Below are 184055 nucleotides of genomic sequence, written 5' to 3'. Positions count from 1 at the left end.
TCTCTTGAAGTTCCTGTTATTATCCAATCTGATTCTTCAATAACTTCCCAACCTTTAATTTCATCTTTTTTACTAATATAAACTGTATCTGGAACATTGTATTTCAAAGTTATATTATTATCCAGTAAGCTTATATTTACTGCACTATAACCTTTTGGAGTAGCTTTTTGTTCAAATTTTAAAATTAAATCTTCACACAATTTATCAATATCTTTTTTATCTTTTAAAGATGAATCATGAAAAAAATAATCTTTTCCATCTTCACCTTTAATAAAGCCATAGTTTTTTTCAGCCAAATAAGATGTTACTGTACCTATCATCTTTTACCTTCTAATAAACCATAACTTTGTATTAAATCTCTTAGTTTTTTTATTCTCATTTATCTTAAAGCTTCAACTAATTTTTTAAGTTGTTTTCTAATTTTTATGAACAAGCTGTAAATAAAAGTGTTACAGCAAAAAGTATTAAAATTCCGAATTTCTGCATTTTATGTTTCCTTATTGAACTTAAATTATTTAAGCTCACCTTTTTTAATTTTATGTTTTCTTCCAAAAATTAGATATAAAATCCATCCAATAGGATATAAAACCAAAATTACTATTATCCAAATAAGTTTATTTGTACTATCTTTAAATTCACTAGCAATTACATTAATTAGAATAACTATTGGCATAATCATAAAAATCACCATAATCAGCAAATCAATTCCAGAAGGCATTCCCATATTTTTCCTTATTTAATATTTTTTAATTAAGACTTGATTAGCCACCACATTTTATACCAGTAGCATTCCACTGTTTGTCTATTTCAATCATAGGCATTTCACAAATCATTCCTTTAATTTGTAAAATATATACTATTTTTCCATCTTTTTCAAAAGATTTAACAATTTTTATATCAGATTCTTGTGCCGATGTAATATTATATTGAACTGCAATGTTTTTTACAGTTTTTTCATCTGGTGTAGAAGAGCAGCCAATAAAAGCTGCTCCTACTAATATTGTTGATACTAATATTTTTATATTTTTCATAATAATCTACTTATTTAATAAAGTTGCAAAATCTTTATGATTTACAATATCGCTAATTAGTTGTTTAATTGTTGGTGCAAAAGATGTTCCCATATTATTACAAGCTGTATAAGCTACAAATGCTGATGGATAATCTCTTTTTGTATTTACTGTTAATGATTTACCATTTGATGAAGTAATAGTTACATTTACCTCCCAGTAAGCATTTCCAATTGTTGAACTTCCATAGATTTCATTTAAGTTCCCACTTATTTTTAAATCTGAGTTTGCATCATAATTTCCAGCCATTTTAAGTTCACTAATCAAAGCATCTTTTATATATTCTGAAAATGGTTCACCTTTTGGAGTTGTTATTGTTTCAGCCAATCGGCACATAACGCTACTTTCACCTTGATTTTTTGCTGTAAACTCTGAAACACCAAGTTTTACATCTTGATAATTTCTTAATGTTTGAACATTATCTGCTGAAACATTATATTCTGTTGTTTTTATTCCACAACCTGTAAAAAGTAATGTTGCCAATGCAACGCTTGAACTTAATAATAAAACTTTCTTCATTTTATCCCTTATAATCAAATTTATAACAAAATAATCTGTTATTACAGGTTATTATATAAAATTAAATCTTATATTAACCCGTAATTACGGATTGATAAAAAGATTTTAATAAATTATTATCACTCTGTAATAATAGAGAGTAATAAAATAATGAAAGAATTTAAAAATATAGAAGATTTCACAGAAGAACAAAAAGAAAACTTCTATAAAAATATTGGAAAAAATGTTGCTAAAATGAGAAAGAAACATAAACTTTCTCAACTCAAGCTAAGCCAATTAATGGGACATAAATCTACTTCACTTTTAAGTGGTGCAGAAATTTACTACAAAAAACAGCATTTTTCATTAGAACATTTAGCAAGTATATCTTATGTTTTAGATGAAAATATAGAAGAATTTTTTAAATAAAAATATTTACAATTAAAAAAAATCATTTATAAACTTCATCACTCTTTCATCTTTATCTTTTCTGTAAAATAAAAATATTAAACCTACTCCTGAAATAAATAAAAATATTGCAGCTTCTCTTACATCTTTTATATTACTATTACTAACAAATAGTATTATTGATGGAAGTATTGTAAAAAGTATGATTATTAAATAGTTTTTCAAATTTTATCCTTCGTATAATAAATTTATCAATCAAATTTTGAGATTATTATTTTAGTTTTTTTCATTTTTACTCCTATTGGCTCTTTTTCTTTTTAGCACTAAATATTTTTTATATCTATATAGCTCTTTATTTAAATTATCTTTCATAAAAATTTGAATAGCTACTAAAAGTAGAAATATAATTATAAAATTCATAAAAAATGTTCCATCATTAACTTTAAAATAAACTGCAGTTGTTACATAAAATATAAATATCCATAATATTAATTTACCATGTAAAAAGTATATAAGAAATAAAAACATATATTTATAGAAAAATCCTCTTGGTATCATATTTCTACTCCTTTGTTTCACATCTTGAGATTACTAGCTCTGTTGGTCCTTTAACAAAGTTATAGCTATTATCAATAGACCAATTATCAGACTTTGAAACTTCTATTTTTACATGGCTTACATTACAAACTAAAGTTTTATTACTATTAAAATCATTTATAAGATCATTTCTAATTTGTTCAAGATAAAGGACTGCTAGTATTGGAAATGAAATTAAAAATAAAATAAATAGTGTCCAAGCAATAACCTTTCCATTTGTATTTTCATATAGCTCTAATCTATTTTCATTCATCAGCAATACTCATATCTTTTTTATTATCTTTAAATTTAAATACACTATTAGGGGCTTTAGATGCCATTTTTTCACCAGACACAAGCAATACACCCCAAAATGCAATATATGATAGAACAATATTAATATTTACATACAAATCATCAGGAGCAAAAAACATAGCATAAAATAAGCTAAATATAAAAGAGCCTATTAGAACTAATATAGATACAACTACTAAAGTAACACCTAAGCTTCCAAAAAAGTGATTCATATTTTTATAAAAATTACACATAGGACTTCCTTTTATTTTTTACTCTATTTAACCATACAGTTATATATAATAAATGTATTTTTACCATCACTAACTCTATCTTTACCTTTTTTATCAAGTTTAAATCCTAAATTTTTAGAAACTATAAAATTATTACAAATAAGTTCATCTCCTTTTTCAAAAGCACTATAAAGCTCTTTTTTATTCTTTTTATCATAATAAAGAACTGCTACTATAAACAGACAAAAGATAACAAAAATAACTAAAACTTTAATATTAGAATTAAATAGTTCTTTATCTTTTTTACATTCATCTGATAAAACTTTTTGCTTATCCATACATTACTCCTTGTTGATTATTTATCTAAAATAGATATTATTTAAGCAATTATAAACTAATTTAGTTATAAAATCAATAGCTATCTTCTATAATAGTTACTAATATGCTATAATATTTACTAAATTAGAAGATAAAGAGAATAACAAATGACAAAAGAAGAGTTTTGTGTTAGATTAAAGGAATTAAATCTTACACAAAAAGATTTTGCAGAGATTGCACACGTACCTTACTCAACATTAAATAATTGGGGTTGTATGGCTAATGGTAAAATAATACAAGTTCCAAGTTGGGTAAGACCTTTTTTAGAACATTATGATAAGTCTATGCGCTTTGATATTTTAAGACACCAAATTTTTAAAGCAATATCAGTAGAACATATAAAAAAATAATAGTACTATTTTAGATCAAATAGTACTAAATAAATTAATAAAAGGATTAAAAAATGTTAGAAGTAATTGCAATTACAGTTTTAGTATTAGGAACAATATTAGCTATTGGAAAATATGATTATGAAAGAAGTTTGAAAAATAAACAGAATATTTGAAAGAATATATAAAAATTAAGTTTTAAAAATTTATATTTAGATACATAAATTTTATAAATGTTCATATTGGAGTATAAATTAATATTTAATTTATACTCTTTAAAGTTTAAGCAATAATTTATTAAAAATATTTAGCTCTTCTAGTAAAAGGATCTTTAGTTCGGAAGTATTAGAAATTATCTCAAAAATAGAAGGATCATCTAATTCTTCTTTAATCCATTCTATCAATCTTTTTTTATCTTCATCTTTTATTTCAAAAGAAACAATTTTATCTTTTTTAGATAACTTAAATTTCTCTAACTCAGTAATAAAAGAATTTTTAATGTTTAAAAAATCAAAATCTTTTTGAGATTCTTCAATATAAATAATAAAATAATATAGAAGCTTTATAATTCTTTCACCTCTATTCGAAAATTCTTGAATAATCTTTTGGAAAAAATTTTGTCCTTTTATTTTTTCAATTTTTGATTTTATGACATTTATTAAATTATATTTTCTTATAAATTCATTCATTGGTGAGATTAACTCATTTTTATTATCTTCATTTAGGTACTTATTAGCCTCTGAAAATAATTTATAAGTTTCATCAAAGGGATTCTTTGAATTTGAAAAAAGAAATAAGGGTGAGACTCCTAAATCTATTAATTTCTGAATTGTATTTATATCAGGATTTCTTTTTCCTAGCAAATAATGCGAGATTGCATTTTGTGAAACTCCTAACTTATTGGCAAAATCTTTTTGTGATAACCCCATTTTATCTATTATTATCTGTATTTTATTGTTGTAACTCATGTTAATTCCTTGACAAATATTTACATTTGTAATATAATACACAAATGTTCATTATTAATGAATATATAAATTATATCACAATTAATATAAAAAGGAGAAAAATGAATTCGAAACAAATAGCTGTTGAATATCTTGCGTCAAAGATTAGCAATCCTGCAATGATATTTAAAGATACAAATATTTTTAAATCAATTCTACCTTTCGCACGAGATAGTGCTAAGGAGTTTTTTGAGACGCAAACATCAAAAATGTTTTTAACTTCATATGTTGACGACGTAGGTCATGTAGTTGATGAATATATGTTGACTAGAAAAGAAAAGATGTATAAAAAGGCATTAATAACAAAAAACAAACTTTTTAGCAATCTTTGTTCAAGTCAAAAAACAGTTTCTTGGTTGATAGACAGGTGGATTAATACTTTTATCAATCTGACTTCAAATCCAGCCTATAAAGAGTATATAGATATTTCAAAAATCAAAATCGCTTTCAATGATGAGATTAGTACTACTCATAGCAACATAGAAGATATTTTGGAGTTTGAAAAACTACAAAAACTTCCAAAAGAGCAAATCATAAAAGCTTTGAAATTTATCTGGGAAGATGGATATTTTGATAATTCACTTGATAAAGAGGATATCGAAGAGCTTTGTAAAAAGTTTGATTTGAGTATCAAAGATGTTTTTGGAACCGATGATTTAGTAAAGCTAAATTTGAAAAAAGAACAAACTGAAAGCGGCAACTCTCAGCTTGTTTTTATATTTTGATAACTAACTAGGAAACCAAAATGAATAAAATAATAACAAAAATAGAAGAAAAAATCAAAAAACAGTTAAATATAGTTGAATATAAATTAATTTTATGTTTTAGGAATATAAATGAACGAAAATTTTAACTATATTAAAAAAAAGACAAAATTCACACAAATTAGTAATATTTGTTTATATGATGACAGATTGAGTTTAGATTCTAGAGGTTTAATGTGTATATTATTATCCTACCCTGATTCTTGGAAATTTTACAACATAAATGTAGCTAAAATTTGTGATATTGGAATAGATAAACTAAATAAATTATATAGGCAACTCGAGAAATATGGTTATTTAAAAAGAACTAAAAAAAGAGATGATAAGGGAAAATTTAGAGGTTTTGAATTTGAAATTTGCGATGAAGGAACCTTAAGTATGGAAATTTCATTAGAATCCACAGCGTTAAAAACACCGTTACGGCAAAAATCCGTTACGGTTAAATCAGTATCTACTAATACTAATATAACTAATACTAATAATATAGTTGATTTCGCTGATGATTATAAAGAAAAAATGAATGAATTGAATCAAAAACTCTTACAAAAACAGTTAAATAAAGATATGAAAATTCATAAGCTAGAAAATCTTGCTATTTCAAGACAAAATCGAATAGATTTTTAATAAGAGGACAAATAATGGAAAATTTTAATCAACAATTATTTAATACTATGCTTAATACACTTATTCTAAAATTTGGACTTTTTGTCAATACAAAAGATTGCGCTGCCATCCTTGGCATTAGCAGTAGAACACTCGACGAAAGAAGAAAATCTGGTCTCAATTGTCCTGAATATATAGAAGAAAAAAAATGTATAATGTATCCTGTTCAAAAAATAGTTGAATATCAACTAAAAAAAACGGAAAATTCAATTAAAACTATGTAAAACCACAAAATTGTGGTTTTACATCTAATCTTTTTTAATTCTCAACCTCTTTTGTGTTCTCAAAATTATTAAATAGTTTTTTCTCTCTGTCTTTTTAAATATATAAATATACTTTTTCTTCTAATTTTAAACTAGAAATAGGCTAGAAAAATATGGAAATTTATTCTTCTTTTAAACCTCTTCTCATAGCTTCAATTACCATATTATCGGCCTTTGTGTTTGTGAAAAGTTCGAAGGCAAGGACACCTTGATATAAAAGCATATCTTCTCCATCTTTTATCTCATTATCTAAACTTTTTGCTAAATCTAAGAATGGTGTGATTTTCCCATAAATACAATCAAAAGCAAAAGAGCTATTTTTTAAAACTTCATCTAAAATCTCTTTTGGAGCTGGTAAAAAATCATCTTTTAAACCTGCACTTGTAGAGTTTACAACTAAATCAAAATTATTTATTTTAAAATCTTCAAAAGAGAAAGCTTTTATATTAGTATTTTTAAAGAACTCTAATTTCTCTTTACTTCTATTTAGCACAGTTACATCTATATTTTTTTCAGCTAAAGCTAAAGCAATAGCCTTTGCTGTTCCACCAGCTCCCAAAAGTAGCACATTTTTTATGTTCCCAAAACTCTCAATTGCTTTTAAAAACCCAGGGGCATCTGTATTGTAAGCTATGACTTTATTATCTTCTAAAATATAGGTATTTACAGCTTCAATTTTTTGTGCAATTCCTTTTACTATATCTGCATTTTTAAAGGCAAACTCTTTATGTGGTACAGTTATATTTGCTCCTGAAAATCTATTTTTTAAAAATTCATCTTTTATTGTTTCACCGTTTTCTAAATGAAATTTTTCATAGTTTGCATCAAAATTTAAGTGTTTAAAACCAGCATTTTGCATTTGTGGAGATTTTGAGTGAACTACTGGGTTTCCAAATATTACAAATTTTTTCATATTTAAGCCTTTTTTGCATAGAAATTAAATAAAGGAAAATCACCATAATCTCTTTTAAAAACAAAAACTCTCTCATAAATAAAATCTCTAAATCCAAGTTTAGAACAGATATTTTCTAGCTCTTCTTTTGAAAATCCAAAGTGATAAACTCCCACATTATTGTGTTTTTTATGAAAAGTTCCATCCTCTTTTTCTAAATCATTTATACAAATAATTCCACCACTTCTTAATGCTTCATATGATTTCTTAAAAAATACATCAAGGTTTTCAATATGGTGCAGTGACATTGAAAGTACTATAAAATCAAAACTATCTTGAGGTAAATCTTGGTTTAAAATATCGTGTTTATAAGCTTTTATATTTGATAAATTTTTATCATTTGCTTTTTTATTAAACTCTTCTACCATTCCAGATGAGCTATCAAGTCCCAAAACTTCATTGTTAGAGTTTACAAGACAAAATGCTACAAGACCAGTTCCACAACCATAATCAAGAATATTTTTAACTTTACTTAAATCTACATTTTTTTTAATATTTTCTATACAAGCTTCCGTTTTATCGTGGCTTGTTTGCTTTTTATCCCAATCTTTTGCTCTTTCATCAAATCTACTCAAAATTTATCCTTAAACCGTTTTTAGGCAAGATTATAGCTAAAAATTAATAAGAGTAAAAAACGAGTATAAAATGAGTATAAAATATTTTTTTAGTGACGAAAACGACGGAAATTTAGCTTTTCATACAGGTGATATTAAAGAAAATGTAGAAAAAAATAGAAAAAATCTAGCTATAAAATATGGATATGAAAATGAAGATTTGGTCTATATGAATCAAATTCACACAAATAATATTGTAATTGTAGATAAAAATAGCCCAAAATTAATAGACAATTGCGATGCAATTATCACAAAAGAGAAGAACTTGCCACTTATGGTTATGGTAGCTGATTGTATTCCTATTTTACTATTTGATGAAAAAAAAGGAGTAATAGCAGCCATTCATGCAGGAAGAAACTCAACTTTTTTAAAAATAGCTCAAATTACAGCTTTAAAAATGATAGAAGATTTTTTTTGTGAAGCAAAAGATATAAAAGTAGTTTTAGGAGCTAGTATTCAAAAATGTTGCTATGAAGTAAGCCCACAAATGGCAAAAATAGTAAAAACCTCTTTTGGAAAGGAGTTTGTAAACAATAGAAATATAGATTTGCAAGGAATAAATAAAAAACTTTTAAGTGAAATTGGAGTTACAAATATAGAAATTTCTCCTATTTGCACAAAATGTGGAGATAAACCATATTTTTCTTATAGAAAAGATAAAAGTATAGGAAGATTTGCAGGGGTTATTTTTATTGAATCTGCAGTTTGATTTTGTTTTTTAGCTTCAAAAAAATCTAAAAGTCTCTAAAATTTATCTATAAATATTATAAAGTCCAATTTATAAGCCCTACTTAGATAAAATAGCCAGATTTTATAAAAATTACTTATAATAAAATTTAAACAAGGATGTATCTAAAATGATTTTTAAGGTTACAAAAGAGTTGGCTCTTGATTATCACAAAAACCCAAAAGCAGGGAAGCTTAGTGTTGTTACAACAAAAAGTTTTAAAAATAAAAATGATTTAAGTCTAGCATATACACCTGGGGTTGCTTTTGCTTGTGAAGAGATAAAAAATAATCCACAAGATGCTTTTTTATACACAACAAAAAGAAATCTTGTAGCAGTTATATCAAATGGAACGGCAGTTTTAGGGCTTGGAAATATTGGAGCATTGGCAAGTAAACCTGTAATGGAAGGAAAAGCCGTACTTTTTAAAGAGTTTGCAAAAGTAGATTCTTTTGATATTGAAGTAGATGAAAAAGATATTGATAGATTTTGTGATATTGTAAAAGCTATTAGTCCTACTTTTGGTGGAATAAACCTTGAAGATATAAAAGCTCCTGAGTGTTTTACTATTGAAGAAAGATTGGTTGAGGAGCTTGATATTCCTGTTATGCATGATGATCAGCACGGAACAGCTATTATTACAACAGCTGCAATTTTAAATGCAAGTGAACTTTTAAATAAAAAAATAGAGGATTTAAAAGTGGTTGTTATAGGTGCTGGAGCAGCTGCAATTGCTTGTTCAAAAATGTATAAAGAATTAGGTATTAAAAACCTTATAATGTGCGATTCAAAAGGAGTAATAAATGGCAAAAGAGATGATTTAAACTCATATAAAAAAGAGTTTATAAGTGAATTTGAAACTTTAGAAGATGCTTTTAAAGATGCTGATATGGTTTTAGGACTTTCACGACCAAAAACATTTACTTTAAAACATATAGAGCTAATGTGTGAAGAGCCAATAGTATTTACTCTTGCAAACCCAACTCCAGAGCTTTTTCCTGAAGATGTAAAAAGTGTACGACCAAAAGCTATTATTGGAACTGGAAGATCAGATTATCCAAATCAAGTAAATAATGTTTTGGGGTTTCCTTTTATCTTTAGAGGTGCTTTAGATGTTCAAGCTAGAAAGATTACAATGAGTATGAAATTAGAAGCTGCAAAAGCAATTGCTGCACTTGCAAAAGAGCCAATTACAGCTCCAGTTAAAGAGCTTTTTGGAGATTTAAGCTTTGGGAAAGAGTATATTATTCCAACTCCTTTTGATAAAAGACTTCTAGTAGAAGTTTCAAGTGCAGTTGCTGCTGAGGCTTTTAAATTAGGAATTACAAGAGTAAAAGAGTTTGATTTAGAAAAATATAAAAAAGAGCTTGAAGAGTTAAAATAGTTTAGGAAAAAGATGGAACAATATATTTTAAAAATAGCAACAAATGATGCAAAAGGGCTTATATACAATATTTCAAAAGTTCTTTTTGCAAATAATTTAAACATAGATACAAATGCTGAGTATGTGGATGAAGAGACAAAAGAGTTCTTTATGAGAAGTTTAATCTCTGGAAAAGTTATGCAAAATATTCTTTTAAAAGAGTTAAAAGAGGTGTTACCTGAGGGTGCAAAAATAAGTTTGAATAAGAAAGAAAAAAAAGATGTAGTTCTCCTTGCAACAAAAGAGAGCCATGTTTTGGGTGATTTACTTATTCGTTATGTTTCAAATGAGTTAAATGCAAATATAAAAGCAGTTATTGCAAATCATGAAGATTTAAGAAGCTTAGTTGAAAAATTTGATATTCCATTTTTTTGTATAAGTGCGAATAATATATCAAAAGATGAACATGAAAAATTAATTTCGCAAAAAATTGATGAATTTAACCCAGAATTAATAGTTTTAGCAAAATATATGAGAATACTTTCAAGTAATTTTGTAGCAAACTATACTGGAAAAGTTTTAAACATTCACCACTCATTTTTACCAGCATTTATTGGTGCAAATCCATATAAACAAGCTCATGAAAGAGGTGTTAAAATTATTGGAGCAACGGCTCATTATGTTACAAATGATTTGGATGAAGGTCCTATTATTTACCAAGATGTTGTAAGAGTTGATCATAGTTACTCTTGGGAAGATATGAGAAATGCTGGAAGAAATGTAGAAAAAGTTGTTTTATCAAATGCCTTTGAGTTACTCTTAAATGATAGAGTGTTTATCCATAGAAATAAAACGGTGATTTTATAATGTTTAATATTGTACTTCACGAACCACGAATTCCAGGAAATGTAGGAACTATTGGAAGACTTGCTTTTGCACTAAATTCTAAACTTCATTTAATCAAGCCTTACGGTTTTGGTGAAATTACTGAAAAAGAAGTAAGAAGAGCAGGGCTTGATTATTGGTATAATTTAGAGGTTTTTGAATATGAAAATATAGAGGAATTTTGGAAGTTGAATCCTTTAAATGATAGACATTTTTTTGCTACAACAAAGACAAAAAATCTATATTTTGATAAAGGTTTTAAAGAGAATGACTATTTTTATTTTGGAAGAGAAGATGCTGGGCTTCCAGAAAATATTTTAGAAAAAAGTCCAAATACAAATATTACAATTCCTATGACAAATAGTGCAAGAAGTTTAAATATGGCAAACTCAGTTTCTATTATCTGCTATGAAGCTTTAAGACAGAATATAGGAAGTTTTAAATTTTAAAATCCAAAGATTAATCTTTGGATTTTATTAAAATTCTACTTTTTTTAAGAAGTTTGTTTATAGCTTCTACTTTTTTTTGAATAGCTATTCTCTCTTCGATTTTTGCTTTTTTAAGTTCTTTTAACTCTTCTCTTAATTTTGTTCTTTTCTCTTTTAAATCTTCGATTAAAATTAAAAGTTTTTTCTCTTTAGACTCTTTTAAACTATCTTGTTTTAAGTATTTTTTGATTTTATCTATGATTTTATTTAATTTCATTTTTTACCTCTTCTAACTCTTTATTTAAATCACTATTTACAAAAATAATATTTGCAACTTCAACAAGTTTTTTCTGAATAGAGTAACCTGTTGCACTATCATTTATAAAAGAAGTTGCCATTGTTGCTTTTATTTTATCTTCTCTAATTAGTGCATCAATATCTTCACTACTTGCCATATCATTTTGTGCTAATTCAGTTTTTATTACTTCAAGTTGTGTTAGTTGTTCTGCATCACTTTGTAAAGTCGAAAGAGTGTTTATATCTATTAAAATTTCAGCAAGTTCCTTTCTTAGGATGTTGTACTCATCTTTAATAAATTCATTTCTACTTTTTAAGTAATAGTTTAAATTTTTTTGAATATCTCTTGTATCTTTTAAAACTTCAACTATTAGGGCTGCTGCTCTTTTTAATTCACCAGCTTCTTTATGTTGGAAATCAAACATATTTTCTTGAGCAAAAGATGAGAATTTTATAATATCACTATAAAGAGATTTTAGATTTTTTTGATAAATTTCATCAATATTTGTATCTATAATAGCTACTTCTTTTGATAATTGAACTTTTAAATTCTCTTTTGTAAGCCCTGTTGTATGAAGATTTAAAGCATGTAGAATAGCTTTTTGACAATTTTCATATAAGTTTATAATCTCTTTTCTAATAGCTACAAGTGCAGCATCTGGGTTACTTAAAACAACATTTGATAGATATTTTGGTTTTGATGCTGAAGAGATTTTTTGAGGGATTATTTTCTCTAAAAATATTGCAATCATAGAAATAAAAGGAAATAAAACCAAAATTCCAAGCAAACTAAATAGAGTGTGAAATAGTGCTAGTTTCATACCATTGTTTGTTTCGCTAATTCCTAAATATGGAGCTAGAAAATCAACTAAATCTTTAAATTGATAGATAAAAATTGTAATTAAAGTAGCACTAATAACATTGAAAACAACATGCGAACCAGCAACTCTTTTTGCATCTTGTGTTGATGTAAGTGAAGCTAAAACTGCTGTTAAAACTGTTCCAACATTTGCACCAATTGCAAGAGCTAAAGCATTTATATAAGTAATACTTTCAACATTTAAAGCTGTAATAATAATAGCTAAAGTTGCGGCACTTGATTGAATAACAATAGTAATAATAAGTCCTATTAAAATATATAGTAAAATTCCAGCATAACCGTCCATAGCATAACTTGCTAAATCAATTTGGTCTTTTATTACATCAAAACCATCTTTCATATAAGCAATTCCAAGGAAAATAAAACCAAGACCTAAAAGTACATTTCCACTTCCTTTCATAGTATTTGTTTTGAAAAATCTTAAGATTACTCCAAAAACAAGCATAGGAAAGGCATAAGTTGAAATTTTTACATCAATTCCAAGACTTGAAACTATCCAAGCAGTTGTTGTACTTCCTAAGTTTGAACCAAAAATAACTCCAATTCCTTGAACTAAAGTAATAAGCTCTGCTCCCACAAATGAAATAGTTAGTAAAGTTGTAATTGTAGAACTTTGAACTACTGATGTTGCTACAAAACCAGTAGCAATAGCATAAAAACTATTATGTGTAAACTTTTGTAAAAGTTTTTCTAAAAGCCCACCAGATAGTTGTTTGAAACCATCTTGCATAAAAAACATACCAATTATAAAAATAGCAATTCCACTTAAAATAACAGTGAAGCTTTGGTACTTTACTACTATAAATGCCAAAATAGATAAGCAAAGAAAAATAATAATATTTTTTTGCATTACAATTCACCCCTCCAAATTACAATATAATTTTTGATTATAACTAATATTTATTTAATAAGTAGTTTTTCGCTAATATCACACCTAACACTTTTATAGGAGAGTTTTTTGTACAAGATTTTACTTTTGGAAGATGATAAGCTTTTTGCTTCAACTTTAGAAGATTTTTTAAGTAGTGAAAGTTTTTTACTTGATATTGCAAAAGATGGTGAAGAGGCTTTAAATTTAAACTATGAAAACAACTATGATTTATATATCTTTGATATAAATGTTCCAAAAATAAATGGCCTAGAACTTCTAAAACTTCTTAGAGAAAATAAAGATGAAACACCTACAATTTTTTTAACTTCATATAAAGATAAAGATATTTTAAAAGATGCTTATTTAAAAGGTTGTGATGATTATATAAAAAAGCCTGTTGATTTAGATGAACTTATTTTACGAATAAAAGCTGTATTAAAAAGAAATAATAAAGAGTTTAGCCCTATAAATTTAGATGAAAATACTACTTTTAATCCTATTTCAAAACGGGTTTTACAAAATGGAATTGATATAAATTTACCAATAAAAGTTGTGGAACTTTTGGAACTATTTTTAGAAAAAAAAGATGAGATTGTCTCAAAAGAGATGATTATAAGAAAGCTTTGGAGTGCAAATCAAGATTATAGTGAAGGCTCAATTAGAGTCTATATAAATCAGTTAAAGAAAATATTTAAAAATAAAAACTGTATAAAAAATATAAAGGGAATAGGGTATAAATTTGAACTCTAAAAAGATAAATCTACTTATATCTATTTGTATAATCTTTATTTTTTCGGTTTCTACTGCTTTTTATATAAACTATATTTTTATTTTAAAATTTGAGTCTTTTCAAGAGTTTTATTTTATATTTTTAGCTATTTTACTATTTTTTTCTCTTTGTATTTTTTTACTTTTTTCAAACTCTATTTTAAAAGAGGCATTTAAAAGTGATGAGAAGATAGAAAAAGAGATAAAAAATACTCTTCATGAGCTAAATATTCCTGCAAGTACAATAAAAATGAATGTTCAGCTTTTGAAAAAAAGTTTAAAAGATGAAAGAGATTTGCAAAGATTAGAAAGAATAAATAAGGCAAATGAAAATCTTTTGAAGTTGTATGAAAATTTGGAATATGAGTTTAAAAAAGAGATTGATAAAATCGAACTTGAAGAGTTTTATTTAAAAGATATTTTGGATATATCACTAAATAAATTTGAAGATATAAAAAATGACACAAAAATAGATATAAATATAGAAAACTCTCTTCTAAAAAGTGATTTCAACGGCTTTTTAATAGTTTTAGATAATCTAATCTCAAATGCCATAAAATATAATAACAAAGAAAATCCTTATATAAAAATAGAGTCTAAAGATAGTATTTTTTCTATTTTTAATAAGGGAGAAAAAATTGATACAAAAAATATCATTCAAGTTTTTGATAGATATTTTCAAGAAAATCCACTAAATAGTGGCTTTGGCTTAGGTTTAGCGATTATAAAAGAGTTTTGTGATAAAAATAAAATATCAATAGATATAGAGAATTTAGAAGATGGAACAAAAATAAATTTAAATTTAAAAAATATAGTTAAAATATAGCCTTAAAAGCTATATTTTAAATTTACATATCCATATCGACCTGGGTCATTAAATAGAATTTGGTCTTGGTTTGTTCCTGTTTTTACATAGTTTACATCTTGATAAGTATTTGTAGAGTTATAAACTTTATCAAACAAGTTATCAACTCCTAAAGTTAATTCAAAATGTTTAAATAACTCTTGAGTATATTTTAAATTTGTAACAGCATATCCAGCAATTTCTTGCTCTTTTGCACTTTCATCAAAATTACTCCATTTATCAACTGCTATAACTTCTGCTTTAAATTTTGCTTGTTTATACTCATAGTTTAAAGCTAAGTTCGCTTTTAATGGTGGAATTTCTGCTAAATCTTTATCATTTCCAGTATAATTTCCATCTTTTTTACCTTTTAAATATGCAAGACCAAAATCAAATGAAAAATCATCTGTAAAGTAGTAATATCCACTAATATCAGCTCCATATATTTTTGCATCAATATTCTCAAATTTGCTACTATTATATATATAATCTTTTAATTTTGAATAGAAAATCTTTGGTTTTATATTTAAGTTTCCTATATTTGCTTCATATCCAAAATCTATTTCATAGTTTTTTGTCTGCTCTAAATTTGGGTTTGAAGATGAAGTTTGTTGATAAAGTTCTCTAGCATCTGGAACTCTTGAAGATTTACCAATACCTGCAAAGATTTTGTTTTGTTCATTTATATTGTAAGTAGTAAAAATATAGCCACTTAATCCTACATATTTTTTATCATCTACATTTGGTCTTACAGTATCTATATCTGTATAATCATATCTAGCTCCTGCTTCTAAATCAAAAGAACCAAAAGATTTTTCAAGTTTTGTAAATATTGCTTTATTTGTAGTATCTGTATCATACATTTTATTCATTGTTGGGTTTGGAGTTTTTCCACCTGTATTTATATTGGTCATATACATTCCACCTTCCCAGTTTCTTTTACTTGTATCAAGTCCAATAGTTAGTAAGCTATCAGCGATTTCTAAAGAGTTTTTAACTGTTGCTCCCCAAATTGAAGTTTTTAAGTGGTTTGTCATATAAGACATTCCATTTCCATTTCTTAATTGTCCACTCATAGGATGATCAACTTTTGAGTAGTAGTAGTCCAAATTTAACTCTTTTGATAAACTTCCTAAATCTCTAATAGTATATCCAACAGTATAAATATCACTATCATCATAATCTGCATCCATAGGACCAGCTGGATATAAAATACCATCACTTCTATTTGCAGTATAAGATAGTCTTAAATCCTGATCATCTGTAATATTAAATTGAAGTTTTGTTAAAACACTCTTTTTCTCAAATGCATCAATATTACTATCTCTATATTGATCTTTAGGAAGAACTCCTCTTTTCTTTTGCTGTTCTAAGAAATTATCTCCATTTCCATCTTTATATGCTTTACTCTCTTCTGTTGAAGCAGAGATTAAGGCTTTAACTTTATCATTTCCACCTTCAATTGTTGCACTTGCTTTTTTATAGTTAAAACTTCCAGCATTTAAATTCAACTCACCATGAAATCCCTCTTTTGGATCTTTTGTTTCAACTTTTACTAAACCACTTAAAGTTCCAAAATTTTCAACATCATAAGGACCTTCAATAATCTTTACACTTTTAATATTATTTGTAACCACATGAGAAGTTGGTGGATCCATTCTATTTGGACAAGCTCCATATATTTTTGCATTATCTATTAAGATATTAATATTGTCTTTTTTTTGTCCTCTTAAAATAATATCATTTGCAATTCCATTTCTTCTTACAACTGAGATATTAGCAGAGTTTTTAGTTAAAGCTTCAGCTAAATCAGCACTTTTTAGCTCTTCACTATTTATATCTTTTATAAGTTTTGAATTTGCCTTTTCAACTATACTTATTTCTTTTAAAGTCGTAGTTTCATTTGCAAGCAAAGAGCTACAAAGTATTAGTGAATAACATATTTTTTGTTTCATCATATTTTCCCTTTTTTTTTGAAATTTGTAAAATTATTTCAAATAAGTGTTAATTATCTGTAAATTTATAATAATAACTATTTTTAATTCTTAGTAAACTATAATACAGATATTTATAAAAAAGGGGCTAAAAATGGAAGAAACAATAGTTTTTGTAGTAGCAATACTATTTTTTGCAGTTGTAATAATTGCAAAAGGTGTAAAAATAGTATCTCAATCAGATTTATATGTGGTTGAAAGATTAGGGAAGTTTCATAAGGTTTTAAATGGTGGTTTTCACCTAATAATTCCAATAATTGACCAAGTAAGAGCAGTTTTAACTTCAAGAGAACAGCTAGTAAATATTGAAAAACAATCAGTTATTACAAAAGATAATGTAAATATCTCAATAGATGGAATAGTTTTTTGTAAAGTTGAAGAAGCAACAATGGCAACTTATAATGTTGTAAATTTCAAACACGCAATTGCAAATCTAGCCATGACAACTCTAAGAGCTGAAATTGGAGCTATGGTTTTAGATGATACTTTATCAAATAGAGAAACATTAAATGCAAAACTTCAAACAGAGCTAGGAAGTGCAGCAACAAACTGGGGAATAAAAGTAACAAGAGTTGAAATAGCTGATATTTCTGTTCCTCCTTCAATAGAAAAAGCTATGAATATGCAAATGGAAGCCGAAAGAGAAAAAAGAGCAATTCAAACTAGAGCTGAAGCACAAAAAGAGGCACAAATACGAGAAGCAGAAGCTTTTAAACAAAGTGAAATTTTAAAAGCAGAAGCAATAGAGCGAATGGCAGATGCAAAAAAATATGAGCAGGAAAAAGTTGCAGCTGGACAACAAGAGGCTATGAATTTAATAAACCTTGCAATGAAAGAAAATGAAAAAGCAGCAGAGTTTTTACTAGCAAAAGATAGAGTTGCAGCATTTAAAGCTTTGGCTGAAAGTGGAAGCACAGATAAGATGATTTTACCTTATGATGTAGCACAGATGATTGGAAGCACTTCAGTTTTAGGAGATGCTTTATTCAAAGGTGCAAGTAACTCTAAACCAAACAATGGATAAAAGATGGATTTTTATACACTTTTTGCACTAGGAGTTGTTTTAATAGCTCTTGAAGTTTTTGTGGCTTCTTTTGTGGTTATTTGGTTTGGACTTGGATTTTTGCTTGTATCTTTTGTTGAACTTGTTTTTCCAATAAATGATATTGTTTGGCAAATTTGTTTTGTAGCTATTTTATCTTTGATTTTTCTATTTTTATTTAGAAAAAAGTTATTAGTTAAGTTCTCAAAATCACAAAGAGAAGTAAAAGATAATTTTTTTAATGAAAAAGGAGTAGGAGAGATAAAAAATTCTAAAGTATTTTATAAAGCAACTTATTGGGAAATTGATTCAAAGCTTGATGAAAAAGAGTTTGTTGAAGGCGAAAAAGTAGAGGTTTTAAAAATTCACGGGAATTTTGCCACTATTTCTAAAAGGCAGATTAGCTAATATTATGAATAAATTTATTAAATCTATATTTTGTGAATTATCATATTTTATAATATTCTCTTTTTTGATATTTGTTTTTTTATTAATAACTAATGAAACAAAATTTTTACCTTTAGGTATTACAATTTTTATGTTTTATTTACCATATTTCTTATATCAACTTATAACAATTATATTTTTCAATAGTAGATATAAATGTGATAATTTTATAAACAAAATAAAATTAAGTTTAATAAATAGATATAAATTAATTGACACTGGTAAAGATGAAAGTTTTCCTTTTTATATAAATAAATTTGATGTTCTATTTTCAAATGCAATTTTTATATCTTTATTAGTTAGTTCATTTATTTTATTCTTCATTATAGATGAAATTACTATTAATTTTATATTATCATTTATATTCTGTTTTTTTATATTAATGTATATATTTTTTCATATAAATAGGAAAATACCAGAATTAGTAATTACAGATAAATATATATTTTTTTATAAAGAGAGGCAAAAAGTATATTGGGAAGATATAGCAGATATATATTTTACATTTAGTAGATATGGAAGATATACTTTTAATATAAAAATAAGAGATATTAAAAAATATGATAATGAAGTTTTTCCATATGCTTTTTGGAGTAATGATTATTTAAGTTATATGGTTGTAAATATTGGAGTTAATCATAAAAAACTAGAAGAAATATTTGCTAAAAAGATAGCAAATAATGAGATTAATGTTGTATATAGTCTTAAGAATTTATAAATAGATAAATTATTTGAAAGGGAATAATAATGTATAGAGGAATATATGATTTTTTTCTACAAGATAATAAAGTTTATAATAATTCAAATAAAGAATGGATGATTGAATTATCTACTTCAACTATTATTTGGTTTGATTTAACTAAAAGTTTTTATGAAGATATTGATTTAAACTCTTGTATATCAAAATATATGTTGGAACATAAGAAAAAAGTAGAAGAGTATTTAGAAAAGCGTTTTATATATTTTATATTTTCAAGAAAAAAAGTTAGATTTAATATTAAAAAGAAACCAAAATATTCTTTCTTTAGTAAAAAATTAAATTTGGAGATTTTGATTGGTAGAGAAAGAAAGATAAAAAAAATAGAATTATTTTCTGATAATACCAAACCTAAGGTTGAAATTACTGAAAAATACATAACATTTATTTATAATGAACATTATAAAGAGACACTTTCTATTCATGATTTTTTAATAAATTATAATATAGATATTGGTGAAGAATCAAAAATACATTATATTGGATATACAAAAAATCCAAATAAACGACCTTTAAATGGGAATCATTCTGGATTAAATGATATTTTATATAATGTATCAAATGAAGATAATGATTTCTTTGTATCTTATAATCTATTTAAAGTAACAAGTAATAGTATAAATAATGAGTTTAATATTATTTTTAGAGTATCAAATCCAATGACTGATGAAGTAGATGTAAATACAGAAGGCTTAATTATTGAAAAATGCTTTATTTTGTATTTTAATGCAATAAATCAATCAAGAAATAAAAATAATGAGCTATCTGAATTAAAAAATACTCTAAAGAAATTATCAATAAAAAATAAAATTAATTCTATTTATATAAATTATGAATTAGAAAATAACAGTGAATATTGGAAATTTTATTCGGAAAATGTAAAGCCTACAGATAAACATAATTTTAAAATATCATTAAATGAAAATAAAGTTTGTTTAGAAGTTTTATAGTTATAGATTTATTATAAAAAATTATTTTTATATAATATGTTATAATTTTGAACGATTTTGTAAAAAGGTAATAAAATGATTTCTATCAAAATAGATAATAAACAAATAGAAAATCGTTTATACAAAGAGTTTCAATTAACTGAAAAGATAAAAGATTTTCTAAATTAATCAAAATAGTGATAAAAAAGATTTTGTACAAGAAGATGAAATATTTAAAATTCTTGATAGTTTAAAATAGATGATTATAAATTTTGAGAAAAGTTTTTCAAAAGATGTAACAAAATCAAATACTAAGAAATGAGTTAATAGCACAATTCATTCTCTCTTTTATATCGCTACTGTCTGTTTTCATATAATCTATTTGTATCTTATATAATAGTTCATTTTTTAATTTAAATTCAAAAACTAAATAACCTGCATAAAGTAGGGCTTCTTTATTTTTTTTACCCTTATCTTCTTTGTCATTTTCATAAATATAGTAAGAAATTAGCAATTTATCATTAGATTTTTTGTCATACTTTTTTAGGTTGTCTAAAATTTCTATTAATAATTTATCACTATTGATAGTTGAAAAACTATCTTTTAGATTACTCTTCATATATTTTGAGTACTCAATTTTTGATTCAATATCAAAATTTGAACTAAAAAGAAGCTCTTTTGCAAAATCTAAATCTTTTGTATATATTTTCTCAAAAGTTGTAACACTATTTTGACAACTTACCCTTTTTGATTTTGGGTTAATATCTTGTTTTGATACAACACCATAAACTATAAATAAAATAAATCCTATTACAAAAGATATATATAATTTTGACATAATTTTATCCTTATTTTTAAAACAGAAGTATCAAAGACCTAAGGTCCTTGATACTTTTTTAGTAGCTTAGAGTTTGGTACTCTTTATCTAATATTTTAGCTGCAACTTCAGCAGGTTTTGCAACACTTACACCTTCTATTAAATCAGCTTCTGTTTTCCCAGAATTTGGTAAGAATAGTGGGCAAACTTCAACTTTTGCACCTTGTTTTATTAAACCTTGAAGTAGCATATTTGGAGATTTCTCTTCGCCCTGCATTTTTATAGTTTTTGCTTCAGAACCTTTTATAGCTAAATTTCCAGCACTTGAACAAAGAGTCATATTTACCTCTTTACCTTGTTTTAAAGTCATTGTTGATAGAACCATACCCATCATTTGAGTTTGAGTATCTTCACTTGTGATTAATACATTTAGACCTTTTGCACTATTTTCACTTGCTATTGCACTTATTGTTAAAACTGTAATAGCACTTAAACTTAATAATATTTTTTTCATAATTATCCTTTTAAATTTATTTTTTTGATTATTTTTATAATCAAAAGTTATGAAGTTTATATAATTTTAACTTATGGTTAGATAAAAAAGAGCAAAGGCTCTTTTTTAAAATGAGAATTTTTTATAAAGTCTAAAAAATAAGATTATAGTTTTAATTTGAATATAGATAAATGGAAGCATAAATAGATAGTAAAAAATTGAGTATTTATCTAAAATATCATTGTGTACAAGTCCAATATTTATAAAAAACATTCCAAAAACAAATAGTGCAACACCTGGGCAAATAAGTGCAAAACTTAAAGCAGATTTTTCACTTCCAGCTATAAATTTTTCAAAATATCCAAGTTTTTTCATAATCATATAACCTAAAATTCCAAATATTATTTGTAAAGATAAAATAGCTGAAGTAAGCACAAACAAAGATGATTTATCATTTGAAGCATTTAAGTTGTGTTCTAGCCCAAAAGTAAGCCTAATAAATGTAATTCCAAGAAGAGTTAAAATTGGTATCATAATCCAAAGTGATGGTGCTGTTTCAATATTTACCCCATGCTCAAACATATTTTTAAATCCTAAAATAATTTTCAAAAATATCAATAATATAGAGATACTTGCAAAAAATATAGCAAAAAATATTCCAATAGAGTTTACTATAATATTATGACTCATAGCTCCAGGAGCTGCAAATCCAACACCTACCATAGATAGAGCAAAAATAGAGATCATTTGAGTTAGGTTATTGTTTTTTGTAAAATCAAAATCACCTTTTATAATCAATCTTGAGAAATATTCAAAAAATATTTTAAGTGCAAAATATCCATTTATAGCAAATCCTAAAAGTGCAAAAGGAAATAGATATTCAACAACACTCCAAAGTCTAGGCACAAAAACAGCTCCTAAAACAAAAGCAACATTTATACTCATTGTATAAGTAAGTGGTAAAGTCATAAGGCTAATTTGCCCATTTGAATTAAGTAAAGATTTGTATGTATCACTTTTTTTAAAAAGTAAAAACTGTTTTGTATTCCAGTAAAGAAGTTTAAAGTGAAGTAGAGCAAAAGCAATAATAAAAACTAAAGAAAAAGCCACAATAAAACTAATATAATCACCTTTTTCCAAAGCTGTAAAAACATATTCAAATGTTGCCATTGGTGTGTTTGGATGTGGAACTAAAAACATCAAATACATAAAAAATGATACACTTAATCCTCCAGCACCCAAAGCACTTAAAAAACAAGTTGGAGAAAATTTATCTCTTAAAACCATTTTAATAATCCTTTTATAAAATTTGAAAAGGATTGTAGATTAAATTATATTAAAAACTTATGAAACTAAAATAAGAAAAAATTATTTATATGCTAAAAACATATCCTATAAATCGGCTTTTTTAGTTTTTATTTAATATTTTGAAATATTCATCTCTACTTATTTCATAAGCTCCTAGACTTTCAAGATGTGGATTATAAACTTGGCAATCTATAAGTTTTATATCACTGTTTTTTGCCCAAAGACAAAGATGATAAAATGCTACTTTTGAAGCATCATTTACAAGAGAAAACATACTTTCTCCACAAAAAATATCACCAATAACCAAGCCATAAAGCCCACCAACAAGCTGATTGTCAAGATAAACTTCAATACTATTTGCAACATCTAGTTCATGAAGTTGTGTATAAGCATAAATAAACTCATCACTTATCCAAGTATCATCTTCATGTTTTCTTTTTACTTTTGAACAATTTTTGATAACTTCAATAAAGTTTGTGTTTGATTTAACTACAAAACCTCTATTATTTATTGACTTTTTAAGGCTTTTTGATATTTTCATCTCTTCTGGTTTTAAAACCATTCTTCTATTTGGGCTATACCAATTTATATATCCATAATCATCTATAAACCAAGGAAAAAGACCATTTTCATATGCATTTACTAATCTTTGTGGATGAAAATCTCCACCAATGGCAACTAAATCATTTTTCATCTGTTTTTTTGTAGGAAAATTAAAATTATCAATATTAAGTAGCCAAATTTTTTCATTTTTATCTAATAGTTTCATATTTGTATTTTATATAAAATAGTGTTAAAATCACGAAAAAATAAAGATTGGAAAACTATTTTGAAAAGATTAGATGCATTTTTATCAAGTTTGGGGTATTGTAGTAGAAGTGAAGCAAAAAGATTTTTAAGACAAAATATTGTTACTATTAAAAATGAGAGAATTTTTAATCCAAGCACAAAAGCAAATCATAGTGATATTATGGTAAATGATGAGCCTTTAGATGATGAAAAATTACTTATAGCTTTAAATAAACCAAAAGGTTATATCTGTTCGCATAGTGATGCAGGAAAGCTTATATATTCGTTACTTCCAGTAAGATACCAAAATAGAAACCCAAAAATTTCAACTATTGGAAGATTGGATATTGACACAAGTGGAATTATACTTTTAACAGATGATGGAGATTTAAATCATAGGCTTACAAGTCCAAAAAAAGATGTAAAAAAAATTTATGAAGTAAGTTTGGAATACCCTTTAAATGGAGATGAAAAAGAGCTTTTTGCTAGTGGAAATATAGTTTTAAATGGCGAAGAAAAGGCTTTGAAACCAGCAAATTTAATAGAAATAACTTCAACTTTGGTTCATCTTGAAATAGTTGAGGGCAAATATCACCAAGTAAAAAGAATGTTTGCTTATACAAAAAACAAGGTGATAAATCTTCATAGATTGGAGTTTGCAGGAGAAAATATTAATGATTTAAAAGAGGGCGAATTTAAACTTTTAAATATATCTTCATTTAAAATATAACAAACTGCAATATTTTTTCAAAAATTTAGAACTTTTGGTTATAATTAAAAAAAATCTTGGGAGAAACTATGCAAAACTTGACAATGTGGCACAATATGGCTTGTTCAAAATCAAATAGTGCAAAATGCTATTTAGATGATAATGGTATTAAAATAAATGTGAGAAACTATTTAGAAAATCCACCGTCAAAAGTTGAGATAAAAGAGCTTTTAAACAAGCTAAATATTGGAGTAAAAGAGCTAATAAGAGATAGTGAAAAAGAGTATTTGGAACTTGATATAAAAAATATAGATGATGAAAACAGACTTTTAGAGATACTTGAACAAAATCCAATATTAATTCAAAGACCAATTATTATAGGAGATACAAAGGCTTTTATAGCTAGACTACCTTTAAAAATTGAAGATATTTTAAATGAGTTTTAATATAAATGAAAAACAGCTTAGAATTCGTTATATAAGAGTTGTTGAAAAATTTTTAACAAGAACTATATCTTTATTAAAACTAGAAGATTTCAATAAAGATATTTTTATAAAAAGAACTTTTAAGAACTATGAAGATATGTGCAAAACTCCAAAAGTAGAGCTTTATTCTGATTATTATTCGCTTTTAAATAGTTTTATAGAAAAAACTATAATTTCTGTGAAAAATCCAAGTGATGATTTTGTAGATGAAAGAGCAATGCTTTTAAAAGAGGCAAATTTGCTTCAAAAAGAGAAAAATAAAAGCACATATAAAAAAGAAAAACATAAAAAAAGTAGATTTGATGACGGAAACTGAGAAAAGCTTTAACTTAACAGGAGTTTTAAAAAAAGTTCTATATAAAAATGATGAGACAAAATATATTATTGCAGTTTTAGAAAATAATCAAAAAATTTGTGGAACATATTTTGATGCAGATATTGAAAAACTTGTTGGTGAAGAGATTATAATGAGTGGAAACTGGACAACTCACAGTAAATATGGGGTTCAGTTTGAGTTTAATACTTTGCAAATAAAAGAGCATGAATTACTTTTTTTTCTTACAAAAATTGTAAAAGGTTTTACAAAAAAAGCTGCAAATGAGATTTTGGACAAATACGGTGAAGCTGGGCTTATTGAACTTTTAGAGAAAAATCCAAATGAGCTTTTAAACTTCAAAGGAATAAAAGAGAAAAAATTAAAAATGATTTTAAACTCTTGGCACTCTTTTAAACATTTACGAGAACTTGGGGCTTTTTTGGGAAAATTTGGAGTAACTTCAAATTTGATTACAAAAATATACTCAACTTTTAGTGAAGTTGAAAACTTAATAGAGAAGATAAAAAATAATCCATATATTTTGATAAATATAAAAGGAATAGGTTTTAAAAGAGCCGATGAAATAGCAAAAGCTTTGGGCATTGATTTAAAATCAGAGTTTAGAATAAGAGCTTGTATAAACTACACTTTAAGAGAATTTTGTGATAACAATGGAAACTCATCTATAGATAAATTTCATCTATATAAACTTCTTGATGATAGTTTGAGATTTTCAAATGAAGAGATGCTTTATGAAAATATTTTGACAAAGATGTTAGCAAAAGAGGAGATTTATAGTACAGCAGAAAATCGTGTAGCTCTATCTATGTTGTATTTTGCAGAGAAGTCTATTTTGGAGTTTTTTAATAGAAGAAAAGATGATAAAAATAGAAAAATTATTGAAAATTTTGATGATTATTTAGAGAAAAAAGAGCAAACTTTAGGTTTTTCTTTGAGTGATGAGCAAAAAAAAGCAGTTGAACTTATAAATTCTGGAGAAAAAACTCTATTTTTAATAGGTTATGCAGGAACAGGAAAATCAACTTCAAGTAGGGCAATTTTAGAACTTCTTGAAGAGATTATGAGCTATGATGATATTATGACAATAGCTTTAAGTGGAATTGCAAGTCAAAGAATAAGTGATACAACAGGCTACAATTCAAGCACTATTCAAAGCTTACTTGTAAAACATAAAGAGAAAGATTTTTTCCCATATAAAGCTATTTTACTAGATGAAGCTTCAATGGTAAATTCTTTAACTTTTTATCAAATTATAAGCAAAATTTCAGATGATACAGTTTTTATAATAGTTGGAGATGATGGGCAACTTCCTGCTATTGGAGCTGGAAATATCTTAGCTGATAGTATAAAGCACAATCTTGCTAGTATTTGTAAACTTACAAAAATTTATAGACAAAATGAAAACCAAGCAATAGCAGTAATTGCAAATGATATAAGAAAAGGGGAGTTGCCAAACTATAAAGAGGATTATGAAGATTTTAAATTTATTGATGTCTCTATTTCAAACTACTATTCACAAAAAAACTCTTTAAGTCAAAATGAATTTCAAAATATAAGAGGTGAAAATAGTGAGTATATTTTGAATAATATTTTAAATATTGCAAGTGATTATATACAAAACTATTATGATTTTATAAAAGAGAAAAAAATAGGAAAGGCTCTTACTCTTTTTCAAGTAATTACTCCTATGAAAGGTGGAATTTTAGGAGTTGAGAACTTAAATATTGAACTTCAAAGACTTTTTAATCATACAAAAAATAAAAGTTTGAAGATAAAAGAGATGGAGTATAAACTAACAGATAAGGTAATTCATATAAAAAATGAGAATATGAAAGCTCAAACTATGAGTATGTACAAAAGTAACTCTAGCGAATTTATGGAAAGAAGAGTTTATAACGGTCAATTGGGGCTTGTTATTAAGCTTGATTTTGATGAACAAAAATGTGTAGTTCTATATCCGAATGATGATATGGTGGTATTCTACGACTTTGATAATATTCATAACCTTTTAAATCTTGCATACTGTTTAACTATTCATAAAACTCAAGGTATGGAGTATGAAAATGCTTTAATTCCTATTACCTTTTCACACTATATAATGCACAATACAAAGCTTTTATATACAGCAATTACAAGAGCAAAAAAGATGTGCTTTATTGTTGGAGAAGAAGAGGCTTTTAAGAGTGCTTGTAAGAAAATAGAGGTAACTATTAGAGAGAGTATTTTAAATGATTTATTAAGTAAAAATGAGAAAATTACTCAAACAAATAGTTTAGCTATATCTATTTAAATAACATAAAAGCAATTTTTTTGTAATATATCCTCTAAAAAAATTTAAGAGGATTTTAATTTATGATAACTTGGATGCAAAGGCATAAAAAATGGCTGGTTATTACTATTTGGATTAGTACAATAGCATTTGTTGGGGCTGGATTTGTTGGTTGGGGGTCTTATGATTATGGTTCTAAAGGCGGAGTTGTTGCTAAGGTTGGTAGTAAAGAAGTAACTGTTGATGAGTATCAGCAAGAGTACTCAAACCTCTATAATGAGTATGCTAGGATGTTTGGTCCTATGTTTTCAAAAGAGTTAGCTGAACAATTAAAATTAAAAGATATAGCTTTTAAAAAAGTTTTAGAAAAAAACCTTATTATGTCTTATGGTGACTCTTTGGGACTTGTTTCTACTGATGAAGAAGTTGCTAAAGAGCTTATAAAATATGAAGTTTTTCAAAAAGATGGAAAATTTGATAAAGAGACATATATAAAAGTTTTAAATCAAAATAAATTAGCTCCAAAAGATTTTGAAGAGAGTTTAAAAAATCAAATTTTACTACAAAAAACTCAAGATTTATTTGTTTTAAATCCGAGTCAAAAAGAGATTGAAAATCTTAGTAAGTTGTTATTTATTGAAGATGATATTACTATTAAAATTTTATCTTTAGATGATGTTAAAGTTGAAGTAAAAGATGAAGAGTTAAAAACTTATCATGAAGCAAACAAAAATAGATATTTAAGTGAAGTTTCTTATGATTTAGAGATGAAAACTATACCTTTGGTACCTTCAAATCCAACTGAAGATGAGATAAAAGCACAATATGATAAATTTAAATCAGATTATAAATTTGAAGATGGAAAGATAAAATCTTTTGAAGAGGCAAAAGGGCAAGTAATTGCTGATTTAGATGAAAAGTTTACGAAAAAAGAGGCTTTATCTTTATATTTAAAACTTAAAAAAGATGAAGAGAAATTTGATAAAAAAGAGAACTTTGTTGAGTCTAAATTGCCATTTTTACCTGAGAACTTAGAAAAAATAAATGAAGTTAAAAATGGAGAGATTGTAAAGCCATTTTTTGAAAACAACAACTACTATATTGTGAAATTAGTAAATAAAAAAGCTTCTACTCCTCTTAGTTTTGAAGAAGCAAAAGAACAAGCTATTTTAGATTTTGAGAAAGAGTTAAAATCTAAAAAATTAGATGAAGTTGCAAACTCTTCTTTAGAAGGATTTACAGGAGATAATATAAATGGAGTTACAAGAGAAACTATCTCTAAAATTCCTGCTCTTGCTCAACAAGAAGCTGCGAATTTTTTAAATCAACTATTTTCTGCTACTAAAAAAGAGGGTGTAATTAGATTAGAGAATAAAGCCATTTTATATAGAATAAATAACTCAAAAATGGCAGCTTATGATAAATCAAAAGATGAATTAGTAAAAAATGCAGTAATGCAAGTTCAAGAGAGTGATTTAATTAATAATCTATTAAAAAAATTAGAAACAATATACACAATAAAAACATCAATACAAACAAAGGAGTAACATTGAATAATATTTTAACAATTGATTTAGGCTCTTCTGCTATTACTACTGTTATTGCAAAACTTGATAATGACAATAATATAAATATTTTAGGTACAGGGATTCAAATAAGTAGTGGAATAGAAAAAGGTTTAATAATCAACATTGAAGATGCTTCAAAATCTATAAAAGATGCTGTTGAAATGGCAAAAAAATCTACAAATGAGCAATTTGATACATCAGTAGTTTCAATTTCTGGAGCTTACTCAAAAAGCCATAGAAGTACAGGTTCAGTAAATGTTCCTAATGGAATAATCTCTGAAACAGAGATTAATCAAGTTATGCAAATGGCTTTATATAATGCTACAATAGTTCCAGATTACGAAGTTGTTCATGTAATTCCTATGTTTTTTAAAGTTGATGATAGTGTAGAAGTAGATAATCCTTTAAATATGAATGGAACGAGACTTGAAGTTTCTGTAAATATAGTAATGTCAAAAAGAACTGCTTTGACAAATATTAAATCTGCTTTAAAATCTTCTGGAATTGATAATATTAGATTTGTTTTAGACTCTTATGCTTCAGCTTTAGCTGTTTTAGATGAACAACAAAAGAAATTTGGTGCTGTTGTTGTGAATTTAGGTTCAACTGCGACTGAATTTGTATATTTTAAAGGGAATTCTATTGTTTATAATGGTTTTATTCCAGTTGGTTCAAACCATATTACAACAGATTTATCTATTATGCTTCATACACCTCCTAGTGCTGCTGAAAATATAAAATTAGAATATGGGTCTTTAATTAAAAACTATTCTGAAAATAATGAACTTGAAGATAGAAAGGTTAAAACTCCAAGAATTGGCGATGAAAATACTACTTCTGAAATTGGACTTGATTCAATTCAAACAATAATTCATGCTAGAGTTGAAGAAGTTTTGAGTTTAGTTAAGAAAAAATTAAAGAAAAATGCACTTTTAGATAGCACAGGTTCAGGAATTGTTTTAACTGGTGGTATGACTTATCTTGATGGAATAAAAGATTTAGCAAGAAAAGTTTTTGAAGGAATTCCTATTAGTATTGCTGCTCCAAAACCAATTATAAATAGCTTTGATGTAAATTTTGATGAAGCTTATATGTCCACTATAGTTGGGCTTTTAGAGTACTCTTTAGGTAAAAATAGAAGCTATCAACTTGATTCTAGTAAAAAACTTGTAAGACCAATTCAAAAAGAGAGAGCTTTGGATATTATAAATATGCAAAATATGGCAAATAAAGTAACAGAACCAAAACAAGACTCTTACTCTATAAAAGATAGTGGCGGAATGGATTTAACTCATCTTGTAAAAGAGAAGAAAAAAGAGGGATTTGGTAAGATATTCAAAAAAGTAACGGAGTGGTTTTAATGGAAAATATTAACTTATTTGGAACAAATGAAATAAAAGTAACAGAGCAGATGCCAACAAGAGTTTTATCAAACAACCAACCAAAAATTGCTGTAATTGGAGTTGGTGGTGGTGGTTGTAATATGGTAAACCATATGATAGAAGAGGGAGCTCATAAAATTGATTTAATAGTTGCAAATACAGATTTACAATCTTTACACTCTTCAAAAGCACCAAAGAAAATCGAGTTAGGTCCAAAATTAACAAAAGGTTTTGGAGCAGGAATGAATCCTGAAATAGGAAGAGATTCAGCAATTGAGAGTTATGAAGAGATTAAATCTGTTTTAGAAGGAACTGAGATAGTTTTTGTTGCTTCTGGATTAGGTGGAGGAACAGGAACAGGGGCAGCAGCAATTATTGCAAAAGCAGCAAAAGATGTTGGAGCTTTGACAGTTTCTGTTGTTACTAAACCTTTTGCTTGGGAAGGTAAAAAAAGAGCTGGATTAGCAAATTTAGGTCTTGAAGAGCTAAAAAAAGTTAGTGATTCATTAATAGTTATACCAAATGAGAAGTTAAATGAGATTGTTGATGTTGGTTTAACTTTTAAAAATTCATTTAAAATAGTTGATAATGTTTTATATCAAGCCGTAGTTGGAATGAGTGAGGTTATTTTAAATCCAGGACATTCAGATATTAATACAGACTTTGCAGATGTTAAAACTATTATGAAACATAAAGGTATTGCCTTAATGGGGATTGGAAAAGGAAAAGGTGAAAATTCAGTTCAAGATGCTCTTGATAATGCAATTAATTCGCCACTTTTAGATAAAGTTCCTCTTGAAGGTGCTAAAGGTATATTAATTCATTTTAGTATGAGCCCAAATATTACACTTTTTGCAATTTCAAGTGTTATGAGTACAATTCACGATAAATTAGATCAAAATGCAGATATTATTTTTGGAACAACTACTGATAAAACTTTAGAAAATGATGAGATTAAAGTAACTATTATTGCTACAGGATTTGATTCAAAAAATGAAGATAGAGAGCAAAATGATACTTCAGGAGATGAAGCAGAACCAAAATCAGTTCCTGTTGATAGCGAAAATTATTTAGATACACCACCTCTTATGAGAGATTATAAAATTCAATATATCTTAAAATAGATATAAAAAGGTTTTAAAACCTTTTTATATTTGAAAATCTATCTCTTTATTTTTCTTATTATCATCTTCCCACTCAAAAATAAAACACATTGCTAATTTATCTCTTTTATGTAGGAATTTTCCTGTAAAGTATCCAGAAACAAAAATAGAAATTATTGCTAAAAATGAGCTAAAAACTAAAGTAGAAAGCCCACTTAATCCTTGACCAACAGTACAACCAATAGCCATAATTCCACCAACACCCATCATTGCACCACCAATCATATTGTATTTTACTTTTTTAATTCCAAGATTTGCTGTACAACCAAAGCTATACTTTTTGTTAAATAGTGTTGAAATATATGTTCCTATCATTGCTCCAATAACTAAACAAACTCCAAAACTAAACTCATTTACTTGATAATATGTAAAAAGTTCTAAAGTTTTTGCACTAGGATATACAAAACTAATAGCTTGAGTTTGTATCTCTTTATCAAAGCTTTCAAGTCCAATATAGCCTGTTACATACCAAGCAAATCCGATTAAAAGTCCAATTATTGCACCATCATAAAGAGAAAAAACTCTTTTTATTTTTTTTGTAAAAAGGTATAAAAGTATTAATAAAACACCTAAAATAAAATAGATATTTAATTGAAAATTCTCCAAAACTTTTGAAGCATCAATTAATATTTGATTATTTATAATTGGGTTTATAAGTTCAAATAAAACACCTTTTGTTGTAGCATATGCAAATATTGCTATAAAAATTAAAGTAACAAGGGCATTTGAATCACCTTGCGCAAATTTAACTATACTTCTACTACTACAACCATCAGCTATCATCATTCCAGCACCAAATAAAAGTCCACCAATAATTATCGCAAAATAGTTTATATCACTTTTGAAATAGGCACTTTGAGTTAAATCTATATCAAAAATATTTGATAAAATTTGAGTTGATAATATTGCTACAATCATCGCCATTATTACACTAGCTGCTCTTTTTGTAGATTTTATTTGTAAGAAATCCTTTATACTTCCACTAAAACAAAACTGTTTTTGTTGTGCAATAAATCCAAAAATAAGTCCTATTAAAATACCAAAAATATTTACTAAACTATAAGTTTCTATTTCAAACATCTATATTTCATCCTCATCTTCTCTCATATCTTCAAGATCTAAAAGAATATTATTTGCCTCTTCTTCACTTAAGCTTCCTTTTTCAATTTGATTTAAAGCTTCATTGTAAAATTTTTTTACATCTTGCATATATTCTAACTCAATTTTTAAATTTTTGTTATTACTATTTTTTTCTAAAAGCTTTTTTATAGCAACTATTTCATCTTCTACTTCTACTAAAACATCAGTTTTTAAAAGTATCTCAAGCTCTTTTATTTTACTCAAAATATATCCTTTATAAAATTTTTATTTATTATATTAAAAATTACTTTTATTTAATAAAATAGTATATAAAATGGATTATTTTTATAAAATAGTGTCACTAAAAGGCTTTTTTATTTTAGTTTAGATAGACTTTAATATTAAAAAATATAAAAATTTTGGAAAATATTTTGAAAATAGAGACGAAAATAGAGAAATTTAATGAACCTTTATATCTTGAAAGTGGAAGATTGCTTGAAGAGTTTGAGATAATTTATGAGACTTATGGAACATTAAATGAAGATAAATCAAATGTTATAGTAATTTGTCATGCTCTTTCAGGTAGCCATCATGCAGCTGGAAGATATGAAAATGAGGCAAAAGCTGGTTGGTGGGATAAGTTTATTGGAGATAAAAAAACTATAGATACAGAAAAATATTTTGTTATTTGTTCAAATAATATTGGAAGTTCTTATGGCTCTACATCTCCATTAAGCATTAATCCAAGTACAAAAAAAGAGTATAGGTTAAAATTTCCAGTTTTAACTATTTCAGATATTGTAAATGCTCAAATGAAGCTTTATAAAAAACTAGGAATTACAAATGCTCTTGCAGTAATTGGTGGAAGTATGGGTGGAATGCAGACTTTATGCTATGCAATAGAACACCCAAATTTTTCAAAGCATTATATAGCACTTGCTTGTACAGCATATACAAGACCTTGGGTAATTGCACTAAATAAAATAGCAATTGAAGCAATAAGACACGATATAAATTTTAAAAATGGAAATTATTTAAAAGATGATTTAAAGGCTAGTGGTTTAGTTGGTTTGGCCGTTGGAAGAATGGCAGGACTCATTGCATATTTAAGCCCTAGCTTATTTAATAAAAAATTTGCAAGAGATTATGTCGAAACAGATGGGCTTTATGAACTTTTTGGAAGATTTGAGATAGAAAAATATCTTGAACACAACTCTTATAGTTTTCCAAAATTTTTTGATCCTTTATCATATTTATATATTTGTAAAACAATAAATATTTTTGATGCAGGAAGAAATAAAGATAAATTAGAAGATAGTTTTCAAAAGATTGCTGGAAAACTTCACTTAATCTCTTTTAAAGATGATATGCTATTTTTTCCTGAAGAGATGAGAGAAATAAGAGATATTATGGAAAAAATTGGAAAAAAAGAGCAAACAACATACTTAGAAGTAGATAGTTCAAGTGGACATGACTCATTTTTGGTTGAAGTTGAAAAATTTGAAGAACATATAAAAGATATTTTAAAGGATTAAAAATGCAAGAAAATATTATAAATAGTGAAGATATTAGTTTTGAAAATAGAGTTTTAAAAGCAAAAGAGATTTTAGAAAAACTTACAAAAAATGATATTACTTTAAGTGATTCATTGAAATTATACAATGATGGAATAAAAGAGCTTGAATTAGCTCAAAAGTTGCTTGAAGAGGCAAAATTGATTTTTACAGCAGAGAATAAAGTATGATAGATATAGCACCTGTAAAAAAGAAAAGTAGGGTAATAGATACCTTTATCTCGAAAGAGGCTCTAAGTGGTATACTTCTTTTATTTGTTACAATTTTTGCTATTTTTATTGCTAATTCAAATATAGGAGCTGAATATTTTGCTTTTTGGGATAAAGATTTTGGATTAACTTTAGGAGACAATACAATAACAATGCCAATTAGACTTTGGATAAATGATGGTCTAATGGCACTATTTTTTTTAATGGTTAGTTTGGAGATTAAAAGAGAAATTTTAATAGGTGAATTAGCAGGTGCTTCAAAAGCCTTTTTTCCTTTTATAGCATCTTTAGGTGGAATGATAGTTCCAGCATTAATTTATATAGCTTTTAATCCTGATAATATGTTAGGTTTTGGTATTCCAATGGGAACAGATACTGCTTTTGCAATAGCTATTTTAATGCTTCTAGGTAAAAGAGTAAATCCTTTGGTTAAACTTTTTTTAGTTGCTCTTGCTGTAATTGATGATTTAGGAGCTATTTTGGTTGTTGCTTTTGTTTATACAAATGAGTTACATTTTATATATTTTATTCATGCAACAGTTATTTATGCTTTAATTTGGTTATTAAACTATTTTGATGTTAAAAAACTTTTACCATATTTGATATTAGGTATTTTTTTATGGATATATATTCACGAAACTGGAGTTCATGCTACAATTGCTGGAGTTTTATTAGCATTTGCTATTCCTATTAGCTCTAAAATGGATGAAAAAGATTTTATTGATACTACTAAATTTAGTCTTCATGAATTTGAAAAACATAAAGATGATAGCCCAATATTAAATAATAGACAAATAAATGCTCTTGAAGGTTTAGCTTATGGATATGATAGAGTTCAAAATCCACTTATTAGGTTAGAACATAATCTTCATGGTTTCTCTGCATTTTTTATTATGCCAATCTTTGCTTTTTCAAATGCTGGAGTTTTATTAGATTTTACAGCAGTTACTGAACATTTAATGATAGTTTTAGGTGTTGCTTTGGGGCTTTTATTAGGAAAACCTTTAGGAATTTTCTCTTTTGTTTATATAGCTACGAAATTAAAAATTATAAAAAAACCTGCAAATATAACTTGGTTTGAGATTTTATCTGTTGGATTTATTGCTGGAATTGGGTTTACAATGTCTATTTTTATAGCAAACCTAGCATTTACAGATGAAGTTGTAATTTCTGCTATTAAAATTGGAATATTCTTAGCATCATTTATTGCAACTGTAATAGGTGTTACACTTATAATTATAAAATATAGATTAAAATATAAAAGCATTTAGCTTTTATATTTTAAAAATTTACTAAACTACACCTTTTATACTACTTTACCTAACAAAATATTAAGTACTTTTTAGATAAACTTGCCAAATTTTAAATCAGCGAAAGGAAAGTTATGCCAAAAAGAGAAGATATAAAAAACATTTTGTTAATTGGTTCAGGACCAATTGTTATAGGACAGGCGTGTGAGTTTGATTACTCAGGAACACAAGCTACTAAAACTTTAAAAGAGCTTGGTTATAGAGTTGTACTTGTAAACTCAAACCCAGCAACAATCATGACAGATCCAGAATTTGCTGATAAGACTTATATAGAACCAATCACTGAAGAGGTTGTTTTAAATATAATTAAAAAGGAGAATATTGATGCGATTTTACCAACAATGGGTGGTCAAACAGCACTAAATATTGCAACTTCTATGTATGAAAAAGGGCTTTTAGAAGGAATTACTTTTTTAGGAGTTCATCCAGAAGCTATCAAAAAAGGTGAAGATAGACATCTTTTTACTGAAAGTATGAAAAAAATAGGACTTGATTTGCCAAGAAGTGAAAATGCTTATAATCTTGAAGAAGCTATTAAAATAGCTAAAGATATTGGTTTTCCAGTTATCTCAAGAGCTTCATTTACACTTGCTGGTGCTGGAAGTGGTGTTGCTTATAATATGGAAGAGTTTAAAGCTCTTGCACAAGCAGGACTTGATGCAAGTCCAATCAATGAAATTGAGATTTTAGAATCAGTTTTAGGTTGGAAAGAGTATGAAATGGAAATTATAAGAGATACAAATGACAACTGTATAGTTGTTTGTTCTATTGAAAATCTTGACCCAATGGGAGTTCATACAGGAGATAGTATCACAATTGCTCCAGCACTAACTCTAACAGATAAAGAGTATGCAAAAATGAGAGAAGCATCTTTTGCGATTTTAAGAGAAGTTGGAGTAAATAGTGGAGGTTCAAATGTGCAGTTTTCTATGTGTCCAAACACTGGAAGAATGCTTGTTATTGAGATGAACCCAAGAGTAAGTAGAAGTTCTGCACTTGCTTCAAAAGCAACAGGTTACCCAATAGCAAAAGTTTCAACTCTTTTAGCAGTTGGATTTACTCTTGATGAGATAGAAAATGATATGACAGGAACATTAGCTAGTTTTGAACCAGCAGTTGATTATATTGTTGCAAAAGTTCCTAGATTTACTTTTGAAAAATTCCCAAAAGCAAACTCTACTTTAACAACTTCTATGAAGAGTGTTGGAGAAGTTATGTCTATTGGAAGAAACTTTAATGAGAGTATTCAAAAAGCTCTTTGCTCACTTGAAACTGGGCTTTGTGGGTTTGATAGTATCTCAACAGATTTAGAGCTAATTAAAAAAGAGATTAGAAGACCAAATGATAAAAGACTTCAATACCTAATGGATGGTATGAGAATGGGATTATCAAATGAAGATATTTTTGAGTTATCAAAAATTGATCCGTGGTTTTTAGCTAAGTTTAGAGAGATGTATGAACTTGAACTTGCTATGACACCAGCTATTTTAGAAGATGTAGAGTTTTTACGAAAAGTAAAATCAAATGGATTTAGTGATAAATTTATTGCACAAAAAATAGCAAAAACAGAAGAAGATGTATATACAGCCCGAAAAAAACTAGATATTGATTTTGAATATAATGAAGTTGATACTTGTGCAGGAGAGTTTAAAGCTTTAAATCAATACCTTTATTCAACTACAAATGTTTCAAAACTTCCAAAAGTAGAAATTCCTAAATCAAACGATAAAAAAGTTATGATTATTGGTGGTGGACCAAATAGAATTGGGCAAGGAATAGAGTTTGATTATTGTTGTGTACATGCAAGTTTCGCACTAGCTGAAATGGGTGTAAAAACGATTATGTATAACTGTAACCCTGAAACAGTTTCAACAGATTATGATACTTCAGATGTTTTATATTTTGAACCAATTGATTTTGAACATGTAAGAAGTGTTGTAGAAAAAGAGCAACCAGATGGTGTAATCGTACACTTTGGTGGGCAAACTCCACTAAAACTTGCACAAGCTTTAACAAAAGCAGGAGCAAAGATAATTGGAACAACAGCAGATGTTATTGATTTAGCTGAAGATAGAAAAAAATTCTCTGCTTTTGTTGAAAAAATTGGGCTTTTACAACCAGAAAATGGAACAGCAGTAAAACTTGATGAGGCTATAAGAATAGCTGAGAAAATAGGCTATCCTGTACTTGTTCGTCCTTCATTCGTTCTTGGTGGAAGAGGTATGAAAATAGTTTATTCAACTGCTGAACTTACACAATATATGGATGAAGCGGTTTCAGTTTCAAATGATGCACCAGTTTTAATTGATAAATTCCTTGATAGAGCAATAGAGCTTGATGTTGATTGTATTTGTGATGGAAAAGAGGCATATATTGGTGGAATTATGCAACATATTGAAGAAGCAGGTATTCACTCAGGAGATAGTGCTTGTTCACTTCCTCCAATAAGTATAGATGATAAATTAATCAAAGAGTTAGAAGTAAAAACAAAAGAGATGGCTTTAGGGCTTGGAGTTGTGGGACTTATGAATGTTCAATATGCTATTCATAAAGGGCAAATTTATCTAATTGAAGTAAACCCAAGAGCTAGTAGAACAGTTCCGTTTGTTAGTAAAGCAACAGGAATACCACTTGCAAAAGTAGCAACTAGAGTTATGTGGGGACATAGTTTAAGAGATGCTTTAAAAGTTTATGATAGAGATATTGTATATGAAGACAACAGTGTTTTAAAACCAAAACTTAAAAATCATGTTGCAGTTAAAGAGTCTGTTTTTCCTTTCAATAAACTTGTAGGTGCAGATTTACTTTTAAGTCCAGAGATGAAAAGTACAGGTGAGGTTATGGGAATTGCTGATAACTTTGCTATGGCATTTGCAAAGAGCCAAAATGCTGCTAAAAACTCTTTACCAAAAACTGGAAAAGTGTTTATTTCGCTTTGTGAATTGGATAAACCATTTGCAAGTAGTATTGCAAAAAGCTTAGTTGAAAGTGGCTTTACTATTTGTGCAACAGGTGGAACAGAAAAAATTATCTCTGAAGCTGGAATAGTTTGTGAAAAAGTTTTAAAAGTTAGTGAAGGAAGACCAAATATTACAGACCTTTTAACAAATGGTGATATTACAATGGCTATAAATACAAGCGGTGAGCAAGAATCTTCAAAAGATGATGGAAAAGAGATAAGAAGAGCAGTTTTAAGAATGAGTGTTCCATATTTTACAACTGTAGCTGCGGCAGAGGCTGCTGCTGATGCTATAAAAGAGTTAAAAACTTCAGATGTTTCAACTCCTAAATCTATTCAAGAGTACTTAAACTACTAAATGAATTCAAATTTAGTATATTTGATACAAACAGATACTACTGTTGGTTTCTCGTCATTTGATGATGAGAAGCTATCAAATATAAAACAAAGACCTGCTAATCAAAAAATTTTAAAAACTGTTGATAGTTTTGAAACTCTAAAAGAGTTTACAAGAGTTCCAAAAAAGTATAGAAAAATGGTTAGAAATAGCCATAAAACTACTTTTATATACCCAAACTTAAGCTCTTTTAGAGTTGTAAATAAAGATAGTAATTTTTTTGATTTTATTAAAAAGTTTAAAGTTTTATCTTCAACTTCAGCAAATAGAACAAAAGAGAGTTTTGATTATGATTTTGCTTTTAAAAATTGTGATGTTGAAGTTATAGAAACTAGAGGATTTTATGAGACAAACTCTTCAAAAATATTTAAATTTTATAAGCAAAGAGTAGAAAGAATAAGGTAAATTAAAGATTATTTTTAAGCAAATTAAAACTCAAACTTAACTATAATCCATATTCTTTTTTATGACCCTGTCGTCTAGTGGCCAAGGACCTTAGGATTTCCTCCTAAAGACGCAAGTTCGAATCTTGCTGGGGTCGCCATATTAAAATTTAAATATTATTTATAGCCTCAAAAACTTTAATCGCTTGAAAATGCTCTTTTACATCATGACATCTAATAATACTTGCACCATTTTTCAAAGACTCTAAATGAATAGCCAAAGTTCCGCTAAGTCTATCTTCTATTTTTGATTCTACTATTTGGTTTATCATAGACTTTCTACTAGCTCCAACTAAAAGTTCATAACCAAAATGTTTGAAATGTTCTAAATTTTTGATTAAAGTAAGATTATGTTCTAAATTTTTACCAAATCCAATTCCAACATCTAAAATAATATCTTCTATTCCAAAACTTTTTGCTTTTTCTATTCTTTGTGCAAAAAAACTATCAATTTCAAGCATAATATCTTCATAACTTGGACTCTCTTGCATATTTTGTGGGTCATTTTGCATATGCATAATTACAGCTTTTGCATTGTAACTAGCTGTAATTTTACAAATTTCATCATTTTGTAAACCTGTAATATCATTTACTATTTTAAATCCATTATCAAGTGAATATTTTACTGTTTGTGGTGAGTATGAATCTATTGAAAATTCTACTTTATCAAAATATCTATTTTTGTAAATTAAATCTATAGTATCTTTTACTCTTTTGAACTCTTCATCATCTCCAATATAAATGCTTCCAGGACGACTTGAAACTCCACCAATATCTATAATATTAGCACCATTTTCTATCATATTTTCAATTTGTTGGCAGATATTTTGACTAGAAAATCTACTTTTTTCAAAAAAAGAGTCACTATTTAGATTTAAAACTCCCATTATTTTTGTTGGGAATTTAATATTTTTTGTGAAATCTTTTAGTTGTTTTGCCAAATCTTTTAATCCAAAAGGTTGAGCCAACTCTTTTTTACTTAGAATTTCAAGATGTTTTGTAGAACCTATAAGCAAAACATTTACATATTTATCTCTTGCAATTATAACACCCTCAGGAACAGCTAAATCAGCCCCAATAGATAAAGCATCTTGTTTTAGTATATTTGCAGCTCCAACATGAAGATTTTTGATAAATAAAGTGTGTATTTTCGCCTTTTTTGACATAATTTTCACACCACTTACATCACAATTTAGATTAGTTAAAAAACTACTTGCATCATTTAAAGAAACTTTATAAATTTGCATTTTAGCTCTTTTTATTAAATATAGTTAAAAGAAGAAGAGTTAAAACATTTATTGGTTTTGAGTTTAAATCCAATAGTTTTATAGCTTTTGAAAAAATTTCTAGCTCTTTCTCTTTTAACTCTATTTTCTCATTTTTTATTTTTATTAAGATAGATTCAACAATATTTTTTGCTTCATCTTTTGATATTTTCTGATTTTCTTTTAAAAAAGAGTAAATATCTTTTAAATCTAACCTTTTTATATCAAGATTTGACTCTTGTTTTTCTTCTATTTTTCTTAAATTTTTATATGCTAATCTTGAGTAAATAGTAGGAAGTAGGGTACTTTTTAGATTTGTCAAGATAATAAAAACAATATTTAAAGGTGGCTCTTCTAAAATTTTTAGTAGAGCATTTTGAGCTTCTATTCTAAAAGTTGCTCCACATAAAAATATATATTTTGTTTCACTTGTAGCAATATATGCCTCTTTTATAGCTAAATTTGCCTGAGCTATTTGGAACTCATCTTTTTCATCATTTTTTATAACTCTTGTTGAGTGTTTTGGATAAAGAGATATTTGTCTCTCTAAAGCTTGTTCAATATCATCTACAAGTAAAATATGAGATTTAAAATAAAACTCTTGCAAGATTAGTTTTCCACATTTATTTGGGCAAAAAGAGCAGCACTTATAGTTTTATTATATAATCTAAACATTTGTAAAAGCTTCATATCAAGAGCTTCATCATTTGATTTTAGGTTAAAGGCATCTTGTTTCTCTTCATCAAATAACCAAAGAAAAGAGTTTTTTGACATTTTTGCTATATTTGCTCTACTGTCTTGAGATTTCCCAATATACCAAAAACTATAACCATTTGGAAATGAGATATTTAGCATATCTTTTATATTTGAAATGTCTTCATCTGATTTTACACCATCTATATATCTGTAAAATGATCTAAAGTCATAGTATGGAAGATATGGTCTATTTAGTTTGTTTGAGTTTATATTTGACAAAATATAGTTTAAAAACCACTCTCTTTCTTTATCTGTTATTACAATAATAGAGAAATTTTTATCCAAAATATTTGTAATATTTCTTGCAACTATTGGTGTCCATTCAAATTTTTTCTCTTCCAACCAAGGAGATATAAGTCTATCTTCCCTGATTGTATCAACTGTCCAGTTTAAAAATTCTTGCAAATTATTTATCCAATTCGTAAGCATCGTGTAAAGCACGAACTGCTAATTCTGCATATTTTTCATCTATAATCATAGATATTTTAATCTCACTTGTAGAGATAATTCTGATATTTATATTTTCATTTGCCATAGCTGTAAATGCTTTTGAAGCAACACCTGTATGAGATTTCATACCAACACCAACTATTGAAACTTTACAAATTGCTTCGTTGTAATCAATATTTTTTGCTTGAGGTCTAAATTGCTCCATAACTTTTTTACAAATTTCTAATTCATTTGTTGGAACTGTAAAATCTAAATCTGTTGTTCCATCAAGTCCTCTTGTTTGAACAATCATATCTACATTTATATTTGCATCAGCAAGTGCTGTAAAAATACCACTTGCAACTCCTGGTCTATCAACTACACCATACATTCCAACTCTAACTTGATTTTTATCTAAAGCTATTCCACTTACTATTGGTTTTTCCATAATTTCCTCTTCATTTGTGATTAATGTACCTTCAACTTCAGGAGTGAAGCTACTTCTTGATACTAAATTTACATTTAATTTTTTTGCCATCTCTACTGATCTATTTTGTAGAACTTTTGCACCAAGACTTGCAAGTTCTAACATCTCATCATAAGAGATTTTCTCTAATTTTTTCGCTTTTGGCTCAATTCGTGGGTCTGTTGTATAAATTCCATCAACATCTGTATAAATCTCACAAACATCTGCATTTATAGCTCCTGCAATTGCAACAGCACTTAAATCACTTCCACCTCGACCCAAAGTTGTAACTCTTGAACCATCAAGTGTAACTCCTTGGAAACCAGCAACTATAATAATATTTCCCTCTTTAATTGCTTGTTTCATTTTGCTTGAATCTATTTCTTCAATTCTAGCTTTTGTATGAGAACCATCTGTTCTAATCCCAGCTTCTCGACCTGTCATAGAGATAGTTTTATATCCCATACTATTTAAAGCAATAGAAAGTAGGGCTGAAGTTACTCTTTCACCCGAACTTAAAAGCATATCAAGCTCTTTTGGTTCTGGAGTTTTTGTGTAAAATTCAGCATACTCAATAAGTTTATTTGTTTCACCACTCATAGCAGAAACAACAGCGATAATATCATCACCTTGATCTCTTAAGTTTTTAATAATATTTGCAACATTTTGGATTCTGTCAAGTGTTCCTACACTTGTTCCACCAAATTTAAGTACTTTTAACATCTAATTCTCTTTCCTTTTTTTAAATATATCCCTCATCTTTAAAATACTTCAAGACCTGTTTATAAACTGTTCTTTTAAAAAATGTTATATGTTCATAAACTTCTTTTGTGCTTACAAATTTATACTCACTAAACTCTGGGATTTCAGTGTTTATATTAATTTTTGCACCCTGTTTTAGTTTTACTAAATAATATTTTTGTTTTTGTCCATCATAAGGGTACATTTTTTGAGCAATTACAGCAGGAAAAAGATAAGAGACCCAAGTTGGATATTCTGCAATAATCTCAACATCTCTAGTTCCTATCTCCTCCTCAAGCTCTCTTAACAAAGCCTCTTTTGTACTTTCACCCTCATCAATTCCACCTTGTGGAAATTGCCAAGCATTTGCAATATCCGATCTTGAAGCTATGAAAATTTCACATTTAGCAGGATATTTAGATGATAATATAATTGCTGCAACATTTGGTCTAAAATTTTTTTTCTCTTTTTTAATAATCTCTTCTTTATCAGTCATAAATATACTTTTCCTTATAATTAGGTGGATATTTTAATAAATATAGGATTAAAAATTGCTTTTATATATACATATACCTTTTTGCGATAGCAAATGCTTCTATTGTGCTTTTAACTCATATACAACAAAATTTAAGTTAAAAGATGACTATATGGAAGCTTTAAAAAAGCAATTAGTTGAAAATTTAGAAAAACATATTATAAATAAAAATAGAAAAATAAAAACTGTTTTTATTGGTGGCGGAACACCATCAACAATAAAAGCTTCAAGTTATAAAGAGATTTTCTCTTTAATAAAACCATTTTTAGAAGAAAATGCAGAAATTACAACAGAAGCAAATCCAAATTCAGCAACTTTTTCTTGGCAAGAAGAGATGTTTTCTTTGGGTGTAAATAGAATTAGTTTTGGAGTTCAAAGTTTTGATGAACAAAAGTTAAAGTTTTTGGGTCGAGCTCATAGTAGTCAAAGTGCCGTTGAAGCAGTAGAAAATGCCAAAAAAGTTGGATTCAAAAAAATCAATTGTGATATTATTTATGGTGTTGTAAATGATAGTTTTGAGAGCTTAAAAAAAGATTTTGATATTGTAAAAAGTTTAGGAATTAATCATATTAGTGCATATTCTTTGATAATTGAAGAGAATACAAAGTTTTTTTTAGATGAAAAATCTCTTCAAAAAAGTAAAAAAAGTTTAAAAATAGATGATGAAGATTTAAGTTATGAAATTTTTGATTATTTAAAAGATTTAGGTTTTAATCAATATGAGATAGCAAACTTTTCTACAAATGAAGAGTTTGAATCAAAACACAACTATGGTTATTGGCAATACAATGAATATATGGGAATAGGTGCTGGTGCAGTTGCTTGTATAGAAAATATTAGAGAATATAGCGAAAAAAATATAGAAAAATATATTGAAAATCCGCTACTTGTTGAAAAAGAGGAACTGAGTTGCGAAGATATAAAGGCTGAAAAAGTTCTGTTAGGTTTTAGATGTAAATTTGGTGTGGAATTAGAGCTTTTAAATCAAAATGAGTTAAAAAAAGTTGATGATTTGGTTTTTGAGAAAAAGCTAGAAAAAAAAGAGAATAAAGTGATTAATAAAAACTACTTACTTGCTGATGAATTGGCACTTTATATATTAGATTAAGGAATAAAATTGACAATAAAAGATTGTGTTAGAAAATATACAAATGATTTAAAAAATATCACTCATATTCCTGCAAAAGAAGTTGAGATTTTGATTATGTTTTTACTTGATAAAAACCCTATTTGGTTGCATTTAAATTATAACAAAGAGTTTGAAAAGGAGAAAGAGTTAGCACTTTTGGTAAAAAAAAGAGCTACAAATTATCCACTTGAATATATTACAAAAAAAGCTTCATTTTATGGAGAACAGTTTATTGTAAATGAGGGAGTTTTAATTCCAAGACCAGAGACTGAACTTTTAGTAGAAAATGCTTTTAATATTTTAAAAGAGCAAAAAGATGAAAAAATAATAGTTGAAATAGGAACGGGAAGTGGAATAATCTCTGTAATGTTGGCACTAATGGTCGAAAATATAAAAATAATTGCTGTTGATATAAATCCTAAAGCTTTGGAGTTGGCAAAGCAAAATGCCGAAAAATTTGGAGTTTTAGAAAAAATTGATTTTAGACTTAGTAATTTATTTGAAAATATTTTAGAAGATAATATTTTTATGGTAGTTTCAAATCCACCATATATTGCAAATAATTATAAACTGCCAAAAAATGTGGAGTTTGAGCCAAGAAATGCACTTTTTGGAGGAGAGATTGGAGATGAGTTATTGAAAAATATTATAAAAATAACAAATGAAAAAAATATTCCATATTTGCTTTGTGAAATGGGCTTTGACCAGAAAAAGCCTTTAGAAGAGTATTTTAAAGAGTTTAATGTAGAATTTCACTCTTTTTACAAAGATTATGAAAATTTTGATAGAGGATTTACTCTAAAATTTAAAAAATAAAAAAGGATTAAAAATGTTTTGTGAATTTAATTTAGAAAATTTAGAAAATTCAAGTGTTGAACTTGAAAATATTTTAAACAATAGTAGAAAAAAAATAGACGAGCTTTTAGCTATAGAAAATAAAACATATAAAAATTTTGTTTCACCATTTCAAGAAATAGGGGAGAGTATAAATGAATTTATAACTCCAATATTTCATATTGACTCAGTTAAGAATTCAGAAATTACTTCAAAAGTTTATGAAGATTGTCTTCCTATTATCTCAAAATATGAGAGTGAAATAAGTCAAAATGAAAATATATATAATACTTTAAGATATATACAGTCTAATGAAAAAGAAACTTTAAATAATATACAAAAAAAAGTTCTTGAAAATGAGATAAGAGATTTTGAACTATCTGGTTGTAATCTTGAAAAAGAGAAAAAACAAAGACTTGAAGAGTTAGATTTAAATTTAAGTGAACTATCTCATAAGTTTTCTCAAAATTTATTAAAAGCTACAAACTCTTACTCTTTAATAGTTGAAAACTTTGAAGATATAAAAGATATTCCACAATCAGATTTAGAACTGGCAAAATTTGAAGAAGATGGGAAAATTAAATATAAATTTACTCTTCAAATGCCATCTTATATACCATTTATGACTTATTGTACAAATAGAGAGTTAAGAGAAGAACTATATAAGGCTTATACAACAAGAGCAGCAGAAAATGGAAAAATTATAGAAGATTTAATAAAATTAAAAGAAGAAAAGGTGAAAATTTTAGGTTTTTCTAACTTTTCACAATACTCACTTGCTACAAAAATGGCAAAAAGCGAAGATGAAGTTATAAGCTTTTTAGAAGAGTTAGGAAATAAAGCTAAACCAAAAGCTATTAAAGAGTTTGAAGAGTTAAAACAGATGGCTTTAGAAGACGGAATTACAGATTTTAGGGCAAGTGATACAAGTTTTTATAGTGAAAAACTTAAAAAAGCTCAATATGATTTAGATGAAGAGTATTATAGACCATATTTTGAAAAAAATTCAGTTCTTAAAGGTTTTTTTGAATTCTTATACAAAATGTTTAATATTGAATTTATAAAAACAGATGCAAAAGCTTGGGATGAAAAAGTAGAAGTTTATAATTTAAGTGAAAATGGAAAAGTTATTGCTAGAATTTATATAGATTTAGAAGCAAGAGCTGACAAAAGAGGTGGTGCTTGGATGAATAATTGGCACTCATATTATAAAACTTCAAATGATGAAATAAAGCTTCCAACAGCTTATATAGTTGGTAACTTCCCACAATCAACAAAAGATATTCCATCACTTTTAAGACATAGTGATGTTGTAACACTTTTCCATGAAATGGGACATGCTTTGCATCATCTATTAAGTAAAGTTGATGAGCCATTTGTTAGTGGAATTGCTGGTGTTGCTTGGGATGTTGTTGAGTTTCCATCTCAATTTTTAGAGTATTTCTCTTATGATAAAGATGTATTAAAACTATTTGCAAAGCATTATAAAACAAAAGAAGTTCTTGATGATGAAGCTATAAATAGACTTATAAAAGCTAGAAATTTTCAATCATCTATGGCAACTGTACGACAAATAGAGTTTGCTTTGTTTGATTTTAAACTATATCAAGAGTTATACAAAAGTGAAGATGAAATTCAAAATTTACTTGATAATGTAAGAGAAAAATTTGCTGTTATTATTCCACCAAAATATAATAAATTCCAAAATGGCTTCTCTCATATCTTTGCTGGTGGTTATAGTGCAGGGTATTACTCTTATAAATGGGCTGAAGTTTTAAGTGCAGATGCTTTTTATATGTTTATAGAAAGTGGAAATATTTTCAATAAAGAGCTTGGATTGAAGTATAAAGAGTCTGTTTTAAGTAAGGGTGGCTCATACAATATGGATAAGCTTTTCTTTGATTTTGCAAAAAGAGATCCAAAAATTGATTCATTATTGAAAATTGATGGAATAATTTAGCAAAAATTTGCCATAATACGATTTTAATATATAACACTTAAGGATTTAATAACTATGACAAATGCAGAAACAATTACAAAATTAAATAATGCTCTACAAACCCTAATTAAAGCATATGAAGAGCTACAAGATAAAAATAATAATCTAAAAGAGAGAGTTGCTGAACTTGAAGATGAAGTTTTAAATTTGGAATTAGTAAAAGAGAGTTTAGAGAAAGATGTTGATAGCTTCAAATCAAATACAGAACAAGATAAAACAAATATTTATTCAATGCTTGGGAAAATTGAAGATATTTTAAATAAAAAAGATACAAGTTTAGATTTTGTATCTCCTGTATCAAGAGTTGAAAAAGTAGAAGAAGAGAAAAATGAAGCAGAGGAAGATAATTCTCAAGAAAATGCAACAAGTGAAAGCGAAAATCTTCTTAGCTCTTTTGAAAATGTATTAAATAAAAAAGAAGAGAATAAAGAGGATAATAAACTTGATCTTTCAAGAATGTCTTCACTTTTAAATGGATTTAACTAAAATTTAAAATGGTTATTTCGCTAGATAAAGAGTATGTTTATAATCTTTTTGGAGCAAATGATTTTTGCTCTTTAGAGAGTATTATAGATAATATTGCACCATCTTTACTTGATTATCATATTAGTGATTTTTGTAATAATTTTGAAGAGATTTTATTTTTTAATAAAAAAGATGTAGAAAATAGCTTTAGTTATGGAAACTATAATCTTTTTATGGATTATAATCAAAATCTCTTCTTAGAGGTAGATAGTACAAAAGTAGATGATTCTACCTCATCTTTTTGGTAGAATATAAAAAAGGAGAAAAGATGATCTTCCCTATTCAAATTTTAGGAATGGGTAAAAGTCTATCAAAAAATATTGTTTTTTCATCAAAAATTGATGAATTATATAATTTAAAACCTGGAACAACAGAAAAAATTACAAGTTTAAAAAAAAGACATTTACTACACAAAAATGAGAGTGTAGATGATTTTTTAAAAATTGCTATAGATGAAGCATTAAAAAAATCAAAGTTAAATATTGATAATATTGATTGCATAATAAGTGCAAGTGCTGTTTCCTATCAAGCTATCCCGTATAATGCTGCATATATACATAAGCTTTTAAAACCTAATAAGCCAATATCAACATTTGATATTAATATGACTTGTTTAGGTATTTTAAGAGCTTTTGATATAGCATCAAAGCTTTTTTATGATTATAAAAATATCTTAATAGTATCTTGCGATTTAGCTAGTTTAGCACTAGACTGGACAAAAATTCAGACAGCTGGAATATTTGCTGATGGAGCAACTGCTATGATTGTTAGCTCAAGCGACAAAGGTGGAATTATTTTATCTTGTTTTGAAACTTATTCTAGTGGTTATGAATATTGTCAAATTAGAGGTGGAGGAACAAGATTAACTCCAAGTAATTATAAGGGTGAATATAAAGAAATTTGTAATTTTGAAATGGATGGTAAAAAACTTTATAAATTAAGTTCACAAATCTTACCAAATTTTATAGAAAAAAGCTTAGCTTCAAAGAATTTAACTTTAGATGATATAGATTGGATTGTTCCACATCAAGCTAGTAAATCAGCACTAAATCATATTGTTAAAATTTTAAATCTAAATAGAGCAAAATTAATTGATATATTTGATACTCATGCAAATCAAGTTGCCTCTTCTATTCCTAGTGCTTTATATACACTTTTATATGAAAAAAATGTAAAAAGTGGACAAAAAGTACTTATAGTTGGAACTTCAGCTGGAATAGGTTTAGGTTTAGTTGTATGGGAAATTCCGTAATGAAAGCTATAGTTACTGGTGCAACTGGTGGCTTAGGAAGAAATCTTGTTGAGTTTTTAAAATCAAAAGATTGGGAAATTATTGCTTTTGGTAGAAATAAGCAAATAGGAAAATCTTTAGATGTAGAGTTCTACTCTTTTGATTTAAGTAATTTTGAAGATACAAAAAAATATTTCCAAAAGGCTGATATTGTTTTTCATTGTGCTGCTTTATCTTCTGCTTGGGGAGAGTATGATGATTTTTATAAAGCTAATATAAAAGCAACCAAAAATGTCTTAGAATCTATGGAGTTGTTTAAAATCCAAAAAATTGTTCATATTTCAACTCCTAGCATATATTTTAATTTTAAAGATGAATTTAATGTAAATGAGAGCTTCTTAGCAAAAAAGTTTGTAAATTTTTATGCACAAACAAAATATGAGGCTGAAAAATTAGTTTTAAATAGTAATCTTAATTCAATTATTATTCGACCAAGAGCAATTTTTGGAGAGTATGATACTGTTTTAGTGCCAAGAATAGAAAAAATTGCAAAAAAAGGTTTCTTACCGCTTATTAAAAATAAAAAAACTATTATTGATGTTACTTATGTTGGAAATGTTGTAAATGCTTTATATTTAGCAGCTATAAAAGATATTCCATCTAAATCTATTTTTAATATAACAAATGATGAATCTATGGATATAAAAGAGATTTTTATCTTAATTACTCAAACTTTAAATATAGATATAAAATTTAAATATATCTCTTATAGCTTTTTATTTTTTATTGCTTTTGTTTTAGAGCTTTTTGCAAAAATTATATTCAAAAAAGAACCATTTTTAACAAAATATGGAGTTGGAGTAATAAGTAAAAGCCAAACATTGGATATTTCAAAAGCAAAAGAGATTTTGGGATACAAACCAATTTATACTATTAAAGAGGGTTTAGAAAGATATGCAAAATATAGAAATCTTTGAGGTTGGGTATTGTGTTCATCCTGAATTTATGGTTTTAAAAGGTGGAAGTTTTAAAACTATCAAATTTCCAGCAATGGTTGCTTTAATAAAACATAAAAATGGAAATTTACTTTTTGACACAGGTTATTCAAAACATTTTTTTGAGGTTACAAAAGAGTTTCCTGAAAAACTATATGCACTTACAACTCCTGTTATGTTGGATAAATCTTTAATTCAAAGGCTTACAAAAAAGATAGATTTTATATTTATATCTCATTTTCATGCTGATCATATATCTGGAATAAAAGATTTTCCAGAAGCTTCAATTTTTTGCTCAAAAGAGGCATATTTATTTGCAATCAATAAAAACTTATCAAGATTTTCAAAGACAAAGAAGGGTGTTTTACCAAAACTTTTAGGAGATGATTTTGAAAAAAGAGTTACATTTATAGAGGATTTACCAAAAGTTGTTTTACCAGATATTTTAAAACCATTTGAAAATGGTTTTTTACTTTTTGATGATATTTATTTAATAGAGTTAAAAGGTCATGCCAAAGGTCAATATGGACTTTTTTATGATAACTATTTTTTTATTTCTGATGCAGTTTGGAATATGCAAACAATCACACATAACAAACGCCCAAATATTTTAACTGCACTTATTATGGAAAACTGGAAAGAGTACAATAAAACTATTGATAAACTTCAAGAATTACACAAAAATTCCCCTCAAATCAAAGTAATTCCAACACATTGTTCTAATACTTTAAAAGAATATATCAATGCTTAAAAAATTAAAAATCTTAATACAGTATATAAAAACAAAGAATTTCTATGATAAAAAAGAGTTAGAAAAGCATCAAAAAAACTCTATAAAAAAACTTTTAGCAAATTTAAACAGTAAGTTTTATCCAAAATCTTTAAACCTAAATGATTTTCCAATAATCAATAAAAAGATATTTATGGATAACTTTGATACTATTAACAGTTTACAAATAAATAAGAGTGAAGCCTTTAATATCGCTTTAAATGCTGAAAAAAATAGAAATTTCTCATCTAAATTAAAAGATATAACAGTTGGTTTATCTTCAGGAACAAGTGGAAATAGGGGGATTTTTTTAGTTAGTGAAAATGAAAGTGCATTATGGGCTGGATATATTTTAAAAAGAATGCTTCCTAAACCAATTTTACAAAGACATAAAATAGCATTTTTCTTAAGATCAAATAGTAATTTATATGAAAGTGTAAATAGTTTTCTCATCTCTTTTTCATTCTATGATTTAATAAATCCTTTGGAAACACATATTGAAAAACTAAACAGAACAAAACCAACTATTTTAATAGCTCCAGCACAAGTTTTAAGGCTACTTGCTTTAAATAAAGATTTAAATATAAAGCCAAAAAAGATAATTTCTGTTGCAGAAGTTTTAGAAGATGATGATAGAAAAATTATAGAAAATCGGTTTTTGCAAAAGGTTCATCAGATTTATCAATGTACTGAAGGTTTTTTGGCACACACTTGTGAAGTTGGAAATTTGCATTTAAATGAAGATATTGTATTTATTGAAAAAGAGTGGATTGATGAAAATAGTGGAAGATTTTCACCTATAATTACAGATTTTAATAGAAAAAGCCAAGCAGTTGTAAGATATAAACTTGATGATATTTTAATACTTAAAAAAGAGCCTTGCCCTTGTGGTTCTGTATTTACTAGTTTGAAAAAAATCGAGGGTCGTTGTGATGATATATTAAAGATGAAAACATTGGACAATAAAGATTATTTACTTTTCCCAGATTTTGTAAGAAATGCCATAATATCAGCAAATACAACTTTAGATGAATATTTAGTGATAAAAGAAAATGATAAATTAAATATATTTCTAAAGCCATTTGAAGCAAAAATAGAGGTGAATAAAGTTTTGTTGGAACTATATAAAGTACACAATTTAAATCCTTTAGAACACAATTTTTTTGAATATAGCTCTTGTTCTTTAGATAAAAAAAGAAGAAGAGTTCAAGAGATATGAAAATAGCAATAACTTGTCCAAGAGCACCTGTTAGTATTGAGTGGATAAAAATAGCAAAAAAATCAAATTATGAGATAGTTTTGCTTGATAGTTTAGATTATCCTATAGGAATATTTTATGATAAGAGTATTTTGTATATTAAAGTTACTTCTCCAAAATTAGATTTCCAAACTTATAAAAAAGATATGGAAAAAGCACTTTTTGATGTAGATATTGTAATACCAAATTGTGAAGATATTTTCTTTTTATCTAAAATAAGAGATAAAATAGATTCAAAAGCTATGTTTTTTATGCCAAATAATGATTTACTATTTGAGTTGCACAATAAATTTAATTTTCAAAAATATCTAAACTCTTATGTTAAGTTTCCAAAAACAATATTTATTGCTAATAAAAATGAAATAAAAGAAGATTTAAATACTATTTTAAAGCCAGTTTTCTCAAGATTTGGAAGAAGTGTTATTAAAGGTGTTACAAAAGAGAAAATAAAAGATATTTATATAAACAAAGATTTTGCATGGGTTCAACAAGAGTATATTAAAGGTTTTGCTTTATGTAATTATGCTATTTGTCAAAATAAAAAAGTAATATCACATATAGTTTATAAACCTAAATATCTTTTAAATGATGCTGCATCTACATATTTTGAATATTATGAAGATGAAAGAGTGAATAATTTCATAAAAGAGTTTGCAAAACATACAAATTATACAGGGCAGGTTGCCTTTGATTTTATAGATAATGGAAGAGATATTTATATTTTAGAGTGCAATCCAAGAGCAACAAGTGGTTTACATTTGATTTCAAAAAATATAGAGATAGATATTAGAAAAAACTTTATGCAAGTTGGAAAAATAGATAAAAGTTCATATAGAGTTGGAATAAGTCTATTTTTGCTATTTGGGTTAAAAGCATTAATAAAAGGTGAATTCAAAAAGCTTTTAAAAGATTATAAAAAAGCAAATGATGTTTTAGAAGGTTTACCATTTTATGCCCAATTTATCTCATTTTATGAGATGATAAAAAGAAAATTTATATATAAAAAGTCTTTGACAAATGCCAGTACATTTGATATAGAATATGATGGAGAAGAAAAATAGTGGAAAAAAAAGATGATTTATCTTCAAATTTATACAAAATATTTGAAAAATATTACTCAAAAAAACTTATGGCAAATGTTGATACTAAAATCATCAAATATAATATTGAAAACCAAGAAATTATTACAACAATTACAGATGATATAAAGAAAAATTGCTATGTTGTATCGATGTATAATCTTATTATTGATTATTCAAAAGATGAGTTATTAAAAATAAATTCTAAAATATTGCTATATTTTTCATATTTTTTGATAAAGATATTTGAAAATATACTAAAAATAGCAAAAATAGATAAGCTTCAAATACTAAATAATTATATGTTATCAACAAACTTTTTTTCAAATAATTTTGAAAATATAGATTTAAAAGTATTAAAGAATAAAGCTTTAAAGAACTATCCAGACCATACTTTGAAAATTAGAAGTGTAAATAAATTTCAAAATCTAAAACTATATGAAAAACTAAAAAAAGATGGTTGGATAGCTTTAGTTTCAAGACAAGTTTATATTTTTGATGATTTTACAGAGTGCAAAAAACATAAAGATTACAAATCGGACAAAAAACTTTTACTAGATGAAAAATATGAGTTTAAAGCTTTAAATATTGAGGATTTCTCACTTTTTCAACAAGCAGAAAATTTATATAATCAGTTGTATTTAGATAAATATTCCAAACATAATGTACAGTTTAAAGCTATATATTTACAAGAATTGGTAAAAAATGGTTTGTTGCATTTAAGACTTTTATTTGATAAAAAAGAGAAAAAATATGTTGCAGTTGTTGGAATAATAGGAGAAAATGGGCTTATTACAGCTCCAATTGTTGGTTATGATTTAAATTATGATATAAAAGAAGCACTATATAGAAGAGTTATTGCATATATTTTAGAATATGCAATAACAAATAATTATTTGCTAAATTTAAGTTCTGGAGCTAGTAATTTTAAGACAAATAGGGGAGCAAAAGCATATTTAGAATATATGTTTGTTTATACAAAACATTTACCTTTTTATAGAAGATTTATTTGGAAAATATTATCTTTTATAGCAAATAGATTTTATGGAAATTTGCTACAAAGGCTGAAGTTGTGAATATAGAAAAGTTAAAAAATGAGTGGTTTCCTATTATGTTTGAAAAGGATTTGAAGAAAAAGCCTATTTCAAAAATATTACTTGGACAAAAAATCGTTATTTTTAGAATAAAAGATGAAATTCTATGTTTTGAAGATAGATGCCCACATAGAAATGTTCCGCTTTCAAATGGAGAAATAATTGGGGACAAAATAAGATGTAACTATCATGGTTGGTGCTTTACAAAAAATGCTGAATATTTATGTAATAAAGATATAAAAATAAAGAAATTTTTTGTAAAAGTTGAAGAAAATTTAATTTGGATAAGTCTAAATAACAATAAAGATTTTACAAATTTATTTAAAATGCCAAAAGAGTTTGAAAGTAAATTTAGTATAAAAATCTTAAAATCTGATTTTATTCATACTATTGAAAACTTTTTAGACCCTCTTCACACACCATATATTCACAAAGGTTTATTAAGAAATATTGGACAACAAAAGATGAAAATATCTCAATTGTTAGATGATTTTTCATTTAAAACTATTTATGATTTAGAAAATAAGCAAAATGGCTTAATTAATAAGCTTTTTGATAATGGAATAGATAAAAATATTGCAACATTTATATATCCAAGCTTTGCCAAAATAGAGTATTTAAAACAAAATAGTTTAATTTTTGATGTTTCTATATTTTTTGTTCCGTTAGAAAAAGGTGAAGTTCAGATGGTTATAAAAGTTAGTTTATTAAAAACAATTATTCCATCTTTCTTGAAGTTCTTAGTTCTTAAACCATTTTTAGAATTAGCTTTTTATCAGGATAAAAAAATATTAGAAATACAGTACAAAAATAGTAAATATTTTAAAGAAGAATCTATAATTGACAATAAAGATTTAGTTATAAATCATCTTTTATACTTTTTAAAAGATAAAGAAAAGCCCCAAAATAAAGAGTTTTTATTGGAGATTTAAAAAATCTCCGTTGTTTTTCTAAGTCTTTCTTTATCAAAGTGAGTATAAATACGGCTTGTATTTATATCTGCATGACCTAAAGCTTCTTGAACTAAGATTAAATCTCTATGTTTTGCATAAAGTAAAGTTGCAAAAGAGTGTCTTAACATATGAGCTCCATTTTTTTCTTTTCTAATACCAGCATTAAGTAAAATATTCTCTACAATACGACTAACATAAGCTTGAGTTAATCGTTCTCCTTTTTGATTACACACCAAAATATCGCTGTTGCAAACTCTTTGAGCTAAATAGTTTTGTAAATCGTGTTCAATTATATCTTTTTTAATCATCACAACTCTTGGTTTGTTTCCTTTCCCTCTTATTTGAAGCATATAGATATCTTTTTCAGGAAAAATCTCTTTTTGTTTAAGATTTAACATCTCACCAACTCTTATTCCTGTATATATGATAATTTTTATAATAAGCCTATTTCTATAAGCTGTATTATCTGTAAACTCGTAATTATCAATAGCTTTTAAGAATTTATTTACTTCTTCTTCATTCATAAAAGAGGGTAGTTTTGAACCACTTTTTCCACTTAATCCTTGCCAATTTTTTAGCTCAATTTTAAACAAATATGAGCTTCCATCTTCATTTTCATTTTGTTTATCTATATATGAGAAGAAAGAAAGCAGGGCAATTCTATGGTTTTTTTTACTTGCATCTGATAATGAACTAGTTTCACTAGCTAAAAAATCACTAAGTAACTCTTCATCTATTTCTTTCATTGAAGCTAAGCCTAAATTATTTGTATACTTGTATAGCTTTAAAAGAGGATTAAAATATGTACTTATTCCAGATAATCCTATATTTCTAGCATCTTTTACTAAAATATCAAGTTCTTCAATAGATTTTGTACCTTTTACTAAACTTTGAATAATAAAAGCCAATTTATCTTTATCGTTTACTTGACGATTTGTGAGGCTTGTAAGTTTATTTCTTACAAATCTATCTAGCCAAAAAAGCATGGTAGCTTCAAAGCTATATTTAAAATCTAAATTGTATCTCATTTTAAGCCTTTTATGTCGTGAATATTTAAAAAAGAGTATAGCAAAAGATATATTAATATTAGTTTGAAAATTATAGTTTTCAATACTAAAATAAATATACATTATAGCTAGTTAGTAAAACTAGCTATAATATTTTATCAATTAAGACTCTATTTGAATCTCTTCAATAATTTCTAAACCAAAACCATTTAATCCAACAAATGAGTGTTTTCCTCCGCTTGTCATTAGTTTTACTTTTTTAATATTTAATGAGTTTAATATCTGAGCACCAATTCCATAATTCTTTTCTAGTTCTTGGTTTTTATTTGAGTTTCCTAAAAATACCAAAACACCACCTTTACTTTGTAGGAAGTTTATTGTTTTTAGCATAGAGTGTAGTTTATGGTCATTTAAAAATATTTTAATATCAGGTCTTATTGTATGAAATTTTACATGAGTTAAATCACTTATTTCACCAAAGATAATAGCAGTATGCATATTATCTAAATGGTCTTTAAACTCTTTTTTTATTACATTTTGTCCAAAAAATTTGCTCTCTTGACTTGAAACTTCACATACAAGTTTTTCATGAGATAATCTATATTCAACCAAATCAGAGATATAAATCTGTTTTAAATTATATTTAGCTGCAAAAATATCTAAATCATCTCTTCTTGCCATTGTTCCATCTTCTTTTAAAATTTCACAAATAACAGCTTCGCCTTTAAGCCCTGCAAGTTTACATAAATCCACACTTCCTTCAGTGTGTCCAGTTCGCACTAATACTCCACCATCTTTTGCGATAAGTGGGAAGATATGTCCAGGTCTTACTAATTCAATAGATTTTGAAATAGGATTTGCCAAAATCTTAATTGTATCATCTCTCTCCCCTGCACTAATTCCAGTTGCTGCACTTGCAGCATCAACAGAAACAGTAAATGCTGTTTCATAAGATGAAGTATTTGATGTAACCATAGGATGTAATTCTAGCCTATTTGCTGTCTCTTTTGGAACACTAACACAAACTAAACCTTTTGCATGAGTTACCATAAAATTAACTAATTCTGGTGTACTTAATGCTGCTGAATATACTAAATCGCCCTCATTTTCTCTATCTTCATCATCAAGCATAATTACCATATTACCTTTTTTAATCTCTTCAATTGCCTCTTTTACTCTTGTTATTGCATTCATATTATCTTCTTTCATAAAATATTTTATATATTAATTAAATTTAAAATCATCACCTAAATAATGCTCTTTTACTTTTGAATCTTCTTTAATCTCTTTTGAAGTTCCACTAGCAAGTAAGCTACCACTTTTCATAACATAAGCACGATGGCAAATTTGTAAAGTCTCTCTTACATTATGGTCAGTTATTAAAACCCCTATTCCAATTTTTATAAGTTCATTTATTAAATCTTGAATATCTTTTACAGCAATAGGATCAACTCCTGCAAAAGGCTCATCAAGAAGCAAAAACTTTGGTTTAGAAACCAAAGCTCTTGCTATTTCTGTTCTTCTTCTTTCACCACCTGAAAGTGAAATTCCTTTTCTTTGTCTTATTGGCTCAATATCAAGAAGTTCCAAAAGCTCTTCAACTCTTCTATTTTGTTCATCTTTATCTTTGATTACAATTTCAGCTGCTAAAAGAAGATTGTCTTCTACACTTAAATCTTTAAAAATAGATGACTCTTGTGGTAAATACCCTATTCCTTTTAAAGCTCTTTTATGAAGTGGTAAAGAAGTGATTTTTTCATCATCAAAAAAAACTTCACCGCTACTTGGCTTTACAAGTCCACAAACTGTATAGAAAGTTGTAGTTTTTCCAGCTCCATTTGGTCCAAGTAAGCCAACTATTTCACCGCTATTAACTTCTAGTGAAATTCCGTGTAAAATCTCTGTTTTTTTAATACTTTTTTTAATATCTACTATTTTTAACTTATGCATCTACTCTATACAACCTTTTGTTATCTTTTTTAAAAATCTCTAAAACAAGTACATCAAATCCATAATCATTTAAGAGATTTTCAAGTTTACTATCGCCCCACTCTACAAAGTGTAAACCACTTTTCTCAAACTCTTCAAGCATTCCTAATGCCATAAAATCCTGTAAAGTTTTATTGTATAAGTCATAATGAAAAATATCTTCTCCATATATAACTTGAAGTGAAAATGTAGGAGAGTTTACAATATCTTCTAAACCTTTTGCTTTTACAAAATGCTTTACAAGTGTAGTTTTTCCACTTGCTAAATCTCCTCTTAAAATCACTATACAATCCCTGTTTTCTAAAATCTCTTTTAGATAAGAAATTAAAATTTCTAGCTCTTTTTCTTCTAGTAAAAACTCTTTCATATTAGCAAGAAAGCCTTTGAGAAAATTTTATTATCTCTTCTAGTTTTCTTTTCGCATTTCCACCATTTATTGCATCTTGAGCCATTTTAATTCCCTCTTTTAAATCCTTTGCTTTTCCATCTACAAGCAAAGCTGCAGCTGCATTTAAAAGTACAATATCAAGTTTTGCACCTTTTTCTCTTCCAGCTAAAATATCTCTTGTAATTTGAGCATTAACTTCTGGACCTTCTCCTACAATATCATCTTTTGATGCAATTTTAAGACCATAATCTTCAGGGTTTATTACTAAATCAGTCTGTTTTCCATTTTCTAAAAGTGTGGCATAAGTAATACTTGAGATTGAAATTTCATCCATTCCATCAAGACTTGATACTATCATAGCTCTTTTACAACCTAGCATATCTAAAGCCGTTGCTATTTTATTTATAAAATCTTTGCTAAAAACTCCTAAAACTATCTTTTCAACACCTGCAGGGTTACATAGAGGTCCAATGATATTCATAATAGTTCTGTGGTCTATTGTTTTTCTTACAGGTGTGATATATTTCATAGCTGGATGATGATTTGCTGCAAACATAAATCCAAAGCCAGTAGTTTCTAGCATTTTAGCCGTATCTTCAAGGCTTAAGTTTAAGTTTATACCCAAAGATTCAAGCATATCAGCACTTCCACTTTTACTTGTAACACTTCTATTTCCATGTTTTGCAACATAGCAACCTAAACTAGCAAGTAGTATTGAAACTGTACTAGAGATATTAAAACTATAACTTTTATCTCCACCAGTTCCAACTATATCTATAGATTTTTTTCTAAGTTCTTCATCTATTGGAAGTGGTATTAAGTACTCTCTCATAGAAGCAGCCGCACCTGCTAGTTCACTTGCTGTCTCTCCTCTTTCATAAAGAGCTAAAAAATAATCTCTTATCTCTTCATGAGATAGTTGATTTTCAAAAATTTCATCAAATTTTGCTTTTGTCTCTAAAAACATCTTTTACCTTATATAATCTAAAAAATTTTCACCTTATTAAAATATGTGATGAATAAATGTCTTAGATTATACAATATGTGAACTAAATTTCACTTAGCTAATAAGAGCTTCCTTTTGAGTAATCTACACTCTCATTTTTAAATCCTATCATAGTTGAAACTAAAGTATCATCTCCAGCTCCACCATATAGAGTTGTATCAGAGTCATCTTTCCCTATTATATTATCATCATATCTACTACCTATTACATTTTCAATACTTACTAATGTATCTGTTATAGTTGAATTTATTGCTTGTGCTGTTGCTAAAGATAGATTTATATTTATACCTTCTTTATTTGAGTTAATCATATGTTTATATGAAACAGTATCTGAACCTTCTCCTCCATCTATATAGTTCGTCCCTGCTCCTGCTATAAAAGTATCATTTCCTCCATTATGGTCTATTAAAATATCATCTGTACTTGTTCCTATTAGAGTATGGTCTAGGTTATTGTTATATAAATTGGCTTCTTTATTTACAAGTATTTTAGTAGGAGTATTAAATTTTATTCTATTTTCATCTATTAACCAAGTATTATTTTCTAAAAGTTCTTTTGTTGTCAAGCCATTATTATTTGCTATTTGAGAAAAAGTATCTCCACTTTTTACTGTATAGATTCCTTTTTCTCCTAAGTCTAATCTTTCATCTACTTTTATTAAAATATTTGAAAGAAGTATATTTACACTATTTATATCTGATAAAAGATTTCTTATTTCTAAAGAACTCAAACTACTTAAATCTTGTTTTACATAAATTGTTTCATCTATAATAGCTTTATCTATATCATTATTTTTTAAAGTCTCTTTTATATAATAATCTTGATTTTCTAATGTTGAGTTTGAAATTATTATTTCATTTGTACTACTATCATATTTTATACTCTCTGCTAATGTTGAACCTGATTTTATATCTACTATTTGTCTATAATTTAAATATTTTGGATAGATATCTTTACAAAAATTTGGGTCATTTGTTACACTTTGAACTATAAATTCTTCTTGTGTTATTTTTCCTGTTACTTCAGGAGACATTAATACAACTTCTGTTTGATGTTCTGCTAATGCTAATCCATCATAAATAAGAGATTGTAATGAACTTCCACCAACTGTAGCCAAAACTGCAATACCACCCAATGTAGCAATACTAATAACAAGAGGAGAAGCTACTATTCCTATTGAAGCCAATGCTGCTCCAATCAAGACTTCAGTTATAGCAGCTTCAGCTAGTAATCCAGCAGCAACATAAGTAATTCCAGTTGCTAAAGTTGTTGAAGCTATAACTTTTCCTGGATTATTTGGGTCTTTAATAAGATTGATTGTAGTTGAAATAACTGTTCCACCTGGAAGTGTAACTTTACCCATTAAATTCCCTGCAAAAGGATCTATTTTACTAACTAAAGATGATGTTGCTCCATAATATACAGATGGTATATCTGAAACATATTGTGTTCCCTCTAAATTTACTGTTTGTGTTCCCATATTTTTACTCCTTTTTTTAATCTATTTATTAATTTTTCATTTTCTTTTTTAAATAATTCATTTGTTTTATAATGAAACAACCACTTACCTTCATATTTAACTACTATAGAAGATATACCAAAAAATTCAAACCAAGGTCTATTCTCAACTACATCTATATCTTCAAGTTTTGTTTTACTTATTATTTTATTTTTCTTTTTTACTATAAAATAATCATCTTCTATACAAATTTCATCATATTTTGTTAATCTGATTATTGTTTTATATAATCCTTCTATAATCGCTAAAGCAGTCAATAGATAAAGTATATAATGCCAAATTTTATTTTCTTGTTGAGCATTATAAGTTAAATATCCAAATACAATTATCAAAGATAATATAAAAATTATCTTCATAACTAAAAAAATGGGGTCATTTGGGTATTTTATACAAAAATTTTCAGCTTTTTCTATATTCCTCATTTTAATCCTTCTATATTAAATAATTTTTTTATCATCTCTAAAATTTACATAACTTAACTCTGCTAAAAGTCCTATTTCTTCTATAAATTGATCACTTCTCATTTTCTTTTCCTTTTATTGTTTTTTCTAATAATCCAAATTCACCTAATTCACTACCACACACTTTTCCCCGAAAACCATAAAAAATATCAAAATTATATTGTTTGGTATCTATTTCTCTTGACCAAGCAATCACATTATTATCTTCATTAATTATCTCAACTTTTGAACACCATAGAAAATTTTCAAATAATTTTGGGATGTTACAAGTAGTTCTTTTAATCATAAAATTACTTTTTCTAATTGTATTTTTATCTACCTCAAATACATTTTCTAACTTAATAGGTTTTATATAATTTTTTGCTCTAAATTCATGTAATATCCCATCTTCAGTTTCTATTTGTATAGCTTTGATATAACCCAAATAAGTTCCAGCTTTACTTACAGCATATTCATATTTAGAAAAAGGTTTTTCTTCTTGATAAAATACAACTTCAGGTATTTCTATCTTTTTATTTATTTTTTCCATTTCAGTAAATTTACAATAATAAAATTGCAGAGCATTTCCTATAATAATGTCATAAGTAGGAAGTAATACAAAAAATATAATTACTATTTTAAGAATAATTTTATTATCAGTTATCTTTTTAAAAATTTTATATATAACTAAAGCTATTAAAACATATATAACTAGAGCTATTAAATATGCTATTCCCATTATGCAACCTTTCTAATTTCATCATTACCATAACCCATAGTTTGATTTACTGAAGTATCTTTTAGTATTGTTTGTAAACTAAACTCTGGGTTTAATTTTTCACCATTTGCTAGTTTTATATTCTCTATTTTTGAGAAGTTATCAAAGTAATTTTGGATAGTTATACTATCTGTAGGAGAGTATTTTATAATTAAAGATTTTAAATCTTCACTTTGAAAAAAAGTTACATCACTTTTTGAAACTGATTCATCAAAGAGTATAGTATCATCTCCTTTTATATCATATACTATATCATTACCATCACCTTTTTTAAACTTATAAGTATCATTCCCTCCACTTACATCTTTTAAGGTATCATCACCTTTATTTGAATTAAAGATATTATTAGTTTGATTCCCTATTAGAGTTTCAGATTCATCTGTTCCATTTATCTGTACAGTTGGTGTTGGGTTTTGATTTTCTGAGTTAGTTAATTTATCTAACATAATTTGAGTTATATTTAATCCTAAACTCATAGGGGAATAATTTTTTATTCTTATTTGTGTTTTATTTACATCAAAGTCTGTTATTATTAAATCATTACCATCTTTTACTATTTTAAATATTGCTTCATAGTTATCTAGTAGCATTCCACTTGAAGAAGTTTGAGAAAAGTTACCAAGGATTGTAGCAAATGCTCCAGAACCATATCCTGCAAATGGGTTTGAGCTAGAGCTAGAGTTTACATATATTGGATTATTTTTTAACAGAAGTATAGTTCCATTTGACAACTCTTTTATCTCTAATGAGCTTAGTTTCCCATATTTTGTTTCAATTTCTCCTTTTCCATCATCATCTTCTATTGTTACATAATCTTTCACAGCATAAGTATCAAATCCTACTCCACCATTTAAGTAAGAGCTTCCTTTTGAGTAATCTACACTCTCATTTTTAAATCCTATCATAGTTGAAACTAAAGTATCATCTCCATCTCCACCATAAAGGTAGTTATTTGCATTTACTCCAGCTATTAAAGTATCATTTCCTATTCCTCCATAAAGGTGATTAGAAACCAATCTATTTGCTTCTAACATTATCTCATCTGTTGTTTTCCCACCTACAATATAATCATCTCCATCATCTCCATAGATTTTATTTGTGCTATTATTTCCACCTCTTAATCTATCATCTCCAGCTCCACCATATAGAGTTGTATCAGAGTCATCTTTCCCTATTATATTATCATCATATCTACTACCTATTACATTTTCAATACTTACTAATGTATCTGTTATAGTTGAATTTATTGCTTGTGCTGTTGCTAAAGATAGATTTATATTTATACCTTCTTTATTTGAGTTAATCATATGTTTATATGAAACAGTATCTGAACCTTCTCCTCCATCTATATAGTTCGTCCCTGCTCCTGCTATAAAAGTATCATTTCCTCCATTATGGTCTATTAAAATATCATCTGTACTTGTTCCTATTAGAGTATGGTCTAGGTTATTTAAGTTCAAATAACTTGTTTCTATTAAAATCTTATCTTGATTAAAAGACAATCTATTATCATCTATAAGCCAAGTATTTATTTTTAAAAGCTCTTGTGTTGTAAAACCATTATTATTTGCTATTTGAGAGAAAGTATCTCCACTTTTTACTGTATAGATTCCTTTTTCTCCTAAGTCTAATCTTTCATCTACTTTTATTGAAATATTTGAAAGTAAAAAAGACACTTCAGGAATAATATCTATTGCATTTCTTATTACTAAATTATCCGTTGTATCTGTAATTGTATATGAAGTATTTGTATTGTCATCAATAATTATAAATTCATCACTACTCTCGATGTACTCTTTTATTCTTTCATTATTTATCAATTCTTGTGGATTCAATGTTGTATTTATTTCAAAAGTATTAGTTTCTTTTATATCTCTAGCTTCTAATTTTTCTCCAAAGAAATAATCCCATGCCATTCCAGCATAATGAGAAGCATAATTACCAACTAAATATGAGGCACCTACAACTGCTGCACCTGCTGCAACTGTTACAGCAACTGGTGCACCTGCAGCTGTAACTGCACCAATACCAACTGTAGCAAGTATTCGTCCTGCCAGTACACTAAGCCCTTCCGCAACTCCAACACTAACAACTGCTCCAGTACCACTTGTAAAAACTGCTTTTAAACTATTTTCTCCATCTTTTGAAACATTAATCCCATAATTAATAATCGTTCCATTAGCAGTAGTAACAGCTATACTTATAGCTTTTCCTTGTGGTGTTGATTGAGCTAATTCCATTAAATTTGCAAATGCACTTGTAGTAGCTCCCAATAAATTTCCTAGATTATTAGTATCTATACTACTATTTGGAAGAGATTTACTGAACTCTTCTTTTATAATATCAACTGTTGTTTGGTTTTTTTGTGCTTCTTTTTCTATATAACTCATATTTAATTCCTTTTATTTATTTTTTATAAAATTTACATTTTTTAATATCCACTCATCTGCTGGATAACCGAAATCTACTTTTTTATTACATTTATCATTAACAATAAAAGCTACAGAATAAGCTCTATATGTATCAAATATAAACTCTTTTACTCTATTCTCTTGAGATTTACTAAGCTTATAAAGTGGACTATTTGGATTTATAAGTTCATCTCTATAGTTCATAAATATATCTATTAAAGGTTCATCACAATTAAAAATATTCTTTGCATATTTTTCTTGCAAAAGTAAAAATTCACTAATATCAATTGGTATTTTTAAATAGATAACTCCTAAAACTGGATATTCATTTTCTATCTCATATTTTAATTTTGGATAATTTTTATATTCATTTTTAAACCTTATTGTCCATTCAAGAAGTGAATATAGCTTTTTTATAAAGACTTCATTTTCTCTTGCAAAATTAAGCTTAGAAGAATCAATATGATTTCCAAAATACCATAATTTAAGATTATCAAAATATTCAGCACTAAGGGCAAAAACTTTATATTTCTCTAAATTTACAATTTTATCTTCGATTGTTTTTGTTGCTAAAGTTTTAGAAATATCAAACATCATATCTAATATATATATTTGTTCCTTCGTACTTGGCTGAATATTTGTTGTTAAATTCTCATTTGGCATATATCCAGAACCTCTTGTATAAAAATATCCATAAAAATAAAACTTCCAATAAGCTATTTCTCCATCTTCACTTTGTAAATAAGTTATTCCTCTTTTATATATTTGGTCTGTCAATAAATTTAGTGGAATAAAAATTGGATTATCTATGTTGAATAAATTATTTAAAACTTTTTTATAAAAATGCAAATCCATATAAGTTGCTAAATACTCTTTCGCATCATGATTTATAGTATTCTTATTTATCCACTTTTCTCTATTTGCTAAGTGCATAGAAAGATTTACCAATATAAAAACTAAAAAAAATATTTTTTTTAGTTTTGTATTTGGTACTATATTGAAAATCTCTTTTCTAATTAATATTTCTTTTTCTTTTACAATTTGCTTAATATATAAATATATAATTTTAATTATATAACCATATAAAAATATAACAAAAGGTATCAGTATAAAATATAAAATATTTTCTAATGTAATCATTTAATTTACCTAACTTATTATGCTATAACAATATCATTTTTATAACTTACTATATTCTCTATTTTAGAGAAGTTAGAAAAGATTGTAGTAAATATTCCAACAAAAACCATTCTTGAGAAAAACTTTTTATTTGTATCTTTTAAAACTAATTTGTATATTGAAAAAGCAACAAATATATATATTAAAACTATTGGAAATATAATTATTCCTGACATTTTCCACTCCCTATAAAATTTATCTTCATTTTTATATCCCCTTATAAATATAATATCTTTTCAAATTTTATTATTCTATCCAAATATTTTAATAATTAATTCTATTTTTATTACTTAAATTTTTTATTTTTTGCTACTTTTTTTGATAAGAAATACTTATATTATTTGAAGTATGTATTTAAGTTATTTGTATTTATAAATCTATAATTATTTATAAAAACTAGAGTGTTGTTTTTGTAGTAAAAAGTACTATATATATTTTTGTAAGTTAAAAATTTATAGTACTATTTTAGATTTTTTGTACATATTCATCTATTTTTGATTTTGGTGTTGATTTTGTCGTTGGAATTTGAAGAATTTTAAATTTTTCACTATTTTCAAGATATTTTATCTCTATAATATCTCCAACCTTTACCTCTTTTGCTTTTTTAACGGCATTTCCATTTAAAAATACAACTTTATGTTCTAGCATATCTTCTGCTATTGCTCTTCTTTTTGTGATATTTACACTGTTTAAAAATTTATCTATTCTCATAAGTTTGATTATATTGAAATAAAAATTAAAAGTGCTTAAATGGTTTTATAGTAAAAATTTGGTATTATCCCGCCTATAAATTACCAAAACTAGGAAAAATAATGAGTAAAAAAGATATAAAAAAAGTTGTACTTGCATATAGTGGAGGCTTAGATACTTCTATTATTTTAAAGTGGCTTCAAGAGGAGTATAGTGCTGAAGTTATTACTTTTACAGCTGATTTAGGACAAGGTGAAGAGGTTGAACCAGCAAGAAAAAAAGCAATTGCTTGTGGAATTAAACCTGAAAATGTTTATATTTTAGATTTAAAAGAGGAGTTTGTAAAAGATTATGTTTTCCCTATGTTTAGAGCAAATGCTATTTACGAAGGTGAGTATCTTTTAGGAACATCAATAGCAAGACCACTGATTGCAAAAAAACTTGTTGAAATTGCAAATGAAAAAGGTGCACAAGCTGTAAGTCACGGAGCAACTGGAAAAGGAAATGACCAAGTTAGATTTGAACTAGGAGCATTAGCACTAAATCCAGATTTAAAAGTAATTGCTCCTTGGAGAGAGTGGGAGTTAAACTCAAGAGAGTCACTACTTGAGTATGCAAAAAAACATGGAATTGAAATTTCACAAAAACATGTTGATGAAAATGGAAACCCAAAAATAAGCCCATATTCAATGGATGCAAACCTTTTACATATATCTTATGAAGGGCTTCATTTAGAGAACCCAGCTGCTGAGCCTGAAGAGTCTATGTGGTTATGGACAACATCTCCTGAAAAAGCTCCAGATAAGCCAGAGTATATTGAAATTGAGTATAAAAATGGAGACCCAATTGCACTAAATGGTGAGAAATTATCTCCTGCTTCTTTACTTGAAGCTTTAAATAAACTTGGAAATAAACATGGTATTGGAAGAGTTGATATTGTTGAAAATAGATATGTTGGTATGAAAGCTCGTGGTTGTTATGAGACTCCAGGTGGAACTATTATGTTAAAAGCTCATAGAGCTATTGAATCTTTAACTTTGGATAGAGAAGCAGCTCATTTAAAAGATGAGTTAATGCCAAGATATGCAAAACTAATTTATCAAGGATATTGGTTCAGTCCAGAGAGAGAAATGCTTCAAGCTGCAATTGATGCAACTCAAAAAAATGTAGAAGGTAAAGTAAGATTAAAACTTTACAAAGGAAATGTTATGGTGATTGGAAGAGAGTCATCAAAATCTTTATATGATGATGCATATTCAACTTTTGAAAAAGATGAGGTTTATAACCAAAAAGATGCAGAAGGATTTATCAGACTTAATGCTTTAAGACTTGTTATTGCAGGTAAAAAACAAAGATAATTTTAATAACTGGGACTTCGGTCCCAGCTAACTAAATATCACTCACTACTTATAGCTTTTTTAGTATCATCATAAATTTCACTTGCTACCTCTTTTGTTCCATTCCAAACTTCTTTTGAAACTTTTTTAGTACTATCCCAAGCCTCTTTACTGTCCTCTTTTACACCTTTGTATGTAGAACTACAACCTGTAAAAATCATAATAAATGATAAAAATATAAGTACTTTTTTCATACTTTTCCTTTAAAATTTGTTTTAATTATAGTAAATTTTAATTTAAATAAAATTAGTTTCTAAACTCCAACTTTAAAAGGTTTTTTTCTATTAAATCTTTGTTTAATACTCTATTTTCCTTTATATTTCCTATATTTGAAGGAGTTTGAAGATAATTTTGAATATAAAAAATATCTTTATATCCTAAATTGCAAGCCTCTTTTATCATAGAGTTTATATCATTTTCTTCTATTAGTGTGCCATTTACTGTAGTTCTTAACTCAAAAGGAAATTTTATATCTATTAGATATTTTAATGTTTGTAAAAAATTATCATAAGAGTTTTTTAGAGTGATTTTCTCAAACTTCTCTTTTGGGGCTTTAAAATCAAGTGAAATAAAGTCTATTAAATTTTTATCTATTAAGTTTTTTACTCTTTTTGTATTTACTCCATTAGAATCTAGCTTTATTTTAAAATTCATTTTTTTAACTCTAGTACAAAATGGCTCTATTTCGTGCATTGTGGCTTCTCCACCACTTAAAACAACGGCTGTAAGAAGATTTTTTCTATTATTTAAAAACTCTAAAATATCATTTTGAGAGTATTTTGCAGTTTTAGCAAAAACAATATTGTCGTTGTAGCAGTAGCTACATAGTAAATTGCAAGAGATATGCCAAACTATACAGGCTAGTTCGCCTGTATAGTCTGTGGTAGTAAATTTGGTAAAATCATAAACAATTTTTTGATTCAATAAACTGTTTTCTTTGTCTATGTTCACCTTTTTTTCCTATATTAAAGCTCTCAACTGGTCTATGGTAACCCATAACTCTAGTATATACTATACATTTACTTCTTTTTTCAATATTCTTTTCAAGCAATTTTATCTTTTCCATCTTTTAACTCCTTTTGTAAAATTTCATCATCACATTTTGGGCAATACTCATGCTCACCCACCAAATAACCGTGAACTGGACACACAGAAAATAACGGTGTAATAGTAATATATGGTAATCTAAAGTTTGAGATTACATTTTTTACCAGTTTTTTACAAGCAATACTACTTGAGATTTTCTCTTTCATATACAAATGAAGCACAGTTCCACCTGTATATTTACACTGTAAATCATCTTGTAGGCTTAATGCTTCAAAAGGATCATCTGTAAAATCAACAGGGATTTGTGATGAATTTGTATAGTAATTATTTTCTTTTGTTCCAGCTTGAATAATATCTGTGTATCTTTTTATATCCTCTTTTGCAAATCTATATGTTGTTCCTTCTGCTGGAGTTGCTTCAAGATTATATAAATTTCCTGTTCTATCTTGATATTCAAGCATTTTTGTTCTCATGAAATCAAGTAAATCAATAGTAAACTCTATTCCAATTTCAGTCGATAAATCAATACTCTCATCTTCAAAGAAGTTTTTTAACATCTCATTCATACCATTTACACCAATAGTTGAAAAGTGGTTATTGAAGTGTGGTAAATATCTTTTTGTATATGGATAAAGCCCTCTATCATACATACTTTGTACAAAAACTCTTTTTCTCTCCAAGCTATCTTTTGCCAAATCCATAAGCTCTTCTACACGATTATATAGTGCTTTTATATCATTTTTATATAGATATCCAAGCCTTGCCATATTAAGTGTAACAACTCCAATACTTCCAGTCATCTCTGCACTTCCAAAAAGTCCACCACCTCTTTTTAAAAGTTCTCTTAAATCTAGTTGAAGTCTGCAACACATACTTCTTACATGCCCTGGTTTATAGGCTTCATCGTTTGGAATTAAGTTTCCTTTTTCATCTTTTTTATATTGACTTCCTACAAAGTTTTGAAAATAAGAACTTCCTATTTTTGCACTGTTTTCAAACAATATATCTGTATTTTCACCATCCCAGTCAAAATCTTCAGTAATATTAACTGTAGGAATTGGGAAAGTAAAAGGTTGCCCTGTTTTATCGCCTTGCGTCATTACTTCATAATAAGCCTTATTTATAGCATTCATCTCTTTTTGAAAGTGCTTATATGTAAGCTCTTCAAAGCTAGTAACTCCCCTACTTCTTGCCTCTTGTAGAAGTTCAACATCATACAAATCTTTCAAAAGATGCTTCTGGTTTCTTGTTGGAATTTGATCTTTTAAATCAACTGGTACTGTCCAATCTATTGTGATATTTGTAAATGGACTTTGTCCCCATCGTGCAGGAACATTTAGGTTGTAAATAAAGCTTCTAATAGCCTTTTTTATCTTTTTAAACTCCAATTTATCTTTAAAAACATAAGGAGCTAAATATGTATCAAAAGAGCTAAAAGCTTGTGCTCCAGCCCATTCACTTTGAAGTATTCCTAAAAAATTTGCCATTTGTCCTAAAGCTTCTCTGAAGTGATTTGGAGCTTTGCTCTCCACTCTTCCACGAACTTCATTAAATCCCTCATCTAGTAGTACTCTTAAACTCCAACCAGCACAATAAGCACTTAAACAATCTAAATCGTGAATATGAATATCTGCATTTCTATGAGCATAGCCTTGCTCTTTTGTGTAAATTTTATCTAGCCAGTAGTTTGCTATTAGTTTTCCAGCACTATTATTTATAAGACCTGCATGAGAATATCCTGTATTTGAGTTTGCTTTAATTCTCCAATCAGTTTTATTTATATACTCTTGTATAGTTTGAGTTGAGTTTACATAGGTTGTATCTTCATTTAAACCTAAAATCTGCTCTCTTTGGATTTTATGAAGATGTCTATAAAGCATAAAACTCTTCATCACAGCAAAATATTCTGCTTTATATAACTCTTTTTCTATGCAATCTTGAATCTCTTCAACTGTTTTTATCTTTTTTGATTTAATTTCAAATAGAACATTAAATAGTATAGTTTTATTATAAGGAGTGTTTTCACTTCTAAATGCCTTTTTTATTGCATCTTCAATTTTAAACTCTTCAAACTTCTCTTTCTTTCCATCTCTTTTTATAATATCTATCATTTATGCACTCCTTTAACAAACAGTGAAAATTTAACCAAGATGTACTTAAGTAGGAATAACTAAAAATGTCACAAAAGTGTCATTTTATAATAGGTTTTAAAAGCTATCTTTAAGTGTTTATAAAGATAAATTAACTAAAATGTTCACTTTTAATATTAAGGAAAATAAAATGAGACACTTCTTAAGTTTAATGGACTTCTCTAAAGAGGAAATTTTAGATATTTTAACTCTTGCAAAAAAAATCAAAGATGATGCAAAAGCAGGAAAACACAAAGATTATATGCCAAAAAAAATTCTAGGAATGATTTTTGAAAAGAGTTCAACAAGAACAAGAGTATCATTTGAAGCTGGAATTTATGAGCTTGGTGGTGTAGGATTATTTTTATCATCAAATGATATTCAACTAGGTCGTGGTGAACCTATGAAAGATACTTCAAGAGTAATTTCAAGAATGGTTGATATGGTAATGATTAGAACTTTTGAGCAAGAAAAACTTGAAGAGTTTGCAAAATATTCTAAAGTTCCTGTAATAAATGGTCTTACAGATAAACTTCACCCAATTCAATTAATGGCTGATTATCTTACAATTATGGAAGAAGGGCTTGATAAAAATCTTGTTGTTGCATATATTGGAGATGGAAATAATATGGCTCACTCTTGGCTAAATCTTGCAGCAAAACTAGGATTTGAGCTTAGAATTGCAACTCCAAAAGCTTATCAAGTAGATAAAGATGTTTTAGCAAAAGCTTTAGCTGAAGCTAAAAAATCTGGTGCAAAAATAACTTTAGGGTTTGATCCAAAAGAAGCAGTTAAAAACGCAACTGTTGTGACAACTGATACTTGGATTTCAATGGGGCAAGAGGCTGAAAAAAATATGAGAATTAAAGAGTTTAATGGTTTTATTGTAGATGACCAATTAATGAGTCTAGCAAATAAAAAAGCTATTTTCCTACATTGTTTACCTGCATACAGAGAGTATGAGGTTAGTGAAGCAGTTCTTGAAGGTTCTCAAAGTAGAGTTTTTGAAGAGGCTGAAAATAGACTTCATGCTCAAAAAGGTATTATGGTTTGGTTAGATCAAAAAAGAGATTGTAAAGCTGAAACAAAAAAAGATAAAGAGAAGAAAAAAGTTAAAAATAAGAAAGATAAAAAATAGATGATAGATTTTGCTAAATTTGTAAAATATTCTAAACCAGGTCCAAGATATACTTCATATCCAACAGCACCTGAGTTTAGTGTGGATTTTACAAAAGATGATTTAATAAATTACTTCAAAAATCAAGATAGTAAAAGAGATTTATCTTTATATTTTCATCTTCCTTTTTGTAGAAGTGCATGTTATTTTTGTGGTTGTAATACAATTTTTACATCAAAAGAAGATAAAAAAGTACGATATATTGAGTATATAAAAAAAGAGCTAGATATTTTAAAAAATTATTTAGATACTTCAAGAGTTGTTAGCCAAATGCACTTTGGTGGTGGAACTCCTACATTTTTTTCACCAGAACAACTGCAAGAGCTAATCTCTAAAATAAAAGAAGTTTTCCCAAATTTTAAAAGTGATGCTGAAATTTCTTGTGAAGTAGATCCTAGATATTTTACAAAAGAGCATATGGATGTACTTAAAGCTGGTGGAGTAAATAGGCTTAGTTTTGGAGTTCAAGATTTAGATGAAACTGTACAAAAAACAATTCATAGGATACAACCTTTTGAGCTGACTCAAAATGTTATAAAAATTGCAAGAGATGCTGGAATTAAATCAATTAACACTGATTTAATTTATGGTTTACCACATCAAACAAAAGAGAGCTTTAAAAATACTTTAGAACAAATGCTTACTTTAAGCCCTGATAGATTTGCAGTTTTTAATTATGCCCATGTTCCTTGGCTTATGAAAACTATGAGAAAGTTTGATGAATCAACATTTCCTAGTCCAAATACAAAACTAGAGATGCTAAAATCAACTATAGATTTCTTTACATCAAATGGTTATAAAATGGTAGGAATGGATCACTTTGCAAAGCCTGATGATGAACTATTTCTTGCTATAGAAAAAGGTGAACTTCATAGAAATTTCCAAGGATATACAACTAAAGGTGGAGCTGATTTAATGGGAATTGGAGTTACATCTATTGGAAATGGTGTTGATTATTATGCACAAAACTTTAAAGATTTAGAAGAGTGGGAGAAAGCTATTGATAAAGGTGAACTTCCTGTATTTAAAGGTTATAAATTAAGTGGAGATGATATTTTAAGACAATATGTAATTATGGAGCTTATGAGTAATTTTTCTTTAAATATTAAAAAGGTAGAAGAGCAATTTAAAATCTCATTTAAAGAGTACTTTAACGATGCCCTAAATGCTTTAAAAGAGTTTGAAGATGCCCAACTTTTAAAAGTTTTTGATGATAGAATTGAAGTTTATCAAACTGGTTCTATGCTTATAAGAAATATTTGTATGCCATTTGATGCATATTTAAACAATATTCCAGAAGAAAAAAGAAGATTTTCTAAGACAATTTAAATCAAAAGTAGCAAATTATAAAATATTTTGCTACTTTTTAAACTCTTTAAACTCAGATATATAATTTTCCAAGCTACTTAAATCTAAATTATCATTAAACTTTATATCCAAATCCATTAGATATAAATCTTTTATATTAAAATCTTTTAGTTTCACATAATCCTTTAGAGTCGTTAAAATAGCATAATCTTTGTATTTCTCTAAAATCTCATTAAGCTCTTGTTTTGTGAAGTTGTGATGATCAGCAAATGCTAAAAGTTTCACATTTTTTGGTACAAATTCAAGCAATCTTTTTGGTTTTGAAATAGCTGTTAAAAGAAGAGTTTTTTCTGGTAGTATTGATTCTTTATCTAATTCAACTTTTTTGATTGTTACAACTCTTTTAAAATCTCTACCCTCTTTTAACTCCAAATCACAAAGTGCATAAAAACTTTTTGGCTCTCTATAAGCTCCACTTGGAAGGCAAAAATCATTTGTTGGCTCTTTTTTTGCTCTTAGTAAAATATCAAACTTTTTTATACTATATTTTGAAAACCCATCATCAAGAAAGATTATTTTACAATTTAACTCTTTTGCTTTTTCTATTGCTTTTGCTCTATTTTCACTTACAATTACAGTTGCATTTTTTAAAGATAGTGCCAAAACCATAGCTTCATCGCCACTTGTTTTTACATCTACTTTTATATCGCCTTTATTGGAAACTACAAAAAGCCCTTTTGATTCTCTTCCATATCCTCTTAAAATAACACAAGCATCATCATATTTTTTTGCTAGTGCAATAGCAATAGGAGTTTTCCCACTTCCACCAACAACAATATTTCCAATAGAGATAATAGGAATTTCAAAATCTATTTTTGAAGTTGATGCTCTTTTTAGCAAGACAATAAACATATAAATAAGAGTAAAAGGAAGAAATAAAAAGGAGATGATTTTTTGAAAAGAGTTTGGAAAGAAGAGATAATCTTCAATCCAAAAAATAAGCTTTTCTTTCAAGCTTATATCCACTCTTTTGCAACTTCAACTACTGTATTACAAATATAATTTACATCTTCATCTGATAAACTAGCATAAATAGGCAAAGATAAAATTTGCTGGTAGTTATTTAAAGCATTTGGAAATGCTGTTATTTTTATAGAATATTTTGATTTATAATAAGATAAAAGATGAAGTGGAATATAGTTTAGGGCTGTAGATACACCTTTTTCTTTTAAAGCTCTAGCAAAGGCATCTCTATTTCTTGAAATTTTTATAATAAATTGAGTGTATATATGTTCACTTTTGTGAGGTAAAATTGTAATATGTTTTACATCTTTTAATTTTTCTTCATAAATCTTTGCAATTTCTTGTCTTCTTTTTATAAAAGAGTCTGTTTTTTTAAGCTGTGCAATTGCATAAGCAGCATCAAGCTCTGATAAATCAAATTTATGACCAATATCATCAACATCATAAACATAATCTAAGTTTCCGTAATTATCATAAGCTGTTGTAATTGCATGAGTTCTTAATAATTTTGCTCTTTTTGCTAACTCTTCATTATTTGTAACTAAAACTCCAGAACGACTTATTGCATATTTTGAAGGAGATGGATTTGTAGAGAAAATTGTCATATCTGCTTTTAAATTTCCTACTTTTTTTCCTTTATAAGTAGTTCCTAAAGCAGCTCTACAATCCTCTATTATTAAGATATTATGTTTTTTAGCAATTTCATAAATTTTATCTAAATCAGGTGCAAGACCTCCAATAAAGGTAATAATTGCAGCTCTTAGTTTTTTTGATTTATTTGCTATTATTGTTTCTTCAAATTTTACAATATCTAAATTCATATCTTCAAGGCTAATATCTACAAAAATAGGTTCTGCATCAAAATGTCTTACAGTTTCAGGAAGATTTACAAAAGAGTTTACACTCATTAAAATTTTATCGCCTCTTTTAAGTTTCATAGAGCTAAGTGCCAAATGAAGTGCAGCAGTTGATGTTGCAGTTGCTATAGAGTATTTACAGCCAATATATTTATTTATAAGCTCTTCAAATTCTAAAACTTTTGATAAATCATTTTTTGCTTCAAGTACTGATCTAATTTGATTTAACTCTTCACTATCTAAAGTTGCTTTATAAATTGCTATATTTTTACTCATTTTTATCCTTAATTAATTTTTGCTATCTTTGGTAATTCTCTTTTAAACTTATTTATTTCAACTCTTCTTGAAATTGTATTAATAAACTCTTCATCAAAGCCAATTTCCAATAGTGTTTCTTTGCTTTTTTTCTCATCTATCATAGCTTTTAAAAGAGTATCTAACTCTTTGTAGCTATAACCTAAATCTGCTTCATCACTTTGACCTTCCCATAAATCAGCACTAGGTTTTTTATCTATAATCTCACTATTTACACCTAAAAATCTAGCAAAATCAAATAAATCACTTTTATATAGATTTCCAATTGGATTTAAAGCACAGGCTAAATCACCAAAAATAGTTCCATATCCTAAAAGTAGTTCACTTTTATTTGAAGTTCCAACAACTAAAGCCCTATTTTTAGCACTAATATCAAATAAAACTGTCATTCTAAGCCTTGAAGATAAATTGCCAACTCTTAGATTATCATTTTTTATATTGTCTATATAAGCATTTAACATAGGTTCAATTGAAATAATTTCGTGCTTTATATCAAATTTTTCACAAAGCTTTAAAGCATCATCAACTGAAGCTTTTGATGAAAATTGAGATGGCATTAAAACACAATGCAAATTATTTGGAAAAGCCTCTTTACATAAAACTGCAACAATAGCTGAATCAAGCCCACCAGAAAGTCCAAGAACAACATTTTTATGCCCTGTCTTTTCTACTTCATCTTTTAAAAAATCAATTAATTTTTGCTTAATTTTTATCCAGTCAATCATTTTTAAATCCTAATTTAAGATTATATATCATCTTTCTTTGTTTTTTGATAAATCTCATCTAAATAAGTAGAGTTTCCATTTTTTTGTTCAACTTTTTTATCAATTAGCCTAAAAACAATATCTTTTAGCTCATCTTCATCAAAATAGTTTAGGTAGTTTGGGTTTATATCAATTTTTTCATCTGTTGAGATTTTAAGTAGCTCTTTTATCTCTTCTATTAACTCTTGTTTTATATCTATCATTTCTCTTCTTTTTCAAATTTTCTTAAAATTTCATCCAAATATAGCTCCATTTTTTTCTCACCTATATCATCTTTTGCACTTCTACAACATCCACAAGAACTTCCTGCATCTGTTAAAGTTGCTAAATCTTGTAAAGTTTTTGCCCCTTTTTCTTTTATTGCAAATATAATCTCGCCTAAACTTACTTGTTTACATTCACAAACTATATATGAGTGATGAAAGTTCCTAGCCATCTTATATTCCCCTACTTTTTTTAATAATTTCATAAGCTTCATTTAGCTCTTGAAGTTTTTTTGTAGCTTCATCTATTTTACTTTGTGTTCCACCTTTTCCAGCGATAATATCAGGGTGATTTTGTTTTACAAGCTCTCTATATTTTTTCTTTATCGTATTGTCATCATCATTTTGTTCTGCATTTAAAATAGTATAAGCTTTTTCAAGACTAAACACTTCTTGCTCTTTTATATTTTTATGGAAATTTTCTAATTTTTCTATTATTGAGAAATAGTCTTTTGAATCTATTTTTAAGGCTTTTGCTATATCTTCAGTTATCTCTTGCTCTTGTTTTGAAAAATCACCATCTATAAATGCAAGATTTAAAATATACTCAAGATATTTAATTCTTATTTCATAATCATTTCTTGTTAAAGAGTATAATCTTTCACAAATAATTAATAAATTTGAGAAGTTATCTTTTTCATTATTATAAAGCTCTTTTAATCGACCTCTTACTTCATCACTATTTTCAAAATGGCTAGAAATATCTGTGAAAGTGTGTTTTATAAGTTCTGCTTCAAGCTCTCCAACCCTTCCATCAGCCTTTGCAACTTTTGCTAAAAGTGCTATTAAAAGCCCTGCTTCGTGATTTAAAATATCTCCTCTAAAAAACTCTTTTCTTTTTAAATTTATATTTTTAAACTCTTCTGTTTTGTAGTTTTTTGCAATAAAATATAAAATAATAACTACAATTGTTAATACAAAAAATTCCATTTTTTATAACCTTTTGTTTAAATTTTATTTGATTTGATTTTATCAAATCTATACTGAGAGTAAAAAATTAAGATTTCCTTTTTTAGTTAAAATAATACTATAATAGCTTCTATTAACGAAACATTAATTTCTAAATAATAGAATTTCGCGAAAAACTAAACTAAAAAGGACTATTTTGAATTTTAAAAATATTTTGTTCTCTTTTAAAACAACACTCGTTTTATTGGCTTTTTTGGCTGCAGGAGCTGGTGTTGCTACTTTTATAGAAAATGATTTTGGTACATCAAGTGCCAGAGTTTTGGTATATAACAATATTTGGTATGAAGTTGTAATGGTTCTTACTGCAATAAATCTTATTGGAATTATATATAGATTTAAAATGTGGAAAAATCTTCCAAGATTTCTTTTTCATTTTGCATTTGTTGTAATTTTAATTGGTTCAATAATAACTAGATATATTGGTTATGAGGGAATTATGCAAATTCCAGAAGGTACAACTACAAATAAGATGATTTCATTAGAGCCTTATTTACAAATTACAGTTAAAGATGGTGATGAGATTATTGTACACGAAGAGCATCAAGAAGAGTTTACATCTTTATTATCTTCATTAAATAATTTTTCATATACAAGTACTTTTGATAATAATATTTTAACTATCTCTTATAAAGATTTTATGTTTGCAAAAAAAGATAGTGCATCTATGGGTCTTTTAACTGTTGAAGCTACATTTAATGATAAAAAAGAAGAGGTAAGACTTCCTGGGCTTAGAGGGCAAATAGGAGTTCCAAGAGAACTTAAATTTGATAGATATACTATTGTTTTAGAGTATGGTTCAAGATATATGGATCTTCCTTTTGCTATTAGATTAAATGAATTTCAACTAGATAGATACCCTGGATCTATGAGTCCATCATCATATGCTTCTGAAATTACAGTTATAAAAGATGATAAAACTTATGATTATAGGATTTTTATGAATAGAACTTTAAGTGAAGGAAACTATCTATTTTTCCAAAGCTCATATTTTCCAGATGAAACAGGAACGGTATTATCTGTAAATAATGACCCTGGAAAATGGCCAACATATCTAGGTTATTTTTTACTAGCTCTTGGTCTATTTCTAAACTTTTTTGATAAAAAATCAAGATTTAGAAAACTTACAAAATATGTAAGTGGCAAAAATTTAGCTATGTTTATTTTAGCCTTTGCACTATTTTCAAATACAAATTTAAGTGCAAATGAGCAAAAAAGCGATGAAAAACAAGTAGATAAAGTTGAACAAATTGTTGATTATTTAAATAAATTAAAAGATGAATCTAAAGTTACTGCTGATAAATTTGGACATTTAATAGTACAAAGTAATGGTGGAAGAATGAAACCACTTGCAACTTTAAATAGAGAAATTATCCAAAAATTAAGTGGTCGTTCGTCATTTTTAGGTATGAATGCAAATCAACTTGTTTTAGGGATGTTATCAAATCCAGATATTTGGAAAGATGTAAAAATTATCAAAATCCAAACTCCAAAATTAAAAAAATTCTTAAATATTCCAGTAGAAGAAAATTATATATCGTTTTCTGAAGCTTTTAATAATAAAGGTGAATATCTTTTAGCTACTGAAACTGAAAAAGCTCTTCAAACTAAGCCAATTGAACGAGGAACTTATGAAAAAGACCTTATTAAAACTGATGAGAAATTAAATATTATTTATTCAGTATTTAATGGTGCTTTATTAAATATTTTTCCAAAAGTATATGATCAAGGAAGTGCAGATGATAACTTCAAATGGTACTCACCTCTTGATGCTATGCAAAACTTTACTGGACAAAATCAGTCAGCAATTCAAAGTGTTGTAAGAGGTTTAATGTCTTCTTTAGCAGAACATAATTGGGAAGCAGCAAACAATTTTATTGATATGACATCTTTATATCAAGATAAAGTTGGAACAAATATCAAACCTAGTAAAGAAAAAATAAATGCAGAGATAATTTTTAATAATTTAGATATTTTCTTTAATCTTACTTTAGCTTATGTTCTTCTAGGCTTTATAATGGTTATTTTAGCGTTGGTTGTGATATTTAAACCAACTTTCAAAGCAGAAAAAACTACAAAAACTGTGTTTACTATTTTAGCTATACTTTTTGCTATACAAACATTTGGAATGGGATATAGATGGTATCTTTCAGGTCATGCACCATGGAGTGATATTTATGAAACTTTGATTTATATCTCTTGGTCTGCTGTTTTTGCTGGAGTTATCTTCTTTAGAAACTCTTTACTAGCTTTAGGAGCTGCTACAATTATTGCTGGAATTTTTATGTTTACAGCTCACTTAACAGATGTTGATCCACAAATTACAAATTTAGTTCCTGTTTTAAAATCTTACTGGCTAACTATTCATGTATCTATTCTAACAGCTTCTTATGGCTTCTTTGGACTTAGTGCAATTCTAGGTTTCTTAACATTAATTATGTTTATTTTTAGAAAAAATAGACCTCACTTAGATGATATTATCAAACATATTGGTGCTATAAATGAGATCTCTTTAATCATTGGTTTGGCATGTATTACAATAGGAAACTTCCTTGGTGGAGTTTGGGCAAATGAGTCTTGGGGAAGATATTGGGGTTGGGATCCAAAAGAGACTTGGGCTTATGTATCAATCGTTGTTTATGCAATAGTTCTTCACCTTAGATTTGTAAAAATTCTAAATACTCCTTATGTATTAGCAACTGCTTCACTTCTAGGATTTAGTTCTATTATGATGACATATTTGGGAGTAAACTTCTATCTATCTGGAATGCACTCATATGCAACAGGTGATCCTGTTCCAATTCCAACTTGGGCTTATGTAACTGTTACAACTGCAATACTAGCAATAGTTTTAGCATATAGAAATAGAGATTTAAAAAATACAGAGCAAGGACTTTAGTCCTTGCAAAAGCTGGGAATAAATTCCCAGTTCCTAAAGGAAAATAAAATGCCAACAGTTTTAGAAATATTCAAAGAGCTTACAAAACTACAAAGATGTAGTGGAAATCACAAAGAATTTATAACTTATATACAAAATTTATCCAAAAAACTTGGATATTTATGTCTAATTGATGAAACAAACAATATCTTATGCAAAAAAGCAAATTCAAATGCAAAAATAGTCTTCCAATCGCACTATGATATTGTCTGTTTAAGTGAAAATTGTGTACCACATCTTATTGAAGAAGATGAGATTTTAAAAGCACAAAACTCAACTTTGGGTGCTGATAATGGCATTGGTTGCTCATATATGATAGCTTTGATGTATGAAAACTTTGATGGTGAATTTTTATTTACAAGTGATGAAGAGATAGGACTTATTGGGGCAAATGCTCTAAATCTTCCTATAAATGCCTCTTTTATGCTAAATCTTGATAGTGAAGAAGAAGGTGAGATTTGCATAGGTTGTGCAGGTGGAGTTGATATAAAGGCAGTTTTTAAAGATAAAAAAATAGTTCCAAATAAGGAAAATTTAGAGCTTTATGAACTAAGTATTTCAAATTTAGCTGGTGGACATAGTGGAGTTGATATTGATAAAAATATTCCAAATGCTATAAAACTTATAATCAAAAGTATAAAAGAGTGTGAAGGGAAAATTCTTGATATAAATGGTGGAGAAAGAATAAACTCAATTCCAGCAAATATAAAAGCAATAATTGCCACAAAAAATAGACCAAAACCAACTCACGAAAATATGAAGATAGAAAAAATAAATACACAAAGTGAACATTTTTCTATTTATGATGATAGATTACTTGATTTTTTATACAACTTTGAAAATGGTGTAAGAAGCCAAAATAAAGATTTAAATGTTGTTCAAGATTCTATAAATCTAGCAATAATAAAAACAAATATAGATAATATAACAGTTGAATTTAGTGCTAGATCTATGAATAATTTCAATCTAAAAGAGTTAAAAAAGAGTACAAAAAAAGAGTTAGAAAACTATGGTTTTAGTGTAGAGACTTGTGGAAAATATCCAGCTTGGAGTCCAGATATAAATGATTTTACAAATACTGTTTTAGATATTTATAAACAAACAAATGAAAATGCATCTTTAAGAGCAATTCATGCAGGGCTAGAGTGTGCAATATTCAAAGAAAAATTCCCAACTTTAAAAATAGCCTCTATTGGACCAACAATTAAATTTCCTCACTCAAAAAAAGAGTTTGTATATAAAAAATCAATAGAAAATGTTTTTGAAGTGGTTAAAAAAATATCAAATAGCATAAATTAATATTCTTTTAGATATAAATTTATATTATAAGTAAAGGGCTTTAGGTGGATAATAAATTTAATAATATTTCAGATTTAGTATTAAAAACTATAAAGTGTCCTATTATTTTTATTGAAAATGAAAATATAGTATTTGCAAATAACTATTTTCTAAAGATGTTTGATATACAATCTTCTGATGAGCTTAAAAATAAGAGTTTAGGCGATATTTCTATAAATTTGGATTTAGAATATTGTGATAATCAAGAGTTTTATATAGATGATAAATCTTTTAAAATACAAAATATAAAGCAAGAAAATAACCTTTTTATACTTATTTTTCACGATATTAGCCATGAAATAGAGCATAAAAAGGAGTTAAATAAACTTCTTTTTACAGATAATCTTACAAAACTTCCAAATAGAGCAAAATTAATAGACTCTTTACAAAATGACAATATTTCACCAGAATCAATAGTTCTACTAAATATCAACTCTTTTAAAGAGATAAATGATTTTTATGGACATAAAGCTGGGGATAAAATCTTGATTTCTGTAGCAAACCAAATAAATGATTATTTAAAAGATTTAAAAGATATTAGATTTTATAAATTTCCAACAGATAACTATTGTATTATAAATATGAACTATGAAAAAAATGATTTAATAAATCTTGTAGAAATAATTTTAAAAAATATTGATGATACAATTTTTTATTTTGAGAACTATGAAATTGATGTAAATTTAAGAGCTGGTTTATCTTTCTCAAACAAAAATAATAAGCTAATAACAGCAGATATTGCATTGCAAAGTGCAAAAAATAACAATAAAAGCTATGAAATTTTCTATGATGAACTTGATAAATTCCAAGAATATGAAAACAATATGCTTTGGACAAGAAAACTTAAAAATGCCTTTTTAAAGGATAGTATAGAAGTTTTTTATCAACCTCTAATAGATAATAAAACAGGAGAAGTTCATAAATATGAATGTTTAGTGAGAATGATAGAAGATGATGGTAAGGTAATTGCTCCATTTTTCTTTCTTGAAGTTTCAAAAAAATCAAATCAATATACAAAATTGACAAAAGTTGTAATTGAAAAAGCATTTAAAAAGTTTTCAACTTTACATTATGAATTTTCTGTAAATATCTCTTATGATGATATAGAAAAAGAGGATTTCTTGGACTTTATAAAAGAGATGCTTTTAAAATATGGAGTAAATGATAAAGTAATTTTTGAAATTTTAGAAGATGAAAATATAAAAAATTATTCAACAATAATCTCTTTTATAGATGAGATAAAAAATCTTGGCTGTAAAGTTGCAATTGATGATTTCGGAAGTGGATATTCAAACTTTGAACATATATTAAAAATGAATGCGGATTATCTTAAAATTGATGCTTCAATTATAAAAAATATAGTAAAAGATGAAAACTCTTATAAAATTACAAAAACAATTATAGAATTTGCAAAAAGTTTAAATCTAAAAACAATAGCTGAATATGTTGAGAATGAAGAGATTTTTAATATTGTAAAAAACTTAGGTGCTGATTATTCTCAAGGTTATTACTTTAGTCCACCAATAGCTGAGCCAAATTTCAAATAATTTATAAGTTTTTTTATGATTTTAATTTTAAAATGTTATAATTTAAATCATCAAAGAAAGGCTTATTATGGGAACTCTTAAAAAAATATTTTACACTTTTATATCTTTATTTGTTTTTTATATCTTGTTTGGATTTTTCTTAATTCCAAATATTTTAAAAGAACAAATCATAAAAAATATTGATGAAAATTTAAATGCAAAATCGAATATAGAAAAAATAGAGTTTAATCCACTCACTTTTGATTTAAAAGTTCATAATTTTAAACTAACATCTCTTGAAAATGAAGATTTAGTAAAAGCAAAAGAGCTTCAAATTCAGCTAGGAATATTAAAATCTCTTGACCAAAAGCACTTTAGAATTGAGTATATTTTGCTTGATGAATTATTTGTAAATATTTTACAAAAAGAAGATTCTAGTATAAATTTAATGAATATTTTAAAAGAAAATATAGATGAAACTAAGGAAGAAACAAATAAACAAGAAGAAATTTCTAAAGAGAATCTAGCCTTTTTAATAGCAAAAATTGATTTAAAAAACACAAATTTTAATTTTACAAGTCTAGTAAATAAAGAACCATACAATTTAAATTTAAAAGATATAAACTATACAATTTACGATTTAGGAACTTATAAAAACTTCTTATCTTCAAATAACTTGAACTTTCTAATAAATAAAAATACTGAGGTAAATATAAAAGGTGCTTTCAATATAAATCCTTTTAAAGCTTATGGAAATATAGATATAAAAGATTTAAGAGTAAAAGATTTCCTAGAATTTGATAAAAATTTTTTTAACTTTTCTGTAAATCCTGAAGCAAATATAAATCTTTCATTAAATTATAATCTTGATACAACAAAAGAAGTTTTATTGGATTTAAATAGCGATGAATTAGAAATAAATAATCTTAATTTAATCCAAAATAATAAAAATATTGCTAGTTTAAATAAGCTTGATATAAAAAAATTTGCCTTTGACTTAAAAGAGCAAAAAATTGATTTTTATGATACAGATATAAAAGATTTAAATGTAAATATGCTTATGGATAAAAATGGAGTTAATTTTGCTAATTTAGTTAATATAGAAGCTAGTAATGAAGATGAAAAAGTTGAAGATTCCAAATCAAAACCTTGGAATATAAACTTCAAAAATATATTTTTAACAGCAAATTATAATTTTAATAATATTTCATTAAATAGCCAAACAGATGTAAAATCTTTGGTTTTAAATTCAAGTGAATTAAAAATAGTAGATTCTAGTGTATATTTAAAAGATGCAAATCTAAAGGCTTCAAATATTGCTTATTTAGATAAACAAAATAAATTGGATATAAAATCAAATAACACAAATATAAATTTAGAAAATTTAAGTGTAATAAATGGTGATGTAAAAATTGGAAGTGTAAATCTTATAAAAGATGGTGTAAGTTTTAAAGAAAATAGTTTAAATCTTGATATTAACTCAAAAAAATTAGAAACTTCTATGAAAAATCTTGAAATCTCAAAAAATATCTCTTTTAGTGAAAATATTTTAAAACTTCAAGATTTAAATTTTGTGGATAATATAAATAAACTAAAAATAAAAAGCCCTACTTTACTTTTGAGTACAAATGGTTTTCTAATTGATGATAAAAATGGTATAAATTTCAAAAATATAGCTTTAAAAAATCAAAATTTAAATTTTATTGATTCAATAAATAGTCTAAAAATAGATGTTTCAAATATTGATTTAAATTCAAATAACTTTTTATTTGATAGCAAAAATAATTTAAATTTAAAAGCTATAAATCTAAAAAATACAAAACTCCATTTTGAAGATTTAAAAAACCAAATCTCTTTAAATGCAAAAGATATAAATTTAGCATCTAAAGATTTTTTAATTACAAAAGATAGTAATATAACTTTAGGAAGTTTAAAATTAACAAAACCTACAGTAGATTTATTTGATGTAAAAAATGATTTAAAAATTGATGCAAAAAATATATCTTTGGATATAAATAATTTTAAATTAAATAAAAATAATATTTCTTTGGCTTCTGTAAAACTTATACAACCAAATCTTAATATTTTAAATAGTCAAACAAATATAAGTGTAAAAAATATTGATTTATCTTTAAAAAAGTTAATTAGCAAAGATAATTTTTTTAGAATAGAAAAAACAGACTTAGTAAATCCTCATATATCTATTCTTCTACCAAAAAATGAAACTATAAAAGTTGAAGATAGTAAAGAAAATAATAGTTTAACACAAAATGAAACTACTATAATAAAAGAGAATGAAAGTCAAAACGAGAAGAAATTTAGATTAAATTTAGGACCAGTTGATATAAAAAATCTTACTCTTGATTTTGAAGATAAAAATTTGGCAATTCCTTTTAAAACAACAATTTCTAAATTAAATGGTCAAATTTCTGAAATTAAGAATAAAGATGAAAGTACTTCAAAACTAGAAATAAAAGGTGTTGTAGATGAATATGGAGTAGCAAAAATAACAGGAATTGTAAATCCAAATAGTTTAAAAATTTTAACGGATATAAATATGAAATTCCAAAATATAGCTATGAAAAATTTCACACCTTATACAGCAAAATTTGTTGGTAGAGCAATAAAAGATGGAAAATTAGAGCTGGATTTAAATTATAATATTAGTGATTCAAATTTAAAAGCTAAAAATAGTATTATTATCAAAAAACTAGAGTTAGGTGAAAAAATAGATAGTCCAGATGCAATGTCTTTACCGCTTGATTTAGCTATTACTTTACTAGAAGATAGTTCAAATGTGATAGATATAAATCTTCCTATATCTGGAAATGTTGATGATCCGCAATTTTCTGTTGCTTCTATTGTATGGAAAGCCTTTGTAAATTTAATTACAAAAGCGATAACTTCTCCATTTTCACTTATTGGAAGCTTATTTAATTTTAGTGAAGATGAGATAAAAAGTGTAAATTTTGATTTAAAAGAGAGCGAGATAACTCCTATTCAAAAAGAGACTTTAGACAAAATTGCTCTAATTTTAAGTAAAAAAGAAGAGATTGCTATAAAATTAACACCATCTTTTAATGAAAAAGAGGAGAAAGAAAAGTTTGCAATACAAAGAGCTGAAAATATCAAGGAGTATTTAATAAAAGAGAAAAATATAAATCAAAAGCAGATAATTATAGATAATAATCTAAAAAAATCTAGCCAAAATATTGATTTAAGTATAGAACAAATTTAGTTTATTTAATCCTTTTGTGCTATTTAACCCTTTTTTAGATAAAATCTATGCTCTAAAAATTAAAGGTATTTTACTATGGCACTAATTGATTTACAAAACATTTCTAAGCAATATGATATAAAAGTTATTTTAAAAGATGCAAACTTTACTTTACAAAGTGGGCAAAGAGTTGCAGTTATTGGACAAAATGGACAAGGGAAATCTACACTTTTTAAAATAATTATGAAAAGTGTAGAACCTGATAGCGGTGAAATGGCTATTGATAGAAGTATAAAAATAGAGATGCTAGACCAGCAACCAAAATTTGAAGTAAATTTATCTGTAAGAGATGCTATTGAAAATCAACTTGTAGAGCTTAAAGCTGCAAAAACAAAGTACGAAGAAATCACAAATAGACTAATAACTGAGTATGAAAATGAAGAACTCTTGCGAAAACAAAGTGATTTAGCCTCATTTTTAGACTTTCACAATGCTTGGGATTTAGAAAATATGATAGAGAGAGTTTTAGTTGAATTTCAGCTAAAACAGTATGAAAATAAAGATGTAAATCTCTTAAGTGGTGGAGAGCAAAGACGAGTTAGTTTAGCTGGATTAATTTTGAAAAAACCTGATGTTTTACTTCTTGATGAGCCTACAAACCACCTTGATGTTTATATGGTTGAGTTTTTGGAAGAGCTACTTTTGAAAAACAACTTCACCCTACTTTTCATCTCTCACGATAGATATTTTATAGATAATATTGCGACAAATGTTGTAGAAGTTGATGGTGGGGAGTTAAGAAAATTTAGTGGTGGCTACTCTTCATATTTGGAGCAAAAAGCACAAATACTATCAAATATGCAAAAAGAACACGAAAATCTCTTGCGACTTGTAAAGCAAGAAGCCCACTGGATGCAACACGGAGTAACTGCTAGGCGAAAAAGAAATGAAAGAAGAAAAGCAGAATATTTTGACTTAAAACAAAAAGCAAAATCAAATCCAGCAGCTATAAGAAAAATGAGCTTAGAGCTTCAAAGAGAGCAAAAAAGTTTTAATAGCGATGAGAAACAACAAAATAGAAAAAAAATGCTTTATGAGCTTGATAATATTTATAAATCTTTGGGAGATAAAGAGCTAATCAAGGACTTTACAGCAAGAATTTTGCAAAAAGATACAATTGCCATTGTTGGACCAAATGGAAGTGGAAAATCAACACTTCTAAAAATCTTTATGGAAAAACTAAAAATCGATAGTGGAAGCTTCAAAAAAGGAGATTTTAACATAGGATATTTTGACCAACAGCGAGAAATGCTTGATGATAATAAAACTATTATGGAGATTTTTTGTCCAAATGGTGGAGATAGAGTTGTCCTTGATGATGGAAGAAACCTGCATGTTTATGGATATTTGAAAAACTTTTTGTTTCCAAAAGAGTATTTGGATAAAAAAGTTGGAGTTTTAAGTGGTGGAGAAAAAAATCGTGTTGCTCTTGCCCTACTTTTTACAAAAAGAGTTGATTGTATGATACTTGATGAGCCTACAAATGATTTAGATATTCCTACAATAAATATTTTAGAAGAGTATTTACAAAACTTTCAAGGAGCTTTGATTTTCGTATCTCACGATAGATATTTTGTAGATAAAATTGCAAAAAAACTATATGTATTTACAGGAAATGGAAATATTATTGAGAGTTTTCAGCCATATAGCGAGTATTTACAAATAGAAAAAGAGTTAAAAGAGCTTGACTCTTTGGAGTTTGAAATAGAAAAAGAGAAAAACACTCCAAAAATAGAAAATACTCCTAAAAAACAGACGAAATTATCATATAAAGACCAAAGAGAATATGATAGTTTACCACAAGAGTTAGAAAAATTGGAAGAGAAAATAGAAGAGTTAAACTCTTGTTTGGCAGATCCAAAATGCTATGAAAAAATAGGAATTGTTGCCCTTTCAAATGAGCTTGAAGAGGTAAAAGCAATTTATGAAGAGAAAGTTGAGAAATTTTTAGAACTTGAAGAGAAAATTGAGAGTTTTAACTCTTAAAAAAGTATAATAAAATTTAAAAAAGGAGTATAAAACATGAGTTTAAAAGAGAAATTAAATGAAGATTTAAAACAAGCAATGAGAGATAAAGAGGTAGTAAAAAGAGACTCCATAAGAGCAATTAATACTATGATAAAACAAATTGAGGTTGATGAAAGAAGAGTTTTAGATGATGCTGAAGTAGTAAAACTTATTCAAAAAGGTATAAAACAAAGAGAAGAGGCAATAGCTCAATATAGTGCTGCAAATAGAAATGATTTAGTAGAAAAAGAGCAAAGCCAAGTAGATGTATTTATGTTATATTTACCAAAACAGTTAAGTGATAATGAACTAGAAGCTGGAATGAAAGAGGTAATTAGCCAAACAGGAGCTACTAATTTAAAAGATATGGGTAAAGTTATGGGGGCAGCTTCAAAGAAATTTGCTGGTGTTGCTGATGGAAAAAGAATAAATGAAATGGTAAAAAAACTTTTAGGATAAAAAATGAAAGAATTCTTTAATAAGCTTTGTGAATTAGAAAAATTAGAAGTTGAAAAAAATAATATAGACTCAAATGAGGGATTAATCTCTCTTTTACTAAAAAGAATTCCAGCAAAAAATGTTAAGGTTTTAGTAAATATTTTAAAACAATCTTTGATTCCTTCGATTAGTCAAGATGAGAATAAAGAGCTTGAAGAACTATTCTTATCTATTGAGAAAAATGAAGATTTGATTTTTGATAAAAATATTCAAGAAAAAATCGAACAATTTATCGCTCAAAGATTTGAGAAAGATAAAAAAGTAATTATTGAAAAGACTTCAGATATTTCAAAACTTGTTTTGATAATGGAAGAGTTTTTAAATGAAGCAATTTCAAGTAGTGGAAATGGCTCAAAAAATGTATTAAATATAAAAGAGAAATTAAAATCAATTGATATAGATAATTCAAATTTGGATACTCTTGCAAAAATCCAAACAGAACTTATAAATGCTGCTTCATCAATAGAAGAGGAGATGAATAGTGTTTCAAATAAACTTCAATCAGGAAAAACAAAAGTTCAAGAACTTGAAGATAAGATAAAAAGTCTTGAAGATGAACTAAATAAAACAAAAAATGAGAGTATGAGAGATCATTTAACTGGTCTTTTAACAAGAAAAACCTTTTTTGAAGAGCTAAAAAGAATAGATAGCTCATTTACTAGAATGGGTACTCAATATGCTGTTATTTTCTTTGATATTGATCATTTCAAAAAGATAAATGATACTTTTGGACACGAAGGCGGAGATGTTGTTCTTTCTACTTTTGGGAAAATTTTAAATAAAAGTATTAGGGATTTGGACATTGTTGGAAGATATGGTGGAGAAGAGTTTGTTGCAATTGTACATTTTAAAGAGACAAAAGAGCTTTTACTTTTTTTAAAAAGAATAAAATCAATAGTTACTGAAAATAGCTTTGTTTACAAAGATAAGCATTTAAAAGTTACTTTCTCGGCTGGTGTTACAATTAGAAGTACTTATGCAAGTTATGATGATGCTATTTCTAAGGCAGATAAACTACTTTATGAAGCAAAAAATTCTGGAAGAAATAAAATTATTTTAGAAAATGGAATGGAATTTTAAAGCTATTGGAAATTTTTCCAATAGTTTTAAAAATATAGATAAAAATTAAAAGCTAACATTAAAAAATTTAAGATAATAAAAGCAATTTTATTAAAAACTGACAAAAAAGAGAAAATAATATATAAGAAAAATAGCCAAAATGGTGTTTTTATCATATAAATATCAATTTTATGATTTAAAAATATATTTAAATAATTATCAAAATAACTAGATAAATTAAAAAGATGTGCAAAAATCTCAGCAGGGTAAAATATATTAAAAAATATTGTAATTGGTATTGAATAAAACTGTTCCAAAGCTGTTTGGGCAAAAAAATAGTGAACAATAGGATTAAATATTAAAAACATCCATATATTAAAAAAGATATATAAAAACCATTTATTATAGTTTTGAAAATATTGTAAAAATAAATAGATATAAAAAACTGCAAAAATAGAGAACCAAAATCCAATTGAGAAAATATATTGTGGGGAAAGTGCAATAACTATCAAAAATGTATAAAAAAGAGTCATATAAGAAATTATTTTTATATTGCTTCTTAATAAAAAAATACCTAAGCAAAAAAGAACAAAAGCCCTTAGTAAAGAAGGTACAATATCTGTTAAAAGCAAATAGTAGAATAAAATAAAAGTTATTATAATCATAATATCAAATCTTTTGTTTCTATATGGAAAATATTTTTGGTGAAAATATGAGTATGGAAAATATAAAATCCAATATATCACAAAGGACAAAACCACCAAATGAAAGCCAGAAAGTGCTACAACATGGGCAATTCCATATGCTGTAATAATATCTCTTAATTCGCTAGAAACAGCAACTGCTAAAAAAAGAGCATTAAAAAGTTCAATTACAAGCTCATCTTTATGATTCTCTTCTACATTTTTTATGATATTTTCTTTAAAACCAATGGGTTTTTCTAATTTCTCAAAATATAAAATATGAGTATAAAAACCTCTTAAATAAGAGATAAAATCGATTTTTCTGCTATCAATAGCACAATAAATCAAATCTAATTTCTTTAAGTTCTCATTTTTTCCTACTTTAGAGAAGAATTCAAAATTTGAAGTTTTTAACTTTATAATATCAAAATCATCTTTTTTGTAGATATTTATTACTTCTGCTTTAAGTTCAAAAATATCACTATTTTTAAAATCCATAAATCTACTATATTCAATAGAAAGATTTACAAAAATTAAAAAAATTAATAAAAGTATGGTTTTAAATTCACTATTTTTTAAAGTATTAATAATCATAAAGATTATTATATACTTTTTTTAGAAAATTGTTACTCGATTTCTTCCATTTTCTTTTGATTTATACAAGGCTTCATCTGCTCGTTTAAATACATTTTCTTTTTCATCATTAGGAACTAAAGTTGTTGCTCCAAGGCTTATTGTAACTTTTTGTTTTAGACCAAAATCAAAGTTTTCAACTTCAACTCTTAATTTATTTGCAAAATTTTCAAGTTCATTCATATTTTTTATATTTTTTGCAACAATAACAAACTCTTCTCCACCTACTCTAAATAGTTTGTCATTTTTTCTTATACTATTTTTTAAAAGTGAAGCGAGATTTTTTAATACAAAATCACCTTTATCATGACCAAAAGTATCATTTATAATTTTAAAAAGATCTATATCAAGTAAAATAAAACCTAAATTATTTTCATATCTTTTGTTTAACTCTATTTCATAATCCATAGTTTCGTTAAACACATTTCTATTGAAAGTTTTTGTTAAAGGGTCAATTCTTGATAGAATTTCAAGTTTTCTTCTTATTTTTGCATTTATTAGAAAAATAACAAAAATAAGGAGAAAAAAATCTACTATAAAAATAAAAAATGTTGTATTTAAAATATATGTTTTTTTTGTAGAAATTTCAGATAAAATAAATAGAGTATCTTCTGAATATTTCCAAAAAACCTCACTTTGTTTTATTAGACTTTTCTTATTTTCTTCACTTTTTGTAACTTCATATTTATCTATAATATTTTTTAAATTATCCCATTCTATCTTTAAAAGTTCTAATTTAATAATAAAACTAAACATTGAAGAACCAACAAGTTTATATTTGTCTTCAACTAAAAATTCATTAAAAATATTATCTATAATTTCTCTATCCTTTGCAGTATCTTGATTATCTAGTTCTAGTTTTACAATTCTTTGAACTCCACCTCTTATCATTCCACTTCTATTTAGTAGTGTTGCATCATCTTCAATAGAATAAATAGCATATTTAATAACAAAGGAGTTGGCGAAAATAATAAAAATATGGACAGAAATTATAACAATTAAGATAAGCCCTATTCCAAATTTTTGATTCATTCTAGTTAGTAAATTCAATACAGACCTTTAAAATTATTTTTATACAAATATTATATAATATTTTCAAAAGGATTACTATGAAAAACATTTTTAAAAGATTATTTTTATTCTTTTCTTATATATTTGTATCTATATTTATAAGTGCTTGTACACCTAAAATTACAATTCAAGCCTTAGAGCCATCAAAAATATCTTCACAAAAGGTAAATATTGTAGCAATATCTAATATAAAAAATGACAATGTAAATCAAACAACAAGTATAGCAAATGCTTTATCAAATAAAATTATAGATGATAAAAATGTTTTTACTATTCAAAATAACACTATTGGAGTTGATGCTATTATAAATGGGGAAGTACTAAACTCCAGTGCAAGTTATAATGTTTATTATCATGAAGAGATAGATTTTTCAAGATGTAGATATTTTAGATATGATGAGAAAGCAAAAACAAAACAATGCTTACAATATGAAATTAGATATATTCCTTGTGAAACAAAATATTATAATGTAACAACAGCTTTAAACCTTGTAAATCCTAATACTAATAATATTATTTTCTCAAAAACTTATGATAAATCTTCAAGTGATAATGTTTGTTATGATAGATATTTTTCATATTCTCCAATTTTTCCTAGCCATTTAAACTCAAGAAGTGATAGTTTTAGAGTAAATTCTCAAATTGCTTTTGAGATTGCAAAAGATTTTGTAAATGATATTTCACCAAATTATATATATTTTAATGTTGAGATAATTGATGAATTAAAAGATTATAAAAACTATACAAAAGAGCAAAATGAGAGATTTAAAACGGCTGTTTCATATTTGGAAAAGAGCCAGTTTGATATAGCTTTTAGTATTTTAGAGAGTTTAGATATTGAGTTAAATGGCAAAAGTTATGAAGTTGCTTATAATTTAGGTCTTATTTTTGAAGCAAGAGATGAACTTGAAATTGCAAATAAACTATATTTTGCAATAAAAGATTTTAAGATGGAAATAAAACATAAAAATTTAATTGATTACGGAATAAACAGAACAAATTTGAATTTACAAAATAAGATAAAAGCAAAATCTCAACTAAAGTAGCTTTATAAAAAGCTACTTATAAAAAAGAGATTTCCTCTATTTTTTGCTCTTTTTTGAACTCTTGATAAACTGTTTTTATCTGTTCTAATTCACTTTTAGTAAAATTATTAATATTTTTTTCAAGCTTACTAACTATATCTTTGGTTTCGAATTTTAATAAACTTTTTGCAATATAATTCTCTATTAAAACCATTCCTAATCTTTTTATAGATTTTGTATCTTCTAAAATTTGTAAAGCTTCATTTGTAACTTCTAAAACTTGAAGGCAAAGTTTTTCATCATAAGATTTTGAGATTTTATACAAAATATGTAAAGCAAAATTGTGTAAAACAACTGGCATTTCATCTCTATCTCCAACGGAATCTTTTAAAATTACACCTAAATTTCCAAGTTTTATAGCCTTATTTATTATTTCATCATCTTTTTTATCTTCTAAAATATATTTAAATCTATAAGAAATTGCCATATTAACAAAAGTTGCTCCATATTCAAAAGCACCAAGTGCTGGAATTGATAAACATTTTTGATAAAAGATTATAGCTTCATCATAGTTCTCTTCCCATTCACAAAGGTTTGCTTTGATATTATAAAAGTGCCACAACCACAATGGTTCATTATCTTCATTATGAGAAAATAGTAATTTTCCTAAATTTATTAAAGCCTCTTTTGCTTCAGTTTTTAAGCTCTCTTCTCTTTGAGAAATAATTATCCAAGCTGATTTTCTTTGATAATATTTTATCTCTATATCAGATGGCTTTTTATTTTTTCCTAAATTTAACTCTTTTGGCAAAGAGTTATAAGCTTTTTTAAATTTTCCCATTCTTTCATATAAAGAGCCAATATTTAGGATATATTTATTTGGGTTTATCTCATACAAATATTGATTTATTAAAATAGCTTGTTCAAAATAACCATTTCTTTCAAATAAAAATGCCAAGTCATTTAATGCCACAATTGATATTTTTCTATAATATGAATTTGTTGAATTCTCAAAACTATTTATATCATAAGAATCAAACATAAAACCTGCTATATCAAACCAATAATCATTTATTAACTCATATTGTTGCTTCTCTTTTATAGAACTTATAAATTTTTCTAATATTTTTATAACTCTTTTTTCATCTAAAACTAAATCTTTTACATAGTAATATAAAATTAACAAAGAAATTGGATTTTCAAACTTTGAAATACAATTTTCAAGATGATTTCTAAGGTATTGTGATAGCTCTTTTTTTTGAGAATTTAGCTCTTTGAATTTTACATTTTTAGTAAAAAAAACTTGCAAAGATTTTTCTTGAGATAAAAAACCAAAATCTTCAAAGCTTCTATTTATGAAGCTTTGAAAACCAAAACTTAGTTTATTTTCATCTTGATATGAGATAAAATTATTTCCACAATATTCAAAAAGTTCCAATGAGATAAATATATTTTCACTTCTATTTTTTATAATATTTGTAGAGCAAAGTTGAAGTAAAGAGTAAAAAATTTGCTCTTTTTTTGATAATAATATCTCTACATCAAAATTATCTTTTAATATTGTATTTCTAATAATTTTTATATCTGAAATATACAAATTTTTTAGTTGATTTTGTACATTTTCTATTTTGTCGCTTCTAATATAAAAATTAATATTTGTAAAATTATTTAAAATTACTTTTACAAAACTACTCCAAATCCAATGTTTTTCATCTTCTAAGTCAAAATTGTATAGATTAATTTCTAAATTTTTATCAAAATTAGAGTAGATAAGTTGTAACCTTTCTATTTTTCTAAACTCCTTATTAAACCAAGAGCTAATAAGATTTTTAAACTCACTACCAGAAGCATCTAAAATTTTTGGCATAAAAAGTAAAGATAAAAATAAAAAAAGAACAAAACCAAAAGATATATAATCTTTTATGCCAAATGTTACAGGCATTTCTAGTACTATCTTTTTTAAGAAATCTTCATAAATAGAAATAGTTAAAAATGCTAAAAGTATCACAAAAACAGAAGCTAAAGAGATAAAAAAAGGAATAAATCTTTTATTTAATGCATATAGAAAACTTCTATTTTTTCCTAAAATAGAGTTTATATCATCTTCAAATTTATCTAAATCATCACCTTCGCAGTATGTTATATGCAAAGATTTATCATCTTTAAAAATGGAGATATTTTCTACTTTTTCTCTTTTTTTATTTGCTAATTTTGAAGTAATTATTGTATATGACATTATTAATCTTTTTTTGAAGCTTGATTTTGTATTGGGTCACTAAAATTATAAATTCCAGTTTTTATAGGAAATGGAAAATCTTTTAAAATATTTTCAAAGTTAGATTGAAACTCTTTTGGAAAATTTTCTACTCCTTCTTTTACTATATCTATATATCTTGATGGAATAAAGCTATTTGTATCCCCTATTTTTGCTATTTTTTCCTCATTTGTAGTCATAAAAGCCACTAAATCATCATCTAAATCTAGGTTTAAAACATCCTCTTTTTTTATTTTAATACAACTATAATTTTTTTCTCTTTGTTTCAAAACTTCAAATTCATCTTCACTTATTTTTATAATAACACCAAAAATAGTTGAATTTTCATCTTTTTGTATATTTAAAAATATACCATTTACCTCTAAATCATCAAATTTTATAGATTCAATCGAGTTCCAAACTCTTTTATAACCTTTGATTTCTACACTTATTAAATCATCTCTTTTTAACTCTCTTTTTTTAAATGAGTTTTGAGCACTTTTAATATTTACCAAAGAACCAAATCCAAATAGATACATAAAAACCTCTCTTTAATTGATTTTAAATTTTATCTTTTTTTGCTTTAAGATAGGACAAAATGCCAATTTAACAACTTTTAACTAATTTTTTTGTATATTAAATCTTTTATTATAAAATTTATAAGGCTTTTTTAAGAATGGAAAAATTTGACTATACAAAAATATCTGATGATTGTGTTAAGTGTGGAAAGTGTAAACCAGTTTGTACAATTTTTAATATAAATCAAGATGAAGCTACGAGTCCGCGAGGTTTTATAGACCTTTTAGGTGCATACAAAAGAGATGAATTAGAGCTTGATAAGACAGCTAAAGAGATTTTTGAATCATGTTTTTTGTGTACAAACTGTGTTGAAGTTTGCCCAAATGATTTACCAACAGATATGATAATCGAACAAGTAAGAAGTGATATTGCAAAAAAATATGGAATTGCTTGGTATAAAAGGCTATTTTTCTTCCTTTTAAGACATAGAAAAATTATGGATTTTATGTCAAAACTAGGTTGGATGTTCCAAACATGTGGAATTAAAATTGATGCAGAGAAAAAAAGTGCGACTCCTCGATTTTCACTTCCAATTGTAAAGAAAAATAGAGCTTTACCTTATGCTGATAGTGTAAGTTTTTTAAATAAATATCCAGAAAACATAAGAGCAAAAGAGGATGTTAAAAAAGGAAGAGTTGCCATATTTATAGGGTGTATGAGTAACTATACTTATACAAAAACAGGAGATAGTCTCGTAAAAATTTTAAAGAAGTTAGAACTTGATATTTTTATTCCAAAAAAACAACTTTGTTGTGGAGCACCTGCATATTTTACAGGGGCTTTTGATACTGTTGATTATTTAACTAAAAAAAATATAGAGTATTTTGAAAGCTGGATAGATAGTGTAGATGCTGTTATTATTCCAGAAGCAACTTGTAGTGCTATGATTAATCAAGATTGGGAACACTATTTACACAATCAACCAGAGTGGAAAGAGAGAGCAAAAAAACTTTCAAGCAAGATTTTTATGGCTACAAAATGGCTTGAAAACAATACTGATTTAAAAGATATGTTGGCAAAAAGTGGAAAAAAATTTGATCAAATGGTAACTTATCACGATCCATGTCATGCTAAAAAAATGCAAGGTATTTGGAAAGAACCAAGAGAGCTTTTAAAACAAAACTATGTTTTAAAAGAGATGAGTGATTCAAACAGATGTTGTGGATTTGGTGGAGTTACTATGCAAACAGAGAGATTTGATTTCGCAAGAGCTGCAGGTGCTCCAAAAGCTGCCATGATAAGAGATACAAAAGCACAAATTGTAAGTGCTGAGTGTAGTGCCTGTAGAATGCAAATTACAGATAGCTTATACCATGCAGATGTTGATGTAGTATTTAAAAACCCAATTGAGCTAATAGCCGAAGCTTTAGAGGATTAATATGGAGTTTTGGCAAAACATCTATTCGCATTTTGATCCTGTTGCTTTTAAGCTTGGAGAAATATCTGTTCACTGGTATGGAATTATGTATGCTTTGGCACTTCTTAGTGCCATTTTTATAGCAAAATGGTTTATAAAATATGACAATATTAAAATAACTGATGATATTTTTGATTCATATATTTGGTGGGCTGAAATTGGTGTGATTTTGGGTGCTAGAATTGGTTATATTCTTTTTTATGATACTCACACTATGTATTATTTAACAAACCCTTGGCAAATATTTAATCCTTATGTAAATGGAACTTATGTAGGAATTTCAGGAATGAGTTATCACGGGGCTTTTCTTGGATTTATAATTGCTAGTTTACTATTTTGTAAAAGAAAAAATATTAATTTCTGGTTTATAACTGATATTGCTGTTCTTGGAGTTAGTGCTGCATATATTTTTGGAAGAATTGGAAACTTCTTCAATCAAGAATTAATAGGAAGAGTTACTGATGTTCCTTGGGCAATTTATGTAGATGGAGTTTTAAGACACCCTTCTCAACTATATGAGGCAATTTTAGAAGGACTTTTTGTATTTTTAATCTTAGTTTATTTTAGAAATAAAAAGAGATTTGATGGACAATTAGCTTTAATGTATGGATTTTTTTATGCAATAGCAAGAATTATTGCAGAATTCTTTAGGCAACCAGATATTCAACTTGGATTTTTAGTAGGAGATTGGCTAACTATGGGAATTTTACAATCTTTTGGAATTTTATTACTTTGTTTAGTAATCTATATTTATAAAGTAAAAAAGGTAGAGAAAATATAATTTCTCTACCTTTTTTTAATCTTAATTTTATAAAACTCAGCTTTTGAAATATCTTGCAAGAACTTTGGTTCAACATCATGTAAAGCTATAATTTCAACAGGAACATTTTCTATAGTCCAAGCTTTCCCCGTATCTTTTATAACTTCATCTTCAAAAAGTTTTAATAACTCTTCCCTTGTAACTACTAATTCTTCCATTATTTACCCCTACTTTGGTATCTTAGCCTTTTACAATATCTATTGTATAACCTCTGTTTGATTGATTTTTTATAATCTCATAGTATGTTTTTTGTCTAATTTTATTTACAATATTTCTCATTGTATAAATTGACATATCTTTACCTTTCCAAACAACCTCTTTAATTGTATCATAATCAATTACTTCATTTTTCTTAGCAATTAATAGTTTTAAGAAAGCTTTTTCAAGTCTTGTAAAGTCTATTAAAACTCCACCTGCTCTAAAAAATTGATCTCTATACTCATCAAAATATATACCTTGATCAAACTCTATTTTATCCCCTCTTTTTGTCTGATTTAAACACATCATAATTGTTAATTTTAAATCTTGACCTCTTAAAGGTTTAGATAAAACTGTATAAGCACCAACATTTATAGATGTTACTATATCTTCTTCTTTTGTAGTTCCAGAAATAATAATTTTTGGTAAATTTGGAGCAATAGCTGAAATTTCCGAACATGCTTCATAAAAACTAGCATCTTGTAAATCAGTATCCAATACAACTATATCATATTGGCTTGAAGCTGCCATTTCTAAACCATCTTTTAAAGTTTTAGCTTGTTTAAAATCTTTAAAATCACCATTTACTTCTTTTTCATAACCTTCATCACTACTTATAACTAGCAGTTTTGTATTATTTAATTTTCTTATATTTTTTATTGCTTTTAGCATAACTTACTCTTTTTAATAATTTTAAATTCAATATAAAATAATAACAAAAATTTCTTTATTTGTCAAAGGAAAATTACATTTTTTAATAATTTTTATTTATTATTTTAATTCTTTCCAAGAGTCTCCTATCGTACAAGAGACCTTTAATGGGACATTTAAGACAAATATAGTCTCCATTATATTTTTTATATTTTTTGTTATTTCTTCAACTTTTTCTTCTTTTACTTCAAAAATAAGTTCATCGTGGATTTGTAAAAGCATTTTTACATCTTCACTATTTTTATATTTTTGTTCGATTTTTATCATAGCAAGTTTTATTAAATCAGCTGCACTTCCTTGAAATTGAGTATTTACAGCCTCTCTTAAATATGCAGCTTTTAAAAGTGGAGTTGCTCCTTGAAAATCAAAAAATCTTTTTCTATTTAGTAAAGTTTTTACAAAACCTTGCTCTATTGCTTTATCTTCAATAGATTTTAAATAATCTTTTACACTTTTAAAGGCTTCAAAATATGAGTCAATATATTTTTTTGCCTCTTTTGAAGATATTTTTAATGTATCACCTAATTTTTTTGCACCCATTCCGTATAAAAGACCAAAATTTATAGATTTTGCAATAGCTCTTTTACTTTTTGCTTCAGTTTCACCAAAAATTTTTCTAGCTGTTTGTAAGTGAATATCTAAATCATTTTTAAAAGCCTCTACAAGTGCCTCATCTTGTGAAAAATGAGCCAAAAGTCTTAACTCTATTTGTGAGTAATCCACACCTACAAGTTTATAATCATTCTTTGCTACAAAGGCTTTTCTAATATCAACTTCATTTGCTCCAAATGTTGGAATATTTTGAAGATTTGGAGATTTTGAACTAAGTCTTCCTGTGCTTGTTCCTGTTTGTATAAATGAGGTATAAATTCTATTTTCACTATCTTTAAGCCCTAGCTCTAAAAGTGGTTCTATATAAGTTGAGTGAAGTTTATCTGCTTCTCTAAAATCAAGTAAAAGTGGCACAACTTCGTGCAGGTCAAAAAGTGCATTTAATACACTCTCATCTGTACTATATCCTGTTTTCGTCTTTTTAGAAGGAGGAAGATTAAGCTTCTCAAAAAGTGTTTCTCCTACTTGTTTTGGAGATCTTATGTTGAACTCAAAACCAACACAAGAGAAAATCCTATCTTTTAGTTTATTTAAAAACTCTTGGCTCTTTTTTTGATACTCTTGAAGCAAAGATACATCTACTTTTATACCTCTTTGCTCCATAGAAGCTAAAACATAAATAAAATTAAACTCCAACTCAAAGGCTATATTTAGCAATTCAACTTCCTCTTTTTCTTTAAAAATTTCAAGTTGTTTATTAAAAAGTTTTAAAGTCATCAAAGCATCTTCTGCTGCATATTGTGTAGCCCTTTCTAATTCAACGATTGAAAAATTTTCACCTTTTTTTACAATTTCACCAAAGGAAATCATCTCTATACCAAAATATTTTTTTATTTGATAATCTATTCCTACTTTGCTATCAGTATCTAAAATCCACGATAAAATCATAGTATCAGCATATAGTTTTAAATCTATATCAAAGTTATTTTTTATTATTTGCCAATCATATTTAAAGTTTTGAAGAACAAGCTTATATCTATTTAAAACTTCTATTGTCTGTTTTGCAACTTCAAAAGATATTTGTTTATCAACTCCCAAATAATTGTGAGCTATTGGAACATAATATGCTCTATTTTCTTCAAAAGCAAAAGAGAAACCTACAATTTTTGCTTTATTTGTATCTAAATCTGTCGTTTCAGTATCAAAAGCAACAATAGCATCTCTTGGAATTTTATTTATAACTAAACTCAAACTTGCTTCATCATTTAGCAAAATATACTCTGGTTTTTCCAAATCTATTGGTTTTGTTGTTGGAATTTTTGTTTTATAGCTAAGCCCATTTTTATTTACTCTATCAAGAACTCTATGCATATCATAAGATTCTAAAAGATTTGATATTTTTAAAATAGGATTTTGTATTGGAAGAGTGAATTCTTCTAAATTGTCTATAAAATGGCAATCTGTTTTTAAAGTTACTAACTGTTTTGATAAAAATGCATTTTCTTTTGATTCTAAAAGTAAATTTTGAGTTCTAGGCTTATCAATTTTTTCTATATTTTCATAAATATTTTCAATAGTTTTAAACTCTTTTATTAAAGCTTCAGCAGTTTTTGCACCAACTCCTTTAACTCCAGGAATATTATCAGCTGTATCCCCAACTAAAGCTTGATAATCAGTAAACTCCGATGGTAAAACTCCATATTTTTCTATACATTTTGCTTCATTTATAACTTGTTTTTTTGTTGGGTCAAATAAATATACAGAATTTTTGTCATCTATTAGCTGGTATAAATCTTTATCATGAGATACTATTCTTACTTCTAAACCTTTTTCTTTTGCATCTTTTGCGATACTTGCAACCATATCATCTGCTTCATAACCTGTTTTTATAGCTATTTTAAATCCCATTTCCTCTATAAAAGTAATAGCAACTGGAAGTTGAGCTAGTAAATCTTCAGGAACATCTGGTCTTTGGGCTTTGTAGTTTGAATATAACTCATTTCTAAATGTATCACCTTTTGCATCAAGAGCAAAAACTATATAATCTGTTTTAAAATCCTTTCCAATTCCTGCTATAAAATTCATAAATCCTGTTAAAAGCCCTGTTGGAAATCCATTTGTGGCTCTTAATGGCGGTAAGGCATAGTAACTTCTAAATAAAAATCCAAAAGTATCAATAATCGTAATAGTTTTTTTCATAATAATCTTTCAATGTTAGTTTTAAGCTTTTATAATATAATAAAATGATTTAAAGAGTGGTTTTAGTGAGATTTTTATTTTTTGGGTATCCAAAATCTCAACTTCCTGTCCGTTTTGGAAATATAGTTTTTTTTAAGATAAGCTTTGATATATTGACAAAATATTTATAAAGGATTGAAAATGCACACTCTAAAATTGACTATTCCAGATGTTGTTTATCCTGAAATTATCTCATTTCTAAAAAAATATCCAAGTGTAAGTATTGATAAAAATAGCCTAAATGCTGATTTTGTAGTATCCAATCTTGATGAAGCTAAAAAAAGAGTAGAAATGGCTAGAAAGCAAAATATATTTATAGAAGAGAAAGAGTTTTGGAATGAAATAGATGAGCATATATCTAAAATATGAAAATAGTTTTTTCCAAACAATTTAAAACAGAGCTTTTAAATATTGTAAATTATATATCTCAAGATAAAAAAACTGCTGCTTTGAATTTTAAAAGCCACTATTACAATCAAAAAACCAACAAGTATTGAAAACAGCACTATTGCTCCAAAACCATAACCTATAACAAAATTGCTTAAAGCAAAAAATACCAATAGAATTAAAGATATTGATAAAAGCTTATTTTTTAAACTATATTCTTACATATACAAAAGCTTGAATAGCTCTTAAAAAGAAAAAGGTTTAGTTTATATATTTGTTTTTGAAACGGGACTTTAGTCTCAGATTTTATTTTAGAAAATATCTTTTGCATTATTATCAAATTAAATATTTTAATTCTTAGATTGCTTCTTTCTGAGAACAAACTCTCCTTCTTTATAACTAATTTCTTCATAATCCTTAAAAATTGCTATAATTAATGCTATACCAATACTACTTGCTAATATTATTGCAGCTGCACCCACTCCAGTTGTTGCACCTACTCCAATAGCAGTTATAATTACAGCCAGTGAAGCTTTCCCTAATTTAGCTATTTTTTTAGTTTTATAAAATTTATTAGCAAACTCTCCTTTAATTATTATTTCGGAATAAGCTTTATTTTTAGCTTCTTCTAATTCTTCTTTAGTAGTTACTGTTACGGTATCCATTTAAAATAGTCCTTGTTGTAAAAAATTGACATGTCCTAAATTGTACTATACAATACATTTTATTTATATATAAAAATGGAAGACTTATATAATACTTAGATATTTTAAAATTTGAAATAGTTGCAAATAGTAATTGAACAAAAACTATTTAAGTTTGTTTACCAAAAGTGTAAAAGTGAAGTTCTATTGCTATGAAGTTTCTCACTTCATAAGCTCCTTTTTTATCTCTTTTATTCGCAAAAAAGATTTAAACCCAGAGTTGTTTTCATCCCCCTCTTTTTCATAAATAGGTTTTAGCCCTTTAATTTTAGACAAAATTGTAGTTTTTGATAAATCTTGCATATAATTTCCTTAAAATTTGCCCAATATTTAAACATTTTTCCTAGCATTGTCAAATAAGAATAAAGAAAGAAAACAATATAATAAAAATAAAAATATTATGGAGAAAAGATGATAATAATCCCAGCAAGGCTAAATTCAAGCCGATTTGCAAACAAGATTTTAGCCGATATTTTTGGGCTACCTATGGTAGTAAGAACTGCAAAACAAGTTAGTTCTTTGGATAAAGTTGTAATTGCAACAGATAGTAGCGAAGTTATGGAACTAGCTAAAGAGTATGGTTTTGATGCTGTAATGACTAGCATAGAACACAATAGTGGAACAGATAGAATAAATGAAGCTGTGAATAATCTAAATTTAGATGATGACGAGATTATTGTAAATGTTCAAGCTGATGAGCCTTTTATTGAAACAAGTGTTGTTGAAGCTGTAATAAATAGAGTAAAAGAGGTGCAATCTTGCCCAAATACTTTGATTACTTCTTGCTATAAAACTATAAAAAATGATAGTGCAAATGATCCAAATTTAGTGAAAGTTGTATTAAATAATCTTGATGAAGCTATATATTTTTCAAGAGCTAAAATCCCATACAATAGGGATAATATAGAAAATATGGACTATTTTGGACATTTGGGAATTTATGGTTTTACAAAAAGCTCTTTAAATAAATTTTGTAGTTTAAACCCTTCTAAGCTTGAAAATATCGAGAAATTAGAACAATTAAGAGCAATAGATAATGGTTACAAAATAGCTATGGTAAAAGTTGAGTCAAAATCTTTTGGAATAGATACAAAAGAGGATTTACAAAGAGCATTGGAAGTTTTCAAAGATGAAAAATAATTTTTTGAAAAATATAAAATTCGTTAGTTTTTCTCTTTTTATTGCTATATTTTTAGCTGCTTGTACTACAAAAGAGATAAAAATAAAACAGGAATTTCCTGTAAAAACAGATGATTTAACTACTCTTTCAAATACAGCAAATGATGATTTTATAAATCAAGAAAAAGCTACTAATGAATTTTTGACAAAATATTTCAATCCTTGGAACTCTTCAAAACTCTCATATCCTAAAAATGAAGCTATGTGGGGATTTTCGTATAAAAATAAAAAAATCTACTTAGAAAACCATAAATTAGCATCAAAAGAGTGGTTTGATAGGCTTATTATTAACACAAATTTTGAACAGTACAATTTGAATGTAAGAAAAGCCATAACTTTAAAAAATACAAATGTAAGAGTAATGCCTACAAATTCGCCATTTTTCTATAATCCTACACTCCCTGGAGAAGGCTTTCCTTTTGACTATAACCAAAATTCACTGCTAAAAATAAATACTCCTTTGATAGTTTCTCATTTATCTCTTGATAATGCTTGGGCTTACGTAGAGTCTCATTTTGTAGGTGGTTGGGTTGATATAAACAATATAGCTTTTGTTGATGATAATTTCATAAATGAGTTTAAAACTTCAAACTATTTTATAAGTACAAAAGAGAAATTTCCTATTTATGACCCAATATTTAGGGAATATGTAAAACTTGGCTCTATTTTTCCTAAACAAGGAGATAAATTTATAATTGCCTCAAATGACGAAAATCAAAATGCAAAAATTTCATATATTGATTTAAAAGCCGATGAAGCCCAAAAAATGCCAATAAAATATAGCAATGAAAATAGAGTAACAATTCTAAATAATTTATTAGATGAGCCTTATGGTTGGGGTGGATTGTTAAATAATAGAGATTGCTCTAGTTTCACTCAAGACTATTTTGCTGTTTTTGGAAAATATCTTCATAGAAACTCAAAAGCACAAACTACAAATGGAAAATATTTGGATATGTCAAATTTAAATCTTGAAGAGAAAAAAGATTTTATAAGAAAAAATGGTGTTCCATTTTCTACTTTGGTTTACTTAAAAGGGCATATTATGTTATACATTGGTCAAAAAAATAGTGAACCTCTTGTTGCACATAATGTTTGGAGTGTAAGATTAAAAGATAAAAATAATCAAGAATTTAGACATATTATAGGTAAAGCAACTCTTACTACACTTGAACCTGGAATTGAACTAGAAGGTTTTACAGAAGATAGTAATATTTTAAAAAAGGTTTTAGGAATTACGATTTTAAATTAAAATAACCAAGAAGATTTACTCTTCTAGGCTATTTTTTTCTATTTTTTGCTCTATTTGAACAAGAGGATTAAATAGTAAAGAGTCAATAATTTGGTTTTTAAACTTCATATCTTCTAGCTGTTGAGATAGAAATTTATTCTCCTCTTGAAGTGAAATATAGTGGGCATAAAGCCTATTTATATCTTTGCTTGTATAGTAAATATTGTTTGCAAAATAGATTTTTGGTAAAAATAAAATTGCCGCCAGTATAAATAGAAAAAATACTATAAAAAGTGAATTTGTTGAATTTAGCTTAGTCAAATTTAAATATCCTTAGTTTTGAACTTCTACTTCTTGGATTTTGTTTTATCTCATTTTGAGTTGGAATTATAGGCTTTCTTGTAATAATTTTACCTAAAGCATGGTTATTTCCACATTCACATCTAAAAACTCCAACAGGACAAATACAGTTTTGACTCCATTTTTTAAAATAATTTTTTACAATTCTATCTTCAAGAGAGTGAAAAGAGATGATAGCAACTATACAGTTTTGAAGTTGTGCTTCTTCAATAGAATCAAAAAGTCTTTCAAGAACACCTAATTCATCATTTACTTCTATTCTTATTGCTTGAAAAACCAAAGTAGCTGGATGAATTTTTCCTTTTGGCATTTTTTTATATAAAAATTCAGCTAAATCTTTTGAGCTATAAAAAGGACGATTTGAAGCTATTAAAGAAGCTATTTTTTTATACTCTCTTACTTCTCCATACTCTTTTAAAATTCGTTCTAAGTCAGTTTGAGAATAGCTATTTACAACTGTTGCAGCATCTAAAGCTTGATCTTGGTTCATTCTCATATCTAAAGTCATAGAGTTGAAACTAAATCCTCTTTCTAGCTTATCAAGTTGCAAAGATGAAACTCCAATATCAGCTAAAATACCTTTTATTTGAAAATCTTTATATTTTAGAATAACTGTTTCAAAATTTCCTTTGTTAAACTCCACCCTATTTTCAAACTCTTTTAATCTATTTTTAGAAAAATTCAAAGCTTCATCATCTTGGTCGTTACAGATTAATTTTATATTCTGATTTTGTTTCAATAAACCACTACTATGTCCAGCATATCCTGTTGTACAATCTATTATAAAACCATCATTTATATCTTTAAAAGCTTCCAAAACTTCATTATATAAAACAGGTATATGAGGAATTTCTTGCAATTTAATCCTTTTATTAAAATTCATATATAATAGCAAAAATTTATTTAAGGCTTAAAATGATTGACCAAAATACTATTAAACTACTATCTGATTTATCATTTTCAATGTTTAGTAAAAACTTTTTTGGTATTTATCACGGTTCATTATCTGCAAAGCTAGATCAGTCAAATTTTATGATAAACACAAAAGATGCAGTTTTTGATAATATTGATGAAAACTCTTTTTGTACTTTAAATATGAATAAACAAGATTTTAGATGGAATATGGCAAGTATGGAGGCTCATATCCACTCTACAATCTATACAAATATTCACGAAGCAAAATATATAGCCTTTGGAATGCCAATTTATACAACAGCTTATAGCCTTGTAAATGATAATATTATTTTTGAAGATTTCTTTGGAAAAACAATGTTTAATGAGATTCCAATCTATCACCCTGGTGATTTTTCTACTTGGTATAAAAGAAATGCTTTAGAAATAACAAAATATCTTAAAAATTCTTCAAATAATATGATGATTATAAAAGGTGTTGGAACTTATATTTATGATAGAGATATTCATGAACTTGTGAAAAAAATAGCTATTTTAGAGAACTCTTGCAGACTTTTAAGTATTAAAAGTACCTTTAAATAACTTTTTTAATCACAAATATTTTTAATTTTTATCTTCCAAAATAAGAAATCACTGAAGCTTTAGAGATTGTATGAGAATTTAACATAAATCCTACAAGTGCAGGATTTGCATTTTTATCTAATCCTAAAGTTTCAACATCAAGTGCATGAACTGTAAAAATATATCTGTGAGCTTTATCACCAATTGGTGGACAAGCACCTCCAAAACCACTTGTTCCAAAATCAGTTAGGCTTTGAATAGCATCTCTTTGTTCACTATTTCCAAAACCTGTTGGAAGTGAAGTTTTATCTTTTGAAATATCAAAAACAAGCCAATGCCACCATCCAGAACCTGTTGGTGCATCTGGATCATAAACTGTAAGTGCAAAAGATTTTGTTCCTTTTGGAGCATCTTCCCAAGAAAGTTGTGGAGAGATATTTTCACCACTACAACCAAAACCACTAAACACTTGCTTATTTGTAAGCTGACCTTTTAACTCTTCACTTTTTAAAGTGAAATTATCTGCAAATAAAAAGCTTGTACAACAAGCCAAACTTAATAATATTTTCTTCATTTTCTCTCCTCATATAATAAATTTAATAGATATTATACAGTTTTAAGTTGTAATTATTTTAAATAAATATTTATTTTAGGGTGTTCTATTTATAAAGAGAATAAGCCATTTTATAGTAAAGTCTAAACATTAGAATTATTTTAAAAGGCAAGAAAATGCAAAAAGTTTTAGGTTTAGACTTAGGAACAAATAGTATAGGGTTTGCTCTATTGGAGCTTGAAGAGAAAAATGATACTACAATATTTAAAGAACTTGTTTCAAATAGTATTATTTTTAGTGAATATGTAATGGCTACTGATAGAAGAGCTTTTAGAAGTGGAAGACGAAGAAATGAAAGAGCAAGTAGAAGAAAAGAGAATATTAGAAAACTTTTTTACTATTTTAAACTAGCTTCAAATGATATTTTAGAAAATCCAATAGAGTATTTTAATAATCTTACAAAACTATATAAAGAACCTTACAGCATAAGAGAAGAAGCTATAAAAGGTAAAAAATTATCAAAAGATGAGTTTGTTTTTACACTTTATACAATAATCTCAAGAAGAGGATACACAAATCTTTTTGCAAAAGACGAAGATGAAAACAAAGCAAAAGAGAGTGAAAAAATAAATAGTGCTATACAAACAAATAAAAATATATATAAAAACAACAATTATGCACTTCCATCAAAAGTTTTAACAATAAAAAAAGATGAACTTGAAAAAGATGGTTTTATAAATATTGCTATAAGAAACAAAAAAGATGAATATAGCAATTCACTTGATAGAAAACTTTGGCAAGAAGAGACAGAATTACTTTTAGAAAGCCAAAAAAACAACACAGAGCTTTTTGAAAATTTAAAAACTTATGAAGATTTCAAAGATAAGCTTTTAAATGGAATAAATGAAAACTCAAAAGGAGTTTTTGAGCAAAGAGATTTAAAAAGTGTTGAAGATATGGTAGGTTTTTGCTCTTTTTATAACTACTACTCACAAAAGCCACAAAAAAGAGTTATAAATGCACATATAAAGGCTATTGAGTTTATTTTAAGACAAAGAATAGAAAACTCTATTTTAGGAAATTTTATTTTAAATAAAAAAAGTGGTGAATTTGTACAGCTTTCAAATGAAGATATAGAAACTACTATTGATTTTTGGCTAAAAACTCCAAATGTACAAAAAATCACAGCTAAAAATATTTTTAAAAATGCAGGGCTTAAAGATATAGAAATAAAAACTTCAGATAAACAAGATGATACAGTTCAAGATATATCTATACATAAAGCACTTTTAGAAGTTAGTGATTTTGGAACTATTTTAAAAAATGAAGAGTTTTACTCTAAACTTTTGGAAGTTTTACACTATTTTGTAAGTGAACAACAAATAAGAGATGAGATAAAAAAACTAAATAAAGAAAATATCTTAAATGATAAACAAATAGAAAAAATCTCAAGACTAAACAAAGCTACAAGCTCTTATTTGTCATTTTCTTTAAAATTTATAAAAGAAATTTTGGAAAAAATGCAAAAAGGAACTTCTTATCACACTACTCTTGAAGAGTTAGGATATTTCAAAAGATATACACAAATGAAAGCTTACGACTATCTTCCACCACTAAATCCAAGTAAGGAAGATATAAAATGGCTAGAAAAGAATATTGAAAACTTTAAAGCAGACGAACTATTTTATCAACCACTTATTAGCCCAAATGTAAAAAGAGTAATCTCAATTTTAAGAAGATTAGTAAATGAGCTTATAGCAAAATATGGAAAAATAGATAAAATCATAATTGAAACAGCAAGAGAATTAAACTCAAAAAAAGATGAAGAAAAAATCAAAAAATCACAAGAACAAAGTAAAAAAGAGATAAAAGATGCAGAAATTTTACTAAAAAGTATGAATAAAGAGTTAAGTAGCAAAAATATTTTAAGAGTAAGACTTTTAAAAGAACAAAAATCAAAGTGCCTTTATAGTGGTGAAGTTTTAACTCTTGAAGATGCAATGGACGAAAATATAACTGAAGTTGAGCATTTTATTCCAAGAAGTAAAATTTGGATAGATAGCTATAAAAATAAAATACTGGTTCTTAAAAAACATAATCAAAATAAATCAAATCAACACCCAGTGAGTTTTTTAAAATCTATTGGTGAGTGGGATAATTTCATTGGTCGTGTAAATGAGTTTTTATCAAACAAAGATAAGAAATTTTGGCTAACAGATGAGAAAAATATCCAAAATATTTGGGATAATGAAAGCCTTGAAGATAGATTTTTAAACGATACAAGAAGTGCTACAAAAATAGTTGCAAACTATTTAGAACATTATCTTTTCCCAAAACAAAATGAATATGGAAAAGGTGAAACAAATGATAATGTAATAAGAGTCACAGGAAAAGCTATAAGTGAACTTAAAAAACTTTGGGGAGTAAACCAAGCACAGCCTACAAATGAAGATGGTAAAAAAGATAGAGATACAAACTATCACCACACAATAGATGCTATTGTTATCTCCCTTTTAAATAACTCTTCAAAAAAAGCCTTAAATGACTTTTTCAAACAAAAAGAGGATAAATTTAAAACAAAAGCTATTTTGGAAAGTTTAAAAACAAGATTTCCAATTTCAAAAGATGGCAAATCTCTGTTTGAATTTGTAAAAGAAAAAGTAGAAAAATATGAGAAAAATGAACTATATATTTGTCCATATATGAAGAAAAGAGAAAATATTCGTGGCTTTAAAGATGGAAATATCAAGCTAATTTGGGATGAAAACTTAAATAACTTTGCTCAAATAGATAAAATAGAGATAAGTAAAAATCTTCTTTATGATAATTTTGGAAAAGAGCTAAAAAACGAAGATGTATCAAAAAGATTTAATGATATAAAAGGAAAACTAGACCTACCAAAGCAAAACAATATTAAAGAAGCACTAGAAGAGTATGAGCAAAAACTACTAAAAATAAAAGATAATATAAACTCTATTACTGTAGATATAAAAGATGAACAAAGCAAACTTCCAAGAGATAAAAAAGCTATTGATACGGCTGAAACTTTGGAGATAAAAAATAAAATTGAAGAGCTAGAACAAAATAAAAAAGAGCTTATAAAAGAGCTAGAAACTCCTTGTTTTTTCTATACAAAAGATGGCAAAAAACAGATAGTAAAAAATATAAATATAAAATCAAACTCTGTAACAAAAGCTGATAGTATAATAATCACAGACAAAAAACAAAAAAATAGAGTACAAAGGCTAGATTTTGAAGTTTATAAAAACCTAAAAGAGAATAAAACTCCATTTGTAGCAAAGCTAAATGATAATACTTTGAGTGTAGATTTATACAATACCCAAAAAGGGCAAGTAATAGGACTAAACTATTTTTCATCTATAAAAAATAATATTTTGCCAAAAATTTATCAAGGTAAATTAGAATTGATTAAAAATTATGAAGACAAAATAACTATTTCAAAAAATGATATTTTAGAGATAAGTGATTTAAAAAATGGTACTAAAGAGTATTTTGTTTTTAATGGTGGTGGAAAAATTTCTAATGGTAACAATAAATTAGAACTAAAATCTATTAATAAAAAAGATATTAAAAATCCTTTAGTTACTTTAAATAAATCAACAATAGCAAATCCAATAAAAATAAATTTCTTTGGGGAGATTTCTTATGAAGAGTTTAAGAAAAACTAAGATAGAATTTCAGCATATCAAATGGGGATTTGATAGTCTGATTAAAACAAGGGACGATTTAGTCCCGCAAAAATTTTATAAACTCTTTTTTAGGAGTTTATAAAATGTCTTTTCAAAAACTCTACATAAAAAACAAAGCCTATTTAAGCTACACAAACAACCTAATCAAAATAAAAACGCAAGATAGCGAAAACACAGTCTGTTTAGATGATATAGATACTATTTTAATAGAAAACTACCATACTACTATTTCAACTGCACTTTTAGCTCAACTTTCAAAAGCAGACATTAGTGTGATATTTTGTGATGAAAAATTTATGCCTAGTTCAATTTTATTAGGAATAAATAAAAATAGCCGTACAACAAAAATACAAAAAGCACAAGTTCTTTTAAGTAAACCAAAACTAAATCAAATTTGGCAAAAAATAGTTTACTCTAAAGTAGAAAACCAATCAAAAGTTTTAAAAATATTTAATACAAAAGAGAGCTATTTGGATAGTTTACTTCCAAGAGTAAAATCAAATGACAAAGAGCATATAGAAGCAGTTGCAGCTGCATACTATTTTAAAGAGCTTTTTGACAAAGATTTTAGTAGAAACTCTTTACTTGATGGAAGAAATGCAGCACTCAATTTTGGATATACAGTTTTTAGAAGCTCCATTTGTAGGTATTTAATAGCTCACGGATTAAATCCAGTTTTTGGAATACACCATAGTAGTGAATTAAATGCCTTTAATCTAGCAGATGATTTAATAGAGCCTTTTCGCCCAATAATTGATATTTTTGTAAAAAGAAATATAAGTAAAGATATGGAATTAACAAGTTCCATAAAAGTAGAACTTTTAAAACTACTCGATGAAATAGTAATATATGATAATCAAAGAGTGCAAGTATCATACTGTATGAAGCAAATAGTTGCTAACTACCAATCTATTTGCTTGAGCAAAACTGACGAATTAAAACTTTTTAGTTTATGAAAAAAATAGAAATAAGTAGATATAGAAAAATGGTACTCTTTGCAATGTTTGATATGCCAACAGATACAAAAGGTGATATTAAAAAATATACAAAGTTTAGAAAAAAACTTTTAGAAATGGGTTTTATTATGTTTCAGTTCTCTATTTATGTGAGATTTTGTAACAGTTTAGAAACAGCACAAAAATATGAGAGAAAAATTAAAGAAATTGCACCTACAAAAGGCTCGATTAGGGTGTTAAAAGTAACAGAAGCTCAATATAAAAATATGATTATTATAGAAAATTATCGTGAAAAACCTGAAAAAAAGGTAGAAAAACAGACTCAAACAGTACTTATTTTTTAGTATAAAAACTTTATAAAACCCTGTAATACAGGGTTTTTGGCTGGAATATTATATCAAATGGGGATTTGAGAGTAGATTAAAACGAACCTAGTCAAATATTCACAAAACAAGAAATTATATCAAATGGGGATTTGAGAGTAGATTAAAACTATCCTTTCAGCTCTACTAATCAAATTCCAATTATATCAAATGGGGATTTGAGAGTAGATTAAAACATAATAGTTCACAACATGTGAATTCTTTAGATTATATCAAATGGGGATTTGAGAGTAGATTAAAACCGAGTCAAAGAGATATAGTTTGTATCTGATATTATATCAAATGGGGATTTGAGAGTAGATTAAAACTCATGGGTTATCCATAATGATAAATTTGATATTATATCAAATGGGGATTTGAGAGTAGATTAAAACTGATATTTCTTTTATATCTTCAAGTTTCATATTATATCAAATGGGGATTTGAGAGTAGATTAAAACACAAAGCTACAAACAGCTAGATTAATAAACGATTATATCAAATGGGGATTTGAGAGTAGATTAAAACATGAAATAAGTTTAATAAGTACATCACCGTATTATATCAAATGGGGATTTGAGAGTAGATTAAAACATAATAAAGAATTTATAGCAGTCCCTGCAAATTATATCAAATGGGGATTTGAGAGTAGATTAAAACAACACCTACAAAACATACAAAAGGAGCCTATTATATCAAATGGGGATTTGAGAGTAGATTAAAACGCTGTAATACTTTTCCAAGCTAAACCTGAATATTATATCAAATGGGGATTTGAGAGTAGATTAAAACTATATGACATAAGAGTACTTAAGTACAAATATTATATCAAATGGGGATTTGAGAGTAGATTAAAACCTTTTGCATTATGATTAATTGCTAATAGCAATTATATCAAATGGGGATTTGAGAGTAGATTAAAACAATACGGGCTTCATCTTGAAAGATATAAAATTATATCAAATGGGGATTTGAGAGTAGATTAAAACTATGTTTGTCCAGCTCCTACATTTACAGTTATTATATCAAATGGGGATTTGAGAGTAGATTAAAACGCACTCATTGCTAAAATATCAGACACTAGATTATATCAAATGGGGATTTGAGAGTAGATTAAAACACACATCCTCTGCAAGTCTAGTTTCTAGCCAATTATATCAAATGGGGATTTGAGAGTAGATTAAAACATGAGGGATTTTCAGGAATAAACAGACCTATTATATCAAATGGGGATTTGAGAGTAGATTAAAACTAAACCCGCTACCATCTTGCTCTACGCCAAATTATATCAAATGGGGATTTGAGAGTAGATTAAAACAATTAAACTAATAATTGTAAAATACAAACCATTATATCAAATGGGGATTTGAGAGTAGATTAAAACAACATTACAAAACTGGTGGAATTGAAACAAATTATATCAAATGGGGATTTGAGTTAAAAATAAATTTTTATTTATCTCTTAATATCAAAATTGTAGCAAAAGTTGAAATAACAATTCCCACCATTACTCCAAAAGATATGCTCTGTTTTTCAAAAATATACATAATAACTGCAACCAATGCAGGGCTTAAATATATATAAGCCATAATCTTTTTTGGTCCAAGAATAAGCGATGCTTTTTGGTATAAAAATAGTGTTAAAACTGTTGTTCCAATCGTAAGATATAGCATTGAATATAGTAAATTTCCTTCTATTTTACTCCACTCATAAGGGATATTTAGCACAAACATTGTAAGACTCATCCAAATAATTCCACCTAGAAGTGTGCTTGTAACTGTAATAACTAATTCATCTTTTTTTGTATATAAAATCTTCAAAAATATTGGATAAAGTGCCATAGAAAGTGATGCAATTAAAAATATAATATCGCCTTTGTTTAGTGAAAATTTTAAAAATAGTTCAATATTAGCTTGAAAAATAATTATACAAGTTGAAACAATTCCCACAATATAGACAAAAAGTTGTTTTAAAGGGATTTTTTCTTTAAAGAAAAATATACATAAAATTGCAGTCATAAGTGGAACTAGTGTATAAATAGTTCCTGTATTTAAAACAGTTGTGTACTCTAAAGCCTGAAACATTCCTATAAAATAAAGTGAATAAAAAAGGCTTACTATCATAGCTTTTGGTAAGATTTTAATAGCTTTTTTTACTCCATCTTTTTTTATTATTACCAATGGAAAAAGAATAATAAATGCCAAAACAAATCTATATAAAGTCAAAGATATAGAATCAATCACACCTGAAAGAATTTGACTTGCATAAAATGAACCTGAGATTAAAATTGTTGCAATTATTATATATAAATGCCCTTTTGCTGTTTCACTCAAAAATTATCCTTTAATTACTATTAATTTCTATTTTAACAAATCTTTTAATAATAGTAAGTAAGAGAAAAATTTAATAATCAAAATTTTAAGCTATTTAGTTCACTATATTATACTAATTTATGATACAATAGTAAACTATATAATACTAAAAAGGCAAAAAAAATAAAAGATACACTTGAAGTTTTAAAAAATATCTCAAATCAAAAGCTAAGATTAAAACTTCCAAATTATAAAAGATTTTTATTTGATAAAATAAAAAATTCTAGCGATAAAATCATTGGAATTTACGGAAGCAGAGGTGTTGGAAAAACAACTTTAATGCTACAAGTTTTAAAAGAGCTAGAATTTAAAACTTCAGAAACTATCTATATATCTTGCGACCATCCACTATTTGCCGAGCTTAGTCTTTTTGAGTTTATAAACTATTTTTACAGTTTTGGTGGAAAATGTGTAATAATAGATGAAGTTCACGAAGCAAAAAACTTTGAACAAGAGTTAAAATCTATTTATGACTTTTTAGATATTAAAATAATTTTTTCAGGCTCAAGTGCTGTAAAGATTACAAATGCTATGTTTAAACTCCCTATTCTTTCACTTAAAGAGTTTTGTGAATTAAAGCTAGATATACCTTTAAATAGCTATTTACTTGAAGATATTTTAGAAAATCACGAAAATATATCTCAAGAAATTTTAGAAAAATTAGAAGAGAATAAAATTTTAAAACTATATAATGACTATTTAGAGTTTGGTGCATACCCTTTTTATTTTGCTTCAAAAGATAGCTATATTCAAAAAATAACAGATAATATAAATACTATTCTTTATTCAGATGTTGCCCTACTTTATAGTGTAAATGCCTCAAATATTGAGATGTTAAAAAAATTAATTTATGCAATATCTATTTCAAAACCACTGGAATTAAGTATTGAAAGTTTGAGTAAAACTGTTGGTGTTTCAAAAGCAACTTTATACAACTACATAGAATACCTGCACAAAGCAGAGCTTTTAAGACATATTGTTTTTGAGGGAAAACGATTTAAAGCTCTTAGAATGCCAGATAAACTCTATATTTCAAATACAAATCTTCTAAATTCGCTTACATTAAATAGTGATTTAGGAACTATTAGAGAGACATTCTTTGCTTCACAACTATCTTATAATTGCTCTTTATTTTATGTAAAAAATGGTGATTTTTTAATAAATGAGAAATATATAGTTGAAATTGGTGGCAAAAGTAAAAGCTTTGCTCAAATCAAAGATATTGAAAACTCTTTTGTAATAAGCGATGATATTGAGGTTGGATTTGCAAATAAAATCCCACTTTGGCTTTTTGGGTTTTTGTATTAGAAATAGCTATATATTAAGATTACTAAACTAATTTTAGCCTTATTTATATTTCTATTTGTTAGAATATTTATTCTTTTTATAAGAACAAATTGGGACGACCCAATTTTTGCTTTCACAGAGGACGGCCTCAAATTTCAGAAAAAGGTTTTTTATGGCTTGGGGATTTTTATTCATAGCTGGTATATTCGAAGTTTGTTGGGCTATTGGCTTAAAATATAGTGATGGTTTTACTAAAATAGTACCTACTATTTTTACTATTGTTACTATGATTATTAGTTTTTATTTTTTAAGTTTAGCTCTAAAATCTCTTCCTATGGGTACTGCTTATGCTGTTTGGGTTGGTATTGGAAGTGTTGGAATTGTAATTGCTGGAATTATTTTATTTAACGAACCTATAAATTTAATAAGATTTATAAGTATTGCCTTTATTATTTTAGGAATAATAGGCTTGAAACTTACTACAAATTAGAGGAAAAATATGTATATAATTGATTTTGAAAATATTGATGTTGGTTATGATGAAAATATTATTTTACATGACATCAATTTAAAAATAAAAGAGAAAGAGCATTTTGCTATTTTGGGTGCAAATGGAAGTGGAAAATCAACTTTGATGAAATTAATTCAATCTCAGATACACCCACGACATACAAAAGAGTTTAAAAAAGAGATTTTTGGAAAAAGTAGATATTCAATCTTTGACTTAAGAAAAGAGTTAGGAGTTATTACAAATGATTTACATAACTATTTTGAAAAAGAAGGAGGATATTTAACTGGTTTTGAAGTTGTTTTAAGTGGACATTATAGCTCTATTGGAATTTTTACTCATCAAGATTTCACAAAAGAGCAAGTAGAAAAAGCTCTTGAAGTTATGAAGTTTTTGGAGATTTTGGATTTAAAAGATAAAAAAGTAGCATCTATGAGTACAGGGCAGTTGCGAAAATGTATAGTAGGAAGGGCTTTAATCCACGATCCAAAAGCTTTTGTTTTAGATGAACCAACTGTTGGGCTTGATATAAAGGCACAAATAAATTTTATAAAGATGTTAAAAAAACTCTCTCTTAATTCAACAATTATTTTAGTAACTCATCATCTTGAAGAGATTTTTTCTGAAATAAAGAACATAGCCTTAATACACAATAACACGATTTTTAAGATTGGTAAAAAAGAGGATATTTTAACAAGTGAAAATTTAAGTGAAATTTTTGATACAAAACTTAAAATAAAAGAGAATAACGATAGATACTTTATTGAATCTATTAGTTAATTTTGATATTTTTAAGGGTATAATCTAAGTTATTTAAGCTAAAGGAATAAAATTGAAAAAAAGAAATTATATAAAAAAGATTTCAGATTACTCAATGGTCGGGGGCTTAGGTGCTGTTTTAGTACTAGGTCTTGTTGGGTGTAATGATAATAATCAACAACAAAACCAATCAAGTGGTTCTATTTCAAGTGCAGCACAACAACAAGGTGCATTTGTAGTAATTGAGCAAGATAGTAGCGGAAAATATACAATTGCAGATGAGTTTCCAGCAAGTAAAACTACAATTGTTTTAAGAAGTCCAGATGGAACTGAAAGAATTTTATCTCAAGAAGAGATTGATAAATTGGTTAAAGAAGAAGAAGCAAAAATTGATGCAGGAACATCAGGTCTTACAAATCCACAGTTAAGTGATGGTGGAATGGGACTTGGTGGAGTTTTACTATCTTCAATTGCAGGGGCAATGATTGGTTCTTGGCTTGGAAATAAACTATTTAATAACCAAAATTTCCAAAATCAAAAAGCAGCTCAATATAAATCTCCACAAACTTATAGTAAATCTCAAAGCTCGTTTAATAAACCAGCAGGAAGTACAGGTTCAGGTTCGGCAGGAAAACAAAGTGGTTTCTTTGGAAATAAATCTTCAACTGCTGGTTCATCAAATACATCTAGTTCAACAGGAGGATGATTTTGATATTAGAAAAAATTAACCCATTAACAAATGAATACTTAGAAAGCATTGGCTTTGTTTGGCATACAGATAGCGATGATAGTTCATATATTGCAGATGAATTAGTTGTAATTTCTGAAGCTGAAGCTGAAGCTTTTTATGAAGCTACAAATGAGCTTTATGATATGTTCGCACAAGCTGGACAATATGTGATTGACAATGAGCTTTTTCACGATTTAAATATACCTTTTAATCTAGTCGAAGTTATAAAAGAGTCATGGGAAAATGATGTTCATTGGCACTTATATTCAAGATTTGATTTAGCTGGTGGAATAGATGGAAAACCTATAAAATTAATTGAGTTTAATGCAGATACTCCAACTTCACTTTTTGAAACAGCTATTATTCAATGGGCAATGCTAAAGAAAAATGGTCTTGATGAAGAGAGCCAATTTAATAATCTTTATGAAGCTTTAAAAGATAATTTTAAAAGAATAATTACTCTTGATAGTGATTTAGAAAAATTTGAAGAGTACTACTCTAAGCTTGGTTGGAAAATCCTATTTTCAAGTATTTCTAGCTCTTCGGAAGATATAAATACTACAAAACTTCTACAACACATCGCTAGTGAAGCTGGGTTTAATACTGATTTTGAATTTATTGAAAATGTACAATTTAGTGATGATGGAATTTTTAAAGATGATGAGTTATTTGAGTTTTGGTTTAAACTTATTCCTTGGGAAGATATAGCTATTGAAGAAGGTGAACTTGCCCTACTTTTAAGTGAAATTATAAAAGAGAAAAAAGCAATTATTTTTAATCCTGCTTATACTTTAATCTTCCAATCAAAGGCATTTATGAAGATTTTATGGGATCTGTATCCAAATCACCCACTTTTACTTGAAACATCTTTTGAGCCTTTAAAAGGTAAAAAATATGTAGAAAAAAGAGCTTTTGGAAGAGAAGGAGCTAATACAAAAATAGTAAATGCTGATGGTTCAATAGATACAGAGACTTCTGGAGATTATGAAGGGCATAAAGCTATATATCAAGAGTTTGTAGAGTTTCCACAAGATGAAAAAGGAAATTACTATCAAGCTGGAGTTTTTTATGCTTATGAAGCTTGTGCTTTGGGTTTTAGAAGAGGTGGAAAAATCTTAAATAATATGTCTAAATTTGTAGGGCATATAATAAAGTAAGAGTTTAAACTCTTACTTTAATTAAAAACTCTCCCATTCATCATTGCTTGAAGAATCTTTAATTTTACTTACTTTTACTGGTTCTTGTTTTACTTTTATCTCTTTTTTTATATTAGAGTTTGAGTTTGATATAGATTTTGCTTTTACATCATTTTTACCATTAAACTCTTTTTTTATCTGCGTCTTCAACTATTAATTTTGCTATTTCATCTGTACTTAGAGCAATATCATGTGATTGTGTTGCCACCATTGCATTTTGTTGAGTTTGTTGGTCTAGCTGATTTACAGCATCATTTATTTGCTCAATTCCTAAAAGTTGCTCTTTACTAGCATTTTGAATATCAGAAATTAAATTCATAGTTTTTGATATATTTGAATTTAGCTCTTTATACCCTTCTATCATAGTTGAAGCAATATTTTTACCTTCATTTGCTTTTATAGTCGCTTGTTCTACAATGTTTTTAATCTCTTTTGCAGCTTCTGCACTTCTACTTGCTAGATTTCTTACTTCCTGAGCAACAACAGCAAATCCTTTTCCTGCTTCTCCAGCTGTTGCTGCTTCAACTGCTGCATTTAGACTTAAAATATTTGTTTGGAATGCTATTTGGTCAATAACTGAAATTGCTTCATTTACTAGGTTTACTTGAACATTTATTTCATCCATAGCAATAGTTGTTTGATTTGCCAACTCTTGTCCATGATTTACTGAATCTGTAACACCTGATGATAATTTTGACATTTGAGATATGCTTTCAGTATTATTTCTAATATTACTTGTTATCTCTTCAAGAGCTGCTGCTGTCTCTTCTAAAGAAGCTGCTGCTTCATTTGAACTTAGGTTTAATTTATCAACATTTTCCAAAAGAATTTGTGAACTATTTTGTAAAGTTAATCCACTTGATTTATTTTCTATCAACATATTTGTTGTAGAACTTCCAAGATAATTTACACTATTTGCAAGTCTTAAAAGATGCTCTTTTAATCCAGTTGCATTTACACTATTTGTATAATTATAAGATGCATACTCTTCCAAAACTTTTAGTATATTATTGATATTTGATTCTAAAATATCTCCCATATTATTAAGAACAGATTTTAATTGCATTAAAGATTCATTTGAAACATTAAGTGTAATTCTTTTTTGCATAGCTCCTTGTTCAAACTCTCCTAAAACAGAGATTGTTTCATCAATTATAGCTCTATCTTCTTCTATCCCTTTTTGAGTTTTTAAGATATTTGTATTTACAATTTTTGACATCTCACCAAACTCATCTTTTGCACTATCATCAAGAGTTTTTACACTACTTTGTTCTCTATTTAAATAAGCAAAAAATGATAAGAAACCATTTTTAAATCTCTCAAGAGAGTTTACAATATTGTTTGAAATTAAAATTGAAAACAGTATAAAAACAATAACAGAAATAACAACAACAATGATTAAATCTCTATTTAATGTGTCATTTGCTTCATCTCTTAAAAATATGGCACTTTTATTTATATCTAAAATTTTATTTTCAAGTTTTAATCCAATTTGTGCCATATCAATAACTTTTTGTTTCATAGAATCAGACTCAATTTGAATACCATTTTTTGTATCTTCAATTCTTTCTTTTGCTACTATTTCAAAACTATTCATATAATCTTTTGAAAACAACAAAATTTCATCAATATACTCTTTGTTTTTTTGACTTGCTAATTTTGGCTTTAATAAAGCAACCTCTTCATTTAGTGATGAAAATTTAGAGATAACATTCTGTTTTGTATTCTCATTTGAATCTCTTAAAAATTGGTAAACGGCAATTCTACCCTCTAAAACATTTTGTATAAACTCTCTTGTGTGAGTTACAATATTTCCTCTTTGTGTAGCATAATCTGTAAAATATTTATATACAGAACCTGAAACTATAATAATAATTACAAATAAAATAGGAAAAAGAAATAACTTTGTCCTTGTGTTGAAATTATTTAACATATTTTTTGCGTCCTTTTTGTTAAAATACCGAATATTAGCAATTATAAAAATAAATTTAGATTAAATGTTAAATATTTTATGTAAATTTTTTGTACAAAGTATAAAAAATAACAAAAATATAAGAAGAATTAGAGAATAAATGATTTAGTAGCAAAAGAGCTTAAAAGCTCTCCCACTCACTATCATTTTTATCACTAATACTTTGTGTAGTTTTTGGCTCTTTTTGAACTAAGGGTGTTTTTTTATTACTATTTGCTTGTTGATTAAACTCTTGTTCAACACTATTTTTTCCTATAAACTCTTTATTGTTTGCATTTTCTAATATTTTTTTTGCCATAGAAGAAGTATCAAAAGCTATCTCATTTGCTATACTTGCGATTGAAGCATTTTGCTGAGTTTGTTTATCTAAAGAACTTATTGCATCATTTATTTGTTGAACACCTTTTTCTTGCTCTTTAGAAGATATTGTTATATCTTTTATTAACTCTATTGTTTGAGAAATAGAGCTATTTAAACCTTTATACCCATCTATCATCTCATTTGCAATATTTTTTCCTTCATTTGCTTTTTGTGTAGCTTTTTCAACTATATCTTTTATCTCTTTTGCAGCTTCAGCACTTCTACTTGCAAGATTTCTTACTTCTCCTGCAACAACAGCAAATCCTTTTCCAGCTTCTCCAGCTGTTGCTGCTTCAACTGCAGCATTCAATGAAAGAATATTTGTTTGAAAAGCTATATTATCAATTACACTTATAGCTTCATTTACCAAATTTACTTGAGTATTTATATCATCCATAGCTTGTGTAGTTTTATTTGCTAATTCTTCACCTTGTTTTGCACTACTTGTAACATTTGATGATATTTTTGACATCTCATTTATTTTAGCATTAGAGTTTGAAATACTACTTGTTACCTCTTCTAAAGCTGCAGCTGTCTCTTCCAACCTTGATGCTGCATCATTTGAACTACTATTTAATTTATCAACATTTTCTAGCAATTTACTAGAAGAGTTATCTAAAATAAGACCATTTAATTTATCTGTTTTTAACATCTCACTTATTGCACTTCTAAGTTGATTAATATTATTTATCAACTCTTCAAAAACACCATTTTTCTCGATATTTTCTAATTTTAACTCTTCTCTATAGTTGTATTTTACATACTCTTCTAAGATATTATTTACACTAACAAAATTTTGTTTTGTAGAACTTATCATATCATTTATACTATTTTTTAAAGTAGTTAAAACTTCATCTGAACTCTCTTCTTTTATTAATTGACTATAATATCCATGTTTTACTCTCTCAACAACCACAAAAACATCATCTAGTAGCTTTTTATCTTCTAAAATAGAGCTTTCAACTTTCTCTATATTTTCATTTACCATTTTTGCCATCATCCCAAATTCATCACTAGTATTAAGCTTAATATGTTCAACTTTAGAGTTATGATTATTCATAAAATCAAAAAATGATGTAAGCCCTACTTTAAACTTATTTAAAGATGAAATAATATTTTTAGACAGTAAAGTTAAAGATAAAATAACTATTATCAAAATAAGAAGGCTCTCTACTATAATAATAGTTTTTAAATCCTCCATTTGCTGATGATAAACTTCTGCTTGTAGATTATAATCATCCTCTTTTTCTTTTATTAGTTTAGAGAAATTTTCTCTACTTTTATTTGCTAGTGGAGTAGCATCTTTTTTATAAGCTTGATACATTTTTGCTAAAACTTCAGGAGTTCTTTCTATATTTTCCATAGATTTCATCTTAATATATCCATCATCTGCAAAATCAAGAACAACTTGCTTAACTTTTATAATTCCCTCTTTTTCTGCTTCGTTTTTAGCTGTACTTAGTAAACCATCAAATGATTTAATAATATTAGCCTTACTTTTTTCTAAGTTTTTTATATTATTTTCATAGGCATTCCCAAGCATAATATCTCTTGAGTTTCTAGCTATAAAATTTAACTCTTTTTCTACCTCTAAAACATAGAATTTTCCAGCAACTGCTCTATCCTTAAAAATATTAAAATTCTTCTCTGCTTCATTTACAGAATTAAATTTCAATATAACTGTTACAAGAATTGTAACAAATACAACAACAGCAAATAAAAACATCTTTTTTGCAATAGTAAAGTTTATACTACCCATTCCTACTCTCCTTTAAGAATTTAATAATTTTTTAAAATAACATAATTAAATAGTTATAGTATAAGTTTTTCTTTGTTTATTTAATCCTATATTTTAAAATGATACAATATTTCACAAATTTTAATAAAAGATAAAAATATGACAAAACAAGATTATGAAAAAAATATAGAAAAATTAATTATTTGGGCAAAAGCATATTATGTAGATGATGAACCACTTGCAAGTGATGAAGAGTATGATAAACTTGCAAGAATTTGCTTAGAGTTTGAAAAAGAAAATCCAAATTTAACTCATCCAAATAGTCCAAATCATCGTGTTGGTGGGTATGTGCTTGATAGTTTTAAAAAAGCAAATCACCTAAGTCGTATGTGGAGTCAAGAGGATATTTTTAATACAAATGAGCTTGAAGATTGGATGAAAAGAGCATCTAAAGAGGGTTTTGTAGAAAATTATTTTATTCAACCAAAATTTGATGGAGCTAGTTTAAATCTTATTTATGAAAATGGTATTTTAAAACAAGCAATTACACGAGGAGATGGACAAATAGGCGAAGATGTAACACATAATGCCCTAACAATTCACTCAATTCCACTAAAAATTTCTGAAAAATCTTTGATTGAAATAAGAGGTGAAGTTGTTATAAAAAAAGATGATTTTTTAAAAATAAATGAAGAGAGATTAAAAAATGGTGAGTCCACTTTTGCAAACCCTAGAAATGCAAGTGCTGGAAGTTTAAGACAACTTGATTCAAAAATAACTGCAAGTAGAAAGCTATTTTTTAGTGTTTGGGGAGTTGGGCAAAACTCTTTAAATTTCAAAACAACAAGCCAGATGATGGACTATATATTTTCTCTTGGATTTGCTAGAACTCCTATGCAAACTATTGCAAAAACTACAGATGATATTGAAAAACTTTATAAAAAAATGATAGAAACAAGAGATAATTTTACAATGCTACTTGATGGAATGGTTATAAAAGTTGATGATATAGCAACTCAAGAAGCCTTAGGATTTACTCAAAAATTCCCACGGTGGTCGTGTGCATATAAGTTTCCAGCACTAGAAAAAACTACAAAATTAAAAGATATTATTTTACAAGTTGGAAGGACTGGAGTTGTAACTCCTGTTGCAATGGTTGAAGCTGTTGAAATAGAAGGTGCTATGGTTGAAAGAGCAACTTTGCACAATTTTGATGAGATAGAAAGACTTGATTTAAAAATAAATGATGAGATTATAATTATACGAAGTGGAGATGTAATTCCAAAAATAACAAAAGTTTTAAAAGATAGAAGAGATGGAGATGAAAAAAATATAGAAAAACCAACTCTTTGCCCTGATTGTAAAAGTGAACTTCTAATAGAAGATATTATGATAAAGTGCCAAAATTTGGATTGTCCATCAAGAGTTGTAAACTCAATAATCTATTTTGCAAGTAAACCTTGCTTAAATATTGATGGTTTAGGTGAAAAAATTGTTGAACTTCTTGTAAACAAGAAAAAAATCTACGATATTTTGGATTTATACTCTTTAAAGTACGAAGATTTAGAAGATTTAGAAGGGTTTAAAGAGAAAAAAATAAATAATCTTTTAAATGCAATAGAAAACTCAAAACAAAGTGAACTTTATAGAGTTCTTGCATCTTTGGGAATTGAGCATATTGGTGAAGTTGCATCAAAAGCTATATGTAATAAATTTGGACTAAACTTAGTTGAAATAACTTTTGAAGATTTAACTAGTATTGATGGTATTGGTGAACAAATGGCAAATTCATTTTTAGAATTTATGAGAGTAAATAAAAATATAGTTTTAAAACTTTTTGATATTTTAAGTCCAAAAGTTACTATAAAAGAAGAAGCAAAAGATAATCCATTTAAAAATAAAACAGTGGTAATAACTGGCTCTATGAGTAAGCCTAGAAATGAAATAAAATTATTTTTAGAAAATCTTGGAGCAAAAGTATCTTCTAGTGTATCAAAGAAAACAGATTTTGTAATATATGGAGAAGATGCTGGAAGTAAATATGATAAAGCTTTAGAGCTTGGAGTTGCAATTTTAACTGAAGATGAGATGCATTCAAAATTATAAATAAGTAATTTTTTTAAGTATAAATAATATATTATTCTGCTGAAAAATAGAATCAATAGGAGTAATATAATTTACAACCATCAAAAATAAGATTTTAAATTTTAAAATCTGTTTCATTTACGAGGAGTAAAGATGATTAAAAACTTAAAAATTAGAGCAAAACTAATTGTTTTATCTTTTGTTTCACTAGTTATAGTACTATTCTTAGGTATTACTAGCATATCTAAGTTAGAAAAAACAAATGAAGGTTTAAAAAGAGTTTACAATGATAGAGTACTACCTTTAGTAGAATTAAAAAATATTTCTGAAGCATATGCTGTTAATGTTGTCGATACAGCTGTAAAATTGAGAAATAATAAAATCTCTTTTGAGAAATGTGTTACAAATATTTCTGAAGCTAAAGACATTATTAATAAAAATTGGAATGAATATTTAGCCACAAACCTGGATGAAAAAGAAAAAATAATAGTAGAAAATATAAAAAATATTCTTTCTACAGCAAACAATACTACAGATGCTATACAACAGGCATGTACAAATAAAGATTCAGAAAAAATCACTTCAATAGTTATAAACAGTTTATATGAAACAATAGAACCTGTTTCTAATAATATTGCACAATTAATGGAACATCAATTAAAAGCTGCCGCAGAAATAAACAATCAAGCAACTAAAGATTATGATAGTACTGTAATTCAAACTATTATTACTGTTATAATAGCTTTCATATTATTGATATTTATATCTTTTTTAATAATTTCAGATATGACAAGCAAAATAACAAATTTTAAAAATGGTCTATTAGGATTCTTTGCTTATTTAAATAGAGAATCAAATGACTCTAAACTTTTAGAAGACTCTTCAAAAGATGAATTTGGAGAAATGGCAAAAGTTGTAAATCAAAATATTTTAAGAACTCAAAAAGGTATTGAAGAAGATAGAAAATTAATAAATGAAACTATTGCTGTTTTAGGAGAATTTGAGCAAGGAGATTTATGTCAAAGATTAAATTTAGATATTGAAAATCCTGCTTTAGTAGAATTAAAAAGAGTTATAAACAATATGGGAAGTGTTTTAGAAACGAATATAGATAATATTTTAAAAGTTTTAGAACAATATTCAAATTATAACTATCTAAATAAAATAGATCAAAAAGGTTTAAAAGAACATTTATTAAAGCTTGCAAATGGGGTTAATACACTTGGTGATTCAATAACTAGTATGCTAGTACAAAATAAATCAAATGGATTAACATTAGAACAAAGTTCTAGCCTACTTCTTGCAAATGTTGATAAACTAAATTTAAGTTCAAATGAAGCAGCAGCTTCTTTAGAAGAGACAGCAGCAGCACTTGAAGAGATAACAAGCAATATTAGAAACAATACAGAAAATATTGCAAAAATGGCTAAATATTCAAGCGAAATTACAAAAGCATCAGCAGATGGAGAGAAACTTGCTAATAAAACAACTTTAGCAATGGATGAAATAAATAATAAAGTAAATCTTGTAAATGAAGCTATTTCAGTGATTGATCAAATAGCATTCCAAACAAATATTTTATCTTTAAATGCTGCTGTTGAAGCTGCAACTGCTGGAGAAGCTGGAAAAGGATTTGCTGTTGTTGCTCAGGAAGTAAGAAACCTAGCAAGTAGAAGTGCAGAAGCAGCAAAAGAGATTAAATCTATAGTTGAAGAAGCTACAAAAAAAGCAAATGAAGGTAAAGATATTGCAAATGAGATGATTCAAGGATATAAAAGTCTAAATGATTCAATAAACTCAACGATAAATTTAATTTCGGATGTGGAAATGTCAAGTAAAGAACAATTATCTGGAATCGAACAAATAAATGATGCAGTAAATCAGTTAGATCAACAAACACAACAAAATGCTGCAATATCAACACAAACAAATGATATAGCAATAACTTCAGATAAAATCGCGAAATTAATAGTTGAAGATGCAAATAAAAAAGAGTTTAATGGAAAAAATGAAGTTAGTGCAAAAGCTATACAATCACATCAAACACATGTAAATATAAGTCAAGTTTCAAATCAAACTAAGATAAAAAGTACTCCAAAATTGTCAAATAATACGACAAAATCAGAAACAGCTATTATAAAAGATAGTAGTTCAAATGATGAGTGGGAAAGTTTTTAAAACTTTCCTCTTATTTTTATAGAGCTAGAATTTTTGAGATTTTTTTAATTCATCTAATATTTTTCTAAGCTCTTTTTTCTCATCCAAAAGCTTTTTAATTAATATATCTTTTTCATCTTCAAGGTTTAAAATATTTTTTTGCTCCAAAATATTTCCAAAATAAAATATAAAAACTCCCCTATTTTCAAGGTATTCAATATTTTTTAACTCAATAATAAGTTGTGGTTTATCTTCGCCTAAACCATTTGTTAAAACTATTTTTTCAAATTTGTAAGGTTTATATACTATTTTATCATCTACAATTTTTATTTCTAAAAGCTCTTTTTTCCAAAAAGATGAAGAAACTTTTTCTAAAGTAGATATATTTTTTGATAATATTTTTTCAAAAATATCTTTATTTATTGAAATTTTCAAAAGCTTTTTCATCTTAAATTTGTCAAAAATTCTTCTAAACTTTTATCTATATCTTCAGCTAAAATTCCTTCTTGTAAAGCACCTTTTTTAACATTTCCTTTATATATCTCTTTTATTTGATTATTTTCAAGAACTTTATAAACAATATAACTATTCATAGAATCTTCATTTTTGCCAAAAAATCTTCTAAAATCTCCATTTGAGTCACTAATTAAGGCAATTTCTGAATCTTTATACATTTTTTCTAATTCACCTTCAACTGCTATATTTTTTATAAGCCAAGGAGTATTTGAAATATTTGCAACTAAAACAATATTTTTATTAGTTTTTTTATATAAATCTTTAAAAACCACCAAAGAGTCGTGGTTTAATAAAACAATATAATTATCTTTTGTAAAAAAGTTATCTTTTTTTATATTTTTACCAATAATTTCAAAGTTTTTGGGAATATTTTCAACTTTTTGTTCAATATTTTTTATATTTTCACTTTTATCTTTTGGAATTGTAAGATAAACCAAAAAAGAGAAAGCAACTACACCTAAAAAAACTATTTTTAAAATATTTTTCAATTTTCACCTTTATTTTTATTATTTAATTTCTTTGCCCATCTTGAAAATAGTCTAAAATTCTCTATTTCTTCTGGCATTTTTTTATTATTTATTATAAATTCAACTAAAGTATTTGCTAAAAATGGAGCTAAAACAAAAGCTCTTCCACCAACTCCATTTAGTGTATATAAATTTTGAATTAATTCCAAATTTTCATTTTTTATATGAGTTCCATTTTTTATATGAGGATATTTTAAAAAACTTTTTTCACTATCAACCAAACTTCCAACCATAGGAAAATAATCTATACTTGAAGCTCTTGCACCAATCTTTATATCTATAATTTTAACATCTTCGAGTTTTTTTATATCATTTGCTTTATTTAATAATTTTTTTATATCTTCAGCTATTATTTTTTTTGTTTTATCATTGTGTGATAGAAGATTAATATTTTTTAGTTTTACATTATATGAGGTATCGCTCATATCTTCTAAAAATCTATTATGAGTTGCTCCAATTGATATTTTATTTTTGCCATTTTCTTCAATACTTTTGGATATTGAACACTCTTTATGATAGTTTACTTCTATTTTTATAGAGCTTAATATATCTATTTTTTGTCCCCAAACAGCTCTTATATCAAAATACTCTTCTTTTACTAAATCTATATTTGCACCTGTACATAAAAAAAGTTTTGATGCTAAAAAATCGTTATTTATTTTCCAAACATCATTTTCTTGTTCAATATTAAAAACTTCATAATCAAAAAGTTTTTCAACATCTTTTGCTAAAGCACTACAAATTTCAAAAGGATTTACAGTACTTCCAATAGGAAAAAAATATCCAGACTCTTTTTTTTCAAAATTAAAATCCATATATGGAATATAACTTTGAAATTTATCTTCATCAATATTATTTTTTGGAACTCTTATTGTTCCACAATTTGTTATTAAATTTGGAAAATTATTTTTATAGAAATCTATTGAAAACTTCAAAGATTGTGTTACTAAAGTTTTAAATTTATTTTCAAGCCCTAAAAGTGGAGATAAAAAAGCACCTGCTGCTCCACTTGCTCCAAAAGCTAAGTTTGAATTTTTATCTATTAATAATACACTTTTTGAGTAAGAACTTAAAAAATAAGCCAAAGAACAGCCAGAAATTCCTGCACCAATTATTATAAAATCATATTTTTTCATAAGCTTAGTATATTATTATTAAATAAAAGTTATTCTTAAAAAAATCTTGATAAAATAATAATTATATTTTAATAAGGTCTGAAAATGAAAATTTTGGTTACAGATGATTCAAGAATGGCAAGAAAAATGGTCTTAAAGACATTGGAAGATAGTCTAAACATTGAATATGAGATTTTTGAAGCAACAAATGGTCAAGAAGCTGTTGATTTATATAAATTACATAGTCCAAAGCTTGTTTTTATGGATTTAACTATGCCCATAATGGATGGTTTTGAAGCTCTAAAACAGATAAAAGAGTTTGAAAGTGGTGCAAATATTGTTGTTGTTTCAGCAGATATTCAAAAACAAGCTATTGAAAGAGCCTTAGAATTAGGTGCATTGAACTTTATTAAAAAACCAATAGATTCAGTAAAAATCCAACAAATTATAAACAAAATAATAGCATAAAGAAAAAAATGAGTCAAAAAATAGAATTAACAGAAGATGAAAAAGATTGCCTACAAGAGCTTATGAATATGGCTTATGGAAGTGCAACAGCTGCAATTACAGAGATTTTAGATGCTTTTGCAAAACTTAGTATTCCTAAAATTCAAATAATAGATGCTGATAATTTAAAACCTTACTTATCAAAAGAGTTGAATTTAAATGAAGAACATTTGGTTGCTTTACAGCAAATAAATGGTGCTTTAAGTGGTGAGAATATGTTTGTAATAGATAAAAATTCTGCTACAAATATGGCAAAAAAATTTGGTTTAACACCTTCTGAGATAGATGATGATGAGATTTCTGATATAACTTTAGAAATAACAAATATCTTATCATCTTCAACAATTAGTAAATTAGCAGAAGATATAGAAGCTAGTGTATCATTTTCTGCACCAACTATAAAAATTATTAAATCAATAGATGAATTAAATAATATTTTTATAAGCCAATATCAAAAAGTAATAATAATCTCTACAAAATTAGAGTTTGTTGATTTAAATATAAATGGTGAACTTTTTATATTAACAACAGATAACTCTATTTTATATGTAAAAGAGAAATTAAATAAAATTTTGGATGAACTTTGAGCAATATATCTTTAAGTAAATTTGATGCTATTTGTAGCACTGTAGACAATGGAATTATACTTTTAAATAAGAATTTAGAAGTTGAATTTTGGAATAGATGGCTTGAAATTAGAACAGGAATTCAAGCTTCACAAATTATTGGTAAAAAACTTGCAGATTTCTATTCAAATATAGATGAGAAGAGATTAAATAGAAAAATAATAACTGCATTAAAACTAAATTCACCAACATTTTATACTCCTCAAACAAATAATTTTCTACTTAATATTGAATTATCAAAAATAGCAGATAAAGTTTTTGATAGTATGAGACAAAGTATTACTATTACTCCTTTGGATATTGAAAATGGCTTAGTTATTTTATATGTTTATGATGTAACTATGCTTTGTGAAATAAATCATAAACTTCAAAATGCAAAAGATGAATTAATAGAAAAAAATGAGGAGATGAGCCTTATTTTTGATACAACAATGGAAGCTATTATTTTATTTAAAGATGAAAAAATCATAAATTGCAACAAAATTGCCATAGATTTATTTCATAAAAAGAGTAGAAATGAGTTAATTGGGAAGAAATTTGATTCTATTATTAAAGATAAAGAAATATCAAATAAAATAGATAATAAGCCAATTGAGACAACTATTATTAGAGAAGACAATAGTAAATTTGAGGCAATTATAAATATAAAATATACTCCAATCAATGACCAAATTTTTAAAATTTTAACAATAGTTGATATTGAAGAGTTAAAAAGAAAAGAGTCTTTACTAGCAGAACAATCAAAACTAGCAGCAATGGGAGAAATGATAGGAAATATTGCACACCAATGGAGACAACCTTTAAATATAATATCAATTGCAGCTTCAAATTTAAATCTGAAAAAAGATTTGGGACAATTAGAAAAAGATGATTTAGATAACTCTTTAAATTTAATCTTAAAAACAACAGAGCATTTATCAAATACAATTGATACTTTTAATGACTTTTTCAAACAAAATAAAGATAAAGCCCTATTTTGTCTAAAGGATAACATCGAGAGCAATATTTTATTAATAAATAGCTTCTTTAGAAAATACAATATAGATATTTTTATTGATGTAGATGAAAATATATCTATTTATGGAGTAGCAAATGAGTTTTCTCAAGCTTTAATAAATATCTTAAATAACTCAAAAGATGCCTTAATTCAAAATATAGATGAAAATGAGTTAAGAATTATAAAAATAAGAGCTAAAGTTATAAATAATAGAGTTCAAATTACAATTATTGATAATGCTTTAGGAATAAAAACAGATATTATAAATAAAATTTTTGAACCATATTTTACAACAAAACACCAATACCAAGGGACTGGATTGGGACTTTATATGACAAGACAAATTATAACAATTAGTATGAAAGGTGAAATTCTTGCAGAAAATTCACACTTTAAACATAATGGTATACAATACTTTGGAGCAAAATTTATAATAACACTTCCTTTAAACCTTGATTGACTTTGACTCAAGGTTTGTGCTATAATCCTATTTGTAAATTTTAAATATTTTATAAATAGGATTTAAAAAAATGGCAAAAAGTTTATATGAAACACTAGAAGTTAGCGAAAATGCAAGTGCTGACGAAATTAAAAAAGCTTATAGAAAACTAGCAAGAAAATATCACCCTGATGTAAATAAAGACCCAAAGGCAGAAGATAAATTTAAAGAGATAAATGCAGCCTATGAAGTTTTAAGTGATGCTACAAAAAAACAACAATATGACCAATATGGTGATTCTATGTTTGGTGGACAAAATTTTAGTGATTTTGCAAGAAGCCAAGGTGGTGGAGTTGATTTAGATGAAATTTTAAGACAGATGTTTGGTGGTGGAGCTGCTGGTTTTGGTGGTGGCTTTAGACAAGGTGGTTTTGGTGGAGGATTTGGTTTTGATGAACCAGATTTAGATACAAATGCACAAGTTACTATTCCTTTTGATGTAGCTGTTTTAGGAGGTAAACAAAATATCTCCTTATCAAACGACTCTTTTGATGTAAAAATTCCTGAAGGAATAGAAGATGGACAAAGAATAAGAGCAAAAGGGAAAGGAAAATCATATCAAGGTCAAAGAGGAGATTTAATTTTAAAAATAAATATATCTTCTAGCTCTGAATATAAAAGAGATGGGGATACTCTTACAAAATCTTTTGATTTACCTTTGAAAACAGCACTTTTTGGTGGAAAAGTTGAGATAAAAACAATTCACAAAGATATAACTCTTAAAGTTCCACAAAATACAAAACAAAATCAAAAATTTAGAGTAAAAGAACTTGGAGTTTTAAATAGAAAAACAAAAATTAAAGGCGATTTATATTTAAGTGCAAATATTATTTTACCAAAAGTTGAAGACTTAAGCCCAGAACTTGTAGCTCTTTTAGAAAAAGAGCTACAAGATTAAAGGATAAGAGATGGAAAAAAATAGTTATGTAGAGCCTGTATTTTTAATCTCAGCAGTTGCTGAGATTTTAAATATTCATCCACAAACCTTAAGACAGTATGAAAGAGAAGGTTTAATAAAACCTAGTCGTACAAATGGAAAAATAAGACTATATTCCCAAAAAGATATTAATCATATAAAATATGTTTTAACTCTTACAAGAGAATTAGGGGTAAATCTAGCTGGAGTTGATATTATTTTACAATTAAATAATAAAATAGAAGAGTTGGAGAATAGTTTACTAGAGCTAAAAAATAAAACAGTAAAGAGTTCAAGTTTATCTGTTGTTCCAAATGAAAAAGCTTTAGTTATCCAAAAAAGCTCGTTTGAAATGGTCGTTATTGAAAAAAATATAAATAAGAAAATAAAATAAACTTGTAATCACTTTTATCGATATAAAATTATCAAAAGCAGAAATTAAGTCAATATTTCTTATATTTCTAATCTAAAATAAATTTAAATTTAAAGGAAAATATTTGGATCCCGATATACAGTCCATTTTGATGTTATTAGTTGCACTATTATTAGTGTTTTTAAATGGTTTTTTCGTTCTCTCAGAATTTGCAATAGTAAAGGTTAGAAAAACTAAGCTTGAAGAATTTGTAAAACAAGGCAAAAAAAGTGCCTCTTTGGCTTTAAAAATGTCAAACTCTCTTGATACTTATTTAAGTGCTACTCAACTAGGAATTACTTTCTCTTCTTTAGCTTTAGGATGGATTGGTGAACCAGCACTTGCAAAACTTATAGAGTCAAATGTCTCTTTTCTTGCAAATAATCCTGTTCTTTTACATACAGTTAGTTTTGTAATTGCCTTCTCTATTGTTACATTTTTGCATGTGGTTTTTGGAGAAATTGTACCAAAATCTATTGCTATTGCAAAAGCTGAAGTTATGGTTTTATATATAGCAAAACCTTTATATATCTTTTGGGTAGTTTTTTATCCTCTTATTAAATTTTTTGATATTATGGCTGCTTCTGTTTTAAGGGTACTTGGTGTAAAACCAGCAACAGAGCATGAACTTTCACACTCAGAAGAAGAGCTTAGAATTATAGTAAATGAGAGTTTTAAAGGTGGACATATTGACTCAATTGAGAGTGAAATAATTAAAAATGCAGTTGATTTTTCTGAAACAGTTGCAAAAGAAGTTATGACTCCAAGAAAAGATATGGTATGTATAAATTCTGAAAAAACTCTTGAAGAAAATATAAAAAAAATATCTTCAACAAGACATACAAGATACCCATATTGTCACGGGGGAAAAGATAATATTACAGGTATGATTCATACTAGAGATTTATTAAATGATGCCTTAGATGGAAAAACTATTGATATTTCAAAATATGTAAGACCTATTATTATGGTTCCAGAAAATACATCTATTTCAAATATTTTAACAAGAATGAACAAAAATAGAATCCACTTAGCTTTAGTTGTGGATGAATATGGTGGAACTTCTGGGCTTATTACTATGGATGATATTCTTGAAGAGATTATTGGTGAAACAACAGATGAACACGATCCAAAACAAGAAACTATCAAAAAAATTGATGAAAATAACTATGAGCTAGATGGAATGGTAACAATTGAAAAAGTTGAAGAACTATTTGAAATAAGCTTTGATAAAAATGAGACATCAGTAACTATTGGTGGAAGAATTTTAAACTTACTTGGAAGACTTCCAACTGTAGGTGAAACAATAGAAGATATAGATTGCAACTACAAAATATTAGAAGTTGGAAATAATCGTATCAAAAAGATTTTATGTAATAAAAAAGTAGATTAACTCTACTTTTTTTATTTAACTCTCAAGCACTATATAAAAACTATCATAAAAATATAAAACCTAGCAATAAACTACGATTATTCAACAATTTTTAGATAATATTACACAATTTTTATTTATACTTAGGAGTAACATATAAATGAGTGCATCTATATTTAGAGAGTACGATATTAGAGGAATTTTTGAAAAAGAGTTAAACGAAGATATTGTAAAAAAGATTGGTTTTTATTTAGCAAAGGCTTTATTAAAAAGAGTTCCAAATGCTGTATATATGGCTGTTGGTTATGATGCAAGACTTCACTCACCAACTTTAAAAAATTGGTTAAGTTCTGGAATAAACAAAGCTGGATTAAAAGTTTTAGATATGGGACTTGTTCCAACTCCTGCAAATTATTTTGCAAACTTCACAGAGTTCAATAGTCTTAAGTGTGATGGTTCTGTGATGATTACAGGAAGTCATAATCCACCAGAGTACAATGGTTTTAAAATCACTTTAAATAAAGATCCATTTTTTGGGGAAGATATTTATGCTCTAGGGCGTGAAATTTTAGCTGATAGCTCAAAAATAGAAGATAATTTTGAAGCAACATCTATAAACTGTAAAGAGCAATATGTAGATTATATTGTAAATCATTTCTCTCACTTAAAATTAACTAATAAAGAGTTTGTATTTGATTGTGGAAATGGAGTTGCTGGAGTTGTTTTAAGAGAGATTCTTGATAGATTAAATATTAAACATAAAATTTTATTTGAAACTCCAGATGGAAATTTCCCAAATCATCATCCAGATCCAAGTGATGAACACACTTTAGAAGATATTAAAAAAGAGCTAGATAGTGGAAAATTTGCTTTTGGTTTTGCTTATGATGGAGATGCAGATAGAATTGCCCTACTTTCTCCAAAATATAACTTCAAAGGCGATATTTTAGCAATATTCTTCTCTAAACATATCAAAAATCCAACTGTTATTGGTGAAGTTAAATGTTCGCAAGTTATGTACGATACGATAAACTCTTATGGTAAAGCTATTATGTATAAAACAGGTCATTCAAATCTAAAAGTAAAAATCAAAGAAGAAAATGCCTCATTTGCTGCTGAAGTTTCTGGACATCTATTCTTTAATGATAGATATTTTGGATATGATGATGCTATATATGCAACATTTAGAGCTTTAGAGTTAATTGATGCTGGTTTTGATTTTGACAAAGCTTACGAAGCTTTACCTCAAGTTTACTCAACTCCTGAAATAAACATAACTGTAACTGAAGATACAAAGTTTAAAATCATAGAAGATTTAAAAGAGGCTTTACAAAATCCTTCAAAAGATTTTCCAAAAATCAAAGATATTATAACTGTTGATGGTGTTAGAGTTATCTTTGAAAAAGGTTGGGGATTAGTTCGTGCTAGTAATACAACTCCAAAACTAGTAACTAGATTTGAAGCAGATACAAAAGAGAATGCAAAAGTTTATGAAGATGCACTAATTAAACTTTTTAATGAAATAACAAAAAAATAATATAAAAAAAGGAAAAATAAAATGAGTACAGAAATTAATCCAATTAAAAAATGTCTATTTCCAGCTGCTGGATATGGAACAAGATTTTTACCTGCAACAAAAGCAACACCAAAAGAGATGCTACCTGTTTTAACAAAACCACTTATTCAATATGGAGTTGAAGAGGCTTTGGCTGCTGGAATTGAGAATATGGCAATAGTAACTGGAAGGGGAAAAAGAGCTATTGAAGATCACTTTGATATATCTTATGAACTTGAGCATCAAATAAAAGGTACAAGTAAAGAACACTATTTAACAGAAATTAGAAGTGTTATTACAAAATGTACTTTCTCATATACAAGACAAATAGAGATGAAAGGTTTAGGTCATGCTATTTTATGTGGTGAAAACTTAATAGGAAACCAACCTTTTGCTGTACTTCTTGCAGATGATTTATGTGATGCAGACAAAGATGGAGTTTTATCTCAAATGGTTGAACTTTATAAAAAATATCACTGTTCAATTGTTGCAATTGAAGAGATTCCAAAAGAAGATACAAATAAATATGGAGTAATTGCTGGAAATGAGATTGAACCAGGTATTTTTATGGTAAAAGATATGGTTGAAAAACCAGAGCCTGAGGTTGCACCATCAAACTTAGCAATTATTGGAAGATATATTTTAACTCCAGATATTTTTGATATTATTAAAGAGACAAAACCAGGAAAAGGTGGAGAGATTCAAATTACTGATGCACTTTTAACTCAAGCAAAAAAAGGTATGGTTTTAGCATATAAATTTAAAGGTCAAAGATTTGATTGTGGAAGTATTGATGGATTTGTAAAAGCTACAAATCACTTTTATGATAAATCAATCAAAGATGAAAAAAAAGAGAAAAAAGAGAACGGTAAAAAATAATGAAAAATAATCTTTATTACCCTTTTGTATCTTTAAGCGATGAAGATATTTTTAGTGAAATAAAAAAAGAGAGAGAAGATATTGGATACTACACTTTACCATATAGTGATACTTCTAACATAAAATCAAGACTCGATAATCTTGATTTTAAACAAAAGCAAATAGCTATTATTGGAATTGGTGGAAGTACTTTAGGTACTTATGCAATATACAACTTCTTAAAATATAATAAACAAAGAAATAAAACTCTAAAAAAAGAGCTTTTCTTCTTTGAAAGTACAGACCCAATAAATTTAAATGGAACAATAGCTCAATTAAATTTAGAAGATACTCTTTTTATAGTAATTTCAAAATCTGGTACAACTATTGAGACTATCTCTATTTTTAAATATTTAAGCTCTCTTGTAAAAATGACTAAAGAGAATCTTTTAGTAATTACTGAAGATGATAGTAAATTAAACTCTTTTGCAAAAGCAAATGATATTTCAACTTTTGAAATACCAAAAAATGTAGGTGGAAGATTCTCTGTTTTATCAAATGTAGGCTTAGTACCGCTATATTTGGCTGGTTTTGATATAGATGAGCTTTTAAAAGGTGCTAGAAAAATATCTACTTCATTTTTTGAACAAAATGAGCTATATAATCAACTTTTGAAAAAAGCAAGAACATATTATGAGTATAAAGATGTTTATAATATAAATGCAATTTTCTCTTATTCTCAACTTCTTGAAGGCTTTAATAAGTGGTATATTCAACTTTGGGGAGAAAGCCTTGGTAAAATAGATGCAAACAATACAAATCAAGGTTTAACTCCAATTGGGCTTTTAGGTCCAGTTGATCAACACTCATTTTTACAGCTAATAGTTGAAGGAAAAAGAGATAAAACTGTAACATTTATAAAAATAAAAGATTTTAAAGATGATACAAAAATTTCTCCTATATCTTTAAATAGCCTTGAAGAGCTTGATTATATAAATGGTTTAGATTTCAAAGAGCTTATAAATCTTCAAGCAGATGCTACTATTGCTTCAGTTAAAGAGTATAAAAAAGATATTCCAATAGATTTAATAGAAATTGAAGAGATAAGTGAATTCGAGATTGGTAAACTTCTATTTTACTATGAACTTTTAACTTCAATTGTTGGAAAATTCTTAAGAATAAATACTTATGACCAACCAGGTGTTGAGGGTGGAAAGATTATTTTAAAAGAGATGTTAAAAAGTAAAAACTAAGATATGGAACATATATTTACAAGTTTAATTCCTATTTTTTCACTTATTGTGATTGGATACTTATTTAAAAAAATAAGTTTCCCATCACACGAATTTTGGCCAATGGCTGATAAACTAACATATTATGTTTTAATGCCATCTCTTCTTATATTTACACTTTCAAAAGCAAAAATAGATATAAATAGTATAGATTTAATAGTAGTTTCTTCTATTGCTATATTTTTAACCCTACTTGTTTTAGTAATTTTTAACAAAATAAGTCCAACTACAAATAGTTCATTTACCTCTATAGTTCAAGGTGGTATAAGATTTAATACCTATGTATTTTTGGCATTAAGTGGTTCTATTTTTGGTGAAAATGGACTAATTTATGCAGCAATTATTATTAGTTTTGCAATTCCACTTTTAAATATCTTTTGTATATCTATTTTTGCTTTTTACTCAAATAATCAAAAAATAAGCTTTTATTATCTTTTTAAATCAATAATATCTAACCCTTTAATAATCTCTTGTTTTATTGGAGCTTTATTAAATTTATCTAATTTTTCAATGCCTATTAGTATAGAAAATCTTTTAAAAATTTTAGCAAATGCAGCTCTTCCTTTAGGGCTTATATCTATTGGATATACTTTAGTTTTAAAAGAACTTACAAATGCAAAAAAAGATTTAACTATTACTATGTTTGCCAAATTTATCGTGTTACCTATTTTTATCTATATTTTTGCAAAATATTTTGGATTAAACGATTTAATGGCTTCTGTTTTGGTTTTATTTGCAATTATGCCAACAGCTCCAAGTGCTTTTATACTAGCAAGACAATTAAATGGTGATTTATCTTTAATTACAAATATAATTACCGTACAAACAATTATTGCTTCTATATTTCTAATTTTATTTGTAAATTATTTTATATAAGTTCTATTTTGGCTCTATACTACAATAGTAGCCAACTCCTTGCATATTTGTTAAAAAATTATCTGGTAGTTTTTTTCTCAAGTTCTTTATAAATAATCTCAAAGCATTTTGAGACATATTTGAATCATCATCGCAAATATAATTTTGAATCTCTTCATAACTTACTACCCTATTTCTTGATGATAATAATAACTTCAAAAACATTGACTCTTTTTTTGTTAAGACAAAATCAACTTCATCTATTTTTACAATAGATCTATTTATATCAAAATATGAATTTTTTGTTAAATAATAAATATCATCATTTTTATAAGAGTCTAAAAATAGCTCAAAAGCCTCATTTAACTTATCTTGTGTAATTGGTTTTACTATATATCTAAGTAAAAATAACTCTGTCGCACTTAGTAAATAATCTGTATTTGTATATGCTGAAGTTATAATAACTCTTGTATTTTTATCATTTTGTCTAATTTTTTTTATAAATTCAATTCCTGTCTCATTTTCTAATTTTATATCAGTTATTATCAAATCTGGTCTATTTTCTAAATATAATTTTTCTGCATTTTTTATATTTGAAGATAAAAAAACTTTTCTAAAATAGTATTCTAGTATCTCTTTTATATTATTTTGTATTCCTAAATCATCTTCAATATATAAAACAGTATAGTTATTTAGCTTGTCAAATTTGTTCATATTATAAAAATCCATTAGTAAAGATGTGTTATTATAACAAAGCTTTATTAAATGAGGATATTTTGAACTACAACATTGAAAAAAATCTACTAAAAACTATTATGATAAGCTTTTTAACAATTATGACAACTATGATTTTAGCAATATCATTTTTTTATTTAAAAAATACTCACGATAACTTTGATAAAAATACAAAAGCTTATGAAAATGAGTATTATCAAGAGAAAAAAGATATTTTAAAAATGAAAGTAACTATGGTTAGTGATATTTTGGATTATATTTTTTCAAATTCTTTATTAAATAAAGAGGACCAAAAAAAATATGCTATTGAACTTTTGAGTAATCTTACCTTTGAACAAAATAAGAGTAACTATATTTTTGTTTATGAAGTTGTAAATTTTGAAGGTGGAGATAATTTTGCAAAAATGTTGGTAAACCCAAATAGACCTGATTTAATTGGTCAATTTATTTCTACAAATGAAGTTGATATGAATGGTATAAAGTTTAGAGAAGAGTTTTTAGAAAATATTAAAAAATATGGAGAGTCTTACACCTCTTATTCATATAAAAAACCAGATTCAAAGGATTTTATATATAAGTTATCATATTTTAAACTCTATCCTAAATATAATTGGATTATTGCTGTTGGTGTATATACAGATGATATAGAAAATGAGTTAAATCTTAGAAAAACTGAACAAAAATATGAAATAAAAAATCAGATTTTCCAAAATGTAATTCTTTTCCTTTTATTTTTGACCATAGCTATTTTAATATCAATTGCAATATCAAATGAGATTTATAAAATCTTAAAAAAATATAGACAACAAGTTAATGAAAATGAGAAAGAGTTAAAAGTTTTAAACAAATCTTTAGAAGAGATGATGTCAAATATAGCTCATCAATGGAGACAACCTTTAGCTGAAATATCTTCAATTTTGATGTTAATAAAATTAAAATTTGATACAGAAAAATTAGATTCTGCATTAATGGAGCAAAAAACTAAAGAAGCAAATATGGTTTTAGAATATATGTCAAATACTATTGATGATTTTAGAGGATTTTTTTCTACAAATAAAGAAAAAGAACAATTTAATCTAAATGAATTTATAAATAATGTTGTACTAATAAACTCAACAATACTCAAAACAAATAATATAAAAGTCGATATAAATATAGATAAAAATATCTTTATAAAAACAATAATAAACGAATATCAGCAAGTTATTTTAAATATTTTAACAAATGCAAAAGATGCTTTAGTTGAAAAAAAGATAGAAAATCCATATATAAAAATCTATGCAAAAGAGACTTTAGAGTCAGTTTCACTATTTATAGAAGATAATGCAAAAGGTATATCTATAAAGCCAATTAATAAAATATTTGATGCCTATTTTACGACTAAATCATATTCAAATGGGACTGGAATTGGACTTTATATGTCAAAAATGATAGTAGAAAAAAATATGAAAGGTAAACTAAAAGTAGAAAACAAAAACGAAGGTGCTATTTTTACAATTGCACTTTTGAAAGATTAATTTATAAAATATGAAGCTATAAAAAAACCCTACAAACAAACCTCTTTTTCATATAAAATATAAATAAAAAGGCTTTATATGATTTTAGGTGTTTCATCTTGTTTATTAGGAAATATGTGCAGATATGATGGTCATGAAGCAAAAGATGATTTTGTATCAACTAGTTTAAAAGAGCATTTTTCTTTTCTTTCATATTGTCCTGAAAATGCTATTTGGAACTCTCCAAGAGTTGCAGTTAGGCAAGTTTTAGTAGATGATAAAGTTAAAATATTTACATCTACAAAAGAGCCAATTGATGTAAGTGATGCTTTAGAGGATATTTGTGAGAAGATGGCAAACAAAGCTTTAAATGACAATCTTTCTGGTTTTATTTTAAAATCTTCATCTCCATCTTGTGGGATGGAAAGAGTAAAAGTTTATCAGCCATTAAATGCCCCTTCAGTAAAAAATGGTGTTGGAGTTTTTGCAAGAAAACTAAAAGAGAAAATGCCCTATCTTCCTATGGAAGAGGAAGGTAGATTAAATGATGCTTGGCTAAAAGAGAATTTTTTAATGCAAGTTTACTCTTATAATGATTTAAAAAATTTGCTTAAAAATGAGAAAAAATTATCAAATCTTGTAGATTTTCACACATCTTATAAATATTTAATCTACTCAAAATCTCAAAACTCATATAAAGTTTTAGGAAAAATTGTTGCAAATCAAGAAAAAAAAGAGATTGAAACTATTTATAAAGAGTATGAAGACGAGTTTTTAAAAGCGATTGCCATAAAATCAACTATAAATAAAACCTATAATATTTTACTACATATTTTTGGCTACTTTAAAAAACATTTAGAAAAAGAGGAAAAAGCAGATATTTTAAACACTATTAATGAGTTTAAATCAAAAACCATTCCACTAATAAGTATTATAAATATCTTTAATATCTACACAAAAAAGTTTGATATAAAGTATCTGAAAACTCAAAAATTTTTAAATCCATACCCATCAAAACTTGCACTTAGAAGTGATTTAAAGGCTTTTAAATGAAACAGATTTTATGGTTTAGAAGAGATTTAAGAGTAATTGATAGTGCAATTTTAGCAGATGCTAAAAGTATAGGAAACGAAGTTTTGCCCATATTTATATTTGATAAAAATATCTTAGAAAAGCTTCCAAAAGATGACAAAAGAGTAACTTTTATATACCAAAATGTAATAAAATTAAAAGAGAATTTAAAAAAGCTAAATCTTGATTTAGCAATATTTTCTGATACTCCTAAAAATGTTTTTACAAAGTTAAAAAATCTTGGTTTTGATGAGATTTTAACTTCAATAGATTTTGATTTTTATGCAAAAAAAAGAGATGAAGAGATTTCAAAGATTTTGCCACTAAAAAGATATATTGACTCATTTTTAATAAATCCTCAAAATATTTTAAAAAAAGATAACACTCCATATAAGGTTTTTACAGCTTTTTACAACTCCTTGGAGTTTTTGCACCAGTCAAATGAGATAAAAGAGCTTGAAAGTACAAATAATATTAAAAAGCTAAAAAAAGTAGATTTTGATTATAGTTTTGTTCCAACTCTTCAAGATTTAGGATTTATAGAGCAAAAATTACCAAATTTTTTATATAAAAGTGCAGATGATTTAATAGAGGATTTTTTAGAAAAACTAGAAAACTATCAAGAAAATAGAGATTATTTTCATTTAGATGGTGGCTCAAACTTAAGTGTGCATTTAAGATTTGGACTAATATCTTCTAAAATGCTTTTTAATAAAATTAAAAAACTAAAAGCACCAAAAAAAGAGATAGATTTCTATATAAGAGAGCTTTTTTGGAGAGAGTTTTATAACTATATTTTATACCATTTTCCAAACTCAGAATTTGAAAACTTTAAAGATATTAAAGTAAATTGGAATGAAAATGAAGATGATTTTATAAGCTGGTGCAAAGGCGAAACAGGAGTTCCAATAATTGATGCAAGTATGAAATATCTAAAACAAACTGGACTTTTACATAATCGTTTACGAATGATAGTCTCTTCATATCTTACAAAAAATCTTTTAATAGATTGGAAAAAAGGTGAAAGATATTTTGCTTTAAAACTTCTTGATTATGAAACTAGTTCAAATATTGGATCTTGGCAGTGGAGTGCTAGTACGGGAGTTGATAGTGTGCCATATTTTAGGGTTTTTAATCCATATTTACAATCCAAAAAATTTGATAAAGATGCAATATTTATCAAGAGTGTTTTAAAAGAGTTAAAAGATATTGAAGCTAAAGAGATACATAAAGAAAATGGTGTACAAGAGAATATTTTTCTAAACTATCCAAAACAACTTGTAGGTATAAATTTTTCAAGGCAAAGAGCAATTTTGGAGTTTAAAAGGGCAAATAATGAAAAAAACTGATATTGCAGTTGTTGGAAGTGGAATTGGTGGAAGTTTAATATCAATTTTAAATAAAGACAAGGATTTAATACTATTTGAAAAAGACAAAAATCTAGGTGGAACTGCATCAACTTTTAAAAGATTTGGAAACTATTTTAATAGTGCAGCTACTACTTTTGTAGGTTATGAAGAGAATCATATTATAAAAGATTTTTTTGATACGGCAGGTTTTAAACCAGATTTAATAAAGAGTTCTTATGCCTACAGATCTATTATAAATGGAAAAATCATTGATAGAAAAACAGATTTTGAGGAGTTTTTAAATAGTTTAAATAGAGTTTTTTATAACAAAAACAATAGATATTTTTGGCAAACTTTAAGAGATATTGATAAAAGATTTTGGAGTTTAAAAAATATATATTTTGCAAAATATAGTATAAATTCATATTTAAAAAGTCTAAAAACTATTGAAATACTTTTTAAAGAGTATAAATTTCTTCTATTTAAACAAGCTGATAGTTTTATAAAAGAGACTCTTGGAGAGATATCAAAAGAGTATCAAGATTTTATCGATGCACAACTTCAAATCACACTTCAATCAACTTCAAAAAAAATCCCTTTACTATCTTTTGCAATAGCTTTATCTTACCCTTTTCATAAAATATTCTATGCAAATAATGGAATGGGAAAACTTTTTGATGATATGTTAAAAGATATAAATTTGAAGAAAAATGAGGAGATTTTATCTATTAAAAAAGAGCATAATCTTTACAGATTAATCTCTACAAAAGATGAGTATTTAGCATCTAAAATTATTTTAAATGCACCTGTTTTTGAATCAAGCAAACTTTTCGTAGATGAAAAGATTAAAAAATATTACAATAGATTTAAATTTTATGATCAAAGTGCTTTTGTTATTTATCTGAAAATAGATTCAAAAAATAGCTTTTTAAACCACTACCAAATTATTTTAAATGAGGTAATTCCAAATACAGTTTCAAAAAGCTTTTTTGTATCTTTTAGCCATAAAGATGATGAAAAACTATCAAAAAATGGCTACTCTGTTACAATATCTTGCCATACAAAAGCCCTATTTTGGGATAATTTAGAAAAAGATGAATATGAGAAACAAAAAAATATTACAAAAGATTTCATCTTAAATGAGCTTTTAAAAAACATACAAGATATAAAAAAAGATGATATTAAACTAGAGTTTTGTGCAAGTAGTAAAACATTTAAAAGATATATAAATAGGCTAAATTGTGGTTCTATGCCACTTGATTTAGGAAATATTTTAAAAATACCAAGTGCTAAAACTCCTTTTAAAAATCTTTATAATATTGGAGATTCTGTATTTGCAGGTCAAGGATGGCCTGGAATTGCCTTGGGTGTAAAAGTTTTAAATGAAGAGCTATAAAAAGCTAATTTGGCTAAGATAAGAAAAAAGGTTTAAAATGCTAAAAAATGAGTTGGAAATATCTTTAAAAGATTGGCTAAATATTTTAATAATTGGGCTTTTATTTGGTTTTTTCCAATCATTAATCTTCTACTTTTTAAATGAATCTTTACAAAATAGCTCTACAATTATTTTTAGTGTTTCAACAGCTTTTTTTATCTCAATTTTTGCATATATTTTAATAAGCTTTTCAAACAACTTTTTACTTCCAAAAATACCAAATAAACTATGGACTTTTTTTAGCTTAATATTCTCATTTTTATCTGGATTTTTAGGCTTTATTTTAGGCTATTTTATATTTCTAAAAACAGGCTCAAATATAATAATCTTAATAAAAAACTTTTGGTTTTTTCTAGCTATTGTTGTAGGATTTTTAACACTTTTAATAGCTTTGATTTTACATCAATTTGTATCTTTGAAAAATAAAAATAACCAAATAGAAAAAGAGATTTTAGAGTCAAAACTAAAATCTCTTGAAAATGAACTAAATCCTCATTTTTTATTTAATGCTTTAAATTCTGTATCTCAACTAATTTATATTGACAAGAAAAAAGCAGAAGATGCAGTTTTACAACTATCAAAATTTTTAAGAAATGCTATAAATAAAGAGAGTTTAGTTACACTTGAAAATGAGATTTTAATGGTTCAAACTTATGTTGGAATTGAGAATATTAGATTTGACAATAAAGTAGTTTTGCATATAGATGATTATAAAGATTTAAAATTTGTAAAAATACCAAAATTTTCAATTCAACTTTTGGTTGAAAATGGTATAAAACATGGATATTTGGGAAAAGAGTTAAATATTTATATTAAATTTAATATAAACTCTATAACGGTTTTAAATGATGGTAAAAAGAGTTCAAATATCAAGTTTAAAACAGGTTTATCAAATTTAGAAAATAGATTAAAAATATTAAATATAGGAAAACTTGAATATATTTCAGATAGTGAAAATATGGCTTTTTCTATTATTTTAAAGGATAAAAATTGAAAGTATTAATAGTAGATGATGAGAGTTTGGCACTTGCAAGATTAAAAAGAGTTTTAAATGATAACAATATTTTTGATGTAGTTGAATTTAGTGACCCTTTAGAAGCTATAAAAGAGATTTCAAAAACAAAATTTGATGCTGCTTTTTTGGATATCTCTATGCCAAATTTTAGTGGTTTAGAACTAGCTGAACTAATACTTAATATTGAGCCAAAAACTTTTATAGTGTTTCAAACTGCTTATGAAGAGTATGCTTTGGATGCCTTTAAAAAAGGTGGAATTGGGTATTTGCTAAAACCTGTTGAAGATATTGAACTCAAAAAAATATTAAAAAAAATATTTTTGTATAAAGATGAAAAAGTTAATAGTTCAAAAAAAATTTTAGGAAAGGTTTCTGATAAAATCTATTTAATTGAGATAGATGAGATTTTTTATATAAAAGCTGATTTAGATGAGATTATTATACGAACTAAAGAGAATTTTGTTTATGCAAAAAAGAAGATTGGAGATTTAGAAGAGATATTAAAAGATAAAAACTTTTTTAGAGTTCACAGATCTTACATTGTAAATGTTGATAAGATAAAATCTATAAAAAGTGTAGAACAATCAAAGCTTGAGATATATTTTAGTGGTATTGATGAGTTTATAGTTAGTTCAAAAGATGGGGCAAAAGAGTTTAGAGAGTATTTAGATAAAAAAAGTATATAAATTGGCATTAAAGTAGTACCAAAAATTTTAAATTCTATTAAAATTTTAAAAAAAGAGGAGTAAGTATGCCTACATCATCTTGTATAAAGTGTCAAACTTTACCAATAATAAAAGATAAGGAATCTAATCTTATTTTTGGTTTTGAGGTTGTTGAGTTGTCTAAAAAATTTAGAGATTTTTTAGATGACAGTGGTATTAATTATTTAAAAGAGGATAGTTTGACAGTTGTTGTAAAAACTTCTTCTTTTATTGAGTTTTTAAGTAATCTTCTTTCAAAAAATATTTTTAAAAAACATGAAAGAGAAGCTATTTATATTCTTAGTTTAAGTGAAAATGAAAAGCTCGATTACTCAAAAATTAGAGATGTAAAGAGTTTGGAAAAGTACAAAAATTTAATCTCAGCTCAAGAGTTATCATCTTTACTCTCAAAAGGTGGTTTAACAGCACATTTTCAACCAATTTTAGATGTAAAAACTAATACAATTTATGGTTATGAAACTCTTGCAAGAGGTGTAAATGAGGATGGAACATTAGTTTATCCAGATAAACTTTTTACTTGGGCAAAAGATGGAGATATGCTTTTTTACTTAGATAGAGCTTGTAGAGAGAGTTCGCTAAAAACTGCTGCTATTAAAAATATTAGAGCAAAGGTTTTTATAAACTTTATTCCAACAGCAATTTATGATCCAAATCACTGTTTGCAATCTACTGTAAAATGGGCGAAATCTTTAGAGTTCGATCCAAAAAATGTAATATTTGAAGTTGTTGAGAGTGAAAATATAGAAGATATTGAACACTTGAAAAATATTTTGAATTTTTATAAATCAAAAGGTTTTATGGTAGCATTAGATGATGTTGGAAGTGGATACTCCTCTTTAAATATGATTGTTCAACTTTTGCCTGATATTGTAAAAGTTGATAGAGAAATAATAAAAGATATTGATAAAAATAGAGCAAATCAATCTGTTTTTGCAGCTATAGTAAATATTGCAAAAGAGAATAATATTACAGTTTTAGCAGAAGGTATTGAGACTAAAGAGGAGTATTTATACTTAAAAGACAACGGTGCTTCATTGGTGCAAGGTTACTACTTTGCAAAGCCATCTTCGGAGCCAATTAGAAAAATTAATTTTTAAGGAGTTAAAAATGTTAAAAGAGATTTTATTTACAGGACTTGGTGGAGCGTTACTTTTAAAAGAGCGAGTTGAAGAGGAGTTAAAAACTCTTGAGGAGAAAGGAAAAATAAAAACTTCTGATGCAAAAAGTTTTTTAGAATCTTTAGAGCAAAAAGGAAAAGATGAAGATGAGAGAGTTAAAGCTAAGATAAAAGAGATGTTTAAAGAGGTTTTAGATGAGTTAGGAGTTGCTACAAAAGCTGATTTAGAAAAATTAAAAGAGGATTTAAAATAAAAACTTTTTTTATATATCTAAAACTTTTTTCGCCTTTTAGAGTCTATTTAATTTTTAGATTTTTGCTATCTCTTTTTTTACTTATCAAAAAAAGGGATAGTTTTTTGTTGATTAAACCATTAAATCCAAAAAAATTAAAAGAGGCTATTTTTTATTTGGGAGCAAGTTTTATAAAACTTGCTCAAGTTTTGGCAACTAGGTCTGATTTTTTTTCAAAAGAGTATTTAGATGAACTAAAAGAGCTTCACGATAAGCTTCCAAAAATGTCTAAAAAAGATTTTGAAAAAGTTTTAAAAGACTCTTTTCAAGATGATATTTTTAAAAATTTTGAAGATGAACCAATAGCAAGTGCTTCAATAGGGCAAGTTCATATTGCATATTTAAAAGATGATACAAAAGTTGCAGTAAAACTTAGAAGAAAAAATATAGAAAAACAAGTAAGAGTTGATATAAAGATATTAAATTTTTTTAACAAATTTTTTAGACCACTTTTTTCATACTACACAAAAAACTCTATAGATGCTGTTATAAGTGAGTTTTCAAGTATGATAAAAGATGAGACAAATCTTAGTATTGAGCTTGAAAATCTAAAAAAATTCTCCAAAACTTATGAGGATTGTGAAGTTTTATTTCCTAAACCTTACGAAGAGTTTTGTAGTTCTAGTGCTATTGTTATGAGTTTTATGGATGGTTTTAGGTTTGATAACAAAAACTCTTTAGAGAAATATGATATTGATTTTAAAGAAATTATCTCAAAACTTGTAAATTTTTATACAAAACAGATGTTAATAAACGGTTATTTTCATGCTGATCCTCATCCTGGAAATTTGCTTGTAAATACAAATGGAGATTTGATTTTACTTGATTTTGGAATGGTTAAAACTATATCAAATGATTCAAGAGTTGCAATTATTGAGCTAATTGATGGTGCAAATAAAGAAGATTTTGAAACTTTTGTAAAAGCAAATAAGAAACTAGGAACTATTAGTTATGAAGCACCTGAAAGTTTGATGATTGAGTTTAGTCAAAAGATGTTTGATATTTTTTCAAATGATAATTTATCTAGTGAATCTATGCAAAAACTAGCATTTGAAGTCTTAGAAAGTACAAGAGATTTACCATTTAAGCTTCCAAGTGATGCTGTTTATATATTAAGAGTTAGTGCAATTATAGAAGGTCTTGGAACAACTTATATAGAAAATTTTAATGGTGTAAAAGATATTTTACCAATCTTAAAAGATAATATTCCAAAAGCTTTGGGTTATAAAACAACTCTGACTGAAAATATTATTGATGAGATTGAAACTCTTCCAAAGCTTATAAAATCTTTTAAAAATATTCTACTTAAAAGTTCAAAAGGAGAACTTGAAGTTTTATTAAACAAAGAGCAACTAGATTTTATAAAAAAAGATTTAAAAGAGTATTTTGGCTCTTATTTTAAAATATTTGCCCTAATGTTATTTGCTATATTTTTAATATTTTATGATGAAAATCTAAAAAATATTGCACTTATTTTAGTATCTTTTGCATTTCTTAGAGTAATATTTCTAAAATAAATATATTAACTAGCACAAAAGCCCTACAAACAATCATAAATTTCATGTAAATTACTATAAAAAATAGGAATTTATATGAAAAGAGCAATAGTTTTAATGAACATGGGAGGACCAAATAATATTAATGAAGTAAAGGTTTTTCTTCACAATATGTTTAATGACAAATATATTATAGGTGTTCCGCAACCAATTAGAGCAATAATTGCAAAATTAATAATTTTTAGAAGATTAAATATTGCAAAAAAAAACTATGAAGAGCTTGGCGGAGTTTCTCCAATTGTTGGATATACAAAAAGATTAGTAAGAAGACTTCAAAAAGTTGTAGATGCAAAAGTTTTTTATGAAATGAGATATACTCCACCTTTTGCAAAAGATATTATGAAAGATTTAAAAGAGTATGATGAAATATATGCAATTCCTATGTATCCACACTACTCAAAAACTACAACTTTGTCATCAATTGAAGATTTTATGAAGTGTGCAAAAGAGCATAAAATAGATAATAAAATCAAAACTATAAATAGCTACTATGATAATATCTTTTATAATCAGGCTATCGTTGATAGAATAAAAGAGTGTTTAAATGGTGATGATTCAAATGATTTTGAACTAGTTTTTTCAGCACATGGATTAACTCAAAGAACAATAGATAAAGGTGATTTATATCAAAAACATATTTTAGCAAATGTAAAGTGCGTAAAAGAAGAGTTAAAAAAACAGAATATTAATTTCAAAAAAATAGATATTGCATATCAATCAAGAGTTGGTCCTATGAAATGGCTTCAGCCATATATGGAGGATAAACTAAAAGAGCTTGGAAAAAAAGTTATTATTTATCCCATTTCATTTACAGTTGATAACTCTGAAACTTTGGGTGAGCTTGTTTTAGAGTATGGAGAGTTAGCAAAAAAATATGGAATAGAAGATTATAGAGTTGCAAAAGCACCAAATAATAATCCTTATTTTATAGCAGCTTTAAAATCTATTTATGAGGATTTAAAATGAATAAAATATCAAATATATTGTTAATTATTTTTACAACTTTATTTTTCGTATCTTGTAGTACAAAATATGATTATGATCTAAAAACTGTACAAAATGTTGATTTAAATAGATATATTGGTTCTTGGTATGAAATTGCTAGATTTGAACACTATTTCCAAAAAGATTGTAAAAATGTAAAAGCAAACTACACTTTAAAAGATGATGGTAGAATAGATGTTTTAAATAGTTGTACAAAAATATCTACAAATAAATATAAACAAGCAACTGCTATTGCATATAGTGTAAATAGCTCAAATAGCAAATTAAAAGTTAGTTTTTTTAGACCATTTTATGCTGATTACTGGATTTTGGATTTAGATAAAGATTATAAATATGCGATTATTGGAACACCTTCAAAAGAGTATTTATGGATAATTTCAAGAGAAAAAACTATAGATGATAAGCTTTTGAACTCTCTTTTAAAAAAAATAGAAAATCTAGGATTTGATAGTTCAAAACTTATTTTTACAATTCAAGATAATAAATAAAAAAGGAGATTCTATGAAAACTGTTGCAATATCAGGAGCTAGTGGTTTTGTTGGACAAAATTTAGTTAATTATTTAGAAAAACAAAACTATAAAGTTTTAAAAATCTCAAGAGAAATTTTAACAAACTCTACAAAATTAGATGAGATTATAAAATCTTGTGATGTAATTATAAATTTAAATGGTGCAAATATAATAAATAGATGGAGTGAGAGTTATAAAAAACTTTTGATTTCAAGTAGACTTGATACTACAAAAAAACTTGTTGAATCTCTAAATAGAGTTGAAAAAAAAGATAAACTATTTATATCAACATCAGCTGTTGGAATTTATGACAATAGTGCTAAATATGATGAAAATGGCTCTTTCTCAAATGATTTTTTATCAACTCTTTGTCAAAATTGGGAAAAAGAGGCACAAAAAGCAAAAAGTGAAAGTGTAAAAGTTGCTATTTTTAGATTTGGAATAGTTTTAGGAAAAAATGGTGGAGCATTTCAAAAGATGATAACTCCTTTTAAACTAGGTCTTGGTGGAATTATAGGAAGTGGTAAACAACACTTTTCATATATTCACATAGAAGATTTGATAGAAGTTTATAAGTTTGTAATAGAGAATAGCTTTGATGGAGTATTTAATTGTACAGCTCCAACCCCTACGACAAACTATGAGTTTACAAAGACACTAGGAAGAGTTTTAAATAGACCAACTATTTTTCCTATCCCAGAGTTTGTTTTAAAACTGATATTTAGTGAAGGTGCAAAAGTTTTAACTGATGGGCAAAGTGCTGTTCCTAAAAGGCTTTTGGAGTTTGGGTTTGAGTTTAAATATAAAAATATAGAAGAGTGTTTAAAGGAGATTTGTGGAAAATGACAAAACTATATATTAACAAAGTAAAAGTTTCTTCAGAAAAGTATGAAAAAAAACTATAAAAAAAGAGTGAAAATAAATTTTCACTCTTTTCTACTTTTATATTAAGTTTATTAAACCTTAATACCCAAACATTAAATCTGGAAGCCATAAAGATATAGCAGGAATATATGTGATTAGAACCAATCCCAAAAGAAGAACCAAAGTCATAGGTAATGAAGCCTTTATAACTTGTCCCATGGATAGTCCTGTAATCCCACTTGCAACAAAGAGGTTAAGTCCAACAGGAGGAGTTAGCATCCCTATTTCCATATTTACAACCATAATAACCCCAAGGTGAATTGGATCAATTCCAAGTGCAATTCCAATAGGAAGTAGAAGTGGAACTGTAATCATAACAACAGAACTAGGCTCCATAAATTGTCCCATAATTAAAAGTAAAATATTTACAATAAGTAAGAACATTATAGGGCTTACATTTGCTTCTAATATCATTTGAGTAATTGTTTGTGGAATTTGCTCATCTGTTAAGAAGTGTGCAAAAAGCATAGCATTTGCAATGATAAAGAAAATCATAGAGCTTGTTTGAACTGAATCAAGTATAATTTTATATAAATCTTTCATTTTAATATCTCTATAGATAAAAAATGAGATAAATAAAGCATAAAATACACTCACAGCCCCTGCTTCAGTTGGTGTGAAAATACCACCATAAATTCCCCCAATAACCACAAATATAATTAATAATGCCCAAAACGACTCTCTAAATGTTTTAAATATTACAGAGAAACTTGCCATTTTAGTAGCTTTAAAACCGCTTCTTCTAGCTAGTATATATGTTGCAATCATCATCATACCACCTATCATAAGACCTGGAATTACCCCAGCCATAAATAGTTTTCCAATAGATTCATCAGCACTAACACCATAAACAATAAATACAACAGAAGGTGGAATTAAAATTCCTAATGTTCCAGCAGTTGTAATAGTACCAATAGCAAATTGCTCATTATATCCAGCTTGTTTAATAGCACCATACATAACTGAACCAATAGCAGCAACTGTTGCAGGAGAACTTCCACTAATAGCAGCAAAAATAATAGATGCCAAAATAGCAGCTATTGGAAGCCCACCTGGAAGATGTCCAACTAAACTTTTTGCAAAGTTAATAATTCTAGCAGCCGCACTTCCTCTTGAAAGAAGCGAACCAGCTAGAATAAACATTGGAATTGCCATAAGTGTATATTTATTTAAACCATTAAAAATATTATCAACTATTCCCATTAAATCATTATTTGTATACAAAAATGCAGATGCAAGAGTACTAGCTCCAAGTGCAACAGCAACAGGAACTCCAATTAACATCAAAGCAAAAAGTAAAATAAAAAGTGTAGCTATAACCATAACTATTTTTCTCCCTTAATCTCTTCTATAATAGCTTCGTGTTCGCTAAATAGTTTGATATTATTTGCATCTGTTTTATAAAGTTCTATAAGTTTTTCAAAAACTCTATAAGCTGCAAGTAAAAATGCAATAGGAACAACTAGTTGTGGTATCCATAAAGGAACTTGTAAATCAACATTTATCTCTTCAAATTCCATTAAGAATAGTGTAAGTTTATATCCCAGAAAAGATATAAAAAGAAGATACAAAATAGACAATAGGTTTGCAAAAATTAAAAAAGCTTTAAGTACAGATGGAGAAAATTTCTCTATTAAAATAGTAATAGAAATATGAGCTCCTTGCTTAAATCCATAAGCTGCTCCAAAAAGTGCTGACCAAATAAAAAAGTAGTTTGTAAGCTCACCAGCCCATGGTAAACTCATATCAAAGGCATATCTTAAAACTACATTCAAAAATGCTAGTGAAACTCCCAAAACCATACCGTAAACGGCTATGGTTTGGTTGATTGTACCAACAATAATATCAAAAATATTAAACAGTTTTTTCATAATTCTTCTTTATTATTTTGTTTCAAGAGCTTGTTTGATTAAATCTTCACCAATTATATTGTAGAACTTAGGATAAACACCCTCCATAACTTTTCTCCAGCTCTCTTTTTGTGCATCATTTAACTCAATAATTTCAAGTCTTTTTGATTCAGCTGCATATTTTCTAAGCTCTTCCATAAATTTAATATCTTCAGCTGCTGCTGCTTTTCTCTCTAAGTCTGTTGCTTCTTTCATAGCTTGAGCCACTTTTTCTTGTAAATCAGCAGGTAAGCTATCCCAGAACTTTTGATTCATAACAACTAAATATCCTAAATATCCATGGCTACTTAAAGTTAAGCTAGATTGAACTTCGTGGAATTTTTTTGTATAGAAGTTTGAAAGTGGATTTTCTGTCGCATCAACAACACCTTGTTGAAGTGCTGAGTAAACTTCTGAAAATGGAAGAATTTGTGGATTTCCACCAACAATTTTAAACTGCTCTTCTAAAACTTTTGAAGATTGAATTCTAAATTTTTGCCCTTTTGCATCTTCAGGATTTACAATAGCTTTTTTAGAGCTTGAGAAGTGTTTAAATCCAGCATCCCAATAATCAAATGCTTTCATCTGTTTTTTTGCATCAACAAAACCTTTAAGTTTTGCTCCAACTTCTCCATCCATAACTTTGTATAAATGATCTTTATCTCTAAATAAAAATGGTAAGTCAAAAAGTTGAATTTGTGGTACGATTGAAGGGAATTTTGAAAGGCTTGGCATAATTAATTGAACATTGTTCATAGCCAAAGCTTTCATCTCATCTGCATCACCATATAGTGTTGAGTTTGGGAAAACTTGAACATCAATTTTTCCAGCTGTTAGTTCCTCAATTCTTTTTTCTAAGTAATCAGCACCCATTCCTTTTGGTGTACTAGCACTTACAACATGGCTTATTTTCATCACATAATCAGCTGCCAAACTAGAAGTTGCTAAAACAGCCGCCGTAATTGTTCCTAAAACTACTTTTTTCATAGTGATTCTCCTTAATTTTTGAATAAACTTGATTATATCAAAAAGTTATGTAACTATTATGTAAGAAAAAAAGTATTTAAAGAATTTCCAAAACCACCTTTATTATTAAGTTTATTGCTAAAATTGTAAGCAATACCTTTAAAATAATTGCAAATTTTTTACCATCTATTAGGTTTCTAGCCTTTGTTCCCACAAAACTGCCCAAAACTGCACCAAAAATCATAGCTAATATAATAGTAATATAATCAGAGAAAACAAAACCAAAATATATAAATACAACAACTTTTAAGAAGTGAGTTATACTCATAAGTAAAGCACCAGTTGAAACAACCTTATCTTTATCTTTGAAATCTTTAAATAATAGTGTCATAGTAAGAGGTCCAGTAGCTCCAACAACCATAGAAAGACCTGTTTGAAAAAAACCTGCTATATAGTAGTTTTCATATTTTTTTATCTTTTCATTAAATTTTTCACTCCAAAGAGATAATAAAATATAAATTCCTATAAAAAGAGGAACATATTCAAGTGAAATTAAAGATAAAATTCCTGCAAAAAAGGCAATTCCCAAAAAAGAACCAATTAAAAATTTTGGAACAACACTATAAACTATATCTTTTCTTCCAAAATAAGCCCGACTAAGATTACTTGAAACTTGTGTAAGTCCGTGAACTGGAATTAGTGCATTTGTAGGCAAAAATGATGGCAAAATTGCAATTAACATCATTCCTCCACCAATTCCAACAACAGCAGCCACTACAGAGGTAAAAAATGTAAGTAAGCCTAAAAATAACTCTTCCATAAAAATCCTAAATAAAAATTATTGAAAAATACCAAATAAAGCCTTTATTATTTAAGTTTAACTATAATTCGCCTTTTAAAAAAAGGAAAAATTATGAAAATAGCACTATTTGTAACAATAATTTTTACAAATTTTTTGTTTGCAAACTACAATTATACAGGTGATAACAGTGGTAAAATTGATATGCATGGCGGAAAAGGTGAAAATTTAATAAATAAAAATAACTCTTTATCAAATAAGAGCTTAAATAATATAGGAATTACAAAACCAACTCCACCAAAAGCACCAGAAAACTTAATCAAAGAAGAAAAAAAAGAGAAAAAGGAAGATAAAAAATGAGAAGATATAAACTAGTTTCTTGGAATGTAAATGGTATTAGAGCTGTTGATAAAAAAGATGCTTTAAAATGGGTTGATGAAGCAAATATCGATTTTTTAGGTCTTCAAGAGACAAAATCACAAATAACTCAGATACCAAAAACTATTTTTGAAAAAGAGTTCAAACATCTACTTGCAAGTGAATCAAAAATAAAAGGACGAAGTGGAACAGCACTATTTAGTGATATAGAACCAATTTTTCAATCTACTTGTTTAAGTGTTGATATTTTGGATGAAGGAAGAATAAATGAGTTTCATTTTTCTATCAAAGATAAAAATATTGCTCTTTTTAATGTATATTTCCCAAATGGACAAAGTGGTGATGAAAGACTTGAATATAAAATGGGATTTTATGATAGATTTTTAGAACATTGTGAAAACTTAAAAAAAGATGGATTTTCTATAATCGTTTGTGGAGATGTAAATACAGCTCATGAAGAGATAGATTTAGCAAGACCAAAAGCAAATGAAAATACAAGTGGTTTTTTAAAAATGGAGAGAGATTGGATAACAAAATTTTTAAATCATGGGTATATTGATACTTTTAGGCTCATAAATGGCGATATAAAAGATAAATATTCTTGGTGGAGCTATAGAGCAAATGCAAGAGAAAATAATGTTGGCTGGAGAATTGACTATTTTTATATAAGTGATGACTTAAAAGATTTTGTAAAAGATGCCTATATTTTAGATAATATTTTTGGAAGTGACCACTGCCCTATTGCTTTAGAGATTGAAATTTAAATAATTTATTTTTCTTTGATTTTAGTGAATTTTGGATAGAATCTGTACCCTATAAAATATATGGAGCAAAAAAATGTTTGGATTTGGAATTGGTGAAATTCTTTTAATTGCAATTGTAGCAGTTATAGCACTTGGACCTGAAAAATTGCCCGATGCAATGGTTAAAATAGCAAGACTTTTTAATACTGTAAAAAAAGGTCTAAATGATGCAAAAACAACTCTTGACAATGAACTAAATATTAGTGAGTTAAGAAATGAAGCAAACAAATTTAAAGCCCAAATAGAAGATACAAAATCTTCATTATCAGTTGATACAAAGTTTGATTTAGGTCTTGATGATATATTAAAAGATGATTTAAAAAGTGATACAAAACAGACAAATCAAAATAGTGAAGTAGAAAAAATAAAAGAGAAATTTGCAAAAGCAAATGAAGATAAAGCTATAAAAAAAGATGAGGAAATAAAATAATGTTTGATGATTTAAAACCTCATATTGCTGATCTTAGAAAAAGGTTGGTTATATCTGCTATTTCTATTACTATTATGTTTTTTGTATGTTTTGCTTTTTATGAACCAATTTTAGATTGGATGATGGCGCCAGTAAAACATGCTCTTCCTGCTGGAACTTCTATGATTGCTGTTGAAATTCAAGAGACATTTTTTACAGCTATGAAAGTTGCATTCTTTGCAGGATTTATCTTATCTTTACCAGTAATTTTTTGGCAATTATGGCTATTTTTAGCTCCTGGACTTTATGACCATGAGAAAAAACTAGTTATTCCTTTTGTATTTTTTGCAACTTTAATGTTCCTTATTGGAGCATCTTTTGCTTATTATGTAGTTGTTCCTATTGGTTTTGATTTCTTAATTGCTTTTGGTAATAGTGTTGTTAGTGTATTACCTAGTATTGGGAAATATGTTGGATTTTTTACAAAACTTATGATTGGTTTTGGAATAGCTTTTGAACTTCCTGTTATTACATTTTTCCTTGCAAAAATAGGACTTGTAACAGATGAAACTTTAAAAGGATTTTTTAGATACGCAGTCGTTTTAATATTTATAGTTGCTTCAATTTTAACTCCACCAGATGTTATAAGTCAGATTTTAATGGCTGTACCTCTACTATTTTTATATGGAGTTTCTATTTACATAGCAAAAGTGTTTAATCCAGCAGTTAAAGAAGAAGAGGAAGAAGAGTAATTGAGCGATTTTTTAAAAACTTCTAGCTATGATTTTATCTTACCACAAGATAAAATAGCAACTTTTCCAGTAACTCCGCCAGATAGTGCAAAACTTTTAGTCTATGATAGAAAAAACGACAAAATAACTCATACAATATTTAAAGATATTCTGGAGTTTTTGCCAGATGATTTGACAATATTTTTAAATGATACAAAAGTAATTAAAGCTAGAATTTTTGGACAAAAACCAAGTGGTGCAAAAATAGAACTTCTTTTAAACAAAGCTCTTTTTATGGATAGATTTTCTGTAATGATAAGAGGAAAAGTAAAAGTTGGAACAAAACTCTTATTTGATAAAGATTTAATAGCTGAAGTTTTGGAGTTAAATCTTGATGGAAGTCGTATTGTAGAATTTAGTCAAAATGAAAAAAGACTTGATTTTATATCTCTTGTGGAAATTTTAAATGAAATTGGACATATTCCTTTGCCACCATATATGCAACGAAATGACACAAAAGAAGATGAAATAAACTATCAAACTTTGTTTGCAAAAAAAGATGGAGCAGTTGCAGCTCCTACTGCATCTTTACATTTTACACCAAAACTTCTTGAAAAATTAGAGAAAAAATATGGTTTAAACTATCTTACACTTCATGTTGGAGCAGGAACTTTTAAACCTGTTGATGTTGAAGATATTTTATCTCATCCTATGCATAGCGAATATTTTGAAATAGATATAAATACTAAAAAAAATATTGATAAAGCAAAAAATATTTTAGCAGTAGGAACAACAGTCACAAGAACTTTAGAATACTATGCAAGAACAAATAAAATTCAAGGTGAATGTGATTTGTTTTTAAATCCACAAAACAGACCAATAATTGTAAATCATCTTTTGACAAATTTTCATTTACCAAAATCAACTTTGATTATGCTTGTTGCTTCATTTATTGGACTTGAAAAAACTTTGGAACTTTATAATATTGCTATAAAAGAGAATTATAGATTTTACTCTTATGGCGATGCTATGCTTATCATTTAGTAAAAGTGGAACATTTAAAAGGAGAATTTATGGCATATTTTGTACTTTTTGATACAGAAACAACAGGAGCTTCAACAGAAGATAGAGTTATTCAATTTGGAGCTATGATACTTGATAATAGCGGTAAACTAGAAGTTTATGATGAACTTTGTAGTAGCGAAATTCCCATAAAAATTGAAGCTATGGAAGTACATAATATTACTCCAGATATATTAGAAAACAAAGTAAAAGCAGTTGATACAAATTTTTATAAAAGACTTTTAGAGTTAAATAGTAGTGAAAACTATTTAATAGCTCATAATATAAATTTTGATTTAGAGATGATAAAAAAAGAGGGATTTGAAAATAATTTTTCTTTAATAGATACTCTAAGATGTGCAAAACACCTTTTTAGTGATTTACCTTATCATAGACTTCAATACTTAAGATATGCTCTTGAACTGTATAAAATAGAGCAAGAAGAGGCAAATAGACTTAATATTACTATAAAAGCTCACGATGCAATAGGTGATGTACTTATTATGAAGCTATTTTTATCAAAACTTGTAAGTAAAACTAGAGAAATTTATCCAAATGAAAATCCTATGCAAAAGTTAGTAGAGCTAAGTAGCACTCCTGTATTTATAAAAACTTTTAAGTTTGGAAAATATAAAGGCGAGATTATAGAAGATGTAGCAAAAAAAGATGCAAACTACTTAAACTGGATGTTGTCAAATATGAGTGATTTAGATGAGGATATGAGATATACTTTAAATAAGGTTTTAAAGGCTTGAAATGTCTAGCATAAATGGTGTATCACTATTTTCAAATGTGGGAATTGCTGAAACTTTTATAAAAAACCATAATATTAATATTGTGGTAGCAAATGAACTTTTAGAAAGAAGAGCTGAATTTTATAAACACAACCACCCAAATACAAAAATAGTTCAAGGTGATATTACAAAAAATAGTGTTTTTGAAGAAATTTTAAAGGAAGCAAAAGAGAAAAATTGCCAATTTTTAATAGCAACTCCACCTTGTCAAGGTATGAGTGTAGCTGGAAAAATGCAAGAGAATGACCCAAGAAACTCTTTAATCAAATATGCTGTAAAAATGATAAAAGAGCTAGAACCAAAATATATAATTATAGAGAATGTTATAGGTGTATTAAAAGCTTCAATTTTGGTAAATGGTGAAAAAATAAAAATTGTAGATTTTTTGAAAAATGAGCTGAAAGGTTATTTTATAAATTATAAAATAGTTGATGTAGCAAATTATGGAACACCACAAACAAGAAAAAGAGCTATATTTTTAATCTCAAAAAATAGACTTTGGGAGTTTCCAAAAGAGCAAAAAACTATAACAGTAAGGGAAGCAATAGGACATCTTCCAGCTTTAGAAAGTGGTGAGAACTCACATATTCCATATCACTATGCAAAAGAACACAACCCTAGACATATTTTATGGCTAAAACATACACCAACAGGAAAAACTGCTCTAAATAATGAAGTCTATTTTCCAAAAAAAGAAGATGGAACTAGAATAAAAGGTTTTCAAACAACCTATAAAAGAATAGAGTGGGATAAACCAGCTCCAACAATCACAATGGCAAATGGTTCTGTTTCTTCTCAAAACAATGTACACCCTGGAAGATTAAAAGAAGATGGAACATATAGTGATGCAAGAGTTTTAAGCTTAAAAGAGATTTTTATTCTTACAGGTTTACCAGAAGATTGGGCTCCACCAGCTTGGGCAAGTGAGAATTTAATAAGAGAAGTAATAGGAGAAGCCATTCCACCTAAACTTATAGATGAGATTCTAAGAACTATTCCAAAGGATTAAAATGAGTGATGTTTTTTGGCAAGGACCTGGAAACGGAAAGGCTTTTGACTCTTTTATTGGCGATAATAGTAAAATGAACAGTAGAAGTATAGGAGTTTTATCTTTTATAAAAGAGTTTTCAAGTAAAAATGGATATATAAAAGAGAGTTTTTTTAGTGAAAATATTAAAAAATATCTAAAAGATAATTATAATGAAGAACCAAATGATAGCCTTGAAACTCACTTTTATAAGCCTTTACTTTTTTATGGATTTGTTCATAGAGATAAAAATTATAATTTATCTTTAAGTATTGAAGGGAATATTTTTTTAAAAAAATATGAAAATAAAAGGTATCTTGAATGCAGAAAAATTTTAATAAATCAACTAGATAACACTTGCTATCCAAATAGTGCAACTCCAAAGGTTAAAAATTTAAACCTTTACCCTTTTAGAATTCTTTTCAAAATTCTTTTAGATAACAAAGAGATAAATACAAATTTTATAAAATCTTCTTTGGTAAGAATTGTAAAATTTGAAGATTTAAAGGATTATATAATCAGTAAAAATTTAAGTGATATTAGTAGTTTTGAGATAAATTCATCAAAATATGAGAAATTTAACACTTGGGTAATAAACTCTTTAGTAGATTTAAAAATTTTAAAAAGAGAAAAAGATATTTTAAAAATTGATGATGAAATGCTTGAACATATAGAATATCTTTATAAAAATGTAGATTATGAAGATATGTTCGGAACTCAAAATGAACAATATTATAATGAAATAAATGTTAGTAGAAAACGAACAAAAAGAGATTATAAAATAATTGATGAAGCTAAAAAAAGAGATAACTTTATTTGTGTAATAGATGAAAAGCACAATACTTTTTTATCAAATGGAAATAACTATACAGAGGGACATCATTTAATCCCAATGTTTCAACAAAAAAACTTTGATTTTAGTTTGGATATTGTAGAAAATATTGCAACTTTATGCCCAAATTGTCATAGAGAAGTTCATTTTGCTGATAATAAAAAAGAGATATTAAATATCTTATATGAAAAACAACAAGATTTTTTAAACTCTAATGGAATTGAGAAATTAGATTTATTTAGTATTTATAAACAAGCAATATAAAATATCACTTGTTTAAAGCAAAATCTATGGCTACCCCTTCTCTTAATCCATCATCTAAAACTATAGAGTTTTGTTTCTCTAAAACTTCAAAAAACATTTTATAAATATATGTCCCTACTTCCATAAATTCAACTCTTCCTCGACCAACAAGCTTAGTAGTCTCTTCTATTGATTTTGTTTTTAAAATACTTAAACTACTCTCTAAATCACTATAATCTAAAACCATTCCATTTATTTTATCTTTATCATAAGAAAAGTAATCCATCCCAATTTTAACAGCTGCTATTGTTGTAGGAGTTCCAGCAGTTGCCACAAAAGGAAAATCTTTTATAGAAAAATCCAAAGTATCCAAAAACTCTTTTATTTCATCTTTTCTTTGCTTCAAATCCAAAAAAAGCTCTCCAGTTTTAAGAGATTTTTGAGTCATTGTAACTATTCCAAAATCAAAACTTCTACTAATAAATTTATCTTTTAGATTGATTGTAAGCTCTGTTGAACCTCCTCCAATATCCAAAACCATAAAATTTTCTGTATCAATTTTTTCTCTTTTTAAAGCATATTTAATTGCGAGAAGAGTTAATCTAGCCTCTTCATCTGAATCTATTACTCTAAAATTTGCTCCGCTATTTTTTGATAAATACTCTAAAACTTCTTTTTGATTACTAGCTTTTCTCATAGCAGCTGTTGTTACACAAATTGCATCTTTTGGATTAAAATTTAGCTTATCTGAAGCAATTTTTAAAGCTTCTAAAACCCTATTTTGTGCTTCAATACTGATTTTTCCATTATTAACTAAACCATCAGCTAAACCAACAACTTTATGAAATTCATCAAGAATTTTAAAATTTTTACAATCAAATCTCAAAACTCTAAAAGAGTTTGAACCTAAATCTATTGAGATAACTTCGTTTATCATAAATGTTTTATTTTTATTTTAGAATTTAGTAAAAATCCAATAACCACCATCATTCCTAAAACAAAGTATTCGTGAACAAATCCTGTTAAATAAACTAAATAAACAAGCCAAAGTAAAATAGCTCCAAGAGGTGTGGGAACTCCTGTAAAGTATTTCTCAACTTCCCCTTCTTCGGCATTTAGATTAAATTGTATCAATCTTCTAAGACCTGAAATGATGTAATAAACAAATACAGCAGCTATTATTGCCATATTAAAAAACTCTTCTTTGCCATTGAAAATTGCAAAATAGATAAACATGGCAGGAACTATAACAAATGATAAGAAATCAGCATAAGAGTCAAGTTGAATTCCAAACTCTGTTGAAAGGTTATATTTTCTAGCAATTTTTCCATCAAAAATATCAAAAGCTCCAGCTAACCAAGCAAAAAGTGCAGCTGCAAAAAACTCATTATGAGTTAAAAAATATATAGCAAAAACTCCACTAGCAATGTTAAAAAAAGTTACAATATTTGCTAAATTAAAGTGACTATATTTGTTGAATAAGAAATTCATTCTTCCTCTTTTTTGTATATTTTATATCGGTTTCTACCATTGTTCTTTGCCAAATATAAGGACTCATCGGCCATTTTATATAGCCTGTTAGCAGATATATAAGTTTTTGACTCATAAAGTACTGCTCCAATAGAAACTGAAACCAAGTCTAATATTTTACTATTTTTATGCTCAATTTGTAATTTGATGACTTTTTCATTTAACTCTTGTAAATAATTTTTCAAACTATCTTCATTTATATTAAACAATATTACTCCAAACTCTTCACCACCTAATCTAAAAGAGTATTCATACTTTTTTGAGAAATGCTCTTTTATACATTGTGAAACTTTTTTGAGTGCAATATCACCCATATCATGCCCATAAGTGTCATTATAATCTTTAAAATAATCAATATCTATGATAACCAAAGCACTATTCCAAGTGTTTTCATTTGAAATAAAAGTCATACTATCAAAAATAGTATCAAAATGTTTTCTATTATAAAGATTTGTAAGAGCATCTGTTATTGATTCTATTTGATATTTTTTATTTAAAATTTGAAGCTGTTTATCTTTTTTAATAATCTGATATACAATAAAAAGAATTATAATAAAGGCAAAAATCAAAATAAATAATATATTATAAAATATATAATTTTGCATTTGTTCATACTCTTCTAAAAAAGCTTTTCTTTGAGAAAATGCCTGTTTTGTCTCATATTTTATTAAAAAATCAGAATTATTTAAATTTCTTTTATACGATTCAATACTATTTTCATCAAAAGATTTTATAAGTTCAGAATTTATGGACTCTATAAGCTCTTTTTCTTTTGCAGTTTTAAAAGATGAGTAGTAGTAACTCCACTCTTCCATTATTGACTTTTTCTCTTTATCTATATTACAATTTTTATCTTGATTTAGACAAATAATAATATTTTCAAAATCACTTTTTATAGCTTGAAGTTTAACAACAGGAATAAAATCTCCAAAATATAGTAAATCTATCTGCTTTTTTAATTTTTCAACTTGAGAGTTGAACAAAATTGCAGAAAAAATAAGTGCCATAAAAACAGTAAATACCAATAGTAAAAGTTTTAAAATAGTTGATTTAAAAAGATTAGTGAACATAAAAATTATTTTAGCAAAAATATCATTAATTTATATAAAAATAATAAAATTTATGTTAGTATAAATTTAATTAATAGTAGAGTTATTTATTGGATTAAAAAAATCCAAAAAGGAGATTAAAATGAGAATAGATAATAATTTAGGAGCTATGATTAGCTCTAGTCTTCAACTTCAAGAGAATGTTTCAAATATATCTGAAGTTGCTTCTGTTGTTGGTGATCCAGAACTTCAAGAAGTTGCTGGAGATTTGATGGAAACAGTTGCAGGACAAATTCCAGAAATTATCTCATATAGTGCAAATGCAAAAAGTATTGAAGTTCAAGGTGCAGTTTTAGATAGATTACTTGATTTAAAGGCTTAAATCTAATTTGGAGCTAAGATTAATTTCTTAGCTCAAATTTTTATTTTCTTTTATAAATTTTCTTAAATCTTCTAGTTCAAATTCATTGAAAACTTTAACTCCATTTTCTTCCAAAAGTCTAGCACTTAAGCCTTTCTCTTTTATAAGTGTTGAAGAAAAAGTTCCATCGTAAACCTCTGCATTTCCACAAGATGGGGATTTCGATTTTAAAAGTGCAACTTTTATACCATTTTCAAGGCAAATATCAAGAGTTTTTTTTGCACCAATTAAAAAATTTATTGTTACATCATTTTGTTCTATATCAACAACTTTAAAAGGCTTATTGTGGCTTATTATCTCAGCTTTATTTCTTGGTATTGTTAAACCACCAGCAACTTCTGGACAAATAGAAAAAATCTCATTATCACACATAATATCCATAAAAAGTTCTTTTTGTGCAAATTTGAACTTAGGATTTAAAGCAATACTAGAGTTTGCTCCGTCATATCTTGTATCTTCACCTAAAAGACAAGAAGAAACTAATATTTTCATATGTTTTCATCTTCAAAAGAAAGTTTTATATCTTTTAAATCTTTATAAAAGAATGTAGGAAGTTGTATATTACTAAAAGCTGCTTTCATAGATACAAAAATCTTTGGATTTTGCTCTTCTAGTTTTGCTAAAAGCTCTTTTGTTGTTGCTCTTGCATGTGGCATTTTCACATCAAATCTAAGACCTGGACAGGCTTCATCTCCAATTACTCTTATTTCATTCGTACTAGCAAAAGCTCTTAATTGCCGCTCTCTACAAAAGATTAAAGGTCGAATTACTTCTAACCCATTGTTTGCAGTATATTTTGGAGGCATTGTTCTCATTGTTCCATTATAAAAGAAGTTCATAAAATATGACTCCATAGCATCATCTAAATGGTGTCCTAATGCTACTTTATTGTATCCTTGTTCTAGTGCTGTTGTATATAAATACCCTCTTCTCATTCTTGAAAAAAATGAACAAAAAGATGAATTTTTTCTTATTTTTTCTCCTGCAAGATCAAAAATTTGAGTGTCTATTATCTCGTGTTCAATTCCATGCTCTTTACAGTGATTGCTTAAAAACTCAACTTGTTCACCCATTCCATAAGTAATTGTAACTGCTTTAAAATCAAATTTAAATGGTGCTTTTTTTTGCATTCTATTTAGTGTATGAAGAAGAGTTAATGAGTCTTTTCCACCACTAAAACCTACCATTACTCTATCACCCTCTTTTATTAAACCGTAAGTTGCATTTACTTTTGCTACATTTGATGTTATTTTTTTGCTTATTTCTACCAATTTAAACATTCCTAAACTATATTTTTTTGGGATTATATCTAAAAAGTTTTAATAAACTATTTTAGTTAAAAACTATATAATCCAATTTAAAATATTATTTAAAGAGTAGAAAATGACATTAGAAGAAGAACAACAGTTTGTAGATAAAATAAAAGAGACTATTTTACCAATTGCCATTTACTTAAATGAGAGCGAAATAAGAAAGATAATTGCTGATGTTGAAGAGGCAAATGAGAATCTTCCTGAAGGTTTTGGAAAAATGCTTTTCGAAAAAATAATTGTGATGAAACAAAACAGATTAAGTGTTAAATAATGCGAGATTTCATAACTTATAAAAAATCTTTAGAGATTTTGGACAATATAAAAATATCTTGTTCAAGTAAAAGAGTATTTATAGCTAATAGTGTAGGTTATATTTTAGCAAAAGATATTATTGCCAATCACAATAGCCCAGAGTTTCCAACTTCAGGTATGGATGGCTATGCTTTCAAGTTTGAAGATATAGAAAATGAGCTTGAAATTATAGATAAAAATCCAGCTGGTTTTGTGGTAGATACTGAAGTTTTAAGCAAAACTTGTATCAAAACTTTTACAGGTTCGCTTATGCCAAAAGGAAGTGATACTTTAATTCCTATTGAAAATGTGGAAGTTTTAGGAAATAAAATAAAAATCACAAAAGCTGTTCCTAAAGGTTTTGCTGTAAGAAATATTGGGGAAAATTACAAAAAAGATGAAATTTTAATCAAAGCTGGAACAAAAATAGGTTTTAGTGAAATTGGAGTAATGGCATCTTTAAATATTGTTCAAGTTGATGTTTTTATAAACCCAACAGTTGCAGTTGCAAGTACAGGAAGTGAGATTTTGGATTTGGGAATTACTCAAACAAATGCTTCACAAATTAGAAGTTCAAATCATCTAACTTTAGAAGCACTTTTTAAACAAAATGGTGCAGATGTTTTACAAATGGGTCCAATAGATGATGATTTTGAAAATATCACAAACTTTTTTGAAAATGCTTTAAAAAAAGCTGATATTGTTGTAACTACTGGTGGAGTTTCAGTTGGGGATTATGATTTAGTTCAAGATGTGATAAAAGATAGGCTAAAAGCAAAAGTGCTATTTCACGGTGTTTTAATAAAACCAGGTATGCATATACTTGTAGCTTTAAAAGATGAAAAAATCATAATCGCACTTCCAGGATTTGCCTACTCTTCAACTATTTGTGCAATTTTATATGTTTTACCTTTGATTTATAAATTTAGAAATAGTAATGAAAAACTTCCATTTGTAAAAGCAAAAATTACTCAAGATTTCAAAAGAACTCAAGATAAAACTATCTTTACAGCTTGTAATGTAGCCTATTTAAACAATGAATATATAATAGATTTTATAGGCAAAAAACAAGGAACTAGCGCTATTTTAACAAATATGTTGGGAAACCCTGCTCTTTTGATACAAGAGCAAGATAGTAGCGATATAAAAAATGGAGATTTAGTGGATATTCTTTTACTAAACAGCTTAAAATAGTGTCTAAACAGCTTTTTTATCCCTTAATTATCATATCTATGATTTTTTGGGGAGCTTCTTGGATTAGTACAAAAGTTCTGACAAATTATGTAGATGCCTATGAAATAGTATTTTTAAGAATGGGAATTTGTTTTTTAACAATGCTTCCTATAATATTTTTTCTAAAAATGAGCTATAAACTAGATTTAAAAACTTTTATTTTAGTAATTTTTGCATCTATTTTTTTAGTTTTATATAGTATTTTTATGTATTTTGGTGTTGAACACGGAACAGGAAGCCTAGGAGGTGCTATGGTTCCTTCTATGATTCCAATTATTACTTATATTTTTGTGGCAATAATGAATAAAAAAACTATTAGTTTAAAACACTCTTTTGCTTTAGTTTTAGGTGCTTTTGGTGTTTTAAATATGATAAATATCTATCAATTTGATATGGAAATTATTTTTAGTAAATATAATATCTTTTTTATAGTAGCATCTATGCTTTGGGCAATTCTTACAATAATTACCTCAAAATCTACAAAAATAAATGCCTTTGTTTTTACTACTTACACATACTTAATCTCTAGTTCGATTTTATTTATTTTTTATGTAGATGAAAATATTTTTGAAAAAGTAGCAAACTATGACTCTATTTTTTGGTTTAATATGTTTGTGATTACTATTTTAAGCACAACTTTTGCAACTTCTATTTACTTTTTTGGAGCTTCTAAGTTTGGAGCAAAAGAGGTTTCATCTTTTGTATTTTTAGTACCTGCTAGTGCAATTATAATAGGAAGTATATTTTTAGGTGAAAAAATAGAGTTTTCAACTATTATTGGAGTTTGTTTCGCGATGATTTCTATATATATTTTAAATAATTTGGGAGTTCCTAAGATTTTTAAAAGAAGAATTAAAAAGCTTTAGCTAGGATTAAAGTCTTAGTTCCAAAAAATAGTTTCCCATTCAAAGTTAGAGATATTTTTTTTCTTGCTATCAAACTCAATTCCAACTAGATAAATATCTTTTTTCTCTTGCAGATATTTTTGGGCATAGTTATTCTCTTTTATCTGCTCTAAAGCATTTTTGCCATCTACTTTAAATTCTATTATAAATATTGCTTGAGGCATAATAATAGTTAAATCTATTCTTCCTCTGTTTGTAACATCTTCACCAATTATATTTAATCCTAAAGATGATAAATAAACATAAACAACACTTGAGTAAAATCCCTCATAATTTTGAATTGGGCTATTTGTAAAATTGTTGTACGGAATTGATGCAAAAACAGACTCTATTGCACTTTTAAATCCATCTAAGTTTTTTTCTCTTAAAGCTTTGCTAAGTGGTTTTGCATTTAAAGTATCATCTTTATATAAATATACGATTATATATTTATTTAAAGACATTTTCACCTCTTTATTTGGGATTTTTAAAGTATAAATAATATCTTCATCTTCATCTATTTGGGTATTTTTTATAGTCAAATACCCTGTTTGATATAAAATCACTTCTAAATCAAGATTATTTATATCAAAACTAGAAAGAAGTTTTTTATCCACTTTTAAATCTGCAAGATTTGGTAAAAAGTAGTTGTTTTTTTCTATTAGTTTCATTAAAAAAGTAGGTGTTCCACTCTCAAACCAGTAGTTATCAAAAATAAAGTTGTTTCTAATAAATTTTAATATAGCAAAAGGGTTGTACATTGAAGAACCTAAAAAGTTGTAACCATTGTACCACTCTTTTAATTGCTCTTTATCTACATCTTTTAAATAAGGTTCAAATGTTGTATCAATATCATTTTGAGTATATCCACAAATATCTCCAAACTCAACATTTAAAGATATATCTTCAATATTATTAAGTCCAGAAAAAATAGAAGTTTTTGCAAACTTACTAACTCCTGTTAGAAAGGCAAATCTTAAGTATTTATCACTATCTTTTATAACACTATAATAATTTACTAAACCATTTCTAATATCATCTGCAATTTGTGGATTTGTGATATTGTCTAAAATTGGTTTATCATATTCATCTACAAGTACCACAACTTTTTGTTCATATTTTTCATAAGCTTGTTTTATAAGCTCTTCAAAACATCTTCTATCATAAATGCTATCAAAACATTCAACACCCAATCTTTTTTCATTGTCTTCTAGTATTTCTTCCCATTTTTTATCTAAATCTGCTCTGCTTTCTAGTCTTCCACCAGCAAAACTAATATGAATAACTGGATATTTAACTTCCCAATTCCATTTATTTTCTATTTCCAAATCAGCAAAATACTCTTTGTTCCCTTCAAAAATATTTCTTAAAGTATCAAGAAACAAAGATTTTCCAAATCTTCTAGGACGTGAAAGAAATACATATTGATAATTTTCTATTAAATCATAAGCAATACCTGTTTTATCAACATATACAAAATCATCTTCTCTTATTTTACTAAATGTTTGAATACCAATTGGAAGTTTTTTAAGTTTCATATATTTATCCAGCTTTTTGTGATTTTCAAAATTTGTCTTGATTATAACCAAACTTGTATAAATCCTATTAATAAAAAAAATCAAGTTTTGCAAGTACGATAATAGTTAGAATAATTTTTGCGATGAGTTCTATATATATTTTAAATAATTTTGGTCTTCCAAGAATTATCAGGAAGAAGAGAGTTTAGAAAATCTAAATAAAATTACTAACTCTATCTTTTAAAAATTCAAATATCTCATTTCCAAATTTATTTAGATTTCTATTTAAGTACATTGGGTGGTAAGTTCTATATGCCAAACCAGTAAACTTTTCAAATCCTTCAAACTCTTTTATATCCAAATGACAGCATTTCCATTCATCGCAATTAAGTTCATCGATTTTTTTATATAGTTTTTTATAATCCCCATTTTGCCTAATTATTGGGTCTATAAAAAGTTTATCATAGTTATGTCCAGTAAAAAATATAATAATCTTTGGCTGAATAATCTCAATCTCTTTGGCTAAAATACCTTTATGAAACTCAATAATTTTAGATAGTGTTTCTTTAGGAGCTTTTGAGATATTTTTTACTCTACTATCATCTCCTAAATCAAATTTAAACAAATTTGTATATACAGGAACGATATTGTTATCATTTATAATCTTTTTTATATATTTAAAAAATAGATTATTCATAGTAAGATAATGCTTATCCATAAAATCTTTATAAATATTCATCTGTCCAACTATTCCTCTAGTACAAATATCTTCCCAATTTCCATACCATTCATTTGTTTCTTGTCCTATAAACATAATATCTGTATTTATATTTTTTGCTTCAAGGCTTATCAAATGTGCAGATGAGTATTTTTCATTTATTTTAAAGTTTAAAAATTTATCTTCATAAAACTCTTGTAAAAGTTGCTGTTTTATTTTCATTTTAATCTTAAATCCATTTAGTTGATATTTGTTTTCCTTTTTCATCGTATGTATAAAGCATTTTGCCTTTTTTTATACTCACAGTGCTATTTGTGTAACCCATTAATTTATCACCATTTTTTTGTTTATATTCTTTTGTAAATATTTGTCTTCCTTTTTCGTCATATACATGAACAAAATTAGTTTTTTCTATTGCACTTCCTATTGCCATAATAACCCTTTATTCTAAATTTTACTAACTATGGTTAATTAAAAGACGATTTTATTATTTATGCTATTGGATAAAACTTAACTATAGTTAGTTTTAGTACATTATTCATAAATGACTATAGTCATTTGTTACAAGTTTTCAATATTTCTATACTTATGGTAAGTTTAACTATAGGTAGGTAAGATGAAAGAGTGCAGTATTACAGATAAGAATATTGAAGAGATTTATAAAAAAATTGGTGAAAATGTTAAAAATATAAGAACTTCAAAAAATATCTCAAAAAGATATAAAATAAGAGATTAAAGGCTACAAGCCTTTAAATCTCCACTATAAAACCCTTTTTTAAGTGCTTCCATTCTTTGATTTGAACTTCCATGAGTAAATGAATCTGGAACTACATAACCCTGAGCTTGTTTTTGCAAAGTATCATCACCTATAGCACTAGCAGCTCTAAGCCCTGCTTCTAAATCACCCTCTTCTATTGAGCCAAAAATTGCTTTTGAGTGATATGCCCAAATTCCTGCATAACAATCAGCTTGAAGCTCAACTTTTACTTGAAGAGCATTTTGATTAGTTTTTGAAACTCTTTGTTTTTCACTTTGAACCTTATTTAAAGTTCCAAGTAGATTTTGAACATGATGTCCTATTTCATGGGCAACTACATAAGCTTGTGCAAATTCCCCTGGGGCTTTATATTTTCTTGCTAACTCATCAAAAAAAGCTAAATCTAAATATACTTTTTTATCAACAGGACAATAAAAAGGTCCAACTTGAGAAGATGCAAAACCACAAGCACTACTTACTCCACCTCTAAAAAGTACAAGTTTAGCATCACTATATTGGTATCCATTTTTTCGCAAAACTTCTCTCCAAATATCCTCTGTTTGAGCCAAAACAGCACTTACAAATTGTGCTTGTTTATCATCAAGTTCTTGATTTGCAACTTTTTGTGTTTGAGCTTGTGTAGTTGCTCCTCCATCCAAAAAAGTAAGTGGATTAATTCCAAAACCAAAATATAAAACAGCACCAATAACTAAAATTATTCTTCCAAAAGTTGTTCCTATCAAACTTTTTATTATTGGTAAAAGCGATACAATAGAGCCTCCACTAGTACGACTACCAAAACTTTGACTCTCATTTCTTCTATCTTCAATATTTGAAGATCTTCTATTGTCTTCCCATTTCATTTGTAATCCTTAAAATTTAATATTCTTAGGTAAATTTTGCCTACCATTTTGTATAATCTTCATTATCTTTAGCAAAACTTTTTGAATTAAAACCTATTTTTCCAGTATTTTCAGGCTCTTTATTCAGCAAATACTTTTCCGATATTTTTTTATTTGCTTTTACACCCAAATCCAAAAACTTTTCTGCTCTTGAGATTAAATTTCCTCTACCAGAACTAAGTTTATTTAAAGCTTTTTGATAAACTTCTTGGCTTTTATTTAAATTATTTCCAATAGCTTCCATATCTTCTATAAACCCTACAAATTTATCATACAAATCTGCTGCTTGCTTTGAAATCTCTTTTGCATTTTCATTTTGTCTGCTATCTTGCCAAAGATTTTCAATAACCTTTAAACTAGAGTACAAAGTTGTAGGAGAAACTAGCACAATATTTGATTTCAAAGCAGTTTCAAAAAGAGTGTTATTTGAAATAGCCAAAGAAAAAGCCCCTTCTATTGGAATAAACATCAAAACAAAATCCAAAGTTCTAAGCTCTTCTAAACTCTCATATTTTTTTGAACTTAAATCTTTTATATGATTTTTTATTGAAAGCATAAGCCTTGAAATATGTTCATTTTTTTGCTCCTCATCTTCGCTATTAAAATAATCAACATAAGAGTTTAGTGAGAGTTTTGAGTCAATTATCACATCTTTATTTGTAGGCAAATGCACTACTACATCAGGTCTTAGAGTTTGTCCATCACTATTTTTATATGAACTTTGAGTTTTATACTCTATATCTTTTCTAAGACCAGATTGGTTTAAAATAGACTCTAAAATCATCTCACCCCAATCTCCTTGAATTTTACTTTGCCCTTTTAAAGCCTTTGCTAGATTATTTGCATCATTTGAGATTTGATTATTTAACTCTTTTAGGTTTTTTATCTCCCCTAAAAGCGAAGTTCTTTGCTTTGTCTCTTCCGTAAAAACTTCATTTACCCTATTTCCAAATAGGTTTAATTGAGTTTTAAAAGGCTCTAAAATCTGATTTATATTTTGGTTTGATTTTTTTGAGTTCTCTTCAAAAATTTTTGAAGTTATGTTTTCTATTTCAGCTTTTAGTAAAGCTTGATTTTCCCTATTTTGAGCCATTGAAGTCTCTAAAAACTCTTTTTCAAGCTCTAAAGTTTTAATTTTACTTTTATATTTTTCAACCACAAAAAACAAAATAGTTGCAAATAATATAAAAACTATTGCAACTATTAGATAAAAGTTTGTGCTTTCAAACTCAAAAATCATATAAATTTCTCTTTTTCAACATCATATCCAAGCTCTTTAAATCGCTCTATTAAAGGCGGATGAGAGTAGTAAAAAAAGATATAAAGCCTATGAGAATATGGAAAACTTTTATTCTCATTTGCTAATTTTAAAAGTGCATTTACCAAATCTTCTTTTGAAGCCAACTTTGAGCCAAATTCATCTGCTTTATATTCATTGTGTCTTGAAATAAGTGAGATTAAAGGCATCAAAAAGAAACTTAAAGCTGATGAAAAAATCAAGAAAATAGCAATTATACTAGATGGTTCACTATTTAATCCAAGTTGTAAAAATAGCTCTTCACTCAAGTTTCCAAAAAGTGCAAAAAAGAAAAACATAACAAAGCCCATAATTCCTATGTTTTTAAGAATATCGCCATTTTTAAAATGCCCTAATTCGTGTCCTAAAACAGCAAGAAGTTCATTGTGAGTTAATTTTTCAACCAAAGTATCAAATAAAACTACTCTTTTTGTGCTTCCAAGTCCACCAAAATAGGCATTTAATCTACTATCTCTTTTACTTGCATCAACACTAAAAACTCCGCTACTTTTAAAACCAACTTCCTTTAAAAGAGAGTTTATTTTCTCTTCAAGCTCAACATCTTTTAGCTTCTCAAATTTATCAAACATTTTATCTCTAATCACTGGATAAAGCATATTTATCAAAATAATAACTGCAAAAATAAATACAAATCCAAAAATCCACCAAGTAGGAAAATTTAAAATAATATAAGCAATTCCTGCAATTACAAGTGAACCAAGAATCAAAGTAAGAAGTGCCGATTTTATAGTATCTTTTATATATAAAGCTGGTGTTATTTTTGAAAAACCATACTTTTTATCTAGTTTAAAAGTTTGATATAAAGAAAATGGAAGATTAAAAATATAATTAACAAGAATAAAAATATCTATAAAAATAACAGCTTTTAAAATTTGAGATTCCACTACTATTTGACTATCTAAAAATTTAAGTCCAAATCCCAACCAAAAAATAAAAATAATAAAATCAACAAAAGAGCTAACAAGAGCTAACTTCTCTTTTTCAATACCATAATTTGCTGCTTCATGGTATTTTGAAGTGCTTAAAATAACTGCTCTTTTTCTCTTATTATCTTTTATAAATCCAATTTGCATAAAAGATGTATAAATAGAAAAAAAGAAGTAAAAACAGTAAGCTATAACAAAAAATTGTAACAAATTTAAATCCTTTTTTATAAAATAATTTTATATTTTAGTCAAATTTTGCTACAAAATCTTTTAATTTGGCTAGTAGATTTCTATCTTTAGTAAAATATACCATATCAATAGTCTCTTCAAAAGATTTCTTTGTAAAATTTAGACTTCCTATCATAGCTAGTTTGTTGTCAAAAATCATGATTTTTAAGTGCATTTTTTTATCTTCAGATAAGATTACTTCTACTTTTGATTCTTGCAACATCTCATAAACTTCATCATCATCTTCAACTTTTTCTTTATCTAGTAAAACAGTAACTTTTACACCATTTTTTGAAGCTTTTATCAAATCTTTTGCGATACTTTTATAAGAAAAATTATACATCGCTAGAAAAATTGACTCTCTTGAACTTAAAATCTCATATCTTATTTTCTCTTTTAAAAAACTAGACTCTTGCGGTAAAATAAAAGTTTCACTTTGAATAAAATTTGGATTTGAGTATAAATTTACTACAAATAGTAAGATTAAAAATAGTTTTTTCATTTAATTCTCCAATATTTCAAATATATGTGTTGGAATTTTTGCTGGTTTTCCATGCTTTAAAAAAGCCAGTCTAAATTCTGCTTCAAAAATAAGCTCAGTTTCTCTAAAAATCTCTTGCTTCATAAGAATAGAAGCTGATTTTTTCTCTATAAGATTTGTTTTAACTTCCAAAATATCTGCAAACTTTGCTGATTTTATCCAGTTTGCTTTACACGATTTTACTACAAAAAATTCACTATTTGAGTGTGGAAGAAGCCCCTTTTTAAAAAATAGTTCACTTCTTGCTCTTTCGCAAAAATTCAGATAATTTGAGTGATACACCATATTTCCACAATCTGTATCTTCGTAATATATTGTAATTTTCAATTATAAACCCCTTTATATCGTGCTTTTAATTTTATTTATTAAATTAAGGGACAAAAAAAGGGACAATCTTTGATAATTTATCCAATCTTTCATCTTTATTCTAATGTTATTGATACATCTTTATGACCTAGCATTTTTGAAACCCAAAGAATATTATATCCCGCTGAAATCATCATACTTGCAAATGTATGCCTAAGATTATATAATCTTCTTTCTTTAATATTTATATCTCTTAAAAGTTGTCTAAATCTTTTACCTATAATATCATGAGAATAAAATCTTTTATTATGACTTTATTTTAAATAAATATATATTTCTATTATTTTAATTTATTTTTAGATAGGATACAATAATTTTAAAAGTTACTAAAATAGGAATTATATGGGAAATATTTATCAAGTAGTGGAGAAAGGCTCTATAAAATGTGCTTGTGGTGGAAAAGTTGTTTTAAAATCTTCTTCACCAAATATGGTAATAGGAGATTCCAAACCCCTATATTGGAGAGATTTACTAGGGGCAAATATAATAGGTTGCCCAAGTAATAGCCCTTGCACAAAAGTATCTACAATCACAAGTTTAGGAACAGAGAAAAATGTAGCAGATAGTTATAGTAGTTTTTTATTAAGAACAGATGGTTTTAAATCTAACAAAGGAAGAGAGATTGTTCTTATAGATTCTGGTCAGCATACTTCTTCTATTCCACCTACTCCTACATCTGAAAATAGTGTTGTTGATTTTGAAAAAGATATTATAGAAACTTCACAAGAAGATAGAAAAAAGATACATAGCACAAAATATAGACTATATTTATTAAGAAGAAGTAAAGATGAGTTAAAACCTTTAAGACCAACAAGAGCATTTAGAAATTCAAAAGAGACAAGTCAAATAGAAGAAGAAACACTACTTACATATCAAGTATATACACATACATTTGCATATTTATATATAACTCAAGAGAGTATTATAAAAGAGTATAAAGTAGCATATAAGGGACAAGCATATAATGAAACATTTCTTGATATATACTTTATAGATGAAAATAATCATAAATTAGATTTTATTCCAATAGAAAAAGATAATGAGATAAAAATATCTTATAGTAATTTTAAACTAAATATTACTAAAGATAAATCTATAATAGATAAATTAGATAAAACTACTATAAAACCATCAAATATAGGGAATATTAAAGAGAAAGCTTTTTATAGTACACAAGCTAGTAGTTTAAACTTTAAAAGTTTAGATATAAAAGAACCTATCTTTGAAAGCTATTCAAATCATAAACCAAATTTAAAGAGTGATAAAAACATAAATATTTTTTGTGTAATAGATGATATATTAGGAGAGATTGAAGATAGATATTTTGAACTAGAGAATAGTTTTAAGTATGCTTATAATAATAATTATAAAAATATAAAAGTAGTTCAACAACAAAACAGTTATCCTTTTACTATAAGCAATATAATAGAACAGTTTTATATTGATACTAATACACAAAAAGATTTTGAAAGATTAAAAGAGATATATAATAATCTAGTAGAGATTTTTTTATCAAACGAGAAATATATAAATATCTTATTTCCAAAATCTAATGGAGATTTGTCTTGGATATTTGAAAAAGATAAACACTATGTAGGGTTAAACTATTTAAATAAAGTAAAAAATAGATACTATTTTTTCTTTGATGAATATGAAACATCAATGCACTATGAACAAGGATTCTCAAATAAATCTGAGTTTTATACAAAATACTATGGTTGGAAATATGTTGTAAATAATACAAATAAATCAAATATATCTTTAAGTAATAGTAATTCAAAATATACTTTAGTAAAACAAAATGCAAATGAATTACTTGCTGCTTTAATATTTACTGTAATTTTTACACTAGATGATGATTTAGAAACAGTTTTAAAATCAAATGAAACTTATAGCAAAATAGATAAATTTAGATTAGAATTTGATGAAATATTAGATAAATTAAAACCTATACCATTTATACCTGATAATAAAAAAAGAGATATAGTAAAATATATAGAATCAAATGAAATATATGCAAAAATACTAAATAGACATCAATTTAGAGCTTCAGATTCTTATTTACAAGATTATAAAAATTTAGATATTAAAAACTCAAAATACTCTTTTAGTCAAAAAGGTGAGAAATTTTCAAAAATTATTAGTTCAAAATATTTATATTATGAAGATTTTAATTTTCATAAAAAAACAGATGAATTTGAATATCCTAATGAATTAATGAAAGAAATTCATAATAAATTAAAAAGTGAAGATTTAAAAGAACTTTTAGTAATTTATAATGAAATAAAAAATACAGATAAGATAAACTATATTATTGGAGCAAAAAATATAGTTTATTTACTTTGTGCCCAAAGATTGAATTTAGATGAAGAGTCTATTTTTAATAATATTTTTCATAAAGACTTAAATCATATTTTAGAGTATTATCAAAAGATAATTGAAAGAATGAAAAAAGTTGAAGAAGATGATGAAGATATTAATAATGAAAATGATGAAATAATAGGAGATAAACTAACAAATAGAGATATTGCTAAAATAAAAATCAACTATAAAATATCTAGCTTTCTATCAAATATGATAGCAAAGTCATACTACTTTGCAATACTTCAAGATACAAACTCAGATTTTCATAAAAATGCAAAGAGTTTTATAGATTATGATGTAGATTATGATAAAAAATTACGAAATAATGAAGAGAAAAGAGATAAATTTAAATATGTAGAACAAACAAGATTAAGTCTTATTCTTTTAGAAAAAATAAAAGATGTTGAAGCTGTATCAAGTGGAGTTGAAAAAATATTAGATGAAATTATAAAGGGTAAAGATGAGCAGTATAAAAATATAGTAGAAAGATATCTTGCAGGACTAAAGAGTTTCTCAAACACTATTGCATTTTTAAAAATAATAGATTTTTCTATAAATAGTGAAAAGAATATAAAAGATTATAGTCAATTTGCAAATGATACAGTAACTTTATATATATTTACTTCTAAGTTTTTAGCAAATCAAACTAAAATAGATACTAAAACTCTTTTAAGGTTTTCAACTGAACTTGCAAATAAAAAAACAAACTTATTTGTAAGCTTAGACTTTTCAGCAAAAGTCAATATAATCACAATAATAATAATTGCAACATTTGATACAAAAAAATATTATGAAAATGATGATTATGATGCAATGGCTTTAAATTTAATGCTTACAGGTATGAGTTTGATTATAGCCTTATCAATAATGCCACTACCTACAACAATTGTTATTTCTATATTCTCAATAATTTTAGGTATAACTTTAAATCAAATAGTAGATAGTGAATTAACTGTATTTCTAAAAAGAACTATATTTAATAGACAATTAGGATCAGGAAAAAAATATTATTTGCAAGATTTATATAATGTTTATTTTAATGATAATAAAACATTTTATCCATACTATTTAGGAAAAGCACTAAAAGATGAAGATTTAGGATTTACATCTTCAAAAGAATTAAAAAACTTTATAGGTAAAAACTATAAAACTTATGAAAAAGAGTTTGAACTGGCTTTTAAAAATGAATTACAGTTTTTATATACTACTTTGGTTGGGTTGAAGTTGGAAATTGATGAAAGAGAGAAAACAATATCTAAAAAAGTAAATGGATTTTTACAAGATATTAATAGAAATCTATATTGTAAAACTTATTTGAAAATACCAGAAACACTAATTGATGATGATACAATATTTTTATTAAATAATATAAACTATGATGTAAAAAATAACAAATTTTTTGAGAAACCTGATAAAGTTGACTATTACTTATTTGATTTACAGCCATATCATAATGAAACTATAAAAATAAATACAATAATTGTTAAATCTTCAATGGTAGATTTAAAATATCAGTTTGAATTTTATTTAGATTTAACACAAGATCCAAGACATAAAAATAGTTTAACTATAAAAAACTTTAAACAAATAAATTTTGAAGAATAAAAAAGGAAAGATAAATATGAATAATATAATTAAATTAATAGCTTTAGTAATAATATCTTTAAGTTTTACTGCTTGTGATAATAAAAAGAAATCTAACTATGTAACTGAATATAATAAAAAACATCCAAAATCTGTTATAGAACCATTATATTGGGATGGAAAAGAAAAACTATTCTCTAATTTTGACCAAGAATTAGAAGCAGGAGCAAACAGGGCTTATGATATATCAATATCTTTGTATGAAGAAAATAAATTTGAAGAAGCAATAAAGTATCTTGAATTTTCAGATTATATTATTCCAACAGCAAAAAACTCAGACCAAGCTTGTATTATATTTCAAGATATAAAAAAGTTTGAAGAAGCTATTCCTTGGTGTAAACAAGCTTATGAGTTAGGAAATGAATTAAGTTTAGTTGGACTGGCTTTAGCTTATAGAGGAGTAAAAAACTATGATGAAGCTATAAACTATTTAAATATTGGAATTGAAAAAAATATTAAAAACTCTTCAAATGTTTTAGGTTTAGTCTATTCTGAAAAAGGAGATTATAAAGAAGCAGAAAAATGGTACTTAAAAGCGATAAAAGATGAACCATACAATTCAAGAGCTCATAATAATATTTCATCTTTTTATATTGAAGATTTAAAAGACAATGTAAAAGGAGCAGCACACGCAATTGCAGGAATAGATAATGTATTTGATGTATTAAGTGTTTCTGATCTATTGATTATTGAATATAAAATTCCCTTAGAAGATTTACAAGAAGCTTATAAACTACAACTAACTTCTCCAGATTTTCCAATAAGATTTAAAGAAAAAGGTAGAAGAGTTGGATTTTTAACAAAAGAAGATTATCAAGAAGTAATTGATGATTATCACGAAGATAAACGAAGAGAACAAGAGACTATAAAATATGAAGAAGCTCAAAGAAGAATAGCAAAAGAATTTAATGAAAGAGTTCAAAGAGATATAGAAGAAAAAGAAAAACAACAAAAAGAAAATGAAAGGTAAAATAAAGAATGTTAAATATTAATTTCATTAAAACAAAAATAGTATATCGTATATACATAACTCTAGGTATAGTCTTAATGGTAATTTTATTGGAACCAAAATTGCTTCTCACAGGAATATTTGGTTTTATAATATCAATGATTCTTTCACTTCCCTTACTTTTTTTTATAAACTATCTATTTGTAGATAAGAAATGTATAATTTTTAGAAATAGTGTACTTTCTATTAGAAAACAGATATATTTTGATGAGATTATTAGTGCAACTATACAAGAAAAAAATTTAATAAAATTTGTATATAAAATAAATGATAAAGAAGAAAAAAAATACTTTCGTTTAAACTTTATTTTGGATAAAGATAGAGAAACTTTATATAAAATACTATCAAATAAATTAGGCAATAAATTTATAAATAATATTAAAAAAGAAATTAATAAATAAATATGTCTTCATTAAATGATTTACTAAAACCCATAAGACCAACAAGAGCATTTAGGAATTTAAAAGAGATAAGTCAAATAGAAGATGAAACACTACTTACATACCAAGTATATACCCACACTTTTGCTTATTTAGGCTTAATGAAAAAAATGGGTTGCTAAATTATCATTTTTTATTATAGTTACTTAGATATTCATCTATAAGTTTTATCTTTCTTTTTTTAGCTAATCCTTGATGTAATTTTG

The 184055-nt window shown here is 26.6% G+C and carries 188 protein-coding genes, 1 tRNA gene, 1 pseudogene and 1 CRISPR repeat array; of the genes and pseudogenes, 105 read left to right on the top strand and 85 right to left on the bottom strand.

What is annotated here, in order from left to right; genetic code table 11:
• From IQC44_RS02080 to IQC44_RS02065, 4 genes are all read right to left on the bottom strand, one after another.
• Positions 1–320: cold-shock protein (locus tag IQC44_RS02080; protein ID WP_198304537.1), on the bottom strand; the 320-nt coding region annotated here is incomplete at its 3' end.
• A gap of 191 nt (positions 321–511) precedes the next feature.
• Positions 512–724: a PLD nuclease N-terminal domain-containing protein gene (locus tag IQC44_RS02075; protein WP_198304536.1), complete on the bottom strand. Its 213-nt coding sequence runs from the start codon at positions 722–724 to the stop codon at positions 512–514.
• A 37-nt stretch (positions 725–761) separates the two neighbouring features.
• A complete protein-coding gene (locus tag IQC44_RS02070; protein ID WP_198304535.1) occupies positions 762–1031 on the bottom strand; it encodes a hypothetical protein in 270 nt (89 codons plus the stop codon).
• Positions 1032–1037: 6 nt separating this feature from the next.
• Complete coding sequence (locus IQC44_RS02065) at positions 1038–1589, bottom strand: hypothetical protein (protein ID WP_198304534.1); 552 nt, start codon at positions 1587–1589, stop codon at positions 1038–1040.
• A 150-nt stretch (positions 1590–1739) separates the two neighbouring features.
• Here IQC44_RS02065 and IQC44_RS02060 point away from each other — a divergent pair, with 150 nt between their 5' ends.
• Positions 1740–1997: an XRE family transcriptional regulator gene (locus IQC44_RS02060; protein ID WP_228286224.1), complete on the top strand. Its 258-nt coding sequence runs from the start codon at positions 1740–1742 to the stop codon at positions 1995–1997.
• Positions 1998–2009: 12 nt separating this feature from the next.
• Here the strand turns inward: IQC44_RS02060 and IQC44_RS02055 are convergent, their stop codons facing one another.
• Genes IQC44_RS02055 through IQC44_RS02035 form a run of 5 tightly spaced genes read right to left on the bottom strand, consistent with a single transcriptional unit; the run spans position 2010 to position 3417 of the window.
• Positions 2010–2201: a hypothetical protein gene (locus IQC44_RS02055; RefSeq protein WP_198304533.1), complete on the bottom strand. Its 192-nt coding sequence runs from the start codon at positions 2199–2201 to the stop codon at positions 2010–2012.
• 51 nt (positions 2202–2252) lie between these two features.
• The gene (locus IQC44_RS02050) at positions 2253–2534 is read right to left on the bottom strand and encodes a hypothetical protein (RefSeq protein ID WP_198304532.1); all 282 of its coding nucleotides are present in this window, start codon (positions 2532–2534) and stop codon (positions 2253–2255) included.
• Positions 2535–2538: 4 nt separating this feature from the next.
• Entirely contained in the window at positions 2539–2826 is a 288-nt protein-coding gene (locus IQC44_RS02045) for a hypothetical protein (protein ID WP_198304531.1), read from the bottom strand.
• On the bottom strand, positions 2819–3100 hold the full coding sequence (locus IQC44_RS02040) for a hypothetical protein (RefSeq protein ID WP_198304530.1): 282 nt from the start codon (positions 3098–3100) through the stop codon (positions 2819–2821). The genes IQC44_RS02045 and IQC44_RS02040 overlap by 8 nt, the downstream gene beginning before the upstream one ends.
• Before the next feature lie 23 nt (positions 3101–3123).
• Positions 3124–3417, bottom strand: a complete 294-nt coding sequence (locus IQC44_RS02035; protein ID WP_198304529.1) for a hypothetical protein — start codon at positions 3415–3417, stop codon at positions 3124–3126.
• Between the two features lie 147 nt (positions 3418–3564).
• Between IQC44_RS02035 and IQC44_RS02030 the strand changes: the two genes are divergently transcribed.
• Entirely contained in the window at positions 3565–3807 is a 243-nt protein-coding gene (locus IQC44_RS02030; RefSeq protein ID WP_228286223.1) for a hypothetical protein, read from the top strand.
• A gap of 254 nt (positions 3808–4061) precedes the next feature.
• Here IQC44_RS02030 and IQC44_RS02025 read toward each other — a convergent pair whose 3' ends face one another.
• Positions 4062–4754 carry a helix-turn-helix domain-containing protein gene (locus IQC44_RS02025; RefSeq protein ID WP_198304528.1) on the bottom strand — a complete coding sequence of 231 codons (693 nt, stop codon included), beginning with the start codon at positions 4752–4754 and terminating at the stop codon, positions 4062–4064.
• A 101-nt stretch (positions 4755–4855) separates the two neighbouring features.
• Between IQC44_RS02025 and IQC44_RS02020 the strand changes: the two genes are divergently transcribed.
• The 3 genes from IQC44_RS02020 (at position 4856) to IQC44_RS02010 (ending at position 6444) form a co-directional block, all read left to right on the top strand.
• Positions 4856–5518 carry a hypothetical protein gene (locus tag IQC44_RS02020; protein WP_198304527.1) on the top strand — a complete coding sequence of 221 codons (663 nt, stop codon included), beginning with the start codon at positions 4856–4858 and terminating at the stop codon, positions 5516–5518.
• A gap of 111 nt (positions 5519–5629) precedes the next feature.
• The gene (locus IQC44_RS02015) at positions 5630–6181 is read left to right on the top strand and encodes a helix-turn-helix domain-containing protein (protein ID WP_198304526.1); all 552 of its coding nucleotides are present in this window, start codon (positions 5630–5632) and stop codon (positions 6179–6181) included.
• A gap of 14 nt (positions 6182–6195) precedes the next feature.
• Positions 6196–6444: a hypothetical protein gene (locus IQC44_RS02010; RefSeq protein ID WP_151029111.1), complete on the top strand. Its 249-nt coding sequence runs from the start codon at positions 6196–6198 to the stop codon at positions 6442–6444.
• Between the two features lie 160 nt (positions 6445–6604).
• Here the strand turns inward: IQC44_RS02010 and IQC44_RS02005 are convergent, their stop codons facing one another.
• Positions 6605–7396 carry a shikimate dehydrogenase gene (locus IQC44_RS02005; RefSeq protein WP_198304525.1) on the bottom strand — a complete coding sequence of 264 codons (792 nt, stop codon included), beginning with the start codon at positions 7394–7396 and terminating at the stop codon, positions 6605–6607.
• Between the two features lie 2 nt (positions 7397–7398).
• Positions 7399–8010 carry a class I SAM-dependent DNA methyltransferase gene (locus IQC44_RS02000; RefSeq protein ID WP_198304524.1) on the bottom strand — a complete coding sequence of 204 codons (612 nt, stop codon included), beginning with the start codon at positions 8008–8010 and terminating at the stop codon, positions 7399–7401.
• 70 nt (positions 8011–8080) lie between these two features.
• Between IQC44_RS02000 and pgeF the strand changes: the two genes are divergently transcribed.
• The 4 genes from pgeF to IQC44_RS01980 all read left to right on the top strand — a co-directional run bounded on the left by pgeF (position 8081) and on the right by IQC44_RS01980 (position 11473).
• Complete coding sequence (gene pgeF, locus IQC44_RS01995) at positions 8081–8758, top strand: peptidoglycan editing factor PgeF (protein ID WP_198304523.1); 678 nt, start codon at positions 8081–8083, stop codon at positions 8756–8758.
• Between the two features lie 148 nt (positions 8759–8906).
• Positions 8907–10160, top strand: coding sequence for a malic enzyme-like NAD(P)-binding protein (locus tag IQC44_RS01990; RefSeq protein ID WP_198304522.1), 1254 nt, complete (start codon positions 8907–8909; stop codon positions 10158–10160).
• A 12-nt stretch (positions 10161–10172) separates the two neighbouring features.
• Positions 10173–11006, top strand: coding sequence for a formyltetrahydrofolate deformylase (gene purU, locus IQC44_RS01985; protein ID WP_198304521.1), 834 nt, complete (start codon positions 10173–10175; stop codon positions 11004–11006).
• Positions 11006–11473, top strand: coding sequence for a tRNA (cytidine(34)-2'-O)-methyltransferase (locus IQC44_RS01980; RefSeq protein WP_198304520.1), 468 nt, complete (start codon positions 11006–11008; stop codon positions 11471–11473). The genes purU and IQC44_RS01980 overlap by 1 nt, the downstream gene beginning before the upstream one ends.
• 10 nt (positions 11474–11483) lie before the next feature.
• Here the strand turns inward: IQC44_RS01980 and IQC44_RS01975 are convergent, their stop codons facing one another.
• Together IQC44_RS01975 and IQC44_RS01970 are read right to left on the bottom strand one after the other, a co-directional pair.
• Positions 11484–11729: a hypothetical protein gene (locus tag IQC44_RS01975; RefSeq protein ID WP_198304519.1), complete on the bottom strand. Its 246-nt coding sequence runs from the start codon at positions 11727–11729 to the stop codon at positions 11484–11486.
• Positions 11716–13479 (bottom strand): Na/Pi cotransporter family protein, encoded by a 1764-nt coding sequence (locus tag IQC44_RS01970; protein ID WP_198304518.1) that lies wholly within the window; start codon positions 13477–13479, stop codon positions 11716–11718. The genes IQC44_RS01975 and IQC44_RS01970 overlap by 14 nt, the downstream gene beginning before the upstream one ends.
• 108 nt (positions 13480–13587) lie before the next feature.
• On the opposite strand from IQC44_RS01970, the gene IQC44_RS01965 reads away from it, so the two are divergent.
• Positions 13588–14250 (top strand): response regulator transcription factor, encoded by a 663-nt coding sequence (locus IQC44_RS01965; protein ID WP_198304517.1) that lies wholly within the window; start codon positions 13588–13590, stop codon positions 14248–14250.
• Complete coding sequence (locus IQC44_RS01960) at positions 14240–15094, top strand: sensor histidine kinase (protein WP_198304516.1); 855 nt, start codon at positions 14240–14242, stop codon at positions 15092–15094. The genes IQC44_RS01965 and IQC44_RS01960 overlap by 11 nt, the downstream gene beginning before the upstream one ends.
• A 2-nt stretch (positions 15095–15096) precedes the next feature.
• Here the strand turns inward: IQC44_RS01960 and IQC44_RS01955 are convergent, their stop codons facing one another.
• Entirely contained in the window at positions 15097–17067 is a 1971-nt protein-coding gene (locus tag IQC44_RS01955) for a TonB-dependent receptor (protein ID WP_198304515.1), read from the bottom strand.
• A 133-nt stretch (positions 17068–17200) separates the two neighbouring features.
• Here IQC44_RS01955 and IQC44_RS01950 point away from each other — a divergent pair, with 133 nt between their 5' ends.
• From IQC44_RS01950 to IQC44_RS01935, 4 genes are read left to right on the top strand one after another with little or no spacing between them, the layout of a single operon-like run.
• Positions 17201–18130, top strand: coding sequence for an SPFH domain-containing protein (locus IQC44_RS01950; RefSeq protein ID WP_198304514.1), 930 nt, complete (start codon positions 17201–17203; stop codon positions 18128–18130).
• Between the two features lie 3 nt (positions 18131–18133).
• A complete protein-coding gene (locus IQC44_RS01945; protein ID WP_198304513.1) occupies positions 18134–18556 on the top strand; it encodes an NfeD family protein in 423 nt (140 codons plus the stop codon).
• A 4-nt stretch (positions 18557–18560) separates the two neighbouring features.
• Positions 18561–19313 (top strand): hypothetical protein, encoded by a 753-nt coding sequence (locus IQC44_RS01940; RefSeq protein WP_198304512.1) that lies wholly within the window; start codon positions 18561–18563, stop codon positions 19311–19313.
• 29 nt (positions 19314–19342) lie between these two features.
• Positions 19343–20302 carry a hypothetical protein gene (locus tag IQC44_RS01935; RefSeq protein WP_198304511.1) on the top strand — a complete coding sequence of 320 codons (960 nt, stop codon included), beginning with the start codon at positions 19343–19345 and terminating at the stop codon, positions 20300–20302.
• Positions 20303–20585: 283 nt separating this feature from the next.
• Here the strand turns inward: IQC44_RS01935 and IQC44_RS01930 are convergent, their stop codons facing one another.
• The 4 genes from IQC44_RS01930 to aat all read right to left on the bottom strand — a co-directional run bounded on the left by IQC44_RS01930 (position 20586) and on the right by aat (position 23668).
• Positions 20586–21119: a hypothetical protein gene (locus IQC44_RS01930; protein WP_198304510.1), complete on the bottom strand. Its 534-nt coding sequence runs from the start codon at positions 21117–21119 to the stop codon at positions 20586–20588.
• A gap of 58 nt (positions 21120–21177) precedes the next feature.
• On the bottom strand, positions 21178–21612 hold the full coding sequence (locus tag IQC44_RS01925) for a DsrE family protein (RefSeq protein WP_198304509.1): 435 nt from the start codon (positions 21610–21612) through the stop codon (positions 21178–21180).
• A gap of 105 nt (positions 21613–21717) precedes the next feature.
• The gene (locus tag IQC44_RS01920; protein WP_198304508.1) at positions 21718–22878 is read right to left on the bottom strand and encodes a TsoY family (seleno)protein; all 1161 of its coding nucleotides are present in this window, start codon (positions 22876–22878) and stop codon (positions 21718–21720) included.
• A gap of 121 nt (positions 22879–22999) precedes the next feature.
• Positions 23000–23668, bottom strand: coding sequence for a leucyl/phenylalanyl-tRNA--protein transferase (aat, locus tag IQC44_RS01915; protein ID WP_198304507.1), 669 nt, complete (start codon positions 23666–23668; stop codon positions 23000–23002).
• Positions 23669–23728: 60 nt separating this feature from the next.
• On the opposite strand from aat, the gene IQC44_RS01910 reads away from it, so the two are divergent.
• From IQC44_RS01910 to ftsZ, 7 genes are all read left to right on the top strand, one after another.
• Positions 23729–24418 (top strand): pseudouridine synthase, encoded by a 690-nt coding sequence (locus tag IQC44_RS01910; RefSeq protein ID WP_228286222.1) that lies wholly within the window; start codon positions 23729–23731, stop codon positions 24416–24418.
• A 68-nt stretch (positions 24419–24486) separates the two neighbouring features.
• A complete protein-coding gene (locus tag IQC44_RS01905; protein WP_198304506.1) occupies positions 24487–24843 on the top strand; it encodes an ArsC/Spx/MgsR family protein in 357 nt (118 codons plus the stop codon).
• The gene (locus IQC44_RS01900; protein ID WP_198304505.1) at positions 24833–25198 is read left to right on the top strand and encodes a hypothetical protein; all 366 of its coding nucleotides are present in this window, start codon (positions 24833–24835) and stop codon (positions 25196–25198) included. The genes IQC44_RS01905 and IQC44_RS01900 overlap by 11 nt, the downstream gene beginning before the upstream one ends.
• Positions 25185–27509, top strand: a complete 2325-nt coding sequence (locus tag IQC44_RS01895) for an AAA family ATPase (RefSeq protein ID WP_198304504.1) — start codon at positions 25185–25187, stop codon at positions 27507–27509. Before IQC44_RS01900 ends, IQC44_RS01895 begins: the two co-directional genes overlap by 14 nt.
• 62 nt (positions 27510–27571) lie before the next feature.
• A complete protein-coding gene (locus IQC44_RS01890) occupies positions 27572–29035 on the top strand; it encodes a peptidylprolyl isomerase (protein ID WP_198304503.1) in 1464 nt (487 codons plus the stop codon).
• Positions 29036–29037: 2 nt separating this feature from the next.
• Positions 29038–30417, top strand: coding sequence for a cell division protein FtsA (ftsA, locus tag IQC44_RS01885; protein WP_198304502.1), 1380 nt, complete (start codon positions 29038–29040; stop codon positions 30415–30417).
• A 50-nt stretch (positions 30418–30467) separates the two neighbouring features.
• Positions 30468–31562, top strand: coding sequence for a cell division protein FtsZ (gene ftsZ / locus IQC44_RS01880; protein ID WP_420837845.1), 1095 nt, complete (start codon positions 30468–30470; stop codon positions 31560–31562).
• A gap of 24 nt (positions 31563–31586) precedes the next feature.
• On the opposite strand, the gene IQC44_RS01875 is transcribed toward ftsZ, so the two are convergent.
• Together IQC44_RS01875 and IQC44_RS01870 are read right to left on the bottom strand one after the other, a co-directional pair.
• Positions 31587–32681, bottom strand: coding sequence for a YeeE/YedE family protein (locus tag IQC44_RS01875; RefSeq protein WP_198304500.1), 1095 nt, complete (start codon positions 32679–32681; stop codon positions 31587–31589).
• Positions 32682–32945, bottom strand: a complete 264-nt coding sequence (locus tag IQC44_RS01870; RefSeq protein WP_198304499.1) for a hypothetical protein — start codon at positions 32943–32945, stop codon at positions 32682–32684. It abuts the gene before it with no gap.
• Between the two features lie 167 nt (positions 32946–33112).
• Here IQC44_RS01870 and metX point away from each other — a divergent pair, with 167 nt between their 5' ends.
• The 6 genes from metX to IQC44_RS01840 all read left to right on the top strand — a co-directional run bounded on the left by metX (position 33113) and on the right by IQC44_RS01840 (position 39674).
• The gene (metX, locus tag IQC44_RS01865; protein ID WP_198304498.1) at positions 33113–34216 is read left to right on the top strand and encodes a homoserine O-acetyltransferase MetX; all 1104 of its coding nucleotides are present in this window, start codon (positions 33113–33115) and stop codon (positions 34214–34216) included.
• 2 nt (positions 34217–34218) lie between these two features.
• Entirely contained in the window at positions 34219–34425 is a 207-nt protein-coding gene (gene xseB / locus IQC44_RS01860) for an exodeoxyribonuclease VII small subunit (RefSeq protein WP_198304497.1), read from the top strand.
• Complete coding sequence (nhaA, locus tag IQC44_RS01855) at positions 34422–35735, top strand: Na+/H+ antiporter NhaA (protein WP_198304496.1); 1314 nt, start codon at positions 34422–34424, stop codon at positions 35733–35735. The genes xseB and nhaA overlap by 4 nt, the downstream gene beginning before the upstream one ends.
• Positions 35736–35848: 113 nt before the next feature.
• Complete coding sequence (carB, locus tag IQC44_RS01850; protein ID WP_198304495.1) at positions 35849–39091, top strand: carbamoyl-phosphate synthase large subunit; 3243 nt, start codon at positions 35849–35851, stop codon at positions 39089–39091.
• Positions 39092–39535, top strand: coding sequence for a Sua5 YciO YrdC YwlC family protein (locus IQC44_RS01845; RefSeq protein WP_198304494.1), 444 nt, complete (start codon positions 39092–39094; stop codon positions 39533–39535).
• A 63-nt stretch (positions 39536–39598) separates the two neighbouring features.
• Positions 39599–39674, top strand: a tRNA-Glu gene (locus IQC44_RS01840).
• A gap of 9 nt (positions 39675–39683) precedes the next feature.
• Here IQC44_RS01840 and folP read toward each other — a convergent pair.
• The 5 genes from folP to IQC44_RS01815 are packed head-to-tail and all read right to left on the bottom strand — an operon-like array spanning position 39684 to position 43726.
• Positions 39684–40820 carry a dihydropteroate synthase gene (gene folP / locus IQC44_RS01835; RefSeq protein ID WP_198304493.1) on the bottom strand — a complete coding sequence of 379 codons (1137 nt, stop codon included), beginning with the start codon at positions 40818–40820 and terminating at the stop codon, positions 39684–39686.
• A gap of 1 nt (position 40821) precedes the next feature.
• On the bottom strand, positions 40822–41445 hold the full coding sequence (locus IQC44_RS01830; RefSeq protein ID WP_198304492.1) for a DNA polymerase III subunit delta': 624 nt from the start codon (positions 41443–41445) through the stop codon (positions 40822–40824).
• 2 nt (positions 41446–41447) lie between these two features.
• The gene (locus IQC44_RS01825; protein WP_198304491.1) at positions 41448–41999 is read right to left on the bottom strand and encodes a HobA family DNA replication regulator; all 552 of its coding nucleotides are present in this window, start codon (positions 41997–41999) and stop codon (positions 41448–41450) included.
• A 1-nt stretch (position 42000) separates the two neighbouring features.
• Positions 42001–43212 carry an aspartate kinase gene (locus IQC44_RS01820; RefSeq protein WP_198304490.1) on the bottom strand — a complete coding sequence of 404 codons (1212 nt, stop codon included), beginning with the start codon at positions 43210–43212 and terminating at the stop codon, positions 42001–42003.
• Between the two features lie 19 nt (positions 43213–43231).
• Positions 43232–43726 (bottom strand): RNA pyrophosphohydrolase, encoded by a 495-nt coding sequence (locus tag IQC44_RS01815; RefSeq protein ID WP_198304489.1) that lies wholly within the window; start codon positions 43724–43726, stop codon positions 43232–43234.
• A gap of 55 nt (positions 43727–43781) precedes the next feature.
• On the opposite strand from IQC44_RS01815, the gene hemW reads away from it, so the two are divergent.
• The 12 genes from hemW to IQC44_RS01755 are packed head-to-tail and all read left to right on the top strand — an operon-like array spanning position 43782 to position 55610.
• Positions 43782–44873 (top strand): radical SAM family heme chaperone HemW, encoded by a 1092-nt coding sequence (gene hemW / locus IQC44_RS01810; RefSeq protein WP_198304488.1) that lies wholly within the window; start codon positions 43782–43784, stop codon positions 44871–44873.
• Between the two features lie 9 nt (positions 44874–44882).
• Complete coding sequence (gene prmC, locus IQC44_RS01805) at positions 44883–45710, top strand: peptide chain release factor N(5)-glutamine methyltransferase (protein ID WP_198304487.1); 828 nt, start codon at positions 44883–44885, stop codon at positions 45708–45710.
• A gap of 13 nt (positions 45711–45723) precedes the next feature.
• Entirely contained in the window at positions 45724–47688 is a 1965-nt protein-coding gene (locus IQC44_RS01800; protein WP_198304486.1) for a M3 family metallopeptidase, read from the top strand.
• Between the two features lie 54 nt (positions 47689–47742).
• Positions 47743–48213, top strand: a complete 471-nt coding sequence (locus tag IQC44_RS01795; RefSeq protein WP_198304485.1) for a hypothetical protein — start codon at positions 47743–47745, stop codon at positions 48211–48213.
• 8 nt (positions 48214–48221) lie between these two features.
• Positions 48222–48500, top strand: a complete 279-nt coding sequence (locus tag IQC44_RS01790) for a hypothetical protein (RefSeq protein ID WP_198304484.1) — start codon at positions 48222–48224, stop codon at positions 48498–48500.
• A gap of 20 nt (positions 48501–48520) precedes the next feature.
• A complete protein-coding gene (locus tag IQC44_RS01785) occupies positions 48521–49504 on the top strand; it encodes a 3-oxoacyl-[acyl-carrier-protein] synthase III C-terminal domain-containing protein (RefSeq protein ID WP_198304483.1) in 984 nt (327 codons plus the stop codon).
• Complete coding sequence (locus IQC44_RS01780) at positions 49504–50460, top strand: NAD-dependent epimerase/dehydratase family protein (RefSeq protein WP_198304482.1); 957 nt, start codon at positions 49504–49506, stop codon at positions 50458–50460. The genes IQC44_RS01785 and IQC44_RS01780 overlap by 1 nt, the downstream gene beginning before the upstream one ends.
• Entirely contained in the window at positions 50438–51229 is a 792-nt protein-coding gene (locus IQC44_RS01775; RefSeq protein ID WP_198304481.1) for an MBL fold metallo-hydrolase, read from the top strand. The genes IQC44_RS01780 and IQC44_RS01775 overlap by 23 nt, the downstream gene beginning before the upstream one ends.
• Entirely contained in the window at positions 51222–52466 is a 1245-nt protein-coding gene (locus tag IQC44_RS01770) for a F390 synthetase-related protein (RefSeq protein WP_198304480.1), read from the top strand. Before IQC44_RS01775 ends, IQC44_RS01770 begins: the two co-directional genes overlap by 8 nt.
• Positions 52463–53566, top strand: a complete 1104-nt coding sequence (locus IQC44_RS01765; protein WP_198304479.1) for an ATP-grasp domain-containing protein — start codon at positions 52463–52465, stop codon at positions 53564–53566. The genes IQC44_RS01770 and IQC44_RS01765 overlap by 4 nt, the downstream gene beginning before the upstream one ends.
• Complete coding sequence (locus IQC44_RS01760; protein WP_198304478.1) at positions 53566–54660, top strand: hypothetical protein; 1095 nt, start codon at positions 53566–53568, stop codon at positions 54658–54660. The genes IQC44_RS01765 and IQC44_RS01760 overlap by 1 nt, the downstream gene beginning before the upstream one ends.
• On the top strand, positions 54657–55610 hold the full coding sequence (locus IQC44_RS01755; RefSeq protein WP_198304477.1) for a Rieske 2Fe-2S domain-containing protein: 954 nt from the start codon (positions 54657–54659) through the stop codon (positions 55608–55610). Before IQC44_RS01760 ends, IQC44_RS01755 begins: the two co-directional genes overlap by 4 nt.
• Here the strand turns inward: IQC44_RS01755 and IQC44_RS01750 are convergent.
• From IQC44_RS01750 to IQC44_RS01695, 12 genes are all read right to left on the bottom strand, one after another.
• Positions 55607–56659, bottom strand: a complete 1053-nt coding sequence (locus IQC44_RS01750) for a tyrosine-type recombinase/integrase (RefSeq protein WP_198304476.1) — start codon at positions 56657–56659, stop codon at positions 55607–55609. The genes IQC44_RS01755 and IQC44_RS01750 overlap by 4 nt on opposite strands.
• A gap of 141 nt (positions 56660–56800) precedes the next feature.
• Positions 56801–57832 carry a bifunctional 3,4-dihydroxy-2-butanone 4-phosphate synthase/GTP cyclohydrolase II gene (locus IQC44_RS01745; protein WP_198304546.1) on the bottom strand — a complete coding sequence of 344 codons (1032 nt, stop codon included), beginning with the start codon at positions 57830–57832 and terminating at the stop codon, positions 56801–56803.
• 30 nt (positions 57833–57862) lie between these two features.
• Entirely contained in the window at positions 57863–58588 is a 726-nt protein-coding gene (gene lptB / locus IQC44_RS01740; protein WP_198304475.1) for an LPS export ABC transporter ATP-binding protein, read from the bottom strand.
• Positions 58581–58994: a tRNA (adenosine(37)-N6)-threonylcarbamoyltransferase complex ATPase subunit type 1 TsaE gene (gene tsaE / locus IQC44_RS01735; protein WP_198304474.1), complete on the bottom strand. Its 414-nt coding sequence runs from the start codon at positions 58992–58994 to the stop codon at positions 58581–58583. The genes lptB and tsaE overlap by 8 nt, the downstream gene beginning before the upstream one ends.
• A 1-nt stretch (position 58995) precedes the next feature.
• Positions 58996–59982: an anthranilate phosphoribosyltransferase gene (gene trpD, locus IQC44_RS01730; protein WP_198304473.1), complete on the bottom strand. Its 987-nt coding sequence runs from the start codon at positions 59980–59982 to the stop codon at positions 58996–58998.
• Between the two features lie 97 nt (positions 59983–60079).
• Positions 60080–61501, bottom strand: a complete 1422-nt coding sequence (locus tag IQC44_RS01725) for a LysM peptidoglycan-binding domain-containing protein (protein ID WP_198304472.1) — start codon at positions 61499–61501, stop codon at positions 60080–60082.
• On the bottom strand, positions 61483–61962 hold the full coding sequence (locus tag IQC44_RS01720) for a hypothetical protein (protein ID WP_198304471.1): 480 nt from the start codon (positions 61960–61962) through the stop codon (positions 61483–61485). The genes IQC44_RS01725 and IQC44_RS01720 overlap by 19 nt, the downstream gene beginning before the upstream one ends.
• Positions 61963–62053: 91 nt before the next feature.
• Positions 62054–62719: a hypothetical protein gene (locus tag IQC44_RS01715; protein ID WP_198304470.1), complete on the bottom strand. Its 666-nt coding sequence runs from the start codon at positions 62717–62719 to the stop codon at positions 62054–62056.
• Positions 62719–65148: a LysM peptidoglycan-binding domain-containing protein gene (locus tag IQC44_RS01710; RefSeq protein ID WP_198304469.1), complete on the bottom strand. Its 2430-nt coding sequence runs from the start codon at positions 65146–65148 to the stop codon at positions 62719–62721. The genes IQC44_RS01715 and IQC44_RS01710 overlap by 1 nt, the downstream gene beginning before the upstream one ends.
• Before the next feature lie 12 nt (positions 65149–65160).
• Positions 65161–66309, bottom strand: a complete 1149-nt coding sequence (locus tag IQC44_RS01705; RefSeq protein ID WP_198304468.1) for a hypothetical protein — start codon at positions 66307–66309, stop codon at positions 65161–65163.
• 17 nt (positions 66310–66326) lie between these two features.
• Positions 66327–66524, bottom strand: coding sequence for a hypothetical protein (locus IQC44_RS01700; protein WP_198304467.1), 198 nt, complete (start codon positions 66522–66524; stop codon positions 66327–66329).
• A gap of 289 nt (positions 66525–66813) precedes the next feature.
• Complete coding sequence (locus IQC44_RS01695; RefSeq protein ID WP_198304466.1) at positions 66814–67059, bottom strand: S4 domain-containing protein; 246 nt, start codon at positions 67057–67059, stop codon at positions 66814–66816.
• Between the two features lie 101 nt (positions 67060–67160).
• Here IQC44_RS01695 and IQC44_RS01690 point away from each other — a divergent pair, with 101 nt between their 5' ends.
• Complete coding sequence (locus IQC44_RS01690) at positions 67161–68396, top strand: argininosuccinate synthase (RefSeq protein WP_198304465.1); 1236 nt, start codon at positions 67161–67163, stop codon at positions 68394–68396.
• 38 nt (positions 68397–68434) lie between these two features.
• On the opposite strand, the gene IQC44_RS01685 is transcribed toward IQC44_RS01690, so the two are convergent.
• The 4 genes from IQC44_RS01685 to IQC44_RS01670 are packed head-to-tail and all read right to left on the bottom strand — an operon-like array spanning position 68435 to position 71593.
• Positions 68435–68629 (bottom strand): hypothetical protein, encoded by a 195-nt coding sequence (locus tag IQC44_RS01685; protein ID WP_198304464.1) that lies wholly within the window; start codon positions 68627–68629, stop codon positions 68435–68437.
• A 52-nt stretch (positions 68630–68681) separates the two neighbouring features.
• The gene (locus IQC44_RS01680; protein WP_257120155.1) at positions 68682–69386 is read right to left on the bottom strand and encodes an anaerobic ribonucleoside-triphosphate reductase activating protein; all 705 of its coding nucleotides are present in this window, start codon (positions 69384–69386) and stop codon (positions 68682–68684) included.
• Positions 69337–69501 (bottom strand): anaerobic ribonucleoside-triphosphate reductase, encoded by a 165-nt coding sequence (nrdD, locus tag IQC44_RS11645; protein ID WP_198304463.1) that lies wholly within the window; start codon positions 69499–69501, stop codon positions 69337–69339. The genes IQC44_RS01680 and nrdD overlap by 50 nt, the downstream gene beginning before the upstream one ends.
• On the bottom strand, positions 69479–71593 hold the full coding sequence (locus tag IQC44_RS01670; protein ID WP_198304462.1) for a ribonucleoside triphosphate reductase: 2115 nt from the start codon (positions 71591–71593) through the stop codon (positions 69479–69481). Before IQC44_RS01670 ends, nrdD begins: the two co-directional genes overlap by 23 nt.
• A 169-nt stretch (positions 71594–71762) precedes the next feature.
• On the opposite strand from IQC44_RS01670, the gene argF reads away from it, so the two are divergent.
• Together argF and hemN are read left to right on the top strand one after the other, a co-directional pair.
• Positions 71763–72749 carry an ornithine carbamoyltransferase gene (gene argF, locus IQC44_RS01665; RefSeq protein ID WP_198304461.1) on the top strand — a complete coding sequence of 329 codons (987 nt, stop codon included), beginning with the start codon at positions 71763–71765 and terminating at the stop codon, positions 72747–72749.
• Positions 72750–74117, top strand: a complete 1368-nt coding sequence (hemN, locus tag IQC44_RS01660; RefSeq protein ID WP_198304460.1) for an oxygen-independent coproporphyrinogen III oxidase — start codon at positions 72750–72752, stop codon at positions 74115–74117.
• Positions 74118–74147: 30 nt separating this feature from the next.
• On the opposite strand, the gene IQC44_RS01655 is transcribed toward hemN, so the two are convergent.
• The 6 genes from IQC44_RS01655 to IQC44_RS01630 are packed head-to-tail and all read right to left on the bottom strand — an operon-like array spanning position 74148 to position 78248.
• Positions 74148–75110, bottom strand: a complete 963-nt coding sequence (locus IQC44_RS01655; protein ID WP_198304459.1) for a tetraacyldisaccharide 4'-kinase — start codon at positions 75108–75110, stop codon at positions 74148–74150.
• A gap of 2 nt (positions 75111–75112) precedes the next feature.
• Complete coding sequence (locus IQC44_RS01650) at positions 75113–76252, bottom strand: DegT/DnrJ/EryC1/StrS family aminotransferase (protein ID WP_198304458.1); 1140 nt, start codon at positions 76250–76252, stop codon at positions 75113–75115.
• A gap of 8 nt (positions 76253–76260) precedes the next feature.
• Positions 76261–77016 (bottom strand): NAD+ synthase, encoded by a 756-nt coding sequence (locus tag IQC44_RS01645; protein ID WP_198304457.1) that lies wholly within the window; start codon positions 77014–77016, stop codon positions 76261–76263.
• A 20-nt stretch (positions 77017–77036) separates the two neighbouring features.
• Positions 77037–77258 carry a hypothetical protein gene (locus tag IQC44_RS01640; RefSeq protein ID WP_198304456.1) on the bottom strand — a complete coding sequence of 74 codons (222 nt, stop codon included), beginning with the start codon at positions 77256–77258 and terminating at the stop codon, positions 77037–77039.
• Positions 77255–77491, bottom strand: a complete 237-nt coding sequence (locus IQC44_RS01635) for a (2Fe-2S)-binding protein (protein ID WP_198304455.1) — start codon at positions 77489–77491, stop codon at positions 77255–77257. The genes IQC44_RS01640 and IQC44_RS01635 overlap by 4 nt, the downstream gene beginning before the upstream one ends.
• A gap of 1 nt (position 77492) precedes the next feature.
• Complete coding sequence (locus IQC44_RS01630) at positions 77493–78248, bottom strand: TerB family tellurite resistance protein (RefSeq protein WP_198304454.1); 756 nt, start codon at positions 78246–78248, stop codon at positions 77493–77495.
• Positions 78249–78423: 175 nt separating this feature from the next.
• Here IQC44_RS01630 and ccsA point away from each other — a divergent pair, with 175 nt between their 5' ends.
• The 7 genes from ccsA (at position 78424) to IQC44_RS01595 (ending at position 90948) form a co-directional block, all read left to right on the top strand.
• Positions 78424–81183 (top strand): cytochrome c biogenesis protein CcsA, encoded by a 2760-nt coding sequence (ccsA, locus tag IQC44_RS01625; RefSeq protein WP_198304453.1) that lies wholly within the window; start codon positions 78424–78426, stop codon positions 81181–81183.
• A 48-nt stretch (positions 81184–81231) separates the two neighbouring features.
• Positions 81232–82521: a zinc-binding metallopeptidase family protein gene (locus IQC44_RS01620; protein ID WP_198304452.1), complete on the top strand. Its 1290-nt coding sequence runs from the start codon at positions 81232–81234 to the stop codon at positions 82519–82521.
• 44 nt (positions 82522–82565) lie between these two features.
• Entirely contained in the window at positions 82566–84107 is a 1542-nt protein-coding gene (locus IQC44_RS01615) for an EAL domain-containing protein (protein WP_257120154.1), read from the top strand.
• 67 nt (positions 84108–84174) lie between these two features.
• Positions 84175–87324: a DUF748 domain-containing protein gene (locus IQC44_RS01610; RefSeq protein ID WP_198304451.1), complete on the top strand. Its 3150-nt coding sequence runs from the start codon at positions 84175–84177 to the stop codon at positions 87322–87324.
• Between the two features lie 75 nt (positions 87325–87399).
• Positions 87400–89349: a ribosomal protection-like ABC-F family protein gene (gene abc-f / locus IQC44_RS01605; protein WP_198304450.1), complete on the top strand. Its 1950-nt coding sequence runs from the start codon at positions 87400–87402 to the stop codon at positions 89347–89349.
• A gap of 36 nt (positions 89350–89385) precedes the next feature.
• A complete protein-coding gene (locus IQC44_RS01600) occupies positions 89386–89829 on the top strand; it encodes a GatB/YqeY domain-containing protein (protein ID WP_198304449.1) in 444 nt (147 codons plus the stop codon).
• Positions 89830–89832: 3 nt separating this feature from the next.
• Entirely contained in the window at positions 89833–90948 is a 1116-nt protein-coding gene (locus IQC44_RS01595; protein ID WP_198304448.1) for a GGDEF domain-containing protein, read from the top strand.
• A gap of 26 nt (positions 90949–90974) precedes the next feature.
• Here the strand turns inward: IQC44_RS01595 and IQC44_RS01590 are convergent, their stop codons facing one another.
• Both IQC44_RS01590 and IQC44_RS01585 read right to left on the bottom strand, forming a co-directional pair.
• Positions 90975–92204: a ComEC/Rec2 family competence protein gene (locus IQC44_RS01590; protein ID WP_198304447.1), complete on the bottom strand. Its 1230-nt coding sequence runs from the start codon at positions 92202–92204 to the stop codon at positions 90975–90977.
• Positions 92205–92225: 21 nt separating this feature from the next.
• Entirely contained in the window at positions 92226–93293 is a 1068-nt protein-coding gene (locus IQC44_RS01585) for a GGDEF domain-containing protein (protein WP_198304446.1), read from the bottom strand.
• A 59-nt stretch (positions 93294–93352) separates the two neighbouring features.
• On the opposite strand from IQC44_RS01585, the gene IQC44_RS01580 reads away from it, so the two are divergent.
• The gene (locus tag IQC44_RS01580; RefSeq protein ID WP_198304445.1) at positions 93353–94360 is read left to right on the top strand and encodes a hypothetical protein; all 1008 of its coding nucleotides are present in this window, start codon (positions 93353–93355) and stop codon (positions 94358–94360) included.
• A 16-nt stretch (positions 94361–94376) separates the two neighbouring features.
• Here IQC44_RS01580 and IQC44_RS01575 read toward each other — a convergent pair whose 3' ends face one another.
• Positions 94377–96575, bottom strand: a complete 2199-nt coding sequence (locus IQC44_RS01575) for a tetratricopeptide repeat protein (protein ID WP_198304444.1) — start codon at positions 96573–96575, stop codon at positions 94377–94379.
• 2 nt (positions 96576–96577) lie between these two features.
• Complete coding sequence (locus tag IQC44_RS01570; protein WP_198304443.1) at positions 96578–97132, bottom strand: hypothetical protein; 555 nt, start codon at positions 97130–97132, stop codon at positions 96578–96580.
• A 137-nt stretch (positions 97133–97269) separates the two neighbouring features.
• On the opposite strand from IQC44_RS01570, the gene IQC44_RS01565 reads away from it, so the two are divergent.
• The gene (locus tag IQC44_RS01565) at positions 97270–98550 is read left to right on the top strand and encodes a (Fe-S)-binding protein (RefSeq protein ID WP_198304442.1); all 1281 of its coding nucleotides are present in this window, start codon (positions 97270–97272) and stop codon (positions 98548–98550) included.
• 1 nt (position 98551) lies between these two features.
• A complete protein-coding gene (gene lgt / locus IQC44_RS01560) occupies positions 98552–99370 on the top strand; it encodes a prolipoprotein diacylglyceryl transferase (protein WP_198304441.1) in 819 nt (272 codons plus the stop codon).
• Between the two features lie 5 nt (positions 99371–99375).
• On the opposite strand, the gene IQC44_RS01555 is transcribed toward lgt, so the two are convergent.
• The 3 genes from IQC44_RS01555 to polA form a co-directional block, all read right to left on the bottom strand.
• Positions 99376–99567, bottom strand: a complete 192-nt coding sequence (locus IQC44_RS01555) for a hypothetical protein (RefSeq protein ID WP_198304440.1) — start codon at positions 99565–99567, stop codon at positions 99376–99378.
• 22 nt (positions 99568–99589) lie between these two features.
• Positions 99590–100279 carry a response regulator transcription factor gene (locus tag IQC44_RS01550; protein ID WP_198304439.1) on the bottom strand — a complete coding sequence of 230 codons (690 nt, stop codon included), beginning with the start codon at positions 100277–100279 and terminating at the stop codon, positions 99590–99592.
• Positions 100280–100378: 99 nt separating this feature from the next.
• A complete protein-coding gene (gene polA, locus IQC44_RS01545) occupies positions 100379–103069 on the bottom strand; it encodes a DNA polymerase I (protein WP_198304438.1) in 2691 nt (896 codons plus the stop codon).
• A gap of 180 nt (positions 103070–103249) precedes the next feature.
• Between polA and IQC44_RS01540 the strand changes: the two genes are divergently transcribed.
• Complete coding sequence (locus IQC44_RS01540) at positions 103250–103477, top strand: hypothetical protein (RefSeq protein ID WP_198304437.1); 228 nt, start codon at positions 103250–103252, stop codon at positions 103475–103477.
• Positions 103478–103845: 368 nt separating this feature from the next.
• Here IQC44_RS01540 and IQC44_RS01535 read toward each other — a convergent pair whose 3' ends face one another.
• Positions 103846–104160 (bottom strand): hypothetical protein, encoded by a 315-nt coding sequence (locus tag IQC44_RS01535; RefSeq protein ID WP_198304436.1) that lies wholly within the window; start codon positions 104158–104160, stop codon positions 103846–103848.
• 201 nt (positions 104161–104361) lie between these two features.
• The gene (locus tag IQC44_RS01530; protein ID WP_198304435.1) at positions 104362–104502 is read right to left on the bottom strand and encodes a hypothetical protein; all 141 of its coding nucleotides are present in this window, start codon (positions 104500–104502) and stop codon (positions 104362–104364) included.
• A 108-nt stretch (positions 104503–104610) separates the two neighbouring features.
• On the opposite strand from IQC44_RS01530, the gene kdsB reads away from it, so the two are divergent.
• Together kdsB and IQC44_RS01520 are read left to right on the top strand one after the other, a co-directional pair.
• A complete protein-coding gene (gene kdsB, locus IQC44_RS01525; RefSeq protein WP_198304434.1) occupies positions 104611–105339 on the top strand; it encodes a 3-deoxy-manno-octulosonate cytidylyltransferase in 729 nt (242 codons plus the stop codon).
• A 4-nt stretch (positions 105340–105343) separates the two neighbouring features.
• Complete coding sequence (locus IQC44_RS01520; protein ID WP_198304433.1) at positions 105344–106630, top strand: C40 family peptidase; 1287 nt, start codon at positions 105344–105346, stop codon at positions 106628–106630.
• 15 nt (positions 106631–106645) lie between these two features.
• Here the strand turns inward: IQC44_RS01520 and IQC44_RS01515 are convergent, their stop codons facing one another.
• Together IQC44_RS01515 and rsmH are read right to left on the bottom strand one after the other, a co-directional pair.
• Positions 106646–106930 carry a hypothetical protein gene (locus IQC44_RS01515; RefSeq protein ID WP_198304432.1) on the bottom strand — a complete coding sequence of 95 codons (285 nt, stop codon included), beginning with the start codon at positions 106928–106930 and terminating at the stop codon, positions 106646–106648.
• A complete protein-coding gene (gene rsmH / locus IQC44_RS01510; protein ID WP_228286221.1) occupies positions 106923–107828 on the bottom strand; it encodes a 16S rRNA (cytosine(1402)-N(4))-methyltransferase RsmH in 906 nt (301 codons plus the stop codon). The genes IQC44_RS01515 and rsmH overlap by 8 nt, the downstream gene beginning before the upstream one ends.
• A 56-nt stretch (positions 107829–107884) precedes the next feature.
• Here rsmH and IQC44_RS01505 point away from each other — a divergent pair, with 56 nt between their 5' ends.
• Positions 107885–108463: a class II aldolase and adducin N-terminal domain-containing protein gene (locus IQC44_RS01505; protein WP_198304430.1), complete on the top strand. Its 579-nt coding sequence runs from the start codon at positions 107885–107887 to the stop codon at positions 108461–108463.
• Positions 108464–108491: 28 nt separating this feature from the next.
• Here the strand turns inward: IQC44_RS01505 and IQC44_RS01500 are convergent, their stop codons facing one another.
• Positions 108492–109016 (bottom strand): YbhB/YbcL family Raf kinase inhibitor-like protein, encoded by a 525-nt coding sequence (locus IQC44_RS01500; protein ID WP_198304429.1) that lies wholly within the window; start codon positions 109014–109016, stop codon positions 108492–108494.
• A gap of 155 nt (positions 109017–109171) precedes the next feature.
• Between IQC44_RS01500 and cas9 the strand changes: the two genes are divergently transcribed.
• The 3 genes from cas9 to cas2 all read left to right on the top strand — a co-directional run bounded on the left by cas9 (position 109172) and on the right by cas2 (position 114005).
• Positions 109172–112684 carry a type II CRISPR RNA-guided endonuclease Cas9 gene (gene cas9, locus IQC44_RS01495; protein WP_198304428.1) on the top strand — a complete coding sequence of 1171 codons (3513 nt, stop codon included), beginning with the start codon at positions 109172–109174 and terminating at the stop codon, positions 112682–112684.
• Positions 112685–112788: 104 nt separating this feature from the next.
• Complete coding sequence (gene cas1 / locus IQC44_RS01490; protein WP_198304427.1) at positions 112789–113661, top strand: type II CRISPR-associated endonuclease Cas1; 873 nt, start codon at positions 112789–112791, stop codon at positions 113659–113661.
• The gene (gene cas2, locus IQC44_RS01485) at positions 113658–114005 is read left to right on the top strand and encodes a CRISPR-associated endonuclease Cas2 (RefSeq protein WP_198304426.1); all 348 of its coding nucleotides are present in this window, start codon (positions 113658–113660) and stop codon (positions 114003–114005) included. The genes cas1 and cas2 overlap by 4 nt, the downstream gene beginning before the upstream one ends.
• A 47-nt stretch (positions 114006–114052) precedes the next feature.
• Positions 114053–115473: direct repeats of the CRISPR family, unit length 36 nt; unit sequence ATTATATCAAATGGGGATTTGAGAGTAGATTAAAAC.
• Position 115474: 1 nt separating this feature from the next.
• Here cas2 and IQC44_RS01480 read toward each other — a convergent pair.
• The gene (locus IQC44_RS01480; protein ID WP_198304425.1) at positions 115475–116356 is read right to left on the bottom strand and encodes a DMT family transporter; all 882 of its coding nucleotides are present in this window, start codon (positions 116354–116356) and stop codon (positions 115475–115477) included.
• Positions 116357–116518: 162 nt separating this feature from the next.
• Here IQC44_RS01480 and IQC44_RS01475 point away from each other — a divergent pair, with 162 nt between their 5' ends.
• From IQC44_RS01475 to IQC44_RS01455, 5 genes are all read left to right on the top strand, one after another.
• Positions 116519–117703, top strand: coding sequence for an AAA family ATPase (locus IQC44_RS01475; protein WP_198304543.1), 1185 nt, complete (start codon positions 116519–116521; stop codon positions 117701–117703).
• A gap of 151 nt (positions 117704–117854) precedes the next feature.
• Positions 117855–118172, top strand: coding sequence for a quaternary ammonium compound efflux SMR transporter SugE (gene sugE / locus IQC44_RS01470; RefSeq protein WP_198304424.1), 318 nt, complete (start codon positions 117855–117857; stop codon positions 118170–118172).
• Between the two features lie 9 nt (positions 118173–118181).
• Complete coding sequence (locus IQC44_RS01465; RefSeq protein WP_198304423.1) at positions 118182–118970, top strand: ABC transporter ATP-binding protein; 789 nt, start codon at positions 118182–118184, stop codon at positions 118968–118970.
• A 52-nt stretch (positions 118971–119022) separates the two neighbouring features.
• A complete protein-coding gene (locus tag IQC44_RS01460) occupies positions 119023–119655 on the top strand; it encodes a UPF0323 family lipoprotein (RefSeq protein WP_198304422.1) in 633 nt (210 codons plus the stop codon).
• Entirely contained in the window at positions 119655–120836 is a 1182-nt protein-coding gene (locus IQC44_RS01455) for a glutathionylspermidine synthase family protein (protein WP_198304542.1), read from the top strand. The genes IQC44_RS01460 and IQC44_RS01455 overlap by 1 nt, the downstream gene beginning before the upstream one ends.
• Before the next feature lie 21 nt (positions 120837–120857).
• Here the strand turns inward: IQC44_RS01455 and IQC44_RS11830 are convergent.
• Together IQC44_RS11830 and IQC44_RS01445 are read right to left on the bottom strand one after the other, a co-directional pair.
• Positions 120858–122808: pseudogene (locus IQC44_RS11830) on the bottom strand (methyl-accepting chemotaxis protein).
• A 160-nt stretch (positions 122809–122968) separates the two neighbouring features.
• Positions 122969–124966: a methyl-accepting chemotaxis protein gene (locus IQC44_RS01445; RefSeq protein WP_198304421.1), complete on the bottom strand. Its 1998-nt coding sequence runs from the start codon at positions 124964–124966 to the stop codon at positions 122969–122971.
• Between the two features lie 138 nt (positions 124967–125104).
• Between IQC44_RS01445 and ligA the strand changes: the two genes are divergently transcribed.
• Together ligA and IQC44_RS01435 are read left to right on the top strand one after the other, a co-directional pair.
• A complete protein-coding gene (ligA, locus tag IQC44_RS01440) occupies positions 125105–127051 on the top strand; it encodes an NAD-dependent DNA ligase LigA (protein ID WP_198304420.1) in 1947 nt (648 codons plus the stop codon).
• A 132-nt stretch (positions 127052–127183) separates the two neighbouring features.
• Positions 127184–129208: a HAMP domain-containing methyl-accepting chemotaxis protein gene (locus tag IQC44_RS01435; RefSeq protein ID WP_198304419.1), complete on the top strand. Its 2025-nt coding sequence runs from the start codon at positions 127184–127186 to the stop codon at positions 129206–129208.
• 24 nt (positions 129209–129232) lie between these two features.
• On the opposite strand, the gene IQC44_RS01430 is transcribed toward IQC44_RS01435, so the two are convergent.
• The 3 genes from IQC44_RS01430 to IQC44_RS01420 are packed head-to-tail and all read right to left on the bottom strand — an operon-like array spanning position 129233 to position 131366.
• Positions 129233–129622 carry a hypothetical protein gene (locus tag IQC44_RS01430; RefSeq protein WP_198304418.1) on the bottom strand — a complete coding sequence of 130 codons (390 nt, stop codon included), beginning with the start codon at positions 129620–129622 and terminating at the stop codon, positions 129233–129235.
• 8 nt (positions 129623–129630) lie between these two features.
• The gene (locus IQC44_RS01425) at positions 129631–130191 is read right to left on the bottom strand and encodes a hypothetical protein (protein ID WP_198304417.1); all 561 of its coding nucleotides are present in this window, start codon (positions 130189–130191) and stop codon (positions 129631–129633) included.
• Positions 130188–131366: an FAD-dependent oxidoreductase gene (locus tag IQC44_RS01420; protein ID WP_198304416.1), complete on the bottom strand. Its 1179-nt coding sequence runs from the start codon at positions 131364–131366 to the stop codon at positions 130188–130190. The genes IQC44_RS01425 and IQC44_RS01420 overlap by 4 nt, the downstream gene beginning before the upstream one ends.
• A gap of 84 nt (positions 131367–131450) precedes the next feature.
• Here IQC44_RS01420 and IQC44_RS01415 point away from each other — a divergent pair, with 84 nt between their 5' ends.
• The 10 genes from IQC44_RS01415 (at position 131451) to IQC44_RS01370 (ending at position 141255) form a co-directional block, all read left to right on the top strand.
• The gene (locus IQC44_RS01415; protein WP_198304415.1) at positions 131451–131813 is read left to right on the top strand and encodes a response regulator; all 363 of its coding nucleotides are present in this window, start codon (positions 131451–131453) and stop codon (positions 131811–131813) included.
• Between the two features lie 8 nt (positions 131814–131821).
• Entirely contained in the window at positions 131822–132439 is a 618-nt protein-coding gene (locus IQC44_RS01410) for a chemotaxis protein CheX (RefSeq protein WP_198304414.1), read from the top strand.
• Positions 132436–133935 carry a PAS domain-containing sensor histidine kinase gene (locus IQC44_RS01405; RefSeq protein ID WP_198304413.1) on the top strand — a complete coding sequence of 500 codons (1500 nt, stop codon included), beginning with the start codon at positions 132436–132438 and terminating at the stop codon, positions 133933–133935. The genes IQC44_RS01410 and IQC44_RS01405 overlap by 4 nt, the downstream gene beginning before the upstream one ends.
• Before the next feature lie 70 nt (positions 133936–134005).
• Positions 134006–134872: a DnaJ C-terminal domain-containing protein gene (locus IQC44_RS01400; RefSeq protein ID WP_198304412.1), complete on the top strand. Its 867-nt coding sequence runs from the start codon at positions 134006–134008 to the stop codon at positions 134870–134872.
• Positions 134873–134882: 10 nt separating this feature from the next.
• Positions 134883–135284: a heat shock protein transcriptional repressor HspR gene (locus tag IQC44_RS01395; protein ID WP_198304411.1), complete on the top strand. Its 402-nt coding sequence runs from the start codon at positions 134883–134885 to the stop codon at positions 135282–135284.
• A 103-nt stretch (positions 135285–135387) separates the two neighbouring features.
• Entirely contained in the window at positions 135388–136695 is a 1308-nt protein-coding gene (locus IQC44_RS01390) for a hemolysin family protein (RefSeq protein ID WP_476726922.1), read from the top strand.
• A gap of 139 nt (positions 136696–136834) precedes the next feature.
• A complete protein-coding gene (locus IQC44_RS01385; protein ID WP_198304410.1) occupies positions 136835–138211 on the top strand; it encodes a phosphomannomutase/phosphoglucomutase in 1377 nt (458 codons plus the stop codon).
• A gap of 21 nt (positions 138212–138232) precedes the next feature.
• A complete protein-coding gene (gene galU / locus IQC44_RS01380; RefSeq protein WP_198304409.1) occupies positions 138233–139108 on the top strand; it encodes a UTP--glucose-1-phosphate uridylyltransferase GalU in 876 nt (291 codons plus the stop codon).
• Positions 139108–140340 (top strand): glucose-6-phosphate isomerase, encoded by a 1233-nt coding sequence (locus IQC44_RS01375; protein ID WP_198304408.1) that lies wholly within the window; start codon positions 139108–139110, stop codon positions 140338–140340. Before galU ends, IQC44_RS01375 begins: the two co-directional genes overlap by 1 nt.
• A gap of 3 nt (positions 140341–140343) precedes the next feature.
• Positions 140344–141255 (top strand): AEC family transporter, encoded by a 912-nt coding sequence (locus tag IQC44_RS01370; RefSeq protein ID WP_198304407.1) that lies wholly within the window; start codon positions 140344–140346, stop codon positions 141253–141255.
• 3 nt (positions 141256–141258) lie between these two features.
• On the opposite strand, the gene IQC44_RS01365 is transcribed toward IQC44_RS01370, so the two are convergent.
• On the bottom strand, positions 141259–141948 hold the full coding sequence (locus IQC44_RS01365; protein ID WP_228286218.1) for a response regulator transcription factor: 690 nt from the start codon (positions 141946–141948) through the stop codon (positions 141259–141261).
• Between the two features lie 62 nt (positions 141949–142010).
• Here IQC44_RS01365 and IQC44_RS01360 point away from each other — a divergent pair, with 62 nt between their 5' ends.
• The 12 genes from IQC44_RS01360 to IQC44_RS01305 all read left to right on the top strand — a co-directional run bounded on the left by IQC44_RS01360 (position 142011) and on the right by IQC44_RS01305 (position 154387).
• On the top strand, positions 142011–143486 hold the full coding sequence (locus IQC44_RS01360) for a cache domain-containing protein (RefSeq protein WP_198304405.1): 1476 nt from the start codon (positions 142011–142013) through the stop codon (positions 143484–143486).
• A gap of 78 nt (positions 143487–143564) precedes the next feature.
• Positions 143565–144518 (top strand): YbgA family protein, encoded by a 954-nt coding sequence (locus IQC44_RS01355; protein ID WP_198304404.1) that lies wholly within the window; start codon positions 143565–143567, stop codon positions 144516–144518.
• Positions 144515–145885, top strand: a complete 1371-nt coding sequence (locus IQC44_RS01350) for a cryptochrome/photolyase family protein (protein ID WP_198304403.1) — start codon at positions 144515–144517, stop codon at positions 145883–145885. The genes IQC44_RS01355 and IQC44_RS01350 overlap by 4 nt, the downstream gene beginning before the upstream one ends.
• A complete protein-coding gene (locus IQC44_RS01345) occupies positions 145872–147281 on the top strand; it encodes a phytoene desaturase family protein (RefSeq protein ID WP_198304402.1) in 1410 nt (469 codons plus the stop codon). The genes IQC44_RS01350 and IQC44_RS01345 overlap by 14 nt, the downstream gene beginning before the upstream one ends.
• Before the next feature lie 37 nt (positions 147282–147318).
• On the top strand, positions 147319–148314 hold the full coding sequence (locus IQC44_RS01340; protein ID WP_198304401.1) for a sensor histidine kinase: 996 nt from the start codon (positions 147319–147321) through the stop codon (positions 148312–148314).
• The gene (locus tag IQC44_RS01335) at positions 148311–149021 is read left to right on the top strand and encodes a LytR/AlgR family response regulator transcription factor (protein WP_198304400.1); all 711 of its coding nucleotides are present in this window, start codon (positions 148311–148313) and stop codon (positions 149019–149021) included. Before IQC44_RS01340 ends, IQC44_RS01335 begins: the two co-directional genes overlap by 4 nt.
• A 65-nt stretch (positions 149022–149086) precedes the next feature.
• A complete protein-coding gene (locus IQC44_RS01330) occupies positions 149087–150157 on the top strand; it encodes an EAL domain-containing protein (RefSeq protein ID WP_198304399.1) in 1071 nt (356 codons plus the stop codon).
• Between the two features lie 10 nt (positions 150158–150167).
• Complete coding sequence (locus IQC44_RS01325) at positions 150168–150431, top strand: hypothetical protein (protein WP_198304398.1); 264 nt, start codon at positions 150168–150170, stop codon at positions 150429–150431.
• Between the two features lie 188 nt (positions 150432–150619).
• Positions 150620–151987, top strand: coding sequence for an ABC1 kinase family protein (locus IQC44_RS01320; protein WP_257120156.1), 1368 nt, complete (start codon positions 150620–150622; stop codon positions 151985–151987).
• A 75-nt stretch (positions 151988–152062) separates the two neighbouring features.
• Complete coding sequence (gene hemH, locus IQC44_RS01315) at positions 152063–152992, top strand: ferrochelatase (protein WP_198304397.1); 930 nt, start codon at positions 152063–152065, stop codon at positions 152990–152992.
• Positions 152989–153519 (top strand): lipocalin family protein, encoded by a 531-nt coding sequence (locus IQC44_RS01310; protein ID WP_198304396.1) that lies wholly within the window; start codon positions 152989–152991, stop codon positions 153517–153519. Before hemH ends, IQC44_RS01310 begins: the two co-directional genes overlap by 4 nt.
• 13 nt (positions 153520–153532) lie before the next feature.
• Positions 153533–154387 (top strand): TIGR01777 family oxidoreductase, encoded by an 855-nt coding sequence (locus IQC44_RS01305; protein ID WP_198304395.1) that lies wholly within the window; start codon positions 153533–153535, stop codon positions 154385–154387.
• Between the two features lie 117 nt (positions 154388–154504).
• Here the strand turns inward: IQC44_RS01305 and IQC44_RS01300 are convergent, their stop codons facing one another.
• The 4 genes from IQC44_RS01300 to IQC44_RS01285 form a co-directional block, all read right to left on the bottom strand.
• Positions 154505–155788: a TRAP transporter large permease gene (locus tag IQC44_RS01300; protein ID WP_198304394.1), complete on the bottom strand. Its 1284-nt coding sequence runs from the start codon at positions 155786–155788 to the stop codon at positions 154505–154507.
• Between the two features lie 2 nt (positions 155789–155790).
• Positions 155791–156336 carry a TRAP transporter small permease gene (locus tag IQC44_RS01295; RefSeq protein ID WP_198304393.1) on the bottom strand — a complete coding sequence of 182 codons (546 nt, stop codon included), beginning with the start codon at positions 156334–156336 and terminating at the stop codon, positions 155791–155793.
• Positions 156337–156348: 12 nt separating this feature from the next.
• Positions 156349–157341, bottom strand: a complete 993-nt coding sequence (locus IQC44_RS01290; protein ID WP_198304392.1) for a DctP family TRAP transporter solute-binding subunit — start codon at positions 157339–157341, stop codon at positions 156349–156351.
• A gap of 76 nt (positions 157342–157417) precedes the next feature.
• Positions 157418–158140 (bottom strand): sulfite exporter TauE/SafE family protein, encoded by a 723-nt coding sequence (locus IQC44_RS01285; protein WP_198304391.1) that lies wholly within the window; start codon positions 158138–158140, stop codon positions 157418–157420.
• 93 nt (positions 158141–158233) lie between these two features.
• On the opposite strand from IQC44_RS01285, the gene IQC44_RS01280 reads away from it, so the two are divergent.
• From IQC44_RS01280 to IQC44_RS01245, 8 genes are all read left to right on the top strand, one after another.
• Positions 158234–158479: a hypothetical protein gene (locus IQC44_RS01280; protein ID WP_198304390.1), complete on the top strand. Its 246-nt coding sequence runs from the start codon at positions 158234–158236 to the stop codon at positions 158477–158479.
• On the top strand, positions 158476–159261 hold the full coding sequence (locus tag IQC44_RS01275) for an exodeoxyribonuclease III (protein ID WP_198304389.1): 786 nt from the start codon (positions 158476–158478) through the stop codon (positions 159259–159261). Before IQC44_RS01280 ends, IQC44_RS01275 begins: the two co-directional genes overlap by 4 nt.
• A 73-nt stretch (positions 159262–159334) precedes the next feature.
• Complete coding sequence (tatB, locus tag IQC44_RS01270; protein WP_198304388.1) at positions 159335–159730, top strand: Sec-independent protein translocase protein TatB; 396 nt, start codon at positions 159335–159337, stop codon at positions 159728–159730.
• Positions 159730–160461 carry a twin-arginine translocase subunit TatC gene (gene tatC / locus IQC44_RS01265; protein WP_198304387.1) on the top strand — a complete coding sequence of 244 codons (732 nt, stop codon included), beginning with the start codon at positions 159730–159732 and terminating at the stop codon, positions 160459–160461. Before tatB ends, tatC begins: the two co-directional genes overlap by 1 nt.
• Complete coding sequence (gene queA / locus IQC44_RS01260; RefSeq protein WP_198304386.1) at positions 160462–161484, top strand: tRNA preQ1(34) S-adenosylmethionine ribosyltransferase-isomerase QueA; 1023 nt, start codon at positions 160462–160464, stop codon at positions 161482–161484.
• A gap of 29 nt (positions 161485–161513) precedes the next feature.
• Positions 161514–162257 (top strand): 3'-5' exonuclease, encoded by a 744-nt coding sequence (locus IQC44_RS01255; RefSeq protein ID WP_198304385.1) that lies wholly within the window; start codon positions 161514–161516, stop codon positions 162255–162257.
• Position 162258: 1 nt separating this feature from the next.
• Entirely contained in the window at positions 162259–163305 is a 1047-nt protein-coding gene (locus IQC44_RS01250; RefSeq protein ID WP_228286217.1) for a DNA cytosine methyltransferase, read from the top strand.
• Between the two features lies 1 nt (position 163306).
• Entirely contained in the window at positions 163307–164419 is a 1113-nt protein-coding gene (locus IQC44_RS01245) for an HNH endonuclease (protein ID WP_198304384.1), read from the top strand.
• A gap of 4 nt (positions 164420–164423) precedes the next feature.
• On the opposite strand, the gene IQC44_RS01240 is transcribed toward IQC44_RS01245, so the two are convergent.
• The 3 genes from IQC44_RS01240 to IQC44_RS01230 are packed head-to-tail and all read right to left on the bottom strand — an operon-like array spanning position 164424 to position 166998.
• Positions 164424–165335 (bottom strand): Ppx/GppA phosphatase family protein, encoded by a 912-nt coding sequence (locus tag IQC44_RS01240; protein WP_198304383.1) that lies wholly within the window; start codon positions 165333–165335, stop codon positions 164424–164426.
• Positions 165332–165889, bottom strand: a complete 558-nt coding sequence (locus IQC44_RS01235; RefSeq protein WP_198304382.1) for a CDP-alcohol phosphatidyltransferase family protein — start codon at positions 165887–165889, stop codon at positions 165332–165334. The genes IQC44_RS01240 and IQC44_RS01235 overlap by 4 nt, the downstream gene beginning before the upstream one ends.
• Positions 165886–166998, bottom strand: a complete 1113-nt coding sequence (locus IQC44_RS01230; protein ID WP_198304381.1) for a GGDEF domain-containing protein — start codon at positions 166996–166998, stop codon at positions 165886–165888. The genes IQC44_RS01235 and IQC44_RS01230 overlap by 4 nt, the downstream gene beginning before the upstream one ends.
• Before the next feature lie 121 nt (positions 166999–167119).
• Here IQC44_RS01230 and IQC44_RS01225 point away from each other — a divergent pair, with 121 nt between their 5' ends.
• Entirely contained in the window at positions 167120–167359 is a 240-nt protein-coding gene (locus IQC44_RS01225) for a hypothetical protein (RefSeq protein WP_198304380.1), read from the top strand.
• 27 nt (positions 167360–167386) lie between these two features.
• Here IQC44_RS01225 and IQC44_RS01220 read toward each other — a convergent pair whose 3' ends face one another.
• Together IQC44_RS01220 and IQC44_RS01215 are read right to left on the bottom strand one after the other, a co-directional pair.
• A complete protein-coding gene (locus IQC44_RS01220) occupies positions 167387–167890 on the bottom strand; it encodes a 2-thiouracil desulfurase family protein (RefSeq protein ID WP_198304379.1) in 504 nt (167 codons plus the stop codon).
• Complete coding sequence (locus IQC44_RS01215; protein WP_198304378.1) at positions 167887–168669, bottom strand: PP-loop family protein; 783 nt, start codon at positions 168667–168669, stop codon at positions 167887–167889. Before IQC44_RS01215 ends, IQC44_RS01220 begins: the two co-directional genes overlap by 4 nt.
• Positions 168670–168781: 112 nt before the next feature.
• Between IQC44_RS01215 and IQC44_RS01210 the strand changes: the two genes are divergently transcribed.
• From IQC44_RS01210 to IQC44_RS11755, 3 genes are read left to right on the top strand one after another with little or no spacing between them, the layout of a single operon-like run.
• Positions 168782–168982, top strand: coding sequence for a hypothetical protein (locus IQC44_RS01210; RefSeq protein ID WP_198304377.1), 201 nt, complete (start codon positions 168782–168784; stop codon positions 168980–168982).
• Positions 168982–170196 (top strand): molybdopterin molybdotransferase MoeA, encoded by a 1215-nt coding sequence (locus IQC44_RS01205; protein ID WP_198304376.1) that lies wholly within the window; start codon positions 168982–168984, stop codon positions 170194–170196. The genes IQC44_RS01210 and IQC44_RS01205 overlap by 1 nt, the downstream gene beginning before the upstream one ends.
• Positions 170196–171101: an EamA family transporter gene (locus IQC44_RS11755; protein WP_198304375.1), complete on the top strand. Its 906-nt coding sequence runs from the start codon at positions 170196–170198 to the stop codon at positions 171099–171101. Before IQC44_RS01205 ends, IQC44_RS11755 begins: the two co-directional genes overlap by 1 nt.
• A 14-nt stretch (positions 171102–171115) precedes the next feature.
• On the opposite strand, the gene IQC44_RS01195 is transcribed toward IQC44_RS11755, so the two are convergent.
• The 9 genes from IQC44_RS01195 to IQC44_RS11790 all read right to left on the bottom strand — a co-directional run bounded on the left by IQC44_RS01195 (position 171116) and on the right by IQC44_RS11790 (position 178613).
• Complete coding sequence (locus tag IQC44_RS01195; protein WP_198304374.1) at positions 171116–172657, bottom strand: ATP-binding protein; 1542 nt, start codon at positions 172655–172657, stop codon at positions 171116–171118.
• A 193-nt stretch (positions 172658–172850) separates the two neighbouring features.
• Entirely contained in the window at positions 172851–173576 is a 726-nt protein-coding gene (locus tag IQC44_RS01190) for a uracil-DNA glycosylase family protein (RefSeq protein WP_198304373.1), read from the bottom strand.
• A 7-nt stretch (positions 173577–173583) separates the two neighbouring features.
• Positions 173584–173787, bottom strand: coding sequence for a hypothetical protein (locus IQC44_RS01185; RefSeq protein ID WP_198304372.1), 204 nt, complete (start codon positions 173785–173787; stop codon positions 173584–173586).
• Between the two features lie 299 nt (positions 173788–174086).
• Positions 174087–174974: a KPN_02809 family neutral zinc metallopeptidase gene (gene ypfJ, locus IQC44_RS01180; RefSeq protein WP_198304371.1), complete on the bottom strand. Its 888-nt coding sequence runs from the start codon at positions 174972–174974 to the stop codon at positions 174087–174089.
• A 40-nt stretch (positions 174975–175014) separates the two neighbouring features.
• The gene (locus tag IQC44_RS01175; protein WP_198304370.1) at positions 175015–176253 is read right to left on the bottom strand and encodes a DNA recombination protein RmuC; all 1239 of its coding nucleotides are present in this window, start codon (positions 176251–176253) and stop codon (positions 175015–175017) included.
• The gene (locus IQC44_RS01170) at positions 176250–177467 is read right to left on the bottom strand and encodes a M48 family metallopeptidase (RefSeq protein WP_198304369.1); all 1218 of its coding nucleotides are present in this window, start codon (positions 177465–177467) and stop codon (positions 176250–176252) included. Before IQC44_RS01170 ends, IQC44_RS01175 begins: the two co-directional genes overlap by 4 nt.
• Before the next feature lie 34 nt (positions 177468–177501).
• On the bottom strand, positions 177502–177987 hold the full coding sequence (locus IQC44_RS01165) for a phospholipase D-like domain-containing protein (RefSeq protein ID WP_198304368.1): 486 nt from the start codon (positions 177985–177987) through the stop codon (positions 177502–177504).
• The gene (locus IQC44_RS01160; RefSeq protein ID WP_198304367.1) at positions 177988–178353 is read right to left on the bottom strand and encodes a YbgC/FadM family acyl-CoA thioesterase; all 366 of its coding nucleotides are present in this window, start codon (positions 178351–178353) and stop codon (positions 177988–177990) included.
• Between the two features lie 95 nt (positions 178354–178448).
• Positions 178449–178613, bottom strand: a complete 165-nt coding sequence (locus IQC44_RS11790) for a tyrosine-type recombinase/integrase (RefSeq protein WP_420837843.1) — start codon at positions 178611–178613, stop codon at positions 178449–178451.
• A gap of 121 nt (positions 178614–178734) precedes the next feature.
• Between IQC44_RS11790 and IQC44_RS01150 the strand changes: the two genes are divergently transcribed.
• The 4 genes from IQC44_RS01150 (at position 178735) to IQC44_RS01135 (ending at position 183971) form a co-directional block, all read left to right on the top strand.
• Complete coding sequence (locus IQC44_RS01150) at positions 178735–182361, top strand: ligand-binding sensor domain-containing protein (RefSeq protein ID WP_198304366.1); 3627 nt, start codon at positions 178735–178737, stop codon at positions 182359–182361.
• A gap of 16 nt (positions 182362–182377) precedes the next feature.
• The gene (locus IQC44_RS01145) at positions 182378–183370 is read left to right on the top strand and encodes a tetratricopeptide repeat protein (RefSeq protein WP_198304365.1); all 993 of its coding nucleotides are present in this window, start codon (positions 182378–182380) and stop codon (positions 183368–183370) included.
• A 77-nt stretch (positions 183371–183447) separates the two neighbouring features.
• Positions 183448–183810: a hypothetical protein gene (locus tag IQC44_RS01140; protein ID WP_198304364.1), complete on the top strand. Its 363-nt coding sequence runs from the start codon at positions 183448–183450 to the stop codon at positions 183808–183810.
• A 2-nt stretch (positions 183811–183812) separates the two neighbouring features.
• A complete protein-coding gene (locus IQC44_RS01135) occupies positions 183813–183971 on the top strand; it encodes a hypothetical protein (RefSeq protein WP_198304363.1) in 159 nt (52 codons plus the stop codon).
• Positions 183972–184055: the final 84 nt, after the last annotated feature.

This window comes from Arcobacter vandammei, from assembly GCF_016106035.1.
Classification (GTDB): domain Bacteria; phylum Campylobacterota; class Campylobacteria; order Campylobacterales; family Arcobacteraceae; genus Aliarcobacter; species Aliarcobacter vandammei.
Note: the sequence above shows the minus strand (reverse complement) of the source record. Positions and strands in the feature narration are given on the sequence as shown.

What these genes read in the sequence shown, in the direction of transcription:
- IQC44_RS02075 (WP_198304536.1), bottom strand. Translation starts at nt 724, where the DNA reads ATGGGAATGCCTTCTGGAATTGATTTGCTGATTATGGTGATTTTTATG.
- IQC44_RS02070 (WP_198304535.1), bottom strand. Translation starts at nt 1,031, where the DNA reads ATGAAAAATATAAAAATATTAGTATCAACAATATTAGTAGGAGCAGCT.
- IQC44_RS02065 (WP_198304534.1), bottom strand. Translation starts at nt 1,589, where the DNA reads ATGAAGAAAGTTTTATTATTAAGTTCAAGCGTTGCATTGGCAACATTA.
- IQC44_RS02060 (WP_228286224.1), top strand. Translation starts at nt 1,740, where the DNA reads ATGAAAGAATTTAAAAATATAGAAGATTTCACAGAAGAACAAAAAGAA.
- IQC44_RS02050 (WP_198304532.1), bottom strand. Translation starts at nt 2,534, where the DNA reads ATGATACCAAGAGGATTTTTCTATAAATATATGTTTTTATTTCTTATA.
- IQC44_RS02045 (WP_198304531.1), bottom strand. Translation starts at nt 2,826, where the DNA reads ATGAATGAAAATAGATTAGAGCTATATGAAAATACAAATGGAAAGGTT.
- IQC44_RS02040 (WP_198304530.1), bottom strand. Translation starts at nt 3,100, where the DNA reads ATGTGTAATTTTTATAAAAATATGAATCACTTTTTTGGAAGCTTAGGT.
- IQC44_RS02035 (WP_198304529.1), bottom strand. Translation starts at nt 3,417, where the DNA reads ATGGATAAGCAAAAAGTTTTATCAGATGAATGTAAAAAAGATAAAGAA.
- IQC44_RS02030 (WP_228286223.1), top strand. Translation starts at nt 3,565, where the DNA reads ATGACAAAAGAAGAGTTTTGTGTTAGATTAAAGGAATTAAATCTTACA.
- IQC44_RS02025 (WP_198304528.1), bottom strand. Translation starts at nt 4,754, where the DNA reads ATGAGTTACAACAATAAAATACAGATAATAATAGATAAAATGGGGTTA.
- IQC44_RS02020 (WP_198304527.1), top strand. Translation starts at nt 4,856, where the DNA reads ATGAATTCGAAACAAATAGCTGTTGAATATCTTGCGTCAAAGATTAGC.
- IQC44_RS02015 (WP_198304526.1), top strand. Translation starts at nt 5,630, where the DNA reads ATGAACGAAAATTTTAACTATATTAAAAAAAAGACAAAATTCACACAA.
- IQC44_RS02010 (WP_151029111.1), top strand. Translation starts at nt 6,196, where the DNA reads ATGGAAAATTTTAATCAACAATTATTTAATACTATGCTTAATACACTT.
- IQC44_RS02005 (WP_198304525.1), bottom strand. Translation starts at nt 7,396, where the DNA reads ATGAAAAAATTTGTAATATTTGGAAACCCAGTAGTTCACTCAAAATCT.
- pgeF (WP_198304523.1), top strand. Translation starts at nt 8,081, where the DNA reads ATGAGTATAAAATATTTTTTTAGTGACGAAAACGACGGAAATTTAGCT.
- IQC44_RS01990 (WP_198304522.1), top strand. Translation starts at nt 8,907, where the DNA reads ATGATTTTTAAGGTTACAAAAGAGTTGGCTCTTGATTATCACAAAAAC.
- purU (WP_198304521.1), top strand. Translation starts at nt 10,173, where the DNA reads ATGGAACAATATATTTTAAAAATAGCAACAAATGATGCAAAAGGGCTT.
- IQC44_RS01980 (WP_198304520.1), top strand. Translation starts at nt 11,006, where the DNA reads ATGTTTAATATTGTACTTCACGAACCACGAATTCCAGGAAATGTAGGA.
- IQC44_RS01975 (WP_198304519.1), bottom strand. Translation starts at nt 11,729, where the DNA reads ATGAAATTAAATAAAATCATAGATAAAATCAAAAAATACTTAAAACAA.
- IQC44_RS01970 (WP_198304518.1), bottom strand. Translation starts at nt 13,479, where the DNA reads ATGCAAAAAAATATTATTATTTTTCTTTGCTTATCTATTTTGGCATTT.
- IQC44_RS01955 (WP_198304515.1), bottom strand. Translation starts at nt 17,067, where the DNA reads ATGAAACAAAAAATATGTTATTCACTAATACTTTGTAGCTCTTTGCTT.
- IQC44_RS01950 (WP_198304514.1), top strand. Translation starts at nt 17,201, where the DNA reads ATGGAAGAAACAATAGTTTTTGTAGTAGCAATACTATTTTTTGCAGTT.
- IQC44_RS01945 (WP_198304513.1), top strand. Translation starts at nt 18,134, where the DNA reads ATGGATTTTTATACACTTTTTGCACTAGGAGTTGTTTTAATAGCTCTT.
- IQC44_RS01940 (WP_198304512.1), top strand. Translation starts at nt 18,561, where the DNA reads ATGAATAAATTTATTAAATCTATATTTTGTGAATTATCATATTTTATA.
- IQC44_RS01935 (WP_198304511.1), top strand. Translation starts at nt 19,343, where the DNA reads ATGTATAGAGGAATATATGATTTTTTTCTACAAGATAATAAAGTTTAT.
- IQC44_RS01930 (WP_198304510.1), bottom strand. Translation starts at nt 21,119, where the DNA reads ATGTCAAAATTATATATATCTTTTGTAATAGGATTTATTTTATTTATA.
- IQC44_RS01925 (WP_198304509.1), bottom strand. Translation starts at nt 21,612, where the DNA reads ATGAAAAAAATATTATTAAGTTTAAGTGCTATTACAGTTTTAACAATA.
- IQC44_RS01920 (WP_198304508.1), bottom strand. Translation starts at nt 22,878, where the DNA reads ATGGTTTTAAGAGATAAATTTTCTCCAACTTGTTTTTTAAGTGCTTTG.
- aat (WP_198304507.1), bottom strand. Translation starts at nt 23,668, where the DNA reads ATGAAACTATTAGATAAAAATGAAAAAATTTGGCTACTTAATATTGAT.
- IQC44_RS01905 (WP_198304506.1), top strand. Translation starts at nt 24,487, where the DNA reads ATGCAAAACTTGACAATGTGGCACAATATGGCTTGTTCAAAATCAAAT.
- IQC44_RS01900 (WP_198304505.1), top strand. Translation starts at nt 24,833, where the DNA reads ATGAGTTTTAATATAAATGAAAAACAGCTTAGAATTCGTTATATAAGA.
- IQC44_RS01895 (WP_198304504.1), top strand. Translation starts at nt 25,185, where the DNA reads ATGACGGAAACTGAGAAAAGCTTTAACTTAACAGGAGTTTTAAAAAAA.
- IQC44_RS01890 (WP_198304503.1), top strand. Translation starts at nt 27,572, where the DNA reads ATGATAACTTGGATGCAAAGGCATAAAAAATGGCTGGTTATTACTATT.
- ftsZ (WP_420837845.1), top strand. Translation starts at nt 30,468, where the DNA reads ATGCCAACAAGAGTTTTATCAAACAACCAACCAAAAATTGCTGTAATT.
- IQC44_RS01875 (WP_198304500.1), bottom strand. Translation starts at nt 32,681, where the DNA reads ATGTTTGAAATAGAAACTTATAGTTTAGTAAATATTTTTGGTATTTTA.
- xseB (WP_198304497.1), top strand. Translation starts at nt 34,219, where the DNA reads ATGCAAGAAAATATTATAAATAGTGAAGATATTAGTTTTGAAAATAGA.
- nhaA (WP_198304496.1), top strand. Translation starts at nt 34,422, where the DNA reads ATGATAGATATAGCACCTGTAAAAAAGAAAAGTAGGGTAATAGATACC.
- carB (WP_198304495.1), top strand. Translation starts at nt 35,849, where the DNA reads ATGCCAAAAAGAGAAGATATAAAAAACATTTTGTTAATTGGTTCAGGA.
- IQC44_RS01845 (WP_198304494.1), top strand. Translation starts at nt 39,092, where the DNA reads ATGAATTCAAATTTAGTATATTTGATACAAACAGATACTACTGTTGGT.
- folP (WP_198304493.1), bottom strand. Translation starts at nt 40,820, where the DNA reads ATGCAAATTTATAAAGTTTCTTTAAATGATGCAAGTAGTTTTTTAACT.
- IQC44_RS01820 (WP_198304490.1), bottom strand. Translation starts at nt 43,212, where the DNA reads ATGTTAAAAGTACTTAAATTTGGTGGAACAAGTGTAGGAACACTTGAC.
- IQC44_RS01815 (WP_198304489.1), bottom strand. Translation starts at nt 43,726, where the DNA reads ATGACTGATAAAGAAGAGATTATTAAAAAAGAGAAAAAAAATTTTAGA.
- IQC44_RS01800 (WP_198304486.1), top strand. Translation starts at nt 45,724, where the DNA reads ATGTTTTGTGAATTTAATTTAGAAAATTTAGAAAATTCAAGTGTTGAA.
- IQC44_RS01795 (WP_198304485.1), top strand. Translation starts at nt 47,743, where the DNA reads ATGACAAATGCAGAAACAATTACAAAATTAAATAATGCTCTACAAACC.
- IQC44_RS01790 (WP_198304484.1), top strand. Translation starts at nt 48,222, where the DNA reads ATGGTTATTTCGCTAGATAAAGAGTATGTTTATAATCTTTTTGGAGCA.
- IQC44_RS01785 (WP_198304483.1), top strand. Translation starts at nt 48,521, where the DNA reads ATGATCTTCCCTATTCAAATTTTAGGAATGGGTAAAAGTCTATCAAAA.
- IQC44_RS01780 (WP_198304482.1), top strand. Translation starts at nt 49,504, where the DNA reads ATGAAAGCTATAGTTACTGGTGCAACTGGTGGCTTAGGAAGAAATCTT.
- IQC44_RS01775 (WP_198304481.1), top strand. Translation starts at nt 50,438, where the DNA reads ATGCAAAATATAGAAATCTTTGAGGTTGGGTATTGTGTTCATCCTGAA.
- IQC44_RS01770 (WP_198304480.1), top strand. Translation starts at nt 51,222, where the DNA reads ATGCTTAAAAAATTAAAAATCTTAATACAGTATATAAAAACAAAGAAT.
- IQC44_RS01765 (WP_198304479.1), top strand. Translation starts at nt 52,463, where the DNA reads ATGAAAATAGCAATAACTTGTCCAAGAGCACCTGTTAGTATTGAGTGG.
- IQC44_RS01750 (WP_198304476.1), bottom strand. Translation starts at nt 56,659, where the DNA reads ATGAGATACAATTTAGATTTTAAATATAGCTTTGAAGCTACCATGCTT.
- IQC44_RS01745 (WP_198304546.1), bottom strand. Translation starts at nt 57,832, where the DNA reads ATGAATGCAATAACAAGAGTAAAAGAGGCAATTGAAGAGATTAAAAAA.
- lptB (WP_198304475.1), bottom strand. Translation starts at nt 58,588, where the DNA reads ATGCATAAGTTAAAAATAGTAGATATTAAAAAAAGTATTAAAAAAACA.
- tsaE (WP_198304474.1), bottom strand. Translation starts at nt 58,994, where the DNA reads ATGAAAGAGTTTTTACTAGAAGAAAAAGAGCTAGAAATTTTAATTTCT.
- trpD (WP_198304473.1), bottom strand. Translation starts at nt 59,982, where the DNA reads ATGTTTTTAGAGACAAAAGCAAAATTTGATGAAATTTTTGAAAATCAA.
- IQC44_RS01725 (WP_198304472.1), bottom strand. Translation starts at nt 61,501, where the DNA reads ATGGGAACACAAACAGTAAATTTAGAGGGAACACAATATGTTTCAGAT.
- IQC44_RS01720 (WP_198304471.1), bottom strand. Translation starts at nt 61,962, where the DNA reads ATGAGGAATATAGAAAAAGCTGAAAATTTTTGTATAAAATACCCAAAT.
- IQC44_RS01715 (WP_198304470.1), bottom strand. Translation starts at nt 62,719, where the DNA reads ATGGGAATAGCATATTTAATAGCTCTAGTTATATATGTTTTAATAGCT.
- IQC44_RS01710 (WP_198304469.1), bottom strand. Translation starts at nt 65,148, where the DNA reads ATGAGTTATATAGAAAAAGAAGCACAAAAAAACCAAACAACAGTTGAT.
- IQC44_RS01705 (WP_198304468.1), bottom strand. Translation starts at nt 66,309, where the DNA reads ATGATTACATTAGAAAATATTTTATATTTTATACTGATACCTTTTGTT.
- IQC44_RS01700 (WP_198304467.1), bottom strand. Translation starts at nt 66,524, where the DNA reads ATGTCAGGAATAATTATATTTCCAATAGTTTTAATATATATATTTGTT.
- IQC44_RS01695 (WP_198304466.1), bottom strand. Translation starts at nt 67,059, where the DNA reads ATGAGAATAGATAAATTTTTAAACAGTGTAAATATCACAAAAAGAAGA.
- IQC44_RS01690 (WP_198304465.1), top strand. Translation starts at nt 67,161, where the DNA reads ATGAGTAAAAAAGATATAAAAAAAGTTGTACTTGCATATAGTGGAGGC.
- IQC44_RS01685 (WP_198304464.1), bottom strand. Translation starts at nt 68,629, where the DNA reads ATGAAAAAAGTACTTATATTTTTATCATTTATTATGATTTTTACAGGT.
- nrdD (WP_198304463.1), bottom strand. Translation starts at nt 69,501, where the DNA reads ATGGAAAAGATAAAATTGCTTGAAAAGAATATTGAAAAAAGAAGTAAA.
- IQC44_RS01670 (WP_198304462.1), bottom strand. Translation starts at nt 71,593, where the DNA reads ATGATAGATATTATAAAAAGAGATGGAAAGAAAGAGAAGTTTGAAGAG.
- argF (WP_198304461.1), top strand. Translation starts at nt 71,763, where the DNA reads ATGAGACACTTCTTAAGTTTAATGGACTTCTCTAAAGAGGAAATTTTA.
- hemN (WP_198304460.1), top strand. Translation starts at nt 72,750, where the DNA reads ATGATAGATTTTGCTAAATTTGTAAAATATTCTAAACCAGGTCCAAGA.
- IQC44_RS01650 (WP_198304458.1), bottom strand. Translation starts at nt 76,252, where the DNA reads ATGAGTAAAAATATAGCAATTTATAAAGCAACTTTAGATAGTGAAGAG.
- IQC44_RS01645 (WP_198304457.1), bottom strand. Translation starts at nt 77,016, where the DNA reads ATGATTGACTGGATAAAAATTAAGCAAAAATTAATTGATTTTTTAAAA.
- IQC44_RS01640 (WP_198304456.1), bottom strand. Translation starts at nt 77,258, where the DNA reads ATGATAGATATAAAACAAGAGTTAATAGAAGAGATAAAAGAGCTACTT.
- IQC44_RS01635 (WP_198304455.1), bottom strand. Translation starts at nt 77,491, where the DNA reads ATGGCTAGGAACTTTCATCACTCATATATAGTTTGTGAATGTAAACAA.
- IQC44_RS01630 (WP_198304454.1), bottom strand. Translation starts at nt 78,248, where the DNA reads ATGGAATTTTTTGTATTAACAATTGTAGTTATTATTTTATATTTTATT.
- IQC44_RS01620 (WP_198304452.1), top strand. Translation starts at nt 81,232, where the DNA reads ATGCCAACAGTTTTAGAAATATTCAAAGAGCTTACAAAACTACAAAGA.
- IQC44_RS01610 (WP_198304451.1), top strand. Translation starts at nt 84,175, where the DNA reads ATGGGAACTCTTAAAAAAATATTTTACACTTTTATATCTTTATTTGTT.
- abc-f (WP_198304450.1), top strand. Translation starts at nt 87,400, where the DNA reads ATGGCACTAATTGATTTACAAAACATTTCTAAGCAATATGATATAAAA.
- IQC44_RS01600 (WP_198304449.1), top strand. Translation starts at nt 89,386, where the DNA reads ATGAGTTTAAAAGAGAAATTAAATGAAGATTTAAAACAAGCAATGAGA.
- IQC44_RS01595 (WP_198304448.1), top strand. Translation starts at nt 89,833, where the DNA reads ATGAAAGAATTCTTTAATAAGCTTTGTGAATTAGAAAAATTAGAAGTT.
- IQC44_RS01590 (WP_198304447.1), bottom strand. Translation starts at nt 92,204, where the DNA reads ATGATTATTAATACTTTAAAAAATAGTGAATTTAAAACCATACTTTTA.
- IQC44_RS01580 (WP_198304445.1), top strand. Translation starts at nt 93,353, where the DNA reads ATGAAAAACATTTTTAAAAGATTATTTTTATTCTTTTCTTATATATTT.
- IQC44_RS01575 (WP_198304444.1), bottom strand. Translation starts at nt 96,575, where the DNA reads ATGTCATATACAATAATTACTTCAAAATTAGCAAATAAAAAAAGAGAA.
- IQC44_RS01570 (WP_198304443.1), bottom strand. Translation starts at nt 97,132, where the DNA reads ATGTATCTATTTGGATTTGGTTCTTTGGTAAATATTAAAAGTGCTCAA.
- IQC44_RS01565 (WP_198304442.1), top strand. Translation starts at nt 97,270, where the DNA reads ATGGAAAAATTTGACTATACAAAAATATCTGATGATTGTGTTAAGTGT.
- lgt (WP_198304441.1), top strand. Translation starts at nt 98,552, where the DNA reads ATGGAGTTTTGGCAAAACATCTATTCGCATTTTGATCCTGTTGCTTTT.
- IQC44_RS01555 (WP_198304440.1), bottom strand. Translation starts at nt 99,567, where the DNA reads ATGGAAGAATTAGTAGTTACAAGGGAAGAGTTATTAAAACTTTTTGAA.
- IQC44_RS01550 (WP_198304439.1), bottom strand. Translation starts at nt 100,279, where the DNA reads ATGCTAAAAGCAATAAAAAATATAAGAAAATTAAATAATACAAAACTG.
- polA (WP_198304438.1), bottom strand. Translation starts at nt 103,069, where the DNA reads ATGAAAAAAACTATTACGATTATTGATACTTTTGGATTTTTATTTAGA.
- IQC44_RS01540 (WP_198304437.1), top strand. Translation starts at nt 103,250, where the DNA reads ATGCACACTCTAAAATTGACTATTCCAGATGTTGTTTATCCTGAAATT.
- IQC44_RS01535 (WP_198304436.1), bottom strand. Translation starts at nt 104,160, where the DNA reads ATGGATACCGTAACAGTAACTACTAAAGAAGAATTAGAAGAAGCTAAA.
- IQC44_RS01530 (WP_198304435.1), bottom strand. Translation starts at nt 104,502, where the DNA reads ATGCAAGATTTATCAAAAACTACAATTTTGTCTAAAATTAAAGGGCTA.
- kdsB (WP_198304434.1), top strand. Translation starts at nt 104,611, where the DNA reads ATGATAATAATCCCAGCAAGGCTAAATTCAAGCCGATTTGCAAACAAG.
- IQC44_RS01505 (WP_198304430.1), top strand. Translation starts at nt 107,885, where the DNA reads ATGATTGACCAAAATACTATTAAACTACTATCTGATTTATCATTTTCA.
- IQC44_RS01500 (WP_198304429.1), bottom strand. Translation starts at nt 109,016, where the DNA reads ATGAAGAAAATATTATTAAGTTTGGCTTGTTGTACAAGCTTTTTATTT.
- cas9 (WP_198304428.1), top strand. Translation starts at nt 109,172, where the DNA reads ATGCAAAAAGTTTTAGGTTTAGACTTAGGAACAAATAGTATAGGGTTT.
- cas1 (WP_198304427.1), top strand. Translation starts at nt 112,789, where the DNA reads ATGTCTTTTCAAAAACTCTACATAAAAAACAAAGCCTATTTAAGCTAC.
- cas2 (WP_198304426.1), top strand. Translation starts at nt 113,658, where the DNA reads ATGAAAAAAATAGAAATAAGTAGATATAGAAAAATGGTACTCTTTGCA.
- sugE (WP_198304424.1), top strand. Translation starts at nt 117,855, where the DNA reads ATGGCTTGGGGATTTTTATTCATAGCTGGTATATTCGAAGTTTGTTGG.
- IQC44_RS01465 (WP_198304423.1), top strand. Translation starts at nt 118,182, where the DNA reads ATGTATATAATTGATTTTGAAAATATTGATGTTGGTTATGATGAAAAT.
- IQC44_RS01445 (WP_198304421.1), bottom strand. Translation starts at nt 124,966, where the DNA reads ATGGGTAGTATAAACTTTACTATTGCAAAAAAGATGTTTTTATTTGCT.
- ligA (WP_198304420.1), top strand. Translation starts at nt 125,105, where the DNA reads ATGACAAAACAAGATTATGAAAAAAATATAGAAAAATTAATTATTTGG.
- IQC44_RS01435 (WP_198304419.1), top strand. Translation starts at nt 127,184, where the DNA reads ATGATTAAAAACTTAAAAATTAGAGCAAAACTAATTGTTTTATCTTTT.
- IQC44_RS01420 (WP_198304416.1), bottom strand. Translation starts at nt 131,366, where the DNA reads ATGAAAAAATATGATTTTATAATAATTGGTGCAGGAATTTCTGGCTGT.
- IQC44_RS01415 (WP_198304415.1), top strand. Translation starts at nt 131,451, where the DNA reads ATGAAAATTTTGGTTACAGATGATTCAAGAATGGCAAGAAAAATGGTC.
- IQC44_RS01410 (WP_198304414.1), top strand. Translation starts at nt 131,822, where the DNA reads ATGAGTCAAAAAATAGAATTAACAGAAGATGAAAAAGATTGCCTACAA.
- IQC44_RS01400 (WP_198304412.1), top strand. Translation starts at nt 134,006, where the DNA reads ATGGCAAAAAGTTTATATGAAACACTAGAAGTTAGCGAAAATGCAAGT.
- IQC44_RS01395 (WP_198304411.1), top strand. Translation starts at nt 134,883, where the DNA reads ATGGAAAAAAATAGTTATGTAGAGCCTGTATTTTTAATCTCAGCAGTT.
- IQC44_RS01385 (WP_198304410.1), top strand. Translation starts at nt 136,835, where the DNA reads ATGAGTGCATCTATATTTAGAGAGTACGATATTAGAGGAATTTTTGAA.
- galU (WP_198304409.1), top strand. Translation starts at nt 138,233, where the DNA reads ATGAGTACAGAAATTAATCCAATTAAAAAATGTCTATTTCCAGCTGCT.
- IQC44_RS01375 (WP_198304408.1), top strand. Translation starts at nt 139,108, where the DNA reads ATGAAAAATAATCTTTATTACCCTTTTGTATCTTTAAGCGATGAAGAT.
- IQC44_RS01370 (WP_198304407.1), top strand. Translation starts at nt 140,344, where the DNA reads ATGGAACATATATTTACAAGTTTAATTCCTATTTTTTCACTTATTGTG.
- IQC44_RS01365 (WP_228286218.1), bottom strand. Translation starts at nt 141,948, where the DNA reads ATGAACAAATTTGACAAGCTAAATAACTATACTGTTTTATATATTGAA.
- IQC44_RS01355 (WP_198304404.1), top strand. Translation starts at nt 143,565, where the DNA reads ATGATTTTAGGTGTTTCATCTTGTTTATTAGGAAATATGTGCAGATAT.
- IQC44_RS01350 (WP_198304403.1), top strand. Translation starts at nt 144,515, where the DNA reads ATGAAACAGATTTTATGGTTTAGAAGAGATTTAAGAGTAATTGATAGT.
- IQC44_RS01345 (WP_198304402.1), top strand. Translation starts at nt 145,872, where the DNA reads ATGAAAAAAACTGATATTGCAGTTGTTGGAAGTGGAATTGGTGGAAGT.
- IQC44_RS01340 (WP_198304401.1), top strand. Translation starts at nt 147,319, where the DNA reads ATGCTAAAAAATGAGTTGGAAATATCTTTAAAAGATTGGCTAAATATT.
- IQC44_RS01330 (WP_198304399.1), top strand. Translation starts at nt 149,087, where the DNA reads ATGCCTACATCATCTTGTATAAAGTGTCAAACTTTACCAATAATAAAA.
- IQC44_RS01325 (WP_198304398.1), top strand. Translation starts at nt 150,168, where the DNA reads ATGTTAAAAGAGATTTTATTTACAGGACTTGGTGGAGCGTTACTTTTA.
- hemH (WP_198304397.1), top strand. Translation starts at nt 152,063, where the DNA reads ATGAAAAGAGCAATAGTTTTAATGAACATGGGAGGACCAAATAATATT.
- IQC44_RS01310 (WP_198304396.1), top strand. Translation starts at nt 152,989, where the DNA reads ATGAATAAAATATCAAATATATTGTTAATTATTTTTACAACTTTATTT.
- IQC44_RS01305 (WP_198304395.1), top strand. Translation starts at nt 153,533, where the DNA reads ATGAAAACTGTTGCAATATCAGGAGCTAGTGGTTTTGTTGGACAAAAT.
- IQC44_RS01300 (WP_198304394.1), bottom strand. Translation starts at nt 155,788, where the DNA reads ATGGTTATAGCTACACTTTTTATTTTACTTTTTGCTTTGATGTTAATT.
- IQC44_RS01295 (WP_198304393.1), bottom strand. Translation starts at nt 156,336, where the DNA reads ATGAAAAAACTGTTTAATATTTTTGATATTATTGTTGGTACAATCAAC.
- IQC44_RS01290 (WP_198304392.1), bottom strand. Translation starts at nt 157,341, where the DNA reads ATGAAAAAAGTAGTTTTAGGAACAATTACGGCGGCTGTTTTAGCAACT.
- IQC44_RS01285 (WP_198304391.1), bottom strand. Translation starts at nt 158,140, where the DNA reads ATGGAAGAGTTATTTTTAGGCTTACTTACATTTTTTACCTCTGTAGTG.
- IQC44_RS01280 (WP_198304390.1), top strand. Translation starts at nt 158,234, where the DNA reads ATGAAAATAGCACTATTTGTAACAATAATTTTTACAAATTTTTTGTTT.
- IQC44_RS01275 (WP_198304389.1), top strand. Translation starts at nt 158,476, where the DNA reads ATGAGAAGATATAAACTAGTTTCTTGGAATGTAAATGGTATTAGAGCT.
- tatB (WP_198304388.1), top strand. Translation starts at nt 159,335, where the DNA reads ATGTTTGGATTTGGAATTGGTGAAATTCTTTTAATTGCAATTGTAGCA.
- tatC (WP_198304387.1), top strand. Translation starts at nt 159,730, where the DNA reads ATGTTTGATGATTTAAAACCTCATATTGCTGATCTTAGAAAAAGGTTG.
- IQC44_RS01255 (WP_198304385.1), top strand. Translation starts at nt 161,514, where the DNA reads ATGGCATATTTTGTACTTTTTGATACAGAAACAACAGGAGCTTCAACA.
- IQC44_RS01250 (WP_228286217.1), top strand. Translation starts at nt 162,259, where the DNA reads ATGTCTAGCATAAATGGTGTATCACTATTTTCAAATGTGGGAATTGCT.
- IQC44_RS01245 (WP_198304384.1), top strand. Translation starts at nt 163,307, where the DNA reads ATGAGTGATGTTTTTTGGCAAGGACCTGGAAACGGAAAGGCTTTTGAC.
- IQC44_RS01240 (WP_198304383.1), bottom strand. Translation starts at nt 165,335, where the DNA reads ATGATAAACGAAGTTATCTCAATAGATTTAGGTTCAAACTCTTTTAGA.
- IQC44_RS01235 (WP_198304382.1), bottom strand. Translation starts at nt 165,889, where the DNA reads ATGAATTTCTTATTCAACAAATATAGTCACTTTAATTTAGCAAATATT.
- IQC44_RS01230 (WP_198304381.1), bottom strand. Translation starts at nt 166,998, where the DNA reads ATGTTCACTAATCTTTTTAAATCAACTATTTTAAAACTTTTACTATTG.
- IQC44_RS01225 (WP_198304380.1), top strand. Translation starts at nt 167,120, where the DNA reads ATGAGAATAGATAATAATTTAGGAGCTATGATTAGCTCTAGTCTTCAA.
- IQC44_RS01220 (WP_198304379.1), bottom strand. Translation starts at nt 167,890, where the DNA reads ATGAAAATATTAGTTTCTTCTTGTCTTTTAGGTGAAGATACAAGATAT.
- IQC44_RS01210 (WP_198304377.1), top strand. Translation starts at nt 168,782, where the DNA reads ATGACATTAGAAGAAGAACAACAGTTTGTAGATAAAATAAAAGAGACT.
- IQC44_RS01205 (WP_198304376.1), top strand. Translation starts at nt 168,982, where the DNA reads ATGCGAGATTTCATAACTTATAAAAAATCTTTAGAGATTTTGGACAAT.
- IQC44_RS01195 (WP_198304374.1), bottom strand. Translation starts at nt 172,657, where the DNA reads ATGAAACTTAAAAAACTTCCAATTGGTATTCAAACATTTAGTAAAATA.
- IQC44_RS01190 (WP_198304373.1), bottom strand. Translation starts at nt 173,576, where the DNA reads ATGAAAATAAAACAGCAACTTTTACAAGAGTTTTATGAAGATAAATTT.
- IQC44_RS01185 (WP_198304372.1), bottom strand. Translation starts at nt 173,787, where the DNA reads ATGGCAATAGGAAGTGCAATAGAAAAAACTAATTTTGTTCATGTATAT.
- ypfJ (WP_198304371.1), bottom strand. Translation starts at nt 174,974, where the DNA reads ATGAAATGGGAAGACAATAGAAGATCTTCAAATATTGAAGATAGAAGA.
- IQC44_RS01175 (WP_198304370.1), bottom strand. Translation starts at nt 176,253, where the DNA reads ATGATTTTTGAGTTTGAAAGCACAAACTTTTATCTAATAGTTGCAATA.
- IQC44_RS01165 (WP_198304368.1), bottom strand. Translation starts at nt 177,987, where the DNA reads ATGAAAAAACTATTTTTAATCTTACTATTTGTAGTAAATTTATACTCA.
- IQC44_RS01150 (WP_198304366.1), top strand. Translation starts at nt 178,735, where the DNA reads ATGGGAAATATTTATCAAGTAGTGGAGAAAGGCTCTATAAAATGTGCT.
- IQC44_RS01145 (WP_198304365.1), top strand. Translation starts at nt 182,378, where the DNA reads ATGAATAATATAATTAAATTAATAGCTTTAGTAATAATATCTTTAAGT.
- IQC44_RS01140 (WP_198304364.1), top strand. Translation starts at nt 183,448, where the DNA reads ATGGTAATTTTATTGGAACCAAAATTGCTTCTCACAGGAATATTTGGT.
- IQC44_RS01135 (WP_198304363.1), top strand. Translation starts at nt 183,813, where the DNA reads ATGTCTTCATTAAATGATTTACTAAAACCCATAAGACCAACAAGAGCA.